Origin of the sequence: Sphingopyxis sp., from assembly GCF_035998905.1 — a bacterium.
Lineage (GTDB): Bacteria > Pseudomonadota > Alphaproteobacteria > Sphingomonadales > Sphingomonadaceae > Sphingopyxis.
The window spans coordinates 110201-340886 of record NZ_DASYHG010000030.1 but is presented as its reverse complement, the minus strand read 5'-3'; the positions used below and the strand labels follow the sequence as shown (position 1 = coordinate 340886).

General features: G+C 65.6%; 204 protein-coding genes, 3 tRNA genes, 2 pseudogenes and 3 riboswitches (2 of these 212 cut by a window edge). Of the genes and pseudogenes, 130 read left to right on the top strand and 79 right to left on the bottom strand.

The genetic code is table 11. The annotated features are described in order from the left end of the window. Positions 1-1107: the 3' portion of an HlyD family type I secretion periplasmic adaptor subunit gene (locus VGN62_RS21110; protein WP_327457666.1), read on the top strand. The gene continues 153 nt to the left of window position 1, outside the view; the window shows 1107 of its 1260 coding nt (coding positions 154-1260); its start codon lies off the left edge, out of view; its stop codon occupies positions 1105-1107. On the opposite strand, the gene VGN62_RS21105 is transcribed toward VGN62_RS21110, so the two are convergent. The 3 genes from VGN62_RS21105 to VGN62_RS21095 all read right to left on the bottom strand — a co-directional run bounded on the left by VGN62_RS21105 (position 1053) and on the right by VGN62_RS21095 (position 2937). Continuing rightward, positions 1053-2147, bottom strand: coding sequence for a transglutaminase-like cysteine peptidase (locus VGN62_RS21105; RefSeq protein WP_327457664.1), 1095 nt, complete (start codon positions 2145-2147; stop codon positions 1053-1055). The two genes, VGN62_RS21110 and VGN62_RS21105, sit on opposite strands and share 55 nt — an antisense overlap. Positions 2148-2276: 129 nt before the next feature. Continuing rightward, positions 2277-2352: transfer RNA gene (locus VGN62_RS21100), tRNA-Thr, on the bottom strand. A 114-nt stretch (positions 2353-2466) separates the two neighbouring features. Then, the gene (locus tag VGN62_RS21095) at positions 2467-2937 is read right to left on the bottom strand and encodes an Lrp/AsnC family transcriptional regulator (RefSeq protein ID WP_327457774.1); all 471 of its coding nucleotides are present in this window, start codon (positions 2935-2937) and stop codon (positions 2467-2469) included. A 125-nt stretch (positions 2938-3062) separates the two neighbouring features. Here VGN62_RS21095 and VGN62_RS21090 point away from each other — a divergent pair, with 125 nt between their 5' ends. From VGN62_RS21090 to VGN62_RS21075, 4 genes are all read left to right on the top strand, one after another. After that, a complete protein-coding gene (locus VGN62_RS21090) occupies positions 3063-4115 on the top strand; it encodes a Leu/Phe/Val dehydrogenase (protein WP_327457662.1) in 1053 nt (350 codons plus the stop codon). Next, entirely contained in the window at positions 4115-4351 is a 237-nt protein-coding gene (locus tag VGN62_RS21085; RefSeq protein WP_327457660.1) for a hypothetical protein, read from the top strand. The genes VGN62_RS21090 and VGN62_RS21085 overlap by 1 nt, the downstream gene beginning before the upstream one ends. Positions 4352-4501: 150 nt before the next feature. Next, entirely contained in the window at positions 4502-5215 is a 714-nt protein-coding gene (locus VGN62_RS21080) for a glutamine amidotransferase (protein ID WP_327457658.1), read from the top strand. A gap of 112 nt (positions 5216-5327) precedes the next feature. Beyond that, a complete protein-coding gene (locus VGN62_RS21075) occupies positions 5328-6551 on the top strand; it encodes an NAD(P)/FAD-dependent oxidoreductase (protein ID WP_327457656.1) in 1224 nt (407 codons plus the stop codon). Positions 6552-6554: 3 nt separating this feature from the next. Here the strand turns inward: VGN62_RS21075 and VGN62_RS21070 are convergent, their stop codons facing one another. Next, positions 6555-9371 carry an autotransporter outer membrane beta-barrel domain-containing protein gene (locus VGN62_RS21070; RefSeq protein WP_327457654.1) on the bottom strand — a complete coding sequence of 939 codons (2817 nt, stop codon included), beginning with the start codon at positions 9369-9371 and terminating at the stop codon, positions 6555-6557. Positions 9372-9443: 72 nt separating this feature from the next. Next, on the bottom strand, positions 9444-10064 hold the full coding sequence (locus VGN62_RS21065; protein WP_327457652.1) for a DUF4126 domain-containing protein: 621 nt from the start codon (positions 10062-10064) through the stop codon (positions 9444-9446). 103 nt (positions 10065-10167) lie between these two features. On the opposite strand from VGN62_RS21065, the gene VGN62_RS21060 reads away from it, so the two are divergent. Both VGN62_RS21060 and VGN62_RS21055 read left to right on the top strand, forming a co-directional pair. After that, on the top strand, positions 10168-10965 hold the full coding sequence (locus VGN62_RS21060) for an NUDIX hydrolase (protein WP_327457650.1): 798 nt from the start codon (positions 10168-10170) through the stop codon (positions 10963-10965). A 177-nt stretch (positions 10966-11142) separates the two neighbouring features. Beyond that, on the top strand, positions 11143-11370 hold the full coding sequence (locus VGN62_RS21055; protein WP_327457648.1) for a hypothetical protein: 228 nt from the start codon (positions 11143-11145) through the stop codon (positions 11368-11370). Positions 11371-11510: 140 nt separating this feature from the next. On the opposite strand, the gene VGN62_RS21050 is transcribed toward VGN62_RS21055, so the two are convergent. After that, positions 11511-12377 (bottom strand): carbon-nitrogen hydrolase family protein, encoded by an 867-nt coding sequence (locus tag VGN62_RS21050; RefSeq protein WP_327457646.1) that lies wholly within the window; start codon positions 12375-12377, stop codon positions 11511-11513. 92 nt (positions 12378-12469) lie between these two features. Between VGN62_RS21050 and VGN62_RS21045 the strand changes: the two genes are divergently transcribed. Beyond that, a complete protein-coding gene (locus VGN62_RS21045) occupies positions 12470-15418 on the top strand; it encodes a M16 family metallopeptidase (protein WP_327457644.1) in 2949 nt (982 codons plus the stop codon). Between the two features lie 10 nt (positions 15419-15428). On the opposite strand, the gene VGN62_RS21040 is transcribed toward VGN62_RS21045, so the two are convergent. Further along, positions 15429-17198, bottom strand: a complete 1770-nt coding sequence (locus VGN62_RS21040; protein ID WP_327457641.1) for a cation:proton antiporter — start codon at positions 17196-17198, stop codon at positions 15429-15431. Positions 17199-17264: 66 nt separating this feature from the next. Then, the gene (locus VGN62_RS21035; RefSeq protein ID WP_327457639.1) at positions 17265-18479 is read right to left on the bottom strand and encodes an NADP-dependent isocitrate dehydrogenase; all 1215 of its coding nucleotides are present in this window, start codon (positions 18477-18479) and stop codon (positions 17265-17267) included. Between the two features lie 163 nt (positions 18480-18642). Here VGN62_RS21035 and VGN62_RS21030 point away from each other — a divergent pair, with 163 nt between their 5' ends. Together VGN62_RS21030 and VGN62_RS21025 are read left to right on the top strand one after the other, a co-directional pair. Further along, the gene (locus VGN62_RS21030; RefSeq protein ID WP_327457637.1) at positions 18643-19377 is read left to right on the top strand and encodes a phosphatidylserine decarboxylase; all 735 of its coding nucleotides are present in this window, start codon (positions 18643-18645) and stop codon (positions 19375-19377) included. A 34-nt stretch (positions 19378-19411) separates the two neighbouring features. After that, positions 19412-20167, top strand: a complete 756-nt coding sequence (locus VGN62_RS21025; protein WP_327457772.1) for a phosphatidylcholine/phosphatidylserine synthase — start codon at positions 19412-19414, stop codon at positions 20165-20167. On the opposite strand, the gene VGN62_RS21020 is transcribed toward VGN62_RS21025, so the two are convergent. Further along, on the bottom strand, positions 20151-20411 hold the full coding sequence (locus tag VGN62_RS21020; RefSeq protein WP_327457635.1) for a hypothetical protein: 261 nt from the start codon (positions 20409-20411) through the stop codon (positions 20151-20153). The genes VGN62_RS21025 and VGN62_RS21020 overlap by 17 nt on opposite strands. A 312-nt stretch (positions 20412-20723) precedes the next feature. Between VGN62_RS21020 and rpsB the strand changes: the two genes are divergently transcribed. The 12 genes from rpsB (at position 20724) to rpmE (ending at position 31973) form a co-directional block, all read left to right on the top strand. After that, entirely contained in the window at positions 20724-21557 is an 834-nt protein-coding gene (rpsB, locus tag VGN62_RS21015; protein ID WP_327457633.1) for a 30S ribosomal protein S2, read from the top strand. A 136-nt stretch (positions 21558-21693) separates the two neighbouring features. Beyond that, positions 21694-22620, top strand: a complete 927-nt coding sequence (gene tsf / locus VGN62_RS21010) for a translation elongation factor Ts (protein WP_327457631.1) — start codon at positions 21694-21696, stop codon at positions 22618-22620. A gap of 117 nt (positions 22621-22737) precedes the next feature. After that, positions 22738-23460, top strand: coding sequence for a UMP kinase (pyrH, locus tag VGN62_RS21005; protein ID WP_327457629.1), 723 nt, complete (start codon positions 22738-22740; stop codon positions 23458-23460). Positions 23461-23483: 23 nt separating this feature from the next. Continuing rightward, complete coding sequence (frr, locus tag VGN62_RS21000) at positions 23484-24038, top strand: ribosome recycling factor (protein WP_293646677.1); 555 nt, start codon at positions 23484-23486, stop codon at positions 24036-24038. Positions 24039-24072: 34 nt separating this feature from the next. Next, positions 24073-24765, top strand: coding sequence for a polyprenyl diphosphate synthase (uppS, locus tag VGN62_RS20995; protein ID WP_327457624.1), 693 nt, complete (start codon positions 24073-24075; stop codon positions 24763-24765). Between the two features lie 3 nt (positions 24766-24768). Next, on the top strand, positions 24769-25446 hold the full coding sequence (locus tag VGN62_RS20990; RefSeq protein WP_327457622.1) for a phosphatidate cytidylyltransferase: 678 nt from the start codon (positions 24769-24771) through the stop codon (positions 25444-25446). Position 25447: 1 nt separating this feature from the next. Next, entirely contained in the window at positions 25448-26611 is a 1164-nt protein-coding gene (locus tag VGN62_RS20985; RefSeq protein WP_327457620.1) for a 1-deoxy-D-xylulose-5-phosphate reductoisomerase, read from the top strand. Continuing rightward, positions 26604-27737: an RIP metalloprotease RseP gene (rseP, locus tag VGN62_RS20980; RefSeq protein WP_327457618.1), complete on the top strand. Its 1134-nt coding sequence runs from the start codon at positions 26604-26606 to the stop codon at positions 27735-27737. Before VGN62_RS20985 ends, rseP begins: the two co-directional genes overlap by 8 nt. Before the next feature lie 73 nt (positions 27738-27810). After that, positions 27811-30474 carry an outer membrane protein assembly factor BamA gene (bamA, locus tag VGN62_RS20975; protein WP_327457616.1) on the top strand — a complete coding sequence of 888 codons (2664 nt, stop codon included), beginning with the start codon at positions 27811-27813 and terminating at the stop codon, positions 30472-30474. Then, the gene (locus VGN62_RS20970; RefSeq protein ID WP_327457613.1) at positions 30474-31142 is read left to right on the top strand and encodes an OmpH family outer membrane protein; all 669 of its coding nucleotides are present in this window, start codon (positions 30474-30476) and stop codon (positions 31140-31142) included. The genes bamA and VGN62_RS20970 overlap by 1 nt, the downstream gene beginning before the upstream one ends. Positions 31143-31147: 5 nt before the next feature. Then, the gene (gene fabZ, locus VGN62_RS20965) at positions 31148-31627 is read left to right on the top strand and encodes a 3-hydroxyacyl-ACP dehydratase FabZ (protein WP_327457611.1); all 480 of its coding nucleotides are present in this window, start codon (positions 31148-31150) and stop codon (positions 31625-31627) included. A gap of 118 nt (positions 31628-31745) precedes the next feature. Continuing rightward, complete coding sequence (rpmE, locus tag VGN62_RS20960; RefSeq protein WP_327457609.1) at positions 31746-31973, top strand: 50S ribosomal protein L31; 228 nt, start codon at positions 31746-31748, stop codon at positions 31971-31973. 27 nt (positions 31974-32000) lie between these two features. Here the strand turns inward: rpmE and VGN62_RS20955 are convergent, their stop codons facing one another. Further along, the gene (locus VGN62_RS20955; protein ID WP_327457607.1) at positions 32001-33473 is read right to left on the bottom strand and encodes a glycerol kinase; all 1473 of its coding nucleotides are present in this window, start codon (positions 33471-33473) and stop codon (positions 32001-32003) included. Between the two features lie 306 nt (positions 33474-33779). On the opposite strand from VGN62_RS20955, the gene VGN62_RS20950 reads away from it, so the two are divergent. The 3 genes from VGN62_RS20950 to VGN62_RS20940 are packed head-to-tail and all read left to right on the top strand — an operon-like array spanning position 33780 to position 37982. Then, complete coding sequence (locus VGN62_RS20950; RefSeq protein ID WP_327457605.1) at positions 33780-35159, top strand: DEAD/DEAH box helicase; 1380 nt, start codon at positions 33780-33782, stop codon at positions 35157-35159. A 59-nt stretch (positions 35160-35218) separates the two neighbouring features. Beyond that, entirely contained in the window at positions 35219-36886 is a 1668-nt protein-coding gene (locus VGN62_RS20945; RefSeq protein ID WP_327457603.1) for an MFS transporter, read from the top strand. Positions 36887-36944: 58 nt separating this feature from the next. Next, positions 36945-37982, top strand: a complete 1038-nt coding sequence (locus VGN62_RS20940; RefSeq protein WP_327457601.1) for an alpha/beta hydrolase — start codon at positions 36945-36947, stop codon at positions 37980-37982. On the opposite strand, the gene VGN62_RS20935 is transcribed toward VGN62_RS20940, so the two are convergent. From VGN62_RS20935 to VGN62_RS20905, 7 genes are all read right to left on the bottom strand, one after another. Then, positions 37936-38688 carry an alpha/beta hydrolase gene (locus VGN62_RS20935; protein ID WP_327457599.1) on the bottom strand — a complete coding sequence of 251 codons (753 nt, stop codon included), beginning with the start codon at positions 38686-38688 and terminating at the stop codon, positions 37936-37938. The two genes, VGN62_RS20940 and VGN62_RS20935, sit on opposite strands and share 47 nt — an antisense overlap. Before the next feature lie 48 nt (positions 38689-38736). Continuing rightward, positions 38737-38976, bottom strand: a complete 240-nt coding sequence (locus tag VGN62_RS20930; protein WP_327457597.1) for a hypothetical protein — start codon at positions 38974-38976, stop codon at positions 38737-38739. Between the two features lie 273 nt (positions 38977-39249). Continuing rightward, positions 39250-39921, bottom strand: coding sequence for a spermidine synthase (locus VGN62_RS20925; RefSeq protein ID WP_327457595.1), 672 nt, complete (start codon positions 39919-39921; stop codon positions 39250-39252). Further along, complete coding sequence (locus VGN62_RS20920; RefSeq protein ID WP_327457592.1) at positions 39918-41168, bottom strand: N-succinylarginine dihydrolase; 1251 nt, start codon at positions 41166-41168, stop codon at positions 39918-39920. Before VGN62_RS20920 ends, VGN62_RS20925 begins: the two co-directional genes overlap by 4 nt. A gap of 38 nt (positions 41169-41206) precedes the next feature. Continuing rightward, positions 41207-42208 (bottom strand): arginine N-succinyltransferase, encoded by a 1002-nt coding sequence (locus VGN62_RS20915; RefSeq protein WP_327457590.1) that lies wholly within the window; start codon positions 42206-42208, stop codon positions 41207-41209. Further along, entirely contained in the window at positions 42205-43416 is a 1212-nt protein-coding gene (locus VGN62_RS20910) for a hydrolase (protein ID WP_327457588.1), read from the bottom strand. Before VGN62_RS20910 ends, VGN62_RS20915 begins: the two co-directional genes overlap by 4 nt. 52 nt (positions 43417-43468) lie before the next feature. After that, positions 43469-44671, bottom strand: coding sequence for a hypothetical protein (locus VGN62_RS20905; RefSeq protein WP_327457586.1), 1203 nt, complete (start codon positions 44669-44671; stop codon positions 43469-43471). A 223-nt stretch (positions 44672-44894) separates the two neighbouring features. On the opposite strand from VGN62_RS20905, the gene VGN62_RS20900 reads away from it, so the two are divergent. After that, positions 44895-46070, top strand: coding sequence for a GGDEF domain-containing protein (locus tag VGN62_RS20900; protein WP_327457584.1), 1176 nt, complete (start codon positions 44895-44897; stop codon positions 46068-46070). Between the two features lie 2 nt (positions 46071-46072). Here the strand turns inward: VGN62_RS20900 and VGN62_RS20895 are convergent, their stop codons facing one another. Then, entirely contained in the window at positions 46073-46372 is a 300-nt protein-coding gene (locus VGN62_RS20895) for a hypothetical protein (protein WP_327457582.1), read from the bottom strand. Positions 46373-46542: 170 nt separating this feature from the next. Between VGN62_RS20895 and VGN62_RS20890 the strand changes: the two genes are divergently transcribed. From VGN62_RS20890 to VGN62_RS20865, 6 genes are all read left to right on the top strand, one after another. Next, positions 46543-48636 (top strand): malate synthase G, encoded by a 2094-nt coding sequence (locus VGN62_RS20890; protein ID WP_327457580.1) that lies wholly within the window; start codon positions 46543-46545, stop codon positions 48634-48636. 484 nt (positions 48637-49120) lie between these two features. After that, complete coding sequence (locus VGN62_RS20885) at positions 49121-49615, top strand: hypothetical protein (RefSeq protein ID WP_327457578.1); 495 nt, start codon at positions 49121-49123, stop codon at positions 49613-49615. A 38-nt stretch (positions 49616-49653) separates the two neighbouring features. Further along, positions 49654-50277: a DJ-1/PfpI family protein gene (locus tag VGN62_RS20880; protein WP_327457576.1), complete on the top strand. Its 624-nt coding sequence runs from the start codon at positions 49654-49656 to the stop codon at positions 50275-50277. Positions 50278-50335: 58 nt separating this feature from the next. After that, positions 50336-51076: a type II CAAX endopeptidase family protein gene (locus VGN62_RS20875; protein ID WP_327457574.1), complete on the top strand. Its 741-nt coding sequence runs from the start codon at positions 50336-50338 to the stop codon at positions 51074-51076. Between the two features lie 81 nt (positions 51077-51157). Continuing rightward, the gene (locus tag VGN62_RS20870; protein WP_327457572.1) at positions 51158-53173 is read left to right on the top strand and encodes a GMC family oxidoreductase N-terminal domain-containing protein; all 2016 of its coding nucleotides are present in this window, start codon (positions 51158-51160) and stop codon (positions 53171-53173) included. Positions 53174-53200: 27 nt separating this feature from the next. Then, positions 53201-53935: a rhodanese-related sulfurtransferase gene (locus VGN62_RS20865; RefSeq protein ID WP_327457570.1), complete on the top strand. Its 735-nt coding sequence runs from the start codon at positions 53201-53203 to the stop codon at positions 53933-53935. Between the two features lie 4 nt (positions 53936-53939). On the opposite strand, the gene VGN62_RS20860 is transcribed toward VGN62_RS20865, so the two are convergent. Both VGN62_RS20860 and VGN62_RS20855 read right to left on the bottom strand, forming a co-directional pair. Continuing rightward, the gene (locus tag VGN62_RS20860; RefSeq protein ID WP_327457568.1) at positions 53940-55274 is read right to left on the bottom strand and encodes a caspase family protein; all 1335 of its coding nucleotides are present in this window, start codon (positions 55272-55274) and stop codon (positions 53940-53942) included. Between the two features lie 18 nt (positions 55275-55292). Further along, positions 55293-55916, bottom strand: a complete 624-nt coding sequence (locus VGN62_RS20855) for a class I SAM-dependent methyltransferase (protein ID WP_327457566.1) — start codon at positions 55914-55916, stop codon at positions 55293-55295. Positions 55917-56010: 94 nt separating this feature from the next. Between VGN62_RS20855 and trxB the strand changes: the two genes are divergently transcribed. Both trxB and VGN62_RS20845 read left to right on the top strand, forming a co-directional pair. Continuing rightward, the gene (trxB, locus tag VGN62_RS20850) at positions 56011-56976 is read left to right on the top strand and encodes a thioredoxin-disulfide reductase (protein WP_327457564.1); all 966 of its coding nucleotides are present in this window, start codon (positions 56011-56013) and stop codon (positions 56974-56976) included. An 83-nt stretch (positions 56977-57059) separates the two neighbouring features. Beyond that, positions 57060-57539, top strand: coding sequence for a hypothetical protein (locus VGN62_RS20845; RefSeq protein WP_327457562.1), 480 nt, complete (start codon positions 57060-57062; stop codon positions 57537-57539). A gap of 45 nt (positions 57540-57584) precedes the next feature. Here VGN62_RS20845 and VGN62_RS20840 read toward each other — a convergent pair whose 3' ends face one another. The 4 genes from VGN62_RS20840 to VGN62_RS20825 are packed head-to-tail and all read right to left on the bottom strand — an operon-like array spanning position 57585 to position 60308. Next, entirely contained in the window at positions 57585-58382 is a 798-nt protein-coding gene (locus VGN62_RS20840; protein WP_327457560.1) for a hydrolase 1, exosortase A system-associated, read from the bottom strand. Further along, positions 58367-59035, bottom strand: a complete 669-nt coding sequence (locus VGN62_RS20835) for a hypothetical protein (protein ID WP_327457558.1) — start codon at positions 59033-59035, stop codon at positions 58367-58369. The genes VGN62_RS20840 and VGN62_RS20835 overlap by 16 nt, the downstream gene beginning before the upstream one ends. 14 nt (positions 59036-59049) lie before the next feature. Then, complete coding sequence (locus VGN62_RS20830) at positions 59050-59316, bottom strand: phosphopantetheine-binding protein (RefSeq protein ID WP_327457556.1); 267 nt, start codon at positions 59314-59316, stop codon at positions 59050-59052. Continuing rightward, positions 59313-60308 (bottom strand): GNAT family N-acetyltransferase, encoded by a 996-nt coding sequence (locus VGN62_RS20825; RefSeq protein WP_327457554.1) that lies wholly within the window; start codon positions 60306-60308, stop codon positions 59313-59315. Before VGN62_RS20825 ends, VGN62_RS20830 begins: the two co-directional genes overlap by 4 nt. A 35-nt stretch (positions 60309-60343) precedes the next feature. On the opposite strand from VGN62_RS20825, the gene VGN62_RS20820 reads away from it, so the two are divergent. From VGN62_RS20820 to VGN62_RS20725, 20 genes are all read left to right on the top strand, one after another. Further along, positions 60344-61876 (top strand): acyl-CoA ligase (AMP-forming), exosortase A system-associated, encoded by a 1533-nt coding sequence (locus VGN62_RS20820; protein ID WP_327457552.1) that lies wholly within the window; start codon positions 60344-60346, stop codon positions 61874-61876. Then, complete coding sequence (locus VGN62_RS20815) at positions 61873-63102, top strand: pyridoxal-dependent decarboxylase, exosortase A system-associated (RefSeq protein WP_327457550.1); 1230 nt, start codon at positions 61873-61875, stop codon at positions 63100-63102. The genes VGN62_RS20820 and VGN62_RS20815 overlap by 4 nt, the downstream gene beginning before the upstream one ends. Before the next feature lie 173 nt (positions 63103-63275). After that, positions 63276-63932: an XrtA/PEP-CTERM system exopolysaccharide export protein gene (locus VGN62_RS20810; protein ID WP_414713309.1), complete on the top strand. Its 657-nt coding sequence runs from the start codon at positions 63276-63278 to the stop codon at positions 63930-63932. Positions 63933-63978: 46 nt separating this feature from the next. Beyond that, the gene (locus VGN62_RS20805) at positions 63979-65508 is read left to right on the top strand and encodes an XrtA system polysaccharide chain length determinant (protein ID WP_327457548.1); all 1530 of its coding nucleotides are present in this window, start codon (positions 63979-63981) and stop codon (positions 65506-65508) included. A 14-nt stretch (positions 65509-65522) separates the two neighbouring features. Continuing rightward, the gene (locus VGN62_RS20800; RefSeq protein ID WP_327457546.1) at positions 65523-66548 is read left to right on the top strand and encodes a P-loop NTPase; all 1026 of its coding nucleotides are present in this window, start codon (positions 65523-65525) and stop codon (positions 66546-66548) included. Further along, positions 66548-68263, top strand: a complete 1716-nt coding sequence (locus tag VGN62_RS20795; RefSeq protein WP_327457544.1) for a hypothetical protein — start codon at positions 66548-66550, stop codon at positions 68261-68263. The genes VGN62_RS20800 and VGN62_RS20795 overlap by 1 nt, the downstream gene beginning before the upstream one ends. 21 nt (positions 68264-68284) lie before the next feature. Then, the gene (locus VGN62_RS20790) at positions 68285-69556 is read left to right on the top strand and encodes an XrtA/PEP-CTERM system-associated ATPase (protein ID WP_327457542.1); all 1272 of its coding nucleotides are present in this window, start codon (positions 68285-68287) and stop codon (positions 69554-69556) included. Positions 69557-69601: 45 nt separating this feature from the next. Beyond that, the gene (locus tag VGN62_RS20785) at positions 69602-70462 is read left to right on the top strand and encodes an XrtA system polysaccharide deacetylase (protein WP_327457540.1); all 861 of its coding nucleotides are present in this window, start codon (positions 69602-69604) and stop codon (positions 70460-70462) included. Positions 70463-70479: 17 nt separating this feature from the next. Beyond that, positions 70480-71526 (top strand): FemAB family XrtA/PEP-CTERM system-associated protein, encoded by a 1047-nt coding sequence (locus VGN62_RS20780; protein WP_327457768.1) that lies wholly within the window; start codon positions 70480-70482, stop codon positions 71524-71526. An 11-nt stretch (positions 71527-71537) separates the two neighbouring features. Then, the gene (locus VGN62_RS20775; RefSeq protein ID WP_327457538.1) at positions 71538-72743 is read left to right on the top strand and encodes a TIGR03087 family PEP-CTERM/XrtA system glycosyltransferase; all 1206 of its coding nucleotides are present in this window, start codon (positions 71538-71540) and stop codon (positions 72741-72743) included. Beyond that, complete coding sequence (xrtA, locus tag VGN62_RS20770; RefSeq protein WP_327457536.1) at positions 72740-74227, top strand: exosortase A; 1488 nt, start codon at positions 72740-72742, stop codon at positions 74225-74227. Before VGN62_RS20775 ends, xrtA begins: the two co-directional genes overlap by 4 nt. Before the next feature lie 13 nt (positions 74228-74240). Then, positions 74241-76136 carry an XrtA/PEP-CTERM system amidotransferase gene (locus tag VGN62_RS20765; protein ID WP_327457534.1) on the top strand — a complete coding sequence of 632 codons (1896 nt, stop codon included), beginning with the start codon at positions 74241-74243 and terminating at the stop codon, positions 76134-76136. A gap of 79 nt (positions 76137-76215) precedes the next feature. After that, on the top strand, positions 76216-77400 hold the full coding sequence (locus VGN62_RS20760; protein ID WP_327457532.1) for a GNAT family N-acetyltransferase: 1185 nt from the start codon (positions 76216-76218) through the stop codon (positions 77398-77400). Further along, positions 77397-78263, top strand: coding sequence for a cupin-like domain-containing protein (locus tag VGN62_RS20755; RefSeq protein WP_327457530.1), 867 nt, complete (start codon positions 77397-77399; stop codon positions 78261-78263). Before VGN62_RS20760 ends, VGN62_RS20755 begins: the two co-directional genes overlap by 4 nt. Positions 78264-78380: 117 nt before the next feature. After that, positions 78381-78599 (top strand): translation initiation factor IF-1, encoded by a 219-nt coding sequence (gene infA, locus VGN62_RS20750; protein ID WP_010162480.1) that lies wholly within the window; start codon positions 78381-78383, stop codon positions 78597-78599. Continuing rightward, positions 78596-79186, top strand: coding sequence for a Maf family protein (locus VGN62_RS20745; protein ID WP_327457527.1), 591 nt, complete (start codon positions 78596-78598; stop codon positions 79184-79186). Before infA ends, VGN62_RS20745 begins: the two co-directional genes overlap by 4 nt. Next, positions 79179-80171 (top strand): ribonuclease E/G, encoded by a 993-nt coding sequence (locus VGN62_RS20740; RefSeq protein WP_327457525.1) that lies wholly within the window; start codon positions 79179-79181, stop codon positions 80169-80171. Before VGN62_RS20745 ends, VGN62_RS20740 begins: the two co-directional genes overlap by 8 nt. Next, positions 80161-80343: a DNA gyrase inhibitor YacG gene (locus tag VGN62_RS20735; protein ID WP_327457523.1), complete on the top strand. Its 183-nt coding sequence runs from the start codon at positions 80161-80163 to the stop codon at positions 80341-80343. The genes VGN62_RS20740 and VGN62_RS20735 overlap by 11 nt, the downstream gene beginning before the upstream one ends. A 95-nt stretch (positions 80344-80438) precedes the next feature. Beyond that, positions 80439-80514 (top strand) — tRNA-Phe (locus VGN62_RS20730). Between the two features lie 221 nt (positions 80515-80735). Continuing rightward, positions 80736-83288, top strand: coding sequence for a TonB-dependent receptor (locus tag VGN62_RS20725; RefSeq protein WP_327457521.1), 2553 nt, complete (start codon positions 80736-80738; stop codon positions 83286-83288). Positions 83289-83398: 110 nt separating this feature from the next. Here the strand turns inward: VGN62_RS20725 and VGN62_RS20720 are convergent, their stop codons facing one another. Further along, complete coding sequence (locus VGN62_RS20720; RefSeq protein WP_327457519.1) at positions 83399-86407, bottom strand: TonB-dependent receptor; 3009 nt, start codon at positions 86405-86407, stop codon at positions 83399-83401. Between the two features lie 437 nt (positions 86408-86844). On the opposite strand from VGN62_RS20720, the gene folE reads away from it, so the two are divergent. Further along, positions 86845-87447: a GTP cyclohydrolase I FolE gene (gene folE / locus VGN62_RS20715; RefSeq protein ID WP_327457517.1), complete on the top strand. Its 603-nt coding sequence runs from the start codon at positions 86845-86847 to the stop codon at positions 87445-87447. Between the two features lie 15 nt (positions 87448-87462). On the opposite strand, the gene VGN62_RS20710 is transcribed toward folE, so the two are convergent. From VGN62_RS20710 to VGN62_RS20685, 6 genes are all read right to left on the bottom strand, one after another. Next, on the bottom strand, positions 87463-88119 hold the full coding sequence (locus VGN62_RS20710; RefSeq protein WP_327457515.1) for a Fe2+-dependent dioxygenase: 657 nt from the start codon (positions 88117-88119) through the stop codon (positions 87463-87465). Next, positions 88119-89168 carry a hypothetical protein gene (locus VGN62_RS20705; RefSeq protein ID WP_327457513.1) on the bottom strand — a complete coding sequence of 350 codons (1050 nt, stop codon included), beginning with the start codon at positions 89166-89168 and terminating at the stop codon, positions 88119-88121. Before VGN62_RS20705 ends, VGN62_RS20710 begins: the two co-directional genes overlap by 1 nt. Before the next feature lie 94 nt (positions 89169-89262). Further along, positions 89263-89886, bottom strand: a complete 624-nt coding sequence (rplI, locus tag VGN62_RS20700; protein WP_327457511.1) for a 50S ribosomal protein L9 — start codon at positions 89884-89886, stop codon at positions 89263-89265. A gap of 13 nt (positions 89887-89899) precedes the next feature. Next, positions 89900-90124 carry a 30S ribosomal protein S18 gene (gene rpsR / locus VGN62_RS20695; RefSeq protein WP_037517582.1) on the bottom strand — a complete coding sequence of 75 codons (225 nt, stop codon included), beginning with the start codon at positions 90122-90124 and terminating at the stop codon, positions 89900-89902. 11 nt (positions 90125-90135) lie between these two features. After that, entirely contained in the window at positions 90136-90501 is a 366-nt protein-coding gene (gene rpsF / locus VGN62_RS20690; protein WP_327457509.1) for a 30S ribosomal protein S6, read from the bottom strand. Positions 90502-90659: 158 nt separating this feature from the next. Further along, positions 90660-92048 carry a Mur ligase family protein gene (locus tag VGN62_RS20685; protein WP_327457507.1) on the bottom strand — a complete coding sequence of 463 codons (1389 nt, stop codon included), beginning with the start codon at positions 92046-92048 and terminating at the stop codon, positions 90660-90662. A 55-nt stretch (positions 92049-92103) separates the two neighbouring features. Here VGN62_RS20685 and VGN62_RS20680 point away from each other — a divergent pair, with 55 nt between their 5' ends. The 4 genes from VGN62_RS20680 to VGN62_RS20665 are packed head-to-tail and all read left to right on the top strand — an operon-like array spanning position 92104 to position 95443. After that, positions 92104-92931, top strand: coding sequence for an LD-carboxypeptidase (locus VGN62_RS20680; protein WP_327457505.1), 828 nt, complete (start codon positions 92104-92106; stop codon positions 92929-92931). A gap of 44 nt (positions 92932-92975) precedes the next feature. Continuing rightward, positions 92976-93914, top strand: a complete 939-nt coding sequence (gene fabD / locus VGN62_RS20675) for an ACP S-malonyltransferase (RefSeq protein ID WP_327457503.1) — start codon at positions 92976-92978, stop codon at positions 93912-93914. Positions 93915-93939: 25 nt separating this feature from the next. Then, on the top strand, positions 93940-94680 hold the full coding sequence (gene fabG, locus VGN62_RS20670) for a 3-oxoacyl-[acyl-carrier-protein] reductase (RefSeq protein WP_327457501.1): 741 nt from the start codon (positions 93940-93942) through the stop codon (positions 94678-94680). Between the two features lie 43 nt (positions 94681-94723). Beyond that, positions 94724-95443, top strand: a complete 720-nt coding sequence (locus VGN62_RS20665; RefSeq protein ID WP_327457499.1) for a hypothetical protein — start codon at positions 94724-94726, stop codon at positions 95441-95443. Here the strand turns inward: VGN62_RS20665 and VGN62_RS20660 are convergent. Continuing rightward, positions 95440-97566: a TonB-dependent receptor gene (locus tag VGN62_RS20660; protein WP_327457497.1), complete on the bottom strand. Its 2127-nt coding sequence runs from the start codon at positions 97564-97566 to the stop codon at positions 95440-95442. The genes VGN62_RS20665 and VGN62_RS20660 overlap by 4 nt on opposite strands. 193 nt (positions 97567-97759) lie before the next feature. Here VGN62_RS20660 and VGN62_RS20655 point away from each other — a divergent pair, with 193 nt between their 5' ends. The 31 genes and pseudogenes from VGN62_RS20655 to VGN62_RS20505 all read left to right on the top strand — a co-directional run. After that, positions 97760-98737, top strand: coding sequence for a cysteine synthase A (locus VGN62_RS20655; protein WP_327457495.1), 978 nt, complete (start codon positions 97760-97762; stop codon positions 98735-98737). Further along, positions 98734-99141, top strand: coding sequence for a hypothetical protein (locus VGN62_RS20650; protein WP_327457493.1), 408 nt, complete (start codon positions 98734-98736; stop codon positions 99139-99141). The genes VGN62_RS20655 and VGN62_RS20650 overlap by 4 nt, the downstream gene beginning before the upstream one ends. 20 nt (positions 99142-99161) lie before the next feature. Beyond that, the gene (locus tag VGN62_RS20645) at positions 99162-100301 is read left to right on the top strand and encodes a Gldg family protein (RefSeq protein ID WP_327457491.1); all 1140 of its coding nucleotides are present in this window, start codon (positions 99162-99164) and stop codon (positions 100299-100301) included. A 276-nt stretch (positions 100302-100577) separates the two neighbouring features. Beyond that, positions 100578-101078, top strand: coding sequence for a division/cell wall cluster transcriptional repressor MraZ (locus VGN62_RS20640; protein WP_327457489.1), 501 nt, complete (start codon positions 100578-100580; stop codon positions 101076-101078). Next, on the top strand, positions 101075-102061 hold the full coding sequence (rsmH, locus tag VGN62_RS20635; RefSeq protein ID WP_327457487.1) for a 16S rRNA (cytosine(1402)-N(4))-methyltransferase RsmH: 987 nt from the start codon (positions 101075-101077) through the stop codon (positions 102059-102061). Before VGN62_RS20640 ends, rsmH begins: the two co-directional genes overlap by 4 nt. Further along, entirely contained in the window at positions 102055-102639 is a 585-nt protein-coding gene (locus tag VGN62_RS20630) for a hypothetical protein (RefSeq protein ID WP_327457485.1), read from the top strand. The genes rsmH and VGN62_RS20630 overlap by 7 nt, the downstream gene beginning before the upstream one ends. Further along, positions 102636-104324: a penicillin-binding protein 2 gene (locus VGN62_RS20625; RefSeq protein ID WP_327457482.1), complete on the top strand. Its 1689-nt coding sequence runs from the start codon at positions 102636-102638 to the stop codon at positions 104322-104324. Before VGN62_RS20630 ends, VGN62_RS20625 begins: the two co-directional genes overlap by 4 nt. Beyond that, positions 104324-105763, top strand: a complete 1440-nt coding sequence (locus tag VGN62_RS20620; RefSeq protein ID WP_327457480.1) for a UDP-N-acetylmuramoyl-L-alanyl-D-glutamate--2,6-diaminopimelate ligase — start codon at positions 104324-104326, stop codon at positions 105761-105763. Before VGN62_RS20625 ends, VGN62_RS20620 begins: the two co-directional genes overlap by 1 nt. Next, positions 105760-107136, top strand: coding sequence for a UDP-N-acetylmuramoyl-tripeptide--D-alanyl-D-alanine ligase (locus VGN62_RS20615; protein WP_327457477.1), 1377 nt, complete (start codon positions 105760-105762; stop codon positions 107134-107136). The genes VGN62_RS20620 and VGN62_RS20615 overlap by 4 nt, the downstream gene beginning before the upstream one ends. Then, the gene (gene mraY / locus VGN62_RS20610; protein ID WP_327457475.1) at positions 107136-108206 is read left to right on the top strand and encodes a phospho-N-acetylmuramoyl-pentapeptide-transferase; all 1071 of its coding nucleotides are present in this window, start codon (positions 107136-107138) and stop codon (positions 108204-108206) included. The genes VGN62_RS20615 and mraY overlap by 1 nt, the downstream gene beginning before the upstream one ends. Further along, positions 108203-109507: a UDP-N-acetylmuramoyl-L-alanine--D-glutamate ligase gene (gene murD / locus VGN62_RS20605; RefSeq protein ID WP_327457473.1), complete on the top strand. Its 1305-nt coding sequence runs from the start codon at positions 108203-108205 to the stop codon at positions 109505-109507. Before mraY ends, murD begins: the two co-directional genes overlap by 4 nt. Further along, entirely contained in the window at positions 109504-110739 is a 1236-nt protein-coding gene (locus tag VGN62_RS20600) for a putative peptidoglycan glycosyltransferase FtsW (RefSeq protein WP_327457471.1), read from the top strand. The genes murD and VGN62_RS20600 overlap by 4 nt, the downstream gene beginning before the upstream one ends. Next, entirely contained in the window at positions 110736-111920 is a 1185-nt protein-coding gene (murG, locus tag VGN62_RS20595) for an undecaprenyldiphospho-muramoylpentapeptide beta-N-acetylglucosaminyltransferase (protein WP_327457469.1), read from the top strand. Before VGN62_RS20600 ends, murG begins: the two co-directional genes overlap by 4 nt. Further along, positions 111920-113350, top strand: a complete 1431-nt coding sequence (gene murC / locus VGN62_RS20590) for a UDP-N-acetylmuramate--L-alanine ligase (protein ID WP_327457467.1) — start codon at positions 111920-111922, stop codon at positions 113348-113350. Before murG ends, murC begins: the two co-directional genes overlap by 1 nt. Then, positions 113347-114246 (top strand): UDP-N-acetylmuramate dehydrogenase, encoded by a 900-nt coding sequence (gene murB / locus VGN62_RS20585; protein ID WP_327457465.1) that lies wholly within the window; start codon positions 113347-113349, stop codon positions 114244-114246. Before murC ends, murB begins: the two co-directional genes overlap by 4 nt. Continuing rightward, complete coding sequence (locus VGN62_RS20580; RefSeq protein ID WP_327457463.1) at positions 114243-115169, top strand: D-alanine--D-alanine ligase; 927 nt, start codon at positions 114243-114245, stop codon at positions 115167-115169. The genes murB and VGN62_RS20580 overlap by 4 nt, the downstream gene beginning before the upstream one ends. Continuing rightward, positions 115166-116104 (top strand): cell division protein FtsQ/DivIB, encoded by a 939-nt coding sequence (locus VGN62_RS20575; RefSeq protein ID WP_327457461.1) that lies wholly within the window; start codon positions 115166-115168, stop codon positions 116102-116104. Before VGN62_RS20580 ends, VGN62_RS20575 begins: the two co-directional genes overlap by 4 nt. Positions 116105-116107: 3 nt before the next feature. Next, positions 116108-117364: a cell division protein FtsA gene (gene ftsA / locus VGN62_RS20570; protein WP_327457459.1), complete on the top strand. Its 1257-nt coding sequence runs from the start codon at positions 116108-116110 to the stop codon at positions 117362-117364. A 152-nt stretch (positions 117365-117516) separates the two neighbouring features. Further along, entirely contained in the window at positions 117517-118974 is a 1458-nt protein-coding gene (gene ftsZ, locus VGN62_RS20565) for a cell division protein FtsZ (RefSeq protein WP_327457457.1), read from the top strand. A 74-nt stretch (positions 118975-119048) separates the two neighbouring features. Continuing rightward, positions 119049-120917 carry an SPOR domain-containing protein gene (locus VGN62_RS20560; protein WP_327457455.1) on the top strand — a complete coding sequence of 623 codons (1869 nt, stop codon included), beginning with the start codon at positions 119049-119051 and terminating at the stop codon, positions 120915-120917. Beyond that, positions 120914-122086, top strand: a complete 1173-nt coding sequence (locus VGN62_RS20555) for a deoxyguanosinetriphosphate triphosphohydrolase (protein ID WP_327457453.1) — start codon at positions 120914-120916, stop codon at positions 122084-122086. Before VGN62_RS20560 ends, VGN62_RS20555 begins: the two co-directional genes overlap by 4 nt. Beyond that, positions 122079-122726 (top strand): NAD-dependent dehydratase, encoded by a 648-nt coding sequence (locus tag VGN62_RS20550; protein WP_327457451.1) that lies wholly within the window; start codon positions 122079-122081, stop codon positions 122724-122726. Before VGN62_RS20555 ends, VGN62_RS20550 begins: the two co-directional genes overlap by 8 nt. A gap of 60 nt (positions 122727-122786) precedes the next feature. Beyond that, positions 122787-122888: riboswitch (glycine riboswitch) on the top strand. Continuing rightward, positions 122889-122996: riboswitch (glycine riboswitch) on the top strand. A 54-nt stretch (positions 122997-123050) separates the two neighbouring features. After that, a complete protein-coding gene (gene gcvT, locus VGN62_RS20545; protein ID WP_327457449.1) occupies positions 123051-124187 on the top strand; it encodes a glycine cleavage system aminomethyltransferase GcvT in 1137 nt (378 codons plus the stop codon). Positions 124188-124190: 3 nt separating this feature from the next. After that, entirely contained in the window at positions 124191-124562 is a 372-nt protein-coding gene (gcvH, locus tag VGN62_RS20540) for a glycine cleavage system protein GcvH (protein WP_327457447.1), read from the top strand. Positions 124563-124601: 39 nt separating this feature from the next. Beyond that, the gene (locus VGN62_RS20535; protein ID WP_327457445.1) at positions 124602-125417 is read left to right on the top strand and encodes a glycosyltransferase; all 816 of its coding nucleotides are present in this window, start codon (positions 124602-124604) and stop codon (positions 125415-125417) included. A gap of 3 nt (positions 125418-125420) precedes the next feature. Further along, complete coding sequence (gcvPA, locus tag VGN62_RS20530; RefSeq protein ID WP_327457443.1) at positions 125421-126779, top strand: aminomethyl-transferring glycine dehydrogenase subunit GcvPA; 1359 nt, start codon at positions 125421-125423, stop codon at positions 126777-126779. 32 nt (positions 126780-126811) lie between these two features. Continuing rightward, entirely contained in the window at positions 126812-128320 is a 1509-nt protein-coding gene (gcvPB, locus tag VGN62_RS20525; RefSeq protein WP_327457766.1) for an aminomethyl-transferring glycine dehydrogenase subunit GcvPB, read from the top strand. Next, complete coding sequence (locus tag VGN62_RS20520) at positions 128320-128667, top strand: hypothetical protein (protein ID WP_327457441.1); 348 nt, start codon at positions 128320-128322, stop codon at positions 128665-128667. Before gcvPB ends, VGN62_RS20520 begins: the two co-directional genes overlap by 1 nt. 19 nt (positions 128668-128686) lie before the next feature. Next, positions 128687-129136, top strand: coding sequence for an ABA4-like family protein (locus VGN62_RS20515; RefSeq protein WP_327457439.1), 450 nt, complete (start codon positions 128687-128689; stop codon positions 129134-129136). Positions 129137-129150: 14 nt separating this feature from the next. Continuing rightward, positions 129151-129768 (top strand): DUF938 domain-containing protein, encoded by a 618-nt coding sequence (locus tag VGN62_RS20510; RefSeq protein WP_327457764.1) that lies wholly within the window; start codon positions 129151-129153, stop codon positions 129766-129768. A gap of 34 nt (positions 129769-129802) precedes the next feature. Further along, positions 129803-129928 (top strand): annotated as a pseudogene (locus tag VGN62_RS20505) (S-adenosylmethionine:tRNA ribosyltransferase-isomerase); the annotation flags it as partial. A gap of 33 nt (positions 129929-129961) precedes the next feature. Here VGN62_RS20505 and VGN62_RS20500 read toward each other — a convergent pair. The 5 genes from VGN62_RS20500 to VGN62_RS20480 all read right to left on the bottom strand — a co-directional run bounded on the left by VGN62_RS20500 (position 129962) and on the right by VGN62_RS20480 (position 132687). Further along, on the bottom strand, positions 129962-130591 hold the full coding sequence (locus tag VGN62_RS20500; protein WP_327457437.1) for an MAE_28990/MAE_18760 family HEPN-like nuclease: 630 nt from the start codon (positions 130589-130591) through the stop codon (positions 129962-129964). Next, positions 130588-131757: a DUF262 domain-containing protein gene (locus VGN62_RS20495; RefSeq protein ID WP_327457435.1), complete on the bottom strand. Its 1170-nt coding sequence runs from the start codon at positions 131755-131757 to the stop codon at positions 130588-130590. Before VGN62_RS20495 ends, VGN62_RS20500 begins: the two co-directional genes overlap by 4 nt. 151 nt (positions 131758-131908) lie before the next feature. Beyond that, entirely contained in the window at positions 131909-132118 is a 210-nt protein-coding gene (locus tag VGN62_RS20490) for a helix-turn-helix transcriptional regulator (RefSeq protein ID WP_327457433.1), read from the bottom strand. 43 nt (positions 132119-132161) lie between these two features. Next, positions 132162-132428: a hypothetical protein gene (locus VGN62_RS20485; protein WP_327457431.1), complete on the bottom strand. Its 267-nt coding sequence runs from the start codon at positions 132426-132428 to the stop codon at positions 132162-132164. A gap of 85 nt (positions 132429-132513) precedes the next feature. Beyond that, on the bottom strand, positions 132514-132687 hold the full coding sequence (locus tag VGN62_RS20480; RefSeq protein ID WP_327457429.1) for a helix-turn-helix transcriptional regulator: 174 nt from the start codon (positions 132685-132687) through the stop codon (positions 132514-132516). Positions 132688-132862: 175 nt separating this feature from the next. Here VGN62_RS20480 and VGN62_RS20475 point away from each other — a divergent pair, with 175 nt between their 5' ends. From VGN62_RS20475 to VGN62_RS20430, 10 genes and pseudogenes are all read left to right on the top strand, one after another. Further along, complete coding sequence (locus VGN62_RS20475; RefSeq protein ID WP_327457427.1) at positions 132863-133453, top strand: DUF4352 domain-containing protein; 591 nt, start codon at positions 132863-132865, stop codon at positions 133451-133453. After that, positions 133450-134079 (top strand): DUF4230 domain-containing protein, encoded by a 630-nt coding sequence (locus tag VGN62_RS20470; RefSeq protein WP_327457425.1) that lies wholly within the window; start codon positions 133450-133452, stop codon positions 134077-134079. The genes VGN62_RS20475 and VGN62_RS20470 overlap by 4 nt, the downstream gene beginning before the upstream one ends. Positions 134080-134089: 10 nt before the next feature. Continuing rightward, entirely contained in the window at positions 134090-134449 is a 360-nt protein-coding gene (locus VGN62_RS20465) for a hypothetical protein (protein WP_327457423.1), read from the top strand. A 103-nt stretch (positions 134450-134552) separates the two neighbouring features. Beyond that, complete coding sequence (locus tag VGN62_RS20460) at positions 134553-134921, top strand: hypothetical protein (protein WP_327457421.1); 369 nt, start codon at positions 134553-134555, stop codon at positions 134919-134921. After that, complete coding sequence (locus VGN62_RS20455; RefSeq protein ID WP_327457419.1) at positions 134860-135390, top strand: hypothetical protein; 531 nt, start codon at positions 134860-134862, stop codon at positions 135388-135390. The genes VGN62_RS20460 and VGN62_RS20455 overlap by 62 nt, the downstream gene beginning before the upstream one ends. Positions 135391-135830: 440 nt before the next feature. Beyond that, positions 135831-137246 (top strand): VapE domain-containing protein, encoded by a 1416-nt coding sequence (locus VGN62_RS20450; protein ID WP_327457417.1) that lies wholly within the window; start codon positions 135831-135833, stop codon positions 137244-137246. Between the two features lie 263 nt (positions 137247-137509). Further along, entirely contained in the window at positions 137510-138682 is a 1173-nt protein-coding gene (locus tag VGN62_RS20445; RefSeq protein ID WP_327457415.1) for a tyrosine-type recombinase/integrase, read from the top strand. Positions 138683-138733: 51 nt separating this feature from the next. Then, entirely contained in the window at positions 138734-140035 is a 1302-nt protein-coding gene (locus tag VGN62_RS20440) for a hypothetical protein (protein WP_327457413.1), read from the top strand. A gap of 224 nt (positions 140036-140259) precedes the next feature. Continuing rightward, positions 140260-140550: pseudogene (locus VGN62_RS20435) on the top strand (DUF938 domain-containing protein); the annotation flags it as partial. Positions 140551-140651: 101 nt separating this feature from the next. Continuing rightward, complete coding sequence (locus VGN62_RS20430; protein WP_327457411.1) at positions 140652-142211, top strand: fatty acid--CoA ligase; 1560 nt, start codon at positions 140652-140654, stop codon at positions 142209-142211. Positions 142212-142425: 214 nt separating this feature from the next. Here the strand turns inward: VGN62_RS20430 and VGN62_RS20425 are convergent, their stop codons facing one another. Next, the gene (locus VGN62_RS20425; RefSeq protein ID WP_327457409.1) at positions 142426-143310 is read right to left on the bottom strand and encodes a LysR family transcriptional regulator; all 885 of its coding nucleotides are present in this window, start codon (positions 143308-143310) and stop codon (positions 142426-142428) included. A gap of 94 nt (positions 143311-143404) precedes the next feature. Between VGN62_RS20425 and bla the strand changes: the two genes are divergently transcribed. Both bla and VGN62_RS20415 read left to right on the top strand, forming a co-directional pair. Further along, on the top strand, positions 143405-144271 hold the full coding sequence (gene bla, locus VGN62_RS20420; RefSeq protein ID WP_327457407.1) for a subclass B3 metallo-beta-lactamase: 867 nt from the start codon (positions 143405-143407) through the stop codon (positions 144269-144271). Positions 144272-144361: 90 nt separating this feature from the next. Next, positions 144362-145474 (top strand): TonB family protein, encoded by a 1113-nt coding sequence (locus tag VGN62_RS20415; protein WP_327457405.1) that lies wholly within the window; start codon positions 144362-144364, stop codon positions 145472-145474. A 56-nt stretch (positions 145475-145530) separates the two neighbouring features. Here the strand turns inward: VGN62_RS20415 and VGN62_RS20410 are convergent, their stop codons facing one another. Next, positions 145531-146769, bottom strand: a complete 1239-nt coding sequence (locus VGN62_RS20410; protein WP_327457403.1) for an SPOR domain-containing protein — start codon at positions 146767-146769, stop codon at positions 145531-145533. A gap of 258 nt (positions 146770-147027) precedes the next feature. Here VGN62_RS20410 and VGN62_RS20405 point away from each other — a divergent pair, with 258 nt between their 5' ends. Genes VGN62_RS20405 through VGN62_RS20395 form a run of 3 tightly spaced genes read left to right on the top strand, consistent with a single transcriptional unit; the run spans position 147028 to position 149861 of the window. Then, positions 147028-147750, top strand: a complete 723-nt coding sequence (locus VGN62_RS20405) for a ParA family protein (RefSeq protein WP_293642937.1) — start codon at positions 147028-147030, stop codon at positions 147748-147750. A 14-nt stretch (positions 147751-147764) separates the two neighbouring features. Then, a complete protein-coding gene (locus VGN62_RS20400; protein WP_327457397.1) occupies positions 147765-148448 on the top strand; it encodes a hypothetical protein in 684 nt (227 codons plus the stop codon). Between the two features lie 21 nt (positions 148449-148469). Beyond that, entirely contained in the window at positions 148470-149861 is a 1392-nt protein-coding gene (locus VGN62_RS20395) for an SPOR domain-containing protein (RefSeq protein ID WP_327457395.1), read from the top strand. Between the two features lie 130 nt (positions 149862-149991). On the opposite strand, the gene VGN62_RS20390 is transcribed toward VGN62_RS20395, so the two are convergent. The 3 genes from VGN62_RS20390 to VGN62_RS20380 form a co-directional block, all read right to left on the bottom strand. Continuing rightward, positions 149992-150858, bottom strand: coding sequence for an OmpA family protein (locus tag VGN62_RS20390; RefSeq protein ID WP_327457393.1), 867 nt, complete (start codon positions 150856-150858; stop codon positions 149992-149994). Positions 150859-150992: 134 nt separating this feature from the next. Further along, a complete protein-coding gene (locus VGN62_RS20385; RefSeq protein WP_327457391.1) occupies positions 150993-151610 on the bottom strand; it encodes a glutathione S-transferase in 618 nt (205 codons plus the stop codon). Next, complete coding sequence (locus tag VGN62_RS20380; RefSeq protein WP_327457389.1) at positions 151607-152563, bottom strand: DMT family transporter; 957 nt, start codon at positions 152561-152563, stop codon at positions 151607-151609. The genes VGN62_RS20385 and VGN62_RS20380 overlap by 4 nt, the downstream gene beginning before the upstream one ends. A 92-nt stretch (positions 152564-152655) precedes the next feature. Here VGN62_RS20380 and VGN62_RS20375 point away from each other — a divergent pair. The 4 genes from VGN62_RS20375 to VGN62_RS20360 all read left to right on the top strand — a co-directional run bounded on the left by VGN62_RS20375 (position 152656) and on the right by VGN62_RS20360 (position 154629). Beyond that, positions 152656-152731, top strand: a tRNA-Trp gene (locus VGN62_RS20375). An 87-nt stretch (positions 152732-152818) separates the two neighbouring features. Then, on the top strand, positions 152819-153139 hold the full coding sequence (locus tag VGN62_RS20370; protein WP_327457387.1) for a multidrug efflux SMR transporter: 321 nt from the start codon (positions 152819-152821) through the stop codon (positions 153137-153139). 104 nt (positions 153140-153243) lie between these two features. Beyond that, positions 153244-153660 (top strand): NADH-quinone oxidoreductase subunit A, encoded by a 417-nt coding sequence (gene ndhC / locus VGN62_RS20365; RefSeq protein ID WP_327457385.1) that lies wholly within the window; start codon positions 153244-153246, stop codon positions 153658-153660. Positions 153661-153828: 168 nt separating this feature from the next. Beyond that, positions 153829-154629: a glycoside hydrolase family 16 protein gene (locus VGN62_RS20360; protein ID WP_327457383.1), complete on the top strand. Its 801-nt coding sequence runs from the start codon at positions 153829-153831 to the stop codon at positions 154627-154629. Here VGN62_RS20360 and VGN62_RS20355 read toward each other — a convergent pair. The 6 genes from VGN62_RS20355 to VGN62_RS20330 all read right to left on the bottom strand — a co-directional run bounded on the left by VGN62_RS20355 (position 154570) and on the right by VGN62_RS20330 (position 163203). Further along, the gene (locus tag VGN62_RS20355; RefSeq protein ID WP_327457381.1) at positions 154570-155613 is read right to left on the bottom strand and encodes an SGNH/GDSL hydrolase family protein; all 1044 of its coding nucleotides are present in this window, start codon (positions 155611-155613) and stop codon (positions 154570-154572) included. The two genes, VGN62_RS20360 and VGN62_RS20355, sit on opposite strands and share 60 nt — an antisense overlap. Continuing rightward, entirely contained in the window at positions 155610-157295 is a 1686-nt protein-coding gene (gene nagE, locus VGN62_RS20350; protein WP_327457379.1) for an N-acetylglucosamine-specific PTS transporter subunit IIBC, read from the bottom strand. The genes VGN62_RS20355 and nagE overlap by 4 nt, the downstream gene beginning before the upstream one ends. Beyond that, positions 157292-159781, bottom strand: a complete 2490-nt coding sequence (gene ptsP / locus VGN62_RS20345; protein ID WP_327457377.1) for a phosphoenolpyruvate--protein phosphotransferase — start codon at positions 159779-159781, stop codon at positions 157292-157294. The genes nagE and ptsP overlap by 4 nt, the downstream gene beginning before the upstream one ends. Positions 159782-159784: 3 nt before the next feature. Beyond that, the gene (gene nagA / locus VGN62_RS20340) at positions 159785-160996 is read right to left on the bottom strand and encodes an N-acetylglucosamine-6-phosphate deacetylase (protein ID WP_327457375.1); all 1212 of its coding nucleotides are present in this window, start codon (positions 160994-160996) and stop codon (positions 159785-159787) included. Next, on the bottom strand, positions 160993-162027 hold the full coding sequence (locus VGN62_RS20335; RefSeq protein ID WP_327457373.1) for an SIS domain-containing protein: 1035 nt from the start codon (positions 162025-162027) through the stop codon (positions 160993-160995). The genes nagA and VGN62_RS20335 overlap by 4 nt, the downstream gene beginning before the upstream one ends. A gap of 93 nt (positions 162028-162120) precedes the next feature. Further along, positions 162121-163203 (bottom strand): acyltransferase family protein, encoded by a 1083-nt coding sequence (locus tag VGN62_RS20330; RefSeq protein ID WP_327457371.1) that lies wholly within the window; start codon positions 163201-163203, stop codon positions 162121-162123. Between the two features lie 175 nt (positions 163204-163378). On the opposite strand from VGN62_RS20330, the gene VGN62_RS20325 reads away from it, so the two are divergent. The 4 genes from VGN62_RS20325 (at position 163379) to VGN62_RS20310 (ending at position 171119) form a co-directional block, all read left to right on the top strand. Next, a complete protein-coding gene (locus tag VGN62_RS20325) occupies positions 163379-166600 on the top strand; it encodes a TonB-dependent receptor (protein WP_327457369.1) in 3222 nt (1073 codons plus the stop codon). Positions 166601-166663: 63 nt separating this feature from the next. Further along, positions 166664-168172 (top strand): tryptophan halogenase family protein, encoded by a 1509-nt coding sequence (locus tag VGN62_RS20320; RefSeq protein ID WP_327457367.1) that lies wholly within the window; start codon positions 166664-166666, stop codon positions 168170-168172. Further along, on the top strand, positions 168169-169635 hold the full coding sequence (locus tag VGN62_RS20315; RefSeq protein ID WP_327457365.1) for a tryptophan 7-halogenase: 1467 nt from the start codon (positions 168169-168171) through the stop codon (positions 169633-169635). Before VGN62_RS20320 ends, VGN62_RS20315 begins: the two co-directional genes overlap by 4 nt. Further along, positions 169632-171119, top strand: coding sequence for a tryptophan halogenase family protein (locus VGN62_RS20310; RefSeq protein WP_327457363.1), 1488 nt, complete (start codon positions 169632-169634; stop codon positions 171117-171119). Before VGN62_RS20315 ends, VGN62_RS20310 begins: the two co-directional genes overlap by 4 nt. Here VGN62_RS20310 and VGN62_RS20305 read toward each other — a convergent pair. From VGN62_RS20305 to VGN62_RS20295, 3 genes are all read right to left on the bottom strand, one after another. Next, positions 171116-171853, bottom strand: coding sequence for a GntR family transcriptional regulator (locus VGN62_RS20305; protein ID WP_327457361.1), 738 nt, complete (start codon positions 171851-171853; stop codon positions 171116-171118). The two genes, VGN62_RS20310 and VGN62_RS20305, sit on opposite strands and share 4 nt — an antisense overlap. Positions 171854-171951: 98 nt before the next feature. Then, positions 171952-172758 carry a glycosyl hydrolase family 18 protein gene (locus VGN62_RS20300; RefSeq protein ID WP_327457359.1) on the bottom strand — a complete coding sequence of 269 codons (807 nt, stop codon included), beginning with the start codon at positions 172756-172758 and terminating at the stop codon, positions 171952-171954. Next, entirely contained in the window at positions 172668-172997 is a 330-nt protein-coding gene (locus VGN62_RS20295) for a hypothetical protein (RefSeq protein ID WP_327457357.1), read from the bottom strand. The genes VGN62_RS20300 and VGN62_RS20295 overlap by 91 nt, the downstream gene beginning before the upstream one ends. A gap of 100 nt (positions 172998-173097) precedes the next feature. Between VGN62_RS20295 and VGN62_RS20290 the strand changes: the two genes are divergently transcribed. Both VGN62_RS20290 and VGN62_RS20285 read left to right on the top strand, forming a co-directional pair. Beyond that, positions 173098-175656 carry a family 20 glycosylhydrolase gene (locus tag VGN62_RS20290; RefSeq protein WP_327457355.1) on the top strand — a complete coding sequence of 853 codons (2559 nt, stop codon included), beginning with the start codon at positions 173098-173100 and terminating at the stop codon, positions 175654-175656. A gap of 17 nt (positions 175657-175673) precedes the next feature. Continuing rightward, a complete protein-coding gene (locus VGN62_RS20285) occupies positions 175674-176684 on the top strand; it encodes a cupin-like domain-containing protein (RefSeq protein ID WP_327457353.1) in 1011 nt (336 codons plus the stop codon). On the opposite strand, the gene VGN62_RS20280 is transcribed toward VGN62_RS20285, so the two are convergent. The 11 genes from VGN62_RS20280 to VGN62_RS20230 form a co-directional block, all read right to left on the bottom strand. Continuing rightward, positions 176681-177406 carry a phytanoyl-CoA dioxygenase family protein gene (locus VGN62_RS20280; RefSeq protein WP_327457351.1) on the bottom strand — a complete coding sequence of 242 codons (726 nt, stop codon included), beginning with the start codon at positions 177404-177406 and terminating at the stop codon, positions 176681-176683. The two genes, VGN62_RS20285 and VGN62_RS20280, sit on opposite strands and share 4 nt — an antisense overlap. Continuing rightward, positions 177370-178143 (bottom strand): ABC transporter ATP-binding protein, encoded by a 774-nt coding sequence (locus VGN62_RS20275; RefSeq protein ID WP_327457349.1) that lies wholly within the window; start codon positions 178141-178143, stop codon positions 177370-177372. Before VGN62_RS20275 ends, VGN62_RS20280 begins: the two co-directional genes overlap by 37 nt. Then, on the bottom strand, positions 178137-179138 hold the full coding sequence (locus VGN62_RS20270) for an iron ABC transporter permease (RefSeq protein ID WP_327457347.1): 1002 nt from the start codon (positions 179136-179138) through the stop codon (positions 178137-178139). Before VGN62_RS20270 ends, VGN62_RS20275 begins: the two co-directional genes overlap by 7 nt. Further along, positions 179135-179989 carry an ABC transporter substrate-binding protein gene (locus tag VGN62_RS20265; RefSeq protein ID WP_327457762.1) on the bottom strand — a complete coding sequence of 285 codons (855 nt, stop codon included), beginning with the start codon at positions 179987-179989 and terminating at the stop codon, positions 179135-179137. The genes VGN62_RS20270 and VGN62_RS20265 overlap by 4 nt, the downstream gene beginning before the upstream one ends. Further along, positions 179989-180597, bottom strand: coding sequence for a cob(I)yrinic acid a,c-diamide adenosyltransferase (cobO, locus tag VGN62_RS20260; protein WP_327457345.1), 609 nt, complete (start codon positions 180595-180597; stop codon positions 179989-179991). Before cobO ends, VGN62_RS20265 begins: the two co-directional genes overlap by 1 nt. After that, positions 180597-182453 carry a TonB-dependent receptor plug domain-containing protein gene (locus VGN62_RS20255; RefSeq protein WP_327457343.1) on the bottom strand — a complete coding sequence of 619 codons (1857 nt, stop codon included), beginning with the start codon at positions 182451-182453 and terminating at the stop codon, positions 180597-180599. Before VGN62_RS20255 ends, cobO begins: the two co-directional genes overlap by 1 nt. A 177-nt stretch (positions 182454-182630) precedes the next feature. Further along, positions 182631-182850: riboswitch (cobalamin riboswitch) on the bottom strand. Between the two features lie 49 nt (positions 182851-182899). Continuing rightward, positions 182900-184060 carry an acetyl-CoA C-acyltransferase gene (locus tag VGN62_RS20250; protein ID WP_327457341.1) on the bottom strand — a complete coding sequence of 387 codons (1161 nt, stop codon included), beginning with the start codon at positions 184058-184060 and terminating at the stop codon, positions 182900-182902. A gap of 1 nt (position 184061) precedes the next feature. Beyond that, a complete protein-coding gene (locus VGN62_RS20245) occupies positions 184062-185291 on the bottom strand; it encodes an acetyl-CoA acetyltransferase (RefSeq protein WP_327457338.1) in 1230 nt (409 codons plus the stop codon). 1 nt (position 185292) lies between these two features. Next, positions 185293-186984 (bottom strand): class I adenylate-forming enzyme family protein, encoded by a 1692-nt coding sequence (locus tag VGN62_RS20240; RefSeq protein WP_327457335.1) that lies wholly within the window; start codon positions 186982-186984, stop codon positions 185293-185295. Between the two features lies 1 nt (position 186985). Then, positions 186986-188482: a carotenoid oxygenase family protein gene (locus VGN62_RS20235; protein ID WP_327457333.1), complete on the bottom strand. Its 1497-nt coding sequence runs from the start codon at positions 188480-188482 to the stop codon at positions 186986-186988. After that, positions 188479-189447 (bottom strand): nitronate monooxygenase, encoded by a 969-nt coding sequence (locus VGN62_RS20230; protein ID WP_327457331.1) that lies wholly within the window; start codon positions 189445-189447, stop codon positions 188479-188481. The genes VGN62_RS20235 and VGN62_RS20230 overlap by 4 nt, the downstream gene beginning before the upstream one ends. 120 nt (positions 189448-189567) lie before the next feature. On the opposite strand from VGN62_RS20230, the gene VGN62_RS20225 reads away from it, so the two are divergent. The 6 genes from VGN62_RS20225 (at position 189568) to VGN62_RS20200 (ending at position 198903) form a co-directional block, all read left to right on the top strand. After that, positions 189568-191856 (top strand): TonB-dependent receptor, encoded by a 2289-nt coding sequence (locus VGN62_RS20225; protein WP_327457329.1) that lies wholly within the window; start codon positions 189568-189570, stop codon positions 191854-191856. 104 nt (positions 191857-191960) lie between these two features. After that, a complete protein-coding gene (locus tag VGN62_RS20220) occupies positions 191961-192911 on the top strand; it encodes a winged helix-turn-helix transcriptional regulator (RefSeq protein WP_327457326.1) in 951 nt (316 codons plus the stop codon). Continuing rightward, a complete protein-coding gene (locus VGN62_RS20215) occupies positions 192889-193272 on the top strand; it encodes a hypothetical protein (RefSeq protein WP_327457324.1) in 384 nt (127 codons plus the stop codon). The genes VGN62_RS20220 and VGN62_RS20215 overlap by 23 nt, the downstream gene beginning before the upstream one ends. 60 nt (positions 193273-193332) lie before the next feature. Then, on the top strand, positions 193333-194598 hold the full coding sequence (locus VGN62_RS20210) for a TolC family protein (protein WP_327457322.1): 1266 nt from the start codon (positions 193333-193335) through the stop codon (positions 194596-194598). Beyond that, entirely contained in the window at positions 194595-195728 is a 1134-nt protein-coding gene (locus VGN62_RS20205) for an efflux RND transporter periplasmic adaptor subunit (RefSeq protein ID WP_327457320.1), read from the top strand. The genes VGN62_RS20210 and VGN62_RS20205 overlap by 4 nt, the downstream gene beginning before the upstream one ends. A gap of 1 nt (position 195729) precedes the next feature. After that, positions 195730-198903 (top strand): CusA/CzcA family heavy metal efflux RND transporter, encoded by a 3174-nt coding sequence (locus VGN62_RS20200; protein WP_327457318.1) that lies wholly within the window; start codon positions 195730-195732, stop codon positions 198901-198903. On the opposite strand, the gene VGN62_RS20195 is transcribed toward VGN62_RS20200, so the two are convergent. Both VGN62_RS20195 and bglX read right to left on the bottom strand, forming a co-directional pair. After that, entirely contained in the window at positions 198900-200138 is a 1239-nt protein-coding gene (locus tag VGN62_RS20195; protein ID WP_327457316.1) for an MFS transporter, read from the bottom strand. The genes VGN62_RS20200 and VGN62_RS20195 overlap by 4 nt on opposite strands. A gap of 43 nt (positions 200139-200181) precedes the next feature. After that, the gene (gene bglX / locus VGN62_RS20190) at positions 200182-202500 is read right to left on the bottom strand and encodes a beta-glucosidase BglX (RefSeq protein ID WP_327457314.1); all 2319 of its coding nucleotides are present in this window, start codon (positions 202498-202500) and stop codon (positions 200182-200184) included. A gap of 246 nt (positions 202501-202746) precedes the next feature. Here bglX and VGN62_RS20185 point away from each other — a divergent pair, with 246 nt between their 5' ends. After that, a complete protein-coding gene (locus VGN62_RS20185) occupies positions 202747-205782 on the top strand; it encodes a TonB-dependent receptor (RefSeq protein ID WP_327457312.1) in 3036 nt (1011 codons plus the stop codon). A 68-nt stretch (positions 205783-205850) separates the two neighbouring features. Then, positions 205851-207359: a glucoamylase family protein gene (locus tag VGN62_RS20180; RefSeq protein WP_327457310.1), complete on the top strand. Its 1509-nt coding sequence runs from the start codon at positions 205851-205853 to the stop codon at positions 207357-207359. Positions 207360-207392: 33 nt separating this feature from the next. Here the strand turns inward: VGN62_RS20180 and VGN62_RS20175 are convergent, their stop codons facing one another. The 9 genes from VGN62_RS20175 to VGN62_RS20135 all read right to left on the bottom strand — a co-directional run bounded on the left by VGN62_RS20175 (position 207393) and on the right by VGN62_RS20135 (position 217015). Then, positions 207393-208259: an endonuclease/exonuclease/phosphatase family protein gene (locus tag VGN62_RS20175; protein WP_327457308.1), complete on the bottom strand. Its 867-nt coding sequence runs from the start codon at positions 208257-208259 to the stop codon at positions 207393-207395. Beyond that, positions 208256-209602, bottom strand: coding sequence for a GH1 family beta-glucosidase (locus VGN62_RS20170; RefSeq protein ID WP_327457305.1), 1347 nt, complete (start codon positions 209600-209602; stop codon positions 208256-208258). Before VGN62_RS20170 ends, VGN62_RS20175 begins: the two co-directional genes overlap by 4 nt. After that, positions 209599-210354: an alpha/beta hydrolase-fold protein gene (locus VGN62_RS20165; RefSeq protein ID WP_327457303.1), complete on the bottom strand. Its 756-nt coding sequence runs from the start codon at positions 210352-210354 to the stop codon at positions 209599-209601. Before VGN62_RS20165 ends, VGN62_RS20170 begins: the two co-directional genes overlap by 4 nt. Positions 210355-210377: 23 nt before the next feature. Then, positions 210378-211193: a carbohydrate ABC transporter permease gene (locus tag VGN62_RS20160; protein ID WP_327457301.1), complete on the bottom strand. Its 816-nt coding sequence runs from the start codon at positions 211191-211193 to the stop codon at positions 210378-210380. After that, the gene (locus VGN62_RS20155; RefSeq protein ID WP_327457299.1) at positions 211190-212086 is read right to left on the bottom strand and encodes a sugar ABC transporter permease; all 897 of its coding nucleotides are present in this window, start codon (positions 212084-212086) and stop codon (positions 211190-211192) included. The genes VGN62_RS20160 and VGN62_RS20155 overlap by 4 nt, the downstream gene beginning before the upstream one ends. Then, on the bottom strand, positions 212083-213351 hold the full coding sequence (locus VGN62_RS20150) for an extracellular solute-binding protein (RefSeq protein WP_327457297.1): 1269 nt from the start codon (positions 213349-213351) through the stop codon (positions 212083-212085). Before VGN62_RS20150 ends, VGN62_RS20155 begins: the two co-directional genes overlap by 4 nt. Positions 213352-213367: 16 nt before the next feature. Further along, positions 213368-214411, bottom strand: a complete 1044-nt coding sequence (locus VGN62_RS20145; protein WP_327457295.1) for a LacI family DNA-binding transcriptional regulator — start codon at positions 214409-214411, stop codon at positions 213368-213370. Between the two features lie 118 nt (positions 214412-214529). Beyond that, complete coding sequence (locus tag VGN62_RS20140; RefSeq protein WP_327457293.1) at positions 214530-215615, bottom strand: sn-glycerol-3-phosphate ABC transporter ATP-binding protein UgpC; 1086 nt, start codon at positions 215613-215615, stop codon at positions 214530-214532. A gap of 29 nt (positions 215616-215644) precedes the next feature. Further along, positions 215645-217015, bottom strand: a complete 1371-nt coding sequence (locus VGN62_RS20135; protein ID WP_327457291.1) for an MFS transporter — start codon at positions 217013-217015, stop codon at positions 215645-215647. 257 nt (positions 217016-217272) lie between these two features. Here VGN62_RS20135 and guaB point away from each other — a divergent pair, with 257 nt between their 5' ends. Genes guaB through VGN62_RS20120 form a run of 3 tightly spaced genes read left to right on the top strand, consistent with a single transcriptional unit; the run spans position 217273 to position 220490 of the window. Further along, entirely contained in the window at positions 217273-218730 is a 1458-nt protein-coding gene (guaB, locus tag VGN62_RS20130) for an IMP dehydrogenase (RefSeq protein ID WP_327457289.1), read from the top strand. 9 nt (positions 218731-218739) lie between these two features. Then, positions 218740-219930 carry an RsmB/NOP family class I SAM-dependent RNA methyltransferase gene (locus tag VGN62_RS20125; RefSeq protein WP_327457287.1) on the top strand — a complete coding sequence of 397 codons (1191 nt, stop codon included), beginning with the start codon at positions 218740-218742 and terminating at the stop codon, positions 219928-219930. A 32-nt stretch (positions 219931-219962) separates the two neighbouring features. Next, positions 219963-220490 carry a tetratricopeptide repeat protein gene (locus VGN62_RS20120; RefSeq protein WP_327457285.1) on the top strand — a complete coding sequence of 176 codons (528 nt, stop codon included), beginning with the start codon at positions 219963-219965 and terminating at the stop codon, positions 220488-220490. Between the two features lie 6 nt (positions 220491-220496). Here VGN62_RS20120 and rsmA read toward each other — a convergent pair whose 3' ends face one another. The 4 genes from rsmA to VGN62_RS20100 all read right to left on the bottom strand — a co-directional run bounded on the left by rsmA (position 220497) and on the right by VGN62_RS20100 (position 226131). Next, positions 220497-221312 (bottom strand): 16S rRNA (adenine(1518)-N(6)/adenine(1519)-N(6))-dimethyltransferase RsmA, encoded by an 816-nt coding sequence (rsmA, locus tag VGN62_RS20115; protein ID WP_327457760.1) that lies wholly within the window; start codon positions 221310-221312, stop codon positions 220497-220499. A gap of 20 nt (positions 221313-221332) precedes the next feature. Continuing rightward, a complete protein-coding gene (gene pdxA, locus VGN62_RS20110; protein ID WP_327457283.1) occupies positions 221333-222352 on the bottom strand; it encodes a 4-hydroxythreonine-4-phosphate dehydrogenase PdxA in 1020 nt (339 codons plus the stop codon). Next, positions 222352-223692, bottom strand: a complete 1341-nt coding sequence (locus tag VGN62_RS20105; protein WP_327457281.1) for a peptidylprolyl isomerase — start codon at positions 223690-223692, stop codon at positions 222352-222354. The genes pdxA and VGN62_RS20105 overlap by 1 nt, the downstream gene beginning before the upstream one ends. Before the next feature lie 135 nt (positions 223693-223827). Next, entirely contained in the window at positions 223828-226131 is a 2304-nt protein-coding gene (locus VGN62_RS20100) for an LPS-assembly protein LptD (RefSeq protein ID WP_327457279.1), read from the bottom strand. A 132-nt stretch (positions 226132-226263) separates the two neighbouring features. Here VGN62_RS20100 and VGN62_RS20095 point away from each other — a divergent pair, with 132 nt between their 5' ends. The 4 genes from VGN62_RS20095 (at position 226264) to ndk (ending at position 229324) form a co-directional block, all read left to right on the top strand. After that, positions 226264-227709, top strand: a complete 1446-nt coding sequence (locus tag VGN62_RS20095) for a leucyl aminopeptidase (protein ID WP_327457277.1) — start codon at positions 226264-226266, stop codon at positions 227707-227709. A 20-nt stretch (positions 227710-227729) separates the two neighbouring features. Then, the gene (locus tag VGN62_RS20090; protein ID WP_327457275.1) at positions 227730-228179 is read left to right on the top strand and encodes a DNA polymerase III subunit chi; all 450 of its coding nucleotides are present in this window, start codon (positions 227730-227732) and stop codon (positions 228177-228179) included. A 101-nt stretch (positions 228180-228280) separates the two neighbouring features. Then, positions 228281-228811 (top strand): hypothetical protein, encoded by a 531-nt coding sequence (locus tag VGN62_RS20085; RefSeq protein WP_327457273.1) that lies wholly within the window; start codon positions 228281-228283, stop codon positions 228809-228811. Positions 228812-228901: 90 nt separating this feature from the next. Beyond that, positions 228902-229324 (top strand): nucleoside-diphosphate kinase, encoded by a 423-nt coding sequence (gene ndk / locus VGN62_RS20080; RefSeq protein WP_037518700.1) that lies wholly within the window; start codon positions 228902-228904, stop codon positions 229322-229324. 120 nt (positions 229325-229444) lie between these two features. Here ndk and VGN62_RS20075 read toward each other — a convergent pair whose 3' ends face one another. Both VGN62_RS20075 and purN read right to left on the bottom strand, forming a co-directional pair. Then, on the bottom strand, positions 229445-230287 hold the full coding sequence (locus tag VGN62_RS20075; protein ID WP_327457270.1) for a hypothetical protein: 843 nt from the start codon (positions 230285-230287) through the stop codon (positions 229445-229447). 18 nt (positions 230288-230305) lie between these two features. Beyond that, positions 230306-230686: the end of a phosphoribosylglycinamide formyltransferase gene (gene purN / locus VGN62_RS20070; protein ID WP_327457268.1), read on the bottom strand. The gene runs 570 nt beyond the window's last position; 381 of the gene's 951 nt are visible here — the last part of the coding sequence; its start codon lies beyond the right edge, outside the window — the gene reads right to left on this strand; its stop codon occupies positions 230306-230308.

The window sequence follows — 230686 nt, the reverse complement described above, 5'->3', positions numbered from 1 at the left end:
GTCCAGATCATCCAGTCGGCCGAACCGTCGACGATCCGCGAAATATTGGTGCGGTCGGGGCAGACGGTGAGCAAGGGGCAGTTGCTCGTGCGCCTCGACAATACGACGTCGCAGTCCGAACTCGGCCAGCTTGAAACCGAAAATGCCCGCCTTGCGCAGCGCGCCGCGCGCCTTGCGGGTGAAGGCGGCAGCGGGGCCGGGTGCGTCGGTGCGAGCTGTGGCGATGAAGCGCGCCTTGCCGAGGTGCGGCGCTCGTCGCTGCAAAGCCAGCTCGCGGCCTTGTCGGCCGGCGTCGAACAGCGCCGCCGCGATATGGGCGAAGCGCAGGCCACCGCCTCGTCGCTCGAAAGCAGCCTGCGTCTTGCCCGCGAGCAGGTTGCGATGCTCGAACCGCTCGCGGCGAAGGGCGTGGTCCCGCAGACCGAGCTCCTGACCGCGCAGCGCGACGTGGTCGATATCCAGGGCCGGCTCGCCGCAGCGCGACAGGCGATTTCAAGGTCGCAGGCCGCGGTGCGCGAGGCGGGCGCCGAAGTGTCGCGCGCGCGCTTCGATTTCCAGCAGGAAGCACTCAACGAACGCAGCCAGCTCACCACCAAGATGGCGGTCAACGAAGAAACGATCCGCGGCGCCGAAGGCCGGCTCGCGCGATCCGAAATCCGCTCGCCGACGCGCGGGGTCGTCAACGACCTGCTCGTCAACACGGTCGGCGGCTTCGTGAACGCGGGTGAGCAGATCATGCAGGTCGTGCCGCTCGGCGACAAATTGCTCATCGAAACGCGCGTCACGCCGCGCGATATTGCCTTCATCAAGGTCGGCGACCCCGCCAATGTGAAGGTGACTGCCTACGACTTCTCGATCTATGGCGGGCTGAAGGGCCGCGTCGTCCGCGTTTCGGCCGACAGCATCTATGACGAGGTCGAACGGCAGGCCTATTTCACTGTCGTCGTCGAAACGACGAACAGCTATCTGACGTCAAACGGCCGCCGCCTTCCGATCACCCCCGGCATGCTCTGCGACGTCGAGATCGTGACGGGCAAGAAATCGGTATTGAGCTACTTGCTGAAGCCGGTCTTGAAGGTGAGCGGGTCGGCCTTGACCGAACGCTGATAATTGAGCGCCAGCGTGAAGGATTTGCGCGACGCCGGGATCGGGGTGGCGAAAGGTGCGGGCTGCGTGCCGCGATAGGCGTGCACCCAGCGCTGGTTGCCGCTGAACGACAGCACCGGCCGGACCGAATTACCCTGACTGCCGTCGTAGAGGCGGTCGGTCATGTTATCGAGCACGACCTTCCCCGATGCAGTCTGCACCAGCAGGAACGCATGATCGCTGTTCGCCGCCAGGTCGCGGAGCAGGACGAGCTTCATCCGGTCGGCATCGACCCCCGCCGCGCGGAGCAACTGCATCTTGAGGATCGCAAAATCCTCGCAGTCGCCGCTGCCGCGCGCGATCGTCTGTTCGGCGGTGGCCCAGAAGTCGCGCTGGCGGTAATTGCGGTCGTCGTTCACATAGGCGATCTCGCGATTGACCCATTGGTTGACGCGCGCGAGCAGGTCGGCTTCGCCGATCCCCGGCGCGGCATTTGCCCGCCGCAACTGCGCCTGCATCAGCCCGGCGGGCGCGGCGCGACGGACATGGTCCCAGCGGTCGTCGAAGCGTGTCCGTTTGACCGGGATAGCCCGGGTGCCGAGTTCGGCGGTCGGGTCGGTATCGGCCACGGCGGCGAATGCTTCGCCGATCGACGAAGGGTTGGGAAGCGCGGCTGCGGCATCGCAGTTCCGGACATCGGCCAAGGCGAAGGAAATCGGGCCGCGGCTCGCCGGCTCCAGCGTCGGGCGCGCCGGGAAAGCAACAAGGTTCGCGGTGACGGGGGCCGGGGCCGCGAAAGGCGCAGCGGCGACGGGTGTGCCCGCCTGTTCGGCGCGAATGCGATCGAGCGCGCTGGGCGCACCGCCCAGCAGCATATCCACGGCATCGGTTCGCGCCGCCGACGCGACGGGGCACGGGGCCTTGCTGACCGGCAACGACCGGTCGTTGACCAGTTTCGACGAAGCATGGGCGGCCGCCGGCGTGAGCGCGGCGGCGGCAATCGCGATGGAGACAGGAAGCCATCGGGACTCGCCAGCGACAAGATGGGCGTTCTTTCTCATGCTGCCGCATTTGCCGCGGCGGGATGAGGATTCTTTTCATGACGATAGTAAACGCCGCATTCAGCACGTTATGCGGGCGCGATAAACGGCAGCGAGACGCCATGGTAAGTAATTGGAAATATGAGGAAGTGGTGCCGCTTACAGGACTCGAACCTGTGACCCCATCATTACGAATGATGTGCTCTACCAACTGAGCTAAAGCGGCAACGATGGGCGCCTCTATCAGCGCCTTGGGGGGAAAACAAGCGTCCTTGCGCAAGATTCGGCGTTCGGTTTCTTTCCTGTCCCTGCTGTGCGGGAGGCGCGTGCGGAGGCCGACCTAATCCGCGCCGAGCGGCAGTTCTGTCGTCGACTTGATTTCGGATAGCGCGACCGTCGAATTGATTTCCTGCACACCGGGCAATTTGCTCAGCTGGTCGAAGAAGAAACGTTCATAGGCGTCGATGTCCTTCGCAACGATACGCAGCATGAAATCGGTGGTGCCCATCAGGACATAGGCGTCGAGCACCTCGGGAAATCCCTGGATCGTTGCACTGAACTCGTCGAGATTCGCACGCCCGTGCGCGTTGAGCTTCACTTGCGCGAAGACGTGCGCGTTGAGCCCGACCTTGCGCCGATCGACGATCGCGACGCGCTTCTTGACGAAGCCCTCGCGCTCGAGGCGATCGATGCGGCGCCAGCAGGGCGACACCGACAGCCCGACGCGCTCGGCGATTTCGGCCGTCGTTTGATTCGCGTCGCGCTGCAGTTCGCGGAGAATTTTCATCTCGAAGGGATCAAGATCGGTCATTTCATCCTCATAATGGATATATTTGGGTTGTAACATCCATTTATTGATCCGTGTTGCCGAAATGCGATCAAGTTTGCCCAAGGCAAAGATGCGACAAGCCGCTCTCATCCAGCGGAGAGTGTTTCATGGTTGTCCGTCTTGCCCGCCTGGCCCCACCGCTCGAATGCGTGCGCCTTTATGACCTCGAGGCGGGACTCGACGGCTTCATCGCGATTCATTCGACGGCCCTCGGCCCGGGGGCAGGGGGATGTCGTCTGTGGTCCTATCCCGACATGAAGCAGGCGCTCGGCGATGCCGTGCGGCTTGCCGAAGGCATGAGTTACAAGAATGCGCTTGCCGGCCTGCCACTCGGCGGCGCCAAGGCGGTGCTGCGGCGTCCCGAAGGCGAATTTGACCGGGTGGCACTGTTCCGTGCGTTCGGCCGGGCGGTCGAAAATATGGGCGGCCTCTACGTCACCGCCGAAGATGTCGGTACATCGGTCGAGGATATGCAGGAGGTCGCTTCGGTCTCGCGGCATGTCGCCGGACTGCCCGCGGTGGCGGGGCGCGCGGGGGGCGACCCGTCGCCGTGGACCGCGAGGGGCGTGTTCGAATCGATGCAGGTTGCGGCCGAATTTGCTTTGGGACGTGATCTGTCGGGGCTGACCGTCGCCGTGCAGGGTACCGGCAATGTCGGCGCCGACCTTTGCCGCCGGGTTGCCGAAGCCGGTGCGCACCTGATCATCGCCGACGTCAATCCGTCGCGCCGCGATCGGCTGAAGGCAATATATGGCGCGGCGGTCGTCGATGTTGCGGATATCGCGTCGGTCGAGGCTGACGTGTTTGCGCCCTGCGCGCTCGGCGGCGCACTCGACCGCAAGACGGTCGCGAAGCTGAAAGCAAAAGTCGTTTGCGGTGCCGCGAACAATCAGCTTGCGACACCCGATGTCGCCGCGCTGATGCTCGAACGCGGCATCGTCTATGCTCCCGACTATGTCGTCAACGCCGGCGGGATCATCAACGTGTCGGCCGAATATCTGGGCGAGGACGAGGAGGATGTGAAGCTGCGCGTCGCGGCGATCGCGCCGCGTGTCGGCGCGCTGCTCGAACGCGCGGCGCGCGAAGGGCGCTCGCCCGCGCTCGTTGCCGACGAAATGGCCGAAGAGGTCATCGCGGGCGCGCAGCGCGAGGCCGCCTGATGCACCGCTTCCGGATCGACGCGATCCTCGACCCGCAATCGCTGCTTCGCGTGACCGGCTATTTCGCGCAGCGGTCGATCGTGCCGAGCGAAATGAAAATGCACGTCCTGCCGGGCCATATGCGGATCGAGGTGACGGTGTGCGATCTCGACCCGCGGCAGGCGGCAACGATCGCGGCCAAGCTCGGCGAAGTCGTCGCGGTGACCGGTTCGGAGCTGGAAGAACTGGCCGCCTAGGGCAATGGCGGCCCGTAGCGAACGGAGCCAAGCTCAGCTACGGGCCGCAACAGTATCTCTACTGCTTTGGTAGAGTGACAGCGGGGCTTCTGTTTGGCTAGACAGGGCAGGTTCGAAACAGCGCAGCAACCACTCCGTTCATCGCCCGATATGTCCAGCCAGCCGACCCGCAAAAAGGGACTCATCATCCGCCACGTCCCCCATGAGGGGATCGCAGGCTATCGCGAACCGATCGAGGCGGCGGGGTATGAACTCGATCGCATCGACGTCGCGGATCCGGGTTTTGTTGCGGTCGATCTGCGCGAACCCGACCTCTTGATCATGATGGGTGGTCCGATGGGGGTGTATGAGCAGGATCAGCATCCGTGGATCGCGTGCCAGATGCGGCGGCTCGCCCACCGGCTCGATGCTGGGAGGCCGACGCTGGGCGTGTGCTTCGGGGCGCAGATGATGGCGGCGGCGATGGGCGCGCGCGTCTATCCCGGACCGGCGAAGGAGGTGGGCTTCCATCCGCTGAGTTTCGTCGACGCCGACTCGCCGCTGCGCCACCTCGCCGATATTCCCGTCCTTCACTGGCACGGCGATACCTTCGACCTTCCCGGCGATGTCGAACTGCTGGCATCGACCCCCGGCTATCGTCACCAGGCCTTTCGCCGCGGTCGCAATATCCTGGCGCTGCAATTCCATGGAGAAATGGGGCTCGACCCGCGGTTCGACGAATGGCTGCGTCAATGGCCCGACGCGCTGGCCGAAGCGGGCGGTTGCCCCGACGGGATGCGCGCGCTTCATCGGCGCTTCGGTCCGTCGGCGGTTGCGGCCGGACGCCGCATGATCGCCGAATGGCTCGCCGACCTGTCGGCATGACCGCGCAGCACTGACTTCAAGTTTTTCTTTGCGCAATGCGATGCGGCGATAGCTTGCCTCGCCCCGCGGTGCGTGCAAGGGCCACGCTGACAAGCGACGGGAGACGAAGGCGATGGATTTCGACGTGGTGATTGTGGGTGCGGGCCATGGCGGCGCGCAGGTCGCGGTGATGCTGCGGACGCAGAAATTTGCGGGCAGCATCGCGATCATCGGCGACGAACCCGAATTGCCCTATGAACGCCCGCCGCTGTCGAAGGAATATTTCGCGGGCGAGAAGGAATTCGAACGCATCCAGCTGCGTCCGGCGAAATATTGGGACGAACGCGAGGTGACGATGCTGCTCGGCACACGCGTCGTCGCGGTCGATCCGGTCGGCCATAAAGTCACCACCGACGCGGGCGAGGCGATCGGTTATGGCAAGCTGGTGTGGGCCACGGGCGGCGCGCCGCGCATGTTGCCGATTCCGGGCGGCGACCTTCGCGGGGTGCAGGGTGTGCGCACGCGCGCGGATGCCGACGCGATGAAGGCGGCGTCCGACACCGCACGGCAGATCGTTGTGATCGGCGGCGGCTATATCGGGCTCGAGGCGGCGGCGGTGCTCAGCAAGGCGGGCAAGAAGGTCGTGCTGCTGGAGGCACTCGACCGCGTGCTTGCGCGCGTTGCTGGCCCGGACCTGTCGCGCTTCTATGAAAAGGAGCACCGCGACCATGGCGTCGACCTCAGGCTCGGCGTGTGCGTCGATGCGATCGAAGGCGAGACGCATGTTACCGGCGTACGGCTTGCCGACGGAGAGGTCATACCCGCCGACCTCGTCATCGTCGGTATCGGCATCGTGCCGGCGGTCGAGCCGCTGGTCGCGGCGGGCGCCGAAGGCGGCAACGGGGTTCTGGTCGACGCGCTATGCAAGACGAGCCTGCCCGACATCTATGCGATCGGCGACTGCGCGGCGCATGTGAATTCCTTCGCCGAGGGCGCGGTGATCCGCCTCGAATCGGTGCAGAATGCCAATGACCAGGCGAATGTCGTTGCGAAGGGCATCGTCGGCGACGAGGCGCCCTATCATGCGATCCCGTGGTTCTGGTCGAACCAATATGACCTCAAGCTCCAGACCGCGGGGCTCTCGACCGGCCACGATCAGGCGGTGCTGCGCGGGGACCCCGCTACGCGCAGCTTCTCGGTCGTCTATCTGAAAGCCGGCCGGGTGATCGCGATCGACTGCGTCAACGCGACCAAGGATTATGTCCAGGGGCGGATGATCGTCACCGCGGGCCTCCACGCGACGCCCGAACAGCTCGCCGACGCCGAAACCCCGCTGAAGTCGCTGCTCCCGGCCTGACCCCTACCAGCGGATCGTTACCCCGACGGTGCCGCCGTAACGCCGGCTGCGCGGTCCGTCGGCGTCGAAGCCATAATCACCCTTCACATGCACCGCGACGCTGTCGCCAAGGCGTGCGATCAGCCCGGCGCCCACTTCGGCCTCGGTTCGGTCGAGGTCGGTGCGGATCGGATCGGCGCCAAAGCGCGTGTCCTGTTCACCCGAGAAGCCGTGCCACAGGCTGGCGTGGAGATAGGGCTGGATCGCGCCATATTCGCCCTGCAAGCGCAGTCCGACGCGTCCGGTGAGCGAATCGCCCGCGGCAAAATCGATCGTCGAAAAGGCGTCGGCGCGGTCGTCGAGCTTGATCCGTTGCCAGACGATCTGTGCTTGCGGCTCGAGCGTCCAGCGGTTCGACAGCGCGATCGGATACCCGGCTTCGAGCGATGCGGCCCAGCCCTTGCCATCGACGTCGATGGCTTCGCCGCTGCTCGCGGCCGCTTCGCCATCGAACCAGCTGTGCATCACGACCGCGTCGACATACCAGCCGCTTGTCCCGACCAGCGTCGCATAGCCCGCAAGGCTGGTCGCCTTGACGTCGATCTGGCCGACCGTCAGGTCGTTCCAGCCGAGCGCCCGCCCGCGGACGGTGCCATCGGTCGACGCGCGTCCGACGAAAGCGCCAAGGCGGATATGGGTGCCGCCATCTTCGCCCCAGCCGGCAAAATCCTGGCCGATCTGGAAGCCGCTGAGGTCACCGTCGAGCGAGGGGGCGACGGCGCCGTCCCATTTGATCTCGCTATTCTCGGCAAACACCCGGCCCCAGGTCGACGGAAGTATGCCGCCGCCGCGCATCAGCGCCTGTTCGCCGCGGCGTTCGTGGAAGGTGCCGAGCGTGGCGGCGGCGAGATGATGCGCGACGGGCACCGCGGCGACAAACGCCGGCACTTCGGGGCGGTAGAGCGGAACCGCCTCACCAGCCTCGGCGACAACCGGCGTGGCGTCCGGGGTCGGCGGCTCGACCACGACCACGGGGTCGGGTGAAGGGAGCGGCGCCGGCTCGGCGGGCGGTTCGGGGGGCGGGGGCGGGGCTTCGGGCGCGGGCGCGGGTGGCGGCGCGGGCGTCGTCGGCGGCGGCGGATCGGTCACCGTCACGGGCGGCGCGGGGTCGACCGGATCGGGATCGACCGGCGTCGGCTCGGGCGGAGGTGGCGGGGGATCGGGCACGGGCGGCGGCGGGGGTGCCGGCGGCTCGGGCGGGAGCGGCTCGGGCGCTGGCGCGGGCGGCGGGGTCAGGACCGGGGGCGCGGGCGCGGGTTCGGGCGGCGGCGGCGCCGCGGGCGCGGGGGGCGGCGGCAAGGTTGAGCGCAGATACCAATTCTCTCCCGTCCCGGTCGTGGTGCCGCCGCGGAACAGGAAATATTCATAGGCGCCGATGGCGACGCGATGGTTGAGCGCAAAGGCGCCGCTGGCGGTCGTGCCGCCATTGATCGCTTCGACAACGAGAATTCCGTTCAGCGCCGTGACCGCGCCGGTGCCGCCGGCGTTGAGCACGGTGACCCCCGTCGTGCCCGATGCGTTGCCGCCGTCGATCACCAGCTTGTCCGACCGCGAAGCGTCATTGCCGAGCACAGTGTCGATCAAAAGCAGGCCGTCGTTGCCGATATAATCGCCGCGTACGGTAAAGCTGTCCCCCGGCATATTGCCGCCGTTGGTCAGGTCGATCCGCCCGGCGTTGACCAGCGTCGCACGCTGGCCTGCGGCGAAGGCGGCGATGCCGCCTTGCAGCCCGCCGCCGAAGATCGAGCTCGACGCGTCGAGTTCGAAGCGGCCGGTGCCCGCTCCGGCATCGCCGAGTGTCAGGAAACCATCGAAAGTCAGTTCGCTATCGTTCGTTGCTGCAATGCTTTCCCAGCCGTCGAAGCGCGCGATGCCGCCCGTCGTCACATTGTCGAAAACCAGCGCGTCATTGCCTTCGCCGCCGGTGATCCGAGGCGACCGCCCGAGGTTCGCGGCGGTCAGGTCGGCGAGGCGCGCGCTGTCATTGTCGCCGCCCAGGTCGACCGTACCGTGCACCACGCCGCCGCCGTCCCAGACGAAGCGGTCGGTGCCGACACTCATCAGCACGTCACCGCCCACCGACCCGCCGGTGATCGTCACGCTGTCGGTGCCGCCCGACACGCTGATATTGCCGCCGATCGTGCCGCCCGACAGGATGATGGTTTCGTTGCCGAAGCCGGTGACGAGGTTGCGGTCGATTGTGCCGCCCGACATGTCGAACAAATTGTCGGCCAGCTTCATGTTGACGCGCCCGATCCGCCCGCCGGTCATCCTTGCGATGTCGCCATCGTCGAACGCGTCGACGATGCGGCCGCCCGACATGAGGAAGGTGTCGAGCGCGCCGCCCTGATTGAGGACATTGATCTCGCCGCCTGTCATCACGAAATCATCGACGCCTTCGCCCTGCTGGACCTGTCCGGCGACTGTCCCCGCGCCGATCCGGAATCGGTCGCCGCCATTGCCCTGGTCGACGGATCCGTCGATGCGCCCCGAATCCATCGCGATCGTATCGGCGCCGGCGCCGAACGTCACATTGCCGGCGATGGTCCCGGAGCCGCCCGCGGGGAACGTCAGCTGGTTGTTGCCGCCCGGGTCGTTGAGGCCGCCGGGCGAGGTGCCGCTGCTGCAGACATGCGCGTCGTTGCCGGCGGTGGGCGTGAAGACGCACTGGGCGAGGGCGGGGGCGGTTTGTCCCAGCGCGAGGCCGGCGACGGTCGAAAGCCAGATATGCTTGCGACGCAGGGGAAGGGGCACCGGCTTCGGCTGGGGGCGCGGGGGCATAAGACTTCACTCCCTTTCGGGTCAGTGTGCCCCCCTGTTCGTGCAGGCTATAAAGCGAATATTGCCAAATTGCTAAGCGTCGCCGGGCGGTTCGTCGCCGAGTGCCTTTTTGAGCGTCGCCTTGATGTTCCGGAGCAGGCGGCGCAGCGCGACGATCACGACGACGGCGGCAACCGCGAGCAGGATCGCGATGACGATCGCGAGCGGCGGATAGGCGATGGCGAGTGCGAGGAGGCCGCCCGTCGCGACATCTTCGCCGGTCGAAACGGCCGCATTGCTGAAGGGTTCGGGGCTGACGTTGACGACCGCGCGCGTCGTCGCTTTTGCGCCATGGCTCAGCAAGGCGCCGCCGCCGCCCAGCAGGAAGGCGATCACCTGCCAGGCAGGATCGGAGGAATCGACGAGCGCGAGTGCGAGCAGCGCGCCGCCGAGCGGGCGGATGATGCTGTGCACCGTATCCCAGATCGAATCGACCCAGGCGATCTTGTCGGCGAGGAATTCGGCGAGCGTGCCGACCAGCGCGACCCCGAGGACCCAAGGGTTGGCGAGCACCTGCAGCGCCGCGAGATGTTCGGGCAGCGGAAGCCAGCCGAAGTGCATCGCAATCCCGGTCGCCAATATGGTGAGGTAAAGCCGCCAACCGGCCAAAAGGCTCAGGCTGCCCGCGACGCCCAAAATCTCGACGATTCCCAAAGCCCTGCTCCCCGCCGTTGATCTGTCCGGCATCTTGCACCCGCCGAAGCCTGCCCGCAATGGCGAGATGACAAGGCGGATCAGCGCGGTTATCGCCTGTACCATGACCCAGAATATTCCGCCGTCAGCCCCGCCAGCGAACCTGCCTGAGGGCGCCATTCCCGCCGCGACGCTCGTCATCATGCGCCCGTCCGAAAACGGCGGAGCCGACGAGATATTGATGGTCAAGCGGTCGACGACGATGGCGTTTGCAGCCGGTGCGGTCGTGTTCCCCGGCGGCCGCGTCGATCCCGACGACTATCTGGTGGCGCGCCAGCACGGCTTTGGTGTGGATGACGCCGACGGTGCCGGTCGCGTCGCCGCGCTGCGCGAGACGCTGGAGGAAACGGGGCTCGCGGTCGGCTGGCCCGGGCTGGCGGAGGACGATGTTGCGGGGGTGCGCCAGGCGCTGCTCGCCGGGACCCTGCTTTCCGACATCCTTGCGGCGCGGGGCGACCGAATCGCATTGGAATCATTCGTTCCCTTCGCGCGCTGGTGCCCGAATTTCAAAGAGGCGCGGACCTTCGATACGCGATTCTATGCGGTGGCGGCGCCGCCGCACGGTCATGAGCTGACGGTCGAGGAAGCCGAGCACAGCCATATTTTCTGGGCGAGCGCACAAGACACGCTGGCGATGGCCGACCGGGGCGATGTGTCGGTGATTTTCCCGACCCGCCGCAACCTCGAGCGCCTCGCGCAAGTTGCCGACTTTTCGGGCTTTTCTGCGCACTCCAGCCAGTATCCGGTCGAACTGATCACGCCGTGGGTCGAAGAGCGCGACGACGGGACGCATCTGTGCATTCCCGCGCATCTGGGATACCCCGTCACGAGCGAAAGCTTCGATCGCGTACGGCGCGGATAAACGGCGTTCGGGCGAACAACTTTTTCCCTATTTAGCAATTTGCTAAGAATTGGCGGACTAGGGCAAAACGTCGTTGCAATTGCTGAAGCCTGTGCCTAAGAAGGCCGGGCAGAAGCAGACCGGGGGATTTTCCCTTGGTGTGATTCGACAAGACTAATCCAGTGGACGGAGAAAATGATGAACCTGCTTAAGAAGGCTGCGATCTCTCTCGCAGCGACCTCGATGATCGCGGCGCCGGTTGCGGCGTCGGCCGCTCCCGCAGCCAATGCAGCTTCGGCCGTTGATGGCCAGAGCGAGCTCGAAGGCAGCACCAGCTGGATCATCGCTGTCCTCGCTCTCGTTGCTGTCGTTGGCGGCATCATCATCGCGTCGGACAACGACGACGATTCGCCGACCAGCCCGTAATCGACGGCTGATCGATACCGATACCAAAAGGCTCCGAGCTTCGCTCGGGGCCTTTTGTGCGTCTGGAGCCGGCGATTTCAGTAGGCCTTGCCCTTGGCAAGCCCTGTCCGCGGCCGGGGGATGACCCGGCCGCTTGGCAATCAGATATCGAGGTTCCGAATGGCGCGCGACCGTGCGAGCGGGATTGCTTGCCGCGCGCGTTCGGTTGCGGCGCTGTCGATCGGGGCCAGCCGGATCGCATAGCTTTCGTCGCTTGTGCTGCCCGTCGCGCCGGCATCGGCGAGGACGCCGCCCCACGGATCGATCGCGATGCTGTGGCCATAGGTCTGCCGCCCGTCGGCGTGCGTGCCGCACTGTGCCGCTGCGACGACATGGCATCCCGTCTCGATCGCGCGCGCGCGCATCAGGACGTGCCAATGCGCCTCGCCGGTCGATACGGTGAAGGCAGCAGGAATCGCGATTAGTGTCGCACCGCGGTCGACCAGCGCGCGATAGAGTTCGGGAAAGCGCAGGTCATAACAGACGCTGAGCCCCAGCCGCCCTAGCGGGGTGTCGACGACCGCAAGCGTATCGCCCCCGGCATAGGCGGCCGATTCCTGCCAGTTCTCGCCCGAGGGCAGGGTGACGTCGAACATATGGACCTTGTCGTATCGCGCGACGATGCTGCCGTCGGCGGCGATGATATGGCTGCGATTGACCCGCCGTTCGCCATCGTCGGCGAGGAGCGGCATCGAACCCGAATGCAGCCACAACCCGTGTTTCCGCGCCATCGCCTGGAGCGCGGCGGGCCAGGGGCTATCGGCTTCACGCGCGATGTGCGCCGCCGATCGCGCGCGGTCGCGGTCGAGCAGCAGCGACATTTCGGGAAGGAAGGCCATCGCCGCGCCGCCCGCGGCGGCTTCGCCCATCGCGCGGTCGATCGTCTGCAGGTTGGCGGCGGGGTCGATCCCGCTCGTCATCTGGATCAGCGCGGCGAGCGGGGCGGCGGGTGGGGGCGGTGTCTCCATGGCATCTGGCTAAGCTGCGGCGGCGCCGAGGACAAGCGCGGCGGTGTGACAGTTCAGTGGCCAGCAAGGTTCGAAGGCGATAAGATGGACCAATGTTCTATTCTCCCGCGCGCCAGCCGCTTCGTTTTGCTCCCTCGCTTCTTCTCGCCGGCGCCGCCGCGCTGCTTCTGGTACCGCTTGCGGCCGACGCGCAGACCGGCGCTCCGGTCGCCAAAGCGCAAAGCCAGGCGAAGAACAGCGACTGGCTCTATGTCGGCAGCGACATCCCCCGCGATACTGCGTGGCAATTCGGCGTGCTCCCCAACGGGGTGCGCTATGCGGTCCGGAACAACGGGGTGCCCCCGGGGCAGGTGTCGATCCGTGTCCGCATGGACGTCGGTTCGATGTTCGAAACCGAGAAGGAGCGCGGCTATGCGCACCTCCTCGAACATTTGACCTTCCGCGGGTCCGAACATATCCCCGACGGCGAGGCAAAGCGCATCTGGCAGCGCTTCGGTGTGACCTTCGGTAGCGATTCGAATGCGCAGACGACGCCCACGCAGACGGTGTACCAGCTCGACTTGCCCAGCGTCACCGCAGCCAATCTCGACGAGAGCATGAAATTGCTGTCGGGCATGATCCGCGAGCCGCGTATCTCGGAACTGGCGGTCGCCGCCGAACGCGGCGTGGTGATGTCGGAACTGCGCGAATCCGACGGGCCGCAAAAGCGCATCGGCGACGCGACCAACGCCCATCTCTTTGCGGGGCAATTGCTCGGCGACCGTTCGCCGATCGGCACGACGGCCTCGCTGGGGAAGGCGAGCGCGACGTCGGTCGGTGCGTTCCATAATCGCTGGTATCGCCCCGACCGCGCGGTGGTGGTGATCGTCGGCGACGCCGATCCGGCGGTGCTCGCCGGACTGGTCGCGAAATATTATGGCGACTGGAAAGCCGACGGCCCCAATCCCGCCGATCCCGATTTCGGCAAGCCCGACCCCAAGCAGCCCGCCGCGCGCGAGATCGTCGAGGCAAACCAGCCGCTCGCGCTGACGCTGGCGATGGTGCGGCCCTGGAAAAAGCGCGTCGACACGGTCGAAAATACGCGGCGGCTCTACCTCGAATTCATCGCGCAGGCGCTCGTCAACCGCCGGCTGGAGAATCGTGCGCGCAGCGGGGGCAGCTATCTCGTCGCGACGGTCGAGCAGGAATATGTCAGTCGCAGCGCCGATGTGACGATGGCGTCGATCGTTCCCTTGAGCGACTGGAAGGCGGCGCTCGCCGACGTGCGCGGGGTGATCGCCGACGCCACGAAAAACCCCCCGTCGCAGGCGGACATCGACCGCGAAGCCAATGAGATACAGGCTTTTCTGGTCAAGGAATTCGAAAATGCCCGCAACGAGCCCGGCGCGCGGCTGGCCGACGACATGGTGCGCGCGGTCGACATCAACGAAACGGTGACCAGTCCACAGGGGCAGGTCGACATGTTCAAGGCGATCCGCGCCTCGGCGACGCCGAAGGTGATGCTCGACATCAGCAAGGCGATCTTTGCCGCGCCCGTGACGCGCGTCGTGCTGACGGCGCCGACTGCGGCGGGTGGCGACGCCGCAGTGCTCGCGGCGCTGAAAGCGCCGGTGACGGCGCGCGACGACCGGCTGGCGACGGTGAAGGCCGATTTCAAACAGCTTCCAGCAGTCGGTCAGCCGGGGACGATTACCTCGACCAATCCGATCCTCGGACTCCGCGCCGAACGGATCGAATTCGCCAACGGCGTGACCGCGCTTGTGTCGAACAACAAGGTCGAGCCCGGCAAGGTGCGCGTCAACGTGCGCTTCGGTACCGGCAATCGCAGCGTCGCCGCCGATGCACCGAACCTTTTGTGGACCGGCGACTATGCGCTCGTCGCGAGCGGTATCGGGCCGTGGGGGCAGAATGAGATCGACCAGCTCACCAACGGGCGGCAGATCCAGATGAACTTCGCGATCGACGATGATGCGTTCGAACTGTCGGCTGAAAGCAAGCCCGCCGACCTCGCTGACCAGATGCGGCTCATGGCGGGCAAGCTGGCGCAGCCGCGCTGGGACCCCGCACCGATCGAGCGGCTACGGATCGGCTATCTCACCGGATACAATCTCAACGACGCCACGCCCAATGCGGTGCTCGACCGCAATCTGCGCGGCTGGCTGACGAATAATGACGCGCGCTGGGCGGCACCCGACAAGGCGCAGATCGAGGCGCTGACGCCGGCGGCTTTCCGCGCTTTCTGGGAACCGCGGCTCGCCAGCGGGCCGATCGAGGTGCAGATTTTCGGCGATCTTGAAACCGTCGACTACAAGAAGATCCTTGCGGAAACACTCGGCGCGCTGCCGCCGCGCCAGACCTTGGCACCGCCCGCGGGCCAGCGCGTCGATTTCGCCAAACATGTGACGGCGCCCGAGATTGCCTATCACCGCGGCGAACAGGGGCAGGCTGCTGCTATGACGGCCTGGCCGACCGGCGGCGGCCTTGCCAACCTGCGCGATGCGCGCGGGCTCGAGGTGCTGGCTGCGATCTTCAATGATCGCCTGTTCGATCGCCTGCGCGCCGAACAGGGGGCAAGCTATGGCCCCGTCGTCGACAGTCATTGGCCGACCGGGTTCGACAGCGGCGGTTACCTGCTCGTCGGCAGCCTGCTCGCGCCGAAGGATCTTGACCGCTTCTATGGCATCGCCCGCGACATCGCCGCCGACCTCGTGGCGCGCCCGGTCAGCGCCGACGAGCTGACGCGCAACGCCGTGCCGATCCGCGAACAGGTCGCGCGGGCATCGACGGGCAATGTCTATTGGATGTTCCTGCTCGAAGGTGCGACGCGCGACCCGCGCGTTGCCGCCGCCGCGCTGTCGATCCAGGACGATATTTCGGCGGTCACCGCGGCCGATGTCCAGCGGCTTGCACGCCAATATCTGACCCCCGCGCGCCAATGGTCGCTGGCGATCCTTCCCAAGGGGATGACGCTGGCCGATGCGTCGGCGCTGGGCGCCGCGGCACCGGCACCCGCCGCTGCAGCGCCGGTCGGCGGGCGCTAAGGCGGTCGCGCTAAGCCGCCGGGGGACGCGTCCGGCGAATGCGCGGCTCGTGATCGAGTTCGCCCTTGGTCATGATGTCGTGGCGCATCTTCGCACGCACATCGTGGATCGAAGCGATCACGGGACCCATCGCGACGCCGAGGTCGATAAGCACCGCTTCGGCGAGTTGCAGCGAGCTTTCGAGCGTCTCGGGGACGGCGTCGTTGGCGCCGGCGCGATAAAGCGCCGCGGCATGGTCGGCGTCGCGCGCACGGCTGATCACGGGCAGGTCGGGATATTTCTGTTTCAGCTGCCGCGTCATGCGCAGCTGCTGCACCGGGTCGTCCATCGTCAGCACGATCGCATTGGCGCTTTCGATCCCCAGCCGGTCGAGGCTTCCGGGCCGCGCGACGTCGGCGAAGCGGACGCTGAAGCCGTCGCGCCGCGCCGCGGCGACAGTGTCGATGTCGGCATCGACCGCGATATAGGGCCGGTCGTGCTGGCGCAGCAGTTCGGCGATGGTGTGGCCGACGCGGCCGAAGCCGACGATCACGGTGCGGCCCTCGGGCGTTTCCTCGGTCTGCGCGTCGCCTGATCGCATTTCGATCCGCCGCGCCATGTCGTGGCCGATCCGCGCGAGGAGTGGCGTGATCGTCAGGCCGATCGCGGTAACCAGCTGCCAGAATTCGGCGGTGGTGCGGCTGATAAGCTGTGCCTGCAGTGCGGTCGCGAGCACGATCAGCGTGGTTTCAGAGGGGCTGGACATCAGCAGGCCGACCTCGGCAGCGGTGCCGCGCCGCGCCACCCCTGAAAAGCGGAGCAGCGCTGCGGTGACGACCGCCTTGACGAGCACCACCCCGATCACGGCGGCAATCAGCTGCGGCCAGAGCGCGGCGATCGTTTTTAGGTTGAGCCCCATGCCGACGCTGATCAGGAACACCCCGAGCGCGAGCCCCTTGAACGGCGCGGTAATCGCCTCGACCTCGTTATGATATTCGGTTTCGGCGATCATCAAGCCGGCGAGCAGTGCGCCGACGATCGGCGAAAGCCCGACCGCGGCGGTCGCAAGCGCCGCGACGATGACAACGAGCAGGCTGGCGGCGAGGAAGAGTTCGGGGTCCTTCGCGCGAGCCGCCTGCGCAAAGATCCTCGGCAGCAGGAACCAGCCGCCGATCGCGAGGCCGGCAACGACGACGACGCCCTGCCACAGCGTCGTGAGCAGCAATTCGGCACTGTCGCCCGAGGCGGCGGGTGACAGGGCGGCGAGGATGAATATGATGGGGACGAGTGCCAGATCCTCGAACAGCAGCATCGAAAAGGCCGATTTGCCGACCGCCGACTTGGTGCCCGCGATGGGGAGCACGAGGGCGGTCGACGACAGCGCGAGCGCGATGCCGAGGCCATAGGCGGCAGCGGTCGACAGGTTGCCGACAAGCAGCAGCGCGGTGCCGAGGATCAGCCCGCACAGGGTCAGTTCGGCAGCGCCGATCCCGAACACCAGCTTGCGAAGCTGCCACAGGCGGCGGAACGACAGTTCGAGCCCGATCGAGAAGAGCAGGAGGATGATACCGAGTTCGGCAAATAGCGCGATTTCCTCGGCCGACCCGATCGTGAGGTGGCGCAGCCAGGGGTAGTCGCCGGTCAGCGACCCCAGTCCCGATGGCCCGACGAGCAGGCCGACGAGGATGAAGCCGATCACCGGCGAAATCCGGAAGCGCGCGAACGCGGGGATGATGACGCCTGCGGCGCCCAGCACCACCAGCGCGTCGCCGATGAGCGAGGTTTCTGTCTCCGATACCATAAGGGCCGACCTTATGCAGGCCGGCCCCGATTGGCTAGACGTCTAACCCAACCTTTTTGGTTGTTATCAGCTGCCCATCTTGGCTTCTAGATTCTCGACGATCGCCTCGAAGAAACCTTCGGTGGTCAGCCAGTTCTGGTCGGGACCGATCAGCAGCGCCAGATCCTTGGTCATCTTGCCGCTTTCGACCGTCGCGACGCAGACCTTTTCGAGGTCGTCGGCGAATTTGACCAGCTCGGCGTTGCCGTCGAGCTTGCCACGGTGCTTGAGGCCGCCGGTCCAGGCAAAGATCGACGCGATCGGGTTGGTCGAGGTTGCCTTGCCCTGCTGGTGCATACGGTAGTGGCGCGTCACGGTGCCGTGCGCGGCTTCCGATTCCACCGTCTGGCCATCGGGAGTCATCAGCACGCTGGTCATCAGGCCGAGCGAGCCGAAGCCCTGTGCGACGGTGTCCGACTGGACGTCGCCGTCGTAGTTCTTGCAGGCCCAGACGAACTTGCCGCTCCACTTCAGCGCCGAGGCGACCATGTCGTCGATCAGGCGGTGTTCGTAGACGATGCCGATTTCGTCGAACTTTGCCTTGAATTCGTTGTTAAACACTTCTTCGAACAGGTCCTTGAAGCGGCCGTCATAGGCCTTGAGGATCGTGTTCTTGGTCGACAGATACACCGGCCACTGGCGCGCGAGGCCATAGTTCAGGCTGGCACGCGCGAAGTCGCGGATCGAATCGTCGAGATTGTACATGCCCATCGCGACGCCCGACGACGGGAACTGGAACACTTCCTCGTCGATCAGCGTGCCGTCTTCGCCTTCGAACACCAGGCGCAGCTTGCCGGGGCCGGGGACGCGGAAATCAGTCGCCTTATACTGGTCGCCGAACGCGTGGCGGCCGACGACGATCGGGTCGGTCCAGCCGGGAACGAGGCGCGGGACGTTCTTCATCACGATCGGTTCGCGGAACACGACGCCGCCGAGGATGTTGCGGATCGTGCCGTTCGGCGACTTCCACATCTTCTTCAGGCCGAATTCCTCGACGCGCGCTTCGTCGGGGGTGATCGTCGCGCACTTCACGCCGACGCCATATTTCTTGATCGCGTTCGCGGCTTCGACGGTGATTTTGTCGTCGGTGCGGTCGCGTTCCTCGATGCCGAGGTCGTAATAATGAAGGTCGATGTCGAGATAAGGCAGGATCAGCCGCTCGCGGATCCATTGCCAGATGATCCGGGTCATTTCGTCGCCGTCGAGTTCGACGACCGGGTTGGCTACCTTGATCTTGCCCATGCTTTCAGCCTTTTTCCTTGGGGAGTCGGAGTTGCAGCGGGCCTTAGGCAAAGCGGGGCGATTGATCAACTGCCCCGTCGCAACCGCGTTCGTACCCGGATGGCAACGATCGCGGCGCCTTATCCATTGTCAGTATAGAAGCGGCACCCTAGAAGATCGGCCCATGTCCCATATCATATCCTCGAACCGTCCCGGTGGCGGCATCAAATGGCACTGGCCCTCGGTTCATCCCGAAGGCCGCAAGTTCCTGTTAATCGCCGGTATCGTGACCCTCTGCTTCTGGCTGCTCGGCTGGGAGATCGTCGGCTGGCTGATGCTCGGTTTGACGATCTGGGTCGGCGCCTTCTTCCGCGATCCGGTTCGCGTGACCCCGGCCGGCAGCGATGTGATCGTCGCGCCCGCCGACGGGCTGATCACCCAGATCGCCGAAGTGCCGCCGCCGCCCGAGATCGCCGGGGCCGACGGGCTGGGCGCTGCGCCGATGCTGCGCGTATCGATTTTCATGAGCGTCTTCGACGTCCACATCAACCGCACCCCCGTCGCGGGGACGCTGCGCAAGCTCGTCTATATTCCCGGCAAATTCCTCAATGCCGACCTCGACAAGGCGAGCGAAGAGAATGAGCGCCAGCATTTCGTCGTCGAACGCGCCGATGGCGTGCGCATCGGCTTCACCCAGATTGCGGGTCTCGTCGCGCGGCGCATCATGCCCTTCGTCACGATGGGCAACGAACTTACCACCGGCCAGCGCGTCGGCCTGATCCGTTTCGGCAGCCGTGTCGACGTCTACCTCCCCGTGGGAACGACCCCGCAGGTGCTGCTGGGACAGCGCACGCTGGCGGGCGAGACCGTCGTGGCGCGGATCGGCACGGCGGAGACGATCGAAGGCATCGGACAATAAGGTGGCGGACGGCCCGCCGATCGACGACGGACAGGTGACGCCCGATGCGGCGGGGCGCCGCATCGCGGGGCTCAGCCTGCGCGCCTTCGCGCCCAATGCGATCACCATCCTCGCGCTCTGTTCTGGGCTGACCGGCGTCCGCTTCGCGATCGGCGGCGAATGGGCCGCGGCGGTGACGATGATCATTGTCGCCGGTGTGCTCGACGGTATGGACGGGCGCATCGCCCGGCTTCTGCGCGCGCAGAGCAAATTCGGCGCCGAACTCGATTCGCTGTCCGACGTGATCGCTTTCGGTGTCGCGCCGGCGATGATCCTGTTCCTCTGGTCGCTCGCCGACGCGCCCAAATTCGGCTGGACCGCGGCGCTGGCGCTCGCGGTATGTTGCGCGCTCCGCCTCGCGCGCTTCAATTCGCGGATGGACGCCGATTTTCAACCGCACAAGTCGGCGGGCTTCATGACCGGCATTCCCGCACCGGCGGGGGCAGGGCTGTCGTTCGTGCCCGTTTATCTGTGGCTGGTGACCGGCAACGACCTGTTCCGCGAATGGTATGTCGTCATGCCTTGGGCGCTCGGCGTCGCGATGCTGATGATTTCGGCGATCCCGACCTATAGTTGGTCGTCTATCCGGCTCCGTCGCTCGTGGCGGCTGTTCGCGCTCGCGGGCGTCGGTCTGCTCGGCGCGGCGCTCGTCACCGCGCCGTGGCAGACATTGCTCGCGGTGTGCGCGCTCTACCTCGTGCTGCTGCCGTTCGGCATCGCAAGCTATGCGAAGGTCAGGCGGCGCGGCTGAGCGCCGGCTGCATGCGAACCGCGGCGCGAACGGGGCGCGAGGCATCGCGGCGCGCCCGCGAACGGCGCAGCGTCACCGTCTGCGATGCGGGTCCGGGCTGCGGCGCAGCATCGGCAGGGAAGGCGCCTTCGCCGAGGAGCGCCGAGAGAATCGCATTCTCGTTATTCTTGAGCATGGCCAGGATCACCGTGACGCCGAGACCGGCGGCGAGGGCGAAGAGGAGAGCGGCTGCGACCTGAACCATGATCTTGTCCTTTCGGCTTTCGTATGCGAAACCTTTGATTAACCAGCGACGGTTTCCATGGTTCTTTTGTTCCATGTTCTTGTTTTGTTCTCAACTATTTTGCGACGAACGGAGTCGCTTTGTCGCCGAATTGAGTCTGCGGCCCGCTTCGGTTGAACCCGAAAATGTACGCGTTGCCCTTGCTTTTGGCGTCCAAGCCCGCTAACGGGCCGCCCATTCCACATGGAAGGCGCACATACCGGTGCCGGGATCATCCTCAAGCGGATGCCTCGGTTCTTGCTTTCCAGAGGACTAACCGGAAGGAGAAAGACTATGGCGGCACCTGTCGTCACGATGCAGAATCTTATCGAAGCTGGCGCCCACTTCGGCCACCAGACCCACCGTTGGAACCCGCGCATGAAGCCGTACATCTTCGGCGCGCGCAACGGCATCCACATCCTCGACCTGTCGCAGACCGTGCCGCTCTTCGCGCGCGCACTCGACTTCATCGCGTCGTCGTCGGCGGCCGGTGGCAAGGTCCTGTTCGTCGGCACCAAGCGCCAGGCGCAGGGGCCGATCGCCGATGCGGCCCGCGCTTCGGGTCAGCACTTCGTCAACCACCGCTGGCTGGGCGGCATGCTCACCAACTGGAAGACGATCTCGAACTCGATCAAGCGCCTCAAGACGCTCGAAGAGCAGCTTTCGGGTGACACCTCGGGTCTCACCAAGAAGGAAGTGCTCAACAAGACGCGCGAGCGCGACAAGCTCGAAATGTCGCTCGGCGGCATCCGCGACATGGGCGGCATCCCCGACGTGATGTTCGTGATCGACGCGAACAAGGAAGAACTGGCGATCAAGGAAGCCAACGTCCTTGGCATCCCCGTCGTCGCGATCCTCGATTCGAACGTCTCGCCCGACGGCATCGCTTTCCCGGTTCCGGCCAACGATGACGCCGCGCGCGCCATCCGCCTGTACTGCGATGCGGTTGCCCAGGCGGCAACGCGTGGCGGCCAGCAGGCCCGCGCCAACCGCGGCGAAGACCTTGGCGCTGCTGTCGAGCCGACCGCCGAACCCGTTCTGGTCGAAGAAGCCGCCGCTCCGGTGACCGAGGACGAACAGGTCCCGGCCGAAGCTGCCGCCGAAACCGAACGTCAGAGCGACGCATAATCGCTCTCGGGCATGACGGGACGGCGGGCTGCTTCCAGTGGCCGCCGTCCCTGTCATCCCGTTGACTTATCGCCCCGCCATGCGCGCGGGCGTCCCGCGGGCCAGATGGGCTCGCCCCTTTTGAAAGGAATATCCCATGGCTGAGATTACGGCCGCCCTCGTCAAGGAACTGCGCGACCGCACGGGCGCAGGCATGATGGACTGCAAAAAGGCGCTCGCTGAAAACAATGGCGACATCGAAGCGTCGATCGACTGGCTGCGTACCAAGGGCCTCGCCGCCGCCGCCAAGAAGGCTGGCCGCGTCGCCGCCGAAGGCCTCGTCGGCTTTGCGACCGAGGGCGCGAAGGGCGCGCTCGTCGAAGTGAACAGCGAAACCGACTTCGTCGGCAAGAACGAGCAGTTCCAGGAATTCGTCCGCGACGTGACGCAAGTCGCGCTTGCAGGCAGCATCACCGACATCGACGCGCTGAACGCTGCGGCCTATCCGACCGGTGGCACCGTCGCGGAAAAGCTGACCAGCAACATTGCGACGATCGGTGAAAACCAGTCGCTGCGCCGCAGCGCGGTCGTCTCGGTCGGCTCGGGCGTTGTCACCGGCTACGTCCACAACGCCGCCGCCCCCGGCATGGGCAAGATCGGCGTGCTGATCGCGCTCGAATCGACCGCCGGCGCCGACGTTCTCGAACCGCTCGGCAAACAGCTGGCGATGCACGTGGCCGCGGCGAACCCGCTGGCGCTGAACGGCGACGACCTCGACGCCGACCTCGTCGCGCGCGAACGTGCGATTGCCGAAGAAAAAGCAGCCCAGTCGGGCAAGCCCGCCGAAATCGTCGGCAAGATGGTCGACGGCGCGATCGCCAAGTACCGCAAGGAAAATGCGCTGCTGTCGCAGCTCTTCGTGATGGACGGCAAGACCCCGGTCGCCGAAGTCGTCGCCGCCGCCGGCAAGGATGTCGGCGCGACGATCACGCTCAAGGGCTTCGTTCGCTTCCAGCTCGGTGAAGGCATCGAGAAGGAAGAAAGCGACTTCGCGGCGGAAGTCGCGGCGGCCGCTGGCGTCTGATAAAAGATACGCGCGATTGCAGCGCTGCGGCGCCGCAGTCCGCTTGGCAATGGCGCGTACTCTGACTAGGGTGCGCGCCATTCGCTTATTCATCGATTACATAAGGTTCCCCCGACTATGGCTCTGCCCGGCATGAAACGTATATTGCTGAAACTGTCGGGCGAGGCATTAATGGGTTCCAGCCCCTTTGGGATCGACCCCGAAACGGTCGCGAGCATGGCCGCCGAGGTCAAGGAAGCGAAGGGCCGCGGGCTCGAAATCTGCCTTGTTATCGGTGGCGGCAACATCTTTCGCGGCATGGCGGGCGCTGCCAAGGGCATGGACCGCGCGCAGGCCGACTATATGGGGATGCTCGCAACCGTGATGAACGCGCTGGCGATGCAGAATGCGCTCGAACAGCTTGGCGTCGAAACGCGCGTCCAGTCGGCGATCGAGATGGACAAGGTGTGCGAACCCGTCATCCGCCGCCGGGCCGAGCGCCATATGGAAAAGGGCCGCGTGGTGATCTTTGCCGCAGGTGTCGGTGCGCCCTATTTTACGACCGACAGCGGTGCCGCGCTCCGCGCCGCCGAAATGAAATGCGACGCGCTGCTGAAGGGCACGAGCGTCGACGGCGTCTATAACGCCGATCCCAAGAAGGATCCGAACGCGGTCCGTTACGACACGTTGAGCTATGACCGCGTGCTCGCCGACAATCTGAAGGTGATGGACGCGAGCGCGGTGGCGCTGTGCCGTGACAATCATATCCCGATCGTCGTGTTCAACATTCGCGAACCCGGCAATCTGGCGCGCGTGCTGGCGGGCGAGGGTGTTTCGACCGTCGTCGGCGACGCCGCCTGAACAGAATAAGAGAGGAAAGACAGATGGCGAAATATGACAAGGCCGATCTCGAACGCCGTATGCACGGTGCGGTGGAATCGCTGAAGAGCGACCTCGCGGGTCTGCGCACCGGCCGAGCGCACACCGCGCTGCTCGATCCGGTGACCGTCGAGGTCTATGGCAGCCACATGCCGCTCAACCAGGTTGCCTCGGTCAGCGCGCCCGAGCCGCGGATGCTGTCGGTGCAGGTGTGGGACAAGTCGAACGTGGGCCCCGTCGACAAGGCGATCCGCTCGGCCGGGCTCGGGCTCAATCCGATCGTCGACGGTCAGATGCTGCGCCTGCCGATCCCCGAAATGACGCAGGAGCGCCGCAAGGAGTTGTCGAAGCTCGCCGGCCAATATGCCGAAAAGGCGCGCGTCGCGGTCCGCAACGTCCGCCGCGACGGCATGGACAACCTCAAGGCCGATGAGAATAAGAAGGAAATCAGCGAGGACGATCGCAAGCGGTCGGAAACCGAAGTCCAGAAGCTGACCGACGCGACGATCGCCGAAATCGATGCCGCGGCGACCGCCAAGGAAAAGGAAATCCTGGGCTAGTGGATCGGTCGGTTTCCGGGACCTTGTACAGATTATGACGACACCAGCCGCCAGCCACGGCGCACGCCATGTCGCCATCATCATGGACGGCAATGGCCGTTGGGCCAAGAAGCGCCTGCTGCCCCGCGTCGCCGGGCACAAGGCCGGGGTCGAGGCGGTGCGCACGATCGTGCGCGCCGCGGGCGACCTCGGCATCGAGGCGATGACGCTCTACGCCTTCAGTTCCGAAAACTGGAAACGGCCCGAGGAAGAGGTCAACGACCTGATGGGGCTGATGAAGCGCTTCATCCTGTCCGACCTCGACGAATTCGCCGCGAACGATGTGAAGCTGAAGGTCATCGGCAACTGGCGCGCGCTTGCACCCGATGTCGTCGCGCTGATCGAAAATGCGCTGACACGCACCTCGGGCAACAAGCGCACGACGCTCGCGGTCGCGCTTAACTATGGCGCGCAGGACGAGCTGGTGCGCGCGGCGACCGCTGCGGCCGCATCGGGTGAGATCACGGCCGATGCGATCGAGGCGAACCTCGATACCGCGGACATGCCGCCGCTCGACCTGCTGATCCGCACGTCGGGCGAGGTGCGGCTGTCGAATTTCCTGCTCTGGCAGTCGGCCTATGCCGAGCTTTATTTCACCGACAAATTGTGGCCGGATTTCAAACCGGCCGATCTGAAAGCGGCGCTCGACCATTTTGCGCGCCGCGATCGCCGTTACGGGGGACTTTAGGGCATGGCGGCAGCGGGCAAATCGGACCTGTGGGTGCGGATCGGATCGGCGATCATCCTGTTCGCGATCGCGGGCACCGCACTGTGGTTCGGCGGCATCGCCTTTGGTCTGCTACTGCTTGTTGGCGGTGCGCTCGTCCTCGTCGAATGGTTTCAGCTCGTCAAGCGGATGACGCTGGGCGGCGGGACCAAGACTGCGCTCAACATCCTCGGCCCGGTGCTCGTCCTCGGCGCGATGGCAGGGCTGTGGTTCATTCGCGATCATCTGGGCGTTACCGCGGCCCTCTGGGTCTTCGGCATGGTCTGGGCGACCGATATCGGCGCCTATTTTGCCGGTCGCGCCTTTGGCGGCGCGCGCCTTGCGCCCAAGATCAGCCCGTCGAAGACCTGGTCGGGACTGATCGGCGGCATGATCGCGGCGCTGATCGCCAGCGCCACCATCGGCGACCGCGCGGGTATAGTCGGCGTGCCTTTGTGGATCGGCCTGTTCATGGGGCTGCTCGCGCAGCTCGGCGACCTCGCGCAAAGCTGGATGAAGCGCCGCGCGGGGGTCAAGGATTCGGGCAAGCTCATCCCCGGCCACGGCGGCCTGTTCGACCGCGTCGACGGCGTGCTGCCGGTCGCGCTGCTGCTCGGCGCGCTGGCGTTTGCAGGGCAGATCGCCGTGCGGGCGGCGGGCTGAGATGACGCGCCGCCTCTCGCTGTTCGGTGCGACAGGATCGGTCGGGCAATCGACCCTCGACCTTGTGCGGCGCGACGGAGAGGCGTGGGCGGTCGGGGTGCTGACCGCCAACAGCGACGTCGCCGAACTGGCGAAGCTTGCGAAGGAATTCCGCCCCGATATCGCGGTTATCGCCGACGAGGCGCTTTACGGCGCGCTCAAGGAGGCGCTTGCGGGCGCGGGCATCGAAGCCGCGGCGGGCGCCGATGCGCTGGTCGAGGCGGCGAGGCGTCCGGCCGATCTCGTAATGGCCGCGATCGTCGGCATCGCGGGGCTGGCGCCGACGATGGCGGCGCTCGAAGCCGGAACCGACGTCGCGCTTGCCAACAAGGAAGCGCTCGTGTCTTCCGGCGAGCTGATGACCGCGGCTGCGCGCAAGTCGGGCGCGACGATCCTGCCCGTCGACAGCGAGCATAATGCGATCTTCCAGTGTCTCGCGGGCGGGCGCATCGACCAGGTGCGCCGTATCATCCTGACCGCAAGCGGCGGCCCGTTCCGCACGATGAGCGCCGCCGACATGGCCCTCGTGACCCCGGCGCAGGCGGTCGCGCACCCGAACTGGTCGATGGGCGCGAAGATCAGCGTCGATTCGGCGACGATGATGAACAAGGGCCTCGAACTGATCGAGGCGCACCATCTGTTCCCCGTCGGGCTCGATCGGATCGAGATCCTCGTCCACCCGCAATCGGTGATCCACAGCCTCGTCGAATATATCGACTGCTCGACGCTGGCGCAGCTTGGCTCGCCCGACATGCGCATCCCGATCAGCAGCGCGCTTGCCTGGCCGCAGCGGATGGCGACGCCGTGCGCGCCGCTCGACCTCGCCAGCATATCGCGGCTCGATTTCGAGGCGCCCGACGAGATACGCTTTCCCGCGACCGCACTCTGCCGCGCCGCAATCGCCGAAGGCGGCGCGCGCCCCGCGCAGCTCAATGCCGCGAACGAGGTGGCGGTCGCCGCCTTCCTTGCCGGCCGCATTTCCTTCCCGGCGATTGTCGATACGGTGCGCCGGGTGATCGATGCGGCGGCCCCGGCGGTCCCGGCCTCGCTTCAGGACATATTCAGCGTCGATGCGGCATCGCGCGCGGCTGCCCAATATTTTGTGGACCAATTTGAACATGCTTGAGACCCCGGGTTTCGCTTTTACCGTCCTCGCTTTCCTGCTCGTGCTCGGCCCGCTCGTGTTCGTGCACGAATATGGCCATTACATCGTCGGGCGCTGGTGCGGGGTAAAGGCCGACACCTTCTCGATCGGTTTCGGGCGCAAGGTCCTCGGCTGGAGGGACAAGCGCGGCACCGAATGGAAGATCGGCTGGCTGCCGCTCGGCGGCTATGTCCAGTTCGCGGGCGACCGCGACGCGGTCAGCCAGCCCGACGCGACCTGGCATCAGCTACCGGCGGCCGAAAAATCGCACACATTCCCCGCGCAGCCGGTGTGGAAGCGCTCGTTGATCGTCGCCGCGGGACCCGTTACCAATTTCCTGTTCGCGATCCTGATCCTCGCGGGCTTCGCCTGGGCCGGCGGCAAGCCGGTGACGCCGCCTGTCGCGGGCGGGATCGAGGCCGGATCGGCGGCGGCCGCTGCCGGTCTGCGTATCGGCGACCGGATCGTCACGATCGACGGGCGGCCGATCGAGACCTTCGGCGACATCCCGATGGCGGTCGCGCATCGCCCGGGCGAAGCGATGCAGGTGCGCGTCCTCCGCTCCGGAAGCGAGCGCACCGTCGAGCTGACGCCGCGGCTGATCACCGAGAAGGACCCGTTCGGCAAGGAATATGAACGCGCGATCATCGGCCTCGCGCCGCCACCGCCGCAGTTGCAGCCGGTGTCGCTGCTCGAAGCGCCCGCAGTCGGCCTGCACCAGACCTGGCAGATCGTCCGGCAGACGGGCGAGGTGCTGGGCCAGTTCCTGACCGGGCGCCGGTCGATCAAGGACATGAACGGTCCGGTCAAGATCGCCGAGGTTTCGGGGCAGGCAGCGACGCTGGGGCTGGCGTCGCTGATATTCTTCATCGCGCTGATTTCCATCAATCTGGGGTTCATCAACCTCTTGCCATTGCCGATGCTCGATGGTGGCCATTTGCTATTCTATGCCTATGAAGCGATCCGCCGGCGCCCCGCGCCGCTGCAGGTGCAGGAATGGGCGTTTCGGTTCGGCTTTGCAGCGGTTGTCACGCTGATGCTGGTCGTAACTTTCAACGATTTGGCCTCATTGGGCCTGTGGGACCGGATCGCGCGCTTGATTGGCTAGCGAGTCTGGGGCAGGGAGTTGCGCGCGAACCTGCGGTCAGGCGGGTTTGTCGCTTTCGAGTTATTTTTTCGGGATGAACAGCGTGGCTTCACACAAATTCTCGGCGCGGACACAGCTGTCGGCCCTCCTCATGGCAGGTACGATGCTCGCAGCGCCGGCGATGGCGCAGCAAGTGGCGCCGCCGACCGTCCCCGCACCCGCTCCCGAAGCGGCGCCGACCGCGACCACGGTCCAGTCGATCACCGTCGTCGGCAACCAGCGGCTCGAAGCGCAGACGATCCTGTCGTATCTGCGGCTGCGCGTCGGTCAGCAATATGACCGTTCGGTGCTCGACCAGGCGCTGAAGGACCTCGCCGCGACCGAATTGTTCAAGGATTTCCAGATCACCGACAACGCGGGTGCGCTGACGATCCAGGTGACCGAGAACCCGGTGATCAACCGCGTCATCCTCGAAGGCAACAAGCGCCTGAAGGAAGACAAGATCCGGCCCGAGATCAAGCTGGCGCCGCGCCAGATTTTCACGCGCTCGAAGGTCCGCGCCGACGTCGCACGCATCATCGAGCTTTACAAGCGGCAGGGCCGCTTCGCCGCGACGGTCGAACCCAAGATGGTGTCGCTCGACCAGAACCGCGTCGACGTGGTGTTCGAGATCAACGAAGGGCCGAAATCGAAGGTCCGCCAGATCAACATCATCGGCAACGAGAAGTTCAGCGACGGCGATCTCAAGGACGAGATGGCGACGAAGCAGTCGAGCCTGATGACGATCCTGTCGTCGAACACCAGCTACGACCCCGATCGCCTGGCCTATGACCAGCAGAAGCTGCGCCTCTTCTACCTGACCAACGGTTACGCCGATTTTCGCGTGATCTCGGCGGTGGCGGAGCTGACGAGCAACAAGCAGGACTTCATCATCACCTATGTGGTCGAGGAAGGCGAACGCTACAAGTTCGGCGACGTCGACGTGAAGAGCGAGATCCGCGACTTCCAGCCCGAGATGCTGAAGAAGCTGCTGCCTATGCACACCGGCGACTGGTATGATGCGAAGCTGGTCGAGGACACGGTCGAAAGCCTCAGCGAGACCGCTGGCCTGTTCGGCTATGCCTTTGCCGACATCAACCCCGAATTCCGCCGCGATCCCGAAACCAAGACGATGGCGATCACCTTCAACGTCGGCGAAAGCCCGCGTACCTATGTCGAGCGGATCGACGTCAACGGCAACACGCTGACGCACGACAAGGTCGTGCGCCGCGAATTCCGTCTGAACGAAGGCGACGCCTTCAACAGCTTCGGTATCAAGCGCACGGAGAACCGCATCAATAGCTTGGGCTATTTCCAGGAGAATCTGGAAATCGAGCGCAAGGAAGGCAGCGCGCCCGACCGCATCATCCTCGAAACCAATGTCGAGGAAAAGCCGACCGGCGAACTGTCGCTGTCGGCGGGCTTCTCGTCGATCGAGAATTTCCTGCTCCAGGCCTCGATCCGCCAGCGCAACTTCCGCGGTCTCGGCCAGCAGCTCCAGGCCTCGGTCAACTATTCGAGCTATTCGAAGTCGGTCGAGCTCGGCTTCACCGAACCCTATCTGTTCGACCGCAATATCTCGATCGGCGGCAGCATCTATCGCCGCGATTTAAACTCGTTCAACTTCATCAACAATGACCGCCGGACCACGTTCCAGCAGGTCACGACCGGCGCGCAGATCAACGCCGGCGTGCCGCTGACCGAATTCATGTCCTTCTTCGCGCGCTACAGCATCAACTTCGACGATGTGACGCTCGACAAGGGGATCTATTATTTCGGGAACGAGTGCGATCCGCTCGTCGCGGGCCGTTACCTCTGCGATGCGATCGGCACGCGGACGACCTCGCTGCTCGGCTACACGCTCGCTTATGACGACCGCGACAACCGCCTGCGCCCGACGCGCGGCCAGTCGTTGTCATTGAGCCAGGATTTCGCGGGCCTCGGCGGCAGCGTCAAATATGTCCGGACGCGCGCCAATGCGTCGAAGCACTTCAATCTCGGCAGCCGCTTCATCCTCAACCTGTCGGCTGAGGGCGGCTATATCTATCCGTTCGGCGGGCGTCCGACCCCGACCAGCGACAAGGTCCGCCTGACCGACCGCTTCTTCCTCGGCGAACCGCAGATGCGCGGTTTCGACATTCGCGGCGTCGGCCCGCGCGTGATCCGCTATGGCGTCACCTATGATCCGACCAATCCGGTCGTCGATACTTCGAACGACAATCGCGGGCAGATCGACGACGCGCTCGGCGGTCGCGCTTATTATCAGGGCCGTCTCGAACTCGATATCCCGCTGGGCAGCGGCGCGAAGGAAATGGGCCTCCGGCCGTCGGTCTTCGTCGATGTCGGTTCGGTGTTCAGCGTCAAGCGTCCGACGCTGACCACGCTCGCCGATTTCCGCGATCCGGCCGACGGGTTTACCAAATTCCTGTGCCGCAATGCCACCACGGGCGTGAAGACCTTCGCAACCAATACGCCCAACCCCGACGGCACGCCGTCGGGTGATTTCACGACGTGCGATACCGCGAACGGCTTTTCTTCGCTCGCACCGTTCGAGGAACGCTTCTTTGGCGATACCTGGATGCCGCGCGTCTCGATCGGCGCCGGGGTCAACTGGAACTCTCCGTTCGGTCCCTTCCGGATCGACTTCGCTTACGCCCTTCGCAAAGAAGAGGGCGATGATACCAAACGCTTCTCATTCAACGTAGGAACCCAATTCTGATGAAGAAAATTCTCACTGCTTCGGCGCTTGCCATTGCCGCGCTGTCGGTTTCGCCCATGCTGGCCGCGCCGGCTGCGGCGCAGGCGAAGGCCATTGCCGTCGCCGATCTCGAAGGCGCGATTCGCCAGTCGAGTGCGATGAACACCGCCGGCCAGCAGATCCAGACGACCTACAAGGCACAGCTGGATCAGCAGGGAACGCGCGAGCAGACGCTGCAGGCCGAACTCAATGTCCTGGTCGCCAAATATAATGAGGAAGTGAAGCGGTCGCCGCAGAACCAGACCGCCATCCAGGCGGCCGGCAAGGCGCTGCAGGACAAGCGCACCGCGGCGCAGGCCGAACTCAGCAAGATCGGTGAGCCCATCGAATTGGCCGCTGCCTATGCGCAGGAGCAAGTCCAGCTTCGTCTCAACGACGCAGTGAAGGCGGCGATGACAGCGCGCAAGATCGATTTGCTGCTGACGCCCGAAGCCGTGATCGCGCGTGAAAACAATACCGACATCACCGCCGCGGTGGTCGCGGAGATCAACCGCCTTGTCCCCTCGGTGTCGATCGCGGCACCCGCCGGCTATCGTCCGGGCCAGCTGCTGCAGGCAGCGCGCGCGGCTCAGCCGGCCGCCGCACCCGCTGCTCCGGCGCCGACCGGCACCCCGCCGACGACCCGCTAAGTCCGATGGCAGACGGGGAAAAGCCGGACGGCACGATGGGGCCGGTGGATATCCGCCGGATCCTGACGCTGTTGCCGCATCGTTATCCGATGCTGCTCGTCGACCGGGTGGAATCGATGGTGAAGGACACCTCGATCCACGCGGTCAAGGCGGTGACGATCAACGAGCCCTTCTTCCAGGGGCATTTCCCCGGCCGGCCGATCATGCCTGGCGTCCTCATCGTCGAGGCGCTGGCGCAGGCGGGCGGCATATTGGCGGTCGAATCGCTCGGCCTCGGCGGCTCGGGCAAGCTCGTCTATTTCATGGCGATCGACGGCGTGAAGTTCAGGAAGCCCGTCGAACCCGGCGTTCTGCTCGATCTCCACGTCACGATCGTCCAGGCGAAGCGGAACATCTGCAAGTTCGAGGGCCGGGCGATGCTGGGCGACGCCCTTGCCGCGGAATGCCAGTTCACCGCAATGATTGCCGATCCGCCGAGCGACTAAGCAAGGCTTGCAAAATCAGCGATTCACCGTTAGGGGCCACCGCTTCGCGAGCCCCATAGCGGGGAAAGCACAGACTCACAGCTAGCTGGTCGGTAACCAGCGGCACAGGAGCCACGACATGAAAAAAGATATCCACCCCGCGTACCACATGATCACGGTCAAGATGACCGACGGTACCGAATATCAGACGCGCTCGACCTGGGGCAAAGAGGGCGACACGATGACGCTCGAAATCGACCCCACCGCGCACCCGGCGTGGACGGGCGGAACGGGTCGTATGCTCGACGCGGGCGGCCAGGTCGCGAAGTTCAACAAGCGTTTCGGCGGTCTCTCGCTCAAGCGTTAATGGCGTCTGCCCCTGCGCAAGCGGGGGTCAGCCCAGAACCTTTGCAAGCGCGCTTTGCCAGCCGGCAAGGCGCGTTTTGCGTTTTCCGGCGTCGATTGACGGGGTGAAGCGCGTCGCGGTGCCGCGCATCGTCTTCGCCGCGCTCGCGAGGTCGGGGTACAGCCCCGCACCCGTTGCCGCGAGCATCGCAGCGCCGAGTGCCGTGCTTTCGACGAACCCCGGCCGTTCGACCACCAGATCCAGCATGTCGGCCAGATCCTGCGCCATCCAGTCGTTCGCCGCCATGCCTCCGTCGATCCGCACCTCGGCCCAATCGACGCCATCGGCAGCGAACGCCGATTTCAGGTCGTGCGCCTGATAGGCCTGTGCTTCCAGCGCGGCGCGCGCGACATGCGCCTTGCCGGTCGCAAAGCTCAGCCCCGACAGCGCGGCCAGCGCATCGGGCCGCCAGTGCGGCGCGCCGAGGCCGGTGAGGGCGGGGACCAGATAGACGCCGCCATTGTCGGCGACCGACCGTGCCAGCCCCTCGCTCTCGCTCGCGCTTGCAAGCAGGCCGAGTCCGTCGCGTAGCCATTTGATCAGGCTGCCGGCGACGAATACCGAACCTTCGAGGGCATAGGAGCGCACATCGCCTTCCTGGACCAGCACCGTCGCGAGCAGACGGTTTTCGGAATGGGGCCGCGTGGTACCGCTCGCCGACAGGATGAAGGCGCCGGTACCGAAGGTCGCCTTGGTCTGCCCCGGCGACAGGCACGCCTGGCCGATCGTCGCCGCCTGCTGGTCGCCCGCCATGCCGCAGATCGGGATCGGGCTGCCGAACAGCGCGGGTTCGGCTACGCCGACGGTGGCCGTACAGCCGGTGATTTCGGGCAGAAGCGCCATCGGCACGCCGAGTAGGTCGCAAAGTTCGCTATCCCAGCCGCCGGTACCGTCGATGTCCATCAGCGAGGTGCGTGACGCATTGCTCGCGTCGGTGACATGGACGCCGCCGGTCAGGCGATAGACGAGGTAGGATTCGATCGTCCCGACCGCGAGCCGATCGCCCGCCTCGCGAAGTTGCGGCCAATGTTTCAGCGCCCAGCCGATCTTGCTTCCCGAAAAATAGGGATCGAGCAGCAGCCCGCTACGGGCCTGCACCATCGCCTCATGCCCCGCCTCCTTCAACGCGGCGCAATCGGCGGCGGTGCGGCGGTCCTGCCAGACGATCGCGGGCGCCAGCGGTTCGCCCGTCTTGCGGTCCCAGAACACCACCGTTTCGCGCTGGTTGGTGATGCCGATCGCCGCCACCTGATGCGCGCCGCCCGCCTGTTCGACCATGTCGCGTGTACAGGCGAGGGTGGCGGCCCATATTTCTGCGGCGTCATGCTCGACCAGCCCCGGTCCCGGATAATGTTGCCGGATCTCGCGCTGTGCGCTGCCGAGCGGCGTGCCGTCGGCTTCGAAGAGCATCGTGCGGGTCGAGGTCGTACCCTCGTCGATGACGATGATTTTCTCGGCCATGTCGCTCTCCCTCTTTCGCTTTGATGCAGAAAGAACGGGGCGTCGACAAGGCGCACGACACGAACATTCCTATTCGCCTTGCAAAATTGCGCCCGCTGTGCCATATATTGTGCAGCGCAGCATGGCGGGATCACCCGCCGCAACCACCGGCAGCGTGATTTCCCGCCCGTTTTCAGGCGCGGGCGAGCCGGACCAGCGCTTTGTCCCCAGAGGCACCCTTTCACGCGGGTCGTTTCGAACCCGCGGCCGTGCGCCGTCCGTTCGATGCGAGCGGACGCTGTGCGCGTCGCCCTTTGTGAGTATTTTATGACGACTTTTAATGACTTTGGCCTGCATGCCGACATCAATCGTGCGCTTGCCGCCAAGGATTATACCCAGCCGACCCCGATCCAGACGCAGGCGATCCCGCCGCTGATGAAGGGCCGCGACCTGTGCGGTATCGCGCAGACCGGTACCGGCAAGACCGCCGGTTTCTCGCTGCCCTCGATCCACCACCTGATCACCTATCCGCACAAGACCAACCCGCGCAGCTGCCGGATGCTCGTGCTCGCGCCGACGCGCGAACTCGCTGCGCAGATCGCGCAGAGCTGCCGCGATTATGGCCGCTTCACCAAGCTGCGCGTCTCGACCGTCTTTGGCGGCGTGCCGATCAACAAGCAGATCCGCGACCTTGCACAGGGCGTCGAAATCCTAGTCGCCACCCCGGGCCGCCTGCTCGACCTGATCGACCAGCGGGCGCTGCGCCTCGACGATGTCGAAATCTTCGTCCTCGACGAAGCCGATCAGATGATGGACATGGGCTTCATCCACTCGCTGCGCCGCATCGCGAAGCTGCTGCCGTCGCGCCGCCAGAACCTCTTCTTCTCGGCGACGATGCCGAAGGAAATCGCGCACCTCGCCGAACAGTTCCTCGAGGATCCGGTGACCGTGTCGGTGACGCCGCAGGCGACGACCGCCGAAAAGATCCGCCAATTCTCGACCTTCGTCGAGCAGAAGGAAAAGCAGGCGCTGCTCCATCACGTCATCAAGACGTCGGACATCGACCGCGCCTTGATCTTCACGCGCACCAAGCATGGCGCCGACCGCGTCGTCCGCCACCTCAAGGGTGCGGGGATCGAGGCTTTCGCGATCCATGGCAACAAGAGCCAGGCGCAGCGCACTACCGCGCTGCAGGCCTTCCGCTCGGGTCAGGTGCGCCTGCTCGTCGCGACCGATATCGCCGCGCGCGGTATCGACGTGTCGGGGGTCAGCCATGTGATCAATTTCGAGATCCCGAACGTCCCCGAACAATATGTTCACCGCATCGGCCGCACCGCGCGCGCCGGGGCCGAGGGCATCGCGATCAGCTTTGTCGCCCCCGATGAGCGCACCTATCTGCGCGACATCGAGCGCGTGACGCGAACCAAGTCCGAACCGATGGCGCTGCCCGAGGGGTTCAACGAACTCGTCCGGAACCTGCCCAAGCCCGCGGCACCGCCGCGCGACACCGGCAGCAAGGGCCGCAACCCGCAGCGCCAGCGCGAGGACGCGCACCGTCAGCGCGATGGAGGCCACCGCGACGGCGGCCAGCCGCGTCGCGAGGGCGCCGCTGGCGCCGCCGACGGCCAGCCGCAGCGCAAGCGCCGTTTCCGCCCGCGCAACAAGAGCGTCGGCGCGCACAAGGGCGCGGTCAAGCGCGTCGGTTGACGCTTGCCGCCCATCCGCTAGACCCTTCGCCCACAAGAGAATGGGCGAAGGGGTAGCGGATGACGAACGGTGACGGCGCGGCGGCAATCGATACCCGGCAGAGCGAGCGCAAGGTCATCCTGGCCTCGTCGCTCGGCACCGTGTTCGAATGGTATGATTTCTACCTCTACGGCCTGCTCGCGACGATCATCTCGGCGCAATTCTTCTCGGGCGTCAACGAAACCACCGGCTTCATTTTCGCGCTCGGCGCCTTCGCCGCGGGTTTTGCGGTAAGGCCCTTCGGCGCGCTCGTATTCGGGCGCATCGGCGACCTTGTCGGGCGCAAGAACACCTTCCTCGTCACCATGGGGTTGATGGGGCTCTCGACCTTCCTCGTCGGTGTGCTGCCCGGCTACGCGTCGATCGGCGTCGCGGCGCCGATTCTGCTCGTGCTGCTCCGCCTCGTGCAGGGGCTCGCGCTCGGCGGCGAATATGGCGGCGCCGCCACCTACGTCGCCGAACATGCCCCCGACGGCAAACGCGGCCTTTTCACCAGCTTCATTCAGACGACCGCGACGCTCGGCCTGTTCGCGGCGCTCGGCGTGGTCATCGTCATCCGTTCGGCGATGGGCGAGGCGGCTTTCGCCGACTGGGGCTGGCGCATTCCCTTCCTCATTTCGGTGATCCTGCTCGGCGTGTCGCTGTGGATCCGCCTCCAGCTCGAGGAAAGCCCGGTCTTCAAGCAGATGAAGGAAGAGGGCACGACCTCGAAGGCGCCGCTGACCGAAGCCTTCGGGCGCTGGGAGAACCTCAAATGGGTGCTTGTCGCGCTGTTCGGGGCGGTCGCGGGGCAGGCGGTCGTCTGGTATTCGGGGCAATTCTACGCGCTCTTCTTCCTCGAAAAGACGCTGAAGGTCGATGGCGCGACCGCGAACATCCTGATCGCCATCGCGCTCGCGCTCGGCACGCCCTTCTTCATCTTCTTCGGCTGGCTCAGCGACAAGGTCGGGCGCAAGCCGATCATCCTTGCGGGCTGCGCGCTCGCAGCGCTGACTTATTTCCCGGCGTTCCAGATGCTGACCAGCGCGGCCAACCCCGCGATGGCCAAGGCGCAGCAGAACGCCGCGGTCATCATGGCGGCCGATCCTGGCGCCTGTTCGTTCCAGTTCGACCCGATCGGGCGCAACAAGTTCGAGGGCAGCGGCTGCGACATCATCAAGTCGACGCTGGCCAAGGCGGGCGCCAACTACACGACTTTCACGCGCGAGCGTATGACGGGCGAACCCGCACGAGTGCGCATCGGGTCGCGCGTCCTCGCCGCGCCCGATCCCTGGCGGCTGGCCGAAGAGGACCGCGCCGGCGCGATCGCCGCCTTCCGTTCCGACCTCGAACACGCGCTGGCGGACGCGGGCTATCCGGCGAAGGCCGATCCGGCTGCGATCGACAAGCCGCTCGTCGTCGCGATCCTCTTCTACCTCGTGCTGCTCGTGACGATGGTCTACGGCCCGATCGCGGCGCTGCTCGTCGAGCTGTTTCCCACGCGTATCCGCTACACCGCGATGTCGCTGCCCTATCATATCGGTAACGGCTGGTTCGGCGGTTTCCTGCCGACGACGGCGTTTGCGATGGTCGCGGCGACGGGCAATATTTACTACGGACTCTGGTACCCCGTGATCGTCGCGGTGATCACGCTGGTGATCGGCCTGTTGTTCCTGCCCGAAACCTTCCGCCGGTCGATCCATCACTAGCGCGCATTGACGATCGGCGCCCCCGCGCTAGGGTTGTCGCAGCCTTGAGGGGGGCGTGATGATTGTCGACGACGAAGATTTCGATCCGCCGCCGCCGCGGCGTCCGATATTCCGGCGCAAGCGGGTCCTGATTCCGCTTGGCATCCTGCTGGCGCTCGTCGCCGGTTTCCTGCTGCTCCTGACCCCCGATACCGATCGCGACGAAATGATCGCCAAATATGGCGGTCCGGACGCTGCGTTCGCCGCGGGGCCGGCGGGCCAGCGCATCCATTATCGCGACCAGGGAAGCCGCGATGGCCCCCCAATCATCCTGCTCCACGGATCGAACGCCAGCCTGCAGACATGGGAACCGCTCGTGAAGCGGCTCGGCGGCACATATCGCATCGTCACGCTCGACCTTCCCGGCCACGGCCTGACCGGGGCAACGCCCGACCGCGACTATAGCGCCGACGGGATGATGGAGGCGGTCGATGTCGTCGCCGCGAAGCTCGGACTCGACCATTTTATCCTCGGCGGCAACTCGATGGGCGGCTGGGTCGCGTGGCGCTACGCGCTGGCGCAGCCCACGCGCGTCGATGCGCTGCTGCTGATCGACGCCGCGGGCATGCCGCTGCGCAAGGGGGAGAAGCGTCCCGAATCGAACGTCGGTTTCCGCGTCCTCGAATATCCTTTCGGCCGCTGGCTCGCGACGCGGGTGACGCCGCGAATGCTCGTCGAACAGTCGCTGCGCGGGTCGCTCGAGAAACAGGCGATCGTCGATGAAGCGATGATCGATCGCTATTGGGAGCTGCTGCGATTTCCCGGCAATCGCGAGGCGACGGTGCTGCGCGCGCGCATGGACCGCGAACCCGCGATGGCGGCGCGCGTCGGCGCGATCGAGGCACCGGCGCTGATCCTGTTCGGCGACAAGGACAGGCTGATCAATCCCAGCGCGGCGCAGACTTTCCACGAGCGCATCGCAGGGTCTGAAGTCGTGCTGCTCCCCGGTATCGGCCATTTGCCGATGGAGGAGGCGCCCGACGCGACCGCCACTGCGATCGCCGACTTCCTCAAGCGGCGGCTTGCGCCTTTGCCGGCTGGTCCAGAAACGCGTTGATCCGCGCCGAAATGGCGGCGGCGTGGGTGAAGGGGAAGAGGTGCGATCCCGGCACCAGCTCCAGCACCGCGCCGTCGATCTGGTCGGCCAGCATCTCGCCATAACAGGCGGGCATGACGCCGTCGCGTTCGCCCATCAGGACGAGCGTCGGCAGGTTCTTCAGCCCCGACAGCAAGCCGAGACTGGTCCACCCGGCCATGGCGGCGGTCTGGTAAGCGATACCCAGCGGCGTCGCGGTCTGGATCTTGAGCCCGCTCGCCAGCATGTCGTCGTCAAACATCGCCGTCCAGCCGATGCCGGGAGCGCCCATGACGGGGGTTGTCGCCATCAACACCAGCCGGCGGACGCGTCCCGGGAACTGGATCGCGATCTGCTGCGCCAGCGCGCCGCCCCAGCTGAAACCGGCAAGATCGATGCTTTTGTGGCCCAGCCGGTCGGCAATCTCCATCACCACCGCGGCGATCGTCGGCGCGCCATAGGGCAGCAGCGCATCGGGCGAACCGCCGACCCCCGGCATGTCGAGCGTCCACACCTCGCGGCCATGGATTTGCGCGAGCAGCGGCGCTGCGGCGGCGATATCGGCGCCGATGCCGTTGAGGAAAAGGAGCGGCGTGCCGGCCGTCCCCTCGCGCCAGCGCGCGATGCGCAGGCTCAGGCCATAGACATGCTCGGTGCTGATGGCCGGGCGGCCGCTGATCCTGCTCATGGCGGTTGCCTTCGCATATCTGGGTGACACGCGAAAGGCCGTGCGGGCCTAGCCCGGCTGCTTCGCGGCCGCTGCCGCCTGTTCGTAGCGGAGGCAATCGAAAATCTTGGCGCCGGCAAGGAAGACCGATCCGCTGCACGCGATCAGCAGCAGCTTGCCGCCAAGCCCCGGATATTCATGCAGATAGGCACCCCCGCGCGCCATCGCGCCGACGGCGAGGGCATAGATGATGAGGCACGCTTCGAGGCGGGTCTTGATGACGAACAGGCGTCCGATTTTTTTCAGCATCACCTTTTATCCAGCAAGAGCCGTGCCACCGGCGTAAAAGCGGGATTCGCCGCGCCGGGCTTATGGTAAACTGTAAGTTAATCCGACAAGCGAGGGCAAGGGGTGTCTGCTTTCGAGGTGGAGAGCCGACATTCGTTCCACCATCTTTCATCATCCCGGACTTGATCCGGGATCCATCGCGGCGCGGAAGTCCTGGACCCCGGATCAAGTCCGGGGTGACGATGAGGGGCAGAGCGGCGTCCGATCGAAACCCGCCGTCGGCGCGGTGCGCAACTAACCCGCGCGCGCAAACCAGATGACGTGCCGCGGGCCTTTGCCATTGCTGCGCGCGCGAACGCCGACCTCTTCGACCTGAAAACCCGCTGCCGTCAACCGGCGCGTGAAGCGGGCGTCGGGGGCGGCCGACCATATCGCGAGGATGCCGCCGGGGCGCAGCGCCGCCTTCGCCGTTGCAAGGCCTGCCGCCGAATAGAGCCCCTCATTGGCTTCGCGCGTCAGGCCGTCGGGACCATTGTCGACGTCGAGCAGGATCGCATCATAGCGGCGCGTCGCCGCGCCGATCGCTTTCGACACGTCGCCGAGGATCAGCTCGACCCGCGGATCGTCGAGACAGCCTGCGGCCAGGTCGGCCATCGGTCCGCGCGCCCACTCGATGATACCCGGTACCAGTTCGGCCACGGCAATTTTTGCGTCGGGGCCGAGCGTCGCCAATGCCGCGCGCAGGGTGAACCCCATGCCATAGCCGCCGATCAGCAGGCTGGCCTCCTTCGGGCTGCGCAGCCGGTCGCAGGTCATCGTCGCGAGCGCTTCTTCGGAGCCGCTCATCCGGCTGCTCATCAATTCGTTGCGATCGATCGCGATGATGAAATCGTCGCCGCGCCGGTACAGGCGCAGCGCGTCGCCGCCGGGAACCTCCGCCGTGCCGATCAGTTCGCGTATCTTCAATTCAGTTCGCCGAGGTTGAGCGTCTGGAGCAGCGCCGCGCGCGCCGTCCGCACGTCGTTCGCCAGCGCCGCCGAGGGGAGGTCGCCGGGCGCGATCGCTTCGGGCCAGTGCTTCGCCACAACGTCCGATATCCGGTCGAGCTTCGCTTCGTCGGCGATGAAGCGCGGGTCGACCGTCGCGGGATCGGCGACGACGCGCAGCCGCAGGCAGGCGGGGCCGCCGCCATTCGCCATCGACTGGCGGACGTTCACCGGCAGCAGGCGGCGGATCGGGCCGTTGCCCGCGACATGTGCTTCCAGCCAGTTCCACACCGCGGGCGTGTCCTGCGCTTCGGTCGGCAGCACCAGCCCCATGCCGCCGCCGTCGGGCAGGCTGACGAGCTGGGCGTTGAACAGATAGGATTTGATCGCGTCGGGCAGGCTCACCGCGCTTGCGGGCACTTCGACAATCTCGACCGCGGGGAAGGCGGCGCGAATTTCGGCGTGCGCTGCCTCGCGATCCTCGAAGGCGGTTTCGTGGGTGAACAGCACATGCTCGTTCGCGACCGCGACGACATCGTTGTGGAACGCGCCGCCCTGAATCGCGGTGTCCGACTGGCGAATGAACAATGTCCGTGCGGGATCGAGCCCGTGGTTGCGCGCAATCGCCTTCGACGCGTCGAGATGCTGGCGCGCGGGGAAGCGTCCGCCGCTTAACCCATAGACGAAGATTTCGACGCCTTGGCCATCATGCCCGCTGCACAGCCGCATATGGTTGGCGGCGCCCTCATCGCCGAACGGGGCGGGGATGGGGGCGTGCACGGCAAAAGCGGGGTCGGCGAAGGCGAGGCGAAGCTGCGCCAGCGTGCCCGGCCATTCGTGGCTGCGGTGCGGCATGGTGACGAGGTTCGCGACGGTCAGGTGGCATTTGCCGTCGGCGCTGTCAGGGGCGGGGGAGACGGTGGCGGCGTTCGCGGCCCACATTGATGAAGCCGACCAAGCTTGCGCGCGGAGGTGTCCTTCCGCCTGCTCCGGCGTCGTGCCGAGCGTTGCGAGCCAGGGCGCATCGGGACGATCGAGCGGCATGAAGAAGCCCTGCGGCAGCCCGAGCGACAGGTTGTGGCGCATCTTGTCGACGCCCTGCAGCGCCGCGGCGCGCGGCTGCGACACATCACCGGCGTTGTTCGCCGACGCGATATTGCCGCGACTGAGGCCGGCGTAGTTGTGGCTGGGACCGATAATCCCGTCGAAATTGATTTCGGTGAGCATGGTGTGCTTTCGATCCAGTCTTATACGGATGGGCGGTACTAGCGTCCGATCCAGCTGATCGCGTCGCCCTTGGCGACGCTCAGGATGCGCGCGGTTTCGGCATCGACCGTCCCGTCGGCGCCGACCTTGCCGAAACAGCAGCGGAAATCGGCGAGGCGGCCGGTTGCGATCAGCGCATCCTCGCCGCCTTCGGCGACACCCGTCACCTCGACATGCTTCGCATCGCGAATGCTCGCGACCTGATCGGTGCGCGCGGTCATCGTCGGGCCGCCGTCGAAGATGTCGACGTAATTTTCGAACGCGAAGCCCTCATTCTCGAGCATCCGCATCGCGGCGCGGCCCGTGGGATGCGGCACGCCGATGACGCTGCGCGCATGTTCGCCGAGCATCGCGATATAGACGGGATGCTTGGGCATCAGGTCGGCGATGAACTGGTTGCCGTGCACCGCGTTGAACTGGTCGGCTTCCTGGAAATTCATCCCGAAGAATTTGCCCGCGACCCCATCCCAGAAAGGCGAGCCGCCTGCCTCGTCGATCACCCCGCGCAGCTCGGCGAGGATGCGGTCGCCGAAACGCGCGCGGTGCCGTGCAATGAACAGATAGCGCGAGCGCGCGAGCAGCAGCCCGAGCCCGCCGGCCCGCGCCGCGGGGTGGAGGAACAGCCCGCCGACTTCGGATGCGCCGTTGAGGTCGTTGCTCAGCATCAGCACCTGCGCATGGAAGGTGCGGCCAAGCTGTTCGCTATGCTTGCTGTCGGTGCCGATGCGATAGGAATAGAAGGGCCAGCGCTGGCCGACCTGCCCGAAAATCTGGCAGGTGCCGCGCACTTCGCCGCTGTCGAGATCCTCGAGCACCATCAGGTACAGTTCGTCGCCGGGATATTCCTTTTCCGAGGCGAAGCCGGCTTCGGCGCGTTCGAGCTTGGCGCGCAGGGCCTTCTTGTCGGGGGGCAGGTTGGTGAAGCCGCCGCCGGTCAGCTTCGCCATCTCGTAAATGCTTTGCAGGTCGCCCGGTTTGGCCGCCCGGATCACATAATTCACACAGTCCCCCGTTCCGCTATTCTTATCATGGTGAGTGCCGACAATTGCGCGCGTTCGGGCAGGCTGCCCGTGATCAGAAATTCGTCCGACGAGTGGATCGCACCGCCGCGCGGCCCCATCGTGTCGACGACGGGAATCCCGCACGCCGCGATATTGTTGCCGTCGCACACGCCGCCCGTCGCATTCCAGCTGATCGGCGGCAGGCCAAGTGCGGCGCCGCAATCGCGCACCAGCTCGAACAGCCGCGTCGCGGATGCGTCGAGCGGTTTGGGCGGGCGGTTGAAGCCGCCATGAACATGGCAATGCACGTCATGCTCGCGCGATACCGCAGCGATCGCATCGCGCATTGCGCCTTCGGCGGCGGCCATCGCATCGGGGGTCGACGGGCGCATATTGACGCGCAGGATCGCCTGATCGGGCACGATATTGTTCGGCCCGCCACCGTCGATCTTCGCAGGGTTGACCTTCAGCACGTCCGATTTCAGCGCACCGAGCCGAAGCGCGAGGTCGGCGGCGGCGAGCAGCGCGTTGCGCCCTTCCTGCGGGTTGCGCCCGGCATGCGCCGCGCGGCCGTGGACGATGATCGAGAAATTGCCGCTCCCCGGCCGCGCCCCCGCGAGCGTGCCGTCGGGCAGCGCGGGTTCGTAGGTGAGGGCGGCGGTCTTGCCCTTCGCGAGTTCGGCGATCAGCCGCGCCGACGCCTGGCTCCCTGTTTCCTCGTCGCTGTTGATCATCACGTCGTAACCGACGCGGTCCGCGAGCGGGGAGGCTTCGAGCGCGGAAAGCGCCGCGAGGATCACCGAAATTCCGGCCTTCATGTCGGCGGTGCCGGGACCGTTCAGCACCCCGTCCTCCAGCCATTTTAGGGTCTGGAATGGATGATCGGCGGCGAACACCGTGTCCATATGCCCGGTCAGCAGCAATTGCACCGGCGCTTCGGGGCGCACGCGGACATGCAAATGGTCGCCGCGCTGGATGGTGTTGACGCGGCCCGCACCATCGACGCTTTCGACCGGATCGGCCGCGACCAGCCGCACCTCACCGGGCAGCGCCGCAAAGGCGTCGGCGAGCTGCCCCGCGACGGTCTTCAATCCGGTGAGATTGCCGGTGCCGCTGTTGATCGCGGCCCACTGTTCGACCTGCGCCAGCATCGGCGCATCGGCGGCGCGTTCGAGCGCGGCGTGTTCGGTCGTCGAGACGGATGTCATGCCCCGGCTATAGACGCGCGCAATGTCGTTTGGCGACCCCCGACGTCGCGTGTCAGGACGGCTTGGCTGGCTTGAGCAAGGGCGTGTAGCCGCGAAGCTGCAGCGCCTTGCGCGGCGAAAGCTCGCTTGCAAGCTGGTCCAGATATTGTTCGGCCCGCGCATTCTTGCCCTGCGCGAACAAGGTGCGTGCCAGTTCAACGCGGGCGCGTTGCCGCACGTCGAGATTGCCGAAGGGGTCGAAGAAGGAATCGAGGCGCGCGCGATCCTTTACGCCATCCCAACCGAACGGTTTGTTCGCCTCGCTGTCGTTCGCGATTGCCTGATAGCGCCGCGCGGCCTCGGCGGGCGTGATTCTGCCGGTCAATATGGCGTGACGCGCCTGGAGCAACCTCGCTTCGGGTGACGGGTCCGCTCCTGAGAAATCGACAAGCACGCGGCCGATCCAATCCCAATTTACCACCCCCGTCGCTGCCTGCATCCCCAGCAGGTTGAATGCGAGGATCGCGCTGCGATGCTCCGCCGTCGTTGCGGCGCGCATAGCGCCATCGGTCGGCCGGCCAAGGCTTGCGGGCGAGACGAGTTCGATGGCCGGGTCATTTTTCAGGATCGCCTCGATGTCGGGCTTGTGGAAATAGCCGACGACGACGAGCATCGTCTCGCCTTTGTGCTGGTGCGCCGCCGCGCGGATGCGTTGTGCCTGCATGAAGGTGCGGTAGAGATAGAGGCGGCGCGGCAGGTCGCGATCGGCGCGCGGCGCGGGCTCGGTGGCCCATTTCTGCAGCGGCGCGAGCGTCGCCGGATCTTCGGCGGCAAAGAAATCCCAATCGAGGATCTTCCGCTCCGGGAAAGTCAGAAAGCCCTGAAACCCTTGCGCCTTGCGTATTTCCGGCGGCGTATCGAGATCGATCCCGAAACCGAGCAACTGGTCATCCATCGGCGGCGTCCAGTCGATCGGACAAATTGTGGTGCCGCTCTTCGCGGCCCAAGGCACGATGATGCCCTGCACTTCATAGGTGAATTCGTAAAAATCCTGTCGCGACGCCTGTTCGGGTGGCCGCTCGATACAGACGGCAGCGGGCTTTACCAGATCCAGATAAGCTGCGAGCACGCCGGGTTGGTCGTTTTCGGCAACCAGTTGCGCGGCGTGGTCGACGCCAAGGATCGCAAGCCGCGTCCTGCCTTCATCGGCTTGCGCACCGTGCGGAAATGCGGCGGCGATCAGCAGGGTAAGGCATGCAAAGGCGCGTCGCAGCACGGTCGGTTTCCTTGTCCACAGAAAAGGATGACCGCATAGCATGGACGAGGCGCGTGACAACGCTCGCAGGAGGGGCGGGGATTTCGTCTTCGCTGTGCAGCAAGTCACTGTCGCGGGCGCCGCCCTCGGGTATGAGGCGGTCGAATCGCACCGAATCGCAATGGATTAACCGAAAGTTCGGAACAGCGTCGCTACGCTGGCCGTCCCTTAAGTGAGTGAGCCGATGACCGCCGCCTTTGTGCTTGGCATCAATATGTCCGTGGCCGGCATTTTTGCCGTAGCCTTTGCCGTGGTCGCGGTGACCAATCGCATGGCGCGTGGAGCCTGGTGGCTGGCGCTCGGATGCGGCATGGGGATCGTCAACGTCGGGCTGGAATTCCTGCTTCGGCAACAGACCGACCCGGTACCCGTGAGCGTCGGCATATTCCTTGTATTCCTGTCAGCGCTCAGTTTCGCGCTGATCGGGGTGGCGCGCCATTATCGCGTCGAGCCGCCGTGGACGGCAATGACGGTGATCTGGATCGCGACGGTTTTGTTGGTGCCGGTCATTTTCAGTATGACCTATGGTTCGCTGGCGCGGCTGACGCTCTACCAGCTGCCCTATTTCGTCATGCAGGCGCTGTTCGGCGCCATGATCTGGCGTTCGGGACGCCGGCAGCCGCTCGACCTGCTGCTGGTCGCGCTCCAGGCCGTTTCGGCGCTCATCTACCTGCTCAAGCCGCTGTTCGCCATGATGGTGGGAACGGCCCGCACGCCGCAGGATTATATGGCGACGACTTATGCGGCGATTTCGCAAAGCGGCAGCGTGGTGGTGCTGATGGCGACCGGGCTCGTCATGCTGCTGGTCACGATGCGCGATACGACGGCCGAGATGATCGCCCGATCGGAAACCGACCCGCTATCGGGCGTCCTGAACCGTCGCGGCTTCGAAAGTCATGCCGAGCAGGCGCTCGCGCGCGGGGACGACGATATGGTGCTGATCGCCGCCGACCTCGACCATTTCAAGCAGATCAACGACAGCTTCGGCCACGCCGCAGGCGACGGCGTTATCGCGCATTTTGCCGCGATGCTGACCAACGCCGCGCCCCCCGATGCCATCATCGGCCGCGTCGGCGGTGAGGAGTTTGCGGTCCTGTTGCCCGCGGCGCTGCTGTCCGACGGGCGGCTCTATGCCGAAGCGGTTCGCGCGGCCTTCGCCGCGGCGCAATTGCCGGTGCTCGGCGTCGATCGCCGCTTTACCGCGTCCTTCGGCGTCGCCCAGTTGATGCGGCCCGAAAATTTGCCCGGCCTGATGCACCGTGCCGATACGGCGCTCTACCGCGCCAAGGCGAACGGGCGGAATCAGGTTCGGGTCGCAATCGGTGAACTGGCGCCCGCGCCGGCGCTCGGCGTCGCCTGATCTCAGACCGCGAGCAGCGGCGTATCTTCCTCGCGCGGCGGCGCCGGTTCGAAGCCGGGCAGGGGATCGAACTCGTCTTCGCTGAGCTCGATCGAAGCCAGCCCGTCGAGCTTGAAGTGGCCGAGCCGCGGGTCCTCGTCGGACCGCCAGCTCTTGCCCAGGTTCAGCGCGCTGATGAACAGGTCGCCGCGACGCTCGAAGAGCAGGTGCGGCGCAAGCGTCAGCACCTGGCCGTTGTAATGCGCCGTCACCAGCCGTTTGCGGGCGATGGCTTCCATCAGTTTCAGTCGTGTGTCGTCCATGATTCCAGGTCAGTTGGGGAGAGAGATTTTTTCGTTGTGCGATGCAACGTAAACTACCCGGCCCGCATTGAAAAGCGCCCATTGCCAATCGAAACCAATCGCGGCATAGGGCAGCGGCCCTTTCCTCCCCGGGTCCACTGGCGCAGCTGCGCCGACCAGAGGGTGCTTGCATGACTGAATTTCTCGATCGCTCCGGCCTGTCCGTCGATTCGCGACTGACCGACTTTGTCGAGCAGCGCGCGCTGCCGGGTACAGGCCTCGATGTCACGAAATTCTGGGCCGATTTCGCGGACCTGCTCGGCAAATTCGCGCCCGAAAATGCAGCGCTGCTGGCGAAGCGTGAGGATTTGCAGGCGCAGATCGACGCCTGGCACGAAGCGCGCGCCGGACAGGCGCACGATGCCGCCGCCTATCAGGCGTTCCTCCGCGACATCGGTTATCTCGTCCCCGAACCCGCCCCGTTCCACGTCGGCACGCAGAATGTCGATCCCGAAATCGCGACGATGGCGGGGCCGCAGCTCGTCGTGCCCGCGCTCAACGCGCGCTTCGCGCTCAACGCCGCCAATGCGCGCTGGGGCAGCCTTTACGATGCGCTCTATGGCACCGATGCGCTCGACGCGCCGCCCGCGCGGCCGGGCGGCTATGACGCCCAGCGCGGTGCTGCGGTGATCGCGCGCGCCAAGACGTTCCTTGACGAAGCCGTGCCGTTGGCATCGGGAAGCTGGGCCGACTGGCAGGGTGGGCAACTCGCGCTTGCCGATCCCGCGCAGTGGGTTGGCAGCAAGCCCGGCGGCATCCTGCTCCGGCACAATGGCCTGCACATCGAGCTTGTAATCGATGCCGACAGCGCGATTGGTAAAAGCGATCCCGCGGGCATCGCCGACGTCGTGCTCGAAGCGGCACTGACGACGATCATCGACCTCGAGGACAGCGTTGCCGCCGTCGACGGCGAGGACAAGGCGCTCGGCTACACCAACTGGCTCGGCCTGATGCGCGGCGACCTCGTCGAAAGCTTCGCCAAGGGCGGGCAGGCCGTCACGCGCGCGATGGCGGCCGACCGCGAATGGACCTCGCCGTCGGGCGAGCCTTTCGTCCTCCACGGCCGCAGCGTGATGTTCGTGCGCAACGTCGGCCATCTGATGACGACGCCGATGATCAAGCTGCCGAACGGTGCCGAGGCGCCTGAGGGGCTTTGCGACGCGGTGATCACCAGCCTCTGCTCGCTCCACGACCTCAAGGGGCTCGGCACGCTGAAGAACAGCCGTGCGGGCAGCATCTATATCGTGAAACCCAAGCAGCATGGCCCCGAGGAATGCGGCTTCACGAACCGGCTGTTCGATGCCGTGGAAGATATGCTCGGCCTCGCGCGCCACACGATGAAGGTCGGGGTGATGGACGAAGAACGGCGTACCTCGGCGAACCTCGCGGCGTGCATCCACGCGGTGAAGGACCGCATCGTCTTCATCAACACCGGCTTCCTCGACCGCACCGGCGACGAGATTCACACCTCGATGCGCGCGGGTCCGATGATCCCCAAGGGCGAGATGAAGGCGAGCGACTGGATCGCCTCCTACGAGGATCGCAACGTCCGCATCGGCCTTGCCTGCGGGCTCAGCGGCAAGGCGCAGATCGGCAAGGGCATGTGGGCGATGCCCGACCTCATGAAAGCAATGCTCGAAGCCAAGATCGGCCATCCGAAATCGGGCGCGAACACCGCGTGGGTGCCGTCGCCGACCGCCGCGACGCTGCACGCGCTCCACTATCATCAGGTCGATGTCTTCGCTCGGCAGAAGGAGATCGCGGGCGAAGCGGTGCCCTCGCTCGACCGTCTCCTGAACATTCCGGTCGCCACGGGACGCAACTGGAGCGAAGCCGAAATCACCCGCGAACTCGACAATAATTGCCAGGGCATCGTCGGCTATGTCGTGCGCTGGATCGATCAAGGCGTCGGCTGCTCGAAGGTTCCAGACATCGACGATATCGGCCTGATGGAAGACCGGGCGACGCTGCGTATTGCCAGCCAGGCGCTCGCCAACTGGCTGCTTCACGGCGTCTGCACCCCCGAACAGGTCGACGCCGCGCTGACGCGCATGGCGGCGAAGGTCGACGCGCAGAATGCGGGTGATGCGCTTTACGAAAAGCTGACCCCCGACGGTATCGCGTACCGGGCTGCGCGCGCGTTGATCTTCGAAGGCGTGACCCAGCCGTCGGGCTATACCGAGCCGTTGCTGCACAAATATCGGCAGGCGAAAAAGGCGGCGTGAGCGGCGGGCAGCTGACGACCGGTTTGCGGCTATAAAGTCCTCCCTGCGGCGAAGCCGTGGGGAGGGGGACCATGCGCAGCATGGTGGAGGGGCAGCGAGTTTGCGCCATAGGCCCCTCCGTCAGCGCTTCGCGCTGCCACCTCCCCATCGCTGCGCGACAGGGAGGATATCAATGCGTCATCCCGGACTGATCCGGCACCTGCCTTGCCTTTCACCGTCCGCCAGAAGAAAGGCGGGTGCCGGGTCAAGCCCGGGATGACGACAGGAGAGAAGTGTCCTTCGTGAACCCCGGCGAAAGCCGGGGCCCAGAATTCCAACATTGGCTTGGCTTCTCCGCACTGGGCCCCGGCTTTCGCCGGGGTTCACGAGAGGGCCGCTTCCCACCCCCAGGCCCCGCCGCTATCTCGCTCACGATCGTCGCTAGCCCCATTGCGCAGTGCCGCAATGGCATGTAGAACAAAATGGCAACATAATCGGAGATCCCATGTCCGCTGCCGTCGATCCCGCCTATCGCCATTATCCGAAGCGGGCCGAATATCGCGCGCTCGTCGAAACCGGCGGCGCGGTGATGAAGCTCTATCATCTGGCCGCCGCCGATGCGCCGGTAGCTGAAGTTGTAGCAAGGCTCTGCGACCAATGGTTCGCCGAGCATGCTTCGGCAGTGCTGGCCGAGGGCGATTGCGGCTTCGTGATCCTCCATCGCTGCGGCGCCGATTTCTATTTCCTGCTCGTGTCGGTGTGGCGGGGGTCGAACGAACTGTGGGAAGCCGTGTGGTATCGCCACGGCGACATGCCGGCGTTTGCGCCCTTCGATCCCGGCTATCCCATGGCGCCCGGCGTGGTGCGTCCGACCTTCTGCGTCTGGGAACTGGGTATCGTCGCGCACGAGAGCGCGGCGTGGAGCCGTTACCTCGCGTCGCCGCGCGACACAGCCGCGCGGTCGCGCTGGGTTGAAGATGTGTTCGAGGGCGTCGTATAGGGCGCGCCCTTTGGCGGTATTTTTCCGGGAGTTTTGACGTGCAGATTGCGGTGCTGACCTTCGACGGCTTCAACGAACTCGATTCGTTCGTCGCCGCGGCCATCCTGAATCGCCTCCGCGGGCAGGGCTGGGAAGCGCAGATCACGTCGCCGACACCGCAGGTTACCTCGATGAACGGCGTGACGATCGAGCGGCAGCAGCCGCTCGATTTCGCGGCCAAGGCCGACGCCGTGATCATCGGCAGCGGGATCAAGACGCGCGAGATTGCCGACGACCCGCTGATGCTCCAGCGCATCCGGCTCGACCCGGCGCGGCAATTGATCGGCGCGCAATGTTCGGGGACGCTGCTGCTCGCGAAACTCGGGCTGATCGGCGACCTGCCCGCGTGCACCGACCTCACGACCAAGCCATGGGTGATCGAGGCCGGGGTCGAGGTACTCGACGCGCCGTTTGTAGCGCACGGTAATGTCGCGACCGCTGGCGGCTGCCTCGCGTCGCAATATCTCGCCGCATGGATCATCGCGCGACTCGCCGGGACCGCCGCGGCGGAGGAGGCGCTCCATTATGTCGCGCCGGTCGGCGAAAAGGCCGAATATGTCGACCGCGCGCTGGCGGTAGTGCGGCCGTTCCTGCCGGTGGAGGCGTTGGCTCGCACCGCATAGCTGCGGCCCCGTACAATATAGCCCTTTCGTGCTAACGTCCGGGGTAGCGGGAGGACGCATGGCGATGCACGCAGAGCAGGATTTTCCCTGGTATGATGATCGGCCGGTGGCCTTGGCCTGGGCGGACTGGATCATTGTGCTTGCTGCGCTCGCGATCGGGTTCGTTTTTCTGGTCTCGCCTTTGCTGCCTGCAATCGTCGGACAGCGATGGGCGCCCGTGCTGGCACCTTTGTTGTTCGTTGCGGTCCCGCTGGGTGCGCTCGTCTGGCGCGCGGGACCGTCGTGGCGACGGATTTCTAACGGTTTCCGCTGGAGCTATGTGGGGTGGGGCGTCGCGATCGGCGTGTTGAATATTCTGGTGACGATCGCGATCGGGCTGATCGCGATAAAGACGATGCCCTTGTCGCACAACGCGGTTGTCGAGGGACTTTCCGGGGGCGCTGCACCGGGAGCGCTGGTCCAGTTTTACATGCTGTCCGCGGTTCAGCTGTTCGGCGAAGAGCTTTTCACCATCCTGCCTTTCCTGTTCCTGTTGTGGCTGGGGACGAAGCATCTCGGCCTGTCGCGGCATCATGCTGTGCTGTTGGGGTGGATCGGATCGGCGCTGCTGTTCGGTGCGATCCATCTTCCTACTTATGGGTGGAATATCGCGCAGGCGGTATTGCTGATCGGGACGGTGCGGCTGGTGCTGATGCTCGCTTATCTCCGGACAAAGAGTATCTGGGCGTCGACAATCGCGCATATCGTCAATGACTGGTGGGCATTCACGCTGGCGATCCTCGCGGGCGGTACCGCATAACTGGCGATCCCGTACAATACGGCTTGCCCCGGCGTGCTATAATCCGGCATTTTGCAGCGTGCGCAAACTGGGGGCAGGGCGATGACGGCACCATTTAATTTCGGGCAGCTCAAATTTCTGAAGGCATTGACCGAGGCGCTGTTTCACGACGCCGAGATGGTGATTTCGGCCGATCAGGTCGTCGCCAATGTCTGTGACCTGTTCGAAAAGGTCGGGGGGACCAAGCTCGACGAGATCCAGCTGTCGCTGACCGCGACCGAGATCGTGCTCGGCGGACCCTTCTTTACCGAGGACGATGTCGCGGGGCGCGCCGAAAAGCTGCGCGACCGGCTGCAGAACAGCCAGATCGACCTGTTCCAGGATATGGCGCGGCTGCGCGGCGTCATCTACGCCTGCTATTACGGTCATTGGCAGCCGGGGCTCGAGCCGGGCGACCAGGGCGCGAACGCCCATAATCCGGTACACCGCCAGATCGGTTTCACCCTACCCAAATTCCGGCAGCGTGGTGGCTATGATGTGCCGCTGGCGCCGATACGCGGGCGCGAGATCGACCCCGCCCATATCCTCGATGCCGCCAGCCTCGAGGACGAATATGATGTCGTCGTGATCGGTTCGGGCGCCGGCGGCGGGGTCGCCGCCTATAATATCGCGGCGCAGGGCTATAAGGTGCTGATCGTCGAAGCGGGACCCTTCTATCCCAGCCACGCGATCACGCATCACGAGCTCGACATGATCGCGAAGCTCTACAAGCATGGCGCGCTGCAAACCTCGACCAATCGCGATTTCGTGGTGTTTCAGGGGCGCTGCGTCGGGGGGTCGTCGACGATCAACAACGGCATCTGTCTGCGCGTCAACGAGCCGGGGCGCACGCACCCCGACGCAAAGGACGTGCTTGCCAAATGGGCGAGCATCGGCGCGCCGGTCGACGCCGCCGCCTTTCATGCCAGCTATGACGCGGTGCAGGCCAAGCTGGGTATCGCGCCGATCGAGCCGCGCAGCGGGCGCCACAACGGCCCGCACCTGATCGAGGGTTGGCACGCCTATGCCGCGGGGTCGGCCAACCCGCGCGACAGCCGAGCGATCGCCGACTGGTTCGCCAAGAATTTCGGCCCGCCGAATACGGTCAACGCCTGCGCTTATTGCGGATATTGCAATTCGGGCTGCGCCTATGGCCGCCGCATGGGGATCGCGCAGACCTATTTGCCCGAGGCGTGCCGCGATTTCGGCGCGCGCATCCTGCCGGGGACGAAGGCCGAACGGATCGTGTGGCAAACCGCCTATGACGGCCGGCGCGAGGCCGAGGCGGTGAAGCTGGTCCTGCCCGACGGGTCGAAGACATTGGTGCGCGCGCGCGTCGGCGTCGTCGTTGCGGCGGGTACGATCGCCTCGTCGAAGCTGCTCGACCGCAGCGACATCGACGGCACCGGCTATCAGGTGTCCTTGAACGTCGCCTCGCCGGTCGTTGCGCTGATGCCCGATGGGGTCGGCGGCGACGCGTGGGACGAGGACCAGATGTCGAGCTATGTCGATTGCGGCGATTTCCTGCTCGAAAGCCATTTCCAGCCGCCGATGTCGATGGCCTCACTGATGCCGGGATGGTTCGGCGACCATGCCGCGCGGATGAAGAATTTCGGACGCGTCCATTCGGCGGGTATCCTGTTCCCGGCCGACCGCCGCGGGCAGATCGTCGACGGTAAGTTGAAGTTCAGCCTCGACACCAGCGACGATTTGCCGGTGCTGCGCGATGCGATGGCGACGCTGACGAAGGTGCATTTCGCGGCGGGCGCGCTCGAATGCTATCCGGCGCTCGCGAAGGGGCAGAAGATCACCCCCGACATGGATGTCGACGCTTTCTTCGCGCAAGCGATCCGCGAACAGGACGATGTCACCCTGTCGAGCAGCCACCCGCATGGCGGCAATGCGATCAACGAAAATCCGCAATATGGCATCGTCGATCTCGATTGCCGCGTCCACGAAACGACCAATGTCTTCGTTACCGACGCGAGCGTCTTCCCGAGCTGCATCCGCGTGAATGCGCAATGGACGACGATGGCGATGGCGCAATATGCGACCGGGCGCGGCGATCCCTTTCGCTGAGGCGCAATCGCGCCTACATGCGCGCGCATGTTCGAGGTTGCCGCCCTTTACCGCTTCGCGTCGTTCGACGATCCCTCTGCGCTGCGCCAGCCGCTGATCGACCTGTGCGCGGCCGAAGGGGTGAAGGGGACGCTGCTCCTCGCGCGCGAGGGTATCAACGGCACGATCGCGGGCAGCCGCGCGGGAATTGCGGCGTTGATCGATCATATCCGCGCGCTTCCCGACTGCGCGCTACTCGATGTCAAATATTCGACCGCCGCCGACATGCCGTTCCAGCGCATGAAGGTGCGTTTGAAGAAAGAGATCGTCACGATGAAGGTGCCGGGACTCGACCCCGCGCGCGAGGCCGCGCCCTATGTCGATCCCGCCGACTGGAATGCGCTGGTCGACGATCCCGATACGGTGCTCATCGACACGCGCAACGGCTTCGAGGTCGGCTATGGCAGCTTTGCGGGTGCGGTCGATCCCGAAACGAAGAGCTTTGGCGACTTCCCCGACTGGTGGCGCGCTAACGCCGATCGTTTTGCGGGCAAGCGCGTCGCGATGTTCTGCACCGGCGGCATCCGCTGCGAAAAATCGACCGCCTTCCTGCGGCACGAGGGCGTCGAGGACGTTGTCCACCTGAAGGGCGGCATCCTCGCCTATCTCGAACAGGTGCCCGAGGCCGACAGCCGCTGGCACGGCAGCTGTTTCGTCTTCGACGAGCGCGTGAGCGTGGGGCACGGGCTGGTCGAGGTCGGCGACACGTCCGGCCCCGACTGAACCGTCAGGAAAGCGTTACCGTATAGGTCACCCGGTAATCGCTGGCGTCGCCGCCCAGCGTCTTCGTGAACGTCCCGGGTGCGTCGCCGAGATCGATCGTCCCGATATTGTCGCTGCCGCCGATATCGTCGAACTCGCGCAGCTGGAAACTCACCGGCTGGTCGAACTCGAAGCTTTGGGGCACCACCCTGCTCTCCCCCTTCTTGATCGAATAAATCTCGCTTTTCCCTTCAGGAAAGCGCTGCCCCGTGTTGAAGCGGAGGAACAGCTGGTCGGGCAGGCCGAGCCCCAGGCGCCCGGTCAGCTTGACGCATTCGACGCGGATGTTCGACAGCGTCAATTTCCGCGCCGCCGGCCGCACAGCGGGGGCGGGTGCCTTCATCGCGACCATCGTCACCGGCGGGATGACCGCGCCGGGGTCCTTCGACAGGCGGTCGATATTCTCGCTCGCTTGCCCGGCATATTTGCCCGCCGGAAATTCGGCGAGATAGGCGCTGAAACCGCGGACGCTGTTTTCGGCCATCGCTCCCTTCCACAACAGCTCCTCCAGCCCGCCGCGGTTGCCGGGCGCCGGGGCGTTTGCCGTCGCCGTGCGCGGCACCAGATAGACCGGCGTGCCGGTGATGCTCGCGCTCACGAACGGCCGCTGGCTGCCGGCAGTTGCCTTGAGCACATCGTCGCGGATCAGACCGCCGAGCAACTGCACCGGCATATCGGGCTGCGGCAGGTGTTTCGCGAGCGACGTCGCGAAAGGCGAATTGCCGCTCGTCCCGTCGGCGGCGGTCTGCCCCGGCGCGGCGGCGAAGATCACGAGCACATCGTCGGCCTCGACCCCTGCAAGACCATTCACCACCGCGCGCGTTCCCGACCGCCATGAGCGTCCGAACGGATTGTTGCGGCACGAATCGAGTATGATCATGCGGATCTGCGCGCCCGACACCGATTCCATCAGCCGGTCGAGGTTGATCGCCTCATAGGGCAGGTCGAGATCGGACTTCAGCTGCGCGTCGGTCGGGATCAGCCAGTTCTTGCCCTGCGCCTCGATCCCGTGTCCGGCATAATAGACCATCGCGACCTCGGCCCCGTCGGCCTTGGCGCGAAAATCGCGCATCGCCTTCTGGAAATCATTGACCGCGAGGTCGGCGGCGACGGTGACATCGTCGAACCCCGCCTGCTTCGCCGACGCGGCGATGATCCTGATGTCGTTCGCCGGGTTCACCAGCCGGCTGGTGTTCGCATAATCGCCATTGCCGATGATCAGCGCGACCTTGCGCGCTTCGGCCGCCGAGGGTGCGAGAAGGAACAGGGCGGTGAGGGTGACAAGCCAGAATCGGATCATCGCGATATCCTCTCTTCGCTAGGCGGGGCGTGCCGCTCCATATTCGGTCCAGCCGAACGGCCGCGGTGTTTTCGGAATGTAAGCGGCCGCCTGCCGATCGACCGCGAACCCGGCTTTTTCATAGGCCTCGCTGATCGGCCGGGTGAGGTGGCAATTGCCGCCGACGCGCTTCCACACCGGCTCGATCCGCCGCTGCCACTTCGCGACCCCGGCATCGGGCGCGGCGCCATGTTCGAGGAAGAGCGCGGTCCCACCGGGTTTCAGGACGCGGCGGATTTCGTTCAGAACCGCCGCCTGATCGCCAACCGAACACAAAGTGAATGTCGTGACGACCGTATCGAATTGCCTGCTTTCGAAGGGCATCGCTTCGCCGACGCCTTCGCGAATATCGGCCTCTATCCCGCGCGCGGCAGCGGCCGCGACGCTCATCGTCAGCAGTTCGGGCGAGGGGTCGAGCCCGCTGAAGCTCTCGATCTGGCCCGGCCGATAGAATTCCATGTTGATGCCGCCGCCGCAGCCGAGTTCGAGTACATGGCCGCGCGCGTGCGGCACCACCTTGCTGCGCAGCTTCATGATCTGCCCCTGCGAGCAGGCGCATTTGATCAGCCGCGGTACCCCATGACGTTCCCACCAGCTTGCCATTCGCCAGTCTCCCCCTTGGCGTGGAAGGTGACCCTTGCTAGCGCTATTGGCAACACCCATCTGTGCCTGCCCGCACAGTCAACGAAAGATCGCCATGCCCGCCGTCCACCACACCAAGATGCTCATCCTCGGCTCCGGCCCCGCCGGCCTGTCGGCCGCCATCTACGCGGCGCGCGCGGGCATGATGCCGATCGTGGTGCAGGGTCTGCAGCCCGGCGGCCAGCTGACGATCACCACTGACGTCGAAAACTACCCGGGCTTCGCGGAGGTCGTGCAGGGCCCCTGGCTGATGGAACAGATGACCGCACAGGCGATGCACGTCGGCACCAGCATGATCTGGGACACGATCGTCGATGTCGACTTGTCGCGTCGCCCGTTCAAGCTGACCGGCGACGGCGGCGACGTATACATGGCCGACACGCTCGTCATCGCGACGGGGGCACAGGCCAAATGGCTCGGCGTTCCGGGCGAGCAGGAGCTCGGCGGCAAGGGCGTCTCGGCGTGCGCAACGTGCGACGGATTCTTCTATCGCGGCAAGAAGGTCGTGGTGATCGGCGGCGGCAATACCGCGGTCGAGGAAGCCCTGTATCTGACGAACCACAGCGACGATGTCACGCTGATCCACCGCCGCGACCATCTGCGCGCGGAAAAGATCCTGCAGGACCGGCTGATGGTCAATCCGAAGATCAAGATACTCTGGAACAAGCGCGTCGATCGTTTCGTCGCGGGCGAGGGCGTTTCGGGGCTGGTCGGCGTCGACCTGATCGACACGGTCACTGGCGAGGCGAGCCATGAGCCGACCGACGGCGGCTTCGTCGCGATCGGCCACAGCCCGTCGACCGAGCTGTTCAAGGGCAAGCTGCCGCTCGACGACGATGGTTATCTGCAGGTCACGCCGGGTACCTCGCTGACTTCGATCCCCGGCGTTTTCGCCGCAGGCGACGTGACCGACAAGGTCTATCGCCAGGCGGTGACCGCGGCGGGCATGGGCTGCATGGCCGCGCTCGACGCCGAACGCTTCCTCGCCGAAGCCGAATATCACGCGATGGCCGAGGCCTGAGGCGGCGCGGCGGCCGCTAACGACAGTAAGGGAGCGTTGCTGCCATTTGGTCATCACGCTATCTTCGCGACATGAGCTACCAAATGCCGAAATATGCTGGAGCAATCCTTGTCGCGTGCGTTGGGCTCACGCTGTCTGCTTGCTCGGAGCAAGGCAGCGAAGAGACCAAAGCGAAAAATGTATCAACGACCCGCTCTCCACTACCCAAAACCGAGTTGGATCGAGCTGCACATGCTGCTGCCCAAGGGGACGTTGAGGGAGAGATGGCTCTGGCCTTCCATTTCTCCGACTTGGGCGACGAGGAAAAATCCAGATATCATTTCGAAAAATGTTTGAAGGGCGGGCACCCAGAATGCCTCATCGAGCAATCTAGCGCACTTTACGCTGAGGCGATGGACAAAAAAACACCCCCGCGAAGCAGAGCCGAACTTTTCGCCGAAGCCCTTGGTTATGCTGATCGAGCAATAGCATCGGACAAATATCGCAATTATGCTCGCCTTGAGGGATATCGCGCTCAACGCGACGAGATAGTTGAGCAGCTCTCGTCTTTGAAGTCGAAATAGCACCCGCTAACCACCCCAAAACTGACATGGGCATCGGGGCGGGCGCTATCGTTCCAATATGCCCAAAATCCGCTCGGCTAGCCAAGCGCCATCATCGCCCGCAAAGCTGTGCGACGTGCTGTCGAGGCGCTCGACCAGAGCGCGGCCCAGCGCCGCAGGGCAGTTTTCCGTAAAAGCCTGTGCGGTCCGGTCGCCGGTTGCGAGCAGGATCGTTGCGGGCGCGTCGAGCGCGGCGAACGCGCCATCGATCCGAGCCGCGAGGCTATCGGGCGTAGCGGGCACGGCCGGCGCCTTGAGCGCCGACAGTCCGCGCAGCAGCTTCCGGAAATCGACTTCACCCTTCAGCAGCCGAAGCAGGCTTTTCGGATCTTTCAGCCGCGACAGGTAACGCGCGCGGATCGCCGAGGCCGGGGGCAGTGCGGGTTCGTCGGTCTCCTCGGTTTCGCCGTCGTAAGTCCATGGATTGGCGACGATCAACCCGTCGAGCGCGAGCGGCTGGTGGAGCAGCAACGCACTCGCCGCATCGCAATTGCCGAACGCGACGATGCGTGAGACATGTGGCGCCGCTGCGCGGAATGCCGTGATCGCTGCGGCGATATCGGGACCGCTGCTCTCGAACCCGCCGTTCGCGCCCTCGCTGTCGCCGATTCCGCGCCGGTCGAAACGGAACACCGGATGGCCCGCTTCGGCGATGCGGGCCGCGAGCATCGCCATCCCGCGATGCGCGCCGCTGCGAATCTCGTTGCCGCCCGACACGATCAGCAGGCCCGTCGTGCCCGCCGCCTCGTCGAGGCTCGCGGCGAGAGCCGCGCCTTCGCAGGCGAAGCTCAGCTGATGCCGCATGTCGTGCTCCATGCGGCGATGTCGGCGGCGATCGCGGCCGCCATCGCGCTGTCTTCGCCCGGTTCGGCACGCAGCCAGAGCGGCGTTCCGGCGATGCCGTCGGTGCCGAGGCCGACGCTGCGCAGGGGCGCGACCGCTTGCGCCTCGCTGGTGCCGAGCCCGGCGACCATGGCGGGCGACAAAAGATTGCCGGCAAGCAGCAGCGGTGCAGTTTGCACCTGCTCCTGCAAGCTTTCGAGCGACGAGGTCCGTCCGGCCTCGCGATCCGCACTGACGCGCGCGCGCATCAGGGTGCGGAGCAGCGAGGCGCCGCCGACGGGGGCCAGCCGCCACCACGCAGCCGCTTCCGCTCGATGATCGATCAGCGCGCCGCCGCGGGCCGATGCCACGATGAGCGGACCGTCGATGGTCGCTGCGACGTCGGCGAGCGCGTCCTGCCAGCGCGCCAGATTGACCTCGACCAGCGGCACAAGGCTCTCATTCTGCCCGGGGAGGTCAGGGAGCCATGCCGCAAAGCCACCGACCGCGAGCGCGCGCATCGCGAGCACCAGTGTGCGGCGCGTGCGGTTCGCTTCCTCGAACAGCGGCGGGACGATGAGGACGGTGGCGCGGGGGACGCCCGCGGGGTCGATGCGCAGGATATGTTCGCTCATGCGCGCATCCGGGGTCAGTCGGTCACTTTGCGCTGCGAAAAGGCGAGCAGATTGCCGTAGGTTTCAAAGATTTCACCATCGATCTCGTCATCGTCGATGATGATGCCGAGCCGGTCTTCCATCTCGGTCAGCACGGTCGCGACCGCCATCGAATCGAATTCGGGCAGTTCGCCGAACAAGCCGCTGTCTTCGGTCAGCGCGGCAGCGCGTGCCTCGCCGAGGCCGAGCACGTCGGCGAGCAGGGCGCGAAGGGTGGCGTCGACGGAGCTGCTATCGGTCACGTTTCTTTCCTCAACAGGGAACGGGCAAATGCCTTCAATGCCGGTCCCCATGCCGCGACGCGCGACGGATTGAAAGCCTCGATGCGCCACAGCGGATCGTGCCGGTTCATCCAGTCGCGCTTGTACCCGTCGTTGCCGGTGCCGAAATCGACGCGCTTCACGCCGTCGATCTCGATGACATGGCGGAACAGCGCCGCCGACAGCAAGGTGCCGGGGGAGGCTTTCAGGCTGTCTTCGACATGCGCGAGCTTGTGGATGAAGGCGGTGCCGTCCTCGACGGTCCAGAATTGCGCGGCGACGGGGATGCCGTCGATGCGCGCGATCCCCATCCGCAGGCGGCCGCCGGCACCTTCGGCCTGGGCAAAGGCGCGGAGCAGCGCGGGATGCCCTTCTTCGGGTTTCCAGCTTGCGGCGTATATTTGTTCATAGGCCGCCCAGCTTCCCGAATCGAATTCGGCGAGCAGTTGGATGTCGACGATGCCCTTCTTCGCCTTGCGCTGGACGGTGTTGCGCAGCGCGCCGGGGCGGCTGGCCCACCATGCGTCATGGTCCATATCGCCGAGGTCGAGCCAGTGGCGGTCGCCGGCGGGCGTCGTTTTTACCCACCAGCCCGCGGCGCGGAGTTCCGCGACAAGCTCGCCCGGATCGACCACGGGAAAAAGCGTCAATCGGGCGGCCTTTCGGCGAATTCCGGAAAAGAGCGCGCGGAGTGCGCCCTCGCGATTGCCGTCGCCATCGAAAAGCGGGCGGATCGAAAAGCTGTACCAGTTGGTCAACCCTGTGAAGTCGCCGGGCTTCTCGATGCGTAGCGGTAGCCATGCCGTCGTCGCACCGGCGCTGCCGTGCGCGTCAAGACGGGCCTGACCCGCAAAGCCGTGCGCCTCGAGCAGGTCGAACCACGCGGCGCGGTCGAAGGGCGACGCAAAGCCGGCCGCGCGCGCTGTGGCGGGCAGCCATTCATCATTAGCGTGATGTTCACCGTTCCCTTGCATGGTGCCGCCCTCTATCACTTCACTCCTAACAGCCGATGACCAAAGCCGAAAACCCATCATCGAGACCGCTCGACCATCTCGCCCGCCGCGGCGCGCCCGACGCGGCCGCGCTGCTGATCGGCGACCGCGTCACGACCTTCGCCGAACTCGATGCGGGTGTCGGACGCCTTGCGTCGTGGCTGCTCGAACAGGCGGGCGGCCCCGGCGAGCGCGTCGCAAGCTGGAGCGCGAAGACGCGGCTTGCGTGCCTGATGCCGCTCGCCGCGGCGCGCGCAGGGCTGATCCATGTGCCGGTCAATCCGCTGCTCAAGGGGCCGCAAGTCGCCCACATCCTGTCCGACAGCGGCGCGAAATTGCTCGTCACGGGTGGCGCGCGCGCCGATGCGCTCGGCGGCGGCCTGCCCGGCGAATGCGCGGTACAGGATTTGAAGATCGCCGAAGAGGTGATCGATTCGGGCGGGCAGGGGCTGCCGCCGTCGATCGCCGAGCCCGATGACCTTGCCGCGATCCTCTATACCAGCGGCTCGACCGGCCGGCCGAAGGGCGTGATGCTCAGCCATGCGAACCTCTGGCTCGGCGCCGAAAGCGTCGCCTCCTATCTGGAGATCGTCCCCGACGACCGCGTGCTCGGCGTCCTGCCGCTCAGCTTCGATTATGGCCAGAACCAGCTGCTTTCGAGCTGGTATGCGGGGGCAGCGGTCGCGCCGCTCGATTATCTGACTGCGCGCGACGTCGTGAAGGCGGTCGCGCGGCACAAGGCGACGACGCTCGCCGGAGTGCCGCCGCTCTGGGTGCAATTGGTGGAGGCTGAATGGCCTGCCGAAACCGCAGCGTATCTGGGGCGCCTCACCAACAGCGGCGGGGCGCTCACACCGTCGCTGATCGACGCGATGCGCAGGACGTTCCCGCGCGCCGACATCTACCCGATGTACGGGCTGACCGAGGCGTTCCGTTCGACATATCTCGACCCGAAACTCGTCGCCGACCATCCGACATCGATGGGGCGCGCGATCCCGCACGCGGAGATTCTGGTGTGCCGGCCCGACGGGACGATCGCTGCCGACGATGAGCCCGGCGAACTTGTCCATTGCGGCCCGCTCGTCGCGCAGGGCTATTGGCAGGACGAAGAGCGGACGGCGCAGCGTTTCAAGCTGGCGCCTGCCGGCTCGCGCTATGGCGGGATGGCGGTGTGGTCGGGTGACACGGTGCGTCGCGATGCCGATGGTCTCCTCTATTTCGTCGGGCGCGACGATGCGATGATCAAGACTGCGGGCAACCGCGTCAGCCCGACCGAGGTCGAGGATGTCGCGGTCGCATCGGGGCTGATCTATGAAGCGGTCGCGTTCGGGGTGCCCGATCCGCGGCTCGGCGCCGCGATTATCCTCATCGTGCGCGGCAAGGACGGCGCCGCCGACGAGGAAGCGCTGGCCGGATATCTCCGCCAGAACCTGCCCAATTTCATGCAGCCGCAGGCGATCGAATGGCGCGACGCCCTGCCGCGCAACCCCAATGGCAAGCTCGACCGCGTGGCAATCGCCGCCGATTGGGCAAAGGAGGTGACGGCATGAAGCCGCACGGTCCGATCCCGCCCGGCTTTCGCGCCGATGCGGGCGGCATGCTGCTGATCGGCGGCGACCGCGCCGAGGCGCTCGCCGACATGGCGGGCGACACCCCGCTGTTCGTCTATGACAGCGCGATGCTGGCTGCGCGCGTCGCCGAATGGCGCGCGGCGATGCCCGCCGAAGTCCAGCTTCACTATGCGATGAAGGCGAACCCCTATGCCCCGCTGCTCGCCTTCATGGCGACGTTGGTCGACGGGTTCGATGTCGCGTCGGGCGGCGAGCTGAAGGCCGCGCTCGCGAGCGGGATGGCGGCGGGCGACATCAGCTTTGCCGGTCCCGGCAAGCGCGACCGCGAGCTCGAAGCCGCGATAATTGCCGGCGCGACGCTCAATCTCGAATCGGCCGGCGAAGCTAGCCGCGCACTGTCGATCGCCGAGCATCTCGGCCTCACGCCCAGCCTCGCGGTGCGCGTCAATCCCGACTTCGACCTCAAGGGGTCGGGCATGAAGATGGGCGGCGGCGCCAAGCCCTTTGGCGTCGACGCCGCCGAGGTTCCAGCGCTCGTCCGGCGCTTGCTGGACGCCGGCGCCGACTGGCAGGGTTTCCATATTTTCGCTGGATCGCAGGCGCTTGACGCCGACGCGATCGCCGATACGCAGGCGCAGACGGTAGCGCTCGCAGCAAAGCTCGCGAACGAAATCGGCGAGACCCCGCCGCTCGTCAACCTCGGCGGCGGCATGGGCGTGCCCTATTTCCCAGGCGACAAGCCGGTCGATGCCGCAGCCGTCGGGGCGGCGCTCGCTGGGACGCTGGCGGCGCGCGACCCGATCCTCGCCAAAAGCCATTTCGCGATGGAACTCGGCCGCTGGCTCGTCGCCGAAGCCGGCGTCTACCTGACCCGCATCGTCGACCGGAAGACGAGCCATGGCGAGACCTTTCTCGTCACCGACGGCGGCCTCCACCACCAGCTCGCCGCCAGCGGCAATTTCGGTACCGTGATCCGCCGTAACTATCCGATCGCCGTTGCGAACGCGTTCGGCGCCGAACCGGCGGAAACGGTCTCGGTCGTCGGCTGTCTCTGCACGCCGCTCGACCGGCTCGGCGACCAGGTCGCGCTGCCGCATGCGGGAATCGGCGACCTGATCGCGATCTTCCAGGCGGGGGCCTATGGCGCAAGCGCGAGCCCGGCCGCCTTCCTGGGGCAGGGGCCGGCGCGCGAATTGCTCGTCTGACACCGCGAAACCTGTTCCTTATCGGGACAGTTTAGAAGCGGTGCGGTCCAAACTTATGTCAATACTAACATTATGTTCACCCTTTTCGAGCAATGGCTGAAGCTGACGCAATGGCTGTCGCCGCGGAGTTTCCGGACCGCGGCTCCCCTGACGGCTCGAAAGGTTGATGGATTATGGCTTCGTTCCCCTCGCTTCGCATCGCGCGCGCCGCGCTCGTTTCGGGCATCGCCGCGACCGCGCTGACGGGCTGCATGGGCGCCGGCGGCAAGGCGCCGCAGCTGCCCAGCGCGACCTTCGTCCAGAACCAGGAAGGGCCGGGCGAGGAATATGTCATCGGGCCGCTCGACGAGCTGCAGATCTTCGTGTGGCGCAATCCCGAACTCGGCGGCAAGGTACAGGTGCGCCCCGACGGCCGCATCACCACGCCGCTGATCACCGACATGCCTGCAGTCGGCAAAACGCCGACGATGCTGCAGCAGGATATCAAGCTCCAGCTCAGCCAATATATCACCGATCCGATCGTCAGCGTGATCGTCACCAGCTTCAACAGCACCTTCTCGCAGCAGGTGCGCATCGTCGGCGCGACCGAAAAGCCCGCGTCGATTCCCTTCCGCGCCAACATGACGGTGCTCGATGCAATGATTGCAGTGGGCGGGCTGGGCGAATATGCCGCTGGAAACAAAGCGCGACTCGTCCGTTTCGACAAGGGCAGCGGCAAGCAGCAGGAATTCGGGCTGCGGCTCAACGACCTGATCAAGCGCGGCGACATCAAGGCGAATGTGCGGCTGCAGCCCGGCGATGTGATCATCATCCCCGAAAGCATGTTCTGACCGAAGGCCGCCGACCAACCCACCTCCCGAGGATAGATTTCGACCGATGAACAGCCTTTACGACGAATTCCGGGTGGCGCTGCACAGCGTCTGGACACGCCGGTGGCTCGTGCTGGCGGTGGCGTGGGGCATCTGCATTCTCGGCTGGCTGGCGATCGCGTCGATACCCAACCGCTATGACAGCCGCGCGCGCCTGCTCGTCGACATCAACGAAATCCTGCCCGACGAGGTGCAGGGCGGCGGCGGGCGTCCCCAGCTCGACCAGATCCGCGAAACGCTGACCAGCGCGCGCAACCTCGAAAAGGTCGCGGCGACGACCGGCCTGCTCCCCGCGGGCGCGAACGAGCGCGAAAAGGCCAGCGCGGTCGCGATGCTGCAAAAGAATATCAAGGTGATCCCGCAGCAGGACAATATCTTCGAGATCACATCGAGCGTGGCGGTCGGCAGCCTGTCGGACGCCGACAATGCGAAGCTTGCCTCGGGTGTGCTCGACAGCCTGATCACCGTGTTTCGTGACGACCAGCTGCGCGGCGGCCGGATGAACGCGCGCGAGAGCCTTAAATTCCTCGACGCGCAGATTGCCGACCGCGAAAAGGCGCTCCGCGAGGTCGAAGCGCGCCGCGGCGCCTTCGAGGCGCAGAATATTGGCATGATCCCGGGCGGCACCGGTTCGCCCGCGCAGCGCGTCGAGGCGGCGCGCGCCGAACTGAGCCAGCTCGATTCGCAGATCGTGTCGGCGCAGGCACAGCTTGCGGCGGCGAACGGCCAGCTTGCCTCGACCCCCCAGTCGATCCCCGGCGGTGGCGGCGTCGGCGGTGGCGTCGCGCGCCAGCAGCTCGCCGGCGCGCAGAACGAACTGTCGTCGATGCGCGCGCGCGGCCTGACCGACGCGCATCCCGACGTGATCGCGCTCAAAAGCCAGATCGCGTCGCTGAAGGCCATGGCCGACCGCGAAGGCACGGGCGGCGGCGGCGGGATGCAGAATCCGGCCTATGCGTCGCTCGCCGCGATGCGCGCCGAGCGCCAGGCAACGGTCAGCGCGCTGTCGGCGCGCAAGAGCCAGCTGATGGGCGATATCGCCAAGATCACCGCGCAGCAGATCCAGAACCCCGGCATCGCCGCCGAATATGACCGGATCAACGGCGAATATACCGCGTTCAAGGCGCAATATGACAAGCTGCTCGCCCAGCGCGAACAGGTTCGCCTGCGCGGCGATGTGCAGACCGAAACCGACGCGATCAAGATCGAACTGCTCGATCCGCCGTCGAAGCCGACCAGCCCCGCGGCGCCCAACCGGCCGCTGTTCCTGACGCTCGTGCTGCTCGCGGGCATCGGCGGCGGTGTCGGCGCGGCCTTTGGCCTGTCGCAGATACGCACCAGCTATTCGACCGCCAGCAAGCTCGAACGCGCAAGCGGCCTGCCGGTCATCGGGTCGATCACCGAAGTCGTGACGCCCGAACGTCATCTCGACCGGCGCAAGAAGCTCGTCTGGCTCGCGGGCGGTGGCGGCGCGCTCGTTGGCCTCTATGCGCTGCTGCTGGTCGCCGAATTTATCCAGCGCGGCATGGTGGCGTGACGGGGGACGATGACATGAACGACCAACGCAAAGTCAAGCGTCCGCCCTCGCTCCTCGAACGCGCGGCCGACATGTTCGGGCTCGATCCCGCGGCCAATGCGCCGACGATCGACGTATCGAACCTGCCGCCCGAGCCCGAGAAAAAGGTGAAGAAGGCGAAGACGGCCGAGCCTGCTGTCGAGGCACCGCAGCCCGAAGTTCTGGAACCCGTCGTCGAGGCCGCGCCCGCGGTCGAAGCGGCGCCTGCGCCGAAGCCTTCGCCGCGCAAGGATGTCGCGAAGGCGGCTCCGGCCGTCGTGCCGACGCGGCAGGGAACGATCGACCGCGAACGCCTCGCGGCGCGCGGCATGATCGTGCCCGGCACGCCGGTCACGGGCATTTCCGAAGAATATCGCATCGTGAAGCGCGAGTTGATCCGCAATTTCGGCGGCACCGGCAATCGCCCGATCCTGCCGCGCGGCCACCGCGTGCTGATCGCTTCGGCGAACCCCGGCGAGGGCAAGACCTTCTCGGCGGTCAACCTCGCGCTCAGCCTCGCGGTCGAGGCCGACCATGATGTGCTGCTGATCGACGCCGATATCGCGAAACCGAGCGTGCTCGAAGCGCTGGGACTGGAAGACGGCCCCGGCCTGATGGACGCGCTTGCCGATCCGCACCTGCCGCTCGGCGACTGCCTGATCCAGACCGACATTCCGGGGCTGAAAGTCATGCCCGCCGGCACCGGGCATATGCACGACACCGAACTGCTCGCTTCGGCGCGGACCGAAGCGCTGCTCGGCCAGCTCGAAGCGGGGGCGCCGGGGCGCATCCTCATCATCGATTCGCCGCCGGTGCTCGCGGCATCGCCAGCGGCGGTGCTCGCGGGGCATGTGGGACAGACGATCATGGTCGTGCGCGCCGACGAAACGCTCGAATCCTCGCTGCGCGACGCGATCGGCCTGATGGGTGCCTGCCCGCATATCCAGCTGCTCCTCAACGGGGTCAAATTCTCGCCGGGCGGCCGCCGTTTCGGCACCTATTACGGACAGGGAGGCGCGTGATGCGCACCACGACCACCATGCGTCATGTCGGGACGCTGGCGGCCTTGCTGCTCGCCGGGACGGCGACGGGCGCGCACGCGCAATTTTCGGGCGATCCCGGTGCGTCCGGCGCTGGCGACGCGCCCTCGGCGGGCGCACCTGCGTCCGAACCCGGCCGTTCGGCGAAGCGCGCCGAAGGGCGCCGCACGCAGCGGCAAGTCGACGTCAGCCCCTATCTGGAAATCGGGCAGGTGCTGACCGCCGACCTGAAGAATGGCGGCGACGTGCTGACGTACACGACTGTCGCGGCGGGGGTCGACGCCGCGATCGTCACGCGCCGCGCCGAGCTGTCGGCGACGCTGCGCTACGAACATCAGTTCGGCTGGGGCAGCCAAGGCGACACCGACGTCATCAGTGGTCTCGCGCGCGGCCGGCTGGAGGTCGCGCGCGGCCTCAACCTCGAAGGCGGCGCGCTCGCGACGCGGACCCGCGCCGACCGGCAGGGTGCCGACAGCGGGCTGTTCATCGGCGACGCCAGCAATGTCGCCAACCTCTATTCGGTCTATGCCGGCCCGACCTTTACGCGGCGTATCGGCGGCCTCGATTTCGGCGCCGGCTATCGCTTCGGCTATACCAAGGTCGATGTCGAAGAACCCGCGATCCTCGCGCCGGGTAGCCAGCCGCAGGATATTTTCGACAGCTCGACCAACCATGTCGCCTGGGCCAGCCTCGGCGCGCGGCCGGGCGATCTGCCGTTCGGCTGGCAGGTATCGGGCGGTTACGAGCGTGAAGATGCGAGCCAGCTCGACCAGCGTTACGAGGGCAAATATGCCCGCGCCGACGTCACCGTGCCGATCGGTCCGACCGTCGCCCTGCTTGGCGGCATCGGGTACGAGGATATCGAAATCGGCCAGCGCAATCCGCTGCTCGACGTCAATGGCGTCCCGGTGCGCGATGCGAACGGGCGTTTCGTCACCGACAAATCGAGCCCGCGCCAGCTGTCGTTCGACACCGACGGGCTGATCTGGGACGCGGGTGTGATGTGGCAGCCGAGCCGCCGCACCTCCCTTACGGCACGAGTGGGCCGCCGCTATGGCGACACCATCTACACCGGCAGCTTCGCCTATCGCGCCGACCATGCGACGACGATCCAGATCGGCGTTTATGACGGGCTGTCGAGCCTCGGCCGCGGCCTGTCGGGCGGGCTTGCGGCGCTGCCGACGCAGTTCGATCCGACGCGCAACCCGATCGGCGGCGGGATCAATCCGTGCGTCTTCGGCCAGCAGGGCGGCGGGTGCCTGAGCAACCAGCTCGGCAATGCGACTTCTGCGCAATATCGCAGCCGCGGCGTACAGGCGACGCTGTCGTCACGCTTCCGCGGCTGGAGCTATGGTGTCGGCGTCGGATACGACCAGCGCAAGTTGCTCGCGCCGCTGCTGTCGCCGATCGGCAGCCTCAACGGGACGAAGGACGACAGCTATTATCTGTTCGTCTCGGCGGGGCGCCAGCTCGACGTCGATTCGGATTTCAGCCTGTCGGGCTACCTCAATTATTATGACAATGGCGCGCCGGGGACGAGCGACGTCCAGTCGGCCGGGCTGTCGGCCGCCTATTCGCGGCGCTTCTGGCGCAGCCTGACGGGGACCGCGGCGGCCAGCCTCAACGCCTTCGATCAGGACGGCTTCAACAGTCAGCTTATCGGTTCAGCTTTGGTGGGACTGCGTTACAACTTCTGACCAGGCAACGGGAATAAAACGATGTACGATCAGTTCTATGGTTTCACCGGACGTCCGTTCCAACTGACGCCAGACCCGCATTTCTATTTCGAGAGCGGCACGCACCGCAAGGCGATGTCGTACCTCGGCTATGGTCTCGCGCAGGGCGAAGGCTTCATCGTCATCACCGGCGACGTCGGTGCGGGCAAGACGACGCTTGTCGGCCATCTGATGAACACGATCGACCCCAACCGCCTGACTGCGGTCAAGCTGGTGTCGACACAGGTCGAAGGCGACGATCTCCTCCGCCTCGTCGCCGAACAGTTCGGCATCGAGTGGGAAGGGCAGAGCAAGGCCGAACTGCTGCGCTCGATGGAGCAATATCTTCGCGAACAGGCGCGCGCCGGAAAGCGCACGCTGCTGATCGTCGACGAGGGGCAGAATCTTGCGATCTCGGCGCTCGAAGAGCTGCGAATGCTGTCGAACTTCCAGCTCGGCGGCCATTCGCTACTGCAAATCTTCCTGCTCGGCCAGCCCGAGTTCCGCCAGACGCTCTTCCACTCGCCGACGCTCGAACAGCTGCGCCAGCGCGTGATCGCGACGCACCACCTCGACCCGATGGAGCCCGAGGAAGTCGAGCCCTATATCCTCCACCGCCTCGGCAAGGTCGGCTGGACGGGCAACCCCAGCTTCAGCCCCGACGCGTTCGAGGAAATCTTCGACTATAGCGAAGGCGTGCCGCGCAAATTGAACGTGCTGGTCAGCCGCCTGCTGCTGTACGGCGCGGTCGAACAGATGAACCGCATCACGGCGCAGAATGTGCGCTCGGTCGTCGCCGAGATCGAGGCCGATCGCGGCATCGACGCGGCGACGCTCGCGCCGCTCCCGGTCGAGGAGGTGGTTGCGGCCGCCGCAACCGCCGTCGCACCGACGCCCGCGCCTTTTTCGGCACCGGCACCCGCAAACGAAGCGCCGCTCGAATGGCCGCGGCGTGCCCCCGAACCCGTCGCCGACGGGCCGGCTCCCTTCGCGGCGCCCGCCGAAGCGGCGCGCGTCGTCACGCTGTCCTCGCCCGATGCCGAAGGAGATGTTCTCGAACTCGCGCCCGGAGCGGTCGAAGCCCCGGCGCCGGCCGCCCCGGTGGTTGACCCCGAACATCTCGCGGCGCTCGAGGCGCAGATCGCCTCGCTCGAGGAGCGTCTGGTCGAGCAGGATGCGGCGCTGCGCCGCGTGCTCGACCTGCTGATCGAATGGGTCGAACGCGACCCGGACAATGCACCCAACCCGGCGACGTCGCAGACCTGGGCGGCCTGACAGCCCGGTCCGGACCCGCTAAGCTGCCGATGAAGGTGAGGAAAAATGCAGAACGGCCTGTCGGTCGATGTCGAGGACTGGTTCCAGGTCGGCGCGTTTGAGCGCACGATCGGCCGTGCCGACTGGGACGGTCTCGAATGCCGGGTCGAGGCGAATTGCGACGCGGTGCTGCAGATTTTTGCCGATGCCGGCGCAAAGGGCACCTTCTTCACATTGGGCTGGATTGCCGAACGTTATCCCGCGCTGATCAAACGCATCGTGGCCGCGGGGCACGAACTCGCAAGCCACGGCTATGATCACAAGCGTGTGTTCAACATGACCGCCGGCGAATTCGCCGCCGACCTCGAGAAGACGCGCGCCATCCTCGAAGATGTCGGGGGCATCGCGATCACCGGCTATCGCGCGCCGAGCTTCTCGGTCGACCATCGCACGCCATGGGCGCACAGCGTGCTCGCCGAACAGGGCTATGCCTATTCGTCGAGCGTCGCGCCGGTCGTGCACGATCATTATGGCTGGCCGCAAAGCCCGCGCCATGCGTGGCGGCCGCTTTCCGACAGCGACCTCGTCGAATGGCCGGTCACGACCGCGCGTTTTGCCGGGCGGACCTTGGCAGCAGGCGGCGGCGGCTTCATGCGGATGCTGCCCTATGGCTTCACGCGCTGGGCGATCGCGCGGATGAACGGCGAAGGCCATCCGGCGATCCTCTATTTCCATCCGTGGGAAATCGACCCCGGCCAGCCGCGCGTCGTCGACGCGCCGATCAAATCGAAAATACGCCATTACAGCGGCTTGTCCGCCATGGCTGGCAAGCTGAAGAAGCTGCTCGCCGATTTCGAATGGACGCGCGCCGACGCCTTGCTCCCTGCACAGCAGCAGCGCGCGCAGCCGTGGCGCGACGCGGCGTGAATGCGCCGACGCTTTCGATGAAGGATGGTTTTTCCGGCGCGCCGCTGTCCGATGCGGGCGACTGGGACGCTTATGTTGCTGCGCACCCGGATGCGACACCCTTCCACAGCCGTGCCTGGTGCGAGGCGATCACCAAAGCCACCGGCCATCGCTGCCATCTCGTCGCGGCGCGCGATGCCCGCGGCGCGCTGACCGGCCTCCTGCCGCTGCACCATGTCCGTTCGCCCCTGTTCGGTCAGGCACTGGTCGGTAGCGGTTTTGCAGTGGGCGGAGGCATCCTCGCCGACGATCCGGCGGTCGCTGCGACACTGGCGCAGGGCGCGGCGGACATGGCGAAATCGCTCGATGTGCCGTCGGTCGAATTGCGCGGCGGGCCTGTGCCCGACGGCGAGGGCTGGACCCGCGAGGAAGGCGTGTACGCGGGCTTCGCGCGCGACCTTGCCGCCGATGACGATGCCGAACTTCTCGCCATTCCGCGCAAGCAGCGCGCCGAAGTGCGCAAGGTACTGGAGAGCGGCCTGACCGTCACGACGGGTCGCGGCGATACGGAGCGCCGCGACCATTATCGCATCTATGCGACCAGCGTCCGTAACCTCGGCACACCGGTGTTTCCCAAGGCGCTGTTTGGCGCGGTGCTCGACGCCTTTGGCGACGACGCCGATATCCTGACCGTGCGCGCAGGCGGCCGACCCGTTGCGAGCGTGCTCAGCCTCTACTGGCGCGGTACCGTGATGCCCTATTGGGGCGGCGGCACCGCCGACGCGCGGTGGCTGCGTGCGAATGAGCTCATGTATTTTGCGCTCATGCGCCATGCCCGCGCCAAGGACTGCACGCGCTTCGATTTCGGCCGCTCGAAGGTCGGCACCGGCCCCTTCGCCTACAAGAAGAATTGGGGCTTTGAACCGCAGCCGCTCGTCTACGGCCGCTGGCTTGCTTCGGGTGAGGCCCCGCGCGACACCAACCCGAACAGCGCCAGATATCGCCTCCAGGTCGATCTCTGGAAGAAGCTGCCGCTGTGGGCGGCGAACCGGCTCGGCCCGCTGATCGCCCGCGGATTGGGATAGGTTTTGGGCTGATGGCCGGGATATTGTTCCTCGTTCACCGCGCGCCGTGGCCCCCCGACCGCGGCGACCGGATCCGAAGCTGGCATATGTTCGAGGCGCTGGCGAAGCTCGCGCCGGTGCACGTCGCAGCGCTCGCCGACAATGAAGCCGATGCCGCGCTCGCGCGCGACAAGATGGCACCGCTTTGCAAGAGCCTGGCGATCGAAGTGCGCAAGGTATCGCGCCCGCTGGCGCTCGTGCAGGCGGTGCTGAACCGCGAGCCGGTATCGAACCGGCTGTTCCACAACGCGGCGCTCGCACACCATGTCGACCACCTGATCGGGCAGGGCGAGGTCACCCATATCGTCGCTTTCTCGGGCCAGATGGCGCAATATCTGCCCGCGCGGTTCGACGGGCCGGTGCTGATGGATTTCGTCGACGTCGATTCGGCGAAATTCGCGACCTATGCCGAGCAGGACAGGCGCCAGCCGCTGCACTGGGTGCACGCGCGCGAAGCCCGAATGCTCGGCGCCTATGAAGCCGAGGTGGCGCGCCGCGCCGACGCCAGCCTGTTCGTCAGCGACGCCGAGGCGGCGCTGTTTCGCAGCCGCAGCGGGCCGGGTTCCGGCAAGATATGCGCGGTCGAAAACGGCATCGACACCGACCGCTTCGATCCCGCCCTCGCGCTCGATCCGGTGCGAGCGGGCGAGGGGCCGCTCGCGGTGTTCACCGGCCAGATGGATTATCGCCCCAATATCGATGCAGTGCGATGGTTCGCGGCCGATATCCTGCCGCTGATCCGCAGGCACCACCCGCAGGCGCGCTTCGCGATCGTCGGCCGTGCACCGACCGACGAGGTGCGCGCGCTCGAAGCGCTGAAGGGCGTCACGGTTACGGGCGAGGTGCCGGATGTGCGCCCATGGCTCGCCGCCGCCGACGCGGTGGTCGCGCCGCTGCTGCTCGCGCGCGGGGTGCAGAACAAGCTGCTCGAAGCGATGGCGATGGCGCGGCCCGTCGTCGCGAGCATCGCCGCCGCAACGGGGATCGATGCCGTGCCGGGGGAGCATTTGCGCGTTGCCGACGGTGCGGAAGCGATGGCTGACGCGGTGTGTGCGCTTTTCGACGACCCCGCCGGCGCGGCCGCGATCGGGCAGGCGGCGCGCGCGCGGATGATCGCGCGTTATGGCTGGGATGCCCGCCTCGCACCGCTCGGCGACTTGCTGGGATTGCCCGCATGACCGGCTGGACGCACTGGCAGCGTCATCTCGCCGCGCTCGCGCTGCTGTCGGCACTCATCCTTGCGACCTTCTGGCGCGACGCCGCCGATATGGCGGGCATCTGGTGGCACAGCTCGACCTTCACCCACTGCCTGCTGATGGTGCCGATGATCGGCTGGCTGGTGTCGCAGCGGGTCGCGTTGTTGCGTCCGCTGACGCCCGCCTTCTGGTGGCCAGCGCTGGTCTGGATGGCGGGGGCGGGGCTGGTGTGGCTCGTCGGCGAAGCGGCGGGGGTCGGCTTGTTCCGGCAACTCGGGCTCGTGCTGATGCTGCAAGGCGCGGTAGGTGCGACACTCGGCGAAAAGCTGGTGCGCGCGCTTTTGTTCCCGCTCGGCTATGCGCTGCTGCTGGTGCCGTTCGGCGAGGAACTGGTGCCGCTGCTCCAGACCTTCACCGCGCATATCAGCGTCCTCCTGCTCCATCTGTCGGGCCTGTCGGCGGAAATGCAGGGCGTGTTCATCACGACGCGCGCGGGCTTTTTCGAGGTCGCCGAGGAATGTTCGGGGGTCAATTTCCTGATCGCGATGCTCGCCTATGCGGTCTTCGCGGCGCACCTCTGCTTCAAGAGCTGGACGCGGCGGATCGTTTTTGTCCTCGCCGCACTCGCGACGACGATCCTTGCCAATGCGCTGCGCGCCTATGGCACGATGGTCGCCGCCGAAATCTGGGGGATCGAGGCGGCGGGCGGGATCGACCATATCTTCTACGGCTGGATCTTCTTCGGGCTGGTGATCCTGATCGTCATGCTCGTCGCGCTGCGCTGGTTCGACCGGCCGGCGAACGACGTTGCGGTCGACGTGCGCGGGCTGGACGGCGTGCCGCGCTTCGCAGGGCCGGCAAAGGCGGTGCTGCCTGCTGCGCTTATGCTTCCGCTGATCTTCGCGGGATGGGGGATGCTGATCGGCGGGCGCAGCGCGCCGCTTCCCGAAACCATGGTGGTCGAAGCACCGCCGGGCTGGCGCGATGCGCGCGCGGGCGGCACCGCGTGGGCGCCGCGTTTCGACGGCGCCGACCAGCGATTGCTGCGCCAGTTCGCCAACGACAAGGGGCAGGTGGTGACCGTCGCGATCGGCGGCTACGAACGCCAGGCCGAGGGGCGCGAGGTCGTCGCCTTCGGGCAGGGCGCCGTCGACCCCGACAGCAAATGGGCGTGGAGCGCGGCGCTGCCGGCGATCGAAGGGGCACGGACCGAGCGGTTGCTCCACCCCGGCCCGGTGCTGCGCGATGCCGCCACCTGGTACGTTGTCGGCGGCACCGTGACGGGCAATCCGCGCCGCGCAAAACTCGCCGGGCTTCAGGCGCGCTTGCTGGGCGGCGATCCGCGCGCACTGTCCTTGATCGTATCGAGCGAGGCGCGCCAAGGCGGGATTAATGCGATCACCGATTTCGTTTCCGCGTCGGGCGGAGTCAACGCGATGGCTGACCGCGCGCTGAAAACGCGTTAAGAGCGCTTCCTATATGTGCGGGATCGCTGGCATCTATCACCTGGAAACGGCGAAACCGGTCGACCCGGCACGCCTGCGCGCGATGCTCCAGCCGATGCAGCACCGCGGCCCCGACGGATCGGGCGAATGGACCGCGCCCGGCGTCGGCCTTGGCCATCTGCGCCTGTCGATCATCGATATCGAGGGCAGCCCGCAACCGATGGCGAGCGACGACGAGATCGTCACGCTCACCTATAACGGCGAAATCTATAATTTCCGCGAGCTGCGTGCCGAGTTGGAAGACCGCGGGCACCGGTTCCGCACCAGCGGCGATACAGAGGTCATTATCGCCGCCTGGCGCCAATGGGGGCCCGACTGCCTGTCGCGGCTCAACGGCATGTTCGCCTTCGCGATCCATGATCACCAGCGCAGATGCCTGTTTCTCGCGCGCGACCGGCTGGGGGTGAAGCCGCTCCACTATGTCCGCCTGTCCGATGGATCGGTGGCCTTCGCGTCGGAGCTGAAGGGGCTGCTGCGCAATCCGTTGCTGCGGCAGGAAGCGAATCTGACCGCGATCGAGGATTTCCTCGCATTCGGCTATGTCCCCGACGACAATTGCATCGTCGCGGGCGTGCAGAAGCTGCCCGCCGGCCATTATCTGATGCTCGAACGCGGCAAGCCCGTCGCCGCGCCGACGCGCTGGTGGGCGCCCGATTTCTCGAAGCGGATTCGCGCGAGCGAAGGCGAGACGGCCGAACATCTTGTCCACCTGATGCGCGCTGCGGTGACCGACCGTATGGTCGCCGACGTCCCGCTCGGCGCCTTCCTGTCGGGCGGGGTCGATTCGAGTGCGGTCGTCGCATTGATGGCGGAGGCGAGCGCCAAGGCGGTCAAGACCTGCACGATCGGATTCGATCAGGCGGCGCTCGACGAAACCGCTTACGCCCAGCAGATCGCCGAGCGTTTCGCGACCGATCACCGCACGCGCACCGTGTCGTCGGGCGACTTTGCGCTCGTCGACCGGATTGCCGACATGTTCGACGAACCCTTTGCCGATGCGAGCGCGCTGCCGACGTACCGGGTGTGCGAACTCGCGCGCGAAGAGGTGACGGTTGCGCTGTCGGGCGACGGCGCCGACGAGGCTTTCGCAGGATATCGCCGCCTTGTCTTCCAGCATCAGGAAGAAAAGCTGCGCGGGCTGATCCCGGGCTTCCTGCGTCGCGGCGTGCTTGGGCCGCTTTCGCATGTCTGGCCGCAGATGGACTGGGCGCCGCGCCCGCTGCGCGCACGCGCGACGCTCGCCAGCCTGTCGAAAAGCGGTGCGGAGGGTTATGCCGAGGCGGTGGGCGTGACGGGCCTCCCGCAACGATCGCGCCTGTTCAACGACGCCGCGCACCATGCGCTTGGCGATCATGTCGCCGAAACGCGATACTGGAAGGCGATGGCGGAGGCGCCGGCGCGCGAACCGCTCGACCGCGCGCAATACGCCGACCTGATGATCTGGCTGCCCGGCGACATCCTGACCAAGACCGACCGGATGAGCATGGCGGTCAGCCTTGAGGCGCGCGAACCCCTGCTCGACTATCGCCTGATCGAATTCGCCGCGTCGCTGCCCGCGTCGATGCGGGTGAAGGGCAGTACCGGCAAGGCGATCATGAAGCAGGCGATGGAACGTTATCTGCCGCATGACATCCTCTACCGCCCGAAGATGGGATTCGTGACGCCCGTATCGCACTGGTTCCGCGGGCCGTTGATCGAACAGGCGAAGGCATTGGCGAGTTCTTCGACGCTTGCGCGTTCGGGTTGGTTCGACATGGCCGAAATCGAGCGGATCGTCGCGGCGCACCAGTCGGGGCGGCGCGACCATGGCCGCCTGATCTGGCAATTCTTCATGCTCGAAAAGTCGCTGGCGAAACTGTTCGGGATCTAAATTCTATCCTCTGTGACAGGGCAGGGGCCGATGCGAATCGCCACGCCATCTTAACGCTTGGCTGCTAGGCTCGCTTCCGATGACGGTGCATCCCGCCTTTCCCATCGACAGTGCCGAAGCCGCGCCGCTCGCCGTGCGCGTCGTCGATCCGCTGTCGCTTTCGGACGATCTCGCGGCGGCATGGGACCGGCTGGCGGGCGAGGCGAGCGAACCCAATCCCTTTGTCGAGCGCTGGTGCCTGCAATCGGCGCTGCACCTGCTCGATCCCGAACGGAGCGCGCGGCTGGTGCTGGTGCAGGGCGGCAGCGAGGGCCCGCTGATCGGCGTGATGCCCGTCGCGCCCGCGACGCATTATGGCCGCCTGCCGCTGCGCCACGTGACGGGCTGGGCGCACCCCAATCACTTCCACGGCGCGCCGCTGGTTCGCGCGGGTTTCGAAAGCCTGTTCTGGTCGATCCTGCTCGGCTGGTGCGATGCCGCGCCATGGGCACATACGCTGGTGCAGGCGCCGCGATTGACCGAAGACGGGCCGCTCCACCGCGCGCTGGAGGGCGTCGCGCGGGCGCGTGGCGGCGAGGCGGTGACGGTGCACCGCGAGGAACGCGCGCTGCTGGAGAGTGCGTCATCGCCGGAAGAATATTGGGACGCCGCGGTGCGTGCGAAGAAGCGCAAGGAACTGCGCCGCCAGGCCAATCGCCTGGTTGAGCAAGGCGCGGTGCGCTTTCGCCGCTGGCAGCCGGGCGAGACGATCGACGGCTGGATCGATGGCTTCCTCGATCTGGAGGCGCGCGGCTGGAAAGGCCGCGCCGGATCGGCGCTCGCGAGCCATAGCGATACGGCGGCATGGTTCCGGGCGATCCTGACGGGCGCCGCCGAGGCGGGCAAGCTCGACATGCGCGCGCTCGATCTCGATGATCGCCCGCTCGCGATGCTGGTCAACTTCCTGTGCCCGCCGGGCGGCTTTTCCTTCAAGACCGCGTTCGACGAGGATTTTGCGCGCTTCTCGCCCGGCGTGCTGCTGCAACAGGCGAACCTCGACCTGCTCGACGATCCGCGCATCGACTGGGTCGACAGCTGTGCCGCGCCCGGCCACCCGATGATCGACAGCGTGTGGCGCGAGCGGCGCGCGCTCGTCTGGGTCAATGCTGCCTTGTCGGCGCCGTCCGACCGGCTGCGGTTCGCGATGCTGACGCGCGCCGAGCGCGCCTGGCGACGCTGGAAGGGTGCTGCAGCACCCGAAAATCAAGTAGAAGGCCTGTCATGACCGCGCACCAGCCGATCGCCCGACCCGTATTTCCCGCCGAGACGCTCGAACGGATGGCGGCGCTCTATCCGTTACAGGCGGGGCTACTCCATCATCACCTGCCCGATCACCCGCTGTTGTCGCTCGAGGCTCTGGCGCAGCTCGGCGAAAGGCTGCCCGCGGGCGAGGTCGAATATAATCCGGGCAATGTCCCCATCGGCATCCGTCCGGAGGATATCCCCTCGAACGGCCTCTCGATCGGCGAGACGATCCGCACGATCGACACCAACGGCAGTTGGGCGGTGCTCAAGAATATCGAAAATGTCGAAGCCTATCGCAAGCTGCTGATGGACTTGCTCGGCGAACTGGAACCCGTCGTCGCGCCGCGCACCGGCGCAATGCTCACGCCGCAGGGCTTCATCTTCATCTCTTCGCCACGATCGATCACGCCCTTTCATTTCGATCCCGAGCACAACATCCTGCTGCAATTGCGCGGGACGAAAGTGATGAATGTATGGCCCGCGGGCGACGAACGCTTCGCCGACCGCCGCGAGCATGAGCGCTATCATGCGGGCGGCCACCGTAACCTGCCCTGGCAGGACGCCTATCACGACGCCGCGCAGCAGGTGCCGCTCGGCCCCGGCGATGCGGTGCTGATGCCGGTGATGGCGCCGCATTTTGTCGCCAATGGCGACGCGCCGTCGATTTCGCTGTCGATCACCTGGCGCAGCGAATGGAGCTATCGCGAGTCCGAGGCGCATGCCGCCAATGCGGCGCTGCGTCGCATCGGCCTCGACCCCGCAATGCCGCCACGCTGGCCAAGCTATGCGTGGTTCCGGTCGATGGGCTGGCGCGTCGCGCGCAAGCTCAAGCTCGTATCGTAAACCGGCCTCGACAAAGACGGCGCTGGTCCGTTCCAAAACAGATGACAGATTGCTTTCAATTGGCGCCAATTGCGGTTATGGGCGCGCATCCTTGTATTTCGAGCCCATAGAGGACTGATGGCGAAAGAAGAACTTCTGGAAATGCGCGGCCAAGTGGTCGAACTGCTGCCCAACGCGATGTTTCGCGTCAAACTGGAAAACGACCACGAGATTCTCGGCCACACGGCCGGCAAGATGCGCAAGAACCGCATCCGTGTGCTCGTCGGCGACGAAGTGCTCGTCGAACTGACCCCTTATGACCTGACCAAGGGTCGGATCACCTATCGCTTCAAGTGAGCGGCGCGGCGACATTCCCCGCGCTGGTATTGGCATCGACCTCGCCGCGCCGGCGTGAATTGCTGGCGCGGATCGGGCTTGTGCCGACCCGCATCGCGGCCCCTGAAATCGACGAAACGCCGCTGAAGGGCGAGCTTCCGCGCGATTATGTTGCTCGGCTCGCCCAGGGCAAGGCGCTCGCCGTCGAACGTGCGCCGGACGAGGTTGTGCTCGCAGGCGACACGACGGTGGCCGTTGGACGCCGCATTCTCGAAAAACCCGCAGACGAAGCCGACCTGCGCCGGATGCTTGGCCTGCTTTCGGGGCGGCGGCACCATGTCTATTCGGGAATTTGCGTTGTCGGTACCGATGGAAAGGCGCGTGTGCGCGTCGTCGATACGATCGTCGCGTTCAAGGCGCTGAGCGCCGCCGAGATCGACTGGTATGTCGAAAGCGGTGAGGGGATGGGCAAGGCGGGCGGCTATGCCATACAGGGGCGCGCCGAAACCTTTGTCCGTTTCCTGTCGGGAAGCCATTCGAACGTCGTCGGGCTGCCGCTGTTCGAAACGCGGGGGCTGCTCTCGAGCGCCGGAATCGCGCTTGGCTGAGTGGCTTTACGAGGCCGGAATCGGCGAGGCGCGGGCGGCGCTGGTCGAGGACGGCGAGATTGTCGAAGCGCGGATCGAGCGCGAGGGTGAAGGGCCGCGCCCCGGCGCCATCCTCCATGCCCGGCTCGTCGAGGCCGGGCGCGGCGGCAAGGGCGCGCTGGTAACACTCGACTGGCCCGGCGCGCCGCAAGCGACCGTCGCCGAAATCCCGAAAGCGACGTCCATTGGCGCATCGCTGCTGGTCGAAATCACCCGCATGGCGCTGCGCGAGCGCGCGCGCGACAAGCCTGCGCGCGCGCGCCTCGCCGAGCCCGGTGCAGCCACCACCGCCGGCCCCGACCTGCGCGCGCGCATCGCCGCCACCGGCGTGGCCGTCGTCGATATACGCCCGACCGACCCGGACCGGTTGGAGCAGGCGGGGTGGAGCGAGTTGATCGATTGCGTTCGCACCGGGCATTGGCCCTTTGCGGGCGGCGCGCTGTGGGTCGATGCGACGCCCGCGATGGTGCTGATCGACATCGATGGCGAAGGTGACGCGCTCGCGCTGGCAAAGGCAGGAGCAAAGGCGGCTGCGGGCGTGATCCGCCGCTGCGATATCGGCGGATCGATCGCGATCGATTTTCCCTCGCTGCCCGACCGCACGGGGCGGCAGGCGGTCGATGCCGCGGTCGACGCCGCGCTGGCCGCGCCGTTCGAGCGCACCGCGGTCAACGGATTCGGGCTGATGCAGATCATCCGCCGCCGCGAGCGGCCCTCGCTGATCGAGCAGGTCCGTCTCGATCCCGTTGCAACCGACGCCGCGCTGTTGCTGCGCCAGGCGGAACGCGCGGTCGGGACGGGCGAATTGACGTTGACCGCGCGGGGCGGCGTGATCGACCATATCGCAGCGCACCCCGACTGGGTGGACGCGCTCCAGAACGGCACCGGCCGCGCGGTCCGCCTCGTCACCGATCCCGCCATCAAAGGAGCAGGCCATGCCCAGTAAATCGCCGCGCTGCCCGCTTTGCGGCAACCCGCGCGTCCCCGAATTCAAGCCTTTTTGCAGCCGCGGCTGCCGCGATCGCGACCTTTTGACCTGGTTCGGCGAAGGCTATCGCGTGCCCGTCGACCAGGCGCCCGACGGCACCGCGGACGATGATCGTTTCGACGACGGATGATGTCCGGAAAAAGGGCGAAGAAAGGTGCTGGACAGGACGCAAAGCCCTGCCTATAGCCGCCGCTCGCCAGCGCGGCCGACCGGCCGCCACGGTTTGCCTGGGTAGCTCAGTTGGTAGAGCATGCGACTGAAAATCGCAGTGTCGGCGGTTCGATCCCGTCCCCAGGCACCACCTCCCATACAGTTTGACCCAGCTTTTTTTATGACAGGCCTGTTACGCCTGCCGTAACGTAAACTGTTGCTTTTGTGCCACTAATCGACACAAAAGCTGGACGTCCGCGCGCGCGCGCGTTGACGCGGCGGGGCGGTGCGTTAGACCGGTCGTTCACTGCCGGGCATCTCCCGATAAGCCTTTGGCTGCGTCTCGGCGGTTTTGGAGAGAGAGACATCATCATGACTTTGCGCAACATCCTGTTGGGCGCCACCATGCTGTGCGCCGCCACCACCCCTGCCTTTGCCCAGGATACCGCCGCACCGGCCGACAGCGCCGCGACCGGCGACGTGACCGATTACGGCAACGACATCATCGTCACCGCCAGCAAGCGTTCGCAGACGCTGCAGGACACCCCCGTCGCGGTGTCGGTGACCTCGGCCGCCGCGCTCGAAGAATCACAGATTCGCGACCTCATCGACCTGCAATCGTCGGTCCCCAGCCTCCGCGTCTCGCAGCTCCAGTCGAGCGCCAACACCAACTTCATCATCCGCGGCTTCGGCAACGGCGCGAATAACGCCGGTATCGAACCGTCGGTCGGCGTGTTCATCGACGGCGTCTATCGCTCGCGCTCGGCCGCCCAGATCGGCGATCTTCCGAACGTCGAACGCATCGAAGTGCTGCGCGGCCCGCAGTCGACCTTGTTCGGCAAGAATGCGTCGGCGGGCGTCATCAGCATCGTCACGCAAAAGCCGCAGTTCGAATTCGGCGGCTCGGCCGAAGTCACCTATGGCAATTACGACGCCATCACCGTCAAGGGCGATGTCACCGGCCCGATCAGCGATACCGTCGCCTTCTCGATCGGCGGCAGCTACAACCGCCGCGACGGTTATGCGCAGGACCTGAAGCTGGGCACCGACGTCAACGACCGCAACCGTTGGGGCGTCCGCGGCCAGCTTCTGTTCGAACCGACCGACGCGCTCTCGATCCGCCTGATCGGCGACTATGACAAGATCGACGAAAATTGCTGCATCGCGGGCAATGTCATCGCCGGCCCGACCGTCGCGATCACCAACGCGCTCGCCGGCGGTCCCAGCGTCGATGCGAACGATCCTTTCTCGTACGACGTCTACAACAACTTCCTGTCGTCGAATAAGATCAAGAATTACGGCGGTTCGGCGCAGATCGACTATGATCTGGGCAACCTCGCGCTGACCTCGATCACCGCTTATCGCCAGGTGCGTGCCGACACGAACCAGGATTCGGACTTCACGGCGGCCGACCTGATCGGCGAGAAGAGCGATTATGTCGACATCGACACCTTCACGCAGGAAGTACGCCTGACCTCTGACTTCGACGGCCCGCTCAACTTCCTGATCGGCGGCTATTATTTCAACGAAAAGGTCGACCAGCAGAGCGCGATCAAGTTCGGCCAGCACTTCCGCCCCTATGGCGATGCGCTGATCCGCGCGGCGAGCGGCAATGCGCTCAACGTCGGCCTGCTCGAAGGCACGCTCGGCGCGCTTGAAGGCGCTCCGACGAAATATCTCGGCACCTTCTTCCGCGCGGGCAATGGCCTCGACGAAGATTATCAGATGAAGAACGAGGCTTTCTCGATCTTCGGCACGGTCGACTTCGAAGTCACCGATCGCCTGACGCTGACCCTCGGCGGCAACTATACGAAGGACCGCAAGCGCTTCTCGACCAACGTCGTCAGCAGCGACGTCTTCTCGGGCGTCAACCTCGACGCGGCCGCCTACACGCCGTTCCGTCAGGCGCTGCTCGTCGGGCAGGGCGTACCGCCCGCGCAGGCCGCAATTCTCGCCGCCAATCCGACGATGACGCTCCCCGACGGACGCAGCGCCAACCCGCTGGCCGGTCTGAAGGCGTTCCAGTTCCTGCCGCCCTTCCTCAACATTCCGAATGCGGTCGAAAGCGGCAAGACGAACGATGGCGACTTCTCGTACAGCGTGCGCGCTGCCTATGAGCTCACCGACACGGTCAATATCTATGCGACCTATGCGACGGGCTTCAAGGCAAGCTCGGTCAACCTGTCGCGCGACAGCCGCCCGCTTGCTTCGGACCTCGCGGCGATCACTGCTGCGGGCTTGCGTACCCCGAACCTCGTCGCGGGTTCGCGTTTCGCCAACCCCGAGGAATCGACCGTTTACGAGTTCGGCCTGAAGGGCCAGTGGGACGTCGCGGCGGTGAACATCGCGGTGTTCAAGCAGTCGATCAAGGGCTTCCAGTCGAACGTCTTCACCGGCACCGGCTTCGCGCTGGCGAACGCCGGCAAGCAGTCGACTTTCGGGATCGAGTTCGACGGCTCGGTGCGTCCGGTCGACGGGCTCAACCTGACGCTCGCCGCGACCTACCTCGACGCCAAGTATGACAGCTTCGTCAATTCGGCGTTCGGTGACATCTCGGGCAGCACGCCTGCAGGTATCCCCGACCTGTCGCTGTCGCTCGGCGGCACCTATACGCACGAGTTCGCGGGCGGGACGAAGGCGATCGCACACGTCGACTACAGCTATGAAAGCCCGGTCCAGATCGTCGAAGGCCTGTCGGGCTTCCCGGCGAGCGTCGCGCAGAATCTGAAGCGCGAAGTGAACTCGCTCAACGCGTCGTTCACGGTGCGCCTGACCAACGGCATCGACGTCGGCGTGTGGGGCCGTAACCTCACCAATGCACAGTATCTGACGACGATCTTCCCGGCCGTCGCTCAGGCGGGCAGCGTCTCGGGCTATCCGAGCCAGCCGCGCACCTATGGCGGCACCATCCGCTACAAATTCTGATCGAGGCGGCCGGAGCAGCTGCTCCGGCCACTTCCGAACAGCGGACAAAAGAAACCCCGGCCTCTCGATCGAGAGGCCGGGGTTTTTTTGTCGGCGTTGCCGCCGTCGGTTTAGAACCTCACGCCCGCCGCGATGCCGTAGCGGCGCGGTTCGAGGGTGAAGATGTTGGTATAGTTACCCGACGACTGGTCGGTGATGTAGAGGCCCGTGACGCTGTTGGCGTCGAAGACATTCTGGATGAAGCCTTTGACATACCATTTGTCGTCGGCGCCGTTCAGCTGGATCTGGGCATTGACCTGCGCATAGCCCTTGATGCGGTTGACGTTGCCGTTGAAGATGCTGCCATAGCTTTCACCGGTATAGGCCATGTCGACGCGCGGGACGAGCGTCATGTCGCCCATACGTGCCGTATATTGCACGCCTGCGCTGAACTTGTAGTTCGGCGCCTGCGGCAGCTGGTTGCCCTTGATGTTGACCGGAACCCCGGCGGAGAAATATTCGACCCCGCCAAAGGTTGTCGGGTTGAGTCCCAGCGGCGAGAAGGCACCCGCGGCGGCCGCGCTGAGCACGTCGCAGATCCCGAATGCACCCGTCGAGGCGATGCCGCCGTCCGCCGGGAAAGCGGTCGTGCCCTGCAGGTTGGCGCCGGGTTGAATGCCCGGAATGACCCGCGTGGTAACCGCCGGATCGGGATTGATGTCCGGGTTGGTGTTGATCAGGTTATTCACCTGATTCACAAACGCGTTGATGCCCGCCACATTGCCGGTCCGCGAGGCCACGGCGCAGTTTGCGGCGTTGGTGATGTCCTTGATGATCACCGCATCGCTGCGGCCGCCACCAAAGTCGCGCGGGTTGCTGGTGAATTTGTCGTCCGACACCTTGCTGTGCAGATAGCTGAAGCCGAGGTTGACGACGACATCGGGGTCCGGCCGGACAATGGCTTCGGCCTCGAAGCCATAGATGTCGGCGCTGACATTGTCGTTGACCGCGGTACGGGCGACGATCTTGCTGAGCTGCAGGTCCTTATATTTATAGTAGAAGGCCGTCAGGTTCAGCTGCAGTGCGCCACCGCCAAACGTGTTCTTCGACCCGATTTCGAACGCATCGACCTGTTCGGGCTTGAACGATTCGGGCACGGCGAAAATCGGCTGCAGCGGCGGATTGATGCCGCCCGACTTATAGCCGCGCGAATAGGAGGCATAGAGCAGATTGTCGTCGGTCACCTTGAAATCGATCACGAAGCGGCCGGTGAGTTTGTTGAACTTCACCTTGCGTGCCTGAATGATCTGGTTGCCCGGCGTGCCGGGGTCGGCATCGAACGACCCGACGAAGGGCGGACCGAAGACGGTGTCGGTCGTGCCGCCGTGCGGCGCCAGGAAGCTGGCCAGCGTCGACCGGGCGGTCACGCTCTTCTTGTCGTTGTTGTAGCGCAGGCCCGCGGTCAGCTTCAGCCGATCGCTGACTTCGAAATAGGCCTCGCCGAACAGGCCGTAGGATTTGATCTTCAGGTCATCGGTGTTGTTCCGGAAGAAAGGCGTGGCCAGGAACGACGGCGGCAGCGGGCCGGTCGCGTTGGTTGCCGCGGTGAACGCGCCCAATACCCCGGTCAGATAGTCGATCGGGAAGGCGTTCACATAATAGCTGTTCTCGGTCAGGTGATAGTCGGCATAGATGCCGCCGACGAGGAAGTTGAACGGCCCGTCGAGATCGCTCGACAGGATGCTTTCGACCGACCAGCTGCTGTTATACTGGTTCGACCGGTCGAATTGCAGCGACTGGTCGCTACAGATTTTGTTGCCGCCAAAGCTGCCGTAGCCGCTTTCTTCGGCCAGCGAGGTGCAAAGCTGTCCGGTCGGGCCGTTCGGGATGATCGCCGCCGCGACGGGTGCGAAATAGGGCGTGAACGCCGCGCCGAGCGCGCCGTTTGCGGCCGCCTGCAACGTCGCGAGGCCGCCCGCGTAGAGCGCGCGGTTGCCGACATTGCTGTTGTAATCCTGCGACGCGTCGAGCTTGACCTTCTGATACTGGCCCGACACCTGCAGCGAGACGGGGCCGAAATTATGCTCGATCTGGCCCTGCAACGTCAGTTCGCTGGTGAAATAGCTCGGCGTATAGGCGGTGTTCACTTCGCGCGGGTCCGACGGGATCGTCGTGTTGGCATAAACGTCGGGGCCGTAAAGGCTGCCGAGTGCAAAGGCCTGCGGGATGCCGCGGATCGCCAGGAATTCGCGCGAGGTCAGCGCCGCGGTGAAGGTCGCGTTGCCGTTGAAGGGCGAATTGTCGAGGCGGCTGTTCAAACAGCCGAGGATGCCGGTCGGGTCGCGCTGGCAAAGCTGTTTCTGGATGCGGGTGCGCTGATCCTTTTCGCGGAAATAGGATGCGAGCAGGTCGATCGTCGTGTCGTCGCTGGGCTCCCAGCGGAACGAGCCGCGGACCGAGTATAAGTCGCGGTCGTCGATGCGCGTGTCGAGGAAGCTGTTCTTCGTGTATCCGTCGCGGTTGAGGTAAATGCCCGCAACGCGAATGCCCATCGTATCGCCAAGCGGGATGTTGACCATCGCCTTGCCCTTCATGGAATCATAATTTCCATATTCGGCTTCGGCGGCGGCTTCGAATGTCCCCAGTTTCGGTTTGGCGGTGATCACGTTGACCACGCCCGACGTCGCGTTGCGACCGAACAGGGTGCCCTGCGGGCCGCGCAGCACTTCGACGCGTTCGAGGTCGAAGAATTCGGTTTCGAACAGGCGGGTCGAAAACAGCGGATCGCCGTTCAGGTGGATCGCGGTCGCGCTGTCGCAGGTCGTGCCGACGCAAAGGTCGCCGATGCCGCGGATCGTGAAGCTCGCGCCGGTGAAGTTGGTCTTGGTGAAGGTGACGTTGGGCAGGGTCAGCTGAAGATCGGACGGAGTCTTGATCTGCTGCGCTTCGAGCGCCTCGGTCGAGAAGGCGCTGACCGCGATCGGCACGTCCTGCAGGCGTTCCGACTGGCGCTGCGCCGTGACGACGATTTCGCCGCCGAAAGCATCGCGTTCCACTTCATCCGCCGCGTCCTGCGCAAAAGCCGGCGTCGCCACCGTCATCGCAAGGATCGACGTTCCGATCAGTGCCTTGAACTTCATCTATAGCCTCCCTTTTTCGATCCCGCGCGATGCGGGGCCGCCCAACGTCAAATTGTGGTAAGGGGAGGGGAAACGACCAGACATGGCAAAGGGCACCGGGCCGGTATGGCCATGTGCCCTTGAGTATCCCACCTGCCAGCTGTGCTGGTCATCGTCCTCTCCCGCTGGCGTCGGGGAAAACGCCAGCCTCTCCGGATCACGACCCGCTTGAGCGAGTTCTGTAATGCAAGGTGAAGGTGCGCCGAGTTGACGAAAGCGTCAAGTCACTTGTTTGGCCCAAAAAAGGACGCGAAACCGCGCCTCTTCGAAAAGTCAAAAAGCCAAGATTCCGCAACGTAAAGTTGATGGGAGTGGACAATTTCTTTCCGCCTTGCCCTTGCTTATCGGCGCGGGGACGTCGAAATGTGCGGCATGATGGCAACAGTGAAAGCGCGGCGATGAGCGACAGCAAGAGTGAATTGGGACCCGACGGCAAGGTAGTGGTGCCGGATCATGTCGCCGATGCCGTTCGCACGCTCATCGAATGGGCCGGCGACGATCCGGCGCGCGAAGGGTTGCTCGATACCCCGCGCCGCGTCGCGCGCGCGTGGAAGGAATATTGTTCGGGTTATGCCGACGATCCGGCTATCCACCTGTCGCGCACGTTCGAGGAGGTCGGCGGCTATGACGAGATCGTGCTGTTGCGCGACATCCCGTTCCAGTCGCATTGCGAGCACCATATGGCGCCGATCACCGGCAAGGCGTCGATTGCCTACCTGCCGCGCGACCGCGTCGTCGGCATTTCCAAGCTCGCGCGCGTGCTCAACGGCTATGCGCGGCGGTTGCAGGTGCAGGAGCGCCTGACCGCCGAAGTCGCGAAATGTATCTGGGACAATCTCCAGCCGCATGGCGTCGCGGTGGTCATCGATGCACAGCATGGCTGCATGACCGGGCGGGGCGTCCGCACGCCCGGCGTCGGCATGGTAACCAGCCGCCTGCTCGGTTGTTTCCTGAACGACCAGAGCAGCCGCAAGGAAGTGCTGAGCCTGATGGGCTATTGATGGATAGGCGGCGGCCTAGCGCCGCCACATCCTGAGCAGCTGATACTGGACCGCCTGGAGCCGCGTAAAGTTGGCCGGGTCCATCTTGCGGCCCTCGATCGCGGCGACCTCGTTGAGTTCGTACATCAGGTTCCGGTGCGCGACGTCGGGGATCAGGCTCTGGATGAAGGTGATTGCGACGAGCCGCTCGCCGCGCGTCACCGGCTCAACCTCGTGCAATGTGTGCGACGGATAGACGACCGCGACGCCCGGCGCTTCCTTGAAGCGCAGGTCGGCGTTGCCGAGCTGAACATGGAGGGCGCCGCCATCATAGTCGGCAGGATCGTTCAGGAACACCGTACAGCTGACATCGGTACGCAGCTGGCCGTCGGGCAGGGGGATATAGGCGGCGTCGGGATGCAGCCCGTAGTGCATGCCGGGCGTGTACCGCGTCATCAGCGGCGGCGCGATGCGTGCGGGAAAGGTGAATTCCATGAAATCGGGATTCTGCACCATCGCGTCGAGCAGGATCTTCGACGAGCGTTCATAAGCGCCTGCGTCGTGGAGCTGGAGATTGTTCTTCACCGTCGAATGCGGGTTGCTGATCTTTCCGTCGACGAACTTGCCGCTGGCGGCAATTTCGCGCAGCGCGCGAACGGCGCCATCGTCGAGCAGCTGGACGAGCTTGAACATTATCGGCTTTCCCCGTTGCCGCGGATCGGCAGGTCGCCAAGGCTTGTATAGCGCGCGGCGAGCGCTTCAACCCATGCGATGGCTTCGGCGATGGCGGATGCGTGTTCCGCCCCCGCCTGCATCTGCAGTTCGCGGCGCAGGTCCGGGCTGTAACCATGTTCGGGCGCCTTGGAATATTGGCGCATGATCGGCCCGGCGAGCGCGGCGTCGATGCGCGCCTGGCTGGCGGGCAAAGCGAAATGCCCGGCTTGCACCGCAAGCGCCACCACCGGATCGGCCAGCATCGCATCGAAATCGGCCCACAGGTAACGCGGATCGCCCGGCGGCAGCGTGTTTTGCGCGGTCGCCATCTCGCAAAGCCAGCTCATCGCGACGCGCGTGACCGGCGGCAACTGCCACAGCGCGTGCGGGAAATCGGGAAGCAGGGCTGCGAGCCGGGCCATGCGCGCGGGGGCCTGTGCCTGCGTCTCGGCCATCGAGGCCTCGCCGGCGAGGATCGTCTCGATATAGCGGGGGAGCGCGGCGTAGAGGAACAGCGCACGGCCATCGGCGCTCGTCAGGTCGCCGGCGATCGCCGTGATCACGCTCGACGCCTTGACCATTGTACGCTGGCCTGGGCCGAAGCCGCGGCCGAGCCAGCCACGTATCTGCGCAAGGCGTTGGCGATAGCGTTCGGGCGACCACACCGACTCCGGCCGGTCGATCCGCTCGGCGACCTGCGCCAGCGTGCGCAGGAGCATCGGTTCGCGCAGCGGAAGCGCGCCGCTGACCTCGGCAAGCAGGCGCGAGGCAAGCGTCGATCCGACATGGCCGATATGGAAGATGAAATCGGGCTGCGGCGCCGCGGGGCCAAGGTCGGGCAGCGCGTCCCACGCCATCCACTCGCGCCCGATGCGATCGGTGAGTAGCCGCTGGTCGAGGAAGCTCGCCGCGCGGTAATCGGCTTCGCCCAGCAGCGCGATCAATATCCGGTCGTTCGCAAGGTCGGCCATGTGCGGCAGCAGGCTCGCGTCGGCGGCGAAACGGGAATGGAAGCGATCGTCGGCCATCGACTGCCGCCATAGGAAAGGGCGGGGCATAAGAAAAGGGCCGCGTTTCCGTCGGGAAACGCGGCCCTTTCAAAAGGCTTTGGCCAGATGAAGCTTAAGCTTCTTCGGCTTCGTCCGCAGCCGCTTCGGGAGCGAGTTCCGAAGGCGGCGTCGCGTCTTCGAATTCGTCCTCGCTGTCGGGTTCCAGCGCCGTCGCAACTGCTTCGGCCTGTTCTTCCTCGAACATCGCGGCGATGACGTCGATGCCCTGCTTCTGCATTTCGGCTTCGTCGGGCGAACGCGCGACGTTGACGCCGACGGTCACGGCGACTTCAGGGTGCAGCTTGACCTTGACGTCGACGAGGCCGAGCGACTTGATCGGGCGCTCGAGCTCGACCATCGACTTGGTCACGCCTTCGACGCCGTCTTCGGCAAGCGCGTCGACGATGTCACGGACCGAAACCGAACCGTACAGCTGGCCGGTGTTCGACGCCTGACGGATCAGGACGACCTGCTTGCCGTCGATGTCCTTGGCGCGGCCTTCGGCGTCGGTGCGACGTTCGGCGTTGTCGGCCTCGATCTTCGAGCGGTTGGCTTCGAACAGCTTGCGGTTGGTGTCGTTCGCGCGCAGCGCCTTGTTGTTGGGCAACAGGTAGTTGCGGGCAAAGCCGTTCTTGACGGTGACGACATCGCCGATGCCGCCGAGTTTCTCGATACGTTCGAGCAGGATGATTTCCATCGGTCCGCCCTCCTTACTTCACAATGTAGGGGAGCAGGCCGATGTGGCGCGAGCGCTTGATCGCTTTTGCCAGCTCACGCTGCTTCTTGGTGGACACCGCGGTGATCCGCGACGGGACGATCTTGCCGCGCTCCGACAGGTAACCCTGGAGCAGGCGGACGTCCTTGTAATCGATGACCGGTGCGTCCTTCTGGCTGAAGGGGCAGGTCTTGCGGCGGCGGAAAAAGGGTCGTGCCATGGTCGTTTTCCTTATTCTTCGCCGTCGCGGTCACGGCCGCGGCCGCCACGACGTTCCTGCTTGCGCATCATCACGGACGGACCCTTTTCGAGTTCGTCGACGCGGATGGTGAGCCAACGGATGATATCTTCGTTGATCGCAGCCTGGCGCTCGATCTCTGTGATGGCTTCGCCCGACACTTCGGCCGACAGCATCACATAGTGACCCTTGCGGTTCTTCTGGATCTTGTAGGCGAGCTGCTTCAGGCCCCAGGTTTCGGTCTTGTGAACCGTGCCCTTGAACTCGCCGATGACGTTGGTGACGGTTTCCGCCAGCGCGTCGACCTGAGCCTGGCTCAGGTCCTGACGCGCGATAAAGACATGCTCGTAAAACGGCATGGTGCGCTTCCTTCGATTTGGCCGATCGCTGATTTCGCGCCGATCGCGAAACCCCTCCGGCTGTCGTCTCGCTTCACGTATTGGTGCAAAGCAAACGGGGCGAATGGCACAAGGCCTCGCCCCGAATGAGCGCGCCTATACAGATTCGCGGGGAGAAATCAAGCGCGGACGGCCAGCTTTTCCAAGAGTTCGTGGCCGAATTCGGTGAGCGTATCGTCGCGCGCGCCGAGGATGAGAATGCGGTCGCCCGCCTTGGCCTCGTCGAGCATCGCCGCGCCGCATGCCGCGCGGGTCGTGAGGTGAACGGCATCGGCTCCGCCCGCGACGATGTCGGCGACGAGCGCCTCGCTGCCGACGCTGCGGTCGACGGTGCCGCCGAAATAGACGGGATCGCAGACGAAGAGCTTGTCGCCTTCGCGCATCGCGTCGGCGAAGCTGGCCGCGAGTTCCTTGCCCATCTGGCGCAGCGGGCCATAACCGTGCGGCTGGAAGAAGAGCAGGGCGCGGCCGGGTAGCTCGGCGACGGCGGCGAGGGTCGCGGCGACCTTGTCGGGGTTGTGCGCGAAATCGTCGATGACGGTGACGCCGCCGGCCTGACCCAGCACCTCGTAGCGGCGCGCGAGTCCGGCAAAATCGGCGAGTGCCGCGACCGACTGCGCAACCGGAATGTCGACCGCGCGTGCGGCGGCGATCGCGGCGAGGGCGTTGGCGGCGTTGTGGCGGCCCGGCATCCGCAGCCGGACCTCGTGGCGGTCGGCGGCAAAGCTCACTGCAAAGCGGCAGCCGTCGGGCAGCGCTTCGAAATCGCTGCCGCGCATCGCCGCGCCGTCGCCAAAGCCGAAGTGCAGATTATTGCCGCCGTTCATCAACGGGGCGGATTCGGGATCGTCGGCGTTGATCACCGCGATGCGCGCCTTGGCGGTGAAGTCGCCGAACAGGCGGTGCAGTTCGTCGAGGCTCTTGTGGTCGAGGCTGATGTTGGTGACCACCGCAACATCGGGCTGGTAGAGTGCGATCGATCCGTCGCTTTCGTCGACCTCGCTGACGTAAAAATCCTTATCGCCGACCAGCGCGCTGGCGAAGGGCGTCTCGGCGTCCGAAAAATTGCGCATCACCGCGCCGTTCATCACGGTCGGCTTGCGGCCCACGCTCTCGAGGATCCAGCCGATCATCCCGGTGACGGTCGACTTGCCGCTGGTGCCGCCGACGCCGATTGCCTTGTCCGCGGCGTTGAACAGCGCGGCATTGAGGTCGGCGCGCGTCATCCGGGGAAGGCCGAGCGCTTTGGCCGCGGCGATATCGGGAACGCTGTCCTCGATCGCCGCCGAGGCGACGAGGATCTGGCCCGCCTTGGGGCCGCTGCCGTCCTGCGGATAGAAAGCAATGCCCCGGCTTTCGAGCCATGCAAATTTGTCGGGCGTCCGGCCCTGGTCGCGGCTGCGATCCGACCCTGAAACCGCAGCGCCGCGCGCCGCGACGATCATCGCGAGCGGCAACATGCCCGACCCGCCGATGCCGCAGAAGAAATAGGATTTGTTTTCGGCCATCGCGGCGCGATATGGGCTTGGGTCAGGTTTGGCAAGGCAGGGCAGGGGACAGGATTTGCGTATCGGGATCGTTGCCCCTTCGACCCCCATCCTGCCCGACGATGCGGAAGCGGTGCGCGCGCTCGCCAGCCTCGGCTATTCTGACATCGAACTCGAATTCGATCCGCAGTGTTTTGCGACGCATGGCCATTTCGCGGGCGAGGACGGACACCGCTTCGCCGCACTGGTCGAGATGGCGAACCGCCCCGACATCGACGCGGTCTGGTTCGCGCGCGGCGGGTACGGTGCGTGCCGGATCGCCGAGGATGCGGTGGCCGCGATGACCGACGCCGCGCGGGGCAAGGCGTTCCTCGGCTATTCGGATCAGGGCAATCTGCTCGGCGCGCTGTATCGTGAGGGTTTCGACCATGTCGCGCACGGGCCGATGGTCGCCGATATCCGCCGCGAGGGCGGGGATGCTGCGGTCTTGCGGGCGCTCGACTGGCTCGTCGCGCGCGATCCTGGTGCGTGCGAGGCGGGGTTGCAGCATGGCGCGCGCCACGCGGCGTTCAACCTGATGACGCTGTCGATGCTGCTCGGCACGCCGCTCGAACCCGACCTTTCGGGGCACGTCCTGCTCGTCGAGGAAGTGAGCGAATATCTCTACGCCTTCGACCGCGCCTTCTTCCATATGGCGACCAGCCTCGCGCCGCGCGGTCTCGCCGGTTTGCGGCTCGGCCGCGTCAGTGCCGTCCCCGAAAACGACCGCCCTTTCGGCATGGAGGCCGAAGAGATTGCGCAGGACTGGTGTCATCGCACCGGCATCCCGTGGCTCGGGCGGGCCGACATCGGCCACGACGCGGCGAACAAGGTCGTGCCCTTCGGCTTGCATCGCGCGGGGTGAGGGAATAGGCGCGGGCCAAATCCATATTCATCAGGGGACGCATCATGCGCGCATTCATCTTTCCGGGTCAGGGCAGCCAGGCCGTCGGCATGGGCAAGGCCTTGTTCGAGGCCTCGCCCGTCGCGCGCGAGGTGTTCCAGGAGGTCGACGACGCGCTCGGCCAAAAGCTGTTCCAGCTGATGAGCGAAGGTCCCGAGGACCAGCTCACCCTCACCGAAAATGCCCAGCCTGCGATCATGGCGAACGCGATCGCGACCTTGCGCGTGCTCGAAAAGGAAGGCGGCGTGACGCTCGCCGCCAAGGCCGACTATGTCGCGGGCCACAGCCTCGGCGAATATAGCGCGCTCTGCGCGGCCGGCGCCTTCGACCTTGCGACCACCGCGCGGCTTTTGAAGACGCGCGGGCAGGCGATGCAGGCGGCGGTGCCCGTCGGGGTCGGCGCGATGGCGGCGCTGCTCGGCGCCGATATCGACACCGCGCAGAAGCTCGCCGATGCCGCCGCCGAGGGCGAGGTCTGCACGGTGGCCAACGACAACGACCCGTCGCAGGTCGTGATTTCGGGCCACAAGGGCGCGGTCGAACGCGCGGTCGCGCTGGTCAAGGATTATGGCATCAAGCGCGGCGTGTTGCTGCCCGTCTCGGCGCCCTTCCACTGCCCGCTGATGCAGCCCGCCGCCGACGCGATGGCCGAGGCGCTCGGCTCGAATGCGCCCGCCGCGCCGCTGGTGCCGGTGGTGGCCAATGTCACCGCGAGCCCCGTCAGCGACGCCGACACGATCCGCGACCTGCTCGTGAGCCAGGTCACCGGCCGCGTCCGCTGGCGCGAAAGCGTCGCCTCGATGGAAGATATCGGCGTCGGCCAGTTCGTCGAATTCGGCGGCAAGGTCCTCTCGCCGATGGTCAAGCGCAGCGCGTCGGGCGAAGTCGAGACGGTCAGCGTGATTTCGATGGACGACATCGAAGCTTTGCTCAAGTCGCTCTAATTCAAAGATTTCAGGAGAAACTCAGATGTTCGATCTCACCGGCATGACCGCCCTAGTCACCGGCGCTTCGGGCGGCATCGGTTCGGCCATCGCGCAGGCGCTTGCCGCGCAGGGTGCGCGGCTTGCGGTTTCGGGTTCCAACGCCGACAAGCTGAACGCTTTCCGCGATACGCTCGGCGGCGACCATGTCGCGCTGCCGTGCAACCTCGGCGACGGCGCCGCGGTCGATGCGCTAGTGCCGTCGGCGGTCGAGGCGCTGGGCCAGCTCGACATCCTTGTGAACAACGCCGGGGTGACGCGCGACAATCTGATCATGCGGATGAAGGACGAGGAGTGGATGGACGTCATCCGCATCAACCTCGAGGCCAATTTCCGCCTCGCGCGCGCCGCCGCCAAGCCGATGATGAAGGCGCGCTTCGGCCGCATCATCTCGATCACCAGCGTCGTCGGCGCGACGGGCAATCCGGGGCAGGCCAATTATGCCGCGTCGAAGGCGGGCGTCACCGGCATGACCAAGGCGCTGGCGCAGGAGCTCGCGAGCCGCGGCGTCACCGCGAATTGCGTCGCGCCGGGCTTCATTGCCACGGCAATGACCGACGACCTGCCCGACGCGCAGAAGGAAGCGCTCAATCAGCGTATTCCGGCTGGCCGGATGGGCGCCGGCGACGATATCGCGGCCGCCGTGGTCTATCTGGCGTCGAAGGAAGCCGGATATGTCACCGGACAGACGTTGCATGTGAACGGCGGGATGGCCATGCTATCCTGAGCCAGGCGGGGCGCACGAAGTCCCGGCTGGGGAGGGACGCTTTATGGTCAGATTCCTTTGGTGCAGCGGCATGCTGGCGGCGGCGATGCTGCCGGTCGCGGCGTCGGCGCAGTTGGGCGACAAGCTTGATTGTGCGGTCGACAGGGCCGACCCCGCGTTCAGGAATCTGCTCGCCGATGCGTTGATCGGCGACGGCGGCAATTCGGGTTCCGAACGGTTGATCGGCCAGTTTTCGACCATCGCCGATGCTTGCACCGCCGGCTTCACGCTCGATGCTGGTCAGAAAAAGGCTTATCTGGACTATGGGGTCAGCCGCATATTGCGCGAATGGCTGATCGGCCGGCTGGCCGGTTACGGGCTGTCCGGGGCGACGATTGACACGGCGCTCGACTTTGGGCCGGGCCGAAGCAATCCGCGCCTGTCGGGCGAGATGGGCGAAGAGCAGGTCAAGATATTGGTCCAGGCCTTCATCGAAGGCGGAATCGATGCCGAAAACCTCAGCGCGCCCGCATGGGAAAGCGTCGGCACCTATGCAGCGGTGTCGTCGATCTATTGGCGCCAGCGCCAGGCATTGTCAGCGTGGACCGTGATTCCGCGAGCACTCGTCGCCGAGCCGGAACAGGCCGTTGCAGCGATACCTCCGGTGGAGGCGGTCGCGGCTCCCGTTCCGGCGCCGCCGACACCCGAAGCGGCGATCGCGCCGCCGCCAGCCGAAGCGGAACGAGCGCCGTCGCCGGAGCCCGTTCCGCCTTCGGAGAACTAGAAGCTCGCCCGAGCCGTCAGGCGGAAATCGCGCCCGGCGAGCGGCACATAATCCTTGGTAAAGCTGGCGTGGCGGCGTGCTTCGACGTCGAAGATATTGTTCGCCGACAGGCTGAGCGTCAGATTCTTCGTATCGGGAAGCGGGCGCCAGCTGATCGAGGCGTTGACGAGCGTGAAGCCGTCGGTCGGCGTCTCGAACTGTGCGGTGCGTGTCTGGTCGTCGGTCCATTCGACCTCGACGCGTGCATCGACGCGCTCGCCCTGCGCTTCGAGCCCACCGAGGATGCGCAGCGGCGGGATACGCGGGACATTGCGGTCGAGGCCTGCGTTCTTGATTTTCGCGCGGGTCATGTCGGCAGTCACGTCGCCGACAATGTTGAACCCGCCGATCTGCGCCAGCCGCGCGCTCGCCTCGGCCTCGAAGCCATAGACGCGCGCATCGCGCTGGAAATATTGGAAGACGGGCAGCTCATCCTCTTCCGCGCCCGTTGCGGCCGAATAAATGAAATTGTCGAACCAGTTCGAATAGCCGGTCAGGCTGAGGTTGAACGCGTCGGTCTTGATCTTGAATGACGCTTCGGCGCCCCAATTGGACTCGCGCTTCAGGTTAGGGTCGCCAAGCTCGAAGCTTTGGGTCGCGATGTGCGGGCCGTTCGACAGCAGTTCCTCGGCCGATGGCGCCCGCACCGCGTGCGACACCGACACGCCGAATTTCGCGCCGTCGAACAGGTCGTAGGTCGCACCGAGCGCGCCCGAGAAGCTGTCGAATTTGCGTTCGAAGCCCAGCGTCTGCGCGCGCACATTGGTCTTTTCATAACGCGCCGCGGCTTCGAGACCGAGCGGACCCATCGTCAGTTCCTGCAAGGTGAACAGCGCAAACTGGTCGGTCAGGTTGCGCGGGACAAAGGCTTCGGCGCCGACCGCATCGAAGTCGCGGTGGCTGTATTGCACGCCGCTCGCGCCGCGCCAGCCGCCGCGGTCGTTCTGCGCCAGCTCGATCCGGCCCTCGATGCCCTGGTTGGTAAAGACGGTGCCGACTTCGTCGCCTTCGAATTCGGTGTGTTTGTAATCGGCAAAGCCCGCGCGGATGCGCAGCTTGTCGAAGAAGCCGTCGCCCAGCTCGACTTCGCCCCGCAGGTCTGCGCGCCATTGCTTCATGCCGATGGTGACGGGGCCTTCGCCATGCTCATGGCCGCCCTCTTCATGCTCGCCGCCATGGTCGTGCGCGGTGTTCGGGCGGTCGGGCACGCCGTAATTGGTATCGAAATAGCCGATCGAAATGCCGAGTTGGCCGCCGTCGTTGATCAACGAGATGCCGCCGCCCGCGGTCCAGGTCTCGCTCTGCGTGTTGTCGATCTTGCCGCGCTTGCCGGCCTGCGCGGTCAGCTCGGCCGCCTCGTCGAGATGTCCGTCCTCGACTTCATGTTCGGCAAGGTGGAGCAGGTCGCCGCGAATGTCGGGAGCGTAAACGAAGCCGCCGGTCCGGACGTCACCTGTCTTGCGCCAGCTGCCGTCGAGGTGCGCGACGATCTGCGGGCTCAGCGCGACGTCGATCGAGCTGCCGATGTTGCGGTCGTTGGCCGCGGTCGCATAGCCGCCGATCGCGTCGATATGGACATGATCGGTGGGGACCTTACGCGGAATTCGGCGGTCGAACATGTTCACCGCGCCGCCGATCGCCTGGCTGCCGAACAGCAACACTGCGGGGCCGCGCAGGATTTCGATGCGCTCGACGGTCAGCGGGTCGATGGTGACCGCATGGTCGGCGGAGGTGTTCGATGCGTCGATCGATCCGATGCCGTCGGTCAGGACCTTGACGCGCTCGCCCGAAAAGCCGCGAAGGACGGGGCGCGACGCACCGGGGGAGAAGCTCGTTGCCGATACGCCGGGCTGGCGGGTCAGCGTGTCGCCGATCTGGCCGCGGATATCGCGCGCCAGCTCGTCGCCTTCGAGCACCGACACATTGCCGAGGATGTCGAGGCTGCGGACATAGGGGGCGGTCACGACGATCGGCTCGCCCGTATGCACATCGTCGTCGCTTCCCGCTGCGGCGCGGTCCTGCGCAAAGGCAGGGGCGGCGAGGAAGAGGGCAAAGGTGAAACCGGCAGAGCAAAGCAAACGCATAAGGGGAGAGTCCTGTTATATGGCGACCTGATGGCGCACCCAGTAATGATATACTGTTACAATGACAACCCCTGAGGTCGCTGCGGCCTGTCGTTCGTCGGACGCCGATGTCCGTTAGTCGACAAACGCCGGCCATCGGCGGGGCAAGCGAAGCTGTCTTGCGGGCCGACGGGCGCCGCCCTAGATCAGGCGCATGACTATTGCTGCAAACAGCCTCGACCTCATCGGCAACACCCCGCTGGTGCTGCTGAAGGGACCGAGCGAAGCCACCGGCTGTGAAATCTGGGGCAAGTGCGAATATGCCAACCCCGGCGGATCGGTGAAGGACCGCGCCGCGCTCTATATCGTTCGCGACGCCGAGGCGAACGGCAGCCTGCGCCCCGGCGGCACGATCGTCGAGGGAACCGCGGGCAACACCGGCATCGGGCTTGCGCTTGTCGGTAATGCGTTGGGTTACAAGACGATCATCGTCATGCCGGACAATCAGAGCGCCGAAAAAATGGCGACGATCCGCGCCTTGGGCGCCGAACTGGTGCTCGTCCCGCCCGCGCCCTTCGCCAACCCCGGTCATTTCGTCCACACCTCGCGCCGCATCGCCGAGGAAACCGACAATGCAATCTGGGCGAACCAGTTCGACAATATCGCCAACCGCAAATCGCACATCTTCGGCACCGCCGAGGAAATATGGGAGCAGATGGACGGCCGCATCGACGGCTTCACCTGCGCCGCCGGCACCGGCGGCACGATCGCGGGGACCGGGCTGGGGCTGAAAGCGCATAATGCCGACATCGTCGTCGCGCTCACCGATCCGCATGGCGCCGGACTCTATAATTACTACCAGTGCGGCGAACTGAAAGCCGAAGGCACCAGCGTCGCCGAGGGGATCGGGCAGAACCGCATCACCGCGAACCTCGACGGTGCGCCGATCGACACCCAGTTCCGCATTTCGGATGCCGAAGGGCTCGCGGTGGTCCGCGCGCTGCTCGACGAGGAGGGGCTGTGCCTCGGCCTGTCGTCGGGGATCAACGTCGCGGGTGCGATGGCGCTCGCGCGGCAGCTTGGCCCGGGCAAGCGGATCGCAACCATCCTGTGCGACAGCGGGTTTCGCTATCTTTCGACGCTCTACAACCCCGAATGGCTGGCGAGCAAAGGTCTGGAGACAGCGGCATGAGCGGGATCAGGATCGACAGCAGTCCGGCACCCCAGTCGCAACCCGCGCCGCCGCTACCCCCCGTCGCACCCGTGAACGATACGATGCGCCGCCTGCAGATCGGCATTGCCGGAGTACTCACGGTGCTGCTGCTCGTCGGTATGGCGGGGCTGATCGGCGAACGTGCGCGCGAACGCGCCGCGAGTGACGTTGCCGCGACGGCCGAAGTGAAAATGCCCGGCGACGAGCTGAAAAGCAGCGGCGCGCCATTGGAAGAGCTTGGCGTCCAGGCGGTCCAGCCTTCGTCGAAGGATCAGAATGCGGCGACCGCGGCGAAGGTGCCGCAGGCGGCGCCCTCGGCATCGAGCGTCCCCGACCTCGAACCCGACCCCGCACTCCAGCGCGCGCGCCAGTCGAAACAGTGACGGCGGCACCGCGCCGGCCGATGCTGCGCGCCCTGACGATTGCCGCCGCAATTGCCGCGCTCGCTTGGATCGCGGGGGGGCAGGCGTTGCTCGGGCGCATCGACCCGGCGCTGGCGATCCCGTTGCTCGCGCTGCCGATGCTACTCCTCGCGCGGTGGCAACGCGATGAACCCGCCGCGATGCGAGCGCGTACGTGCCTTCTAGCCTTGATATTCCTGGCGATCGCGCAGGCCGCGCTTGCGGTCATTCTCGCGGGATCGGCGGGGTGGCTGCAACTGCTCGCGACGATTTTGGCAGGCGCGCTTGCGGCATGGCTGGGCGACCGGCTCGTCCAGTGGCGCCCCCGACCGCGAGGCTTGTCGTGGCTCGCCGGGCTGCTGCTTGTGGTCGGCTGGTTCGGCGGCGGACATGTGCTGCTTGCATCGCTTTACCGGCCCGCCGCCGCTTCCGCCGATGCGCCCGCGGTCACGATGCTCACCGGGCTGCCGCTGCGCTGGTCGGCGGGCGAGGGGATTGCGGCGATGATCGCCGAAGGGACCAATGACGACCCCGCGCTTGCCCGCCTGATGGCGGCGGGGCCGGTGTCGCTGGTCGACAGCCTCACCGACCATGTGCCGCCCCCAGGCGGAGCGCTGCTGATCGCGCACCCCCGCGCGCTGGCGCCGCAGGAACTGGTCGCAATCGATGCCTTTGTGCGCGGGGGCGGGCGAGCGGTCGTGCTCGCCGATGCGCTCTCGGGCTGGCCCGCCCGCCATCCGCTCGGCGATCCGCGCAATCCGCCGGTGACTAGCCTCCTCACCCCGCTGCTCGACCATTGGGGCGTGACGCTGGGCGCGGCGCCCGCCGGCGAGGGGGCGGCGCTCCCCGCCGATATCGATGGCGCGCGCCTCCGCCTGTTCAGCGCGGGGCGCTTCGACCGGCTGCCGAAGGCCTGCCACGCCTACGCGGACCGGCATGTCGCGCGCTGTTCGATCGGTGCGGGCGAGGCGTGGCTCGTCGGCGACGCCGACCTGGTCTTCGCGCCACTGTGGCGCCCGCTCGTCCCCGGCGCCGACCATCTGCGGCAGGCCGACACGATGGAATGGTTGTCCGCGCACCTGTGGCGCGGCGCGGGACGTGCCTTGCTGCACCCGCTCTGGATCCGCGCCCACGCCCTCTGAGTCGGCGCTTTCGCCCCAATTTACCCCGATCATCTTGCTCGCGCGGCTTGCTGCTCGCGCCGTGGGACCGGTATTTACCCAATTCGGAGCGCTTTTTGCGGTAAATGGGGGTTAGATTCCCTATTTCACCCTAAATTACCCCTTTCCACCCCGATCTATAGTTGATAGTCAGGAATCGGAGAGGGGCAATCTCCACCCGTGCCGAACCAGCTGGAATCCCGCGATTCCGGGGGCGGGGAAGTTTTGCCCGGTGGCGCGAATACGGGGGGCAGAGCGATGGCGATTGTGACGCCCGGCCAGTATGCGGGCACCAATTTCGCCGCGATCGATGGCAAGGGGCGCATCGCCGTCCCCTCTCAGTTCCGCAACAATGTGCCCCTCACTGCGGACGGCCAGCGTGTGCTTTGGGTCGGTTTCCACGAGAAGCTGCCCTGCCTCGTCGCCTATGGCCAGGATCAGTATGACCGGCTGAACGGCGAGATCGAACGCGACCGCGAAACCGCGCGGCTGCGCAACCTCGACTTCGACGAGGACGCCGAATTCAAGAAGCGCTTCAGCTACACCGAGCCCTATACGCTCGACGACAGCGGCCGCTTCCTGCCCAGTTTCATCCACCGCGACCGCGTCGGCGATGCCGGCGCGACGGCTTTTGTGGGGTCGGGCCGCCGCCTCGAAATCTGGTGGCTGCCGACCCTGGCCGAATGCGCCGAGGCCGACCCGGTCCTCCAGCGTCTCGCGGCGTCGTGGGATGCCACGAAAGGGAAGGGGCGAAAGTGACCGACCTTCCCCCCGAACTTCCTCGGGATCCCCGTCACGATCCGGTCCTCCGTGAAGAAGTCATCGCCGCGCTCGCCATCCTTCCCGGAGAACGTCACGTCGATGCGACCTTCGGCGCCGGCGGGTACACGCGCGCGATGCTCGCCGCGGGTGCCGATGTCATCGCCTGCGACCGCGATCCCGATGCGATTGCCGGCGGACAGGCGCTCGTCGAAGAAGCCGGCGGCAAGCTCACGCTGGTCCACGGCCGCTTCGGCGAAATCGACCGGCTGCTCGCCGAGCGCGGGATCGATGCGGTCGACGGCATCACCTTCGACATCGGCGTCTCGTCGATGCAGCTCGATCAGGGCGAGCGCGGCTTCTCGTTCCAGAAGGATGGTCCGCTCGATATGCGCATGGCGCAGGAGGGCGAAAGCGCCGCCGACTGGTTGAACCGCGCCGACGAGACCGAGATCGCCGACGTGCTCTTCCATTATGGCGATGAACGCCAGTCGCGCCGCGTCGCGCGTGCGATCGTCGCGGCGCGCCCGCTGACCCGGACCGGCGAACTGGCCACGGTGATCCGCAAGGCGCTGCGCCATCCGCCCGGCGCGCCCAAGGATCCCTCGACGAAGAGCTTTCAGGCGATCCGTATCCACATCAACGGCGAGCTCGACGAACTCGTCGCGGGGCTCAACGCCGCCGAGCGGCTGCTCCGCCCCGGCGGCCGGCTTGCGGTTGTCAGCTTTCACAGCACTGAGGACCGGATCGTGAAGAATTTCCTGCGCGAACGCAGCGGTGGCGATGCCGCGGGTTCGCGTCACCGGCCCGCGCCGACGACTCCTCTGGCGCGGGCCGCAACCTTCGAAACCCCGGCGCGCAAGGTGCGCCCGGGCAAGGCCGAAGAGGCACGCAACCCGCGCGCCCGCTCGGCAACACTGCGTAGCGCGATCCGGACCGCTGCTCCGGCCCATTCGACGATGAAGGAGGCAATGTCATGCTGATGGCGGCCCGCAAGCTCCAGGGGATCGGCCTGGTCCTGCTCGTGCTCATCTTCGCGATGATGCTTTACCCCGTGTCGCTCAAGGTTGCGGCGACGCGCAGCGAATTGACGCGCATCGAACGGCAGATCGACCGGACGCGCGACAATATCCGCTATCTCGAATCCGAACTCGCGGTGCGCGCCTCGATGCGCCAGCTCGAACAGTGGAATGCCGACACCTTCGGCTATTCGGCGCCCGATGCCGGCCAGTATCTGTCGAACGAACGCCAGCTCGCGTCGCTCGACCGGCTGCCGCGCGCGCGCGGCGCCAACGAGGTTGCGCCGGTGCTGATGGCGATGGTCTCGCCCGTCGGTACCCCGGCGCCGGTCAAGGCGGCGGTCGAACCGAAAGCGGCGGCGGCCAAGCCCATCGTGATCGCGCAGGCCGATATCCGCAGCGATACGCCACCGCGGATGGCGCCGACGCGCCGGCGCGAACAGCTCAAGATGATCGAAGACCAACTGCTCGCCGAATCGACGCTCGCCGATCTCAAGCGCGCGGCCGCGGCCGAGGCGGCGGGAGGAAAGTCCGGCCGATGAACACGCTGGTCGTCCGTCCGACCCGGGTTCGTACCGCTGGTGTGCGGCAGCAGATCCTGCTGACCGCGCAGCAGCGTTTGATGATCCTGATGCTTTTGTTCGGGGCGGCCTTTTTCCTCGTTTCGGTGCGTCTCGTCTATTTCGCGCTGTTCGACACCTCGTCGAACCGGGGCGCGGCGACCGCCTTCGTTCCGGCGCGCGCCGATATCGTTGACCGCAACGGGGTGCCGCTCGCGCGCACCATCGACGGTTATTCGATCCGTGTCGTGCCCTCGAAGCTGCTCAACAACCGGCAATATCTGGCCGACGAGCTGGCCAAGATTTTCCCCGATACGCCGCGCGAGGAGCTGCTGGCAAAGGTCAGCGGTTCGCGCCCGACCTATATTCGCCGCCGCGCGCTACCCGACCAGGTCGCGGCGGTGAACGCGATCGGCGACGTCGGTTTCGATTTCCCGCGCGAGAAGGAGCGGCTCTATCCGCAGCTCACCCTTGCCGCGCATGTGCTCGGCTTCACCAATGCCGAGGGACATGGCGTCACCGGCGTCGAGGGCGCGCTCGACCAGCGGCTGATCGACAAGGCGACGCGCGGCGAGCCGCTCGCGCTGTCGATCGACGCGCGCGTGCAGGGCGTGCTCGAAAGCGAATTGAGCGCGGCGGTCGCCAATCTCGAGGCGATCGGCGGAGCGGGCGTCATCCTCGACGTCCACACGGGCGAGGTCGCCGCGATGACCTCGCTACCGACTTTCAACCCGAACAAGCTGACGGGCAGCGACCCGGCGACGCGCCGCAACGCCGTGACCTATAATCTCTACGAGCTCGGTTCGACCTTCAAGCCGCTGTCGATCGCCGCCGCGATCGACGATGGCGTGGTGACGAACATGGCACGCCGCTACGATGCGTCGGCACCGCTCGCGATCGCGGGCTTCCGTATCCGCGACAGCCATCCGGGGCGCTGGTACAATGTCCCCGAAACGCTGATCCAGAGCTCGAACATCGCGACCGCGCGCATCGCCGACGAACTCGGCCGCGAGAATATGGAGCGGCTCTTCCGCAATCTCGATTTCGACAAGCGTCCGCAGATCGACCTCAAGGAACGCGCCTTCCCGCTCTGGCCGCGCGATTGGGGGCGGCTGACGACGATGACGACCAGCTATGGCCATGGTATCGCGGTGACCCCGATGCACCTCGCCAGCGCCTATGCCGCGCTCGTCAACGGCGGCATCTATCGCCCCGCGACGCTGATGAAGCTCGGTGACAAGGCGCCGCCGCAGGGGCGACGCGTGTTCAAGGCGGCGACCAGCGCGCGGATGCGTCAGCTCCTTCGCCTCATCGTTTCGGACGGCACCGGCAAACAGGCCGACGCGCCGGGCTTCCGCGTCGGCGGCAAGACCGGGTCGGCCGAAAAGCCGGGGGCGGGCGGCTATCGGCGTCATTCGCTCGTCTCGACCTTCGCTGCGGCTTTCCCGATGGACAATCCGCGCTACATCGTTCTCGTGATGATCGACGAACCCAAGGGCAATGCGTACAGCTCGGGCCAGCGTACCGCCGGCTGGACCGCGGCGCCCGTGGTGCGCAAGGTCGTCACCCGCGCGGGTCCGATGCTCGGCGTCTTCCCCGACGAAAGCCGCGACGTCGATGTCTCCGAACTGATTCCGCTCGTGCGGAAGGGCGAGGAAGCGAACTGATGCGTCTCGCCGCGCTGCTCGACGATCAGGGACTGGAGGGCAGCGATCCCGTCGTGACGGGGCTCGCGATCGATCATCGCAAAGTTGCGCCCGGAACGATTTTCGGCGCCTTCGTCGGCGAAAAGTTCAACGGTGAGGATTTTATCGCTGCGGCGATCGAGGCGGGCGCGGTAGCGATCGTCGCGCGCCCCGAAGCGAAGGTGGAGGGCGCGGTGCATGTCGCCGATGCCAATCCGCGCCGCGCCTTCGCGCATATCGCCGCGCGCTTCTTCCACCGCTTTCCCGCGACCTGCGTCGCCGTCACCGGCACGAACGGCAAGACCTCGACCGTCGAGATGACGCGCCAGCTCTGGCGCATGGCTGGCTTCAACGCCGCCTCGATCGGCACGCTCGGCATCACGACGTCGCTCGAAAGCGCCTCGACGGGCCTCACCACGCCCGACATCGTCACCTTCCTGTCGAACATGTCGGGCCTCGCCGCCGAGGGCGTGACGCACGCGGCCTTCGAGGCGTCGAGCCACGGCCTCGACCAATATCGCACCGAAGGGCTACCGGTGAAGGCGGCGGCCTTCACCAACCTCAGCCACGACCATCTCGACTATCACGGCACGATGGACGCCTATCTGGCCGCGAAGCTCCGCCTCTTCTCCGAAGTCGTCGAGCCCGGCGGTTCGGCGGTGGTATGGGCCGACGACGAATATTCGCCCGCCGTGATCGACGCGGCGAAGGCGCGCGGCGTCCGGCTGCTGACCGTGGGCGCAGGCGGCGAAACGCTCCGCCTCGTCTCGCGCGAGCCGACCCAGCTCGGCCAGTCGCTCGTGATCGCGGCGGGCGAACTCACCCAAAAGGTCGAGCTGCCGCTGATCGGGGCCTATCAGGTCGCGAACGCGCTCGTGTCGGCCGGACTCGTTGTCGCGACGGGCGGTGACGTTGTGCAGACGCTTGGCAATCTCGCGCGGCTCCAGCCGGTGCGCGGACGGCTCGAACGCGCCGCGATCACCAAAAACGGCGCCCCCATCTATGTCGATTATGCGCACACCCCCGACGCGATCGAGGCGGCGCTCGACGCGCTTCGCCCGCACGCGACCGGCCGCCTGATCCTCGTTTTCGGCGCCGGCGGCGATCGCGACCAAGCGAAGCGCCCCGAAATGGGCAAGGCGGCGGCTGCGAAGGCCGAGGTGCTGATCATCACCGACGACAATCCGCGCGGCGAAGATCCTGCCGTCATCCGTGCGGCTATCGCCGCCGCCGCGCCGGGTGCGCAGGTCATCGGCGACCGCCGCGCCGCGATCGCCGCCGCGATTGCCGAGGCACGCGCCGACGATATCATCTGCATCGCGGGCAAGGGTCATGAACAGGGCCAGATTGTCGGGCGCGGCGATGATATGCGCGTCATCCCGTTCGACGATGTGATGGTTGCGCGCGAGGAGGCGGCATGAACCCGCTCTGGATCGCGCGCGCGATCGCATCGGCCACGGGCGGAGCCGCGAGCGCCGATTTCACCGTCCACGGCGTCGCCTTCGATTCGCGCGAGGTGACGAAGGGCGACCTCTTCATCGCGATGAAGGGCGAGGTCGCCGATGGCCATGCTTTTATCGACAAGGCGATTGCCGCGGGCGCCGCTGGCATCGTCTGCGAAACCGCGATCGACCACCCGCATGTCCGTGTCGCCGACAGCGCTGCGGCGCTGAATGCGCTCGGCATCGCGTCGCGCGCGCGCAGCCATGGCCGGATCATCGGCGTCACCGGCTCGGCGGGCAAGACGGGAACCAAGGAGGCGCTGTTCGCCGCGCTCGATCGCTTCCGCCCCGGCAAGGCGCATCGCTCGGTCAAAAGCTATAACAATCATGTCGGCGTGCCATTGAGCCTTGCACGCATGCCCTCGACCGCCGACTTCGGCGTCTTCGAAATGGGGATGAACCACGCGGGCGAACTCGCCGACCTGACGCGGATGGTGCGTCCGCACGTTGCCATCGTCACGACGATTGCCCCCGCGCATATGGAATTTTTCAGCGGCGAAGAGGCGATTGCCGACGCGAAGGGCGAGATATTCGAGGGACTCGAGCCCGGCGGTACCGCGATTGTGCCGTTCGACAGCCCGCATTACGCCCGGCTGCGCGCCAAGGCGGAGCAGCACGCTGCCCATGTCGTCAGTTTCGGGCTGGGCGAAGGCGCCGACGTGCGCGCGGTTGACTGGCTTTCGGACGGGAAGGGCGGCTCGCTCGTCACCGCGCAGGTGCAGGACTCGCTCCTCTGCTTCACTATCGCGCAGGCGGGCGCGCATTGGGTGGCGAACTCGCTCGCGGTGCTCGCGGCGGTGAAGGCGGTCGGCGGCGACCTCCCGGCGGCGGGTCTCGCCTTTGCCGAAATGGGCGGGCTCACCGGGCGCGGCGCGCGACACCGCGTCGACGTGCCGGGCGGCCACATCCTCGTCATCGACGAAAGCTATAACGCGAATCCCGCCTCGATGGCGGCGACGATCGGCCAGTTCGGTACCGAATCCGCCGACCGCAAAGTGGCGATTCTCGGTGCGATGAAGGAACTGGGTCCCGGCGGAGAGGCGTATCACGCGGGTCTCGCGGCTCCGCTCGTCGCGGCGGGAGTGCAATTCGCCCTGCTTGTCGGCGAAGAGATGGCGCCGCTCGCCAAAGCGCTTGAGGGCCGCATCGATTTCGAGCATGTGGCCGCCCACTCTGCCGCGACCGCGCGGCTCAAACACCTGATCCGCGCCGGCGACGCCGTGCTGGTGAAGGGGTCGAACAGCGTCGGCCTGTCGCATGTCGTGACGGCGCTGACCAACGGGGATTATTGATGCTTTACTGGCTGGCGGAATGGCTTGGCTTTCCGGGGGCTCTCAACCTCATTCGCTACCTGAGCTTCCGCTCGGGGGCGGCGGTTGCGACCGCGCTGATCATCGGGCTGTGGATCGGCCCGCGCTTCATCCTGATGCTGCGGATGCGGCAGGGGAAGGGGCAGCCGATCCGCGACGATGGTCCGCAAAGCCACCTCGCCAAAAAGGGCACGCCGACGATGGGCGGGCTTATGATCCTGATTTCGCTGATGATCTCCGCGCTCCTGTGGATGGACCTGTCGAACCGCTTCGTCTGGGCGTGCCTGTTCGTGACCGGCGGGTTCGCCGTGGTCGGCTTCCTCGACGACCTCGACAAGGTGACCAAGGCCAGCCATCGCGGGATTCCGGGGCGTGTGCGCCTGCTGATCGAGTTCGTGATCGCCGCGGTCGCGGTGCTGCTGATCGTCTCGCGCACCGGCACCGACCTCTATCTGCCCTTCTTCAGCGGCATCGTGATCCCGCTCGGGCCGTTCTATTATGTCTTTGCGATGGTGCTGATCGTCGGTTTCGGCAATGCGGTGAACCTGACCGACGGGCTCGACGGGCTCGCGACCTTCCCGGTGATCATCGCCAGCCTGACCTTCCTCGTCATCGTCTATCTGTCGGGTAACGTGAAGTTCGCGGGCTATCTCGGCATCCCGCACGTCCCCGGCGCGGGCGAGCTTGCGGTCTTTGCCGCCGCGATCATCGGCGCCTGCCTTGCCTTCCTGTGGTTCAACGCGCCCCCCGCGGCGGTCTTCATGGGCGACACGGGCAGCCTCGCGCTCGGCGGCGCGCTCGCGACGATCGCCGTCACCGCGCAGCATGAACTCGTCCTCGTCCTCGTCGGCGGGCTGTTCGTGGTCGAAGCACTGTCGGTGATCATCCAGGTCTTCTGGTACAAGCGCACGGGCAAGCGCGTGTTCCGCATGGCGCCGATCCACCATCATTTCGAACAATTGGGCTGGCCCGAATCCACCGTCGTCATCCGCTTCTGGATCGTCTCGATCGTCCTCGCGCTCGCAGGGCTCGCGACCTTGAAACTCCGGTGATCACCTCGCGCGTCTTTGCCGGCCGCCGCTATGCGGTGCTGGGACTGGCGCGCTCGGGTCTCGCGACCGTCGAGGCGCTGATCGCCAGCGGCGCCGGCGTCACCGCGTGGGACGACCGCGAGGAAGCGCGCGACGATGCGATGGCATTGGGCGCTGACATCGGGAACCCGCTCGACATCGATCTCATCGGCTTTGCCGGCGTCGTCGTGTCGCCCGGCGTGCCGCTCAACCGCCACCCGATCGCCGCGCACGCGCGCGAGGCGCATGTGCCCGTGATCGGCGACGTCGAACTTTTCGCCGAGGCGCAGGGCGAGCTGCCGCCGCACAAGGTGGTCGGTATCACCGGCACCAACGGCAAGTCGACCGTCACCGCGCTCATCGCGCATATGCTGGAGAGCGCGGGCGTACCGGTGCTGATGGGCGGCAATATCGGCCTGCCGATCCTCAGCCGCGAGCCGCTCCCCGAAGGCGGGGTCTATGTCCTCGAACTGTCGAGCTACCAGATCGACCTGTCGCACAGCCTCGCCTGCGATATCGCGGTGCTCACCAACCTCAGCCCCGATCACCTCGACCGCTACGACGGCTTCGCGGGCTATACGGCATCGAAGGCGCGGCTCTTCGGGCTCCAGCATCGTGATCAGGTCGCGATCGTCGCGGTCGACGACGATCCGTCGAAGATGATCGCGAGCCGGATCAACCATCGCCTGCACCGCGTGTCGGCGAAGGATATCGATCCGGTCGATCAGATCCGCTGGCCGGCGCTGCAAGGGCCGCACAACGCGCAGAACGCCGTCTGCGCGATTGCCGTGTGCCGTGTGCTGGGGCTGGATGACGAACAGATCGAGCGGGGGCTCGCGACGTACAAGTCGCTGCCGCATCGCATGGAATTGGTCGGCGAAGTCGGGGGGGTCAGCTGGTTCAACGACAGCAAGGCTACCAACGCGGCTTCCGCTGCACCGGCGCTGGCGGCTTTCCCGCCGGCGCCGGACCAGCGTCTTCACTGGATCGCTGGCGGCAAGGCCAAGGGCGACGGACTGGCGGCGTGCCATCCGTGGTTCGGCCACGTCAAACGCGCCTATCTGATCGGCGAGGCGATGGAGACCTTCGCGGCCGAGATCGGCGATGCGATCCCGGTCGAGCGCTCGGGGGATATGGCGACCGCGGTGAAACAGGCGGCGGCGGCGGCGAAACCCGGCGATATCGTGCTGCTGTCACCGGCGTGCGCCTCGTTCGACCAGTTCAAGGACTATGAGCAGCGCGGCGACGCGTTTCGCGCCGCGGTACAGGCGCTCGGGGCATGAGCGGGGGGGACAATATGGACGCGACCGAAAGGCCGGTGATCGCCACGACGACGCGTACGACAAAGCGCCGCGGCCCGCGCCTCAGCCGCGCCGACCGCACGCCGCTCGGGCTGTGGTTCTGGGAAATCGACCGCGTTCTGCTGCTCCTCGTGTCGATCCTCGTCGCGATCGGGCTCGTTGCCGTCGCCGCGGCATCGCCCGTCGCCGCGCAGAAACTCTCGACCTCGACCGCGTCGCTCGATCCGCTCTATTATTTCTATCGCCAGCTGATGTGGGTGATGGTCGGCGTGCCGGTGATGCTCGCGGTGTCGATGCTGCCCAAGCCGCAGGCGCGGCGTTTCGCGATTTACGGCACCATCACCTTCCTCGTCCTGCTCTTCCTCGTGCCGCTGATCGGCACGTCGGTGAACGGTGCACAGCGCTGGATCGGCAGCGGCGTTTTCCGGCTCCAGCCGTCGGAATTCCTCAAACCCTTCTTCGCGGTGTCGCTCGCGTGGATCCTGTCGCTGCGGCTGCACGACCAGAGCCTGCCCGTCGTCCCGCTCGCCGCCGCTTTGACAGGCGTCATCGCGCTGCTGCTGATGGGGCAGCCCGACCTCGGGCAGACGATCATCTTCGCCGCGACCTGGTTCGTGCTCGTGCTCGTCGCCGGCCTGTCGATGCGGATCATGGGGATGCTCGCGGGCGCGGGTGTCGTCGGGATCATCCTCGCCTATTTCTTCTATCCGGTCGCGCAGCAGCGTATCAACATCTGGCTGTTCGCCGAGGGTGACAGCTTCCAGGTCGACAAGGCGCATGCGACGCTGACGGCCGGGGGACTGATCGGCACCGGCCCCGGCGCCGGCCTCGCCAAATTCCAGCTTCCCGAAGCGCACACCGACTATATCTTCTCGGTCATCGGCGAGGAATTCGGGATGATCGCGTGCATCGCGATCGCGATCCTCTATCTCGCGATCATCGTCCGCGTCCTCGTCCGCCTGCTCGACGAGGAAGACAGCTTCCTGATCCTCGCCGTCGCGGGGCTCGTCGCGCAGTTCGGCGGACAGGCGGTGATCAACATGGCGGTGAACACGCAAATCTTCCCGTCGAAGGGGATGACGCTGCCGTTCATCAGCTATGGCGGTTCGTCGTTCATCGCTTTGTCGATTGGCATGGGTTTGCTCTTGTCGCTGACCCGCCGGAACCCCTATGCGGCTCGGGTATCGATGACCCGAAACTGGAACAAGAAATGACCGCAACACGCCACTTCCTTCTCGCCGCCGGCGGGACGGGGGGACATATGCTGCCCGCTTATGCCCTCGCGGGCGAACTGATCGCGCGCGGACACCGTGTTGCGCTGGTCAGCGACGACCGCGGGCTGAAGATTCCGGGGGCTCCCGCCGAACTCGAAACGCACGTGCTTCCGGCAGGGCGGGTGTCGGGCGGACCGGTTGGCTGGCTCAAGGCCGCGCTGGCGATCCGCAAGGGACGCCGCATGGCGATCGACCTGATCCGCGAGTTCGATCCCGCCGTCGTTGTCGGTTTTGGCGGCTATCCGTCGCTTCCCAGCCTGCTCGCCGCGGGCGCGACGAAGCGTCCGCGCGTGCTCCACGAACAAAATGCCGTGCTCGGCCGCGTCAACCGGATGATGGCGCCGCGCGTCGATGCGGTCGCGGTCGCCTACCATAATATCCAGCGCTACCCCGAAGGTCATGAGCTGAAGAAGCATATCACCGGCAACCCGGTGCGCGACGAGATCGTTGCGATCCGCGAGGACGGCTTCCCGCCGTTGCCCGAAGACGGCATCTTCCGCCTGCTCGTCGTCGGGGGCAGCCTTGGCGCGACGGTGCTGAGCGAAGTCGTGCCCGCGGCCATTGCGATGCTGCCGCGCGCGCTGCTCGACCGGCTGCAGGTCGTGCAGCAGTGCCGCGAGGACGATCTGGAGGCGGTGCGCGCCAAATATGCCGAGCTCGGCGTCGCCACCGAATGCGCGCCCTATATCAAGGATTTTCCCGAACGGCTCCGCTGGGCGCATATGGTCATCGCGCGCGCGGGGGCGTCGACCGTCGCCGAACTGGCCTGCGCGGGGCGCCCCGCGATCTTCGTTCCCTATCCAAGCGCGATGGACAACCACCAGACCTATAATGTCGTCGACCTTGTCGAAGCGGGCGGGGCGATCGCGTTCCAGCAACCCGACTTCACCCCCGCCGAGGTGGCGAAGCATATCCAGCGCATGGCGCTCGAACCCGGTGCGCTCGAAACCGCTGCCGAGCGCGCGGCGAGCTGCGGGCTTCCCGATGCGACGCGCGACCTCGCCGACCTCGTCGAATCGCTCGCGGCGCCGCCGATGATGGACGTGATCCGCGTCGGCGCATCGTCGCGTTCGGCTGCGGTCGCCGGCGGCGTCGCCGCTACCCGCGCAGGAGATCGCTGATGCGCGGCGTTGCGACCGATATCGGCACCATCCACTTCATCGGCATCGGCGGCATCGGCATGTCGGGTATCGCCGAGGTGATGCACAACCTCGGCTATCAGGTGCAGGGCAGCGACATCGCCGATGGCTATGTCATCGAGGGTCTGCGCAAACGCGGGATCAAGGTCGCGATCGGGCATGAGGCGTCGAACGTCGATGGCGTCGCCGTCGTCGTCACCTCGACCGCGGTCAAGCGCGGCAATCCCGAGGTCGAGGCCGCGCTCGCGCAGCGCATTCCGCTCGTCCGCCGCGCCGAAATGCTCGCCGAGCTGATGCGGCTCAAATCGACCGTCGCGATCGCGGGCACGCATGGCAAGACGACGACGACCAGTCTCGTCGCGGCGCTGCTCGACGCGGGCGGGATCGACCCGACCGTGATCAACGGCGGCATCATCAACAATTACGGGTCGAACGCGCGGCTCGGCGCGTCGGACTGGATGGTCGTCGAGGCCGACGAGAGCGACGGCAGTTTCCTGCGCCTCGACGGGACGATCGCGGTCGTCACCAATATCGATCCCGAACATCTCGATCATTATGGCAGCTTCGACGCGATCAAGGACGCGTTCGTCGAGTTCATCGAAAATGTGCCCTTCTATGGCGCGGCCATGCTCTGCCTCGACCATCCCGAGGTGCAGGCGATCATCCCGCGCATCCGCGACCGCCGCATCGTGACCTATGGCTTTTCGGCCCAAGCGGATGTGCGCGGCACCAATGTGACGCCCGGCCCTGACGGCAACCGCTTCGATGTCGTCGTGCGCGACCGCGACGGGAACAGCCGGACGATCGAGGGTATCCACCTGCCGATGTCGGGCCGTCACAATGTCCAGAACTCGCTCGCGGCGATTGCGGTGGCGCTGCACATGGGGGTCAGCGACGACAAGATCGTGTCGGGCTTCCACGGCTTTGCCGGGGTCAAGCGCCGCTTCACCAGGGTCGGCGAGATTGCGGCGGGTGAGGGCGTCGTCACCGTGATCGACGATTATGCGCACCATCCGGTCGAGATCCGCGCCGTGCTGTCGGCGGCGCGCGAAGGTGTCGGCGCGGGACGCGTCGTCGGCGTCGTGCAGCCGCACCGCTACACGCGCCTCCGCGATCACATGGACGATTTCCAGCAGGCGTTTAACGACGCGGATATCGTGCTCGCGCTGCCCGTCTATGCCGCAGGCGAAGCGCCGATCGACGGCGTGTCGTCGGACGCGCTGGTCGAAGGCCTGCGCGATCGCGGGCATCGCCAGGCGAATGTCGTTGCTGATGCTGGCGGGCTCGCTTCGGCCATCGCGGCGAGCATCGCCGCGGGCGACCTCGGCGCGGGCGACATGATCATCTGCCTCGGCGCGGGCGACATCACCAAGATGGCGGCGGGCCTCGCGGCGGCGGTCGAGGCGGCATGAGCGCTGCCGATACCCTCCCGGCCGTGCGCGGCAAGCTGACGGCGAAGGCGCCGCTGGCGCCGCTCGTCTGGTTCAAGTCGGGCGGCCCCGCCGACTGGCTGTTCGAGCCGAAGGACGCCGACGACCTTGCCGATTTCCTTCGCGACCTCGATCCTTCGGTTCCCGTGATGGCGCTCGGTCTCGGATCGAACCTGATCGTCCGCGACGGCGGTTTTCCGGGTGTCGTCGTCCGGCTCGGCAAGGCCTTTGCGAAAGTTGAAGCGATCGATGCGACGACGCTGCGCTGCGGCGGCGGCGCGTCGGGCATTCTCGTTTCCTCGACCGCGCGCGACGCGGGCATCGCGGGCATGGAATTCCTGCGCTCGATTCCCGGCACCGTCGGCGGCTTCGTTCGCATGAACGGCGGCGCCTATGGCGGCGAGGTCAAGGATATCCTCATCGACTGCGACGTCGTGCTGCGTTCGGGCGAGCGCAAGACGCTGCCGCTCGCGGACCTCGGCTACACCTATCGTCACAGCGAATTGCCCGAAGGCGCGGTCGTGACCGGCGCGACCTTCCGTGGTCGCCTTGGCGAACCTGCCGCCATCCAGGCCGAAATGGACCGCATCTCGGCGAGCCGCGAGGCGTCGCAGCCGCTGCGTTCGAAGACCGGCGGTTCGACCTTCAAGAACCCCGACGGACACAAGGCTTGGCAACTCGTCGACGAAGCCGGATGCCGCGGCTTTGCGGTCGGCGGCGCGCAGGTCAGCGAAAAGCACACCAATTTCGTCATCAACACCGGTGAGGCGACGAGCGCCGATATCGAGGCGCTCGGCGAGGAAGTCCGCCGCCGGGTCAAGGACAAGAGCGGCATCGAACTGCAATGGGAGATTCAGCGCGTGGGAGTGGCGAAGTGAGCCGGGGTCCTTGGCATGTTGCCGTCCTGATGGGCGGCTGGTCCGCCGAGCGCGAAGTGTCGCTGATGAGCGGCAACGGCGTTGCCGACGCGCTGGAGTCGCGTGGGCACAAGGTCACGCGCATCGACATGGACCGCGACGTCGCGCTGCGGCTGGCCGAAGCGAAACCCGACGTCGTGTTCAATGCGCTCCACGGCGTCCCGGGCGAGGACGGGACGGTGCAGGGCATGCTCGACCTGATGGGCCTCAAATACACGCACAGCGGCCTCGTCACCTCGGTCATCGCGATCGACAAGGAATTGACGAAGCAGGCGCTCGTGCCGCATGGTATCCCCATGCCGACGGGGACCATGGTCGACAGCGAAAGCCTCTTTTCCATCGACCCCTTGCCGCGTCCCTATGTGCTGAAACCCGTCAACGAGGGCTCGTCGGTCGGGGTCGCGATCGTCAAGGACGACAGCAATTACGGCAACCCGATCGCGCGCGAGGCGGTGGGGCCGTGGCAGGAATTCGACCGGCTGCTCGCCGAACCCTTCATCAAGGGGCGCGAACTCACCGTCGCGGTGCTCGGCGATCAGGCGCTTGCCGTCACCGAACTGCGCGTCAAGTCGGGCTTCTACGACTATGATGCCAAATATACCGATGGACTGACCGAACATGTCTGCCCCGCCGATGTACCCGATGACGTGGCGCAGCGGATGAAGGATCTGGCGCTTCAGGCGCACCGCCTGCTCGGCTGCAAGGGCGCCTCGCGCTCGGATTTCCGCTGGGACGACGAACATGGCCTGACGGGCATCTTCCTGCTGGAAGTGAATACGCAGCCGGGGATGACACAGCTTAGCCTCGTGCCCGAACAGGGGCGCGCCGTCGGCATGGATTATGCCGAACTCGTCGAACGCATCGTGGGGGAAGCGTTGTCATGAGCAGCACGAAGATCAAGCGCGCCAAGGCGCCGCCGCGGCGGCCCGCGCGCGCGCCGAAGAAACGCAAGACGATCAAGACATCGCGCGTCAACGCGATCATCAACGCGCTGCCGATCAGCCCGCAGCGGTTGCAAAGGCTTGCGAACTGGACGATCGGGCTCAGCCTGTTCGCGGTCGCCGGGATTGCCGCGCACGCGACCGGCGTGACTGCCAAGGTGCATGAGGAATATGCGCAGGCAGTCGGCCGCGCGGGGTTCCAGGTCAAGAAGGTCGAGGTCGTCGGCGCCGACCGCATCGACCGGCTGAAGGTCTATGACATCGCGCTCGCGCAGAAGGATCGCTCGATGGCGGCGGTCGACCTCGAGGACGTGCGCGGCGACCTGATGCGCTACGGCTGGATCAAGGATGCGCGCGTGTCGCGCCGCCTGCCCGACACGCTCGTTGTCGATATCGTCGAGCGCACCCCGGCGGCGATCTGGCAGCACAACAACCGCCTGTCGCTGATCGACGAAAAGGGCGTCGTGCTCGAACCCGTCACCGTCGCGACGATGCCCGACCTGCCGCTCGTCATCGGGCCGAAGGCGAACCAGCGTTCGCAGGACCTCGACCGGCTACTGACCGAGGCGAGCAGCCTCAAGGAATTGCTCGCGGGCGCGACGTGGGTCGGCAATCGCCGCTGGGACCTCCGCTTCCGCAGCGGCGAGACGCTGTCGCTTCCCGAAGGCGAGGCCGAGGCGAAGGCCGCGCTCGCCAAATTCGCGCATATGGACGGCGCCAACCGCTTGCTCGGCCGCGGCATATTGCGCTTCGATATGCGCGATCCCGCACGCTTCGTCCTGCGCCTGCCGCACGAAGGGCAGGTGGCGCCCGCGAAGCTCGACGATGCCCGCGCCGCGGTCGACGCGGTCGCCGAAGCCTCGGCGGAGAAGGGCTAAGCCATGGCGCCGCCGCGCATCGAAAAGATCATCACCGCGCTCGATGTCGGGTCGTGGAAGGTGTGCGCGCTGATTGCCGGGCAGACCGCCGACGGCCAGCTCCATGTGCTCGGCACCGGCCAGCGCGAAAGCCGCGGCGTCCAGCGCGGCTATGTCGCCGACATGGAGCAGACCGAACATATCGTGCGCGAGGCGATCGAGCAGGCCGAGCGGATCGCGGGGCTCAATATCGACGACGTCTGGGTTGCCTTTTCGGCAGGCGGCCTGATCAGCGACGTCGCGCCGATCGAAAGCGAGCTTGGCGGGCACCGGATCGAAAAGGAAGATGTCGACGACCTGCTCGCCGCGGGCCGCGCCGGCATCGATCCCGAAGGCCGCATGATCCTCCACGCGCAGCCCGCGCTCTACACGCTCGACGGGCTCAACGGGGTGAAGAACCCCATCGGGCTCCACGCCGACCGGCTCGGCGTCGATATCCACATCATCATGGCCGACGGCGCGCCGGTACGGAACCTCGAGGCCGCGGTGCGGCAGGCGCATCTCGACGTCAACGCGGTCGTCGCCTCGCCGATCGCGGCGGGGCTGGCCTGTCTTTCCGACGAGGAGCGCGACCTCGGCGTCGCGCTCGTCGAACTCGGCGCGGCGGTCACCACCGTTTCGCTCTATGCCGGCGGTATGCTCGTCGAGATGGCATCGCTGCCCTTCGGCGCGAGCGATATCACCGACGACATCGCCTCGGCCTTCGGCATCCGCCGCAGCCAGGCGCAGCGGCTCCAGAGCTTCTATGGCTCGGCGTCCGCCAGCCCGCGCGACAATAACGAGATCATCGAACTCGAACCCGGCGCGCCGACGAACGGCGATTCCCCGCGCATTACCCGCGCGCAGCTCGTGTCGGTGATCCGCCAGCGGCTCGACGCGATGATGGGGGAGATCGGCCGGACGCTGAAGGACCTGCATTTCGTCGGCCCGATCGGGCGCCAGGTCGTGCTCGTCGGCGGCGGCGCCGACCTGAAAGGGATCGCCGACTACACGCAGGTCGCGCTCGGCCGCGCCGCGCGCGTCGGGCGGCCGCGCGGCTTGCACGGCCTGCCCGATGCGCATAGCGGCCCCGCTTTCGCGACGCTCGCAGGTCTGGTTCTCTACGCCGCGTCTGACCCCGTCGACCTTCGCGACCTGCCGATGATGGCACAGGATGTGTACAAGCCGGCGGGGACTTCGATCCTCCACCGCCTCATGGCGGCTCTGAAGAGCAGTTTTTGAATGACACGCGACGAAAAGGTTAATTTTTTGGGTGATTCCCACGTCACAATAGTGCAATGCGGATGCAGAAAACCGGGCGGACGGACTACCGCCCGGTCGGGTCGCAAGGTTGGGGAAGCGGCACCTGTCCGCCGCTGCAGGGAGACTATTTGATGAGCATCAATATTGGCCCGCCGCAGGTCGACGAGCTGAAGCCGCGCATCGCGGTGATCGGCGTCGGCGGCGCGGGCGGCAATGCCATCGCAAACATGATCGCGGCACGCGTCGAGGGCGTCGATTTCGTCGTCGCGAACACCGACGCGCAGGCGCTGAACGCTTCGCCGGCCGAACGGCGCATCCAGCTGGGGACGCAGATCACCCAGGGGCTGGGCGCGGGTTCGCGGCCCGAGGTCGGCCGCGCCGCCGCCGAGGAAAGCATCGCACAGGTCGAAGAGGCGCTGAACGGCGCGCATATGTGCTTCGTCGCGGCCGGCATGGGCGGCGGCACCGGCACCGGTGCGGCGCCGGTGATCGCCAAGGCGGCGCGCGACCGCGGCATCCTGACCGTCGGCGTCGTGACCAAGCCCTTCACCTTCGAAGGCAACCGCCGGATGCGCTCGGCCGAAGCCGGTATCGCCGAGCTGCAGGACCATGTCGACACGCTGATCGTCATCCCGAACCAGAATCTCTTCCTCGTCGCCAACCCGAACACGACCTTCAAGGAAGCGTTCACGATGGCCGACGAAGTGCTCCAGCAGGGCGTGCGCGGCATTACCGACCTGATGGTCATGCCCGGCCTCATCAACCTCGACTTCGCCGACGTGCGCAGCGTGATGCGCGAAATGGGCAAGGCGATGATGGGCACCGGCGAAGCCGAAGGCGACGGCCGTGCACTCGAAGCTGCCCAGAAAGCCATCGCCAACCCGCTGCTCGACGGCGTGTCGATGGCGGGCGCGAAGGGCGTCATCATCTCGATCACCGGCGGCGAGGACATGCGCCTGATGGAAGTCGACGAGGCCGCGAACCACATTCGCGAGCTGGTCGATCCCGACGCCAACATCATCTGGGGCAGCGCCTTCAACGACAATCTCGACGGCAAGATCCGCGTGTCGGTGGTCGCCACCGGCATCGACGGCAGCGGCGAAGCGGCAGCACCGGCATCGCCCGCGGCGCGCAGCTTCTCCTTCGCCCCCGCGCGTGCGGCAGCGCCCGCGCCGGTGGCCGAAGAGGTTGTCGCACCCGTGGCCGAAGAAGAGCCTTTCGTCGCAGCGCCGGCACCCGAAAGCCATGATCCGGCTCCCGGCTTCTCGCTCGGTGATACGCCCGAGCCCGAGGCTCCGGTTGCCGAGGAAGAGCCGATGGAATTGTCGCAGGTCGCCGCGACCTATGACGATACGGCCGACGAACTCGTGCTCGGTGCGCCCGAAGCACCGGTTGCCGATTATCGCTCGGCTCCCGCTGCGGAACCTGCACCGGCAGACGAATCGCCGGCACGGTCGGTTGGCGGCGGCACCCTGTTCGAACGCATGTCGCGGCTGTCGCGGGGCGCATCGGCGCCCGAAAGCGATGACGGCGGCAAGGAAGACGGGGTCGATATCCCGCGCTTCCTCGGGCGTCAGAACAACCAGTAACAGGGTATCGGGCGGCCGCCCGCCGGGCACGGCAGGCCGGGAATCGGGATGATTTGCCCATGCGGCAAGTGAAAATGACGGCGAAGCCGGCGCGCGCGCGATATATGGCCTGCGCGCTCGGCGCGCTGTTGCTCTCGGGCACCGGACTGGCGCCCGTACAGGCGATGCAGGTGACGCCGCCCGACGCGGCGACGAAAGCCGCGATGCAAAAGCGGACGGCGGCGCGCACCTTGCTGTCGTCGTCGCTCGCGCGGATCGCGTCGAACAACAGCGACACCTCCGCGCTGCTCGATGCGGGCCGCGCGTCGATCGACCTGGAGGATTATCGCGCCGCGGTGGGTTTCCTCGTTCGTGCCGAACAGGCGAACCCGCGCGACGGCGCGGTCAAGGCCGCGCTGGGATCGGCGATGGTCCATATGGAAAATCCGACACGCGCGCTCGATTATTTCGGCGAAGCGCAATTGCTCGGCGCCTCCGAGCGACTGTTCCTCGCCGACCGCGGCCTCGCACGCGACCTGCTCGGCCAGCAGGACGCGGCGCAGCGTGACTATCAGCTCGCCTTGTCGATTTCCCCCAATGACGAACTGACGCGGCGTTACGCGCTGTCGCTCGGGATCAGCGGCGACGCCGACCGCGCGATCGCGATGCTGACGCCGCAGCTCCGCGCGCAGGATCGCAGCGCATGGCGGCTGCGTGCGATGATCCTCGCGATGAACGGGCGCGATGGCGAGGCGACCGAGATCGTCAACGCGACGATGCCGCCCGCAATGGCGCAGAATATCCTGCCTTATCTGACCCAGATGGACCGGCTCAATCCGGCGCAGCAGGCCGCCGCGGCGCATTTCGGTCGCTTCCCGAACGGGCAGCTCGGCCCTAAACGCAAGCCGGTGCAGGTCGCCGCCGCCGTGCCGCCGCCCCCTCCGCCCGCCGAGACCGGCAAGCGCCCGGCGGCGAGCGGCAAGCGGCAAGTGATCGCTTGGGCGACGCCCGCACCCACACCCACACCCACACCCGCGACGCGCAAACCCGACCCGGCACCGGTGACGCGGCCGCCCGCTGCGGCGCCGAGCGCGGTTGCACCGGCCGCCGCGACATCGACCCCGCCGGGGTGGGCAGCGGCAGGCCCGCCGGTCCTGCAGTCGCCGTTCCGACAGACGATACGCACGACGGCGGCATCGCCTCCGCCGACTGCGCCGCAGCCCGGCACGCCGGTTCCTGTTCCCGCTCCTGCGCCTGTCGCTGCGGTTCCGGCCGCGCCCGAACCGATTGGCGCTGCCGTCGACGCGAACAAGGGGCCGGTCGGCCCGGGCTTTTCGATCGCCGACATGGGCCGCTCGTCCGCCGCTGTCTCGACCCCCGCGCCGTCGCCCGTCACGATTGCGGCCGCTCCGTCCGCTCCGCCGGCTGAAACCGTTGCCTCTGCTGCCCCAGCTACCGTCGCCGCGGCCCCGCTCGCATCGCTAGCCGACATTGTGGGGTCGATCGAAATCCCGGCCGAGGAACTCGCGCGGCCCGACAATGCGATCGGTGCCGACACGCTGGCGAAACTGCTCGACGACAAGCGCAAGGCCGAAGCCGCCGAGGCAGCGAAGCGCGAGAAGGACGCCGCCGCAGCGAAACTGAAAGCCGAAGCCGACGCCAAGGCGAAGGAAGAAGCCGCCGAGAAAAAGGCCAATCCCGCGCGGATCTGGGTCCAGGTCGCGACGGGCGCCAATGCGAAGGCGCTTGCGACCGACTTCGGAAAGTTCGCAAAGAAAAGCCCTGCGGTCTTCAAGGGCAAGGCGGGCGCGACGACCGAATGGGGCAAGACCCGCCGCCTCCTCGTCGGTCCGTTCAAGGATCGCAAGGCCGCGCAGGACTGGCTTGCCGATTACAAGAAAGCGGGCGGCGACGGCTTCCTCTTCAACAGCGAGGCGGGCCAGTCCGTCGATCCGGTCAAGTGAGCGTTGCCGCTTGTGCCAGCGATCCCGCGCGCAGCCGCGGGCGGCGTCATGACGAGCCCGGCCGTGTCGTGCGCGGGCCGCGCGACGTGTTCCAGCGCGACCGCGACCGCATCATCCATTCGATCGCCTTTCGCCGCCTGCGCCACAAGACGCAGGTGTTCGTCGCCCCCGACGGCGATCATTATCGCGTCCGCCTGACCCACAGCATCGAGGTTGCGCAGATCGGCCGCGGCATCGCGCGCGCGCTCGGGCTCAACGAGGACCTCACCGAGGCATTGTGCCTTGCGCACGACATCGGGCATCCGCCTTTCGGCCATGCGGGCGAGGATGCGCTGAAGGCGGCGATGGCGGCGCATGGCGGCTTCGACCATAATGGCCATACGCTGCGCACATTGGCGCGGCTCGAATGTCCCTATCCGCGCTTCGACGGGCTCAACCTGACCTGGGAAACGCTGGAGGGGCTCGCCAAGCACAACGGGCCGGTGACGAACCCCGGCTGGGCGCTTGCCGAGATCGACGGCGATTTTTCGCTCGACCTCGGCAGCCATGCCAGCCTTGAGGCGCAGATCGCGGCGGTCGCCGACGATATCGCCTATGATAATCACGATATCGACGACGGGCTGCGCGCGGGCCTGCTCGACCTCGACCAGTTGATGGAACAGCCCTTTGTTGCCGCCAATTATCGCGCGGTCGAGGGACGCTTTCCGGGCGCACCGCGCGACCGGCTGCTGCGCGAACTCGTCCGCGATCAGATTGGCGTGATGGTCAACGACGTGATCGCCGCGACCACGGCCCATGTCGCCGATGCCGGTGTGGCGAGCGTCGAGGAGGTCCGGGCGGCCGGCCGTGCGCTCGGCGGCTTTTCGGCGGGCCTCGCGGCGGAAGAGCGCGAGCTCAAGCGCTTCATGTACGCCAATCTTTACCATCATCCCGAACAGGTCGCCGCCGCCGAGGGAGCAAACCAGGTCGTCGGGCGGCTGTTCGCGGCCTATGCCGACGATCCGCGCCTGATGGGTGCGGACTGGTCCGCGCGCGTGCCGCAGGAAAATTGCGCGACAGTGCGCCATATCGGTGATTATATCGCTGGCATGACCGACCGCTTCGCCATCGACCGCTATGCGGATATCTTCGGCCGCGACGCGGTGCCCGACGCGCTGGCGCATGCCTGACGCGCTGATCGTCGGCGCGACGGGGCTCGTCGGGCGCGCGGTGATCGAACATTTCGGTTCCAATCCCGTCACCGTGCTTGCGCGCCGCGAAATCGAAGGGTTGGCGACGCAGCACAAGCAACTGGTCGCCCCTTCGGACCGCTGGGGCGATATCATCGCCGCCGAAAAGCCAGCCGTCCTCATCTCCTGCCTCGGCACGACGATCCGGCAGGCGGGATCTCAGGCCGCCTTTCGCGCCGTCGATCATGATCTCGTCCTCGCCGCGGCGCGCGGGGGCAGGGCAGGCGGCACGCGGCACATGATTTCGGTCAGCTCGGTCGGGGCAGCTGCGAAAAGCTCCAATTTCTACCTCCGCACCAAGGGCGAGACCGAAGACGGCCTGCGCGCGCTCGGCTTCGAGCGGCTCGACCTGATCCGCCCCGGCCTGCTGCGCGGGGACCGGCCGGGGCCGCAGCGATTGGGCGAAGGGCTGGCGACGATCGCGGCGCCGCTGACCGACGCGCTGCTTCACGGATCGTTTCGCCGCTACCGCTCGATTTCGGGCGATACGGTCGCGGCGGCGATCGCCCGGCTCGCGCGCCAGGGTGGTTCGGGCGTGCATATCCACGAAAACGACGCAATCCGCGCGCTGGCCGATTGACTCCGTAAAGGGGCAGCGCCAAGGCTCGCAGCGTCTGTCGGGTCTCCCTCAAGAGATTCGACCGGCCGCGCGGGAGAGCGTGAGGGCAGGGCAACCGGCGCCTCACCACCGAAGGAGCAACCGCCCCGGAAACTCTCAGGTCAAACGGACCGCGCAGGCTGGAACGGACACTCTGGAAAGCGTTCCGGTCGTTTCGCCGGAACCACCGAAGGGGTAACTCCGTCTTTTGATGGAGGAAAACTCTCAGGTTCCCGTGACAGAGGGGGCATGGCGAAGGGCGCGGCGATGGGCCGCGCATACGCCGTGCAACCGCGGGAGACTGGCATGACCGACACGGAATTCACAGGCGACGAAGCGGCCATCGAGACCGCGACGCTGCCGCTCGACGCCTGGCACCGCGCCAAGGGTGGCCGGATGGTCGAATTCGCCGGTTACTGGATGCCGATCCAGTATGAAGGCATCATGGCCGAACATCTGTGGACGCGCGAAAACGCCGGCCTGTTCGACGTCAGCCATATGGGGCAATTGTCGCTGTCGGGCGACGGCGTTGCCGAAGCGCTCGAAACGCTTGTCCCCGGCGACATCTCGGCGCTCAAGCCCGGCCGGATGCGCTATTCGCTGCTGCTGGGCGAAGACGGCGGCATCCTCGACGATTTGATGATCACCAACGAGGGCGACCAGTACGGCATCGTCGTCAACGGCGCGGTGAAATGGGAAGATATCGGGCATCTGCGCGAAAATCTGCCCGACGACATCACGCTCAACCACAATGAGGATTACGGCCTGCTCGCGCTGCAGGGGCCGAAGGCGGTCGATGCGCTGGCGCGGCTGGTGCCCGAGGCCGCGACCCTCGTCTTCATGCAGGCGGCCCGTGCAACGTGGCAGGGGCACGCGATCGCGCTCAGCCGTTCGGGCTACACCGGCGAGGACGGCTTCGAGATTTCGCTGCCCAACGAAGCGCTGACCGCCTTCGCCGACGCGCTCTGCGCGATGGAGGAAGTGAAGCCGATCGGGCTCGGCGCGCGCGATTCGCTGCGGCTCGAGGCGGGCCTGCCGCTCTACGGCCACGACCTGACCCCCGCGATCGATCCCGCCGAAGCCGACCTCGGCTTTGCGATCAGCAAACGCCGCCGCGCGGAAGAGAATTTCCCCGGCGCAGCACGCATCCTCGGCCATCTCGAAGACGGCCCGCCGCAAAAGCGCGTCGGGCTGCTCGTCGACGGTAAGCTGCCGGTGCGCGAGGGCGCGAAGCTGTTCGACGGCGAAGACGAGATCGGCGTTGTGACGTCGGGCGGTTTTGCGCCGAGCGTCGGTGCGCCGATCGCGATGGGCTATGTTCCGACGGGCCTGTCGGCGCCCGGCACCGCGGTCGCCGCCGAGGTGCGCGGCAAGCGCGTGCCTTGCACCGTCGCCGCCATGCCCTTCGTTCCGCATAATTATGTTCGTAAAACAGGAGGTTGACTGATGCCGCGTTATTTTACCGAAGAGCATGAGTGGATCGACGTCGACGGCGACGTCGCGACGGTCGGCATCACCGACTTCGCGCAGGGCCAGCTTGGCGACATCGTCTTCGTCGAGGTCCCCGACACCGGCGCCGAACTCAGCAAGGGCGGCGACGCCGCGGTCGTCGAATCGGTGAAGGCGGCAAGCGACGTCTACGCCCCCGTCGACGGCACCGTGACCGAAGGCAATGGCCAGCTCGAGGAAGATCCCGCGCTCGTCAATTCGGACCCCGAGGGCGAAGGCTGGTTCTTCCGCATGACGCTGGCCGACAAGAGCCAGCTCGACGGCCTGATGGACGCCGCCGCTTACAAGGTCTTCTGCGACACCCTGTAACCGATCGCCCCTCCCGCGGGCGGGAGGGGGAGGGATGAGATGAGCGATACCGCGCTGACCCATTGCCGCCTGATGGTGGCGACGCCCATTTATGAAGGCGCGCAGGGCACCTATGTCCGCGCGGCGCTCGACCTTGCGCTGCGCGCGCAGGCGATGGGCGTTGCGGTGCGGTTCGAATTCATCCTCTACCAGCCGTCGATCACCCGCGCGCGCAACATGCTCGCTGCGATGTTTCTCGCCAGCGACTGCACACACATGCTGTTCGTCGACGCGGACATCGATTTCTCGGCCGACGATGTCTTTTCGATGGTGCGCGCGATGGATGCGCATGGCGAGGTAGGCGTGCTTGGCGCGGCCTATCCGCGGCGGATGGTCAATTGGCGGAACGTCGCGCGCGCGGTGGAACTGGGGCTGGCCAAGGACAACCCCGCCGAGCTTGCGCGTTATGCGGGCGAATTCGCGCTGCATTTCCTGCACCCCGACCAAAGCTTCAGGATGACCGACCTTGTCGAACTGTCGCGGCTCGGAACGGCGATGATGCTGATCCGCCGCGATGTGCTCGAAGGGATGCACGCCGCCTTGCCCGAACTGGTTTTCCGGCCCGACCCGGCCGAGCGGCAGGCGCATGGCGTCGGCGAACTCGAACCCGCATTTTTCTGCCCGCTCATCGAACCCGAAAGCCAGGCGCTGCTTTCGGACGACTATGCCTTTTGCCGCCGGGCCCGCGACGCGGGCTTCCGGATATGGCTCGCCCCCTGGGTCCGCACGACCCATGCGGGCCCGACCGTCTTTTCGGGCACGCTCGCCGACACCGTCCAGCTTTTTTCTTCAAATCCAGCTTCTTCTCCGGAGTAGTTCATGCGTTATCTCCCCCTGACTTCCGATGATCGCGCCGCGATGCTCGCGACGATCGGCGCATCGTCGATCGACGACCTGTTCGTCGATGTCTCCGCCGAGGCGCGGCTCGACGGCCCGATCGCCGGCTTGCCGAACCATGCGAGCGAACTCGCGGTCGAACGCCATATGGGTGCACTCGCGCGCCGCAGCCGCGCCGCGGGCGAAGGTCCCTTTTTCCTTGGTGCAGGTGCCTATCGCCATCATGTGCCCGCCAGCGTCGATCACCTGATCCAGCGCGGCGAATTCCTGACCGCCTACACGCCGTACCAGCCCGAAATCGCGCAGGGCACGCTCCAGATGCTGTTCGAATTCCAGTCGCAGGTCGCGCGGCTGCTCGGCACCGACGTTGCCAACGCGTCGATGTACGACGGCTCGACCGCGTGCTGGGAAGCGATCGTCATGGCGCGGCGCATCACCAAGCGGGCGAAGGCGTTGCTCTCGACCGGCCTCCATCCGCATTACCGCAGCGTCGCGCGCACGATGGCCAAATATACCGGCGATGTGCTCGTCGACGGCGATCCGACGCTGGAGGCAGGTACCGATTGGGCCACGCTCGCTGACAGCATCGACAAGGAAACGAGCTGCGTCGTCGTGCAATATCCCGATATCCTCGGCCGCATCGACGATATGACGAAGCTCGCCGAAGCCTGCCAGGCCGCGGGCGCGCTGCTGATCGCGGTCGTGACCGAACCCGTCGCGCTCGGCCTCATCAAGTCGCCCGGCGAGATGGGCGCCGACATCGTCGTGGGCGAGGGGCAGTCGCTCGGCGTCGGGCTCCAGTTCGGCGGTCCCTACGTCGGTCTTTTCGCGTGCAAGACCAAATATGTGCGCCAGATGCCCGGACGCCTGTGCGGCGAAACCGTCGACGCGAACGGCAAGCGCGGTTTCGTGCTGACGCTGTCGACGCGCGAACAGCATATCCGCCGCGAAAAGGCGACGAGCAATATCTGCACCAATTCAGGTCTTTGCGCGCTGGCCTTCAGTATTCATATGACACTGCTCGGCGAAGCCGGGCTGCGCCAGCTCGCTGCGATCAACCATGGTCGCGCCAAGGCGGCGGCGGCCGAACTGGCGAAGCTGCCCGGCGTGTCGGTGCTCAACAACAGCTTCTTCAATGAATTCACCCTGCTGCTGCCGACCGCGGCGCGCCCGGTGATCCACAAGCTGGCAGAAAAGGATATCCTCGGTGGTGTCTCGCTCGGCCGCCTGTACCCCGACAATGCCGGCCTCGAAAACGGCCTTGTCGTCGCCGTGACCGAAACCGTGACCGAGGCGGATATTTCCGCCTTCGCCGCAGCCCTGAAGGAGGTGCTGGCATGACCGCGCTCAACCGCGCCGGCTGGCGCCCCGAAATGAATGTCGCCGGCGGCGCCGACGACAATGTCACCTTCACCGGCAACCGCGCACTGATGCTCGAAGAGCCGCTGATCTTCGAAATCGGCGGCAGCGAGACCACCGGCGTCGATTTCGATGAAACCATACCAGCTGCGGATTTCGGCGCCCTGGCGCGCACCGCGCCGATCGGCCTGCCGGGACTCAGCGAGTCCGAAACGGTGCGCCATTACACGCGCCTCAGCCGTCAGAATTATGCCATCGACCTTGGTCTGTTCCCGCTCGGCAGCTGCACGATGAAGCACAACCCGCGCCTCAATGAAAAGGTCGCGCGGATGCCGGGCTTTGCCGATGTCCACCCGCTCCAGCCGCAGGAAACGGTGCAGGGGGCCTATGCGGTGATCCACGAACTCGCCGAATGGCTGATCACGCTCACCGGCATGGACAGCGTTGCGATGTCGCCGAAGGCGGGCGCGCACGGTGAGCTTTGCGGCATCCTGTGCATCAAGGCGGCGCTTGAAGCGCGCGGTGAAGACCGCCGCGTGATCCTCGTCCCTGAAAGTGCGCATGGCACGAACCCCGCGACCGCGGCCTTCGCCGGCTTTACGGTCGAGGATATCCCGGCGACCGAGGAAGGCCGCGTCAACCTCGAAGCGCTGAAAGCGCGGCTCGGCCCCGATGTTGCGGGGGTGATGATCACCAATCCCAACACCTGCGGCCTGTTCGAGCGCGACATGAAGGCGATTTCGGACGCGGTCCACGCCGCGGGCGGTTATGTCTATTGCGACGGCGCGAACTTCAACGCGATCGTCGGCCGCGTGCGGCCCGGCGACCTCGGCGTCGACGCGATGCACATCAACCTGCACAAGACCTTCTCGACCCCGCACGGGGGCGGCGGCCCCGGCTCGGGTCCGGTCGTGCTGTCCGAAGCGCTCACCCCCTTCGCGCCCTTGCCCTTCGTGACGAAACAGGGCGACAGCTTCCGCCTGATCGAGGAAGAAAATGCGGGCGAGGATCATCCGCAGACCTTCGGCCGCATGACCGCCTTCCACGGCCAGATGGGCATGTTCACGCGCGCGCTGACCTATATCCTCAGCCACGGTGCCGACGGCCTCAAGCAGGTCGCAGAGGATGCGGTGCTCAACGCGAACTATGTGCTGCGCAGCCTGACCGACGTGCTCGACGCGCCTTTTGCCGAGTCGGGCCCGTGCATGCACGAAGCGCTGTTCAGCGACAAAGGCCTCGCCGAAGGCTTCTCGACGCTCGATATCGCCAAGGGGCTGATCGACGAAGGCTATCACCCGATGACGGTCTATTTCCCGCTCGTCGTCCATGGCGCGATGCTCGTCGAGCCGACCGAGACCGAATCGAAGGCGGTGCTCGACCAGTTCATCGGCGCTCTGCGCAGTATCGCGCTGCGGGCGAAGAACGGCGATCCGGCCCTCAAGACCGCGCCGCACTTCGCGCCCCGCGCACGCCTCGACGAGACGCTGGCGGCGCGCAAGCCCGTGCTCGCCTGGGAGGGCTGATGACCGACATGGCGCCCGGCCCCGACCGCCCCGAAGCGCACTCCGGTGCCGGGTGCGTCGCGGCCGGTGCGCTGTTCGCGATCGTCGCGATCCTCGGCTGGCTCATCGCGATCACGGCTTATGGGCTCGTCGTCGAGCAATGGGAGATGATCGAGGTCCGCCGCGAGTTCAGCTACGACTGGGCGTTCCTTTGGGCGCCGCTGTTCGCGATCGGGCTTGGCCTTGCCACCGCCCTGTTAGTCTCGCGGCGTGCATCGGCGGCGCGAATGACCTTGCTGATCACCGTCACCGGCGCCATTGCCGTGCTTGCAGGCGTCGTGCTGTTCGGGCTCGGCGGATTGATCTGACAGGGCGGGGGAGCATGCGATGAGCTGGGATACGATCTTTCTGTTGGCCAATTACTGGGCCTTTGCTGGCTGGATCGCGCTCGCCTTCCTGCCGCGCAGCCCGAAAATCCTCGCGGCGATCCTTTATGCGGGCGTCTTCCTGCTTTGCCTCGCCTATACGGTGTTGATTATCGGCTTCGTCACCGGCGGCATCGATCCCGGTGGCGCGAGCGGGGCGGATTTCACGACGCTGAAGGGGGTGATGAAGCTGTTCGACAGCCCCGGCGGGGCGACGATGGGGTGGATCCATTATCTGGCGTTCGACCTGTTCACCGGCATGTGGATCGCCCGCGACGCTGACCAGAAGGGGTTCAGCCGGATCGTCCAGTTTCCCTTCCTGTTCCTGACCCTGATGGTCGGCCCGGTCGGACTCTTCGCCTGGCTGATCGCGCGCGAACGCCGCGCGCGGGCGCAGGCCAAGGGCAAGTGACCGCGCAGCCGTGGATGCCGGGCGACGGCGATCCCGCCGCCAAGCGCCACGCCCCCGCGACCTTGCGCAACCGCGACGCGATTGCCGCGGTGCTGGCCGACTGGCTACCCGAAACCGGCACGGTGCTGGAGGTCGCGAGCGGATCGGGCGAGCATGTCGTCCACTTCGCCGCCGCCTTTCCGCATCTGGAATGGCAACCGAGCGATCCCGATCCTGCCGGCCTGATTTCGATCGCGGCATATCGCGCTGAAGCCGGTCTTGCGAATATCGCGCCGCCCCGCGCGCTCGATGCGTCGGCACCCGAATGGCCCATCGACCGTGTCGATGCGGTTCTCTGCATCAACATGGTCCATATTAGTCAATGGGCCGCCACTGTCGGGCTTTTCACACAAAGCGCAAAGCTTCTCCAGAAAGGCGCGCCGCTAATCCTTTACGGACCTTACTTTCGCAAGGATCACCCAACTGCACCCAGCAATTCGGCCTTTGACGACAGTCTGCGGGCGCGGAATGCGGAATGGGGTGTCCGCTGGCTGGAAGATGTGACCGAACTGGCTGAAGCCAAAGGTTTCGCGTTGGCGGAGATTCAGGAGATGCCCGCGAACAATCTGATGTTGCTGTATCTGCGTATGTGACGCCCGCGTGGGCGATCGCTGGGTGATTCCAGCATTGTTCATGTTGGTTAGTGCGCTGATGGGATTGGAAATTATGCAATCAGCTTACAGGCACGCAATTGAGGAAGGCTACCGCTTCTACAGCTATGGGGACGCAAGTCTGTTGCTGCCGAAAGGATAATGCGAAAGGCATTTTCGCAAGGCGATTTTCGACCTATTTCAAATAGGCACCTGCGTTCGCTGCGTTTTCAATCTCGTTGTGCACGATTCTGAGTAAATCTACGACCTTATCGCGGTAATCCGAGATTGTGCCCGGTTCGAACCGGAGCGAAGCCCCATGAGCTACGTGGTTGCGCCGATCCACAAGCTCTTTATCGATAAACTCCCTATATCCATCAAAAGGACGGCCATCAATTGCGATACAGGAGAGGCAGAAATCTAGGACCTCACAGTTAAGATTAGACTGGCCATTAATCCGATCAAAGTTTCCCCGTTTGAAAATTTTGTCGGGCTCAGATCGTATTGATACCAAAAATCTAGCGAAATTCTTTTCACCTGAAATCTGGTTGGACTTATATCTCTTTCGGACTGATATCGCCCAAAACTCTTCCTTTAGCAGGGATACATTGACGCGTTTTTCTGAAACAAACCCTAGATACGAATTTGCTGCGACAACAAAGTATCCTTCCCAGTGGGCATACAGCACGGGGATTGCGGCGCGAAGCAGCGCCTCTTGCCGCGTCCCACTTGCATCTTGGCAAGCCCTTACAAGCTCAGATAGCTCCCTGATTCTCCAAGTTTTATCCTCCTGTAGCCGCGAAGCAAGTAAGGTCTCAGGTGTCACGCCGAAAACAATGCGATGCCTCGGGGAATTGTGAATTGCACGCGGTCCGTACCAGCAATCCCGGCTGCGGAGAACTTCTTGGATTCGTCAGATTGCCAGAACTCTATAATTTGAGATTTGACGAAAGATGAAGGGTCCGGCTTCGATTTTATATTATCAAGGCATCGCAATATCCCGACCAAGATTATCTCGATTGACGTTCGTCCAATCCTGCCAGAAAATTCTCCATCTCGGTACGGGCGCAGGGCGTTGTAACCGCAGGAGTCGATCAGTATTTTCATGCCATCTTGGATTTTATCAAAAATCTGATCGATGTCTCCTTGGCTCTTCGAAGCAATATCTACCATTGCATTTGTGACAAATTCTTCGATATCCGTTCCAATTTTGTAATCTATAAACGAGAATGCAATAATTTTGCTTAAGTTATCGAGATGATTAGACTTTCTTATTGATGTTGGCCCCAAGGGGATTAGTTGCGAAAACTCTTCACTCTCAGCGAACGATTTCATCCTATCGAAGAAACTCTTATTGACCATTACTATGGCGCAGTTTCTTAGCTCTTGGTCGTTGGCTGACAGCCCGCCGCTGTTCAGTCTTTGAAACAGGTCAAATTTGCTCTTCGGATCGCTTTTCTTTTCTAAAAGTTGCACACCGATTTTTGTGCGCTTAATCGCGCGCTGCAGATCGGCGTCGAGAGCGTGATACAGATTGGTGTTGTCTACGAAATCGGCATCGTTGGCGCTCTTTTTCAGCGCGTCAATTTCCAAGCGCTTCTGCTTAAGTTCTTCAGACCAAAAAGCTCCCCGAAGGGAAGGGAGATATTGAGTTCCGATGAGGGCGAAAGGCACGTTGGCATCGTCGCTGTCGGGGTCCTTCAATTCCCCCATGAATTCAAGGATCGTCGATAATCGTTGTAGGCCGTCGATGACCTCCCACTTACTATTTGGAAGTTCGAAAACGAAAATTGAGGGCAAAGGGATGCGCACCAATATCGACTCGATCAGGCGGCTCTTTCGAGCGATATCCCAACGAAAAAGACGCTGAAAGTCTGGGTCAATCTTGACGTCGCCATCACGATAAAGATTTGCTAACTCGCCGATAGTGAGGCTGAAGGCGTCTGTGGAAACCTGTCTGGCAGCCTTATCAATCTCTTGTTCTAACGACATGGGTTTCTCCACAAATTTTTCGGTTCGGACGTAGATCGTTGTGAGCCAATTGTATAGCTCCGGCCGCCACGGGCGGCGGGGTGGCATATTCGGAAGTCCGCATGTGCTGCGAGGAAAGTGCCATCTTATATAGATTGGGCGTAAGGTCCCGCTAAGCCTTCATAAGCAGGACGTAAGGTTCAATCTCAAGCGCTTCTGCGATCCTACCGAGCGCAGCCACAGACGGGTTCCGCGTGCCTCTTTCGAGGTCGCTGACATAGCTGCGTTCCATTTCCGCCGCCGCCGCTAATTCCTCCTGGGTCATGCCCTTGAGCTTGCGGTGGTGCCGGACATTGACGCCGAAAAGCTGAACCACGTCCATGGGCCGATGTGGACGGAAAAACCATCCGTTTGGCGTAGTCAATTTAACGAAGCAGCTTTTCATCGTCTGGAACGGCGGCTCCGTGAAGCGAGTATCTTTGGTGCTTCGAATTCTTACCCATGCCTACCCATGCGACGGATTTGAACAAGTTGCCGTCAACGGCCCTCTTAAAGGCTTCACCGTGTGCGGTCGGGCTTGCAAAATATTCGTGATATTCTTCAGGAATTAAATCCCATGCGTCGTATATTCCGGCAGGTTTATCGTCGATAAACGCCTGCAAAAGGGCGACCTGATCATCAGTCAGCGGCATTGAAACTCTCCGAATGGTATTATGCAGCGGTTGTTCGATTGTGCGATGGCGGACGCTTAACAGCGGCAACATTGTAACCCCAATGTTAATCCAACAGGTCACCTAAACTGCAACTGAGCGCCGTTGCGACCCGCTCAACGACAGCGATCGTCGGATTCTTCACCACACGCTCAATGCCACTAATGTAAGTCCGATCGAGCCCCGCCTCGTCGGCGAGTGCCTCTTGCGACCAGCCACGCTCCTTGCGCAGTCGCTTCATATTCACAGCCAATCTTTGCCGGACATCCATCCTTCAGGGTGGGCCAGAATGTTGCTGATTGGACCACGGACGATGAATCTCATTTTTGCTAGTCTTGGCCAACAGCGTCGGTAATCTGAACCGTCGGTGATGGCCTCAACTTGCCCATGTTCGGGCATCACCAAAGGAGAGAAAAATGATTGCACAACTGAATCGCGCCGCCTTGGCGTTTTTGCTGACCCTTGGGCTTGCCGCCTGCGGTGGCGGCGATGACACCGCATCGAACGCCGTTGCCGAAACCCCTACGGAACGCGATCTGCCGACAGTGGCAATCGGTAAGTCGGCAAAGGGAAACGATCTCGAAATCACGATCAAATCGGTCGAAACGCAGTCGAAGGTCGGTGTCTATGGAATGGGACCAACGCTTAGTCCCGATGAGACGTTTGTCGTGGTTCGCTACACCATCAAGAACGTCGGTTCGGCGCCCGTCGATCGGGGGAACCAGCCGGACATCAAGCTCATCGACGGCAATTCTCAGGAATATGCGGAGGATGGAGAAGCAGAAATGTTGGAGGCGATAAAAAACAACGACGATACGGGCACGCTGAATCCCAACGTCACGTACAAGAAAACAGCGGTATGGCGGCTTGGAAAGGCATCATTTGATAAGGCGACGTGGCGGGTCAAGGTTCCTCTGGACACAACTACCGACGCCACGATCGAAAAGATCGCGCGCTGGCCACTGGATTCAAAAGCCCCGGCTCCCTTGATGTTCGCTCTCAAATGACGGGGCATCGCACCATCGGCCTGCTGGCCGCAACGCATGTCGCTGCGCTCGGCGTAGGCTATGGCGTCGCGACGAAACAGCCGGTCGACAGCGAGGTCAAACATACCGGCCTGTTCACCCTCGACACCAAGAAGGTTCTCGCCACGACGGTCGAAAGCCTGCGCGAGGAGAGCAAGCTGCTTGTTTTCAGCTACAAGGGCACGGCCAAGGTACAGGCCGGGCGCACCGTCCTTTGGTTGTTCGGAGGCGAGCAGGAACTCAGCGTTCCGGCCGTCGTCAGCTATTACCTCGATCTGTCCAACCTCAGCCTCGCCGACGTCAGCTACAACGAAAAGGCCAAGCTGGTGACGGTGAAACTGCCGAAGGTGACGTTGGGCGACATCGCCTTCCAGCCGGAGAACGCGACCACGATCAACGGCGGCGTGCTGACCTTTAGCGATGAGCAGGTCGAGGCGCTCAGGAAAGCGAACTACGCGAATGCCCGCCGCGCGATGGTGGCGCAGGCGCAACAACCGGGACTGCTCGACGCAGCAAAGCGGCAGGCCCGGACCAACGTCGAAAACTACTTCGCCATCCCGCTGCGTATCGCCGGTCTGCCCGACGTGAGGGTGGCCGCGACATTTTGAAAGGAAGCTTATGAGAAGAAACTACGTCGTCGCGGCGATCATAGCTGCGACAATTGCCGTCCCTGCAATAGCTGCCGACGTTGCCGGGTTGATGAAAACGCAGCCGGTGTTTTCGACCCAGACGAACAAGAATATGTACGATCTTGAGCGGTGCATGATCGAGGTCGATGCTCCCATCATGCCACACGTCTATCGTCAACCCGATCGCCCCCAGCGCACGTTGTTCGTGTGGGACGGTGGTGGCGGCGTCGGCGGTGTTAGCGCCGCTGCTCAACTGGACGGTACCGAGAACACGAAGATTACGTTCTGGGGCCGAGAGAAAATCCTGCGGCGCATTCAACCCTGCATCGATCTTGCCTACAGCGGCTGAATAACAGCCAAAACCTCAACCCAAAGGGCCTCCGGAAGAAATTCCGGGGGCCTTTTTTCTATTTGGAGAGCCCATCATGATTTCTATCCGAAGTACGGCCGACATGGCCCACGCATTGGCGTCACCGATCGACGCCGATTTGAAACGGCTGTTGGCGCTCAGGCGCGATCAGCTTCTTGACTGCGACGGCTATGATCTTGGCGAACTGGCCCATTTCGTTGTCGCGGAACCGCTCGACACGCTCGCCGCCATCGAGGGGGTGGTGGGGGTTCCACTCGCCGCAAATCTCGTGGACGGCAGCAATTACGGCGACCCCGGCTTCACCGCCAACTTCGAGTATGTCGCGCGTCACGGAGCTTGGTTCGAGGCGGTGATGATCCTCAGCGACGACGGCTTCGGCATTGTCCTTTTTGTCCCGGATCGATCTGACATCGACCAAACCCTGCTCGGGCTGGTTCGCGACCACGCCTGACACCTGCGTCAAGAGCATCAACCGCAAACGGCGTCCTTCGGGGCGCTATTTTTTTTGTCTGGAAAACATCATGCTTTCACTTCCCGACCGAGCTTCAATGGACAATGCGCTGACATTGCCGCTCCGCCATGATATCAAAATGCTACTCCAGCAAAGGATCGATCAGGTCGTTGACGACGGCCTCGAAGACTACACGCACATTGTCGTCCTGTGTCCGGGCGACACAGAAGTCGCGCTGAAAGCCGAAGTCCTTTTCTCGCCGCTGGAGCGGGAGGGCGTTCGCTTCGGCCAGCCGGGGTTCGAACCCTATTGGGATTGGCTACACAATCACGGTGGCTGGTTCGAATTGATTTATTGTGTCGGCAATTCGGGCTTCGCGTTCTTGCTGTTCCTTGAGGATCGTGAGGACACCGGATGGATCGACCTTGTGCAGCTCTGCCGCCGGGTGGGGGGTGGGGGTAGCAGGTGAGGTAACTTCTCGGCGGTTCTCGCTGAATGGGCGGGCGGGGTAGTTTCAGGGACAAAGTTCGCAACCCCTTGAACTGCCGCTGCTCGCCTCCATATGGCCACTCTGCTTCGTGCCGGTTGCCGGAATCGTCACAACGAAGCTTCGATAACTACACATTCTTCCTGACCGCATCGCGGACCCGGCATCATCAGTCCTTCAACTGACGGAAGAAATGTGTGACTCGTCGTGTCAGCTCCAAATCCCTTCAATCTTGGCTTTGCCAGATTAGTCCGCGCTGCGGGCTGGATTTCGCGCGCTCTCGCCGGATTCCCTCCTTCTCGATGCCCACAATCCTGCATCAGAGCAGGATTGTGCCTGGACTGATTGCGTACTCGCCTGAACCCGGATCGCGTCATTCGTTCGCACCGATCAGGTGAATCTTTCAATTCTAGGATTTACCAATGGATTCAATTCGTAAAGCTTCTCCACGACTTAATGACGGTCAGCGACCCGCGCCGAGCGAAGCAGACAGAAAGAAACCGACGCCCATACAAATGGCGCGCGCGGCCCATCTCGCATCCACGCATCTTAAGCGTCCTGCCGGGACCAACAAGATCGACACACGGTCCTTGCCCGATCAACCCGCTCACGGAAATGTTCCCCCATTGACCGTGGGCAATCTTCGTCATGTGCTGACGAAGTACGGGATTACGGTTCGATATAATGTCATCAAGAAAGACGTTGAGATCGTCCATCCTGATCACACCGGGACGATAGACAATGCGCTCAACGTGACCGAGGCCAAAATTGTCAGCTTGGTCGCGGCTCACGGCATGTCCACAACGCATGTCGGCGCTTTCCTTGTAGTGATTGCTGACGAAAATCCCTTCAACCCTGCCGAAGACTGGATTCGAAGCAAGCCGTGGGATGGCGTCAACCGGCTGCCTGATTTTTTCGAAACGCTTCAGGTCGAGGAGGGATACGACAAGAGCTTCCGCAATCTTCTGATGCGCAAATGGCTGCTGAGCGCGACTGCAGCAGCACTTCTGAAATCAGGCTTCAAGACCCGTGGCGTCCTAACCCTTCAAGGTGCGCAGGGGATCGGCAAAACCAGTTGGCTCAAATCGTTGGTGCCTGAACCCGCTCTCGCTGACTCTTTGGTGAAGCTTGACCACCATCTAGACGGCGGCAGCAAGGATTCCATTCTGACCGCTATCCGTCACTGGCTGGTCGAGATTGGTGAACTCGGGTCAACCTTTCGGAGAGATGTCGAACGTCTGAAAGGGATCCTGACCAACGATATCGACAAGGTGCGCCAGCCCTATGCAAAGCAGGATAGCACCTATCCTCGACGGACCGTCTTCATCGCGACGGTGAATGACGACACCTTTCTTGTCGATGGAACTGGTAATCGGCGCTGGTGGACCATCCGTGTCGCGTCGATCAACTATGCCCACGGCATCGACATGCAACAGGTCTTTGCACAGATGGCTCAGGCATTGGAATCGGGGGAAGTGTGGTGGTTAAACTCTTCCGCCGAAGAACAGCTCGATGCGATCAACCGTCAGCACATGGCGTCAAGCGTGGTCAGGGATTTAGTCCTATCGCACATCGACCATGAAGTGAAAGATCCCTCTGGTTCCCCGGCGTTTACTCCGACCGAACTGCTAAAATATGTCGAAATATCCAATCCCAGCAACGCGCAGGTCAAGGAGTGTGCCCAGTTGCTGCGCGAATTATTTGGTGAACCAAAGCGCATCAGGGGCAGCAACAAATGGCGCGTGCCGCTTCTGAAGGTAGGTTCTGTGCATGATGACGACAAACGGTCGGAGGCAAGCACCGTCCCGCTTCCACAAGGCAAAAGCAAGTTTGATTGAAATTCAATCGAACTGAACGCTGGTGCCAGTGACCGGGGCTTCGACCGAAAGTTGCCCCGGTTGCTACCCCACCCCCCACCACCGGCAGCGCTGGTCCGGCACCACGGTCGCGTAGGGGGAGGCGGGCAGGGAGGGGCATAATCGTCCGGCCGCTTTTCTCCATGCCACAGCGCCGATCCGGCCGTCCGGCTACCCCAACCCTTATCGACATTCGCCCCCGTCGGGCGACCTCAATCTATCGATCATCCAGAAAGGAAATTCGCATGCCTGTTGTTTCAATGGACGCCACGTTCGTCCTCACCGCGAGTTGCCCGCCCGGCAAACGCAAGGTGGATTATTACTCGGACAAGCTTTCCGGCTTCATCCTCGAAGTCAGGGCCAATGGCGGCAAATCGTTCCACCTTCGATACAAAGACACCTACGGCCGCCTCCGCCAAATTCGGATCGGACCCTATCCCGACATCAGCTACGAAAAGGCGAAGCGCGAAGCGTTGAAGCTTCGTTCGCGTGTTGTGGTCGGCGAAAGCCCGTTGGAAGACAAGCAGGCGAAACGATCGGTGCCGACCGTTGCCGAACTGTCAGTCCGCTATCTCGATTATGTCCGGACCTACAAACGCAGCCACGACAATGACGCGCGGGCGCTACGCCTTCACATCCTGCCCCGTTTCGGCAAGATGCGGCTGGATGAACTGGAACCCGAAGCGATCGCAGCGTGGTTTGGCAAGAAGGTCGAAGAGGGGCTTTCGCCTGCTTCGGTCAACTTCCTTCATGTCGTGCTGGGCTATATGTTCAAGCTGGCTCGACAATGGAACGTGCCCGGCGCCGAAGTGAACCCCTTGGGCGCGATTCCGCATTTCAGGGTCGACAATGCGCGCGAGCGTTACCTGACGGCGGCGGAAACGGAACGAGTAAAGGCAGCGATCGAAGCCAGCCCAAATAAGCAGCTCCGTTTCATCATCCCGCTGTTGTTGCTGACCGGCGCGCGAAAGCGGGAGTTGCTTGATGCGCGTTGGGAGCATTTCGATCTCGATCAACGGCGTTGGCGCATTCCGCACAGCAAGTCGGGAAAGGCGCGGCATGTACCCTTGTCGCAGTCCGTTTTGGACTTACTGGCACAAGTGCCTCGCTGGGATGACTGTCCCTTCGTGGTGCCGAACCCACAAACGAAGAAACCTTACAAGGACATCTTCTATGTATGGAACAAGGCCCGGATCGAAGCCGGTTTGCCCGATGTTCGCGTCCACGATCTCCGGCATACCGCCGCGAGCAACATGGTGTCGAACGGGCAATCCTTGTACGTCGTTGGGCAAATCCTCGGGCACGCTCGCGTGACCACGAGCCAGCGATATTCGCATCTCAGTCAGGAAAGCTTGCTCGTCGCTGTTGATGCCGGTGCTGCCGCCACCGGGATCGACTGGGCGAAATCCGCAGTCTGACCGTTCCGCCGTTTCGTCCAGGCCCGTTGATCCGGGGGTCTGGGCGGACGGTTGGAGGTAGCCAACTCGGCAGAAGCCACGTTCTGGCGCCAGCGGGCAAACGCATATGATGTGGCCTACACCGTCACTTTTACGTGGATCATCGGCAGCTTACCGCATAACCGTCTGTTTGCGACATGGGGAATCGTTGGGGGCAGTCTCGTGAAAGTTAGCCTACTTATTTTTGCAATGATCAGCGCCTTGGCCTCGACTGCTGACGCATTGGCATCGGTCAAGCACCCTTGCGAAGAGCTCGCGACAAACTCGGCGCTGGGGGAAATCTGGCCGGACGAATTTCAGGAGTTAATGGCTGCAGAGCGGCCCAAGGGCAAAGGCGTGTTTCAGCGAACCGTCGATTATGAAGCCGCAGAACGAAATAGGTCTTCAAGTTTTGCTGCCCGATCACCAATGTTCGCGGTGGTTTCATTCGCAGCTTGGAGCGACTTTTCATACGATGCAGATGCGGAAACTCTGACACTGCGACCCCAAAGCCTCAATCAGCCGCGCGACTGTTCAGATGGGAAATTTTGCAATCGTTTGTTCGGTTATGAAATGAAGCCGACCGGGGCGATATCTTACGGCCAAACCCTTCCGTCACTGTCATTCAAGATTGCGCCGGAGGTGATCGAGCCCATTGCCAAAAAACAACATCCATTCTTCTACTATGTCGTTTCGCCCGAGTATCCTTATGCCTCAGCAGATGGCAGCACCATGCCGGTCAAGCTCCATTGCGCGGCCCTTGTCGCCGACGAAGACGGCAGTATCCGAGACGAGGATGATCGACTGCTCGCCACATGGTTTCGGTCTGACGTTGGTCAGTCGGTTGACGCGTCGGCACAGTTTGCGCCGCGTGGTTGTGGCGTAAATGACTGCTCGAAATTAGGTAATATCGGTTGGGGCCTGCTCCGCGTGGGGGCAAGTTTCATATCCCTGCAGCAGCCGATGGGTTTGGATCCAATCGACCCTGAGAATGAGTTCTGGTGTGCGGTTGATGGTCATCAATGGCCTGACGGCTTGTCGGCGACCTTGGATTCTGATCGTCGCATTGACAGTATAAGCCTGACACATGGCCGGTCGATATATGCGCCCCAAATCTCAACCGAAAAAGGCATTCGAATTGGGAGTTCGCTAAAGGAAGTGCTCAAAGCATATCCCTCGGCGCGCGCCGCTCGCGAGAATGATGGTCAGACTGATTACGTCACCCTTGCCTCTCAAGGGGTGAAACTCCTTTTCAGGATATCGGGGGACCGAGTTTCGATGATCAGCCTTGGAACGTCGCCGGGTGCAGAACTCGATGGCTGTCCAGAGCAATAATCCTGCACGCCGCCGTTCCGCCGCTTCGTCAGAGCCACCTGATTCAGGGTGTTTGGGCGGACGGTGGGCGCGATTTTTGAACCGACTTTGCCAAGGCGTATCCACATCGAAACGACCAATCTGGAAGTCAGGACAGGGTGGGTAGGCGCTGGGTTCTATTCCGGCCGGACCGCAAAAGCAGGGCGAGTGCCTTGGGTTTCCTCAGAATATCGAAACGACTGCCTCATCTGGTCCATATCAGCCCGTGGCAGGCGACGCTGGGCTTGTTCGCCGGCGCGGCGCGGTTGCTCGCCGCGGGCGCGCCCCTGATCCTCTATGGCCCGTATATCGAACCCGATGTGCCCACGGCGGCAAGCAACCTGGCCTTCGACGCCAGCCTGCGCGCGCGCGATCCGGCGTGGGGGCTGCGCGACACCGATGCCGTCAAGCGCGTCGCCGCCGAGGTGGGATTCGCCTTTGCGGAGCGCCGCGCGATGCCCGCGAACAATTTGATGCTGCTGTTCCGCCGCACCTGACGGACCTGACAGGATCGACGATCGCCGCTTTACCTCGCGGGTACAGTCGCTAGCTTTCCCCCAATTGCGCGCAAAAGACGCGATTCGAGGAGAGAGTGCCGATGGGCCGCGATGTTTCGGAGCTGTTTACGTTCGACGAATTCCTGACGCATTGGGCGGGCGAGCGCCCCGACCGTGTCGGGCTGCGCGAAGAAGGGCGCGTCTACAGCTACGCCGAACTCGACGACCGCACCGCGCGCGCGGCATCGGCGCTGATCGCGGCGGGGCTGAAGAAGGGCGACCGGATCGCGTGGGTCGGCAAGAACAGCGATCTTTATTTCACCCTTTTCTATGGCGCCGCACGCGCCGGCATCGTGATGGCGCCGATCGGCTGGCGCCTGTCGCCGTCCGAATGGGCCTTCATCGTCAACGATACAGAGGCGAAGATCGTCTTTGCCGGACCGGGGTTCGAGGGGCTGGCGGATCAGCTTTCCGGCAAACTGAAGCATAACCCGGCGATCGTCGGCGCGGCCGACGCATGGGCGATGATCGACGGCGCCGACCGTGTGTCCTTCGAACCCTCGGGGGTGAATGACGCGGTGCTCCAGCTCTATACCTCGGGCACGACCGGGAATCCCAAGGGCGCGGTGCTGTCGAACCAGAATCTGTTCGCGCTCCGGAAGCATTCGAACACGCTCGATCTGCCCTATACCAAATGGGAGGATGACGAGGCCGTACTCGTGGCAATGCCGTGCGCGCATATCGGCGGCACCGGGCTCGGTATCATGGCACTCGCTGCGGGGCTTCCGGGCGTGGTGCTTGCCGAATTCAATCCCGACGGGGTGTTCGACGCGGTCGAGCAGCATGGGGTGACGCGCTTCTTCATGGTCCCCGCGGCGCTCCAGATGCTGCTGATGCATCCGCGCTGCGCCAGCGTCGATTACAGCCGCCTCAAATATATCCTCTACGGCGCCGCGCCGATCCCGCTCGAACTGCTGCGTCAGTGCATCAAGGTTTTCGGCGCGCAGTTCATCCAGGCCTATGGGATGACCGAAACGACGGGAACCATCTCGATGCTGCCGCCCGAGGATCATGATCCCGAAGGCAATGCGCGGATGCGTTCGGCGGGCAAGGCGCTCCCCGGGGTCGAAATCGTCATCCTCGGACCCGACGGCCAATCCGTCGCGACGGGCGAGGTGGGCGAGGTCGTGACGCGCTCGTCGAACAATATGCTCGGCTATTGGAACCTGCCCGACGCGACGGCGAAGACGATGACCGACGACGGCTGGATCCGCACGGGCGACGCGGGCTATCTCGACGCCGACGGCTATTTGTTCATCCATGACCGGATGAAGGACATGATCATCACCGGCGGCGAGAATGTCTATCCGGCCGAGGTCGAAAGCGCGATCTTCGGCCATCCGGCGGTGCAGGAAGTCGCGGTGATCGGCATCCCCGACCAGAAATGGGGTGAGACGGTGAAGGCGGTCGTCGTCGCGAAGCCCGGCACGACGGTCGAGGAATCCGATATCATCGCCTGGGCGCGCGAGCGTATCGCGCCGTTCAAATGCCCGCGCAGCATCGACGTGATCGACGCGCTGCCGCGCAACGCCAGCGGCAAGATTTTGCGCAAGGACCTGCGCGCCCCTTATTGGGAAGGCTATGAGCGGATGGTGAACTGACGGGGGCTTCGACCGGCCGCCGGACCGTGAGAATGTGAAAGCCAACCCATCCGGCGCGGCATAAAATCACCCCACATCCGGCCTTTCGCGCGACCTACACCCCTGAAAGGCCGATGCGTTTTCCTCGTTGGCGTTGCCATGCGCGAGGAACATGGGGGGGCTCCATCACATGGTGGAGCCCTTTTTTGTTGCGCGGAAACCGGCGCGCGCGGTCTCAGCCCGGCAGTGTATCGCCCTCGATTTCGGTAACGAGCCAATCGCGGAACCGCTGCATCGCGTCGCTCTCGCCGCGCGACATCAGGCGGGTGAGCCAATAGCGGCCCGCGTCGATCGTGATCGCAAAGGGCTGGACGAGCGTTTCGGCCGCGAGCTCGCGCGCAAACATCGAAGGCGGCGCAAGCGCGACGCCGAGGCCAGCCGCCGCGGCCGAAGCCATCAACGCCGAACTGTCGAATACCGGGCCGCGCAGCACCGGCGCGGGCACCCCGGCAGCGCCGAACCATAGCGTCCATTCGTCGGCGCGGTACGAGCGCAGCAGGCGCTCGTGGACCAGATCGGCAGGCGTCTTGAGCCGCGCCGCGATCGCGGGCGCGCAAACCGGCGTCATCGGCGCGGCGAGCAGCGGCTCGGCGTGCGTGCCGTGCCACGCGCCGTCGCCGAAACGGATCGCATAATCGAGCGCCTCGCCGGCGAGGTCGACGCGGTTGTTGTTCGTCGAGATTCTGAGGTCGATCGCGGGGTGCACGCGCGCGAAGCGATCGAGGCGCGGGAGCAGCCAGCCGGTTGCGAAGGTGCCGACGACGCCGACCTTGAGCGCCTCGCGAAAGCGGCCATCGGCATATTGGTCGAGCGTCGCGGCGACGCGGTCGAACGCGTCGGCGACCACTGGGACGAGCGCATGCCCCTCGTCGGTGAGTGCGAGCCCGCGCGGCAGGCGGTGGAACAGGCGCGTGCCGAGCCGGCGTTCGAGCTGCGCGACCTGATGGCTGACCGCGCCCTGGCTGACGCACAGCTCGATCGCAGCGCGCGTGAAATTGAGGTGGCGCGCCGCGGCCTCGAATGCGCGCAGGGCGTTCAAGGGGAGCTGGGCGCGGTCCATGCTTTACCATCAATTATTCTCATGGCTTTGTCGAGAAATGATCCTTTGTCGCGGCGCGCGTGCCTTGGCATTCCGGCGGTGAAGGGAGACAAATATGATCGAAGTAATCAGCCTGTTCGCATGGCTCGCCGCGGTGAGCGGGACCCCGGTTCCGACGGACGACCCGCTGACGCGGCCGATGGCGGTCGAGCGCGCGAAAGAGTGGCTTGCGCCGCAGCCGCCGGAGAAGATTTTCGGGACGAGCTATCTCGTCGGGTTCGGCGGGTTGAGCGTCGCGCTGATCGACACGGGCGCCGGGCTGGTGCTCGTCGACGGCACGTTGCCGCAGGCCGCACCCGCGATCCTCGCCAATGTCCGCAAGCTCGGTTTCGACCCCAAAGACATCAAATTTATTCTGAGCACCGAGCCGCATTACGACCATGGCGGCGGGCTTGCCGCACTGGCGCGCGATACCGGCGCGACCGTCGTGGCGAGCGCGCGCGGTGCCGAGGGGCTGCGCGCCGGCGCGCTGGCGAAGGACGATCCGCAGCTCGCCTTTGGCGGGAGCTGGCCTGCGGTGACGCGGCTGCGCGTGGTAAAGGACGGCGAGGTGCTGAAGCTGGGCAAGGTCGCGATCACTGCGGTCGCGACGCCGGGGCATACGATGGGCAGCATGAGCTGGCGTTGGCAGGCGTGCGAGGGAAAGACGTGCAAGGCGATCGTTTTCGCGTCGAGCCTCAACCCCGTGTCGGGGGACGATTATCGCTACACCGCGCCGGCGAGCGCGCCGATCGTCGAGGGGTTCGCGGCGAGCTATCGCAAGATGGACGCCATGCCCTGCGACGTGCTGATCTCGGCGCATCCCGACAATGCGGGCCCCGGCCGCTACAACGATACGCCCGGCGCCTGCCGCGCCTATGCCGACCGGTCGCGCAAATTGCTCGCGAAACGGCTGGCCGACGAGAAGGGCGGCGCGAAGTAGCCATCATTATCGGCGCCTTTTCAACCTTGTAAGCCCCCGCAATCGCGCTAGGATCGCCCCGGTTCCAGACGCGGCGACGGGGGCTTGCAGATGCTGAAAACAGGCGTTTTCCTTGGCCTTTTGGCGATGGGCATGGATGTCTCGATGCCGCCGCCGCGATTTGCCCCAGACGGACAGCCGACCCGCACGCTGCTGGGTTGGATGCCGGGTGAGGTGCAGTGCGACGGCGCGCAGGTCGGCCATGTCATGCTGCGCCGCCCGCTGGGCGAACTGGGCTTTGGGGTGCCGGTCAAGGCGCCGTCGATTTCCTTTACGTTCGAGATCGATGCTGCGGGACGGCCGCTGTCGATCGCGCGCGATAACGGGGCGTCGACAGGCTTTTCCGGCGATGCCGCTCCGGCGCTCGCTGCAAGCCGTTTCGCGGCGGGCGCACGCAAGAATTGCCGCATCGCCTATGTCGCGCACGCTGTGCCGCTCGGCGACGCCCCAATCGAGGATCTGGTGTCCTATTCGATCACCCCGACCTCTGGACGGCTGCCGAAGGAGGGATGGGACCGGATCAAGGCCGGGGGGGATTGCACCGCCGCGCCGTATCCGCAACCTCTGCTGCGCGCGTTCCCGGATTTCGACAAGCTGCCCGGCACGCCGGGGGTCAGGGACTGGTCGCTCGTCGCCTATGACACCGACGCCAAGGGCGCCCCGGTTGGGATGAAGACGCTGTTCGGCACCGGCAACAAGGCGCTCGACGCGGCGGCGCGCAGGGCGGTCGGCGATTCGCGTTTCACGGGCGGGGTGCGGACGGGTTGCCGTTATCCTTACTGGAAGGCGCCCGAAATACTCGCCGCGCCGCCGGCCCCCGCCGAAGAAAGTGCGCGCCCCGCGGGCAGCAATTGCCCCGCAAAGACGCGCTGGAACCGGCCGCTCGCAACGCAATTTCCCGAACCATGGCGGCGCCGCTCGATCGAGGGTTGGGCGATCGTCACTTATGACATCGCGCCCTGGGGCGGCGTCGGCAATATCAAGGTCGTGGCGGCGCAGCCCGCCGCCGACTTCGGCTATGCAGCGCAGACGATCGTACAGAATGCCAGCGCCGCGCCATCGCCGCAGGGCGCGACGGGCTGCGTCGAGACGGTTCGTTTCGCGATGGGGCGCCGCACCGCCCCCGCAATGATCGAAGAGCCAGGTGGGGTCGAGATTTTCTGACACCCGTCAGGGACGGCCAGGCGGGTTACCCTAAGGCGTCTCGATGGGGCGGATCATCAGTCCGCGACCACCAGGCAGGCCTGTCCGCTCTTGCTCACGGCGGCGCAGAAGCTCTCGGCTTCGCCCTTGTTCGCAAAGCCGCCGGCCTGAAGGCGCGTGAGCTTGCCGCTCTTGACCAGATAGGGCTGGCGACCGGCAAAGGCGGCGTTTTTCTTTTCGAGCGTAGCCCAGAGGTTGCGGGCGTTCGCCTCGACGCCAAAGGCGCCGAGCTGCGCGCGCCAAGGGCTTGCGGTGCCGCTGTGGACGCGAACCGGTGCCGGCGTCGCCGCCGCAACGGCGGTCGCCTTTGCGGGTGCGGCTTTGGGTTCGGCGGGCTTGGGCGCGGGCTTCGCTGGCTTGGGCTTCGGGGGGAGCTTGCCGCTTTCGGGCGGCGCGGCATAGGTCGTGCCGGGCTGGCCGGTCGCGGCGACGGCGTCGGCGGTCGCTTCGGCGGCCGCCGCGGCTGCGGCGCTCGCGGCGGGAGACGACGGCACCGCGACGCTGCGGACCGGTTCGGGCGCGGGCTTCGCTACGGGCGGGGTATCGATCACCGGCGGCGGTGTGTAGCTGGTGCCGGGCGCCGAAGCGGGCAGGCTCGCGACCTTCACGGGGGAGGCCGAGGCGGGCTTGGCGGCAGCGGGCGGCGCCGCGGCGTTCACCGCGGCGAGGCGCGCGCGCTGTTCGCCCTTTTCGATTTCGGGGATCATCGCAAGCCCGCGCTGGCGCTGGTCGAGCGGGATCAGATTGTCGAGCTGCGCAAGGCGCGCCGAGGCGATGCCGAGCCCTGCGTCGCTTGCGCGCTTGGTCAGCGCATAAGCGCGCGGCCAGTCTTTCGCCGCCAGATCGCCGTTGAAGTGCGCGGTGCCGAGAACATATTGCGCGCGCGGTTCGCCGCGCGACGCCGAAGCGAGGATGAAGGGCATCGCTTCTTCGCGGCGGTTCGCGGTGAAGAGCACGAGGCCGAGATTATCCTCCGCCTGCAAATGACCCTGTTTCGCGGCGCGGCGATACCATGCTTCGGCCTGTGCCATGTCGGCGGGGACGCCGCGACCCAGCTTGTACGCCTGGCCGAGGTTGAACTGTGCATCGGCATCGCCCGCGAGCGCGAGCGGACGCCACTCGGCGACCGCAGCCTGGTAATTGCCTGCCTGCCAGGCATCGACGCCTTCCTTGACGTCGGCATGGGCCGGCGCCGCGAGCGTCGATACCGCGATCAGCGGCGACGCCAGCAGGGCGATGGTGCGGAATGAACGCATCTTATTCTCCAATGACTTGCGCCGCGCCATGGCGGCCGCAGTCCCCGGATGCTTCATAGCGCCAATTGGCTAACACCGCGTTAGCGACAAAAGCGGGCGCCGCGAACCTGATCCGTTTTGGGACAAGTCCATATTAGGCCGCTGTTTACCATAAGTGCGAGGGAGTCGTTCACTCTCTTTTTATCATCGTTAACCCAATTTTAGCGCCCCGCATGGCATCCCTTCGCCGAATATTGGATTTTCCGAGGGGGTAACGCAGTGCGCGTATTGGCATTGGCTTCACAGAAGGGCGGGTCGGGTAAGACGACGCTGTCGGGGCACCTAGCGGTGCAGGCGCAGCTTGCGGGCGCAGGTCCGGTCGTCCTGATCGACATCGATCCGCAGGGCTCGCTCGCCGATTGGTGGAACGAGCGCGAAACCGACCTTCCGGCATTTGCCCAGACCACCGTCGCGCGGCTGGCCTCCGACCTCGAAATCCTGCGGCAGCAAGGCTTCAAGCTCGCGGTTATCGACACCCCGCCGGCGATCACCATGGCGATCCAGAGCGTGATTTCGGTTGCCGAGCTGATCGTCGTCCCGACGCGCCCCAGCCCGCACGACCTACGCGCCGTCGGCGCAACCGTTGACCTCTGCGAACGCGCGGGCAAGCCGCTGGTGTTCGTCGTCAACGCCGCGACCCCGAAAGCGAAGATCACCAGCGAGGCCGCGGTCGCGCTGTCGCAGCATGGCACCGTGGCCCCCGTCACGCTGCACCACCGTACCGATTATGCCGCGTCGATGATCGACGGTCGCACGGTGATGGAGGTCGATCCGAACGGCCGCTCGGCCGACGAGATCCGCCAGCTCTGGACCTATATGAACGATCGCCTCGAAAAGAATTTCCGCCGCACCGTATTCGCCGCGCCGATCCCGACGCAGGGTAATTATGGCGCGGTCCGCCCGATGGGTGGTGGCTTCGGCCGCCGCATCGCTGGTCAGTGACGGGAGCGGGAACCATGGGCGAACCCAAACCCCTCGCATCGCTGAGCGCAGGCCTCCTTGCCCGCAAGGGCGGCGCGCGTCCCGCCATGCGCCGCCAGCCGCTCGGCAGCGGCCCGGCCCCCCTCAACAGCGGTGGTTATGACGACCTTGGCTGGAACGACATGGGCTATGATGTCGATCCCGACCAGTCGGCCGAACCCGCGCGGATGCTCGACCTGAAACCGTTGCTGACGGGTTCGGTGCTGGCGCATAATGTCGAGGCCGAACATGCGGTCGACGATGGCGCCGGTCACGAATTCCCGGCAGGGCTTTCAAACGATTTCAACGGTTTGACCGACGATTACGGTGCCGACCAGTTCGAAGCCGAAGCGCCCGAAGTCCCCGAAATCGTCCGTCAGCAGGAATCGCTGATCGAACGCGTCGCCGCGGTGGCGCGCAAGGTCGAAGCGCGTCCCGAGCCGAAGCCGAAGAAGGAAAAGGCGCCCCGCGCGCTGCGTGCCCGCGAAAAGGCCGCCTTCACGCTGCGCCTCGACGCCGAACGCCATCTGCGCCTGCGCCTTGCCAGTGCGGTGACCAACCGGTCGTCGCAGGTGATCCTGACCGATTTGCTCGACGAATATCTGTCGTCGCTGCCCGAAATCGACGCGATGGCGAGCCGCCTGCCGGCGGCGCGCCCGCCGCGCCAGGCGCAGCGTTAAAGAAAAAGAGGGGGAATCGTCATGAACCGCAAGATGCTGATGAACCTGGCCGTTTCGGGTTTTGTCCTGAGCGTGGCCACCGGATGCAGCGGCATGGGCAAGATGGCCGACGCGCCGTCGCGCGCCGCCGGCAAGCCAGCGATCGCCGCCAAGTCGGCCGACCAGGCCCGCGTGGCGCTCGAAGCGGGCAAGGCCAGCAAGGCCGTCGGCCTCGCCGAAGCCGCGGTGGCGGGCAGCCCCCGCGACGCGGGCTATCGCGCACTCCTCGGACAGGCCTATCTGAACCACGGCCGGTTTGCGTCGGCAACCGCGGCGCTGACCGAAGCGGTCGAGCTCGGCGCGACCGACAGCAATACGATCCTTTCGCTGGCGCTGGCGCAGATCGCGCAGGGCAAGAATGCCGACGCGGTCGCGCTCCTTACGCAGCACCGCGACACGGTGCCGGCGTCGGACATCGGCCTCGCGCTCGCGCTTGCGGGTGACAGCGAAGGCGCGATCTATGTGCTGAGCGAAGCTGCACGTGCCGAAGGCGCCAGCGCGCGCACGCGGCAGAATCTCGCGCTGGCTTTCGCCCTTTCGGGGCGCTGGGCGCAGGCGCGTATCCTGGCATCGCAGGACCTGTCCGCTGCAAAACTCGAAGCGCGGATGGCCGAATGGTCGAAACTGGCCGAACAGCCGAGCGCGCAAATCCGCGTCGCGAGCCTGATCGGGACGAAGGCGCAGCAGGATGCCGGCATGCCGGTGCGCCTTGCACTCAGCAATTTCGGGGAAACCCAGCTGGCCGCCGCCGCGCCCGCGGTCGAACTCGCGAGCGCCGACCCGGCGCCTGTCGCCGCCTATGCGCCGCCGCCGCCGGTTCTGGCCGATGCGGGCAGTGCGATCCGCAGCGTCGAACTTCCGATGCCCGAACGCGGCGCCGACGGCGTGGTGCCGGTGACCGAGCTGCCGCAGCCGAAACCCGCGGGCGAAGTCATCCTCGCCGATGCGGCGCCCTACCGCGCCGCACCGCGCGTTGCAGGCGAGGGGCGCATCCGCCCGGCGCAGAAACAGGCGCTCGAACTCGCAACCGTGCTGATCCCGAAGGCGATGGGTTTCGATGCGAAGAAGCCGAACGGCTGGGCCGTGCAACTCGGCGCCTATGACAGCCTCGGCATCGCCAAGGAAAAATGGGGCACGCTGAAAAAGCGGAACGGGGTTCTCGCGAATTTCCCGGCGTCGAGCCATGCCGCGACGGTGAACGGCCGCAATTTCTATCGCCTGACGGTGAACGGCCTCGCGACGCGTGCCGACGCGACGAGCCTGTGCAACCAGCTCAAGGCGCAGGGGCAGACCTGCTTCATCCGCGCGATGGGGGGCAGCGAAAGCATCCAGTGGGCGGCGAAGGGCAGTCCGCTGCGTCTCGCTTCGCGCTAAGACAGATTACCCGAATTTGGGGGGAGGGGCGTGGTCGCGAGACCGCGCCTCTCTGTTTTTTGCGCGTCGGCGGCGATCGCCGGCGCGGATGGCAAGATGTTCGGGGTGGGCCGGGCCCACCCCGCGCATCTTAAAGGCCGTCGAGGCCCTTGCTGACCAGGATATTCACCGCAACGCGGCGATTCTGCGCCTTGCCCTCGGCGGTGCTGTTATCGGCCGCCGGATCGGCTTCGGCCATCCCGGTGGGGGTCAGCATACGATAGGGCTTCCAGCCGCACGCCTGCTGCAGGTGATTGACGACGCGGCTTGCCCGCTTTTCGCTCAGCACCTGGTTGAGTTCCTGGCTTCCCGTGGAATCAGTGTAGCCAACGACCAGCAACAGGGCGTTGTCCATGCCCTCGGCCTGGCTTGCCGCGCTGCACAGATCGGCTTTCGCCTGCTCGGTCAGCACCGCCTTGCCGGTGTCGAAGTTCACGTTCGTGGTGCCCTTGACATTATACTGGTCGATATCGCCCACGCGGCTGCGCAGCGCCTCGGTGGCCGCCGTCTGTTCGGCGAAGCGCTGGTTGGTGCCGGTGTGGATCATGTTCGCGGTCCGCAGATCCTTGTTCTTCAGGACGACCTGGTTAGCAACCAGGCCCCCATCCCACTGCAACGTCTCGACGGTGACCGGCAGGCCGTTGAGCAGCGAATTGGCTGCGAGCTTGTCGCGGTCGAGGCCCAGGAAGCCGCCGCTGCTCTTGATCTTCGTGTAATCGGCGATCGCGATCGCCGTATTGTTGCCGTCGGCGGTCGTGACCTGCATCCGGCCATCGCTGCGCGCGGAGATAATGCCCTCGATCTTCGGACCCTTGGTCATCTGGTCCGGCGAGGGCAGCTCGGCGGTGACGGTCGCCATCGGCTCGGCTTCGGTGGTGTCCTGTGCGGCCAAAGCCGCTGGTCCGGCCAGCATCGCCAGTGCCAGCATCGCCCCGGAAGTCTTGAAAACGGAACCCATACGCTACTCCTTCTGTTGGATCGGCAGGGCAGCGCGTGTCCACTGGCCCCTTCAGGCAGAGCGACTCTCGATGAGGGCGAAAGTTGCGCGGGTTGTTGGACCTCTTGCACAGGATGCCGCCAATATGGGGCGGTTCAGCGCTTTTGGCGCTCGCGCGCCCGGATAAAGCCGTCGCGCGCCATGCAGCGCGCGAGCCACGCCTTGGTGGCGTCGCCGAGCACATCGTCGGCGCCGAGTGTCGTCGCGAGGAAGGCGGCATAGCCGATCGCGATGTCGGCGATGGTGAACCGGCCCGCGACCAACCATTCGCGCCCGTCGGCGAGCGCGGCCTCGATGCTCTTCGCCCGTCCGCCGAAGAAGGCCTTGTAGTCCTCGACCGCTTGCGCGAGCCGCCGCTCGGGCACTTCGACGCGCGTATAACGGATCATGATCGCGAGCGGGAAGGTCAGCGTCGCATCGCTGCGATGCAGCCAGTTGCGGGCATCCCAATAATCGGCCTCATCGCGGCGGACCTCGAGCGGCGTTCCCTCGGCGATGCGTTCGCAGATCGCCGCAGACTCGGTCATCAGCCGCCCATCCTCGACCCAGCCGGGAATGGTCATCAGCGGATTCACCGCACGATAGTCGGGCTCGAACGCGCGCGGCGGGAATTTGAGCAGCTTGAGGTCGACGTCGATCCCGGCTTCCTCGACCGCCCACAGGCAGCGCAGCGAGCGCGCATCGGGGCAATGATAGAGAATGGGGAGCGTCATGCGGCAACCTCCTTCGGCCGGGCGATATGGCGGCGATGCTCGCGCCAGGCGATGAACAGGCCCGACGCGACGATCAGCGGTGCGCCGACCCATGTCGTGTCGGCGGGGAGCGTTCCGAAGAACCACCAGCCCGCGGCAATCGCCCAGAGCAGGCTCGAATAATCCATCGGGATGACGACCGACACGGGGGCGAGGCGCAGCGCGCCGGTCAGCGACATCTGAACGATCGCGCCGAGGAAGCCGAGCCCGGCGAGCAGCAACCATTCGTGGCCGTCGTGCGGCGTGATGACGAAGGGCAGGGCGATCCCCAGCGGGATCATCGAAAGCAGGCTGAACCAGAAAACGATCGTTGCGGCATTTTCGGTGCGGCCGAGGTCGCGCACGGCAATCGTGATCAGCGCGGTCATGATCGCGCCGGTGAGCGCCACCAGCGTGCCAAGGCCATGCTCGCCGCCGAATCCGCCCGCGAAACTCGCGACGGGGTTGAGCACGACGAGTACGCCGACGAAGCCGATGATCACCGCGCTCCAGCGCTGCCATCCGGTCGCTTCGCCGAGCAGCAGCGCGGCAAAGATGACTGCGAAGATCGGCACCGACAGGCTGATCGTCGTCGCCTCTGCCATCGGCAACAGGATCATCGCCCCGAAATTGCACGCCATGCCGGCGAGGCCCATCAGCATCCGCCGGGCGTGCGCGCCGATCCGCTGCGTCTTCAGCGAGGCCAAGCCACCGGTCGCCATCACCCAGACGAGCAGGAAGGGCAGGACGAGCGCCTGTCGCCAGAACAGGCTTTCGACGACATGGATTCCCGCAGCGTCGATATATTTGACCAGCACGAACATCAGCGACAGGCTGATCATTGCCAGCAGCCGGAGCCCGATCCCGCCCAGATAATTCTGCGGGGCCGCCGTCGACGGGTGCTCGGAAGGAGTGGAGAGGGACGCGTCGCTCATGCGAAATTGCGCATATCAGCCCGGCCCGCACGCGCAACCCGTCATCCCTCTTGCCCCGTCCCTGCAATCCGGCTAGTGGCCCACTCCGGCCTAGGGGTATAGCTCAGTTGGTAGAGCATCGGTCTCCAAAACCGAGGGTCGCGGGTTCGAGTCCTGCTGCCCCTGCCAGGCCGCCTTGAAGAGGCCACGTCCTCCCCGCGCGATGCCGCGGGTTTCAAGTCCGGGACGGCCCGGCAGTCCTTGAAGGAGGCTGCCATGGCCTGGGTATATTTGACGATCGCCGGACTTTTCGAAATCGTGTGGGCTTATTCGATGAAGCAATCGGAAGGTTTCACGCGCCCCGGCGCGACCGCGATCACGATCGCCGCGATGATCGTAAGCTTCGCGCTGCTGTCGCTGTCGATGAAATCGCTGCCGCTCGGCACCGCCTACACGATCTGGACCGGGATCGGCGCCGTCGGCGCGTTCCTCGTCGGCATCTTCGTCCTCGGCGAACAGGCGAATGCGATGCGCATCGGCGCGGCGATCCTGATCGTCAGCGGCCTGCTGCTGATGAAGCTGTCTTCGCCCGCCTGAGCGGACACACATCTACCCAGCGAGGCCACGTCCTCCCCGGCGCCTTCGTGCAAAGGCGCCGGTATCAGGTCCGGGACGGCCCGGCGACTTCGAAGGAGGCCGCCATGCTGTCCCAATCCGTATCCGGCGCCAATGCGGCGTCGTCGTCCGCACTATTGCTCGAATATTTTCCGATCCTGATCTTCCTCGTGGTCGCGCTGTCGCTGTCGCTGCTGTTCGTCTTCCTGCCGATGGCGGTGTCGCGCTTCACTGGCGCGCATGCGCCCGACAGCGAGAAGCTCTCCGAATATGAATGCGGCTTCCCCGCTTTCGAGGCGCCGCGCAAACCGTTCGACGTCCGCTTCTATCTCGTCGCGATCCTGTTCATCATCTTCGACCTCGAGGCCGCCTTCCTCTTTCCCTGGGCGGTGGTGGTCGACGATCTCGGCTGGGAAGCGTGGGGCGCGATGATGGTCTTCCTCGGCATCCTGACAATCGGCTTCATCTATGAATGGAAAAAGGGCGCGCTCGACTGGGACTAATCCGCTTTCCTCCCGAGCATGAGGTGATTGCATGATCTTATGATGACAAGTATCATATCAATGTAATACCAATTTTCATCTGGGGGAATGATGATGCGGGGTGGATGGGGATGCCGGTTCGGTATGGCTTGCACGGCGCTTCTGTCGTCGCCCTCGATGGCGCAGGAGGTGCCCAAGGGTAGCTTCGAACTCGTCTGGGCCGACGAATTCGACCGCGACGGCGCCCCCGATCCCGCGAAATGGAACTGGGACATTTTCGCCAACAAGACCGGCTGGCATAATGGCGAGCGGCAATATTATGCGGCGGATCGACCCGAAAATGCACGGATCGAAAACGGCCGGCTGGTCATCACCGCGCGCAAGGAGGTGCTGTCCGACCGCGCCGACCATGGCGGGCAGGGCTATAGCTCGGCGCGGCTGACCACGCAGGGCAAGGCCGAATTCACCTCCGGCCTGATCGAGGTGCGCGCGAAGCTGCCGTGCGGGGAGGGACTATGGCCGGCGATCTGGACGCTCGGCGCGACGGCGCCCTGGCCCGACAGCGGTTCGATCGACATCATGGAGTTCGACCGCAAGGCGTCCGCGGTGACGGGCACTGTCCATAATATCTCGACCAGCGGAACCGCCGGGAATGGCGGCAGAGTCGATGTCGCGGATGCGTGCGGGGCATTTCACGATTATCAGCTTTTGTGGACGTCGCGCGAGCTTCGCTTTGCGGTCGATGGCAAGCCCTATCACCGCTATGCCAATGCCGGGACCGGAATGGCGCAATGGCCATTCGACAAGGCGCACTATCTGATATTGAGCCTCGCGGTGCGGGGTGCTGATCGCGAGGTCGCCGACGACGCGATTTTCCCGGCCCGGTTCGAGATCGAGCATGTCCGTATCTATAAGCAAAGGCCGCGTGGATCAGCGGCGGTCGATGGCGCGGGTCAGCAGGTCGGCGACGCGGCGATGATCGGCGAGTGACGGATGGCCGTGGCAGCCGCCCAGGTCGAGCGGGGGTAGTCGCAGCGTCGCAACGCGGCCGGGTAGGGCGGTTTCCAGTCCTGCCGCGACCTTCTCGACCTGCGCGAAAAAGAGGTCCGATCCGACGAGGATGAAGCGCGCCTGCGGCTGGCGCGCCGCGAGATCCGCGACGAAGGTGGCATAGCGGCCGCGATAGGCAGCCTCGAGCGCCGCCGTATCGGCCCAGTGCTCATCGGGTTTCAGCGCAGTCGAAAAATCATTGCCGCCAAGGGTGATCACGATGGTTTGCGGGCGCCAGCCGGCATCGGTGGCGGCTGGTGCGGCGGCACCGGGGATGGCGCGCGGATAGAGGAAGGGCAGGCTTTCGCCCGGCACGTTGCCGTCATAGTTGCGGACCATTCCGAAACCCGAAAAGGCGTTGATGCGATAATCCGCATCGAGCGCGCGCGCTATGAGCGGACCGAAGGCCCGGCTCGTATCGGTGCGGTCGTGCACCTCCTCGCCGGTACAGGTGGTCGTGGCGGACATGTTGCCATAACCGACGGTGAAGCTGTCACCGATGAATTCGATCCGGCGCACGCGCGAACGCGGCGCGAGTGGCTTGCCTGCCACCTCGAAGGCAATGAAACGGCTGGCGCCCGCCTGACTTTCGGTCAGCTTTTCGAGGCGCACGATATGCACGCCCGCCGCCAGTCCGCCGATCACCGTGTCGACCTCGCCCGGCGCGCGAAAGACGGCGCGCTCTACCCCGTCGATCGACACGCGGATATGGTCGGTGGGCGCCGCGAACCGCACCCGCACGGCGGTTCCCTCGAACCGGGCCTCGATATAGACCCCCGGCCAGCCGAAATCGACGCCGCCCTCGGGCGCCGCGGCTACGCGGCCGCCGATGTGGACGGGAAGGGGAGCCCACCGGGCCGGCTCGGGTGGAGCCGCCCCGGTGAGCATTAGGACGAGCAGCGGGAAGGCCGCCGCCCTAATCATGGAAGGATGTGACAGATATTCGGGCGCGGGCGGACGACCCCGCGCGCCCACCGTGCCAGCGCGTCCTCATCGACGCGCGCCGCATCGGCGATCTCGACCCGGAAGCGCCCATGGAGCGCCTGCACCGCGCGGACATTGGCATCGCCGCCGAGCGCGCCGAGAATGTCGGCGGGCAGTGCGGCGGCATGAGCGGCATGGCCGGCCGGCGGATTGGTCAGCGCCGGTTGGGCCGATGCGCCGCCGCCTGCCAGTGCGCCGCGGATTTCCTCGGCAACCAGGTCGGCAATCGGCCCGAGCACGACCTGTGCGGCATTCTCCGACGGGCGGATGATCCCGCGCGCGCCGAGCGCCGACAGCGCGGCGTCGTCGACCGCGCTCTGGTCGGCGACGATGAGCCGCAGCCGAGTGGTGCAGGCATCGACGCTGATCAGGTTGGCCGCCCCGCCCAGCGCCGTGACGAAGGCATCGCCGCGCGCACTGCCCGCCGGCGCGGTCGCGGTTTCGGCGACCTCACCCTTCTCGCGCCCCGGGGTGGCAAGGTCGAAGCGGCGGATGAAGAAACGGAACAGGCCGTAATAGAGGAGCGCATAGACCGCGCCGATGGGCAGCAGCAGCCAGGGCCGCGTCGCGAGGCTGAAGTTCAGCACATAGTCGAACAGCCCTGCCGAAAAACCGAAGCCGAGCTTGATGTCGAGCGCGTTCATCAGCGCCATCGAGGCGCCGGTGAGTAGCGCGTGGATCGCGTAGAGCAGCGGCGCGACGAACATGAAGGTGAACTCGATCGGTTCGGTCACCCCGGTCAGGAAGCTCGTGAAGGCGAGGCTGAACAGCATCCCGCCGACCGCCTTGCGCCGCTCGGGCCGCGCTTCGTGATACATGGCGAGGCACGCGGCGGGCAGGCCGAACATCATCACCGGGAAGAATCCGCTCATGAAGGCGCCCGCGGTCGGGTCGCCCGCGAAGAAACGGCGCAGGTCGCCCGTCGCGCCCTCGAAATCGCCGACGACGAACCAGGCGGCGTTGTTGATGATATGGTGCAGCCCGGTGACGATCAGCAGCCGGTTGAGCGCGCCATAGACGAAGAGGCCGATCTCGCCCGAGGCGACGACCGCCCGGCTCGCGGTATCGATCGCGCCGCTGATATGCGCATAGCTGTAGCCGACGATCGCCGCGAGCAGCAGCCCCGCGACCCCGCTTGCGATCGGCACGAAGCGTCGGCCACCGAAGAAAGCGAGATATTCGGGAAGCGCGATCGTCGCGAAGCGATTGTAGAAATGGCCGCCGATCAGCCCCGAGATGATCCCCACGGGTACCTCGAGCCGGTCGATCAGCCCGACCGCCCATTGTTTTGCCGTCAACGCTGCCGCCGCCTCGGGAAGCCCCGCGCCGATGTCGGGCGGCGGGGTCATGAAGGTCTGCGCGCCATTGGTGGTGACGAAATAGCAGGCAACGCCGGCGAGCGCCGCCGCGCCGTTTCCGTCGCGCGCGAAGCCGACCGCGACGCCGATCGCGAAGAGAATGCCGAGATTGTCGAAGATTGCGGCGCCCGCGGCCGATATGAATGCGATGTCGAGCAGGTCGGGCTGGCCGATGCGCAGCAGCAGGCCCGCGATCGGCAGCACCGCGATCGGCAGCATCAATGCGCGGCCGAGCGGCTGGAGCGCTTCGAGAATCTTCCTCATCGCCGTGTCTCCTCGAATGCGCGGGCGAGCGCGCGAACCTCTGCCGCCGACTTGCATTGCAGCGCAAGCTCGGCGTGCGCGCGCGCCTCGACCAGGGTCAGGCCGCGCACGATCTGTTTCGCTTCGGCGACGAAGCCGGGAACCGCCGAGAGTTCGGTGACGCCGAGGCCGATCAGGATTGGCAGCGCCGCGGGGTCGGAGGCGAGGCCGCCGCACACGCCGACCCAGCGGTCGTGGACGGCGGCGAGGCGGCAGGTTTCGCCGATCATGCGCAGCACCGCAGGGTGCATCGCGTCGACCCCGGCGGCGACCGCCGGATTGCCGCGGTCCATCGCGAGCACATATTGGGTGAGGTCGTTGGTGCCGATCGACAGGAAATCGGCCTCGGCGGCGAGCAGGTCGGCGGTCATCGCCGCCGCTGGCGTTTCGACCATCACCCCGACGTCGACGGGCGTCGCGATGCCCATCTCGCCGCGCAGCCGGTCGACGATCACGCGGACCTGCCGCAGCTCGTCAAGGCTCGCGATCATCGGGATCATGATCTTGCATTGGCCGGTGGGAGCTACGCGCAGGATCGCGCGGAGCTGTGTTTCGAGCAGGTCGGGCTGTGCGAGCGCGACGCGAATACCGCGCTGGCCGAGTGCCGGATTTTCCTCGGCATCGATCGGGATATAGGCGGCGGGCTTGTCGCCGCCGATGTCGAGCAGGCGGATGATCACCGGCTTGCCCGCGAGTGCGTCGGCGATGCCCTGATAAGCCGCGTGCTGTTCGTCCTCCAATGGCGCGGTGTCGCGATCGAGGAACAGGAATTCGCTGCGCACGAGCCCCGATCCTTCGGCGCCCTGTGCTGCGGCGAGTGCGGCGTCCTCGACGGTGCCGATATTGGCGAAGATTTCGATGCGCGTGCCGTCGGCGCTGTGGCAGGCGTCCTTCGCCGCCGCGTGCGCGGCCGCGCGCCGGGCGTCGCGCTTGGCGAGCCGCGCGGTGAACGCGTCGGCGTCGGCGGCCGACGGGTGGGCGGTGACATGGCCCAGCTCGGCATCGAGCAGCAGCGGCGTGCCGTCCTCGACCGCGCCGAGCGCATCGCCCATCGCGACGAGGGCGGGAAGCCCCATGCCCGCGCAGAGGATCGCGACATGCGAGGTCGGACCGCCGCGCGCGAGGCAGATACCCGCAGGTTTCGCTGCCGCAAGCATGACGAGCTGCGACGGCAGAAGGTCGTCGGCGACCACGATCGCGCCCGCCGGGAGCGCAGCCCCGTCGAGCGGGGTACCGGTCAACGTTGCCAGCAACTGCCGTTCGATGTCGACGAGGTCGTCGACGCGTTCGATCAGGTGGGCATTGCCCGTCGCGCGGATCGCGGCGATCTGGTCGTGGATCGCCCCGCGCCAGGCAAAGCCGGCACTGTTGCCTGCCGCGATCCGGCTTTCGGCGGCAGCGAGCAGTTCGGGATCGTCGATCAGCGCGAGGTGCGCCTGCATCACCGATGCGACGCTGCCGCTTGCGCTGTCGGCGCGCGCGGCAATGCTCGCGCGCACCTCGCCGCGCGCGGCTAGCAGCGCCGCGCGCTCCTCGACGGCGCCTGTGCCCTCGCGCGCGACCGCGATTTCGGCCTGCCGCAGCCGCGCCGCAGGCCCCATGGCGAGGCCGGGGGAGGCGATGACGCCGCCGATCTGGCCCGCACGAAGCGGCGTGGCGGGAGCGGGTGCAACCGATGCCGCCGCAGGCCTGCCTTCACCCATATCGGTCGCCAGCAGCGCAACGATCGCCGCCAGCGCCGCTTCGGCATCGTCGCCGCGTGCCTGCACCATCACCTCGTCGCCGAATGCGGTGCCGAGCGCGAGGAGGGCAACGGTGCTGCGCGCATCGCCGCGCTTGTCGCCGTTCAGCAAACGCACGTCGGCCTCGAAGCCGCGCGCGACCTCGCCGATCCGTGCCGCGGGACGCGCATGGATGCCGTGCGGCAGCGACAGCGTCACCGCCTGCTCGACCACCGTGCCGTCGTCCGAGCGGCGGCGCGCCTCCGCCTGTACCGGGACAAGCGTCATCAGCGCCTCGCACGCGCCGATCGCGCTGTCGGTGGTGCGGCGGCTGATCGCGAACGCCTCGGCATTGGTCACGATCACCGGGGTGATCAGGCTCGTCGCTGCGAGCGCCACCGCGTCGAGATCGAAGCGGATCAGGGGGTCGCCGCGCGACACCGTCTGCCCGGCCGCGACGAGCGGGGTAAAGCCTTCGCCCTTCAGCATCACCGTATCGAGCCCAATGTGGATGAGGACTTCGGCGCCCTCGGCGCTGCGCAGCGACACCGCGTGGCCCGCGTCGTGGATCGTGACGACCTCGCCGTCGAAGGGCGCGACGACGGTGTCGCCGAGCGGTTCGATCGCGACCCCGTCGCCCATCATCCGCTGGGCAAACACCGGATCGGGAACGCTGTCCAGCGTCGTCGCCCATCCTCTGAGCGGAGAGGTGATGATCAGGCTCATCGATTAATCCCCAAAACTTCCGCCGCTTATCTTGTGCGGCTGGTGTATCATTGTGCGGCGTGCGCCAGGTCCGTTGCCGTTTTCGGGGACGATCCGTCCCCCGATCCATGTCGCGCGCGGTTCGAGCCCGGCGTCCAGCCACACCCAGTCGGCGCGCTGCCCCGGCGCGATTGCGCCGATGCGGTCCTCCAGCGACAGGAAGGCGGCGGGTGTCGCGCTCGCCATCGCCGACACGTCGGTCACAGGAAGGCCGGTGACTTCGACGGTCTTGCGCAGCGCCGACGCCATGTCGAGATGCGTGCCGGCGAGCGTGCCGTCCTCGAAGATGCAGACGCCGTCCTTCACCGCGATGCGCTTGCCCTGCAGCGTGAATTCGCTGACGTCGGTGCCGACGCTTGGCATGGCGTCGGTGACGAGCATGATGCGGTCCTTGCCCTTCGCCTGCACCGCGAGCCGCACGACGGCCGGGTGCAGGTGCACGTCGTCGACGATCAGCCCGCACCAGGTGTCCGAATCGAATGCCGCCCCGACCGCGCCGGGCTGGCGGTGATGGAGCGGCGACATCGCGTTGAACAAATGGGTGAAACCCGAAAGCCCCGCGGCGATCGCGCGCTGCGCCTCGTCATAGGTCGCATCGCTATGCCCCGCGCTGACGATCACGCCGTGGCGGACGAGGGTGCGGATATCCTCCTCGTCGCAGAGTTCAGGTGCGAGCGTCAGCATCACGCGGCCGCGATGCGGTGCGGTGAGCGTCGCGAGGATGTCGGCATCGAGGCGGCGGATGCGATGCGCCTCGTGGATGCCGCGCTTCACCTCGTTGATGAACGGGCCTTCGATATGGATACCGATAACGCCGGGCACGCCCTGCTCGATCGCCGCATCGACCGCGGCGAGCGCGGCGGATATCTGCGCCGGCGTGTCGCTGATGAGCGTCGGCAGGAAGGCGGTGGTGCCGAAGCGCGCATGCGCTGCGCCGATCGCGGCGATCGCCTCGACATCGACCTGGTCGTTGAAGAGGACGCCGCCGCCGCCATTGACCTGCGTATCGACGAAGCCGGGCAGTAGCCAGCCGCCTTCGAGGTCGATCTCGCGATCCGCGGGCGCATCGCCAGCCGCGGACACGGCGGTGACGGCACCGTCGGCAACGGCGATATCCGCCGCGCCGACGGTGCCGCCCGGCAGTGCGACCCGGCCGTTGTGGAAACGAAAGATCATAAAGTCTCGGTAACCTTGTTGAGATGCGGAGGCGAGTCGGGGTTATGGCCGCGTGCCAGCGCCAGCGCGCTCGCCATGCGATAGAAACTCTGGATCATCAGGATCGGCTCGATCGCCGGATGCGCGGCGATCGCAGGCAGGTCTCCGCCCACCGGATCGGCAAGCAGCACGGTCGCGCCCCGGCCGCGGAATTCATCGGCAACGGCGCGAACGCCTGCGGCGGCGCGGTCGGTCCCCCCGAACGCGAGGACGTGAAAGGCCGCGCCGACGATCGCCATCGGGCCGTGGCGCACTTCGGCGGCGCTGAAGCTTTCGGCGTGGAGTCCCGAAGTCTCCTTGAATTTGAGCGCCGCCTCCTGCGCCACCCCCAGGCCATAGCCGCGCCCGAGGACGAACAGGTTGGTCGCGTCCCGAAACGCGCCGACCGCGGACGACCAGTCGAGCGCGAACGCCTGAACGAGCTGGGCGGGGAGGGCGGTCAGCGCGGTGTCGAGCGCCGCGTCTTCAGCCCACGCGGCAACCAGCGCCGCGACGGCGGCGAGCGAGGCGATATAGGATTTGGTCGCCGCCACCGACCGCTCGACCCCGGCCGAAAGCGGGATGACGACATCGGCGAGGCCGGCGAGCGGCGAAGCGTCGGCATTGACGAGCGCGACGACGTAAGCGCCGGCGTCGCGCTGTTGTTCGACTGCGGCGAGCAGGTCGGGGCTTTTCCCCGATTGCGAAATCGCGAGGCAGAGCCGGTTTCCGGCGACGGCGGGCGCGTCATAGAGCGAGGCGATCGACAACGCCGCCGATGCGGTCGGTGTCCCCGTCATCGTTTCGATCAGATATTTGGCATAGGTCGCGGCATGATCGGACGATCCGCGCGCGCAGGTGACGACGGCGACGGGGGGCGAGGTGCGCAGGCGCCGGCCGATTGCAACGAACGCCTCGCGATTCGCGGCGAGCATCGCTGCAACCGCCGCCGCCGCCTCGCCCGCTTCCTGTTCCATCAGCGTCTGTCCGTCACCCGCGGCGTTCGGCGTCATGTCATCTTGTCTCCGGATCGGTGACATGTCGCCACTCGATATATTGGTACTATATAGGTTATATAGGTCTCATCAAGAGGTATGTTTGGGAAATCAGATTTTGATGATCCAGCGCTTGCGGCGCAGCCATTCCATCGCCCCCCAGATCAGCAGCATATAGAGGATGACGGGCAGCAACGATGCGATAGGATCGCCCAGCGCGTCGCGCAGCGCGCGGAATGGCAGCAGGAGCAGGTCCCACGTCACGACGCCCGCGGTCACCTGATGCAGCGTGTAAGCAGCGATCGCGTTGGCGCCGAAGGCGAGCATCGCGGTCGCCGCGACACCCGGTTCGCGGTCCTCGCGGTCGAGCCGGTGGTGCAGCAGTGCGAGCGCGAGGATCGTGATCCCGCTGGTGACGAGGACGAAGCTGCTCGACCAGATATCCTTGACGATCGGGAAAGCGAGGCTCCACGCGCCGCCGATGGCCAGCATCGCGGCGCCGGCAATCGCAAGCTGCCGGCTGGCCGGGCCGTTGCGGCGAATCAGCATCTCGCCGATTGCCACCCCGATCAGGCCCTGCGCGATCGCGGGCAGCGTGCCGAGGATTCCTTCGGGATCATAGCCCTCCGGCCCCTTCACATATAGATGATTTCCGAGGATGATTCGGTCGATCGACGCGATGAAATTATGACCACGGACCCAGATGTCGGTGGCCATGCCATCGAGCGAAGGGAGGAGCGCAAGCGGCCAATAGGCAGCGAGGATCGCCGCGGCGATGATCATCCGCGCGCGCGTGCCCACCAGCAGGAACAGCAATGCGCACGCGCAATACACCAGCCCGATTCGCTGCAGGACCCCGAACAGGCGCCAGTCGCCCGAAGCGAAGCTGGTGAACCAGTACAGGTTGCTGAGGATGAAGCCGAGCAGGAGCAGGCGGCCGGAGCGGCCGAGGATGTGGCGGCGCTGTGCCGAATCGAGCTTCGCCTCGCGCATCGAAAAGGGGATTGCGATCCCCACCATCGTCAAAAAGCCGGGAAAAACGAGGTCGGCGAGGGTGAGCCCGTCCCAGCTGACGTGCAGCAGGATCGGTGCGACATCGGCCTCTGCGCCATATTTCATCGCCGCCGCCGAGTTCACAAGGATCATTCCCGCGACGGTCAGCCCCCGCAGCACGTCTAGTGAAATCAATCGCATGGCCTTGCCTCCCCCGTTGCGGCCGCTCCCGCCGCCAGCATCTTTGCACTGCCATAAATTTGCAATGGACAGCGTGCTGGATTTGTAGTCTATTGGTAATAGTCCAAGGACGCAATTGGTCTTATAGAGATTGTGGGAAGGCAATCTGGACCGGTCGGGATGGGGGAAAATAGAAATGAACAAGGGGCCTGCCACTAGTAATTCTGTTCGCCGCGGCCTGCTTCAGGGCATCTGCGTTGCCGCGCTCGCCAGCGCGATCACGCTCCCTGCTGCTGCACAGGACGGCGCCGCACCGGTCGCGGCCGATGAGGATAATTCGGACGACATCGTCGTTACCGGGATTCGCGCCAACCTCGAATCGGCGCAGAACCGCAAGCGCAGCGCCGACACGGTCGTCGATTCGATCACTGCCGAGGATATCGGCTCCTTCCCCGACAAATCGGTCGCCGAAGCGTTGCAGCGCGTTCCGGGCATCACCGTGATCCGCTTCGCGGGCACCGACGACACCTCGCACTTCTCGGCCGAACCGTCGGGCGTCATCGTTCGCGGGCTCAACCAGGTGCGCTCCGAATTCAACGGCCGCGATACGTTCAGTGCCAATTCGTCGCGCGGATTGAGCTGGCAGGATATTTCCCCCGAACTGCTCGGCGGTATCGACACCTACAAGAACCAGACCGCCGACATGATCGAGGGCGGCATCGCGGGCACGGTCAATTTGCGGACGCGCGTGCCGTTCGGCCAGGACGGCCGCCTGATCTCGATCTCGATCAAGAACACCTATGGCGACATCGCCAAGAAATCGACGCCCGAGATTTCGGGGATCATCTCGAACCGCTGGGAAACCGGGATCGGCGAGATCGGCCTGATGATCAACGGCGCCTATTCGCACGCAAAGACATCGAGCCAGGGCATCCAGTTCGAGCGCATGGGCATTTTCGACGGCGTGTTCGGGCCGGGCAAGCAATATGTGCCGAGCGGCATTTACATGCGCGAGAATGAATATGACCGCAAACGCTATGGCGCGGCGGCGGCGTTCCAGTGGCGGTCGAACGATGGCGATATGGAACTGACCGCGCAGTATAACCGCTCGCAATATAACAACAGCTGGCGCGAATATGCGGTCTTCTCGTCGGCCTTCTATGCCGATCTTTACGGCCAGCCGAGCGACTTTACCTTTGTCGATCCGTCGCTGGTTGCGCCGCTCCAGGGAACCGCGCCGTTCGCCTTCGATGCCGACGGCAATTTCCAGAGCGGCTGGTGGTCGGCGATGCGCCCCTATGTCGGCGACAATCCCGGCGACGAACGCGGTCTGGGCCTGAACCAGAATGGGCAGGCCTTCTTCAATCGCTGCTATTCATGGGAAGGTTGCACCAACGACCGCCGCGCGCCGCAAGTCGACACCGCCGCCAACGCCTTGCGCAACCGGCAGGTGACGCAGGATTTCGGCCTGAACTTCCGCTGGGACGTTGCCGATCGCGTGCGGGTGACGCTCGACGGGCAATATGTCGATGCCAGCGTCAGCAACTATAACGCGTCGGTCACCTCGCGCAGCTATGCCAACACCTTCGTCGACCTGACGGGGAAATATCCGACGCTGACCTTCACGCCGACCCGGGCGGACAATATCAACCTGTCGCCGGGTGGGCTGACCAATCCCAACAATTATTATTTCTATTCGGTCACCGACCACACCGAGGACAGCGACGGCAAGGAAGTCGCGCTGCGCGCCGACGTCGAATATGAAGTCGATTCGAGCTGGCTCAGCGCGATCAAGGTCGGCGCGCGCTATGCCGATCGCGACCAGACGGTGCGGTGGGGCGCGTATAACTGGGCGAATATCTCGAACACCTGGACCTATACGCAGGCGCCCTATTTCAACACCGACAGCCCGGTCTATCCCGCCGGTACAACGCAGATGCGCACCTTCGGCAGCGACTTCTTCGCGGGCAACCAGATGAACCACCAGTCCTTCATGTTCTTCAACATGGACAAGCTGGTGAACCGCGAGGATCTCGCGGCGACGCTGGGGCGTCCGTCGATCGGCGTGGGCGATTATTATCCGGTCTGTTCGAACGCGGGCTATCGCGCGGGCGAAACGATCACCAAAAAATATGGCTGCTACCTGCCGAGCGAGGTGCTCAAGGTCGGCGAGCGGACGATGGCGGCCTATGCGATGGCGAAGTTCGGGGGCGATGGCCTTGCGATCGGCAATATCGGCATTTCGGGTAACCTCGGCGTGCGCCTGATCTGGACGCGCAACGATACCCAGGGCGCGACGACCTTCGCCAATCCGTTCACGGCCTCGCAATTGACCTGCGATCGCGCGGTCGTCGACGGGCGCCCGACGGCGACCGCGGGCTGCGTGGTGACGGCGAAGGAGCTCGCGTTCAACAATGGCGCGACCGTGGCCGACACGACCAGGGCCAATCACTTCCACGCCTTGCCCAGCTTCAACGTCAAATTCGACCTGACCGACAAGCTCGTGTCGCGCTTCGCCTATTCGCGGGCCATGTCGCGGCCCGACTTCGGGTTGCTGCGCAACTTCCTGACGATCAACCGCCTGTCGCCCAATCTCAACGACCTCTCCGATCCTAATGTGACGAGGAATTCGGCGGGCGAGGCGATTGCCTATGACTGGCAATATACGGGCAAGTCGGGCAATCCGGGGTTGAAGCCGATGACCGCGGACCAGTTCGACCTGACGCTCGAATATTATTTCGGCCGGGCGAGTTCGTTCACCGCCACCGCCTTCTACAAGAAATTCTACAATTACATCCAGGCGGGCCAGTTCAGCCTCGAGGTGAATAATGGCGGGGTCACCGAAACGGTCCGGCTCGAACGGCCGGTCAATGGCGACGGGGCCAAAATCTATGGCGCCGAATTCGCCTTCCAGACCTTCTTCGACTTCCTGCCCGCACCCTTCGACGGCTTCGGGGTGCAGGCGAACTACACCTATGTGAAGAACAACGGGATCGAAACGGTCAACCTGACCAACGAGACCGCCGGCGGGACCGCGGGCGGCGGGATCACCTACGAGGACAGCACGGTCAAGCCGAACGCGCTCGAAGGCATATCGAAGCACAGCTACAACCTCGTCGGCATGTATGAAAAGGGACCGGTGTCGGCGCGCGTCGCCTATAACTGGCGCTCCAAATATCTGGTGACCGCGATCGACTGCTGCGTCGGCTTCCCGATCTGGCAAAAGAGTACCGGCTATCTCGACGCCTCGCTGCGCCTTCGTGCGAGCGAGCGGATCGAGTTCATCCTCGAAGCGACGAACCTGCTCGGCACCGATACCGTGCTGATGCAGCAGGTCGACTCCGACGGGCTGCTCAAACCGAACGCGTGGTTCAAGAACGACCGGCGCTATCAGCTCGGTGTGCGGCTGAACTTCTAAAGGGGGAGCGGCGCCAGCCTCTCTTCGGGCTGGCGCCGGCTTTCTCCCGCGCTAAGCTGGGTCATGATGGGGGACAAATTCGATCTGGTGATTGTCGGCGGCGGGACCGCCGGCTGGATGTGCGCCGCGGCGTGCGCGGCGAAGCTCGATCTTGCGCGTTTTCGTGTGCGCCTCGTCGAATCCGAAGAGATCGGGACTGTCGGCGTCGGCGAAGCGACGCTGCCGCAGATGAAGGACTTCAACGACTTCCTCGGGCTCGACGAGGTCGAGTTCATGAAGGCGACGCAGGCGAGCTTCAAGCTCGGCATCGAGTTCGTCAACTGGGGAAGCGAGGGCAATCGCTACGTCCACCCTTTCGGCACTTTCGGCCGTCCGATCGGCGAGGCCGATTTCTTCAGTTACTGGATCCGCGCGCATCGTGCCGGGACCGCGGCGTCGCTCTTCGACTATTGCTTCCCGATCGTCACCGCGCTGCAGAACCGCTTCATGCTCCCGAACGGCGACGGTAGCGACGTGCGCAACGCGTTCGCTTACGCCTATCACCTCGATGCCTTTCTCTATGCCCGCTACCTGCGCGGCTGGGCTGAGGCGCGCGGGATCGAGCGCGTCGAGGGGCGGATCGTCACGGTCGAGCAGGATGGCGAAAGCGGCGATATCGCAGCGGTGACGCTGGCATCGGGCACGCGCGTCGCGGGTGATCTTTTCGTCGATTGCTCGGGCTTCCGTTCGCTGCTGCTGGGCGCGACGCTCGGCGTCCATCTGGAGGACTGGTCGCACTGGTTGCCATGCGACAGCGCGCAGGCGGTGCCATCGGTGCGCTCGGCCGATTTTACGCCCTATACGCGTTCGACGCGGCGCAAGGCGGGGTGGCAATGGCGCATCCCGCTCCAGCACCGCACCGGCAATGGCTATGTCTATTCGAGCACCGACATCTCGGACGACGAGGCCGCGGCGACCCTGCTCGCCAATCTCGACGGCGAAGCGCTCGCCGACCCGCGCGTGCTGCGTTTCAAGGCGGGCAAGCGCGAACAGGCGTGGGCGAAGAATTGCATCGGCATGGGACTTGCGGGCGGTTTCCTCGAGCCGCTCGAATCGACGAGCATCTACCTTGTCCAGATGGCGATCATGCACCTGCTGACGCTGATGCCCGACAGCCCGGCGATCGACCCCGCGCTGCCCGCCGAATTCAACCGCGTGATGGACGTCGAATATGATCGCATCCGCGATTTCCTGATCCTCCACTATATCGCGAACGAGCCCGACGCACCGCTGTGGAAGCGCGTGACCGCGATCGACCTGCCCGACACGCTTGCGGGCAAGATCGAGCGGTTCCGCCACCGCGGCCATGTGCAGGCGTATCGCGACGGGCTGTTCGGCCCGCCGAGCTGGCAGGCGGTCTTCGTCGGGCAGGGGATCGAGCCGCGCGCCGCCGACCGCCTCGCCGACGCGCTACCCGCCGCCACGCTTGATGAACGGCTGTCGAAACTCGCGGCGACGATCGCCGATGCGGCGGCAACGGTTCCGTCGCACGCCGACTTCATCGCGCGCTATTGCCCGGCGCCCGCGCCATGACGAACCCGGTTCAGCATGTCGTCGTGTACGGCAGCGGGATCGCGGCGGCGATGGCGGCGCTCGCCGTCAGCCGCGCCTTCGCCCGGCTCGGTACGCAGGTGACCTGGGTGGATACGGGCGAGGCACCCGACCCGTATGCGGCGCTGGTCGCGCCGCCCGATCTCGTGACGTTCCACCGGCTGCTCGGCATCGACGAGCGCGCATTGATTGCGGACGCCGCCGCGACGATCAACATGGGGCAGCAGTTTGCCGGTTGGTCGGGCGGCGATGCCGCCTTCCTCCATGCCTATGGCGATGCGGGCAGTCCCTTCGCGTCGCTGCCCTTCGTCCAGCACTGGACGCGCGCGCGGCAAGCAGGGCTGCGCGTCGGGCTGGAGGATTTCTGCCTTGCCGCCGCGGCCGCCAAGCAGGGTCGCGCCGGTGCGCCGGGCGACGCGGCAACGCGGCAGGCGGTGAAGCAGGGCTGGCACCTCGATTCCGCCGGCTATGAGCGGCTGCTGCGCGCCGCATGCGAGGGCGCCGATGTCCGTGTCGTTTCGGGCGAGGGCGCGATTTTGCGCATCAGCGACGCACGGCTCGACCGGATCGAGCTTGCCGATGGCGAACTCCTGGCGGCCGACCTGGTCATCGATGCGGACGGCGCGCTGGTCGCAGGGCTTGATCCCGATGGCGTTTTCGACCGCGCCGGTTTTTGTAACCGCATGATCCGCGGCTCGGCGCCCGCGTTCGATCCGCTGCCGCTCTACAGTCGTGTCGCCGCGCACCCCGCCGGGTGGCTGGCGATGATCCCGCTATCGAACCGGACAGCAATCGAGTTCGCCTATGACAGCCGGTGGCTGTCCGATGCCGATGCGCCGGCGACGCTTGCCGCTGCGGTGGGGCGGCCGGTCGATACGGGTCCGCCGACGCCGCTCGATGCCACCGCGCGCCCGCGCCCGTGGGTGGGCAATGTGGTTGCGGTCGGCGCCGCGGCGGGCGGTGCGCCGCCGCTCGACGGCGCTGAATTGCTGCTGCTCCAGCTCGCGATTGCGCAGCTCGTGCTCCTCTGGCCGATCGATCGCGCCGCGATGCCCGAAGCCGATATCTATAATGAGGAAATCGCGGGCGCCCGGGCGCGCGTCGCCGATTTTACCGCGCAGCATTTTCGCCTCAACGCGCGCGTCGGCGAACCCTTCTGGGATGCTGCCCGCGCGGCGTCGATCTCGCCCGAACTGGCGGCCAAGATCGACCTGTTCGCCGCGCGCGGCATGTTCGCGCATTTCAATCACGAGGCGCATGTCGAGGACAGCTGGGCGCTCGTCATGGCGGGGCACGGCGTGATCCCGCGCAGCTTCGACCCGCAGGTGCTGCTCGTCGAGGATCAGGCGCTGATGGCCGAATTCCAGCGCCAGCTGCGCGCCGTCGCGAGCGATGTTCACGCCATGGAAAGCCACGCCGACGCGCTGCGGCGGATGCGCGGGTGAGCGCGCGCCAGCGCCCGGTCCGGCGCATCGTCATCGTCGGCGGCGGCAGCGCGGGCTGGATGACCGCCGCGGCGCTCGGCCGCGCGCTCGCAGGGCAATCGCACAGGATCACGCTGATCGAATCCGAAGCGATCGGCACCGTCGGGGTCGGCGAGGCGACCGTGCCGCCGATCCACGAATTCAACCGCTATCTCGGTCTCGACCAGGCCGCGTTCCTCCGCGCGACGCACGGCACGATCAAGCTGGGGATCGAGTTCGACGGCTGGGGCGGCGTCGGCCACCGCTATTTCCACCCCTTCGGCTATCTCGGCGTCGAGATGTCGGGGATCCATTTTCACCATTATTGGCTGCGCTACCTTGCGGCGGGCGGCGAGGCCGATCATGGCCCCTATAATCTCGAAACGATGGCGGCACGCGAAGGCCGCTTCGCCCCGATGACCCGCCTTGGGCCCGTGCATCACGCGGTCCATTTCGATGCCGCGGCTTATGCCCGCTACCTGCGCAGCTACGCCGAGGAGAAGGGCGTCACCCGGATCGAGGGGAAGGTCGCCGAGGTCCGCGTCGATCGCGAGGACGGTTTCATCACGGGGCTCGCGATGGAGGACGGCCGCGCGATCGACGGCGATCTCTTCGTCGACTGCTCGGGCTTTCGCGGGCTGTTGATCGAAGGCGCGCTTCGGACCGGCTATGCCGACTGGAGCCACTGGCTGCCGTGCGACAGCGCGGTCGCGATGCCGTGCGAGGGCGCGGGCGATCCGTCGCCCTTCACGCGCTCGACCGCGCGCGAGGCGGGGTGGCAATGGCGCATCCCGCTCCAGCACCGCGACGGCAACGGCTATGTCTATTCGAGCGCGCATCTGGAGCATGACGAGGCCGAGACGTTGCTGCGCGCGCGGCTACCCGGCACGCCGCTCGCCGACGCCAACCGGCTGCGCTTCACCGCAGGGCATCGCAAGGCGATCTGGAACCGCAATTGCGTCGCGATCGGGCTGGCGGGCGGCTTCCTCGAACCGCTCGAATCGACCTCGATCCACCTCATCCAGACGACGATTATCCGGCTGCTGGCGCTGCTGCCGCGCGATGCGATCGATCCGCATGTCGTCGCGCGCTTCAACCGCGACGCGCTTCATGAATATGAGACGATCCGCGATTTCGTGATCGCGCATTATGCGCTGGCGGGCCGCGACGATACGCCCTTCTGGCGCGACGTCGCGGCGGCCGGAATGCCCGACAGCCTCGCCGAGCGGATCGAGGCATTCCGCGCGACGGGCAACATCTTGTTCGAGCCCGGCGACCTGTTCGGCCCGACCAACTGGTATGCGGTGCTGACGGGGCAGGGGCTGCGGCCGCAAAGCTGGCACCCGATCGCCGACGGCCTGTCCGATGATGAGCTGGCGTCGCGCCTCGCGACGCTGCGTGGACGGGTTGCCGAACAACTCTCCGAGCTGCCGCCGCACATCGAGTTTTTACGGCGGCTCGGTTAGCCGTTCAGCTCCGCCACGACGTCATAGGCGTCACCGCGGTAGAAGCTCTGCGTGAATTCGGCGGTCCGCCCGTCGGACAGGAAGCCGCGCCGTTCGATGAACAGGCCGGGCGTGCCGGGCTCGATCTCCAGCATGTGCGCCTGTTCGGCGGTCGCCGCGATCGCGCGGAGCCGCTGGAGTGCGCGGACGGGCAGATGCCCTGCCGCCTCCAGCGCTTCATACAGCGATGCGCCCACCGCATCGACCGACGGTAGGCAATAGGCCGGGATCGTCGCAATCTCGAGCGCCATCGACGTGTCGTCGGCGTAACGGATGCGGTGGAAGCGGTAGACGAGCGAACCCGGCGACAGGCCGAGCGACAGCGCTTCCTCGGGGGTGACCGCGCCGGCGGTCTTGCTCACCCATTTGCTGTGCGGCTTGCGCCCGCGCGAGACCATGTCCTCCGAAAAGGAGGTGAGCTTGGAGAAGCTCTTTTCGACGCGCGGCCTTGTCACGAAGGTGCCCGCGCCGCGGCGGCGCGTGACGATGCCGTCGCCGACGAGGCCGTCGATCGCCTTGCGCACCGTGATGCGCGACACGTCGAATTCCTCGGCGAGGTCGCGTTCGGTGGGGATCGCCTCTTCGGCCTTCACCACCTGCCCCTCGATCGCGTCGCGGAGGATTTTCTGCAGTTGCAGGTAAAGCGGTGTCGGGTCGTCCTTCTGGAGCGGACCCACGCGTTCGATCAATGACAAGGACGATGCTCCACACGATTGCCGGTCATGCCGGTCGATAGGACCAGCCATAACGCAGCATGTGTTGCATTGGTATCCTTAGTTGCGCTTGTTGCGAATTATTCGCGTGAAAGTCCGCGCGCGATAGCATCGGTCAAGGCATGGTCCGGACTGTCCTGCGACAGCTCCCATACCATCACGCCGCCCGCCTTTTCTGCGGCAAGGCGAGCCTTCTTCTCGATCGTCGCGGGGCCGTTGTGCGTGATATAGCGGCACCCGGCGCACAGCGTGCCGATGACGTCGGCTTTGGTCGCATTTATGCCATGTGCCGCGGCGAGGTCGCGATAGGACCAATTCGCCTTCTCGCCGCCGAATCCATAGCCGTAGAAAGGGACGCCGAGCACGAGCCGCTCACGCGTGACCCCGCGCGCCAGCCACAGGTCAAGGTCGCGCGCCGCCATGGCATAGCTGCTGTGCTCGGCACCCGCCGGACCCCAGCTCGGGCCGATCGCGTCATAGGACATGACGTTGACGAGGTCGAAATAGGGGATCGAACTGATCGGGATCATCCCGCCCTCATAGGATGCGGTGGCGCAGGTCAGCAGCTTGCCGCGGACTTTCATCGCCTCGGACAGCGCCGCGATGAACGGCGTATAGTCGCCAGCACGATCGATTTCGGTAAGCAGTTGCCCCTCGATATCGATATCGACCCCGTCCAGGTCCAGCGTATCGGCGAGTTCGATGAGCGCAGCGACCGTTGTCGCGCGGCGGTCGGGCGCAAGCAGGGCCTTCCAGTCGCCCGAACAGCCGGGGATCACGCCGCCCGCGGTCGAGATCAGCACCTTGGCGCCGCGCGCCTGCAACCGCGCAACAGTCCTGCGCAGCGCGTCGACCGACAGGTTCGCGCCGGTTTCGTCGCCATGCACGTCGTCCGCCCATCGCGGATAAAGTGTCCGTCGGCATCGGGGTTGGCAAACGCCAGATTGTAATGGGTGAAGGCCGACAGGTCGGTGCGCTCGATCGACAGGTCGAGCCCCTTGAACGCGGCGAGATAGCCGACCACAACGGGGCGCGGCTGCTCCCCGGCGGTCGCTGTCGACGACAATACTAATGTAAAACCAATCAGGATCGACGCGATGAAGCGAAAAGCGCGAATATCTGCCATATTGTCGTTTATCCTTTCAATTCCGCCGAATCCGAAAGGCGTTGACCCGCCCGCGACTGCATGACAAATTAGATACAAATTGTCGAGCGGGAGAAAAGACATGCGGGCTGCGGGTTGGATGACGATGGCAATGGCGGCGCTTGCCGCGCCGCAGGCGCTGGCCGCAGACGCCCCGTCGCAGGCGTCGCTCGACCGTCTTGCCAACACGCTCGGCTACCGCCTCACCATGGTCGACAATGGCCCGGTTTGCCCGGCTGGCATCGAAGGATGTTTCCTGTCGACGATCACACTGACGCTGCCCGAAGCGCTGCCGGCCGATGTGCCGACGAAGGGGCTGTCGCTCTATTTCAGCTTCGTCAACCGGCTGCCGCTCGTCGAAAGCGACATCTTCACCCACCGGCTGGTCAATGGCGACGTCCAGCAATTGACGTTGAAACCCGGCGTCACGTTGCGTCCCGGCGCGAAGCATGAAATCAGGCTGTGGGGCGTCGGGTCGAATTTCTCGAAGGCGTTCGGCATGCCCAACGCCTATCTCGTTGCCGACGGACTCAAACCGCGCACGATCGCGGCGACGCGCGCGGTGATCGACCCCGAGACGGGTCTTGAAATCCTGACCTTCGTCGCGCCGATGACCGACGAGGCGAAGCTCGCGACCAAGAGCGACGCCGACAAGACGCGCTGGCTGACCGCCAAGCGCGCGTTTGATTTGCAGGCCGGGCGGCTGGCGCCGGAGGCGAAAGGCGTGGTGATCCTCCCGAAGCCCGCAAAGGCTGTGCAGGGCAAGGGAACGGTAGACCTCAGTCGCGGCCTTGCTGTGTCGCTGACCGGCGTCGATCGAAGCGCCGTCGGGCCGGCGCTCGCTTCGCTCGGTGCAAAGGAAGGTGGCACACTGCCGCTGACGATCCGTATCGACCCCGCCGCGGTAGCCAAGGCGGAGGGTTATATCCTCGACGCCAAGCCCTCGGGCATTGCGATCACCGCGCACGACGCGGCGGGCGCGAGCCACGCGCTGCGCTCGCTCGCGCAGCAGGCGGCGTTCGAGAGGGAAAAGCTCACTTCGCTCCGCGTCGAGGATGCCCCGGAATATGGCTTTCGCGGCCTCCACATCGACCTCGGCCGCAACTTCCACAGCCGCGACGAGATTTTGAAGATCGTCGAGGCGATGGCGGCGTACAAGCTCAACAAGCTGCACCTCCACCTCGCCGAGGACGAGGGATGGCGCATCGAAATCCCGGCGCTGCCCGAGCTGGCGGAAATCGGATCCAAACGCTGCCATGACCCCTCCGAGCAGACCTGCATCCTGCCGCAGCTCGGCGCGGGTCCCGAAGGCACGAGCGGCGTCAACGGCTACCTCACCGCCGCGGACTATGTCGCGATCGTGAAGGCTGCGGCGGCGCGGCAGATCGAGGTGATCCCGTCGATCGACATGCCCGGGCACAGCCGCGCGGCGATCAAGGCGATGGAAGTGCGCCACGCGCGCCTGACCGCCGCGGGCAAGAAAGCCGAAGCGGACCAATATCGCCTGATCGATCCCGCCGACACCACCGAATATCGCAGCATCCAGAATTACAGCGACAACACGCTGAACGTCTGCCTGCCGGCGACCTATCGCTTCGTCGATACCGTCGTCGACGCGCTCGCCGCGATGCACAGCGAGGCGGGGGCGCCGCTCAAGACCTTCCACCTCGGCGCCGACGAAACCGCGGGGGCGTGGATCAAGTCGCCCGCGTGCAAGGCGATGATCGCCGAGAATGGCGGCGATGCGGGCAAGCTTACCCCGCGCTTCATCGAACGCGTGACCGCCAGCCTCGCCGCCAAAGGGCTGCGCACCGGCGGCTGGAGCGACGGCATGGGCCACACCGAAACCGCGAATATGCCGAAGGCGCCGCATCTGGTGCAGACCAATATCTGGGGCGTGCTCCACACCGGCGCGATCCGCGAGGCGCACGACCAGATGAACCGCGGCTGGGACGCGGTGCTGTCGATCCCCGACCTCGGTTATTTCGACATGCCCTATGCCCCGCACCCGGACGAGGGCGGTTACGACTGGGCGTCGCGCGGCGTCGATCCGTACCAGGTCTTCGGCTTCATGCCCGACAATCTGCCCGCCAACGCCGCGACGATCCGCAACATCCGTGCCGAGGGCAAGGCGATCGAGGATAAGCCGGTCCTGCAGGCGGGGCACCGCGTTGCGGGGCTGCAAGGCCAGTTGTGGAGCGAGACGATCCGCACCGACGCGCAGGTCGACTATATGCTTTTCCCGCGCCTGCTCGCGCTCGCCGAACGCGCATGGGCGCCGGCGCCGTGGACCCCGGCCTATCAGGCGGGCGCCAGCTATGAATGGGGTGACAAGCGTGTCGATGCGGCCAAGCTGAAAGCGGGCTGGCAGGATTTCGCGGGACGCACCGCGGCGCAATTCCCGATGCTCGAAAAGATCGGTGTCGCCTATCGCGTCGCGCCGCCGGGCGCGCGGATCGCGAGCGGCAAGCTCGAGGCGAACAGCATGTTCCCCGGCACCGTGATCGAATATCGTGTCGAGGGCGGCGCGTGGACGCGCTATGCCGGGCCGGTGGCGGTCGGCGGGCCAGTCGATGTGCGTAGCCGCTCCGCCGACGGCAAGCGCGCCAGCCGGACGGTTCGGGTCGGACCGGCCCGGTAGGGGGCAGGGGAGACGAAGTGAACGGGGCATTGGAAGAGATATCCGGCAGCGACCATGCCGCGATCGCGTGCGTGGTCGAGGCAGCCGATCGCCCCGTCATCATTCGCGGTGCCGCTAGCGACTGGCCCGCGGTTGCCGCAGCGCGCGAAGGCGACGAGGCGATCGCCGCCTATCTTGCGGCGCGCGACAATGGAAAACCGCTGACCGTGCTTGTCGGTCCCTCCGAAACGGGCGGGCGTTATTTCTATACCGATGACATGCGCGGCGTGAATTTCCGCAGCGAAAAGATGCCGATGGCGACGCTCGTCGAACGTCTCGTCGCGCTCCGCGGTACCGCCGACGCGCCGACGCTCTATGCGGGGTCGACGCCGACGCCCGAAAGCGTCGCGAGCTTCGCCGCCGAAAATCCGTTGCCGCTCGATACCGGCGTCGATCCGCGCATCTGGGTCGGCAATACCAGTCGTATCGCGCCGCATTACGACATGGCGGCGAACATCGCGGTCGTCGTCGCGGGGCGGCGGCGGTTCAGCCTGTTTCCGCCCGGGCAGATCGCGAACCTCTATGTCGGCCCGGTCGAACGCACGATTGCCGGGCAGCCGACCAGCATGGTCGACCCCGACCATCCCGATCATGCGCGCTACCCGCTTTATGCCGAGGCCGAGCGGCACAAGCTCGTCGCCGACCTCGCGCCCGGCGACGCCATCTATATGCCGCCCATGTGGTGGCACCATGTGCGCTCGGAAGGCGCGCTCAATGTGCTGGTGAACTATTGGTTCGGGCAGCGGCAGGACCGCTTCCCCTTCGCTGCGCTGATGCTCGCGATGCACTCGATCCGCGAACTGCCCGAAACCGAACGCGAGGCATGGCGCACGTGGTTCGACCATTATGTCTTCGGCGAAGGCGCCAGCCACGCTGTCGACCATCTGCCGCCGCACGCACAGGGCGTCCTCGGTCCGCCATCGCCGCAGCGCGACCGGATGATCATCGACTATGTCGTCGGCTTTTGCCGCAGCGGCGGGAGCGGTTAGGCCGCCTTCATCCACACGACGAGCGCGAAGCGCGTCGTTTTCGCAGGCAAGGTGCGATGCGGGGTGAAGCGGTCGAGGAACAGCGCTGTCCCTGCCGGGCATTCGGGCTGAACACGCGGCAGCCCGGCGAGCCGCCATTCGGGGATTTCATAGCCGTCGTCGCCCTCGCTCGCGAGCGGCGCGGGCTGGCGCTTCGCCGCGACCTCCAGTCCGCCGCTTTCGGGACCGGCATCGCTCAGCGGGATCCATGCGGTGACGAGCACCTTGCCGCACCCGGTGCCGTCGCCGCGCGCGACGTCGCTATGCCACGCATGTCGATGTTCGGGGAAGCAGGCGATACTCGCGCGGACACGTACGATCTTGCCCGCCAGCGCACGCCCGCTCAGCGCTTCGGCCGCACCGATCAACCGCGGATCGTTTGCCAGAGCCTGCAACCGTTCGCCGCGATGGGCGTCGGTGCAGACGGCGACGCGGAGCAGGTTCGCGACGCTACGTTCGTGCGCGTACACGCGGTCGATGCGCTCGCCCAGCGGGGCGTCGGGGCAACTCTGCTCGAAGGGCAGGTAGAGCGCGCGCGACACGCGATCGATATGCTCGGCGATATCGTCCGCCGCGGCGCGGACCTGCCCGGCATCGAACAGCGGCACAGCAGCATAGCCTTGCTCGACAAACTGCGTCGCCGCGTTCACCGTGCGCGCCCGAACAAGGTGATCGTCGGCCATTCGCCGCCGGTCTCGACCGCCGCGTCAATCCCGTAAACCGCGCGCAGCCGTTCGGCGGTCAGCACCTCGGTGGGCGTCCCGTCGGCGACGATGCGCCCACCGTCGATCAGCAGCAGCCGGTCGCAGTATCGCGCCGCCAGCGTCAAATCGTGCAGCACGGCGATCACCAGCCCGCCGCCCGCCGCCTCGGCGCGCAGCATGTCCATCACGTCGATCTGGTGCCCCGGGTCGAGGCTCGCGAGCGGTTCGTCGGCGATCAGCGCGGGCGCCTCGACCGCCAGCGCACGCGCGAACAGCACGCGCGCGCGCTCGCCGCCCGACAGCTCGGTCGCGATCCGGTCGCGCAGTTCCAGCACGTCGGCGCGCGCCATCGCGCGCTCGATCGCGGCGCTGTCGGCGTCGGATATCCGCGACATCGGCGCGAGATGCGGCAGCCGCCCCAGCCCGACGAGCCGCTCGACCGTCAGCGGCCAGTGCAGGGTCTGCCCTTGCGGCACATAGGCGATGCGCCGTGCGAGGTCGGCGCGCGGCATTGCCGTCACATCGATGCCATCGACCTCGGCGCGGCCGCTCGCGGGGACCAGCGCGAGCATCGCGCGCGCCAGCGTCGACTTGCCCGCGCCATTGGGGCCGACGATCCCGGTCAGCGTGCCCGCGCGAAAAGCTGCGCTAACGCCGTGCACTACGGTCCGGCGCCCGAGCGTGACGCCGATGTCGTTCAGCGTGATGCTCACCATATCCGTCGCTCCCGCATCAGGTGGAGGAGGAAGATCGGAACCCCCAGAAAGGCGGTGACGACGCCCAGCTTCAGCTCGTTCGTCGTCGGAATGATGCGGACGCCAAGGTCGGCGAGCGTCAGCAGCGCCGCGCCGCCGATGGCCGAGGGGAGCAGGATCGCCGACGGGCTGCGGTCGGTCAGCGGACGGATCAGGTGCGGCACGATCAGCCCGACAAAACCGATCGCCCCCGACACCGCGACCGCGCCGCCGACGCCGATGGCGGTGCCGATCAACAGCCGCAATCTTGTCCGCCGAAGGTCGGTGCCAAGCGCCTGCGCCGCATCCTCGCCCAGTGTCAGCGCATCGAGCGCGCGTCCGTTCCACAGCAGCATCGCGCCGCCGATCGCGATGCACGGCAACGCAATCCACACATGGTCGAACGACCGGTTCTCTAGGCTGCCGAGCAGCCAGGTCATGATTTCCATCGCCGCGAAGGGATTGGGCGACAGGTTGAGCGCAAGGCTCGTCCCCGCGACCGCGAGCGTCCCGACGGCGATCCCGGCAAGGATCAAGGTCAGCGGGCTTTCGGCCTTGCCCGACAGGATGAACAGCAGCGCGAGCGACAACAGCGCGCCGCCCGTCGCAAGCAGCGGCAACATCACCGGATGCAGCTCGGCGATCCCGAAATAGAGCGCCGCGACGCCGCCGAGCGCCGCGGCGTTCGACGTTCCGAGTACCGACGGTTCGGCAAGCGGATTGCGCAAATAGCCCTGCAGCGCGGCGCCCGCGAGCCCGAGGATCGCGCCGACGCCGAGCGCGAGGATCGTGCGCGGCAGGCGAAGGTCGAACAGGATCACCGACGCCACCCCGTCGCCGTCACCCGTCGCGGCCGCGATCAGCCGTGCGACCGACAGGTCGACCGCGCCGAACAGCAAGGATCCGATCGCGGCGACGAGCGTCAGCAGGAGCAGCGCCGCGATCAGCGACCAGCGGGGCAGGGCAAAGCGGTTCATGATCGGTCCCCGTCGATGCGCGCGATCTGCGCCGTGATGCTGCGCGCCGCCTGCGTGTAGGCGGGGCTGCTGCACACGGTCCATGCCTGCGGAATGCTGATGCGCGGAATATCCTTGATCGCGGGATGGTGCAGCATTTCGCTCCCCTGGTCGGTCACGACATCGGTCGCGCTCTCGACGATCAGGAAATCGGGCTGCGCCGCGACCATTTCCTCGAGGCTCAATTGCGACAGCGGCGGCTTGCCGAGCTTGCCCGCCAGATTGACCAGCCCGACGCGCCCCATCAACTCGTCGATCAGGGTGCCCGTGCCGGTCATATAGCCGCGCCGCTGATAATAGGCCGCGACGCGGCCCTTGCCCGGCTTGGGCAGCCCGGCCAGCTCACCCTGCATCCGTGCGATCAGCGCGCTGCCGCGTTCGGGATGGCCGACCGCCGCCGCGGTCTCGCGGATCGAGGTGTAGATTTCACCCAGCGTATTGGCGGTGGCGAGGTCGAGCAGCGGATAATCCTGCCGCGGCAGCGCGCGCAGCGCCGCACTGCGGCTCGCCGGCATGCCGACGATCAGATCGGGTTCGATCGCCAATATCTGCTCGGCCGAATTGCTGAGCAGCGGAATGCCATACGCCTTCGCCGCCTCGCCCGACATTTCGATATCGGTCGCATTTTTCGTGAGCCCCGCGATCTGCCCCCGGTCGGCGAGCGCGAGCACGAGCTGGTCGGCGCACAGATTGATCGACACGATGCGCTGCGGCACCGCTGGCGCCTTGGCGCGCGGGGCGGGGGACGTCGCCCAGAGCAGCCCGGCCCCGCCGAGCAGCGCCGCTGCCGCCGCAAGCGCGCGCGCCCGCATCAAAACTCGATTCCCTTCTGCGCCTTAACATTCTGCTCCCGGAACGGATGCTTCACCTGCGCCATCTCGGTAACGAGGTCGGCGGCGTCGATCAGTTCCTGCGGTGCGTTGCGGCCGGTAATGATGAGATGCGTCATATGCGGTTTGCCCCCGATCGCTTCGAGCACCTCATCCACCGGCAGATAGTCATAGCGCAGCACGATGTTGAGCTCGTCGGCGATCACCATCGCATAGGAGGGGTCGGCGATCATCCGCTTCACCTCGTCCCACGCTTCGCGCGCGACCGCGATATCGCGCGTTCGGTCCTGCGTGTCCCAGGTAAAGCCTTCGCCCATCGGCTTGAATTCGATCAGGTCGGGAAAGCGGTCGAACACCGCTTTCTCGCCCGTCGCCATCGCGCCTTTCACGAACTGGACGACACCGACTTTCATGTCGTGACCGATCGCGCGGATGGCCATGCCGAGCGCGGCGGAGGTCTTGCCCTTGCCGGGGCCGGTGTGGACGATCACCAGACCCTTTTCGACGGTCTTCGCCGCGACCTTCTTGTTCTGCGCGGCCTGGATCTTCTTCATCTTGGCCGTATGTTCGGCGTCGGTGCGCGCCTTCATCAGAAACGCGCCCGCACGCCGCCATAGGCCGCGCGGCCGTATGTGCCGTAATTGAAGGCCGTCGCATAATCGGCGTCGAACAGATTATCGACGCGGCCATAAATCTCGAAATGGCCGCCGACGGGGAGGGATGCGCGAATGCCCGCAAGCGCATAGCCGTCGAGCGGCACATTGTTCGCCGCATCGTCGAAACTGTCGCCGACCAGCGTCAGCGTCGCGCCGGTCGACAGGCCGAACGACCAGTCATAATCGGCCGACAGGCTGACGGCGTGCGCTGCGCGGCGGGGCAGGCGCTTGCCGTCGAACGCCGGGCGTCCCGACCGGTCGCGCGCGTCGATATAGCTATAGGATGCGGTGACGTTCAGCGCATCGACGGGCTTCAACGCCAGCGTTGCCTCGATCCCCTTGGCACGCGTGCGATCGATATTGCCATAGGTGAAGGTCGCATTGTCGTAATTGATCTGGTCATTGGTGTCGCGCAGGAAAGCGGTCAGCGAGATCAGCGCGCGGCCGTCGGCCAAGCTCTGGTCGATGCCGATGTCATAGCTTTTCGACCGTTCTGGGCGCAGCGCGCTATTGCCGCTGAACGCGTCGTAGAGCTGGTACAGCGACGGTGCCTTGAACCCCTCACCATAGCTCAGCCGCACATTGGTTGCGCCCGCATTCGGCGAATAATTGGCATTGGCGCCGAACGTCGTCGCGCCGCCGAACTGGCTGTGGTCGTCGTGGCGGACGCCGCCCGACAGCGACAGGCCGGTGAGCGGCTGGACGATCCCCAGCGCATAGACGCTGTCGATATTGGCCTTCTGGCTGTCAGTCGATCCAAAGCCGAAGAAATCATAGTCGGGGCGTTCATGCTCGTAACCGAAGATCAGCTTCGCTTGGCTGGCTGGCGTCACGACGCCCTGATATTCGAAACGCAGGTTGGTCCCCGAATAGCCGTAATCGGGCGCGGTGCCGCGCACGAAATAATAGTCGCGTTCGTTGCGCATCCACGTCACCGCCGCGCGGCTGGTGAAATTGCCGTCGAACAGGCCAAGGTTCAGCCCCGCATAGCCGACATATGTGTCGAGCTTAGCGACGTCGGCGCTGTCCGCGGGCGCGCCGAAGAAACTATCATAATCGAGGTCGGCGTTGATGTAATAGCCGCGCAGATCAAGGCTCAGCGCATCGCTGAACGCGATCTTCAGCCGCGCGTTGCCGGCGAAATTCTTGTATCCGTCCTTCTCGGTCCCGACTGCGGCCGATGAAATGCCGTCGGTGCGGAAATAAGCGCCGCCGATCCCGCCCGAAATCGCGCCGGCGGTGCCCGACACATCTGCCTTGGCGTTGAGGGTGTCCCTATGACCATATTCGGCCGAAGCCTTCGCCGCGAAGCCTTCGGCCGACGTCGCGGTCATCAAGCTGATGACGCCGCCGATCGCCTGGCTGCCGTGTACGACCGAATTGGATCCGCGCAGTATTTCGATCCGGTCGATGTTGCCGGTCAGCAGGTGGCCGAAATCATATCCGTCGCCGATGCCGCTCGGATCGTTGACCTTCACCCCGTCGATCAGCACCAACGTCTGGGTTGTCTCCGCGCCGCGAAGCGACACGCCGGTCACCGAGCCGGTCCCGCCCGTGCGGCTGAAGCGCACGCCGGGCGTTGTCGCGAGCAGGTCGACGACATTGATCGTCTGACGCTTTTCGATCGTGTCGGCGTCGAGGATCGTGATCGCCTGTCCGACCTCGTCGCGCGATTGCTCGACGCCCGATGCCGTGACGACGATATCGTCGCGATTGTTTTCGGCAGTTTCAGCAAAGGCGGGTGTTGCCGCCGCCAGTGCCAACAGGGAAATGCTCGCAAATTTCAACATGGGAAAGCCCCCGACGCCGGCAACGAAGGGCGGAGCCTGCCGATACGCGGACGCGATCGACCGATGCTGGCATCGCAAGTGGCGTAACGCCTGCGGCACCGGCACCGAGGCGGCTCCGGCCGCCTGGTCGTCGCTCGACGGAAACCTCCGTGCCGCGGCCTTTCCCTGGACCTTGGCATTGAGCGACCCACGCCGGCAGGTCTCCTGGCTCGCGGGTCAGGGCTCGATGCACGCCTTCCCAGGATGACCCCAGTGGCTGATCCGAAAATCCGGACCGGTGCATCTCGCTCGCCGCTTACAGTTGCAGGGACAGCCTCGGCTTTCAGGGTTCAGGACGAACCCCTTCACCGCGTTCCCATATTAAGCCCTTTCGGGCACCGGCGCGATCATGCGCGGGGCAAGCCCGCACGCGCCGCCCATAGCGGAATGGCGGTTTTGCGCAATGCCTATTGCCGCTCGACGATCATCGCCGCGCCGACCCCCATCGCGCCGGTCAGCACGACGAGGCCGTATCGGCCGCCGCAGGCGTCGAGCGCGTCGAGCAGCGTCGAGGTCAGGATCGCGCCGCTCGCGCCCATCGGATGCCCCTTGGCGAGATGCCCGCCGCTGACATTGACCCGCGCCGGGTCGGCGCCGCGGTCGCGCAGGAATTTGGCGATGGTGACGGCGAACGCTTCCATGAACTCGATCCGGTCCATTTCGTCCAGCGTCAGCCCTGCACGCGTCAGCACCTTGTCCATCGCAGCGAACCCCGCGGTCAGCGAGGCGGCAGGGTCGCCGCCGCTTTCGGCAAAGGCGACCACGCGCGCCCGCGGCGCGATGCCGAGCCCTTCGCCGCCAACCAGCGCGAGCCCCGCGCCGTCGCATATCGGCGGTGCGTGTGCAATGCTGTGGAGCGGTTCGAAGGTCGCGCCCTCGAGCGCGCCCGCATATTGCGCCTGCAGTTCGCCAAAGGCGGCCGGTGCGGCGGCGAGCGATTCCGCGCTCGTCTGCGGCCGGATACATTCCTCGCCCGTCAGCGCGCCGGTCGCGATGCGCGATTTCTGGAGCGCGGCGTCGCTTTCGGCTGCGCCTGCCTTTTGCTGCGATGCCAGCGCGACCGCATCGAGCTCGCCGCGCGTGATGCCTTCGGCGTGTGCGAGCCGGTCAGCGCCGAGCACCGGCGGCACGAAGCGCGCGCGCGGCGGCAGTGCGTCGTTGGTGTAGAAGCCCGCGCGATCGCCGAGGAAGTTGCTCGCGCTCATCGACTCGACCCCGCCCGCGAGGATGCGCGTCGCTTCGCCGCTTGCGACCTTTGCGACGGCCTGACCGATCGCCGACAGCCCCGATGCGCAATAATTGTTGATGCTGTGCGCGGCGGTCTGGTCGGGCAGGCCGGTGTGCAGCTTCGACACCAGCGCGATATGCCCGCCCTGCGCCCCCGCTTGCGTCACGCAGCCGAGCAGCAGCGTATCGGGCGTCGCAGCGATGTCGCCGCAGCGCGCAGCGAGTGCGGTTACCTGCTGGAGCACCAGCTCCTGCGGGCTCAGCGCCGCAAGCCCGCCGTCGGGCCGCGCCTTGCCGCGCGGCGTGCGCACGGCGTCGTACAGATAGACGGGATGCGGCAAGTCAGGTGCCGACCACGAAGCTGACCGCGGTCGTTGCGCTGCCGCCGACGTTGAAGGTCGCGAAGTTGCGCGCGTCCTCGACCTGATAATCGCCCGCGTTGCCGGTGACCTGCCGCCAGCTGTCGAGCAGCATGCGCACGCCGGTTGCGCCGACCGGATGGCCGAGGCCGATCAGCCCGCCCGACGGATTGACCGGCAGCTTTCCGCCCAAGGCAATCGTGCCATCCTCGACCGCGCGCCAGCTTTCGCCGGGTTTGGTGATCCCGAAATGGTCGATCGCCATATATTCGGTGATCGAGAAGCAATCATGCACCTCGACCCCGTCGCACGCATAGATGTCGGGCATCTCGGCTCGGCGGAGCGCATCCATCATCGCCTTGCGCACGCTCGGGAAGACATAGTCGCCGCCGCGGCTGTCCGCGACCTTGGTCGAATAGAGCAGGGGGGCGGTGGCGTGGCCCCAGCCCTTGATGCGCGGGATGCTGTCGACTGAAATCCCGCGGCGCTTGGCATAAGCTTCGGCCACCTCGCGCGAGGCGAGGAAGATGGCGGCAGCGCCATCGGTGACCTGCCCGCAATCGGATTTGCGCAAGCTTCCTTCGATCAGCGGATTGACCTCGTCATTCTCGCCCAGGTGCTCGTCGGTGATCGCCCAGCCGCGCGTCTGCGAGTACGGGTTCTTCTTCGCATTGGCGAAATTGTTCGCCGAAATCCCGCGCAGATATGCACGGTCGAGGCCGAAGCGTTCGTCATATTCCTCGGCGACGCGCGCGAACATGTATGGCCAGAGGTATCGCGCCTCCTGCGCCTCGCGCCCCGCCCAGGCAGCGGCGCCGAGATATTCGGCGGCGCGCTGGCCCGGCACATTGCGCATCAGCTCGATACCGAGCACGAGCGCGAGGCCGTAACGTTCGGCCTCGATCTCGGCGGCCGCGGCGAGGATCGCGATGCTGCCCGACGCACAGGCGGCTTCGTGCCGCGATGCGGGGATGCCCGCAAGGTCTGGATGGACATGACCGAAGAAGCCGCCGAGCTGGCCTTGGCCGGCGAAGAGTTCACCGACGAAATTGCCGACATGCGCGGTTTCGACTTCCTTTGGTTCGAGGCCCGTCGCGACGAACGCCGCTTCTGCAACGTCGCGGAACAGCTCGAACAGCCCGCCGCCCTCGCGTTCGAGGTTGCGCGAAAAATCGCTCTGCGCGCCGCCGAGGATGAAGACGTCCTTTGCCATGTCAGGCTTCCTTTTCGAGAGTGGCGAGCGCCATTTCGCGCACTTCGCTGCGCATCACCTTGTTGGTGACGTTGCGCGGCAAGGCGTCGAAGCGGAACAGGCGCTCGGGCAGTTTGAATACCGCGAGGTCGTGGCCGCGAAGATAGTCGGCGACCTCGCCCATCCCCACATCGTCCGCTCCGCGCGGGACATAGGCGAGGCCGATGCGTTCGCCCATCGTCGGGTCGGGGAGCGAGAAGACGCACGCCTCGGCAAGCAAAGGATGCCCGCCGAGCAACTGATCGATCTCTTCTGGCGAGATGTTCACCCCGCCGCGGATGATCAGATCCTTGCAGCGCCCGACGAAGCGGTAGAAGTCGCCGCCCTCGGCGATCTCGAACAAATCGCCGGTGCGGAACCAGCCGTCTTCGGTAAAGGCCTCGGCCGTCCGGTCAGGGGCGTTATGATAGCCCTCGAACAGCGTCGGCCCGCGGATCTGCAATTCGCCCGATACGCCGTCGGCCTCAATAGGATCGCCGCCGCCGGGCGGAACGAGCCGGCTTTCGATATTGGAGGCGCGGCCTTTGCCATAGGGGCGCTGATAGGTGCCGCGGCGCGGGAACAGGCTCGCGCGCTTGTCGGGGTCGGGCATGTCGCCCTCGCCGGTGATGAAGCTCATCCCCTCGTTCGATCCGAAGACGTTGACGATGATGATACCGAGCCTTTCCTGGAACCCGCGTACCATCGCGGGGGCGAGCGGGGCGGAGCCAGAGGCGATGACGCGCAGGCTCGACAGGTCGACCGACGCGAGCAGCGCCTCATTCTGCAGCAGCATGTTGAGCACCGCAGGCGGCGCAATCGTCAGGCTGGGGCGCTCGGTCGCGATCTGTTTCAGGTAGATGCCGGGATCGAACGGATGATGCAGCACCATCGTCCCCGCGCTGGTCAGCCAGCACATGGTGATGCCGCCGATGCTCGCCATGTTGATGAGCGGGAAGGGGTTCAGAAGCACGTCGCCCGGCCCGACCTTCATCGCCTCGTAGCCCGCCCCTGCGACGGCGATCCAGTGATTGTGGCTGCGCGGCACGCCCTTGGGAACGCCGGTGGTGCCCGAGGTCCAGCAGATGGTGAAGATATCGTCGGCGTCGACCGGGTTCTCCGCAACATGCGCGGCGAGGGCCCGCTCGTCACCGCGGACGGTCGACAGGTCGAGCGCACCGGCGGGCGGATTGGGCCCGAAGGTCATCAGCGCGATGCCGTCCAGCAGCGGCTCTGCAACGCCGACATGGTCGCAACCTTTCACTTGCGTCGCGCAGACGAAGGCCTTGGGCTCGACGACGCCGATCATGCCCTTCAGTTCATGGCTGCGATATTGCACCGCCGCCGGGCTGACGATCGCGCCGATCTGCGCCGCGGCAAAGTAAAGCGCGACGAACTCGCTAATGTTCGGCAACTGGACGAGCAGCACATCGTCCTTGCCGACCCCCGCCTTGACCAGCGCGCCCGCGATCCGGTCGATCTCCGCCTCAAGCTCTGCGTAGGTCAGCCGCTGCGGCTCGCCGAAAGCGAAGTCGCCGCGGTTGGGGGCATCGACCAGCGCGAGGCGTTCGGGGTGCGCCACCGCATTGGCGAAGAACAGGTCGGCGAAGGTCTTGTCGCCCCACCAGCCGCTGTCCCGGTGCCGCTGCCGTTTATCCTCTCCCGCAGCGATCATCTCAGGCGGCCAGCACGCTGTTCGGACCCATGCCGATATCGTCGCCGCTGGCCCACACGGTGTGCGTTCCCGAACAGATGCGCTCGGGCAGGATGATCCGGCAGACGGGCCCGGCCGCGACATTCTTGGCGTCGATCAGGACGCATTCGGAACGGTCGGTTTCGAGGTCGGCGATGAAGGATACGAGATAGCCGTCGTCCTCGTCCTTGGCATCGATGCGCGGCGCGAAGGGCGCCTCGCTGCCGAAGCGGCCGGGACCGAATTCATATTCCTCGCTCGTGCGCGCATTCAGGTCGTGCTTGACGAGTCCGCGGAACAGGAACCAGCCCGGCTCGGGGATCGCGCTATAGGCGTAGCGATAGGGCTTGCCCGCATAGCGGTGGTTGAACATGCCGAATTCGAGGTCGCGGTCGTCGAGCCGCTCTTCGATCGTCTCGCCGGTCTTGAGGTTGAAGCGCCAGCGATGGAGGCGCGGCTTGAGCAGCCCCTGATCGAGATAGGCCATCATCCGTTCGAGCCCCTCAGGCGCGTTCGGATAGGATTTCGGCATCGGCTCTTCCTGATAGTAGCCGTCGAGGATGATCTCGTCGCCTTCCTCCCATGCGTTGAGCCAGTGGAGCGTGTATGTCGGTTCGGCTTCGAACCAGCGGATATCTTCGGGCTGCCCGTGGCGCGGGATGATCGCGAAGCGCGTCTTTTCGTCGGGGTGGAACTGGACGACGTGCAGGTTCCGCTCGAGCAGCTCTTCGTTCCAGTAGAGCGGCATGTCGTTGAGGATCGTGTAATTTTCGGTGAAAGCCATGTCGTGTGGCAGCCGCGGCCCGGCGAGCGGCACAGGAATATAGTGCTTCAGCTTGTTGTCCGCCCCGACGACGCCATAATGCATATAGGGCGCATGCTTCGAGTAATTGAAGAACATCAGCTCGCCGGTCGCGAGGTCGACCTTGCAATGCGCCGAAATGCCGTCGAGCGGTACCCAGCTTTCGGTGCCGAACTGTTCGAGCGTGAAGGGGTCGAGCCGATAGGCTTCACCGCACTGGTAGAAGGTCGAGATGATCCTGCCTGCGTGGATCGCGACGTCGGTCGAGCTTGAATCCTTGAGCCACTCCTGCGCGCCCCAGCCATGGCGCGTCGATTTGTGCGGCGGCTCCATCAGCCCCGCCCACAGCGAGCGGCCAGCTTCCTTTTCGGCCTCGAACCCCTTGGTGCGCACGAAACGGCTGCGATAGCTCGCGCGGCCGTCCTTGAAACTGATCGAATGGATGAAACCGTCGCCGTCGAAGGGGTGGTAGCGCCCGATCGGCTCATGGATCTGGTTTTCACCGGTGCGCACATAAACGCCGTCGATATCGGTCGGGATATTGCCGATCACCTCGGCATCGCCGTTCGCGAAGATCGCGTTCCATTCATTATAGGTCGGGCGCCAGGCGCCCTTCATATAGGGATGGTCGTTCGGCTGGATCGTCGTTTCGATCGTGTCGACAAGCTGGGCGGTCATGCGATGACTCCTTCGGCAGGGGCAAAGCGCGGCCTTGCGGCGGCCGCATCATATTCTTTCACAAGGCGGTCGACGATGGCGGCGACGGGTTCGACGCCGCGCACCGCGCCGACGCCCTGTCCGGCGGACCAGACATTCTTCCACGCCTTCGCGTCGTCCTGTGCGTCCGAGAAGTTCGGGCGTTTGTCCTCGGGCATATTCGCGGGGTCGTAGCCGGCGGCAACCAGGCTCGATTTCAGCCAGTTGGCGGTCACACCAGTAATACCCTTCGAAGGAACGATATCTTCGGCGCCCGCCGCGACAACCATATCCTTATAAGGCTGCACCGCCATGCTTTCGGTGCAGGCGATGAGCGACGTGCCGAGATAGGCGAAGTCAGCGCCGAGGATTTCTGCTGCGCGCACCGCGTGCCCGGTCGAGATCGCGCCGCCGAGTACGAGCGGGCCGTCCCAGAATTGCCGGACCTCCTCGACGAAAGCAAAGCCTGCGGTCGCGCCGGTATGGCCGCCCGCGCCCGCGGCGACGAGCACCAGCCCGTCGACGCCCGCAGCTGCCGCTTTGCGCGCAAAGCCGACCGAATTGACGTCGGCGAAGACCAGTCCGCCATAGCTGTGAATTTCTTCGACCACGCGCGCCGGGTTGCCGAGCGCGGTGATCACCAGCGGCACCTTGTGGCGCACGACGCAGGCGAGGTCTTCGGGCAGGCGGCTGTTGGACGGATGGACGACCAGATTGACCGCCCATGGCGCGGCGTCGGGATCGTTCGACAGCGCGGCGTCGATCCGGCTCACCCAATCCTCAAGATCGGCGGACGTTCGTGCATTCGGCGCGGGGAAACTGCCGATCACACCGGCGCGCGAGGCGGCGATCACCATCTCGGGTCCCGAGACGAGGAACATCGGCGCCGCGATCGCGGGCAGGCGCAAATTGCGCGTCAGCGCTGGTGGAAGGCCGTGTCCCGGCAAGGTCAATCCTCTCTCAAATCATCTGACTTGCATAACGATACTTAAAGCCCTTATGAGTCGCAAGGCAAGAAAAACATCGCGGGCGGTGGTCGCCAAGATGATGGTGCGTGGGAGGACCCTATGAAGAAGAATTTTGTCGCGCTGCTCGCTGCATCGGCGCTCGCCAGCCCCGGTATCGCTTTTGCGCAGGACGCCGCGCCCGCAGAGGAGCAGGGCGGGCTGGAAGAAATCATCGTCACCGCGCAGAAGCGCGCCGAAGGCCTGTCCGACGTGCCGATCTCGATCTCGGCGATCAGCGGCAAGCAGGTCGAAAATTACGGCCAGACCAATCTCGAACAAATCTCGTCGTCGGTCCCGAACCTCAAGATCACGCAGACCGCAATTGCCAACCGCATCGCGATTCGCGGCATCGCATCGGGCGACAACAAGGGGTTCGAACAGTCGGTCGCGATGTTCGTCGACGGCGTCTATTATGGCCGCGACCAGCTCTCGCGCCTGCCGCTCGTCGATATGGAGCGCGTCGAAGTGCTGCGCGGGCCGCAGCCGACGCTGTTCGGCAAGAATGCCATCGCCGGCGCGGTGAACATCACAACACGCAGCCCTACGGATGAATTCGAAGGCTCGGTCAGCGGCCTCTATGAATTCAACCACAAGGAATTGCAGCTCACCGGCGTCCTCTCGGGACCGCTGAGCGACGGCGTCGAGGCGCGCGTCGTCGGCTATTACCGCAAGATGGACGGCTATTTCTACAACCAGAAGCTCGACCGCGACGAGCCGAACGTCGACGAGAAATATGTCCGCGGCAAGCTGGAGTTCGACAAGGGCGGTCCGTTCGCCGCCGAACTCAAGCTCGAATATGCCGACTTCGAGATGAAGGGGCAGCCGCGCGACGTGTTCGGCGCGGTCGGCAATTACAATACCGTATTCCAGGGGCCGTTCTTTGTCAGCACGAACCCCGACTATGTCCGCGAGGACAATGGCTATGAAAGCAAGAACAAGGTGTTCGGCGCGACGCTTAACGCCGATCTTGAACTCGGCGAGCATACGCTGACATCGGTCTCGTCGCTGCTCGACTACAAGACGCGCGAAATCGTCGACGTCGATTTTTCTGGGATCAGCTTTCTCGATGGCACCAACCTGCGCGAGGATTATCGCCAGTTCAGCCAGGAACTGCGGCTGACGTCGCCGGGCGGCGAGACGTTCAACTATATCGCGGGCGTCTACTACCAGCACGCCAAGCTCGATGTGCAGGATTTTACCCGCTTCAACTCGACCTTCCTTGCGCTCGGCGCGCCTTTCAACGCGCTCGGCGACACGCGGAACGATCGCGATTATGCCCAGAAGTCGGACCTGATCTCTGCTTTCGCGCAGGGCGAGCTTTCGGTCACCGACCAGCTACGCATCACGGCGGGTGCGCGATTCAATCATGAAAAGAAGAGCGGCAGCCGCAGTCTCGCGATCGTGCAGGGGCCGCTCAACACGTTCAACCCGCTCATCGTCGCCGCCACCTTCCGCGCGCTCAATATCGAGGCGCACAGCGTGTCGGGCAAGCTCAGCGAAGACAGCTTCAACCCGATGGTCAACGTCCAGTTCGACGCGACCGACGATCTGATGCTCTATGCTTCCTATGCCAAGGGGACGAAGGCGGGCGGCTTCGACATTCGGTCCAACTCGCTGCCGGGGTCGACGACGGTCGCGAAGCCGGGCGCATTCATGTTCGAGGATGAGAGCGCGGACAATTTCGAAGCGGGCCTAAAATACAAGGGTCGCAACGTGGCGTTCAACCTGTCGCTCTATCGTACCGATTATAAGGACCTTCAGGTCAATATCTTCGACGGCACGCTGAACTTCAACGTCCGCAATGCCGCCGAAGCCCGCACGCAGGGCGTCGAGGCCGATTTCCGTGCTGCAGTGGCCCAAGGGCTGACGATCAGCGGTGCCGTCGCCTATCTCGACTTCAAATTCTCCAACTTCACCGACGGCCAATGCTATTATCTGCAGACGCCGGGCGCGAACGGCTTCTGTGACTATTCGGGCAAGCGCAACGCGCTCAGCCCCAAATGGTCGGGCAATCTGAACGTCGATTATACCACCCCGGTGACCAGCGACATGAAGGTCGCGTTCAACGTCAACGCCGACTTCTCATCCTCCTATATCGCGTCGGCGAACCTCGATCCGCGCACGCATCAGGACGGTTATGTGAAGCTCGGCGCACGGCTGGCGCTCGCGCAGGTCGACGATCGCTGGGAGGTCGCGCTGATCGGGCGCAACCTCACCAACCAGCGCATCCTTCAGACCGCCAGCTCGATGCCGCTCGCTACGACGATCACACGCAATGCCGGCAACGCCTATAATGGTATCGTCGACCGCCCGCGCACGATCGCGGTCCAGTTGACCGGGCGTTTCTGATTTGGCGGGGAGGGCGGTTCTGTGCCGCCCCCCTGTTGCCGGTGCCAGCCTTGTCGGCATCCCGTGCTTCGTTTAGGGGGCGGGGAAAGGTAAGGACGGCTTATTTGAAACACGACCGCACGATCAGGGCCTGTTCGATCTGGCGCGCGCTCGATGTCGTCGGCGATGTTCCCGTGCTGCTGCTGATGGAGCAGGCGTTCTTGGGCACGCACAGCTTCGACGAATTCGCCCGGCGCACGGGGCTTGCGCGCTCGGTCGTCAACGGCCGCCTGAAGAAGCTGGTCGAAGAGGATTGCCTCGCCAAAGTCCCCAAAAAGGGCGCGCGGGGCTTTCACTATGTGCTCACCCAAAAGGGGCGCGACCAGTTTCCGAACGCGCTGATGATGCTGCGCTGGCAGCATCGCTGGGAAGCCGACAGCCGCGATTTCCGGGTGCAGCTCCACCATGCCGTGTGCGGCCACGCGACCGAGCCGGTGCCGGCATGCGCGCATTGCCGCGCCGAGATCGACCCGCGCGACGTCGACTGGCGCGAGGGGCCGGGGCTGGCGCAGGTCGTTCCGCACTATGAACGCCGCCGCTTCAACGGTGACGTCGGCGCGCGGCGGCCGGGCGGGCGACCGCTCGTCGACACGATGATCGAATTGTTCGGCGACCGCTGGGCGACGCTCGTCGTGCGTGCGATGTTCACGAGCATCAATCGTTTCGACGATATCCAGCGCGATACGCTGATGGCGACGAACATCCTGACCGGCCGCCTCGAACGGCTGGTGCGACAGGGGATTCTGAAAACCGTTCCCTATTCGACGCATTCGGATCGGGTCGAATATCGGCTGACGGCCAAAGGCCGCGACCTTTATCCGGTGCTTCTCGCGCTCCTCCAATGGGGGGATAAATGGTTCTCCGATGAGCGCGGGCCGCCGCTGCTGCTGACCCACCGCCCTTGCGGGCACGACCTCCATATGGTTGCCGCGTGCAGCCATTGCGGCGACGAACTGCAACTGTCGAACAGCGGCTTCACGATCGAGACGACCGATGGTGGTGAGAGCGCCGCGTGACATTGCGTTCTTCACCCCCTATATGCGCGGCATGCGGACGCTGATGCGCCTCCTGATCGGTTTGCTGATTTCCCTGTCCATCGGACTGGGAAGCGTAGCGCACGCTGCTGAGGCGCCCTTGCCGTTCGCGGCCGAGGTTTGCGCCGAAGACGCCGGGCATACGCAGGATGAACCCGCGAACGATCCCGACAAGATGGGGCTCCACAATCACGGCGGTTGCCACGGACATCATCAGGTCGGCAGTCCAGCCGACGGCGACGTCATGACGAACCTGCCGCTTCACGGTGTCAACTTCGCTGCCGGTGCCGACTTCGTGCCGCAGCTGATCCCCGGCGCGAACCTGCGGCCGCCGATCGCCTGAACCAGCCCGTACCGCCGGAACGCCCGGCGGCTGACTTTGGCTTGTTCAGGATAATCCACGATGAAATCATTATGGGCGGCCATGCTGGCCGCGCCGCTCTGTGCCTTGCCGGCGCAGGCGCAAACCTCGCCCCCGTCCGCGGGCGGCGATGTGCTGACCCTTGACGAGGCGCTGGCCGATGCCGGTGTGACCACCCCGCTGACACAGGCGGCCGAAGCGGGCGTCTGGGCCGCTGAGGCCGGGCGCAGCGTCGCGAAGCTTCGGCCGAACCCGTCGGTCAGCGTCGATACCGAAAATGCGCTCGGGACCGGACCCTATCGCGGGTTCGATGAATCCGACACGACGGTGGCCTTCGCACTGCCGGTCGAACTCGGCGGAAAAAGATCGGCGCGCGTGGCGGCCGCCGAAGCCAATATCCAGCGCGCGCACGTCGACCTCGCTATCGCGGAGGCAGATCGGCGGGTCGCGGTGACCGAGGCCTATGTCGCGGCGATCGCTTCGGAGCGGCGGGCGGTCGTTGCCGAAGCACAGGTTGCGGTCACGACCGAAAACCTGCGTATCGCACGCGACCGGGTGATGGTCGGTGCCAACTCGCCGATCGACGAACAGCGCGCGGCGCTCGAACAGGTGCGCGCGACGACCGATGCCGAAACCGCGCGCCTGACGGCTGCTGCAACGCGCGCCACGCTGGTGCAATATGTCGGCGATAGTGCGCGGACAGCGCTCGATCAGCGCTGGTTCGACGGTGCCGCAGCAAGGGGGCAGGGGCCATCGGCACCGGTCGATGCGCGCGGCACGCTGGCGCTGGCGGCGGCGGCGGCCGATACGGCCGCGGCAGAAGCGGGGCTCCGGCTGGCGCGTAGCCAGCGGGTACCCGACCTTACCCTGACCGCCGGGACGCGGCGGCTCGAGGCGAGCAACGATCAGGCGATGGTCTTCGGCGTGTCGGTGCCGTTGCCGCTGTTCAACGGCGGCAAGGCGGCGGTGACGCAGGCCGCGCGCGAGCGCGACCGCGCCGAAGCGCAGGGCCGGATCGCGTTGTTCGAGGCCGAGCGCGCGATCGCTGCCGCCGAGGTCGATCGCGATCGTGCTGCGACGGCAGTGCGGGCGTCCGAACCGGCGCTGGCCGCGGCGACCGAGGCCGCGCGCGTCGCGCGCGTCGGCTATGCCGAGGGCAAGTTCGACCAGCTCATCCTGCTCGATGCCGAACGCACCCTGCTCGACACGCGCCGCGCCGGAATCGACGCGCGCGCCGCTTACCATGATGCCGTCGCGCGCCTCGAGCGGCTGACGGCGCGGCTGACAGCCGCGGGAGACAATCAATGACACCCAAGTCCAAATATCGGGCGGCGCTGCCGCTCGCGCTGACGCTCATCCTGGCCGGTTGCGGCCAGCAGGCGGCGGCACCGGCCGAAAAGGCGGCCGAGGCGAAAGAGGCTGAAGCCGAAGGCGTCATCCATCTGACCGCAGAGCAGGTCGCTGCGGCGGGGATCGCCCTCGTCCGCCCGACCGCGGGCGCGGGAGTGCTCAGCCTGCCCGCGACGATCGAAAGCGACCCGCAGGCGACGCAGGTTGTCTCCGCGGCGATCGGCGGCCGCGTGGTCGCGCTCAACCGCAATCTGGGCGAAGGCGTCCGCCGCGGCGAGGTGGTCGCGGTGATCGAGAGCCGCGATGCCGCAGCGCTGCGCGCCGAGGTCGAGGCCGCGCAGGCGCGCGCCAATCTCGCGCGCTCGAACCTCGCGCGCGAGGAAAGGCTGTTTGCGCTCAAGGTGTCGCCAGAACGCGATTTGATCGCGGCGCGCACCGCGATGACCGAGGCGAATATCGCGCTTCGGCTTGCCTCGCAGCAGGTTTCGGCCGCGGGTGTCGGCGGCGGCGCACTCAACCGCATCGGCGTCGTTGCGCCGATCGGGGGGCAGGTGACCGCACGCAGCGTCGTGCTCGGCCAGACCGTGGCGCCCGATGCCGAACTGTTCCGCGTCGCCAATCTCGGCCGCGTCGCGATCAACTTGTCGCTGACCCCCGCCGACGCCGGGCGCGTCCGCGTCGGGACGCCCGTCGAAGTCCGGTCGGGCGCGCGCTCCGCGACGGCGCGCGTCCATTTCGTGTCGCCCGTCCTCGACGCCGCGACCCGCCTCGTTCCGGCAGTCGCTCTGCTCGAAAACGGCGGTGGCGTGTGGCGGCCCGGCGAGCCCGTCACCGCGCTGCTGCAAATCGGCGTATCGGGGGACGCGGTGAGCGTCCCCGACAGCGCGATCCAGACCGTCGAGGGCCGGACGAGCGTGTTCGTCCGCACGAAGGAGGGTTTCCGCGCCGTGCCGGTGACGGTCACGTCGCGCGTCGGCGGCATGGCCACGGTCACCGGCCTGTCGGGCCGCGAGAGCCTTGCCAGCGAGGGGAGCTTCACGCTGAAGGCCGAGCTCGCCAAGGGCGAAGCCGAGCATGGGGGGCACTGACATGATCGCCTCTATCGTCAATTTCGCGGTCGCGCGGCGCTGGTTCGTGCTGCTCGTCACCGCCATCGCGACGCTGATCGGCGCCTGGGCGCTCAGTCGCCTGCCGATCGACGCCGTTCCCGACATTACCAACAATCAGGTCCAGATCAGCGCACGCGCGCCCGCGCTGTCGCCCGAACAGGTCGAACGGCAGGTCGCCTTCCCGATCGAAACCGCGCTTGCCGGCATCCCCGGGCTTGAAAGCACGCGTTCGCTCAGCCGCAACGGCTTTGCGCAGGTCACTGCGGTATTCACCGACGCGACCGATATCTATTTTGCGCGCGCGCAGGTCGCCGAGCGGTTGCGCGACGCCGAACGCGCGCTTCCCGAAGGCGTCGACCCCGAAATGGGGCCGATCGCGACGGGGCTGGGCGAGGTCTTCATGTGGACGGTCCATATGGAGCACCGCCAGGACGACAAACACAAGCCCGGCGAGCCGGGAATGCAGCCCGACGGCAGCTATATCACGCCCGAAGGCGACCGGCTGGTCACCGACGCCGAAAAGGCGACCTATCTGCGTACCGCGCAGGACTGGATCGTCACCCCGCTGCTCAAGCCGATCCCCGGCCTTGCGGGCGTCGACACGATCGGCGGCTATGTGAAGCAATATCAGGTCGTCCCCGACACGCAGCGGCTCGCCGCGCTCGGGCTCAGCCTTGGCGATCTGGCGACCGCGCTGGAGGCGAACAACCGTGCGATCGGCGCCGGAGTGGTCGACCGCAACGGCGAGGGCCTCGCAGTGCGCTCGGACGCGCGCATCGGCAGCGCGGAGCAACTCGCGCAAACGGTGATCGCGACGCGCGGCGGAGTTCCGATCCGGCTCGATCAGGTCGCGAGCGTGCGCACGGGGCAGGCGATCCGTATGGGGTCGGCCTCCGAGAACGGCCGGGAGGTGGTCGTCGGCACCGCGATCATGCGTATCGGCGAAAACAGCCGCAACATCGCGGGACTCGTCGCCGAACGGCTCGACGAGATCAACGCCTCGCTGCCGACCGACATCGTCATCCAGCCGGTGCTCGACCGCACCGGGCTCGTCAACGCGACGATCCAGACGGTGGCGAAGAACCTGACCGAGGGCGCGCTGCTCGTCATCGTCATTCTCTTCCTGCTGCTCGGCAATTTCCGTGCAGCGCTGATCGCGGCGCTCGTCATCCCGATCACGATGCTGCTGACCAGCTTCGGGATGCTCAAGGGCGGGGTGTCGGCGAATCTGATGAGCCTCGGCGCGCTCGATTTCGGGCTGATCGTCGACGGGGCCGTCATCATCGTCGAAAATGCGCTGCGGCGTATCGGCGAGCGGCAGCATCAGCTTGGCCGCACCCTCGATCGCGACGAGCGGCTGGGGGTCGTCGCCGCAGCGGCGCGCGAGATGATCCGGCCGTCGGTCTATGGGCAGGCGATCATCATCCTCGTCTACGTCCCATTGCTGACGCTCACCGGAGTCGAGGGGAAGACCTTCACCCCGATGGCGATGACCGTCATCGTCGCGCTCGCCGCGGCGTTCGTGCTGTCGCTGACCTTTGTTCCCGCGATGCTGGCGATCTGGTTGTCGAAGCCGGTCGAGGAAAAGGAAGGGCGGATCATGCGCTGGCTCGGCGCGCGTTACGAGCCGGGCGTTGACCGCGCGATGGGACAGCCGCGCAAGACGATGCTTGCGGCGGTCGCGGCACTCGTCGTCGGCGCGGGTGCCTATGTTACGCTGGGGCAGGAATTCCTGCCCCAGCTCGACGAGGGCGATCTCACCGCGCAATTGCTGCGTGTCCCCGGCACCTCGGTCGACCAGAGCCAGGCGATGCAACTTCGCGCCGAACGCGCGCTGGCCGCGCTGCCCGAGGTGAAGTTCGTCTTTTTGAAGACCGGCACGGCCGAACTCGCGTCGGACCCGATGCCGCCGAACATCTCCGACACTTTCATCATTATGAAGAGCCGAAAGGACTGGCCCGATCCGCGTCTTACAAAGGCAGAACTGACGGCGAAGGTCGAAAAGACGCTCGCCGGGCTTCCTGGCAACGCCTTCGAGATCAGCCAGCCGATCCAGATGCGTTTCAACGAGCTGATCGCCGGGGTGCGCGGCGATGTCGCGGTCAAGGTTTTCGGCGACGACAGCGACGGGATGGCGGCGACCGCGAACCGCATCGCGGCGATCCTGCGCCAGACCGACGGTGCGACCGACGTCCGCGTCGAGCAGACCGAAGGGCTGCCGATGCTCGACATCAGGCCCGATCGGACGGCGATGGCCGGGCTCGGGATCACCGCGGCGGCTCTGCAGGAAACGGTCGCGGCGGCGGTCGGTGGGCGCGATGCCGGGGTGATCTTCGAGGGTGACCGGCGCTTTGCGGTTACCGTCCGACTGTCGGACGCCGCGCGCGCCGATTTCGCTGCATTGGGTCAGGTGCCGGTGCCGACCCCGGGCGGCGGCTTCGTCCCGCTCGAAAGCGTCGCCGAACTCGCGGTCGTCGACGGTCCGAACCAGATCAGCCGCGAAAATGGGAAGAGACGGATCGTCGTACAGGCGAATGTTCGCGGCCGCGACATCGCGAGCGTGGTCGAGGATGCGCAGGGCGCGATCCGCGAACAGGTACGGCTGCCCGCGGGGCAATATGTCGAATGGGGCGGGCAGTTCGAAAATCTCGCCTCGGCGCGCGACCGGCTCGCGCTCGTCGTCCCCGCGTGCTTCGCGCTGATCGTGCTGCTTCTGTACGGTGCACTCGGCAGCGTGCGCGATGCGGCGATCGTCTTTACCGGGGTGCCGCTCGCGCTCGTCGGCGGGACGCTCGCGCTGGCGCTGCGCGGTATGCCCTTCTCGATATCGGCGGCGGTGGGCTTCATCGCGCTGTCGGGGATCGCGGTGCTCAACGGGCTGGTGATGGTGACATCGATCCAGCAGCTGATCGCCGACGGCAAAGCGCGCGTCGAGGCTGCGAGAGCGGGCGCGCTCGCGAGGCTGCGGCCGGTCGTGATGACCGCACTCGTCGCCTCGCTCGGCTTCGTGCCGATGGCGCTCGCGACTGGCGCGGGGGCGGAGGTGCAGAAGCCGCTCGCGACTGTCGTGATCGGCGGGCTGATCTCGGCGACGTTGCTCACCCTGTTCGTGCTGCCGACACTGTATGCGCGCTACGGGCGTCCGCGCATTTAGGGAAGCAACCGGCCTTCGTCGCGCCGCGGCATCGGCGCGACGAAGCGCAGCAGTATCGCGGTCAGCACAAGCCATCCGGTCGAGATGAAGAGCGCCGCCGGCAGCGAGGACAGGTCGGCGATCAGGCCCAGCGTGTAGGCGCCGAGCGCCATCGCGCCGAAGGTGACCGCTTGATAGATCGACAGGCAGCGGCCGAGGATTTCCTCGGGCGAACGCAGCTGCATTGCGACGTTGAGCGTGGTCAGCATCGATACCCACGCCCCGCCGGCGACAAAGGCGGCGGCGACGGTCCATGCGAGGCTTGTCGTCAACGCGACCGGCAGCATCGCGGCGGCAAAGATCAGCGATACGGCGGTGACCACCCGGTCGCTGCCCCAACGGTGCCGCGCGGCACCGACACACAGCGCGCCGACGATCGATCCTGCGCCAAAGGCCGCGAGGCACAGGCCGTAGGTGATTTCGGTCCCATGCAGCCGGTCGCGAACGAGCGAGGGGAGCAGCGCCTGGAACCCCGCCGCGCCGAAGCCAAAGGCAAAGCCGCGGATCAGCACGCGGCGCACCGGGTCCGAATGCGCGCAGAAACGGATTCCCGTGGCGATCGCGGTCAGCATCGAAGTGCGTCGCGGCGGCGCTGTTTCGGGACGCCAGCGCAGCAGCACGACGATCAGCAGGATATAGCTGATCGCATTGAGGCCAAAGGCGGCGGCGGTGCCGACGATCGAGATCAATAGTCCGCCAAGCGCCGGGCCGACGCTGCGCGCAAGATTATAAGCGATGGTGTTGAGCGCGATCGCCTGCGGCAGGTCGCGCGGCCCGACCTGCAGCCGCACCGACGCCTGCCAGGCGGGGCCGTTGAGCGCGGTCCCGCACCCGACCGCGAGGGTGAAGAAGAGCAGCGACAGCGGCGTGATCGCGTCGAGCCAGGTCGCCAGCGTCAGCGCCGCCGAGACGATCAGCATCCCGGTCTGCGCCGCGAGCATCACGCGCCGACGGTCGAAGTTGTCGGCGATCGCGCCCGCAAAGACGGCGAGGAGCAGGATCGGGATCGTCGCGCTGGCCTGGACCAGCGCGATCAACAGGTGCGAATTGGTGAGGTCGGTCATCAGCCACGCCGCGGCGACCGACTGGATCATCGACCCCATGTTCGACGCGAGGTTTGCGATCCAGATCGCGCGGAACGCCGGGTAGCGGAACGGCGCGAGCGCGGATGGCGGGGGTGGCGTGTCGGGACTCACTTGTCTGCGCCTAACCCCGCCCGCCAGCCGCGGCAAGGCCGGCCTATTCGGTCAGCTCGAATGCGGCTTCGGACCCCTCGGCCGACGACGGCCCGACCCACAGCTTGAACTGGCCGGGCTCGCTGCCCCAGCTCATATCCTGCCGCGTGAAGGCAAGGTCGGCGTCGGTCAGCGTGAAGCGGATCGTTCGTTTCTCGCCCTTCTTGAGCATCACCTTCTCGAAACCCTTGAGCTCCTTCACTGGGCGCGTCACCGATCCGACGAGGTCGCGGACATAGAGCTGGATGACCTCTTCGCCGTCGCGCGCTCCGCTGTTCGTGACGGTGACGCTTGCGGTCAGCTTTTCGCCCGGACGGATTTTCGCCTTATCGAGCGTGACGGGCGAGTAAGCGAAGCTGGTGTAGCTGAGACCATAGCCGAACGGATAAAGCGGGGTGTTCGGCGTATCGAGATAGCGCGACACATATTTCGCGCCCGGCGCGCCGAGTTCGATCGGGCGCCCGGTGTTCTTCATGTCGTAATGGATCGGCACCTGCCCGACATTGCGCGGGAAGGTGACGGGCAATTTGGCCGAAGGGTTGTAATCGCCGTACAGGATGTCGGCGATTGCATGGCCGCCCATCGTGCCCGGATACCAGGCCTCGAGGATCGCATCGGCATTGGCGTCGGCCCAGCCGATGCTGTTCGGACGCCCGCTCATCAGCACCACGATGATCGGCTTTCCGGTTTTCTTCAGCTCCTCGAGCAGCGCTTGCTGGTTACCCGGCAGTTCGAGCGAGGTGCGGCTCGCGGCTTCGCCGGTCATGTTCCAATGTTCGCCGACCGCGGCGATGATGACGTCCGATTTCTGCGCGAGCGCGATCGCTTCGGCGAAGCCGTCGGTTTTGCCCTCGGCGGCGAAATCATAGCTCGCGCCCTTGGAAAAGGCGACGCTCGTTCCCTTGGGCGCGCGCGCCTGCATCCCTTCGAGCAGTGTGACGGGCCGCGTCTTGCGGTCGCCCGCCGCCGACCAGCTGCCGATCATATCCTCCTTGCTGTTGCCGAGCGGGCCGATCACCGCGATCGACTTCGCCGAGGTGGCGAGGGGGAGGGCATTATCCTTGTTCTTGAGGAGCACGATCGATTTGCGTGCGACGTCGCGCGCGGCTTCGAGATATTCGGGCTTGTAGATCGTCGCTTTTTCGCGCGCCTCGTCGGCGTAACGATAGGGATCCTCGAACAGGCCGAGGCGATATTTCATCTCGAGGATCGCCTTCACCGCGGCGTCGATACGCTTGATGTCGACCTTGCCCTCGGTCACCGACTTCGCGAGATTTTCCATATAGACCGCGCCTTGCATGTCCATGTCGACCCCGGCGTTGATCGCTTGCTCGCCCGCCTGTTTCAGGTCTTTCGAATAGCCGTGCGGGACCATTTCGTTGATCGACGTGTAATCGGTTACGACGAAACCCTTGAAGCCCCATTTGTCGCGCAGCACGTCGGTCAGCAGGTAGTGGTTACCCGATGCGGGTACGCCGTCATATTCGTTGAACGACGTCATGAAGGTCGCGGCGCCTGCGTCGGCAGCGGCCTTGAACGGCGGCAGGTAAACGTCGCGCAGCGTGCGCTCCGAAATGTCGACGGTATGATAGTCGCGCCCGGCCTGCGCCGCGCCATAGGCGGCAAAATGCTTCGCGGTCGCGAGGATCGTGTCGGGGCGCGACAGGTCGTCGCCCTGGTAGCCCCGCACGCGCGCCTTGGCGATCAGGCTGCCAAGATAGACATCCTCGCCCGAGCCTTCCGAAATGCGGCCCCAGCGCGCGTCGCGCGCGATGTCGACCATGGGGGAGAAGGTCCAGTGAATGCCCTCGGCAGAAGCCTCGACTGCCGAAATTCGAGCTGCCTTTTCAATGGCTTGGAAATCCCAGCTCGCCGCTTCGCCGAGCGAGATGGGAAAGATTGTGCGGTGGCCGTGGATCACGTCATAGCCAAAGATCAGGGGGATTTTGAGCCGCGTCCCTTCGACGGCTAGCGCCTGCAACTCGCGCGTATATTTGGCGGTATAGGCGTTGAAGATCGCGCCGACGCGCCCCGCGCGGACGTCTTCCTTGTAACTGTCGCGCATCGTGGGGCCGGTCGATTCCCAGTTGCTGGTCAGCAGGTTCAGCTGGCCGACCTTCTCGTCGAGCGTCATCTTCGCCATCAGATCGGCGATGAAGCGATCCATCTTCGGATCGGGACGCATCCAGCCGGCCGAATCGACGGGTACCTTCTGGCTCGTGCTGGTCGCGGGCTTCGCGAGAAGCGGGGCAGGGGAGAGCTGCGTCCCCACCATCAGGGTGGCCAGCGTCAGGCATGTGAGGTTGCGCGTCATCGGCGGCATGATTCGTCCTTCCCGGTCGGGTCTGTTTATACATTGTCACGAGGATTGGCCGAAATCGGCCGAAAACCGGCTGGCCCCCGATTGCATCCCTCTGTGTCGCTTCCCCCTATACAGTGATCGTGAAACCGGTTACAAACTAAAAAAACAACGACGCGATTTCCCGCGACTCGCCGCTGCACCGGAGGCAAGGCCGGCCAGCGAAGAAGCGACCGCGGGGAATGTCGGGGGCCAAAAAGGGAGGATGCCGTGAAGTTTTCGCATGATTTTCAGACCGTTTCCGCGCGCCGGTCGCGCGCCCGCACGCTCGCTGCCGCGCTGGCATGGAGCAGCGCCGGTGCCGCGCTCGCCATTGGGGTGGCGACGCCGGTACAGGCGCAGGTCGGAGGCGCCTCGCTGCGCGGCACGGTGAAAGCCGAAGGCGGCGTTTCGCAGGTCACGGCGATCAACGTCAACACCGGCCTGACGCGCAGCGTCACGGTAGGCGAGAGTGGCAGCTATAATATCGCGTCGCTTCCCGTCGGCACCTATCGCCTCGAACTCACCACGCCGGGCGGGGTGCGCCGCACCGACGAATTCACCCTGTCGGTCGGCCAGAGCGCGGTCCTCGATTTCGACTTTTCGCAGCCCGATATCGCCTCGGCCGATGGCGATGCGATCATCGTGACCGGCAGCCGCATCCGCTCGATGGAAGGCGGCGAAGTCGGCACGAACATCACCCAGCGCCAGATCGAGGTGCTGCCCCAGAACAACCGCAACTTCCTGGCCTTCGCCGACCTTGCGCCAGGCGTCCAGTTCGTGACGGGTTCCAGCGGCCAGTCGCGCCTGCAGGGCGGAGCGCAGGACAGCCGTTCGGTCAACATCTTCATCGATGGCGTCGGACAGAAGGATTATGTCCTGAAGAACGGTATCACCGGCCAGGATTCGACGCAGGGCAACCCGTTCCCGCAGCTCGCGGTGGGCGAGTATCGCGTCCTGTCGTCGAACTATAAGGCCGAGTTCGATCAGGTCAGCTCGGTCGCGATCTCCGCAGTGACCAAGTCGGGGACGAACGATTTCCACGGCGAGGTCTTCGTCGACTATACCGATCAAAGCCTGCGCGATCGCCGCCCGTCGGAATTGACGGGCACCAAGGTCAAGACGAAGGATTTCCAGTTCGGCGGGGCACTTGGCGGCCCGATCATCAAGGATATGCTGCACTTCTTCGTGACCTATGAAGGCAAGCGGCAGGAAAACCCGATCGACATCCGGCCGGGCCTCAGCCTTCCGGTCACCTATTTCCCTTCGGAATATCAGGGTGTATTCGGTCCGACCAACGCGACGTTCAACGAAGATCTCTATTTCGGAAAGCTGAGCTTCCAGCCGTCGAACAGCGACCTGATCGAGCTTTCGGGCAAATATCGCAAGGAAAGCGGCGAGTTCCTCAGCTCCGGTTTCAATGCGCGTGAGACGATCAGTTCGCAGGACGTAGAGGAATTGCGCGTCACCGGCCGTTGGGAACATACGGCGGACAACTGGATCAACGATTTCAAGGTGACCTATGAAGACGTTAAGTGGGCGCCGACGCCCACCCTCTTCGAGGACGGTTTCCTTTTTGCCTATGCCGGTCCGTCGCCGACCAACCCGCAGCCGGGCGTCGTAGTTCGCGGCGATATCCTGCGTGTCGGCGGCGGCAGCAACTATCAGGAAAAGGGCCAGAAGGGCTGGGGCGTCCAGAACGATTTCACCTGGACCGGGTTTGAAGGCCACACGATCAAGGTCGGCGCCAAGGCGAAATGGGTCGAGCTCAATTCGCTTCAGCTCAACGGCTTCAACCCCGTTTACACCTATAACCCGGCGTTCAATCCTGGTGGCGGCACCTTCAACGACGATGTGCCGTATCGCGTCCAGTTCGGCGCTTCGACGGGTAACGGCAGCCCGATCATCAATTCGAAGAATTTCCAGTTCGGCATTTATGTGCAGGATGATTGGGAAGTGACCGACCGGCTGACGCTGAACCTCGGCGTCCGCTGGGACTATGAGCGTACCCCGGCGTTCCTCGACTTCGTTCACCCCGCAGATGCGGTGAACGCCGTTTCGCCGGCCAATTATCCGAACCTCGTCAACGCCGATTACGACATCCGCGACTTCATCTCGACGGGTAAGGAGCGCAAGGCGTTCACGGGGGCATGGCAGCCGCGTATCGGGTTCAGCTACGAACTCGACGACGATGCGCGTTATGTGGTCTTCGGCGGTTTCGGCCGCTCGTACGACCGCAACCAGTTCGACTTCCTGCAACAGGAAATCAGCACCGGTTCGTACACGACGCGCACCTTCAACTTCATCACCGGCGACCCGAACAACAGCTGCGCGGCGGGGCCCACCTGCGTTGCGTGGAACCCGATCTACCTGACCGAAGCGGGGCGTCAGCAACTGCTCGCCGGCGCCGGACCGGGCGGCGGACGTGAATTGCGTTTCATCAACAATGATCTGAAGGTTCCCTATTCGGATCAGTTCAGCCTGGGCTTCCGCGCCAAGGTGACCCCGTTGTTCGAAGCTGAGGTGGGCTATAGCCATATCGAGTCGAAGGATGGCTTCGCCTATCTGCTCGGTAACCGCCGTCCCGACGGCACCTTCTTCCCGCCGGCGCCCTCGGCTCCGAATTCGCCCTTCGGTTTCGCACCTCCGGGTTTCGGGTCGATCATCATCGGCACCAACGGTATCGAGACGAGCGCGGATTCGGCCTATCTCAAGCTCGTCAAGAATTACACGGTGGCATCGCCGTGGAGCTTCTCGGCGACCTACACCTATACCGAGGCCGAGGAAAACCGGCAGTTTGGCGAAACCTTCAGCCTCGATTACCCGTCGCTGGACGATTACACGGTCACGCGGTCGAGCGGGGTGCGCAAGCATCGCCTCGTCGCGACGGGTTCGGTCGACCTGCCGATCGGGGTGACGTTGTCGGGTAAATTCCAGATTGCGTCGCCGCCCTATCTGAAGACGTTCCGCAACATCGGCGGGGCGAACCCGATCCGCGAGGTTATTTCGAACGAAGCCCATGGTAACGGCGACCGCTGGGGTTTCCGCCAGATGGACGTCGCGATCACCAAATATATCCCGTTCAAGTTTATCAGCGAGGAATCGCGCCTGCGGCTCCGCGTCGACATCCTGAACCTGTTCAACGATCGCAACTATGTCGACTATAATAATGACCCGAATTCGCCCAACTATCTCGATATCTCGGGTAACGGCGTTGGCGGAAATCCGCCGCGTACGGTAAAGGTATCGGCCGGATTCTCTTTCTGACCGGCTGACCAGGCGCCCGGCCCGCACCCCCCTCCCGCGGGCCGGGCGCCCAATTTTTGGAGTATCGAATGTCGTTCCGGATCGGGGCGCTCGCCCTGCCGCTTGTGGCCCTGACCGCCGCCTGCACCGCAGCCCCCGTACCGTCACCCGCCACGGCGGCGGCGGCGGTCCAGCCTCCCGAACCGCTGGCGCCGATCACCGAGGCCGCCTTTTCGGAAGAGCTGACCGCGCGCACCTTCCGCTATTTCTGGGACACGACCGACACGGAGCGCTGCCTCGCGCCCGATCGCTGGCCGAGCAATCCCTTCTCGTCGATTGCCGCGACGGGTTTTGCGCTGACCGCATACGGGATCGGCGCGGAGCGTGGTTATGTGACGCGCGCCGAAGCGGCGCTACGCACGCGCGATTGCCTGCGTTTCTACTGGACCGCACCGCAGGGGCCGGAAGCCGCGGGCAAGACCGGTTACAAGGGTTTCTTCTATCACTTCCTCCGGAACGACGACGGCACGCGCTTCAAGACCAACGAGCTTTCGACCGTCGACACCAGCCTGTTCCTCGGCGGCGCGCTGTTCGCGCAGAGCTATTACGACCGGAACGATCCGGTCGAGGCCGAAATTCGCGACCTTGCGGAGAAGATCTACGCTCGCGTCGACTGGACCTTCGTCCAGCGCACCAGGACCGGGACGCAGGCGGCGAATCTGGCGAATTCGCACGGTATCACGATGGGTTGGAAGCCCGAGAAGGGTTTCGAAACGCACGATTGGGTCGGCTATAACGAGGGGATGCTCGTCTATGTGCTCGCGCTCGGTTCGCCGACGCACCCCGTCGGCAAGGATGCGTGGGACAAGGGCTGGGCGGCCGACCTCGAAAAGGACTGGGGCAGCTATTACGGGCAGCAGCATCTGCAGTTCGAACCGATGTTCGGGCACCAGTACAGCCATGTCTGGGTCGATTTTCGCGGTATCCGCGACGCATTCATGCGCGGCAAGGGCATCGACTATTTCGAGAATAGCCGCCGCGCGACCTTGGCGCAGCGCGCTTATGGCGCCGACAATCCGAACAAATGGGCGGGATACAGCGCCGACATCTGGGGCTGGACCGCGTCCGACGGACCCGGATATTCGAAGGACAAATATAGCGTCGGCGGCACGCCGCGCTTTTTCAACGGCTATATGGCGCGCGGCGTCAGCGCGATCCGCGTTGTCGACGACGGCACGATCGTCCCGACCGCGGCGGGCGGATCGGTACCGTTCGCACCCGAAGTGACGATCCCGGCGCTGATGGCGATGCGCACGCAATATGGCGCGCGGCTATACACGCGCTACGGCTTCAAGGACGCGTTCAACCCCAGCTTCACCTTCGCCGATCCGGCGATGCGCAGCGGCACGGTCGACCCGGTGCATGGCTGGGTTGCGAGCGATTATCTCGGTATCGATCAGGGACCGATCCTCGCGATGATGGAAAATCATCGCAGCGGTTTCGTGTGGAAGGTGATGCGGAAAAACCCGCATATCGTGCGCGGGCTGAAGCGGATCGGGTTCGAAGGTGGCTGGCTCGACGACGCGAAGGCCGAATAAGGTCGCGCCCCGGCTTTTCCCGGGGCGCGCCGATCAGCAGCCCTTGCCGATGCAAAGATCGGCCAGCACCGGATAATGATCGGACGGCAGCTTGCCGCCCGCCTGCTGCGTCAGCGTCGCGTGGCGTAGCACGCTCACGCCCTCGCCGACGAAGATATGGTCGATCGGGCTCGCCTCATCCTGTTCGATCTTGAACGCATTGAAGGTGCCGGCGGGGCCGAAATGCGGCGTCCGGCTGATCGTCAGCGTATCGCGAAGCGCGCCGGCACCCGGCTCGGTGATCGCGGCATAGGCGGGACTGGTCGTCGGGCTGTTGAAATCGCCCATCAGCACCACGGCGTCGCCCGGCTTGCGATGCGTGCCGATCCAACGGCGGATCTGCCGCGCGCCTTCGAACCGCGCGGTGGTCCCGACATGGTCCATATGCGTGTTGACGACGAGCAGGACATGCTTCGACGCCTTGTCGCGAAGCCGCGCCCACGTTGCAACGCGCGGATAGGCGGCGTCCCAGCCCTTGCCCGGCACGTCGGGCGTGGGGGAGAGCCAGAAGGTGCCTGAGGCGACGAGTGCGAAGCGGTCGCGGCGGTAGCCGAGCGGCGAAAATTCGCCCTTGTCCTTCCCGTCGTCGCGCGCGGCGCCGACAAAGACATAGGCAGGCAGGTCGGCCTCGAGATTCTGTTTCTGGTGCAGCAGCACTTCCTGCATCCCGACGATGTCGGGGGCGTAATAGGCGACGACGCCGGCGAGCGCCTTGCGCCGGTGCGGCCACGCATTGTCGCCGTCCGACGCGAGGTCGAGCCGGATATTATAGCTCATCGCCGTAACATGGTCGGCGGGCGCCTTCGCCGCCGCGGGCTGCGCGAGCAGCGCCGCGGCGAGGACAAGCAGCAGGTGCCTCATCCGAGGTTTCCGCCGTTCGCCGCGATCACGCTGCTGTAGAAGCGCGCGCTGCGCTTCGGCGTGCGGACCTGCGTCTCGTAATCGACATGGACGATGCCGAAGCGCTTTGAAAAGCCGAGCGACCATTCGAGATTGTCGAGCAGCGACCACGCCATATAGCCGCGCACGTCGACGCCCTGCTTGATCGCATCGCCGATCGCCGAGATGTGCGTGCGCAGATAGTCGCAGCGCAGCGGGTCGTCGATGCCGTCGGGACCTGCGGTCGGCGGGTCATAGAAGGCGGCGCCGTTCTCGGTGATATAGACGGGGATGTCGCCATAGGTGTCGCGGAACCAGACGAGCATGTCGGTGAGCGCGGGCGGATAGACTTCCCAGTCGGTCGTCGTGTGCGTCGCATTCTGTCGCACCGGCGACGCGCCGACGGGCCACTGGTTCGGGTCGGCTTTCACGACGTTGCGCGTGTAATAGTTGATGCCGATGAAATCGACCGGCTGGCAGATCGCCTTGAGGTCTTCCGCGGACCATTCGGGCCATGCTTCGCCGAACACTTCGGCGAGTTCGGCAGGGTAGCTGCCTTTCAGCGCCGGGTCGAGATATTGGCGGTTCATGTATGCGTGGGCGCGCGCGGTCGCCGCGATATCCTCGGCGCTGTCGCTGGCGGGATATTTGGGCTCGATGTTGACGACGAGGCCGATTTCGTGCGCACCCTCGCTGCGATAGGCCGAAACTGCGGCGCCGTGCGCGCGCATCAGGTTATGGCTCGCGATCGGCGTCTCGAACAGGTTGCGATGCCCTGGGGCGAGTGCGCCGTGGAGGTAGCCGCCGTCGGTGATCACCCATGGTTCGTTGAGCGTCACCCATTTCTTCACGCGCCCGTCGAGACGGCGGTACATCACCGAGCCATAGTCGGCAAACCAGTCGGCGCTGTCGCGATTGAGCCAGCCGCCCTTGTCGTCGAGCGCCGCGGGCAGGTCCCAGTGATGCAGCGTCAGCAACGGCTCGATATCGTTCTTGAGCAGCTCGTCGACGAGCCGCTCGTAGAAGTCGAGCCCCGGCTCGTTCACACGCCCGATGCCCTCGGGCAGCACGCGGCCCCAGTTGACGCTGAAGCGATAGGCCTTCAGCCCCAGTTCCTTCATCAGCGCGACGTCGGCGGGCATGCGGTTATAATGGTCGCACGCAACGTCGCCGGTATCGCCCTTCACCGCCATCAGGCGCGGGTCGTGGCTGAAGCGTTGCCAGATGCTCGCCCCCGCGCCGTCGGCAAGCGGCGATCCTTCGATCTGATAGGCGGCGGTCGCGGCGCCCCAAAGGAAGTCGTCGGGGAATACTGTCTGCGTCATTTCTTGTCCTTGGTTATGTTCTGTGAAGAGGGAAGTTTCTGTTCGAGCAGCCAGGCGTAGAGCGCCGGGTCGCCATAGGCGGGATCCCAGGCGTTGTGGCCGAGGTCGGGATAGATGGTCAGGCGAACCTTGCGGCCGCCGCAGGCGCGGATCGCGCGCGCCATGTTGAAGCTGCCTTCGGGGACGACGACATCGTCGCGGTCGCCGTGGAAAGCCCAGACGGGAAGGTCCATCAACCGGCACGCCTCGCCGGGATTGCCGCGCCCTGCGACGGCGGCGACGGCGGCAAAACGCTTCGGTTCGGCGATTGCCCAGCGCCAGCTCGCATGCCCGCCGCGGCTGAGACCGGTGAGGTACACGCGCGCCGGATCGACGCGATATGTCTTCGCGATATGGTCGACGAGCCGGTCGAGCTTGTCGATGTCCCAATCCTGATCGGCGCCGAGCAGGGGCGAGACGGTGAGGAAGGGGAACGCCGGGTCGCGGTCGGCGATCTTCGGCGGGCCGTGGACCTTTACCTTTGCCACATCGTCGCCGCGCTCGCCCGACCCGTGGAGGAAGATCAGCAGCGGATAGGGTGTCGCGCTCTCGGCCAGATAGCCTTTGGGCACGAACAATTGGTACGGGTAATTGCCCGCCTCGATCGGAGGTTGCGGGGTCTGCCCCTCGACAACGGTGGGCGCCTTCGTCCTGGCGGTGGCGGGCGAGGCCGCGAGCGCGAGGCCCAGCAGCGCCGCGGTCCAATATGTCATCATTCGATCCTTGTTTGCACGGGTCATCCCTTGACGCTCCCGGTCAGGAGGCCGCTCAGGTAAAAACGCTGGAGCGCGAGGAAGAGGATGAGGACGGGGAGGGTGGTGATCACCGCGCCCGCCATCATCAGCTCATTGTCCTGCACATGCTCGCGGCTCATCGCGGCGAGCGCGACGGGCAGCGTGTAGAGATCCTGATCGGCGAGGACGATCAGCGGCCACATGAAATCGTTCCAGCTGCCGAGGAAGACGAACAGCGCGAGCGTGACGATGATCGGGGTCAGGATCGGCAGCACGACGCGGCGCAATATCTGCCCCTCGCTCGCGCCGTCGATGCGCGCCGCCTCGAGCATCTCGTCGGGGATCGACAGGCAATATTGGCGGACGAGGAAAATGCAGAAGATTCCTGCGAGCCAAGGGATCAGCGCGCCGGCGTAGCTGTTGACGAGCCCCATCGCCTTCAGTTCGAGGAACAGGGGCAGCATCCCGATCTGCCCCGGCACGACGAGCGCGGCAACGAGCAGGCGGAAGGTCGCGTTGCGCCCCTTGAAGCGCAGCTTGGCAAAGGCGTAGCCCGCCGGGATCGTGAACAGCAGCGCGAGGATCGTCGCGAGCGTGGAGACGAGCAGGCTGTTGGCGAGGAAACGCCCAATGCCGAAGGTCCCGAACAGGGTGCGGTAATTTTCGAGGCTTGGTGTTTCGGGAAGCAGCGGCGGCGGGAATTGCGCGGCCTCGCCCGGCGCCATGAAGCTGACCGAGACCATCCACAGCAGGGGCGCGACGGTGAGCAGCGTAACGAGCGCCGCGAGGAGAGTGACGGACCAGCGACGCAGGCTCATATCGCGCCTCCGCGCTTCGCGAGCTTGAGCTGTACCAGCGTCACAGCGAGGATGCACAGGAAGAGCAGGAAGGCGACCGCCGCGCCCGATCCGAGGTTCCACCATTTGAACCCTTCCTCATACATGAAATAGAGGATGGTGACGGTCGACTGGGCAGGGCCGCCCTGTGTCATCACATAGGGTTCGGCGAAGAGCTGGAACATCCCCGCCACGGTCAGGACCGACACGAGCAGCACCGTCGGGGCGATCGCGGGCAGGGTGACATGGCGCAGCCGCGTGAACCAGCCTGCGCCGTCGATCCGCGCCGCTTCGTCGAGTTCGCGCGGGACCGTCTGGAGCGCGGCGAGGAAGATGATCATGTTGTAGCCGAACGTCTTCCACCCGACGAAGATCAGGATCGCGGGCAGCGATGCGTTCGGGCTCCCCAGCCAGTCGATCGGCGCAATGCCGAACAGCGAGAGCAGGTAATTGACGAGGCCGTAGCGTGTGTGGAGCAGGTAGCGCCACACGACCGCGGTCGCGACGAGCGTCGTGACATAGGGTGCGAACAGCGCGACGCGCCACACCGGGCGCCATTTGAGCCAGCGCGAATTGACGAGCATCGCCGCGAACAGCGACAGGGCGACGATGAAGGGCACGCCGAGGACGACGAACCAGAGCGTGTTGCCCATCGCTTTCCAGAACAGCGGGTTTTCGATCAGTAGCTCGTAATTCTGCAGTCCGACGAAGCGCAGATTGCCTGCGTCGGCGAGCGCATAGATGTCGAAATCGGTGAAGCTCAGGAACAGCGACGCGATTGCCGGCACGACGAAGAAGGCCGCGATTGCCGCTAGCGCGGGCGCGCTCATCGTCCAGCCGGCGCGCGCTTCGCGCCTGTGGAGGGCCGCGTTCACAGCGCCTTTCCCTTGTCGAGCATCCAGCGCCGCTTTTCGAGCAACCGGTCGGTGCGGCGGTCGATTTCCTTCGCCGCCGCGTCGACGCCGAGTTGCCCGCGCACCATGCGTTCGGCGACGACCTGCATCTCGGTGACGATGCGTTCCCACTCGGGAACCTTGGGCAGCGCGGTCGCATGGTCGAGCTGGGTGGCAAAAGGTGCAACCGCCGCGTCGCTCGCCAGCCCCGCTTCGCGCCACACCGAGCGCCGCGCGGGTAGGCTGCCCGTCAATTCGTGGAAGTCGAGTTGCGCGGCGGGCGACAGCAGGCGCGTGAGTATCTCCCACGCGGCGGCGGGATTTTGGGTGCCCGCAAAAACGACGAGGCTCGATCCGCCGGGGGCCGCCGACCCGATGCCGTTCGGGCCGGGGTTGGGCGCGGTGCCCCATTTGTCCTGCATCGCCGCGGGCAGGCGGCTCTTCATGTCGCCGATCGTCCACGGACCCGACAGAAAGACGCTGAAATAGCCGCGCGCGAACTCGTTCCACACATTCGAAATCTGCGCCGACGACGCCAGCGGCGCGAGCCCTTCATCGAACAGCGATTTGTAGAAGGCGAGCGCCGCCTTGAATTCGGGGTCCGAAAAGGCCCCGCGCGCACCATTGTCGCGCAGCATCCGTGCGCCCGCCGACAGCGCGAGCGTCGTGAGCTGCTCATATTCGTTGAGCGGGTAGAGCAGGGCAAAATTATCGCCCCCGGCAAGCTGCTTCACCCGGTGCAGCGCGGCCTTCCAGCTCGCCCAGTCGGCAGGCGGTGCGGCGTGACCGGCGCGCGCGAACAGGTCCTTGCGATAGAATTGCAGCCGCGTGTCGACATACCAGGGAACCGCCCAGGTCCGGCCTGCGATGCGGTTGGTGTCGACCACCGCGGCGAACTGGTCGGCGAGGATCGGTTCGGCCGACGCGGGGACCGGGGCGATCGCACCGATCGCCGCCATTTCGGCGATCCAGCTGTTGCCGACCTGTCCGATCGCGGGCAGCGACCCGCCGGCAAAACCGGTGAGCAATTTTTCGTGCGCCGCGGTCCAGGGAAGCGGCTGCACCTCGATCGGCGGCATGCCTGCAGGCAGCGCGAGCGTCTTCAGCAGTGCGGGCAGGTTCGCGCCCTCGTTGCCCATCGCCCAGATCGTCAGCGCGCCATCGCGCCGCGCGCCGCATGCACCGAGCATCGGAAGCAGGGGCAGCGCGGCGAGCGCACCCGTCAACTGGCGCCGCGTCACCTGCATCGGGCGCCATCATTGGTCACGGGTGCGCGCCGACCGCCGACTGCGGCTGCGCGGTCGCATTGTTCGCCGCGCCGCCGGTCGTCCCGCGTGCGATCAGCTCGGGCGTCAGGATCGTCGCGCTCGCAGCGCCCAGCGTCTCGCCGCGCAGGATACGCAGCAGCATCATCATCGCGGTCGATCCCAGCCGGTCGATATGGACCTGCATCGTCGACAGCGAGGGGTTGAGGTGGCGCGCGAGCGGGATATCGTCGAATCCTGCCACCATGACGTCACCGGGCACCGACTTGCCTGCCTCGGCGAGCCCCGCGATCAGCCCGACCGCCATCTGGTCGTTCGCGGCAAAGACCGCGTCGGCGGGGAGTTGTCCCTGCACCAGCAGGCGCGCCGCCTGCGCGCCGCTTTCTTCGGAGAAATCGCCGGGGAGGATCGCCGGATTGCGCACGCCGCCGATCTTCGCCATCGCGTCGGCGAAGCCGCGCTGGCGCTCGCGCGCGTCGCGGTTGTGCTTGGGGCCGGCGATGTGGACGACCTGCCGTGCGCCGCGCGCGAGCAGCGCCTCGGTCATCGCATAGGCACCCCGGTAATTGTCGACCGCGACGAAGGGCAGGTCGAGCGGCCCCGCATCATAGTTGAGCAGCACGGTCGGGAGCGCGGGGTCGAGATAGTCGGCGAGCAGCTCGGGCTTGAGGTCGGGCGGCATGACGAGCAGCCCGTCGACGCGCCCGCGCATCGCGGCGATGGCGGCGGCGGTCTCGTGCGTACTGCCGTGCATGTTGCCGAGCAGGAGGTGCATGCCCGATTCATGCGCGACGAGGTCGATGCCGCGGATGATTTCGGAGAAGAATTCGCCGAACAGGTCGGGGAGGATAACGCCGACGGTATCGGTCTTGCGCCGGGTCAGGCTGCGCGCGCCGCTGTGCGGCACGAAATTGAGTTTCTTGACCGCCACCATCACCGCCGCGCGTGTCGGTGCGGTGACGTTGCCGAGGCCGTTGATCGCGCGCGACGCCGTGGCGACCGAAACCCCCGCTTCGCGGGCGACGTCCCTCAATGTGGCCATGCCGCTTGTCCCCTTTCCCTCCATTGGCGCCGGGCCGCCGATGCGACTCCGTCCCTTGTCCTGTTGCCGGGCGCGGAAACGTTCACACCGTAACCGGTTACATGATGCGTAGGCAAGGTCATTCGCGCGCCTCCCCATGCAGCGCGGCGCCCTCGCTATCGAAGAGGTGCAGGCGACCCGCCGGCAGCAGGACCGGCACGACATCGCCTTCGCGCAGGCTGCCATCGTCGCGAAGCTGGCACGCCAGCGGTTCGTCGCCCGCGGCGCCGTGCAGGTGGATCGTCGCGAGCCCGCCCAGCCGTTCGATGAAGCCGATCCGGTGGGGGAGCGCGCCCGAAGCCGCTCCGATTGCGATATCCTCGGGCCGGATGCCGACGGAGAGGTGCGTTCCGGCGGGCAGCGCCTTCGCGTGCGGCGGCAGGGCGACGATGCGCCCGTCGGGGAATGTCGCTTCCCCGGGACCCGAGACCGTCACCGGCACGATGTTCATGCGCGGGGTGCCAAGGAACTGCGCGACGAAGATATTCGCCGGGCGCTCGTAAAGTTCGCGCGGGGTCCCGACCTGTTCGATCTGCCCGTCGCGCAGCACGATGATGCGGTCGGCGAGCGTCATCGCCTCGACCTGGTCGTGGGTGACATAGAGCGTCGTCGTGCCGAGCGTGCGGTGGAGTGCCGCGAATTCGTACCGCATCCGCACGCGAAGGTCGGCGTCGAGGTTCGACAGCGGTTCGTCGAAGAGGAATATCTCCGGCTGGCGCACGATCGCGCGGCCGATCGCGACGCGCTGGCGCTGGCCGCCCGACAGCGCCGCGGGCTTGCGGCCGAGCAGCGCCTCGATGTTCAGGATTTCCGCCGCGCGCTGGACCTGCCGTGCGATTTCATCCTTGTCCGCTTTCGCGATGCGCAACCCGAACGCCATATTTTCATAGACGGTCAGGTGCGGGTAGAGCGCATAGGACTGGAACACCATCGCGATACCGCGCGCCGACGGGGCGAGGTCGGTGACGTCGCGGTCGCCGATGCGGATGCGCCCGCCGGTCAGTTCCTCGAGCCCCGCGACCGACCGCAGCAGCGTCGACTTGCCGCACCCCGACGGGCCCACGATGACGGTGAATTCACCGTCGGCGACCTCGATCGACACGCCTTTCAGCACCTCGGTCTCGCCGAAGCTCTTGCGCGCGCCTTCGATCGACAGTCCGGCCATGGCTTCCTATCCCTTCGTGCGTGCCGCGATCAGTGAACCGTCGCGCCCGCGGTCGCCTGGCGTGCGGGCGCGCGGCCGGCGGCGATGGCGAAGATGCACAGCAGGGCGTAGCAGGCGGCGGGAAGCACGAGCGCCATGCCATATCCGACCGCGTCGGACAGCAGGCCGGCAAAATAGGGGATTGCAGCTCCCCCGACGATCGCGGTGCACAGCAGCCCCGACGTCGCCTCGGCGCGTGCGGTCGATCGTTCGAGCGTCAGCGTGAAGATCACCGGGAACATGATCGAATTGAACAGCCCGATGCCGAGCGCGACGAAGCCGGCGCCGACCCCGCCGACAAAAGCGACGTAGAGGCAAAGCAGTGCGGCGATCGCGGTGAAGGCGGCGAGCAGTTTCGATGCCGAAACGCGCGCGAGGAGGACCGAGCCGATGGCGCGCCCGACCATCGCGCCGCCCCAGTAGAAGGCGACGGCCTTGCCCGCCTCCTGTAGCGAGACACCCGGAACGCCGTCGCTGCCCATGAACCAGCCAAGCAGCGGAACGCCGAACGGCGCGTCGGACTGGCCCCACACCGCGTCGCTGTTGAGGAACAGCGCCATATGCGTGCCGATCGCGACCTCGGCCCCCACATAAAGGAAGATGGCGGCCGCGCCGATCAGTCCCCAGCGCGACGAAAAGGCCTCGCGGATCAGCTCGCCCATTCCGGCGCGGCTGCCGATCGGGGCGGGGGGAACGGCCTCGTTGACGATGCGGCGGCTGACCCAGAAGAAGAGGAGCAGCGCGGCGATCAGGCCGCAGATCCAGAAATAGGCCGAATCGATCCCGGCGAGGGCCTGCGCGCGCACCGCTTCGGTGACCACGGTGCCTTCCTTGACCTCGACACCCTCGAGGAACAGGTGCGCGCCGATCAGCGGGCCGAGGAAGGTGCCGAAGCTGTTGAACGTCTGGCTGAAGGTCAGGCGGAAATGGCTGTGCTTCGGATCGCCGAGGGCTGCCGCCAGCGGGTTGGCCGCGACCTGCAATATGGTGATCCCGCTCGCCAGAATGAACAGGCCGGCGAGCACGAGCGGATAGACCGCGAGGTTCGCTGCCGCGAGCATGACAAGGCAGCCGACGACCATCGTCGACAGCGCGGTCAGGATCGACGGCACCGAATGGAAACGCGCAATCAGCGCGGCGGCGGGAAAGGACATCAGGCCATAGGCGATGAAGAAGGCCGAGGCCGACAATTGCGCTTCGGCATCGCTCAGCGTGAAGATGCCCTTCACCGCGGCGACGAGCGGGTCGATCAGCGAAGTGATGAAGCCCCAGGCGAAGAAGAGGACGGTCACCGCGGCAAAAGCCGCGACGGCATTCGACCGTCCGCCACCGTTGGCGGACGCCTGGTTGGGCATGTCCATGCAGATATCCTCTTCACCGAAACTATGTTATGTCGCGGGTCTAACGGGACGCCGGAACCAATGCAACCGGTTACATTGCGCTGCGCGACGAGCATGAAATCCCGGCGCCGACCCATCGTCCGGACCTGCCGCGAAATATTCGTTCGCCCCACTGGCGCGCTTGGGCTCGACTGGTTACATGGGCCGCCACCAAACGAATCGCGTGCGCGGCTCCGGAAATGCGGGGCAGGCGCCGCCCGCACCAGAAAGTGGCACCCATGGAAATCATCACCGGCCTGACCTTCGACGATGTTCTGCTGGTGCCCGGCGCGTCTGACATCCTGCCGTCGGATGCGAATTTGTCGACGCAGCTGACCAGCGAAATCAACCTCAACATTCCGATCCTGTCGTCGGCGATGGACACGGTGACCGAGGCCGATATGGCGATCCTGATGGCGCAGATCGGCGGCATCGGCGTCCTCCACCGCAACCTCACGATCGAGGAACAGGCCGCCGCCGTGCGGCAGGTCAAGCGCTTCGAAAGCGGCATGATCGTCAACCCGATCACGATCACCCCCGACGCGCCGCTCTCCTATGCGACCGCGCTGATGGACCAGCACCGGATTTCGGGCATCCCCGTGGTCGAGACGGGCGGGAAGCTCGTTGGCATCCTCACCAACCGCGACGTCCGTTTCGCCGACAATCCGGGGCAGCCGGTGCGCGAACTGATGACCGCCGACAATCTGGCGACCGTACGCCCCGGCGTCGGGCAGGACGAGGCGCGCAAGCTGCTGCACCAGCGCCGCATCGAAAAATTGCTCGTCGTTGACGACGATTATCGCTGCATCGGCCTGATTACGGTCAAGGACATGGAAAAGGCGGTCAATTATCCCGAAGCGACCAAGGACGCGAGCGGCCGCCTGCGCGTCGCGGCGGCGACCAACACCGGCGACAGCGGGATCGAGCGCGCCGAAGCGCTGCTCGACGCCGAATGCGACCTGATCGTCGTCGACACCGCGCACGGCCATAGCAAGGGCGTCGGCGCGACCGTCGAACGGATCAAGAAATTGTCGAACCGCGTGCAGGTGCTCGCGGGCAATGTCGCGACGGGCGATGCAACGAAGGCGCTGATCGACGCGGGCGCCGACGGCGTGAAGGTCGGCATCGGCCCCGGCTCGATCTGTACGACGCGCGTCGTCGCGGGTGTCGGCGTGCCGCAGCTCACCGCGATCCTCGACAGCGTCGAGGCGGCGTCGAAGCTGGGCGTGCCCGTCATCGCCGATGGCGGCCTCCGCACCTCGGGCGACATTGCTAAGGCGCTGGCGGCGGGCGCATCGAGCGTGATGGTCGGCTCGCTGCTCGCGGGCACGGCCGAAGCGCCGGGCGAGACCTTCCTGTTCCAGGGCCGGACGTACAAGAGCTATCGCGGCATGGGCAGCGTCGGCGCGATGGCGCGCGGCTCGGCCGACCGTTATTTCCAGCAGGACATCAAGGACCAGATGAAGCTGGTCCCCGAAGGCATCGAAGGGCAGGTGCCGTTCAAGGGGCCGGCGAAGGACGTCATCCACCAGCTTGTCGGCGGCGTGAAGGCGGCGATGGGCTATACCGGCAGCCGCACGCTCAAGGATCTGCGCGAGCGCGCGAAGTTCGTTCGCATCACCAATGCGGGTCTGCGCGAAAGCCATGTCCACGACGTCGCGATCACCCGCGAGGCGCCGAATTATCCGGTCGGCTGAGGCCGGTCGATGACGCCCGCAGCGCGCATTCAGGCGGCGATCGAAATCCTCGACGGCATCGCCGCCGCCGCGCGCGACGGCGGGGCGCCCGCTGACGCGATCTTTGCCGAAGCGATGCGTGCGCGCCGCTATGCGGGGTCGAAGGACCGCCGCGCAATTCGCGCCCATGTCTATGATGCGATCCGCGTCGTGCGCTCGGCGCCCGCATCGGGCCGCGCGGCGATGCTCGCGCTCGTCGATACGCAGCCCGAACTGGCGGCGCTGTTCGACGGCTCCTCCTACGGACCGGCGCCGATCGCCGACGACGAACCGCGCGGCGAAGCCGGGCTCGCGGCGCAGGCGCTGATCGACCTTTTCGACCCGCTCGTCGGCGAAGACGAAGGCGCGGCGATGCTCGCCCGCGCGCCGCTCGACCTGCGCGCCAACCGCATCAAGGCCAGCGTGACCGATCTCGCGGCTCTTTTTCCCGAAGGCGAGGCGATCGCCGGTGCACCCGACGGCTGGCGCCTGCCCCCCGAAACCGCCGCGGTCCAGCATCCCGCCTATGCCGAAGGGCAATTCGAGGTGCAGGACGCCGCGAGCCAATATGCCTCCGCTGCGCTGGGCGCCACGCCGGGGCAGGCGATCGTCGACCTGTGCGCGGGGGGCGGCGGCAAGACGCTCGCGATTGCATCGCTCACCGGAAACGACGCCGACATCCTCGCCTGCGACACGAATCGCGCCCGGCTCCAGCAATTGCCGCCGCGCGCCGAACGCGCCGGGGCGACGCGCATCGAAACGCGGCTGCTCAATCCCGGACAGGAACCCGCGATGCTCGCCGACTGGCAGGGCAAGGCGGATCGTGTCTTCGTCGACGCGCCCTGTTCGGGCAGCGGGACCTGGCGGCGCAGCCCCGAACTGCGCTGGCGGCTGACCCCCGCGCGGCTCGAACGCCACCTCGCCGATCAGGCCAAACTGATTGATATCGGTGCCGATCTTGTGGCGCCCGGCGGCAAACTCCTCTATGCTGTCTGCTCGATCATCACGCGCGAGGGGCGGGCACAGGTGGACGATTTTCTGAACCGGCATCCGGGCTGGACGGTCGACGCCGGCTATCTGCCCGACGGCATCGGCCGCGCCGCGGGACATGGTTTCCTGTTCACGCCGGGGCGTGACGGCTCTGACGGATTTTTTCTCGCGCGACTGACGGCACCATGTTAGCATCCCCTGTAATGAAGCGATGGGAGAATGCGATGCGTGTCGGTTTTCTGGCTCTTTCGGCGGGCTTGATCCTCGCCAGCCTGCCCACCGCATCCGACGCGCAGCGCGCCGACAACGATATCTTCCCCCGCTCCATCGCGCTCCAGCAAGAAGGACATAAGGCGCAGGACGCGGGCGATCTCGACCTTGCGATCGACCTTTATGAATCGGCGCTCGCCGCCGATCCGCGCAACCGTTCGGCGATCATCGCGCTCGCACAGGTCGCGCGCGCGCAGGGACTGCCGGGCAAGGCGATCGGCCTCTATCGCGAGGCGCTCGTGCTCGAACCCAATGACGTCGTTGCGCTGACCGGGCAGGGCGAAGCGCTCGCCGACAAGGGCGCGCTCGAACTCGCGCGCGAAAAGCTCGCCGAGGCACAGCGGATCTGCGACAGCAAATGCCCGCAGGTCGCGGCGCTCGAAAAGACGATTGCGTCGAGCGCGTCGAAGCGCGTCGTTGCGGCCGAAGTGCTTGTGCCCAAGCCGGTCGTCGCGACCGTCGGCGCCAGCAAGCAGAACTGATTTCGGTCAGGCGCCGAGCGCGCGCGCCAGTTCGACCCATTCGGCGACGCTGACCGTCTCCGCGCGCCGCGTCGGATCGATCCCCAGCGTTTCGGCGACGGCGACCGCCCCCTCGACCCCCTTCAGGCTCTGCCGCAGCATCTTGCGCCGCTGGCCGAACCCTTTTTCGGTCAGCTTCGACAGCAATTTCGGCGCGACGCCTTCGGGCTGATCGGCTGGCGTGACATGGACGATCGCCGACATCACCTTGGGCGGCGGGGTGAAGGCCGAGCGGTGCACTTTCATCGCGATCTTCGCGGTCGACCGCCATTGCGCGAGCACCGCGAGGCGGCCGTAGGCGTCGGTGCCGACCGGCGCGACGATGCGTTCGGCGACCTCGAGCTGGAACATCAAAGTCAGCGACAGCCAGCGCGGCGGCCACGCCGCGGGCTCCAGCCAGCGCGTGAACAGCGCGGTGCCGACGTTATAGGGCAGGTTGGCGACGATATGATAAGGCGCGCCACCGGTCAGCGCGTCGACGTCGACCGCCATCGCGTCGTCGGCGATCACCGTCAGCTGCCCCGGAAAGGCCGCGCCCAGCTCGGCGAGCAGGGGCAGGCAGCGGTCGTCGCGCTCGACCGCGATGACTTTCGCGCCCGCCCGCAGCAGCGCGCGCGTCAGCCCGCCGGGGCCGGGACCGACCTCGAACACGGTGATGCCATCGAGGTCGCCGGGAAGCGCGGCGATGCGGTCGAGTAGCTGTTCATCGAAGAGGAAATTCTGCCCCAGCGCCTTGCTCGCCGACAGGCCGTGCGCGCGCACCGTCTCGCGCAGCGGCGGCAGCGGAACCTGCGGTTCGACCCTCACTTCGCGGGTGCGCAGCTGCGCTCGCGGGCCAGCGCCATCCGGGCCGCCATTGCGATCGCAGCGATCGTGGGTCCCGGATCGGCGGTGCCGGTGCCCGCGATATTGAACGCCGTCCCATGGTCGGGTGAGGTGCGGATGATCGGCAGCCCGAGCGTCAGGTTGACGCCGTCGTGGAAATGCAGCGCCTTGAACGGGGCGAGCGCCTGATCGTGATAGGCGCAGAGCAAGGCATCGTACCGTTCGCGGATCGCGGGCGCGAACAGCCCGTCGGCGGCGAGCGGGCCGTCGACGACCAGCCCTTCGTCGGCGAGCTGTGCGACCGCGGGCGCCATGATGCGTTCTTCCTCGCTGCCCAACTGGCCGCTTTCACCGGCGTGCGGGTTGAGGCCCGCGAGCGCGAGGCGCGGCGTCTCGATCCCGAAATCACGCCGCAGCCCGCGCGCGACGATCCGCGCCTTGGCGACGATCATGTCGGTCGTCAGCCGTTCGGATACCTCGGCGAGGGGGATGTGCACGGTGAGCGGGACGACGCGCAGGCTCGGCCCCGCAAGCATCATCACCGCGTTGGTCGCGGTGACGCCGCAGCGTTCGGCGATGAATTCGGTCTGGCCCGGATGCGTATAGCCGATGCCGTGCAGCGCATATTTGGACACCGATCCGGTGACGAGCGCCGAACTCGCCTGGTTGCGTGTCAGCCCGATCCCGGTTTCAAGCGTGTGGAGCGCGCACGTCGCGCCCGCCGGCGTCGGCTGGCCGGGGGTCAGCGGGCCGCTGTCCTCGAGGTGCCAGACGGGCAGGGCGTCGCCGAACGCGCGCACGACTTCGTCCATGTCGGTCACGCGCGCAACGGGACCGTCCCATACGGCGGAGATCGCGGCGGCGTCGCCGATGGCGACGAAGGGCGGCAGGCTGTTTTCGCGGCGCGCGGCCCAGGCGCGGGCCGTCACCTCGGGACCGACGCCGGCCGGGTCCCCCATGGTGACCGCGATCGGACGTCGATTGTTTGTATCCGTCATCAGCTATATTCGATCACGGCATCCCGGCGCAGGTCGCGCAGATAGCGCTGGGCCCGCTTGTTGACCTTGTCTTCCAAGATTTTCTGCTCGATCTGCTCGATGTCGGGGGCCGTCGCCGTCTGCGGCATGTCGCGGCCGCACAGGACGAGGACGCTCACGCCTTCGTTCGCGGCACCGAACGGCTGGGTCGTCTGGCCGACCTGAAGGTTGGCGAGCGTCGCCTGCAGCGGGGCGGGCAGCGCGCGCATTTCGATATTGTCGCGCGACACGACGGTGGCACCAAGGCCCTGCGCCACCGCGTCGGCGGCACCGCAACCGGCGATGCCGCGCGTCTTTTCGGCGAACTGGCCGGCGAGCTCGGATGCCTTGGCCTGCGTCGTGCCAGCCGGGAAATCGAGCGAAATCTGCTTCAGGCTGAGGATCGCGTCGCGCGGATCGGCGGTCAGCACCTGACGGCGATCGATCATCAGCATGATCGAGATACCGCCGGGTACCTCGACCGGCCCGACAAGCTGGCCGGGCTGCATCTGCGTCGCGGCCTCGCCCATCGAAGCGGGGAGCTGGCCGGCCTTCACCCAGCCAAGGTCGCCGCCGACAACGGCGGTCGATGCTTCGGAAAACTGGCGGGCATAGGCGGCGAAACTGCCGCCCGCCTGCAACGCCTGGATGATCTTCTTGGCATTCTCGCTGACCGCCGCGGCGGTCTCGGGCGTCGCCGACAGATAGATTTCGCCGAGGTGGAATTCATCCTGCCCCTTGGAATCGTTGAGCTGCTTGACGACGATCTCGACCTCTTCGGGCGATACGTTGGTCGTCGACTGGATGTTGCGCGACAACAGGCGGTCCCAGGCGAATTCGCCGCGGATCTGCTGTTTCACAGCTGCCGCCGACGAGCCTTTGGACGCCAGATAGGTGGCAAACTGGTCGGGGGTCTGCTTGAACCGCGTCGCGAGCCGCGCGAACTGGTCGTTCACGACATTTTCGTCGATCGTGATCTCGGCCGCCTTGGCTTCCTGGATCTGCAATTTCTCGTCGATCAGGTTGCTGAACACCTGGCTGCGCAAACGCTGCACCTCTTCCGGCGGCAGCTCGACATTGTTGTTCGCAATGCGGATCAGCGCCATGCGCTGTTCGATGTCGGTCGCCGTGATGATCTCGCCGTTCACCGAAGCGGACGGACGATAGACGTTCGGCTTCGCATCGCCGAAAAGCTGCACATTGCCCGGAATGTTCAGGCTGGTCGTCGGCACTTCGCTGTCGGCAACGGTCTGGGCCAGCACGGGCGTTACGCCGACGGCGGCCAAGACGATCAGGCCGGTCATGGTCGAAAATTTGGTCATCTTTACCCTATTCGAGAAAGTCCGGACGCTCCGTATCAGCGGAAACGCCCGATGGTCCAGCGCAATCCGCGATGTGGGACGGTTTGATGCCAGCAGATAGCGCGCGGACGCTGAACCTAGGCTGAGCGGAACGGGTCAGAACCCCAGGTTGCGGAACGCGATGCGGAACGAGAAGCTGTTGCCGCGTTTCGCGTCGCCGGTGTCGGCATAATCGCGCCGCCAGGTCAGCGCGATCGACAGGCAATCGTCGTCATAAGCGAGACCGAGGCGGTGGCGTATCGGTTCGAACCCATCGGCGCCGCTCAGCGGATCGTCGCTGCGCTGCGTCAGGTCGACGATCGCGGAGCCGAACAGCGACCAGTGTTTTGCAAAGGCGACGCGGCCGCCGGCGCGCACTTCCTCGCGGTCCTGCAAATCCTCGCCGAGCAGCAAGATGTCGCGGTTGAGCCGCGAATAGCCGACTACCGCATAGGTCGAACGGCTGCCGATCGTCGCGTCGAATTCGTTGCGGCGAACCGCCAGATTATCCTTGTCGAGCCGGAAACGGTGCGTGAGGCGCAGGAAATCGCGATACGCAATCGTCGTGCGGCCGACGATGTCCGATGTGCGGTCGGTCAGCCCGGTACCGTCGGGGAACAGCGCGGGCTTGTCCGACAGGCGATAGCTCTGCCCGACGACGCTGTTGATGTTGAAGCCGGGGCGACTGTAGTTCCATTCGACGCCATAGGTGATGCGCGCGCCATCCTCGAACCGGTCGTGGCCGTTGAAGCGGTTGATCGCGAAGAGATTGCTGTCCTCAAGGTCGAAGGCGCGTGAATCCTCGTTCGGGATGTCGAGATTCTTGATCGGCGGCGTCGCGACCAGCTGCACGCGCGGGGTCAGCGTTTGCGTGCCGCCCGCGAATTCGCCGATGAACGGCCAGCGCATGTCCGCCGCGACCGCGGCGATCCCACGCGCCTGCCAGCCCGATTTGCCGCGATAGCCGGGGATGGCGGTCAGCAGGTTTTCGTCGCTGTGATAGACGTCGCCGCGCACGAGCGCGGTCAGCGTCACTTCCTGGCCAAGCCCGGTCAGCCCGCGCAAATTCCACTGCGCCCCGGCAAAGGCGCGTTGCGTGTCCTGCCCGGCGGTGCGCCCGATCGCGAGCGTGTTCAATTGCAGTTCGAACTGTCCGCCGAGCAGCGGATCGGCGAAGCGCTGGCGATAGTCGATGATCGGCAGCGCGATCGCCTGCTGCCCCTGGATGTCGTTCGCGCGCAGCGTCTGCGTCGCCCAGCCGGCGATCGAGAGATAGGAGTTGCCGCCGATTCGTTCGAGCTCGAAGGTCGAGCGCAGCCGGTCGTCGCGGCTGATGTCGTAACGGCGCATGAAGGTGCGGTCGGTCGCGATCCGCCCCGAATAGGTCAGGCTCCAGCGCGGGTCGAACTGGAACTTGCCCGCGCTTTCGAGATAGCCGCGGAACCGCTTCCGGCTGTCGGGATCGTCGCCCGTCAGCGGGACGAGCGAGCCATAGGTCGCATAGCCGTTGATGCGGAACGACCCGATATCGGTCAGCGCGCGGAACTCGCCCTCCGTCATCGGGGCGGCGCTGGTATAGATGTGCGGCGTGAGCGTGATGTCGCGGTCGGGCGCGATCCGCAGATAATAGGGAACGGCGATTTCGAACCCGTTGCTGCGGTCGAGCCGGATTTCGGGAACCAATATGCCGCTGCTCGGCTCGTTGTTGATCGAATGGCTGAGGCCGGGCAGCGGGATCAGCGGCAGGCCAAAAATCTCGACGCGCGCGCCCTTGTACCGCACCTTGTTCTTCGCCCGGTCGTACATCACCTTGACCGCGCGGATCTGCCAGCTCGGATTCTTGGGGCAGCCCGCGTCATCTTCGACGGGGCAGGGCGTATAGGCGGCATTTTCGAGTTCGATATTGCCGTTGTCGAAGCGCGTTCCCTTGATCGCCGCGAGGCGCGAACCATTGTCGAGCACGACGAGCAAATTGTCGACGACACCGTCGCGCAAGCTATCGGTCAGTTCGATCTTGTCCCCATAGGCGATATCGCCTTCGGGGTTTTTGATCATCACATTGCCCTCGGCGAATACCTGTCCCGTTTGGCGGTTCCACGTGACCTTGTCCGCACGCATCTCGACCGCTTCGCGGTTCATCTGGACATTGCCGTCGGCGACGACGACTTCGGTATCGCTGTCGTAATTGAGGTTGTCGGCCGCGAAACCGATCTGGTCTTCGGACTGGACCGCCGGCGCGTCGATGGTCGTCGGAACGACGTCGGGCGTCTGGAGGTCGGGTTCGCCCGCGACCTCTTCCGGCTGGGCCGGATTCGCATTCGTCTGGGCCAGCACCGGGCTCGCGACCAATGCCAGGCCGCTCGCCGTCGCGAGCCAGAACGGCCGCGCAGGCGCCGCCCGATGGAACAAAGCCCAGCTCATTTAATCCCTTTGTCCCGAACCCTATATAGACATTTGCCGGATTGGACCGGCAGCTTTGTTTTTGCAACTCGCAAGCGAAACCCCTATCGGTCCGCCACGTTCCAATCAATCATCGCATAAGAAAGTTAAGGCATGGACATTCAGTTTGTCGCGCAAATCGATGCGTCTGCCGACGTCGTCGCTTTTCCGGTCCGCAAGGGCGAAGCGGGTGCACTCGGTGCGCTGCTGGGCGCCGCGGCGGCGCAGGCACGCTTCGATGGCGCGGCGGGCACCGTGGCAGAGACTGCGGCGATCGACGGCGACCAGGCGAAGCGCCTGTTGCTCGTCGGGATCGGCGAGGGCAGCGAGCTCGATATCGAGCGCGGCGGCGCGGCGCTGACGGCGAAGCTGCAGACGAGCGGCGTCACCGCTGTCCAGGTCGATTTCGCGAGCGCGGGCGCGAGCGATGCCGACGACGTGCTGGCCTTTGCGATGGGTGCACTCCTGCGCAACTGGCGCCTCGACACCTATCGCACGCGCCTCGCCGACAAGGCGAAGCCGAGCCTGAAGACGGTGATCATCGCCTCGCCGCACGGCGACCTGTCGGATCGCTGGGCCGAAAATGAAGCGATCGCCGATGGCGTTGCGCTGACCCAGACGCTCGTCGCCGAACCGCCGAACATCCTTTATCCCGAAAGCTTCGTCGAACGCTGCCAGCATCTGACCGACCTCGGCGTCGAGCTCGAAGTGCTCGACGAACGCCAGATGAAGGCGCTCGGCATGGGCGCGCTGCTCGGCGTCGCGCAGGGCTCGACGCGCCCGCCGCGGCTGCTCGCGATGCGCTGGAACGGTGGCAATCCGGGCGACGCGCCCGTCGTCTTCATCGGCAAGGGCGTCACCTTCGACACCGGCGGCATCAGCCTGAAACCCGGTGCCGGCATGGACATGATGAAATGGGACATGGGCGGCGCGGGCGCGGTTGCGGGCGCGATCAAGGCGATCGCGGGCCGCAAGGCGAAGGCGAATGTCGTCGGCGTCGTCGGCCTCGTCGAGAATATGCCCGACGGCAATGCGATGCGCCCCGGCGACGTCGTGACCACCATGTCGGGCCAGACGGTCGAGGTGCTCAACACCGACGCCGAAGGTCGCCTGGTCCTCTGCGATGCGATCAGCTGGGCGCAGAGCGCCTATGACCCCAAGGTGATCGTCGACCTCGCGACGCTGACCGGCGCGATGGTGATCTCGCTCGGCCATGAATATGCGGGCATCTTCGCCAATGACGACAAGCTCGCCGCCGACCTGCTCGCCGCGGGCGAGGTCAGCAACAACAAGCTGTGGCGCTTCCCGCTGTCGCCCGCTTACGACAAGCTGATCGACAGCCCGATCGCCGACATGAAGAATATCGGTCCGCGCGAAGGCGGCTCGATCACCGCGGCGCAGTTCCTGAAGCGCTATGTCGGCGAGGGCGTCGCCTGGGCGCATCTCGACATCGCGGGCATGGCGTGGGCCGACAAGGACGGCCCGGTGTGGGCGAAGGGCGCGACCGGCTATGGCGTGCGCCTGCTCGACCGTTACATCGCCGCCAACCACGAAGGTTGAGCAGCTAAGGGCAGGGGAGCATGGCGCGCGTCGACTTTTACCGGCTGACCCGCGACCCGGTCGAACGCGTGCTCCCCGCGCTCGCGACGCGCATCCTCGCGAACGGCGACCGCCTGCTGGTGGTCGCCGCGTCCGCGATGCAGCGGCAGGCGATCGACGAGGCGCTGTGGACGCTGACCCCGGCGAGCTTCCTGCCGCATGGAGCTGCGGGCTCGCCCGACGAAGAGATCGAACCGATCCTGATTTCGGGCACGCTCGCGGCTTCGCCGCCGAATCGCGCCAGCCACCTCGCGCTCGCCGACGGCGAATGGCGCGAGGAAGCGCTGGGCTTCGAACGCACCTTCCTGCTCTTCGACAACAGCCGCATCGATGATGCGCGCGCACTCTGGCGAACGCTCGCCGCGCGGGAAGATGTCGATAACCGCTTCTGGAAGCAGGACGAAAACGGCCGCTGGTCCGAAGGACCCTGATAATCGGGATGTGACGCGGGTCACCGACGCGTCGTGATGACCGTCGCATAGGCCGGGCACCGCTGTCTACGCGGCCGATTCGATCTTTGCACAGGAGCCTGATGATGCGCCCGAACCCGTTGCTTTCCACCGCCTTTGCCATTTCGCTGTCGCTGCTCGCGGCCGGGTGCGGTTCGAAATCGGAGACGGAGGTCGCAAGCGGCACCTATACCGATCCCGCAACGGGGAAGACCGCCGACTACAGCATCAGCAGCAGCGAAGACGGCGAAAACGGCAAGGTCACGATCAAGACAGAGGAAGGCGAAGTCCAGTTCGGCGGCGAAGCGAAGCTGCCTGCGGGCATCACGCCCTATCCCGGATCGAAGATGACGGGCGGTTTCGCGGGATCGTCCGAAGGCAAGCAGGGCGGCCTCGCTAGCTTCGAGGTCAAGGCCAGCGCGGCCGACGTCGTCGCGCACTATCGGCGCCAGATCGAGGCTGCGGGCCTCAAGGTAAAGTCCGAAATGAACGCCGAGGACACGATCATCATCAGCGCCGAAAAGCCCGACGATGCGCAAACCTCGATCCAGATCACCGCAACCCAGAATGGCGCCATGGTTGAGGGCGCGGTGACCTATGGTTCGGGCGGCTGATCGCCGCGCCGCGCTCTGTCCTTGCAGTGCAGCAAAAGCGCCGCTAGAGGCGCGCGCATCGCAGACAATAACAACATAGGAGCTTCCCCCATGGCGGTTACTCGCACTTTTTCGATCATCAAGCCCGACGCCACGCGTCGCAACATCACCGGCGCCGTCACCAAGATGCTCGAAGACGCCGGCCTGCGCGTCGTCGCGTCGAAGCGCATCCACATGAGCCGCGAACAGGCCGAAGGCTTCTACGCGGTCCACAAGGAACGCCCCTTCTTTGGCGAACTCGTCGACTTCATGATCAGCGGCCCCGTCGTCGTCCAGGTCCTCGAAGGCGAGAACGCGATGCAGGCGAACCGCGATATCATGGGCGCGACCAACCCCAAGGACGCCGCGCCCGGCACGATCCGCAAGGAACTCGCCGAAAGCATCGAAGCGAACACGGTGCACGGTTCGGACAGCGACGAGAATGCGGCGATCGAAATCGCTTACTTCTTCAAGCCCGAAGAAATCGTCGGCTAAGCCGATCGGTATTTTCCGAAACGAAGAGGCCGCCGGAGCGATCCGGCGGCCTTTTTCGTCGATGCGCAAAGAGGGGCAGCGATAGCGTCCGCCCTGCCTGGCATCCGGTTTGTCGGCACACTAAAACCTGTATTTCCTGCCGTGCTTGCGGGCCCCCGCCTCGAACTCCTCCCGCTTTTTGGCGATCTGCGCCTTGTGCTGCCGTTCCTCTTCCTCTGCTGCTTCGGCCATCCTTGCGCGATCTTCCGCCTCGGCCTTCTGTTTTTCTGCTTCGGCATTCGCGGCGGCCCGGGCGGCCGCGTCTTCGATCCGCTGCAATCCCCGCACGGTGCTTCGGATCATGCTTCCGCCCGAATAGACGGAATACAGCCCGCAAATTCCCATTATGACAGTTGGATCTCCGGCGAGCTTTCCGATGTCGGCCACGATCTTGATCGTGCCGTGGACCCCTTTCAGGATCAGATCCAGCTTCCTCCGTCCGGGCGTCGGCCCCGACCGGCAGACAAATGCCCGCAGCGCGTCGATATCTGCACAAATCCGCGCCAGCGCGCGGTCGGTCAGTTCGACGCGCCTCGTCGTGGCGAGTTTTTTGCGTAACTCTTCGAGCAGCTTGCCCGTCCAGCGGCTTCCGATATTCAGTTCGGCCAGCGCCTCGCGCTCCGCCGCCAATATTCTTTCGTGAAGCGACCGCCGCTCATCTTCGTCGAACTGGCGCAGATCTGCCCTGACCAATCGCGACCAACGCCCGAAGCGCTTCAGCAAGCCCTCCTTTTCCTGTTCGGCATCGCCGGTCAGAATGGCATGGATGTCGGTCAGTTGGCCGCACAGACGGTCGAGGTGCGCGCGTATCTCGATCGCGTCGCCTGCGTGTCCTTGCCGGGCTTCCAGCGCTTCGGCATCCTGTGCCGCAGCCTTGGCGATCTCCTTTATGCGATCGATTGCTTCGCCAAAGTCCGAATCCATCAAAGCGCCCCTCTTTGCCTAGAACTCTTCCGTAACTCCCATCAGCCCTGCCAGCTTTTTCGGCGCGACCGCAAGCCAGCTCTTGCGCAGCCATTCGCCGATCGCGTCCCAGTCGGTGTCGCCGAGGTCGAGGCGGATGCCGACCCAGCCGTCGCCGAAATAGGCGGGGCGGTAATAACGCTCTTCATCGAGTTCGATCAGCATCGCCTGCTCCTCGGCGCCGCTGATCTTTACCAGCAGCGCGATCTTGCCGTCGCCGTGATGATCTTCGGTGAAATAGGCGAATTTCTTGCCCTTCACGATCCCGAAGCAGGGCATGCCGTGCGAGGTGACCTCGTCGGCCTCGGGCAGCGCCATCGCGAGTTCGCGCACGCGGGCGCGCAGATAGTCGGGCGAGCG

Coding starts and splice junctions, on each gene's coding strand:
- VGN62_RS21105 (WP_327457664.1), bottom strand. CDS start 2,147: ATGAGAAAGAACGCCCATCTTGTCGCTGGCGAGTCCCGATGGCTTCCT.
- VGN62_RS21095 (WP_327457774.1), bottom strand. CDS start 2,937: ATGACCGATCTTGATCCCTTCGAGATGAAAATTCTCCGCGAACTGCAG.
- VGN62_RS21090 (WP_327457662.1), top strand. CDS start 3,063: ATGGTTGTCCGTCTTGCCCGCCTGGCCCCACCGCTCGAATGCGTGCGC.
- VGN62_RS21085 (WP_327457660.1), top strand. CDS start 4,115: ATGCACCGCTTCCGGATCGACGCGATCCTCGACCCGCAATCGCTGCTT.
- VGN62_RS21080 (WP_327457658.1), top strand. CDS start 4,502: ATGTCCAGCCAGCCGACCCGCAAAAAGGGACTCATCATCCGCCACGTC.
- VGN62_RS21075 (WP_327457656.1), top strand. CDS start 5,328: ATGGATTTCGACGTGGTGATTGTGGGTGCGGGCCATGGCGGCGCGCAG.
- VGN62_RS21070 (WP_327457654.1), bottom strand. CDS start 9,371: ATGCCCCCGCGCCCCCAGCCGAAGCCGGTGCCCCTTCCCCTGCGTCGC.
- VGN62_RS21060 (WP_327457650.1), top strand. CDS start 10,168: ATGACCCAGAATATTCCGCCGTCAGCCCCGCCAGCGAACCTGCCTGAG.
- VGN62_RS21055 (WP_327457648.1), top strand. CDS start 11,143: ATGAACCTGCTTAAGAAGGCTGCGATCTCTCTCGCAGCGACCTCGATG.
- VGN62_RS21050 (WP_327457646.1), bottom strand. CDS start 12,377: ATGGAGACACCGCCCCCACCCGCCGCCCCGCTCGCCGCGCTGATCCAG.
- VGN62_RS21045 (WP_327457644.1), top strand. CDS start 12,470: ATGTTCTATTCTCCCGCGCGCCAGCCGCTTCGTTTTGCTCCCTCGCTT.
- VGN62_RS21040 (WP_327457641.1), bottom strand. CDS start 17,198: ATGGTATCGGAGACAGAAACCTCGCTCATCGGCGACGCGCTGGTGGTG.
- VGN62_RS21035 (WP_327457639.1), bottom strand. CDS start 18,479: ATGGGCAAGATCAAGGTAGCCAACCCGGTCGTCGAACTCGACGGCGAC.
- VGN62_RS21030 (WP_327457637.1), top strand. CDS start 18,643: ATGTCCCATATCATATCCTCGAACCGTCCCGGTGGCGGCATCAAATGG.
- VGN62_RS21020 (WP_327457635.1), bottom strand. CDS start 20,411: ATGGTTCAGGTCGCAGCCGCTCTCCTCTTCGCCCTCGCCGCCGGTCTC.
- rpsB (WP_327457633.1), top strand. CDS start 20,724: ATGGCGGCACCTGTCGTCACGATGCAGAATCTTATCGAAGCTGGCGCC.
- tsf (WP_327457631.1), top strand. CDS start 21,694: ATGGCTGAGATTACGGCCGCCCTCGTCAAGGAACTGCGCGACCGCACG.
- pyrH (WP_327457629.1), top strand. CDS start 22,738: ATGGCTCTGCCCGGCATGAAACGTATATTGCTGAAACTGTCGGGCGAG.
- frr (WP_293646677.1), top strand. CDS start 23,484: ATGGCGAAATATGACAAGGCCGATCTCGAACGCCGTATGCACGGTGCG.
- uppS (WP_327457624.1), top strand. CDS start 24,073: ATGACGACACCAGCCGCCAGCCACGGCGCACGCCATGTCGCCATCATC.
- VGN62_RS20990 (WP_327457622.1), top strand. CDS start 24,769: ATGGCGGCAGCGGGCAAATCGGACCTGTGGGTGCGGATCGGATCGGCG.
- VGN62_RS20985 (WP_327457620.1), top strand. CDS start 25,448: ATGACGCGCCGCCTCTCGCTGTTCGGTGCGACAGGATCGGTCGGGCAA.
- rseP (WP_327457618.1), top strand. CDS start 26,604: ATGCTTGAGACCCCGGGTTTCGCTTTTACCGTCCTCGCTTTCCTGCTC.
- bamA (WP_327457616.1), top strand. CDS start 27,811: ATGAACAGCGTGGCTTCACACAAATTCTCGGCGCGGACACAGCTGTCG.
- VGN62_RS20970 (WP_327457613.1), top strand. CDS start 30,474: ATGAAGAAAATTCTCACTGCTTCGGCGCTTGCCATTGCCGCGCTGTCG.
- fabZ (WP_327457611.1), top strand. CDS start 31,148: ATGGCAGACGGGGAAAAGCCGGACGGCACGATGGGGCCGGTGGATATC.
- rpmE (WP_327457609.1), top strand. CDS start 31,746: ATGAAAAAAGATATCCACCCCGCGTACCACATGATCACGGTCAAGATG.
- VGN62_RS20955 (WP_327457607.1), bottom strand. CDS start 33,473: ATGGCCGAGAAAATCATCGTCATCGACGAGGGTACGACCTCGACCCGC.
- VGN62_RS20950 (WP_327457605.1), top strand. CDS start 33,780: ATGACGACTTTTAATGACTTTGGCCTGCATGCCGACATCAATCGTGCG.
- VGN62_RS20945 (WP_327457603.1), top strand. CDS start 35,219: ATGACGAACGGTGACGGCGCGGCGGCAATCGATACCCGGCAGAGCGAG.
- VGN62_RS20940 (WP_327457601.1), top strand. CDS start 36,945: ATGATTGTCGACGACGAAGATTTCGATCCGCCGCCGCCGCGGCGTCCG.
- VGN62_RS20935 (WP_327457599.1), bottom strand. CDS start 38,688: ATGAGCAGGATCAGCGGCCGCCCGGCCATCAGCACCGAGCATGTCTAT.
- VGN62_RS20930 (WP_327457597.1), bottom strand. CDS start 38,976: ATGCTGAAAAAAATCGGACGCCTGTTCGTCATCAAGACCCGCCTCGAA.
- VGN62_RS20920 (WP_327457592.1), bottom strand. CDS start 41,168: ATGCTCACCGAAATCAATTTCGACGGGATTATCGGTCCCAGCCACAAC.
- VGN62_RS20910 (WP_327457588.1), bottom strand. CDS start 43,416: ATGACATCCGTCTCGACGACCGAACACGCCGCGCTCGAACGCGCCGCC.
- VGN62_RS20900 (WP_327457584.1), top strand. CDS start 44,895: ATGACCGCCGCCTTTGTGCTTGGCATCAATATGTCCGTGGCCGGCATT.
- VGN62_RS20895 (WP_327457582.1), bottom strand. CDS start 46,372: ATGGACGACACACGACTGAAACTGATGGAAGCCATCGCCCGCAAACGG.
- VGN62_RS20890 (WP_327457580.1), top strand. CDS start 46,543: ATGACTGAATTTCTCGATCGCTCCGGCCTGTCCGTCGATTCGCGACTG.
- VGN62_RS20885 (WP_327457578.1), top strand. CDS start 49,121: ATGTCCGCTGCCGTCGATCCCGCCTATCGCCATTATCCGAAGCGGGCC.
- VGN62_RS20875 (WP_327457574.1), top strand. CDS start 50,336: ATGGCGATGCACGCAGAGCAGGATTTTCCCTGGTATGATGATCGGCCG.
- VGN62_RS20870 (WP_327457572.1), top strand. CDS start 51,158: ATGACGGCACCATTTAATTTCGGGCAGCTCAAATTTCTGAAGGCATTG.
- VGN62_RS20865 (WP_327457570.1), top strand. CDS start 53,201: ATGTTCGAGGTTGCCGCCCTTTACCGCTTCGCGTCGTTCGACGATCCC.
- VGN62_RS20860 (WP_327457568.1), bottom strand. CDS start 55,274: ATGATCCGATTCTGGCTTGTCACCCTCACCGCCCTGTTCCTTCTCGCA.
- VGN62_RS20855 (WP_327457566.1), bottom strand. CDS start 55,916: ATGGCAAGCTGGTGGGAACGTCATGGGGTACCGCGGCTGATCAAATGC.
- trxB (WP_327457564.1), top strand. CDS start 56,011: ATGCCCGCCGTCCACCACACCAAGATGCTCATCCTCGGCTCCGGCCCC.
- VGN62_RS20845 (WP_327457562.1), top strand. CDS start 57,060: ATGCCGAAATATGCTGGAGCAATCCTTGTCGCGTGCGTTGGGCTCACG.
- VGN62_RS20840 (WP_327457560.1), bottom strand. CDS start 58,382: ATGCGGCATCAGCTGAGCTTCGCCTGCGAAGGCGCGGCTCTCGCCGCG.
- VGN62_RS20835 (WP_327457558.1), bottom strand. CDS start 59,035: ATGAGCGAACATATCCTGCGCATCGACCCCGCGGGCGTCCCCCGCGCC.
- VGN62_RS20825 (WP_327457554.1), bottom strand. CDS start 60,308: ATGCAAGGGAACGGTGAACATCACGCTAATGATGAATGGCTGCCCGCC.
- VGN62_RS20820 (WP_327457552.1), top strand. CDS start 60,344: ATGACCAAAGCCGAAAACCCATCATCGAGACCGCTCGACCATCTCGCC.
- VGN62_RS20815 (WP_327457550.1), top strand. CDS start 61,873: ATGAAGCCGCACGGTCCGATCCCGCCCGGCTTTCGCGCCGATGCGGGC.
- VGN62_RS20810 (WP_414713309.1), top strand. CDS start 63,276: ATGGCTTCGTTCCCCTCGCTTCGCATCGCGCGCGCCGCGCTCGTTTCG.
- VGN62_RS20805 (WP_327457548.1), top strand. CDS start 63,979: ATGAACAGCCTTTACGACGAATTCCGGGTGGCGCTGCACAGCGTCTGG.
- VGN62_RS20800 (WP_327457546.1), top strand. CDS start 65,523: ATGAACGACCAACGCAAAGTCAAGCGTCCGCCCTCGCTCCTCGAACGC.
- VGN62_RS20795 (WP_327457544.1), top strand. CDS start 66,548: ATGCGCACCACGACCACCATGCGTCATGTCGGGACGCTGGCGGCCTTG.
- VGN62_RS20790 (WP_327457542.1), top strand. CDS start 68,285: ATGTACGATCAGTTCTATGGTTTCACCGGACGTCCGTTCCAACTGACG.
- VGN62_RS20785 (WP_327457540.1), top strand. CDS start 69,602: ATGCAGAACGGCCTGTCGGTCGATGTCGAGGACTGGTTCCAGGTCGGC.
- VGN62_RS20780 (WP_327457768.1), top strand. CDS start 70,480: ATGAAGGATGGTTTTTCCGGCGCGCCGCTGTCCGATGCGGGCGACTGG.
- VGN62_RS20775 (WP_327457538.1), top strand. CDS start 71,538: ATGGCCGGGATATTGTTCCTCGTTCACCGCGCGCCGTGGCCCCCCGAC.
- xrtA (WP_327457536.1), top strand. CDS start 72,740: ATGACCGGCTGGACGCACTGGCAGCGTCATCTCGCCGCGCTCGCGCTG.
- VGN62_RS20765 (WP_327457534.1), top strand. CDS start 74,241: ATGTGCGGGATCGCTGGCATCTATCACCTGGAAACGGCGAAACCGGTC.
- VGN62_RS20760 (WP_327457532.1), top strand. CDS start 76,216: ATGACGGTGCATCCCGCCTTTCCCATCGACAGTGCCGAAGCCGCGCCG.
- VGN62_RS20755 (WP_327457530.1), top strand. CDS start 77,397: ATGACCGCGCACCAGCCGATCGCCCGACCCGTATTTCCCGCCGAGACG.
- infA (WP_010162480.1), top strand. CDS start 78,381: ATGGCGAAAGAAGAACTTCTGGAAATGCGCGGCCAAGTGGTCGAACTG.
- VGN62_RS20735 (WP_327457523.1), top strand. CDS start 80,161: ATGCCCAGTAAATCGCCGCGCTGCCCGCTTTGCGGCAACCCGCGCGTC.
- VGN62_RS20725 (WP_327457521.1), top strand. CDS start 80,736: ATGACTTTGCGCAACATCCTGTTGGGCGCCACCATGCTGTGCGCCGCC.
- VGN62_RS20720 (WP_327457519.1), bottom strand. CDS start 86,407: ATGAAGTTCAAGGCACTGATCGGAACGTCGATCCTTGCGATGACGGTG.
- folE (WP_327457517.1), top strand. CDS start 86,845: ATGAGCGACAGCAAGAGTGAATTGGGACCCGACGGCAAGGTAGTGGTG.
- VGN62_RS20710 (WP_327457515.1), bottom strand. CDS start 88,119: ATGTTCAAGCTCGTCCAGCTGCTCGACGATGGCGCCGTTCGCGCGCTG.
- VGN62_RS20705 (WP_327457513.1), bottom strand. CDS start 89,168: ATGGCCGACGATCGCTTCCATTCCCGTTTCGCCGCCGACGCGAGCCTG.
- rplI (WP_327457511.1), bottom strand. CDS start 89,886: ATGGAAATCATCCTGCTCGAACGTATCGAGAAACTCGGCGGCATCGGC.
- rpsR (WP_037517582.1), bottom strand. CDS start 90,124: ATGGCACGACCCTTTTTCCGCCGCCGCAAGACCTGCCCCTTCAGCCAG.
- rpsF (WP_327457509.1), bottom strand. CDS start 90,501: ATGCCGTTTTACGAGCATGTCTTTATCGCGCGTCAGGACCTGAGCCAG.
- VGN62_RS20685 (WP_327457507.1), bottom strand. CDS start 92,048: ATGGCCGAAAACAAATCCTATTTCTTCTGCGGCATCGGCGGGTCGGGC.
- fabD (WP_327457503.1), top strand. CDS start 92,976: ATGCGCGCATTCATCTTTCCGGGTCAGGGCAGCCAGGCCGTCGGCATG.
- fabG (WP_327457501.1), top strand. CDS start 93,940: ATGTTCGATCTCACCGGCATGACCGCCCTAGTCACCGGCGCTTCGGGC.
- VGN62_RS20665 (WP_327457499.1), top strand. CDS start 94,724: ATGGTCAGATTCCTTTGGTGCAGCGGCATGCTGGCGGCGGCGATGCTG.
- VGN62_RS20660 (WP_327457497.1), bottom strand. CDS start 97,566: ATGCGTTTGCTTTGCTCTGCCGGTTTCACCTTTGCCCTCTTCCTCGCC.
- VGN62_RS20655 (WP_327457495.1), top strand. CDS start 97,760: ATGACTATTGCTGCAAACAGCCTCGACCTCATCGGCAACACCCCGCTG.
- VGN62_RS20650 (WP_327457493.1), top strand. CDS start 98,734: ATGAGCGGGATCAGGATCGACAGCAGTCCGGCACCCCAGTCGCAACCC.
- VGN62_RS20645 (WP_327457491.1), top strand. CDS start 99,162: ATGCTGCGCGCCCTGACGATTGCCGCCGCAATTGCCGCGCTCGCTTGG.
- VGN62_RS20640 (WP_327457489.1), top strand. CDS start 100,578: ATGGCGATTGTGACGCCCGGCCAGTATGCGGGCACCAATTTCGCCGCG.
- VGN62_RS20630 (WP_327457485.1), top strand. CDS start 102,055: ATGCTGATGGCGGCCCGCAAGCTCCAGGGGATCGGCCTGGTCCTGCTC.
- VGN62_RS20625 (WP_327457482.1), top strand. CDS start 102,636: ATGAACACGCTGGTCGTCCGTCCGACCCGGGTTCGTACCGCTGGTGTG.
- VGN62_RS20620 (WP_327457480.1), top strand. CDS start 104,324: ATGCGTCTCGCCGCGCTGCTCGACGATCAGGGACTGGAGGGCAGCGAT.
- VGN62_RS20615 (WP_327457477.1), top strand. CDS start 105,760: ATGAACCCGCTCTGGATCGCGCGCGCGATCGCATCGGCCACGGGCGGA.
- mraY (WP_327457475.1), top strand. CDS start 107,136: ATGCTTTACTGGCTGGCGGAATGGCTTGGCTTTCCGGGGGCTCTCAAC.
- VGN62_RS20600 (WP_327457471.1), top strand. CDS start 109,504: ATGAGCGGGGGGGACAATATGGACGCGACCGAAAGGCCGGTGATCGCC.
- murG (WP_327457469.1), top strand. CDS start 110,736: ATGACCGCAACACGCCACTTCCTTCTCGCCGCCGGCGGGACGGGGGGA.
- murC (WP_327457467.1), top strand. CDS start 111,920: ATGCGCGGCGTTGCGACCGATATCGGCACCATCCACTTCATCGGCATC.
- murB (WP_327457465.1), top strand. CDS start 113,347: ATGAGCGCTGCCGATACCCTCCCGGCCGTGCGCGGCAAGCTGACGGCG.
- VGN62_RS20575 (WP_327457461.1), top strand. CDS start 115,166: ATGAGCAGCACGAAGATCAAGCGCGCCAAGGCGCCGCCGCGGCGGCCC.
- ftsA (WP_327457459.1), top strand. CDS start 116,108: ATGGCGCCGCCGCGCATCGAAAAGATCATCACCGCGCTCGATGTCGGG.
- ftsZ (WP_327457457.1), top strand. CDS start 117,517: ATGAGCATCAATATTGGCCCGCCGCAGGTCGACGAGCTGAAGCCGCGC.
- VGN62_RS20560 (WP_327457455.1), top strand. CDS start 119,049: ATGACGGCGAAGCCGGCGCGCGCGCGATATATGGCCTGCGCGCTCGGC.
- VGN62_RS20550 (WP_327457451.1), top strand. CDS start 122,079: ATGCCTGACGCGCTGATCGTCGGCGCGACGGGGCTCGTCGGGCGCGCG.
- gcvT (WP_327457449.1), top strand. CDS start 123,051: ATGACCGACACGGAATTCACAGGCGACGAAGCGGCCATCGAGACCGCG.
- gcvH (WP_327457447.1), top strand. CDS start 124,191: ATGCCGCGTTATTTTACCGAAGAGCATGAGTGGATCGACGTCGACGGC.
- VGN62_RS20535 (WP_327457445.1), top strand. CDS start 124,602: ATGAGCGATACCGCGCTGACCCATTGCCGCCTGATGGTGGCGACGCCC.
- gcvPA (WP_327457443.1), top strand. CDS start 125,421: ATGCGTTATCTCCCCCTGACTTCCGATGATCGCGCCGCGATGCTCGCG.
- gcvPB (WP_327457766.1), top strand. CDS start 126,812: ATGAATGTCGCCGGCGGCGCCGACGACAATGTCACCTTCACCGGCAAC.
- VGN62_RS20520 (WP_327457441.1), top strand. CDS start 128,320: ATGACCGACATGGCGCCCGGCCCCGACCGCCCCGAAGCGCACTCCGGT.
- VGN62_RS20515 (WP_327457439.1), top strand. CDS start 128,687: ATGAGCTGGGATACGATCTTTCTGTTGGCCAATTACTGGGCCTTTGCT.
- VGN62_RS20510 (WP_327457764.1), top strand. CDS start 129,151: ATGCCGGGCGACGGCGATCCCGCCGCCAAGCGCCACGCCCCCGCGACC.
- VGN62_RS20495 (WP_327457435.1), bottom strand. CDS start 131,757: ATGTCGTTAGAACAAGAGATTGATAAGGCTGCCAGACAGGTTTCCACA.
- VGN62_RS20490 (WP_327457433.1), bottom strand. CDS start 132,118: ATGGACGTGGTTCAGCTTTTCGGCGTCAATGTCCGGCACCACCGCAAG.
- VGN62_RS20485 (WP_327457431.1), bottom strand. CDS start 132,428: ATGCCGCTGACTGATGATCAGGTCGCCCTTTTGCAGGCGTTTATCGAC.
- VGN62_RS20480 (WP_327457429.1), bottom strand. CDS start 132,687: ATGAAGCGACTGCGCAAGGAGCGTGGCTGGTCGCAAGAGGCACTCGCC.
- VGN62_RS20475 (WP_327457427.1), top strand. CDS start 132,863: ATGATTGCACAACTGAATCGCGCCGCCTTGGCGTTTTTGCTGACCCTT.
- VGN62_RS20470 (WP_327457425.1), top strand. CDS start 133,450: ATGACGGGGCATCGCACCATCGGCCTGCTGGCCGCAACGCATGTCGCT.
- VGN62_RS20465 (WP_327457423.1), top strand. CDS start 134,090: ATGAGAAGAAACTACGTCGTCGCGGCGATCATAGCTGCGACAATTGCC.
- VGN62_RS20460 (WP_327457421.1), top strand. CDS start 134,553: ATGGCCCACGCATTGGCGTCACCGATCGACGCCGATTTGAAACGGCTG.
- VGN62_RS20450 (WP_327457417.1), top strand. CDS start 135,831: ATGGATTCAATTCGTAAAGCTTCTCCACGACTTAATGACGGTCAGCGA.
- VGN62_RS20445 (WP_327457415.1), top strand. CDS start 137,510: ATGCCTGTTGTTTCAATGGACGCCACGTTCGTCCTCACCGCGAGTTGC.
- VGN62_RS20430 (WP_327457411.1), top strand. CDS start 140,652: ATGGGCCGCGATGTTTCGGAGCTGTTTACGTTCGACGAATTCCTGACG.
- VGN62_RS20425 (WP_327457409.1), bottom strand. CDS start 143,310: ATGGACCGCGCCCAGCTCCCCTTGAACGCCCTGCGCGCATTCGAGGCC.
- bla (WP_327457407.1), top strand. CDS start 143,405: ATGATCGAAGTAATCAGCCTGTTCGCATGGCTCGCCGCGGTGAGCGGG.
- VGN62_RS20415 (WP_327457405.1), top strand. CDS start 144,362: ATGCTGAAAACAGGCGTTTTCCTTGGCCTTTTGGCGATGGGCATGGAT.
- VGN62_RS20410 (WP_327457403.1), bottom strand. CDS start 146,769: ATGCGTTCATTCCGCACCATCGCCCTGCTGGCGTCGCCGCTGATCGCG.
- VGN62_RS20400 (WP_327457397.1), top strand. CDS start 147,765: ATGGGCGAACCCAAACCCCTCGCATCGCTGAGCGCAGGCCTCCTTGCC.
- VGN62_RS20395 (WP_327457395.1), top strand. CDS start 148,470: ATGAACCGCAAGATGCTGATGAACCTGGCCGTTTCGGGTTTTGTCCTG.
- VGN62_RS20390 (WP_327457393.1), bottom strand. CDS start 150,858: ATGGGTTCCGTTTTCAAGACTTCCGGGGCGATGCTGGCACTGGCGATG.
- VGN62_RS20385 (WP_327457391.1), bottom strand. CDS start 151,610: ATGACGCTCCCCATTCTCTATCATTGCCCCGATGCGCGCTCGCTGCGC.
- VGN62_RS20380 (WP_327457389.1), bottom strand. CDS start 152,563: ATGAGCGACGCGTCCCTCTCCACTCCTTCCGAGCACCCGTCGACGGCG.
- VGN62_RS20370 (WP_327457387.1), top strand. CDS start 152,819: ATGGCCTGGGTATATTTGACGATCGCCGGACTTTTCGAAATCGTGTGG.
- ndhC (WP_327457385.1), top strand. CDS start 153,244: ATGCTGTCCCAATCCGTATCCGGCGCCAATGCGGCGTCGTCGTCCGCA.
- VGN62_RS20355 (WP_327457381.1), bottom strand. CDS start 155,613: ATGATTAGGGCGGCGGCCTTCCCGCTGCTCGTCCTAATGCTCACCGGG.
- nagE (WP_327457379.1), bottom strand. CDS start 157,295: ATGAGGAAGATTCTCGAAGCGCTCCAGCCGCTCGGCCGCGCATTGATG.
- ptsP (WP_327457377.1), bottom strand. CDS start 159,781: ATGAGCCTGATCATCACCTCTCCGCTCAGAGGATGGGCGACGACGCTG.
- nagA (WP_327457375.1), bottom strand. CDS start 160,996: ATGATCTTTCGTTTCCACAACGGCCGGGTCGCACTGCCGGGCGGCACC.
- VGN62_RS20335 (WP_327457373.1), bottom strand. CDS start 162,027: ATGACGCCGAACGCCGCGGGTGACGGACAGACGCTGATGGAACAGGAA.
- VGN62_RS20330 (WP_327457371.1), bottom strand. CDS start 163,203: ATGCGATTGATTTCACTAGACGTGCTGCGGGGGCTGACCGTCGCGGGA.
- VGN62_RS20325 (WP_327457369.1), top strand. CDS start 163,379: ATGAACAAGGGGCCTGCCACTAGTAATTCTGTTCGCCGCGGCCTGCTT.
- VGN62_RS20320 (WP_327457367.1), top strand. CDS start 166,664: ATGATGGGGGACAAATTCGATCTGGTGATTGTCGGCGGCGGGACCGCC.
- VGN62_RS20315 (WP_327457365.1), top strand. CDS start 168,169: ATGACGAACCCGGTTCAGCATGTCGTCGTGTACGGCAGCGGGATCGCG.
- VGN62_RS20295 (WP_327457357.1), bottom strand. CDS start 172,997: ATGGCAGATATTCGCGCTTTTCGCTTCATCGCGTCGATCCTGATTGGT.
- VGN62_RS20290 (WP_327457355.1), top strand. CDS start 173,098: ATGCGGGCTGCGGGTTGGATGACGATGGCAATGGCGGCGCTTGCCGCG.
- VGN62_RS20280 (WP_327457351.1), bottom strand. CDS start 177,406: ATGGCCGACGATCACCTTGTTCGGGCGCGCACGGTGAACGCGGCGACG.
- VGN62_RS20275 (WP_327457349.1), bottom strand. CDS start 178,143: ATGGTGAGCATCACGCTGAACGACATCGGCGTCACGCTCGGGCGCCGG.
- VGN62_RS20270 (WP_327457347.1), bottom strand. CDS start 179,138: ATGAACCGCTTTGCCCTGCCCCGCTGGTCGCTGATCGCGGCGCTGCTC.
- VGN62_RS20265 (WP_327457762.1), bottom strand. CDS start 179,989: ATGCGGGCGCGCGCGCTTGCGGCGGCAGCGGCGCTGCTCGGCGGGGCC.
- cobO (WP_327457345.1), bottom strand. CDS start 180,597: ATGAAGGCGCGCACCGACGCCGAACATACGGCCAAGATGAAGAAGATC.
- VGN62_RS20255 (WP_327457343.1), bottom strand. CDS start 182,453: ATGTTGAAATTTGCGAGCATTTCCCTGTTGGCACTGGCGGCGGCAACA.
- VGN62_RS20245 (WP_327457338.1), bottom strand. CDS start 185,291: ATGGCAAAGGACGTCTTCATCCTCGGCGGCGCGCAGAGCGATTTTTCG.
- VGN62_RS20240 (WP_327457335.1), bottom strand. CDS start 186,984: ATGATCGCTGCGGGAGAGGATAAACGGCAGCGGCACCGGGACAGCGGC.
- VGN62_RS20235 (WP_327457333.1), bottom strand. CDS start 188,482: ATGACCGCCCAGCTTGTCGACACGATCGAAACGACGATCCAGCCGAAC.
- VGN62_RS20225 (WP_327457329.1), top strand. CDS start 189,568: ATGAAGAAGAATTTTGTCGCGCTGCTCGCTGCATCGGCGCTCGCCAGC.
- VGN62_RS20215 (WP_327457324.1), top strand. CDS start 192,889: ATGGTGGTGAGAGCGCCGCGTGACATTGCGTTCTTCACCCCCTATATG.
- VGN62_RS20210 (WP_327457322.1), top strand. CDS start 193,333: ATGAAATCATTATGGGCGGCCATGCTGGCCGCGCCGCTCTGTGCCTTG.
- VGN62_RS20205 (WP_327457320.1), top strand. CDS start 194,595: ATGACACCCAAGTCCAAATATCGGGCGGCGCTGCCGCTCGCGCTGACG.
- VGN62_RS20200 (WP_327457318.1), top strand. CDS start 195,730: ATGATCGCCTCTATCGTCAATTTCGCGGTCGCGCGGCGCTGGTTCGTG.
- bglX (WP_327457314.1), bottom strand. CDS start 202,500: ATGCCGCCGATGACGCGCAACCTCACATGCCTGACGCTGGCCACCCTG.
- VGN62_RS20180 (WP_327457310.1), top strand. CDS start 205,851: ATGTCGTTCCGGATCGGGGCGCTCGCCCTGCCGCTTGTGGCCCTGACC.
- VGN62_RS20175 (WP_327457308.1), bottom strand. CDS start 208,259: ATGAGGCACCTGCTGCTTGTCCTCGCCGCGGCGCTGCTCGCGCAGCCC.
- VGN62_RS20170 (WP_327457305.1), bottom strand. CDS start 209,602: ATGACGCAGACAGTATTCCCCGACGACTTCCTTTGGGGCGCCGCGACC.
- VGN62_RS20165 (WP_327457303.1), bottom strand. CDS start 210,354: ATGACATATTGGACCGCGGCGCTGCTGGGCCTCGCGCTCGCGGCCTCG.
- VGN62_RS20160 (WP_327457301.1), bottom strand. CDS start 211,193: ATGAGCCTGCGTCGCTGGTCCGTCACTCTCCTCGCGGCGCTCGTTACG.
- VGN62_RS20150 (WP_327457297.1), bottom strand. CDS start 213,351: ATGCAGGTGACGCGGCGCCAGTTGACGGGTGCGCTCGCCGCGCTGCCC.
- VGN62_RS20145 (WP_327457295.1), bottom strand. CDS start 214,411: ATGGCCACATTGAGGGACGTCGCCCGCGAAGCGGGGGTTTCGGTCGCC.
- VGN62_RS20140 (WP_327457293.1), bottom strand. CDS start 215,615: ATGGCCGGACTGTCGATCGAAGGCGCGCGCAAGAGCTTCGGCGAGACC.
- VGN62_RS20135 (WP_327457291.1), bottom strand. CDS start 217,015: ATGGACATGCCCAACCAGGCGTCCGCCAACGGTGGCGGACGGTCGAAT.
- guaB (WP_327457289.1), top strand. CDS start 217,273: ATGGAAATCATCACCGGCCTGACCTTCGACGATGTTCTGCTGGTGCCC.
- VGN62_RS20125 (WP_327457287.1), top strand. CDS start 218,740: ATGACGCCCGCAGCGCGCATTCAGGCGGCGATCGAAATCCTCGACGGC.
- VGN62_RS20120 (WP_327457285.1), top strand. CDS start 219,963: ATGCGTGTCGGTTTTCTGGCTCTTTCGGCGGGCTTGATCCTCGCCAGC.
- pdxA (WP_327457283.1), bottom strand. CDS start 222,352: ATGACGGATACAAACAATCGACGTCCGATCGCGGTCACCATGGGGGAC.
- VGN62_RS20105 (WP_327457281.1), bottom strand. CDS start 223,692: ATGACCAAATTTTCGACCATGACCGGCCTGATCGTCTTGGCCGCCGTC.
- VGN62_RS20100 (WP_327457279.1), bottom strand. CDS start 226,131: ATGAGCTGGGCTTTGTTCCATCGGGCGGCGCCTGCGCGGCCGTTCTGG.
- VGN62_RS20095 (WP_327457277.1), top strand. CDS start 226,264: ATGGACATTCAGTTTGTCGCGCAAATCGATGCGTCTGCCGACGTCGTC.
- VGN62_RS20090 (WP_327457275.1), top strand. CDS start 227,730: ATGGCGCGCGTCGACTTTTACCGGCTGACCCGCGACCCGGTCGAACGC.
- VGN62_RS20085 (WP_327457273.1), top strand. CDS start 228,281: ATGATGCGCCCGAACCCGTTGCTTTCCACCGCCTTTGCCATTTCGCTG.
- ndk (WP_037518700.1), top strand. CDS start 228,902: ATGGCGGTTACTCGCACTTTTTCGATCATCAAGCCCGACGCCACGCGT.
- VGN62_RS20075 (WP_327457270.1), bottom strand. CDS start 230,287: ATGGATTCGGACTTTGGCGAAGCAATCGATCGCATAAAGGAGATCGCC.